The organism is Stutzerimonas stutzeri, from assembly GCF_024448715.1.
Lineage (GTDB): Bacteria > Pseudomonadota > Gammaproteobacteria > Pseudomonadales > Pseudomonadaceae > Stutzerimonas > Stutzerimonas stutzeri_AR.
This window is the reverse complement of record NZ_JAMOHZ010000003.1, coordinates 224,289-448,415: the sequence shown is the minus strand read 5'-3', so window position 1 is coordinate 448,415 and position 224,127 is coordinate 224,289. Positions and strand designations below refer to the sequence as shown.

Here is a 224,127-nt window from a genome sequence, read left to right as displayed (position 1 = left end):
CTGCTGATCTGGATCCAAGGCGCGCACGAGTACGGTGGACGTATTCGCTTGTTGTTGTCGATGCTGCTGGAAACGCTGTTCTCGATGCTGGCAGCGCCGGTACGCATGCTGTTTCATACGGTATTCGTCACAGCCGCGTTTCTCGGCTGGTCCGTGCAGTGGAACTCGCCCCAGCGCGCCGACAACGCCACGCCATGGGGCGAAGCGCTACGTCGCCACGGCTCGCAGATGCTGCTGGGCGTGCTCTGGACGGCGCTGGTGGCTTGGCTCGATCCGGCATTTCTGTGGTGGCTGGCACCCATTGTGGTGTCGCTGATCCTCTCGGCGCCGGTCTCGGTGATCACCAGTCGCACCGGGCTCGGCCTGGCTGCCTTCCGGTGCAAGTTGTTCCTGATTCCCGAGGAGTTCAACCCGCCGCAGGAGCTGGCTTCGACCGATCGCTATACTCGGCAGAACCAGGAAAATGCGCTGCACGATGGCTTTATCGCTGCGACGGTGGATCCGATCTACAACGCGCTGGTGTGCGGCATGGCGCGGGCGCGGCATGCCAAGGTAGTGAAAGGCGCCGAGGTGCTGCGCGAGCAGCGCATGCTGCAGATCCTCGATGCCGGACCCAACGGCACCGCCGAAGCGGCACGCTGGCGTCTGCTCAACGACCCGGACGGCATGGCGCATCTGCATCAGCGCGTCTGGCAGGACCAGCGTTACCAGACGTGGCGCGATGCCTATCGTCCACTTGGCGTAAGCGAGGTGACGCAAGCGTCGCCAGTCGAGAGCCTGCAGAGTTAGCGCTCTTGAGGCAACGCGGTAATCGCGGGCTCCTCGTAAAAGCGAGCTAGCTCGCGACGCGTTCCATAGGCTGCGCCGGGCCATAATCGGGCCGGCGCTCCAGTGCATCGACATTCGCGACCGAGGTCGCTCCTACATGCTCAGTGTTTACATCCTCGGGGCCGGTGGCCCACCGCCTCAGACCTGCCGATAGACGCGAACAAGTCCGTAGGAGCGAGCTTGCTCGCGAAGCCGTTCCAAACCCCGCAGGCAGCCCCGTCAATGAACGTGCTTGCTGCCATCGGCGTGATGATGGATGTCAAGGTATGCCGGGGGCAGCCGTCAGCAGCGTCGTGATGGTTTTAAGCATGTGCCGGGCCTCAGAACCAGAGTCGGATACCCGCCACCAGGCGGGCGTCGCTCGTATCTTCCCCCTCGGCGCGTAGCAAGTCTGCGCTATTGCCGTAGGCGCGGTCCCAAATGACCCCCACGTAAGGCGCGAACTGCCGGTTGATCTCATAACGCAGGCGCAGCCCGACGCCGACATCGCTCAGGCCTGAACCGACGCCGCGGCGATCGTCGTTGCGCCCGTACAGGTTGATTTCCGCGATGGGCTGCAAGACCCAGCGCTGGGTCAGCAGGATGTCGTATTCAGCCTCCAGGCGCAGCGCGCTTTGGCCGCCTTCGCCGATGAAGGCGGTGGCTTCGGTTTCCAGGCCATACAGCAGCATCCCCTGTATGCCGAAGGCGGCCCAGGTCTGCGGCGAGCCGGGTTTGAAGTCCTGACGAACACCCGCAACAGTTTCCCACCAGGGGCTAATGGCATGGCTCCAGAGCAGCTGCAGTTCGGCCTCTTCGGTATGGTCGTCGGTTCGCTCACCCTCGGAACGAAACGCCAGGCGATCGATATCGCCACCGGCCCAACCGCTGATATCCCAGGCCAGGCTGCTGCCATCGTCGGCGTCCTGCCATTCCAACTCGTCAGCGACGAACAGAAAGTGCGTGCCGCCTTGGTGCATCTGGTGCGCGGGCAGTTCAGGAAAGGCGGCGGTGCGGTCGTCGGGCCTGATTGTCGGTACGGGCGGGCGGCTCGCTTGCCTTGGTGGAATACCGGTTGCGGGTGGATGCGGCATCTCATCGGCCGAATGGTCCATGGCGCCATGATCCATATCGCTCGGAATAGGCGTTGCGCTGCCATGGCTCATTCCCGAGTGATCCATCGGCTCGGACGCGACCGGTGCATGACCGCCATGCTCCGTATGGCTCGGACGATCCATGGATTCTTGCGCCTGGCCGAGCGCAGCGCTCAGGGTCAAGGCGATGGCCAGCGGTATCTTAATGGTCATGCTGATGCCCCTTTTCAGCGCCCGCCTGCGGCGTATGCACGTGCTTCTCCGATTCCTCAACGCGGACTTCGCGGAACATCCCGAGGTCCATGTGCATCAGCATGTGGCAGTGATAGGCCCAGCGCCCGAGGGCGTCGGCGGTTACGCGGTAGCTGCGTTTCGAGCCGGGCGGCATGTCGATGGTGTGCTTGCGTACTTGAAAGTTGCCGTGTTCGTCCTCCAGGTCGCTCCACATGCCATGCAGGTGAATGGGGTGATGCATCATGGTGTCGTTGACCAGCACGAAGCGCACCCGCTCACCGTACTTGAGGCGGACCGGCTCGGCGTCGGCGAAGGGAATGCCGTCGAACGACCAGGCGAAGCGTTCCATGTGGCCGGTCAGGTGCAACTCGATGGTGTGCATTGGCTCACGACCGTCAGGGTCAGGAAATGTGCTGCGCAGGTCGGCGTAGGTCAAAACACGGCGACCGTTGTCGCGCAGGCCGATGCCGGGATCATTCAGCTTGGGCACCGGCATCATGGTCTGCATGTCCACTAGCGGATTGTCGTTCTCGCTCGCGGGATGAGCCTGCATCTCCACCTGCCCGCCGGCATCTGCCATGCCGGTATGCCCCATGGCGGAGTGATCCATGCCGGCCATATCGCCATGGCCCATGTCTTCCATGCTCAGTTCCGGCCGTGGATCAAGCTCGGGTACCGGTGCACTCAGGCCGTCACGCACTGCCAGCGTGCCGCGGGCGAATCCGCTGCGGTCCATGGATTGAGCGAAGAGGGTATAAGCGCTCTGGCTGCCATCCGGGGTGACAAGAACGTCGACCGTTTCCGCCACTGCCAAACGCAGCTCGTCGACTTCCACAGGCTCGACGGTCTGACCGTCAACGGCCACCACGGTGAGCTTCAGGCCGGGGATGCGGAAGTCGAAATAAGTCATCGCCGAGCCGTTGATCAGCCGCAGGCGGATTCGCTCGCCAGCTTCGAACAGGCCGGTCCAGTTGCCGTCCGGCGCTTGGCCGTTGAGCAGATAGGTATAGGTTTCACCGCTGATATCGGCGAGATCGGTGGGCGTCATCTTCATCTTGGCCCAGGCCCAGCGATTGCCGAGCGTCTCGCGCCAGCCCTGCTCGGCCACGTCGTTGATGAAGTCGCCAACCGTGCGACGGCCGCGGTTGTAGTAGTCGGACTGCTTTTTCAGCTTGTCGAGTACCCGCGCCGGGCTTTCGTCGGTCCAGTCGGTGAGCATCACCACATAGTCACGCTCGTATTGGAAAGGCTCCGGCTGCAGCGGATCAATCACCAGCGGGCCGTAGACGCCGAGCTGCTCCTGAAAGGCCGAGTGGCTGTGGTACCAGTAAGTGCCGCTCTGCTTCACCTTGAAGCGGTATTCGTACATGCCGTCCGGTGCGATGCCGGCAAAGCTGAAGCCGGGTACGCCGTCCATATTGGCCGGCAGCAGGATGCCGTGCCAATGAATAGAGGTGTCCTGTGGCAGACGGTTGTGTACCCGCAGCGTCACGGTATCGCCTTCACGCCAGCGCAGCAGCGGGCCGGGAATGCTGCCGTTAATGGCCATGGCGGTGCGTTCGCGACCGCTGAAGTTGACACCGAGCGAGTCGATGGTCAGATCGAACTGGGTGCCGGCCAGCACACCCTGTTCGCTCGACTGACCGGGGCGCGCTACGGCCCATACAGGCTGACGCCAGATGCCCAGTCCGGCAACGATGCCACTGGCGGCCAGGCTTTTGACGAAGGTTCGCCGCGAAGATGTGGATTGCATGACGGCCCTGCTCGGTCAGCTGTCCTTTTTTACGGCCTGCCCACGCTCGGCGCGAGGTTGCCACTGATACGGCTACGATGGCAGCCGTGCCAGTCAGTCCGCTGGATATTCCGCGATTAACACATCCTTGCCACCAGTTGTCAGACCGATCACCTGATAGGCCTGCGCGGGCTGGCCGTAATCCATGCCAGGAGAGCCCGCGGGCATCCCCGGCACGGCCACACCGGCGAGGTCGTTTCGCTGCTTCAATTCATGGATCTGCGCCACTGACACGTGCCCTTCAACGAACTTGCCGCCGATCACACCGGTGTGGCAGGAGGCCAGGCGCGGTGCCACGCCGAGGCCTTGCTTGACCGCGCTCATGTTGCTTTCGACATGGTCGCGTACCTCGAAACCATTAGCCTGGAGGTACTTGACCCAGTCCTTGCAACAGCCGCAATTGGCGTCGCGGTGAACGTCGATGATCTCGGCGGCCTGTGCGCTACCGGCCATGAACAGGGCGGCAAAGATGGCGAGTTTCAGTTTCATACGCGTACTCCAGAAGATTGGCCCAAATGAACTTAGCGACAACCGCAGCCGCTGCCACAACCGGTTTTAGCCGCGGTCGTTGGCGTTGTGTTGCTCGCTGCTTGCGCCGGATAACCAGCGTCGTCCAGAGCAGTGATCAGCGCCGTGCTGTCGGCGTTGCCCTCGACCCGAACCAGACCGGTGTTGAGGTCCACTTCGACGCGATTGACGCCGGCCACGGGTGTCAGCGCCTGGTTCACATGGCGAACGCATGAGCCGCAGGTCATGCCCTGTACTTGAAGATCGATGGTGGTCATGAGAAGTCCTCAGCTAGTCGCCGGTCATTCCGGCTTGGTTGGATCTTCAACCTTTCCCTAATGGCAAGGTCAAGCAGCCGACGCAGCCTCGTTTTCTGCTGTCAAAATAGCCGTTCGCTCCTTTCGCCAAGCTGAGCGGAACATTACTTTTCTGTCAGCTTCTGGCTCGTCGCACTCGATAGCTGCACACTCATTTCATGGTTTGAAAGGATGAGTCGATGAAACTTCTGGTCGCCGAAGACGAGCCAAAAACCGGCATCTATCTGCAGCAGGGCTTGAGCGAGGCGGGCTTCACCGTCGACCGTGTCACCACCGGCACCGATGCGCTGCAGTTCGTGCTGAGCGCACCGTACGACTTGCTGATTCTCGATGTGATGATGCCTGGGCTGAATGGCTGGGAAGTGCTGCGCATGGTGCGCGCCTCGGGCAACGAGGTGCCGGTGCTGTTTCTTACCGCACGTGATCGCGTCGAAGACCGGGTCAAGGGGCTGGAGCTGGGCGCCGACGATTATCTGGTCAAGCCGTTCGCCTTTTCGGAACTGCTGGCGCGGGTGCGCACGCTGCTGCGCCGGGGCAACGCTGCGGCTCTGCAGACGCAGCTGAAGATTGCCGATCTCGAGGTCGACCTGATGAAGCGCAGGGCCATACGTGGCGGCGAGCGCATCGATCTCACCGCCAAGGAGTTCGCGCTGCTGGAATTGCTGCTGCGTCGGCGCGGCGAGGTGCTGCCCAAGTCGCTGATCGCTTCGCAGGTCTGGGACATGAATTTCGATAGCGACACCAACGTCATCGAGGTAGCGATCCGCAGGCTCAGAGCGAAAATCGACGACGGCTTCGAACCCAAGCTGATCCACACAGCACGCGGCATGGGCTATATGCTCGACGAGCCGAATGTGCCATGAAGCGGCTATCGCTCACCGCGCGGCTCAGTCTGATGTTCATGCTCGCCGTCACCGGCGTGTTGGGGGCGGCTGGATACTTCTTCAACCAGATGAGTCAGCATCACTTCGACGAACTTGATCGGCACACGCTGGAGGAAAAATTCCAAGCCACTCGAAGCCTGCTACAACAGCTCGATGGTCTGGCGCAGTTCGACGAGTTGCGCCCGCAACTTCAGGCCCTGCTGGGCGGCCATAGCGAACTCTCTGTGCGGATATTCGATGCGCAGGGTCGGCTGCTGTTCGCCGACGCGGGCGCTGTGCCGCCGGTTGGCGCTCATGTGTATCCGGCGGCCGACAGCGACGGTGAGGTGCAGCACGACGGCCGCGTCTGGCGCAGCAGGACCGGCTCGGTGGCGGCGGCCGGTCAGTCGTTGCGCGTCGTGCTGGCTCTTGATGTCACCACTCACAAGGTCTTCTTCCACACCCTCACGGGCTGGCTCTGGGGTGCGCTGATGCTTTGTGCACTGATCAGTGGTGTGCTCGGCTGGTTGCTTGCGCGTAGCGGTCTGCGCCCGTTGCGCGAGGTAACCCAGGTGGCGGCATCGGTGTCGGTCAAATCGCTGACCGAGCGTATTCCCACGGAGTCGACGCCGGCCGAGCTGCAGCAGCTGGTGCTAGCCTTCAACGCCATGCTGACGCGGTTGGAAGATGCCTTCGTGCGGCTGTCGAATTTCTCCGCGGACATTGCCCATGAGCTACGCACGCCATTGTCCAACTTGATGACGCACACCGAAGTCGTGCTGACCCGCGCGCGCAGCAGCGAGGACTATCAGGAAAATCTCTATTCCAACTTGGAAGAGCTGCGGCGGATGGCGCGGATGATCGATGACATGCTGTTTCTGGCCAAGGCCGACAATGGGCTGGTCACTCCTCAGGTGCAGCTGATCGAGCTAAAAGACTTGTGCGGCAAGTTGCTGGATTTCTATCAGCTGACCGCCGATGAACACGGGATTCGCTTCGAACTGTCCGGCAGCGGTCGCATCGAGGGCGATCCATCGATGCTGCACCGCGCATTGTCGAATCTGCTCTCCAACGCGCTACGGTACACAGCGGACGGCGGCGTGATCCGTCTGAGCATCGAGGCAGGCGCGAAGGATGTTCTGCTGAGTATCGGCAATCCTGGCGCCACCATCCCAGAAGAGCATCTGCCGCGCCTGTTCGATCGCTTCTATCGTGTCGATCCGGCTCGTCGCGAAGGCAGCCCGAGCAACGCAGGGTTAGGGCTGGCGATCACCCGATCAATTATCGAAGCGCATCGAGGTGAGATCCGCTGTCGCAGCCACGACGGCTGGACGTCCTTCGACATTGTGTTCCGTCTTTGAAGCAGACCCGGTCAAAGCGCTGATCTATCGACACTATTTGGAGCTTTCGAGCTCCTCGATCAGGCTTTTCATCTCGGCGATTTCCTCGCGCTGGGCCTGGATGATCTGGTCGGCCAGCTTCCGCACGCGCGGGTCTGTAATGGAGGCGCGCTCGCTGGTTAGGATGGCGATCGAGTGGTGCGGAATCATCGCCTTCATCCAAGACACTTGATCCACAGTTTGCTGGCTACGAACGAGCCAGAGCGATGCGGCGAACACCAGCACGCTTCCGGCAAAGATGGCGATGTTGACGGCGCGCTTCTGGTACATGCCGAGCATGTAAGCCAGCATGATGATTGCCATAGTAGCGCCCATAATGAGTGCCATATAAGCACGTGTCTCGCTGAAGAAGATGTGGTCAAGTTGAAATACATTCAAATACATCAAGACGAACATGATGAGAGTAGACGTGGCGATCATCGCGCCGAATCGGGCATAGTTATTCATGAGGTGATCCTTATTGTTCAGGCTTAACGACGAATTGTTACGCTTGATAAAGATGACCCAAATGATTTCTGATCGTTCGATCCCTGCAAGCTAGAGGGTATGCGGAGTTGCCTGTCAGTTTGCTTACAAAAATGTCAGCTGAACAAGAGTTGTTAGTTCAGTTGCACATTTTTTAATTATTTGAAGTTGTAGTCTGGTCAACGGCATATTTGATTGCTTTGCGTTCGTTGGATTATGCAGTTACGCCTTAATATGCGTTTGGTCAGAGAATTGGGCTGTCTAACGAGCGAGGTGGCATCGGTTGCCGAGTATTTAGTTGCCAGCCGAGAGTTGATCAATTCAAATGTGCAGCACGCTCGCCTTAATGCTGCCGCTTTGCTCAGCACCCTTGCGCAGATCACATCAGATAATAGTCATCATGGCTGATGTTTGGCGTCCGCGTTAAAAGACGGCACAACCCGGGTCAGACGACGTAGCGCAGGATCGCCACGAAATGCAGCAGACTGCCGGCCATGACGAACAGGTGCCAAATGCCGTGCCAATGGCGAAAGCGCTGGTCGAAAGCGAAGAAAATGATCCCGACGGTGTAGAAAACGCCGCCAGCGACCAGCCAGCTGAAGCCGGCCGTGCCGAGTGCAGCGAGCAACGGCTTGACCGCCACGATCACGATCCAGCCCATCACCGCGTAGATGATGATCGACAGCACCCGAGCTTCCGAGCGCGGCTTGATCTCCTGCAGCATGCCGATCACCGCCAATGACCAGACGATACCGAACAGCCACCAGCCCCAGGCGCCACGCAGCGTGACCAGGCAGAACGGCGTATAGCTGCCGGCGATCAGCAGATAGATGGACAGGTGATCGAGCTTCTGCATGATCGCCTTCGCCCGGCCACGCACGCTGTGATAGAGCGTCGAGGTGCTGTACAGCAACACCAGCGTGAAGCCGTAGATCGCTACGCTGACGATCTTTGCCAGGTCGCCATCCATGGCCGCCAGCACCAGCAGCCAAACCGCGCCGATCAGGGCCAGCACACCGCCGACAAGGTGCGTCCAGGCGTTGAATTTTTCTCCGTGGTACATCGGTGTTCAGCCGTGACTCGTTCGTCCATTAATTTCCCGTCAGTACGCCGAAGACCTTCTTCGCCACGCTGGTTGCCGCCTGCGCCGGGTTCTGGCGAATGCTCGCTTCCTGCTCGGCGACGATGGTAAACAGTCCGTCGAGTGCCTGCTCGGTCACGTAGCCTTCGATAGTGCCGTATTTGGAATCGACCGCACCGAGGCCAGACGCCTTACCGGCCAGCGCGTTGTACTGCTGAGCAACGCCGACCTGATCGGTGGCCTGCTTGATGATGGGGAGGAATTTGGTGCGGATCTGCTCGCGGCTGGTTTTGTTCAGGTACTGAGTCGCCGAATCGTTGCCGCCGGCCAGAATCGCCTTGGCATCGGCGACAGTCATCTTGCGTACCGCCTCCAGCAGTAGCTCCTGGGCTTGTGGTACGGCGGCTTCGGCGGCTTTGTTCATGCCGGTTTCCAGCTCTTCGACCTGAGCACCCATGCCCATCATCTTCAGCATGCGAGAGGCTTTGCCGATATTGCCCGGCAGCTCGATGCGCACGTCCGGATCATTGCTGAAACCGCCTGGCTTGCCGAGCTGCTGTACCGCAACTTTGGCACCCTGGCTGAGGGCATCCTTAAGCCCTGCGCTGGCGTCGCCCTGGCTGAGGTCGCCTAACGAAAGGGCATATGTGCTGGCAGACAGCATCAGACCGGCGATGAGAGTAGCGATGCGGAACATGTGAAATCCTCTGGGATGATGCAGCGGGCAGGCAAGGCGCTTAAACGCAGGAACGACGCGCTAGATATTGGCAGCTTGCATCGGTCGTTTCAGTGACGCAAGGGCGCAACACAGCCGAGCCAGCCACCCTGCGCAAGCCGTCAATGCAGGACAGCTCACCTGAAATCAGCTGGCGATGGCGGTTAGAACTCGAACGCCCCCGGGTCGCAATTGCGATCGTCACGTGGCCTGCCGCGTTGATCGGTGTCCGGGCAGAGCACGCCGCCCATGTCGATGGGGTCGAAGTAGGGGCTGTCTTCGAGCGGCTCGCGCAACGCGATGGTTCGGGTGGGACCGCCGTTGTTCTGCAGTGAGCCGAGATACAGGCGTATCTCGGTTTTATCCGCGGTGGAGGGGACGAAGCCGCAGCCACTGAAAAAATCATAGGACCCGCTGGAGCCGCCGATGGCATTGAAGCTGCCGCTGGTCAACGTACCGCTACAGAACGGCAGATCGTTGAAGGCGCGTATTTCGACCAGGCTGTTGGCCAGGCGGAACTCGCCGGTACCCGTATGGCTGAACAGCTGCGAATGATTGCTGAAGGTCGTGTTGCGGATCGATACGGTGCCGTCGACATTACCGATCTCAGCGGCTCGAACGCCGCCGGTGGTGCTGCGATTGTCGACGAATGTGGAGTTCAGAATGTCTACGGTGCCCTGGTAGTTCAGCAGCCCGCCCCAGAAACGCGCGTCATTTCCGGTGATCAGGCTGTCGCGTACATACAGCTGCGCCGTCGGGCCCATATTGGAAATGCCACCGGCGTGCCCGGACTCGTAGCCGGTCGAGTTCTGTTCGATGGTTGAGCGTGCAATCAGTGCTTGCCCTTCGTTGAACAGGCCCGCGCCACGGTTGCACAGGCGTCGGCTTGGAAAGGCTGCACATGAGGATTCCAGCTCGTGATCGATGGTGTTTCCACGCAACAGCATCCGGTCCATGCGCAGGTTGCCGCGATTCCATATCGCGCCGCCGCCGCTGTTCTTTGGACGACCATTTTCCAGACGCAAATAGGTGAGGGTCACGGCCCGCGGCGCGGCGGTATAGATATCGAAAATCCGATCGATGTCGCCACCGTCTATCACAACCTGAAGGTCCTCATTCCTCATGGCGCGCCCGAGCCCCATCAGCGTCAGTCCATCAGTGATATCCAGGTCGCCAATCGCATCGTTTGCCACATCGACGGTTTCGCTACCGGCCAACGAAAGCGCGTAGTGCCCTGACGGCACCTCTATCAGATCGTGGCCCTGGTGCACGTTGCTTTCCATCACCGCCGCCCTCAGCGTGCAGCGATTGGAAATGGATCGGCAGTTACCATCGCCAGGCTCGACATCCACCTCGTCGGTCGTACTGTCCACACGCAAGGTCAGGCCGATGGATGCCGCGCAATCGTCCGGCGGCGGTTCGCCTACAACATTCATCATGTAACCCCCGGCCTCCGGGAAGCGCTTCTCCCGCACGGTGCTGGAGTAGCCGGAACCGAGCAGATTGCGCCGTTGGTAACCGACGCTGAAGTGGTAGGGGATGTTTGTTTCGCACGTATCGGCAAAATACCCCACCGCATGCTGATCGCTTGGCAAAGCCATCATCGCCCAGGGAATGCCGTGAATGACCGCGTTGACTTGGGCGATGCGGTTGACGCGACCATCGACCTGCGCCCGCAACGGATAGAGCGGCACCGGCGAACGGCTAACGGAGGAGGGTGTGAGATTGGTCAGGCTAGGTGTTGCACAACCACCTAGACCAACAATTAGAGACAAGGCGATAACACTGGTGCGTGTCATACAGGCCCCTTTCGGTAGACGTCCGAAGGATTTCGTTGGGTTGCCTGCTGATTATGGGCGTCGTGCTTGTCGGTGAACGAACGATTTGGCATTAAGCCTAAGCGTCGTTAGCGTGGTTTTCGCTGATAGCACCGCTGTCGGACCCCCATGTTTGAGCGCCCGTGACCGGATTAGTCCGTTAGCTGTTCCTCATCGTGGCGCTCCAATGCGACCTGGCGGATCGACAGACGAATCTCGGCCGGCAGTACGCGCTTGGCGACGCCTTCGGCCAGCTCGCCGAGCTTGTCGTGGTAGCCGAGCTTGCCGGCTGCGTCCTCGCGCAGCACGTCTTGATCCAAGAGCGTCTTGATGAAATGACGGAACAGGCTCTTGTCGAAGAACTCCGGTGCGTTGATCCCATGCAGGATCGATAGGCGCTGGGCCATCACCGTGCAAAGGGTTTCCAGTTCTTCGGCGTCAAGGCTTTGCTGCCCACTGTTGAGCAGCAGCGAAATCGCCATATAGAAGCGTTGCAACGTCTGCACGATGACTCGCGCCAGCAGCGTCAGCAGCACGAACTGACGCGAGCTGGGCGCCGGCCGGACATAGGTCTCGCCATCGAGCTTTAGCAAACCCTGTTCGACGAAGGCCGCTAACCATTGATCAATCACCGCTTCCAGCTCCTCCGGCTCCCAGCGAATGAACAGCTCGGCGCGCAGATACGGATACAGCGCCTCGGTGAAGCGCAGGATCTGCTCGCGGCTGATCCGTGAACTGCTTTGGAAGAAGCTCGCCAGCAGCGCCGGCAAGGCGAAGATGTGCATCACGTTGTTGCGGTAGTAGGTCATCAGAACGGCGTTCTGCTCGTCCAGATAAAGAATGTTGCCCAGCGCATCCTTCTGCTCGGCGAGCAGGTTGAGATCTTTCACATAGCTGATCAGCGTTTCGCCATCGCCTTCGGGCAGAGTGGTATGAGGCGAGTAGGGCACCGCGCGCAACAGGTTCTGATAAACATCGAGGATGCGCGCAAGCGAACGTCTGTCCAGCGCTTGCCGACTGGTCGACAGCATCGCCAGTGCGACCAGGTTTACCGGGTTGACGGCCGCCGCTTCGTTGAGCCGCTGGGCGATGCGTTCCGAGAGCCGATTGGTGGTCTCGTTAAGCCACTCCGGACGGAAGTTCGGCGCCAGGTTCTGCTGACGCCAGCCGGGTTGCTCCTTTTCGAGAAATTCGTTGAGCTTCAGCGGCTCGCCAAAATTCACCCAGACCTGACCGAAGCGCTGTTTCAGTGCGCCGAAGACCTTGAAGATGTCGAAGATCGACTCTTTTTTCTTCGCCGCGCCACGCAGCTCACCAAGGTAGGTGCGGCCTTCCAGCACTCGCTCGTAACCGATGTACACCGGCACGAAGAGAATCGGTAGCCGCGAGGAGCGCAGGTAGCTGCGCAGGGTGATGGCGAGCATGCCGGTCTTCGGCTGCAGCATGCGTCCCGTGCGCGAGCGCCCGCCCTCGACGAAGTACTCCACCGGGAAGCCACGGCTGAACAGGGTGTGCAAATATTCGTTGAAAACGGAGGTATAGAGCGGGTTGCCCTTGAACGTGCGGCGCATGAAGAAGGCGCCGCCACGGCGCAGCAGGCTGCCGATCACCGGCATGTTGAGATTGATCCCGGCGGCGATGTGCGGCGGCGTCAGGCCGTTGCGAAAGAGCAAATAGGAAAGCAGCAGGTAGTCGATATGGCTGCGGTGGCAGGGTACATAAATGACCTCGTAACCCTGTACCGCTTCTTGGAGCGGCTCCAGATGATTGACGCGGATGCCGTCGTAGATTTTGTTCCAGAACCAAGACAGCACCACCTCGATAAAGCGCACGGCAGTGTAGGCGTAATCCGAGGCGATCTCGTTGCCATAGCGCAGCGCGCGGGCCTCTGCCTTCTCCAGCGGGATATTCTCGCGCTCGGCTTCGTCTTTGATTGCCTGGCGTACCTGAGGCGCATGGACCAGCCCCTTCACCAGGTTGCGGCGGTGCGACAGGTCGGGACCGATCACCGCCGTTTTCTGGTTACGGAAATGCACCCGCAGCATTCGATGGGCCATGCGCAGGGTGCGCTCGTGGCCCTTGCTCTGCGCCACTAGCTCGTTGAGCTGGATAGGCGCGGAAAACTGCACTCGGGTCTGGCGCCCGAGCATGACGATGCTGAGCAGCTTGCGCAGCCGCCCGGTGACGGCCCAGCTATCGGCGAACAGCAGCTTCCAGGCGCTGGTCTCGCGGTCCGGCGAGCGCCCCCAGAAGACGCTCACCGGAATGATCTGTGCGTTGTCCACCGCGTTTTGTTCCAGCGCCCCAATCAACCGCACCAATGGCGCAGGCGGCTCCATCGGTGTGCGCCGACCAAACCAGCTGGCGGCAGGGCTGAGAAAAATAAAGGCCGCCGGTTCGACGTGATTCCCCACCGCCACATCAGCCACCGGACGCGGCAGCCCGGCCTTGCTGCATTCATGATCGAGCACCGCCAGATCGCTCAGCGACGCGCGTTGCAGCACGTAAAACACCGGCTTGCTGCGGTCCAGCTTGAGCGTAAAGGCGGATTGGTTGATGGTCTCCGAGCGCACCCAGACATACAGCAAACGGCGCACGATGGAGAAGATCAGACGGCGGAGCGGAGAACGGGTCATACGGCAGATTCGACTATGAAAGGGTCAACGCCCTCGAAGGCGGCAAGTGTGCCGCAAGCGAAGGTGACGGGCAAAACGCCTAGCGTTCGGATGAGTAAATCCACGTTTGGGAAAAACCACCAAATTTTCCACCGAAGCGATGATGCGCTAGCGTTGTGAGGAGAAATGTTCGTGCCTGTTGGTGGATTAGCTGCGCGTTATCCAACCTACGAGAATTGTCAGTCCGCGCTTGGGCGACGGCCAAAACGACCTCGAACGCAAGAGCCAATATAAGCACCGCCAGGAAATAACAGCGACCATGACAACAGGAATACGAGGCCAACGACTATCAGTGGGCTAAATGGTAAGAACAGAAGTAGGTAAACGACCTGGCCGAAGATATTGCCAGCGTAAAGCACCCAGAGCGACCTCGCGGCGAGAAGACCTGACAGCAACCCAGACAAAACCAGGGCCGCAGTGTAGTAAATGCCGCTTGCATCCCATGGCTCAGCGTGGCCGGTGACCAAGGGAGACAATGCCCAGATAGCAGCGCCTGCTAGAGCAGCGACCAGAAAGGGAAGAATCAACGATCGGTTCATGGCAGCCAGACGTTTAAGTTCAGCCACTGGCATGTGCGGACTCGCTATGTACGGGCCGGCTTGAGGCTAGTACAAGCCGAGCGCATCTGCACCGCCAGGCACCATCGCGGTCGGCATTGGCTTCAACGCCCGGAAAAAACTCGCAGACGAGAATTGTTCCTGTTCTATACTCGGCCGGCGAGCGGTTTGAAACGCGTTTGTCATGCCTGCTTCGGTATATTGCTCGAGGCAGGCGGACTCAGTGGGTCGGGCCCGATCGTTCATCCCCGAACGGGGAATAATAAGAATCGAGTTGGAGAAGTAGGATGGCTGAGCGCGAGACCGGAACCGTTAAATGGTTCAACGATGCCAAGGGTTATGGATTCATCCAGCGTGGTAGTGGTGCGGATGTGTTTGTTCACTATCAGGCTATTCGTGGCGAAGGCCACCGCTCTCTGGCCGAAGGTCAGCAGGTGGAATTCTCGGTAACCCAGGGCCAGAAAGGCCTGCAGGCCGAGGATGTGGCGGGGCTCTGACAGCCAACCGCGACAATGAAAAAGCCCGTCGATTGACGGGCTTTTTCATGTGCCGACGTTATGCGCTAGATCTAATCTCAATCGGTCCGCCAGACAATTTCCTCTTCGCCGCGCTCGCTCACGCTCATCCAGCGGTCGGCAACTTCCACGGACTCTTCTTCCTGCCAGCCACCTGGGGCGCAGCGGATTTCTACCTTCAGCGCCTGATACGCGGAGCGGGCGCAAGCGATGTCGTCTTCCCAAGGCGTGGCGTCGCTTTCCAGCAGCAGACTGTGCCATTTGCCGACGGCCTTGGGCAGCCAGGTCACCGGAATCTCACCGGATTTGCATTTGAACGTCTGGCCCTTTGGTTGCCAGGGTGAGCAGGGGCCAACCGTCTTGGTCAGCCAATCGGTGACGGCGTCCTGGCTGGCGTCCCTGAGGTAGATCTCGATGTCTGGTTGGCGCATGGGCGGCTGCCTTGTGTGTGGTTTAGTGCTGGTCACGCTGAATCCAGTCGTAGCGTATCGCAACCCGCACGCGCAGTGGCGCGTCGATCACCGCCGCACGGCGCTCCGCGCTGGCTCGCCAGCCATGCGGAGTCATGGCCAGCAGGTCGGCACGGGCCTGGGCGCGATCCAATTGCAGCTCGAACGACAGGGTCTCGCTATGGGCGAGGTGCATGCCTTCGGGGATCAACGACAGGTGTTTTTCGTCATCGTAGTCACGTACTTCGTCATACAGCAGGCCACGCAGTTCCCACAGATGGTCGCGGGTCGGCCCCATGCGCAGCAGACCGCCGCCGGGTGCGAGCAGGCGCCGGGCTTCGTTCCAGTCCAGCGGGCTGAACACGCTGGCGAGCAGGTCACAGCTAGCGTCGGCCAGCGGTACGCGGGCCATGCTCGCCACCAGCCATTCAAGCTGCGGCGCACGCTTGCAGGCGCGCTTGACCGCCTCGCGGGAAATGTCCAGCGCATAGCCGTCCGCGTTGGGCAGCGCCTGGGCGATCTGCGCGGTGTAATAGCCTTCGCCACAGCCTATATCTAGCCAGCGATTCGGCGCACGTTCGGCCGCCAACTGCGCCAACCGTGCGGCCAGCGGCGCATAGTGCCCACCATCGAGAAAGCGTCTGCGCGCCTCGACCATCGCCTGGTTGTCGCCGGGGGCGCGGCTATTCTTGTGCTGCACCGGCAGCAGATTGAGATAACCCTGACGGGCACGATCGAAACGGTGATTGGCCGGGCAGGCGACGCCATTGTCGACCGCGTTCAGATCACCGCGGCAAATAGGACAGATCAGCATGCGAGCAGATTGACCAGCGTCTGGTAGTAGATCTCGGTCAGCAGGTCGAGATCGCTGGCCAGAATATGTTCGTCCACTTGATGAATCGTTGCGTTGACCGGGCCAAGCTCGACCACTTGGGTTCCAAGCGTGGCGATGAAGCGGCCATCAGAGGTGCCGCCGCTGGTGGAAGGCGTCGTTTCGCGACCGGTCACGCTGCGGATACCTGCAGCGACGGCATCGAGTAGATCACCTGGCTCGGTAAGGAAAGGCAGGCCGGACAGCGCCCAGTCGACGCTCCAGTCCAGCCCATGCTTGTCGAGAATCGCCGCGGTGCGCTGTTGCAGCCCCTCGACGGTTGATTCTGTGGAGAAGCGGAAGTTGAACACCGCCTCCAGCGTGCCGGGAATGACATTGGTGGCGCCGGTGCCGGCATTGAGATTGGAGATTTGAAAGCTGGTCGGCGGGAAGAAGGCGTTGCCATCGTCCCAATGCTCGGCGGCCAGCTCGGCCAGCGCTGGTGCTGCGAGGTGGATCGGATTCTTCGCCAGATGCGGGTACGCCACGTGACCTTGTTGTCCTCGGACCGTCAGGGTGCCGCCGAGCGAGCCGCGGCGACCATTCTTGACCACGTCACCAACCAACTTGGTGCTCGACGGCTCACCGACGATGCACCAGTCCAGTCGCTGGCTACGCTCGCGTAGACGCTCGACCACAGCCTTGGTGCCGTGGTGGGCTGGGCCTTCTTCGTCACTGGTGATCAGAAATGCGATCTGACCTTTGTGGTTGGGATGATCGGCGGTGAAGCGTTCCACCGCGACGATCATCGAGGCCAGACTGCCCTTCATATCCGCTGCGCCGCGCCCGTGGAGCATGCCCTGCTCATCGATGCGCGCCGCGAAGGGCGGGTTCTGCCAAGCCTGCAGCGGGCCGGTGGGAACCACGTCGGTATGACCGGCGAAGCAAAGAACTGGCCCCTCATTGCCGCGTATCGCCCAGAAGTTCTCGACGTCCTCGATATGCATCGGCTCGATGGCGAAACCGCAAGCCGCGAGACGCTCAATCATCAGCTGCTGGCAACCCTCGTCCAGAGGAGTCACCGATGGCCGATTGATCAACTCGCAGGCGAGTTCGAGAGTAGGGGTGAGGGCAGCGGTCATCACGGCTCCGGGCTGGCGGGGAAAGGGCGCCATATTAAAGCAAAACGCCAATTCTCGCGGTGGTGCCGGTGGCGGATGGTTCCATGGTACGGTCGCTGCGCAGTGATCGACAGCCTCGAACGACCTATAATCGGCGGACGTTTTTCTGGGGTATCGGGATGTCTATCGACGATCAGCGGTTCGGTGGGATTGCCCGCCTGTACGGCTCTGCCGGGCTCGAGCGGTTAGCGGCTGCGCATGTCGCCGTGGTCGGCATCGGCGGGGTCGGTTCGTGGGCCGCGGAGGCGCTGGCGCGTAGCGGGGTTGGCGAGATCAGTCTGTTCGATCTGGACGACGTATGCATTACCAACACCAACCGGCAGATCCATGCGTTGGAAGGGGCTGTGGGCAAGCCTAAGGTGGACGAGATGGCGTCGCGAATCCGCGCCATCAACCCGGCCTGCGTGGTCCATGCGGTTGCCGACTTCGTTACGCGCGAGACCATGGCCGAGTACATCACCGAGCAGATGGATTGCGTTATCGACTGCATCGACAGTGTGCCGGCCAAGGCCGCGCTGATTGCCTGGTGCAAGCGCCGCAAGATCCAGATCATTGCCACCGGAGGAGCGGGTGGACAGGTAGACCCGACGCAGATCCAAGTCGCTGACCTGAACAAGACGTTCAACGATCCGCTGGCGGCGAAGGTGCGTTCGTTGTTGCGGCGCGAGTACAACTTCTCTCGCACGCCCGGACGGACCTACAGCGTGCCCTGCGTGTTTTCCACCGAGCAGCTGCGTTATCCCAAACCCGATGGCGGCGTATGCCAGAGCAAGAGTTTCGTTGGCGAAGGCGTGAAGCTCGACTGCGCCGGCGGCTTCGGCGCTGCGATGATGGTCACCGCCAGTTTCGGCATGGTGGCTGCGGCGCGCGCGATCGACAAACTGGTTGCCGGTGCCAGGCGGCCGGCAGAGCGCGCACAGAGCTGATGGTTTCGGCTGGTTAGGGATCGAGGCGGCGTAGCCCATCGACAATGCTGAATTCGATCACTCGGCCAATGCCAGTTCGCGCATTCGCTGCAGCACCGCATTCATGCCGTTGGCGCGGGACGGTGAAAGTTGCCGAGCCAGCCCGAGCTGACCGAACCAGTCCGCCACATCCAGCCGCCGCAGCTCTTCCGTTTGCAGGCCGTTGACGCGCACCAGCAACACCGCAAGCAGCCCGCGCAACAGGCGAGCCTCGCTGGTACCGCGAAAGCGGCAGCGGTCGTCGTGCTGCTCGCCGACCAGCCAGAGCTTGCTGTCGCAACCGGCGACCAGATTGCGGTCGTTGCGCTCGTCGTCGCCCAGCGGCTCGAGGCGATCGCCCCACTGCATCAGCAATCGTGCACGCTGTTCCCAGCCGCCGGCTTGCTGGAAGCTTTGCAACGCTTCACTCGCTGCATCCGGCAGATGGCTCATCTCAGCATCTCCAACGCCTGGTCTAATGCACTGAAAAAACGCTCCAGATCGACACCGTCGTTGTACAACCCGAGCGACACGCGAATCGCACCGTCAACGCCAAGGGTCTTCATCAGTGGCTGCGCGCAGTGAGTCCCGCTGCGTACGGCGATGCCTTGCTCGGTGAGCAAATGAGCGAGATCACCATGATGAACACCGTCAACGGTAAAGCTGGCCAGCGCCACCTGCGGATCACCGAGCAAGAGCACACCGTCGCGTACTGCCAGGCCTGCCAGCAGTTTCATATGCAGCGCTTGTTCATGACCAGTTACCGCGGCGGCATCCAGTTTCGATAGGTAATCTAGCGTGGCGCCAAGCCCAATCACCCCACCGATAGGCGGCGTGCCGGCCTCGAATCCCAGTGGGGCGGCATGGAAATCGGCGGTTTGAAAGTCAGCGACGCGCACCATCTCGCCCCCGAATTGCCAGTGGCGCAGTTCGAGCAGCGACTCGCCGCGACCATAGAGTGCGCCGACGCCTTCCGGGCCGTACAACTTGTGGCTGGACAGTACATAGAAGTCACAAGCCAGTGCCTGCATGTCGTGCCGGCCGTGCACTACGCCTTGAGCGCCGTCCACCACCGTCAGCGCACCTTGGGCCTTGGCCAGCGGCAACAATTCGGCAAGCGGCTGCCAGACGCCGAGGACATTGGATAGCTGGCTGACAGCGAGCAGGCGAGTTCGTGGGCCGATGAGCCTGGCGGCAGCTTCCACGTCAATTGCGCCGCGATCATCCAATGGCAAAACCAGCAATTTTGCATTTCGACGCTTCGCCAGTTGCTGCCACGGCAACAGGTTGGCGTGATGCTCCAGCGTGCTGATGACAATCTCGTCGTCCGCTTCGATCAGGTGTTCAAGCCCATAGGCGAGCAGGTTCAATGCCTCGGTGGCACCGCGCGTGAACACGATCTCGGTCGGGCAGGACGCGTTCAGCCAGCGCGCCACCTTGATGCGCGCGTCCTCGAACTCACGCGTTGCTCGCTCGGCGGGCAGGTGCTGGGCGCGATGGACGTTGGCGGTGCCGCAGGTGTAGTACCCGGTAAGGGCGTCGATCAGTGCCTGGGGTTTTTGCGCGGTGGCGGCGCTGTCGAGGTAGGTCTGACTCTGAGCTTCAAAGATAGCCAGGGCGGGGAAGTCGGCACGCCAGGGAGATATCAGCGACATGGAGACTCCTGAAAACAGGACGGGATGCCCGATAGAGAACGATGCAGGCGGGCTGTCACGGGGTTGGTCAGCCCGCCTGCATCATGACGCTGCGCTTAGTTATGCGCGTGCAGCGCCTCGTTCAGCTCGATCGCGGACTTGTGGGTCTTGCATTCGACCGCACCGGTCAGCGAGTTGCGGCGGAACAGCAGGTCGGTCTGGCCGGCCAGCTCGCGTGCCTTCACCGCTTTGACCAACTCGCCTTGTTCGTCGAGCAGGTTCACCTTGGTGCCAGCAGTGATGTAGAGCCCGGACTCCACGGTGTTGCGGTCGCCCAGCGGGATGCCGATACCGGCGTTGGCACCGATCAGGCAGCCTTCGCCGACAGAGATGACGATGTTGCCGCCGCCGGACAAGGTGCCCATGGTGGAGCAGCCGCCGCCGAGATCCGAGCCCTTGCCGACAAAGACGCCAGCCGAGACGCGGCCTTCGATCATGCCTGGGCCTTCGGTGCCGGCGTTGAAGTTGATGAAGCCTTCATGCATTACCGTGGTGCCTTCACCCACGTAAGCACCAAGACGGATACGCGCGCTGTCGGCGATGCGGACGCCTGCCGGCACCACGTAGTCGGTCATTTTCGGGAATTTGTCGACCGAGACGACCTCTAGCAGGTAGCCCTTCAGGCGGGCTTCCAGTTGGCGCTCGGCCAGCTCGGCCAGATCTACCGCGCCTTGGTTGGTCCAGGCGACGTTGGGGAGCAGCGGGAAGATACCGGCGAGGTTCAAGCCGTGCGGCTTGACCAGACGATGTGAGATCAGGTGAAGCTTGAGATACGCCTCGGGCGTGGAAGTCAGCGCGGCGTCTTCGGCGAGCAGCGTGGCCACCAGTGGACGCTGGCTTTCGGCGAGGCGCGTGAGCAGAGCATGCTGAGTAGCGTCGATCGATTTGACGGCATCGGCCAGCTGCGCGGCCTGGGTGGTGCTGATGGTGATCGCCTGGTTGCCGCCCTGGTAGTCGAGCAACGCTGCGATGGCGTCGACCAGTTCGCCGGCCGGCTGCACCAGCGGCTGCGCGTAGAAGACTTCGAGCCAGTTGCCCTGACGGTTCTGGGTGCCGACGCCGAACGCCAGGCTGAATAGGGTAGTGCTCATAGGGAATCCTTTTATCAATCGCGCTCGTCTCGGTGAGCGGGTCTCAGTTCTTGGCTGCCAGCTCGGCAGCGTACATATCCGGCTTGAAGCCGATCAGCGTCTTGTTGCCCAGATCGAGTACTGGGCGCTTGATCATCGACGGTTGGGCCAGCATCAACTCGATGGCTTTCACCTGATCGAGGTCGGCTTTCTGCGCGTCGTCCAGCTTGCGGAAGGTGGTGCCTGCACGGTTGAGTACGGTCTGCCAGCCATGTTCTTCGCACCAGGCTTCCAAATGGGCGCGGTCGATACCGGCGCTCTTGTAATCATGAAAGTTGTAGCTTAGCCCCTGCTCATCGAGCCAGGTGCGGGCTTTTTTCATCGTGTCACAGGCTTTGATGCCGTACAGACACAGTCCTTTGTTTTGATCAGGCATGACGGGCTCTGCGCTCCACGGCCAAACTGGGTCGCGGATTATGCCACGATGAGACGAAGCCTGCCGCCTGGCGGGTCCGCACTGGTCTGTGCATCAGGCCGGAGCGAGCCAGGTGTCTATCCAGCCCGAGGATTATCCGCATGACTGAGCAAGTCCTCGATGGCCCGGGTACTGGTAGGGCGCACAACACGGCCCAACTCCTCTCCCTGGTACATCAGTATCAAAGTCGGCCAAAGCTTAACGCGAAAAGAACGTCCCAGCGCTCGCCCTGGGCCATCTTCGACTTTGAGGTGGCGAATGTCGCGCTCGGTCATGGCCGCCGCTAGTAACGGTTGCGCTACGCGGCAATGGCCGCACCAGGCGGTGCCAAATTCGATTAGCGTGAAGCCGTCCAGGGCATCGACCTCGGCGCGTGAGGGCGCGCTGGCGGTGTAGGTTTCATTCATGGGCATGGCTGGCCTCCCGGTGATGGCTAATAAAATTGGGAGTCGCGTCAGCGGCTCTCGTTCAGCTGTGGGGGTCTCGAAATTCGCTCGACCTTTTTCCCTTCGTGCGTTGTCCATTGATGACAATCGCAACGATGAGGGTCCTGTATGGCACGCAAGCATTTCGAAAACTACGAGGCCATTTCCTCCGCGGTTCCCGCCGATGATGCATTCGAGGCGGTGATTGCCGTGAAGCGTCGTGGTACGGATGAAGATGCTCAGGTCTTTCACGTCGCCAACGGCCGGCGTTTCGATCTCGCCTCCGAGGCGGACGTCGCTGCCGAGGCGGCGCTGACCAAGGTGAGAGAGGTCAGTGACGAGGGTGAGCTGATCTGGGAAGAGAATGCGATCTGACGGAGGGCAGTATGAACGAGCCAGAAAAGCCGGACGTAGACGAGCATGACAAGCGTGATGAGTCAACCACAGCGGACATTCCCGAACACATGAAGCCAGAGAATCTGGAAAAACTGCGGGATTATGGCAAGGACAAGATCCCGCCGGGCGTCGCATGAATTGCAGAGCCGGACGCCGCGGCGTCCGGCTCCGGGCTTTACAGTGTGGCGATGAAATCGCGGATTCGCTTGGCTGCTTCGACACATTCCGCGAGCGGCGCGACCAGCGCCATGCGAACTCGGCCAGCCCCTGGGCTGAATCCGTCGACTTCGCGCGATAGGTAGGAGCCCGGTACCACGGTCACGTGTTCGCGCGCAAAGAGCTCGCGGGTAAAGCGCTGGTCGTCAACGGGCGTCTTCGGCCACAGGTAGAAACCCCCATCGGGACGTTGCACATCCATTACCGGAGCGAGAATGTCCAACACTGCATCGAACTTTTCCCGATAAAGCTGACGATTGGCCTGTACGTGCGCCTCGTCGTTCCATGCGGCAATGCTGGCCAGTTGTGTCTGCACCGGCATGGCACAACCGTGATAGGTGCGATAAAGCAGGAAGGCCTTGAGAATCTGCGCGTCACCCGCGACGAATCCGGAGCGTAGTCCGGGCAGGTTTGAACGTTTGGACAGGCTGTGGAAGACCACGCAGCGCTTGAAGTCATTGCGACCCAGCGCCGCACATGCGGTCAGCAGACCCGCCGGCGGCTGGTCTTCATCGAAATATAGTTCGCTGTAGCACTCGTCCGCGGCGATGACGAAGTCGTGCTCGTCGGCCAATGCGATCAACTTCTTCAGAGTTTCAAGCGGTACCAGGGCACCGGTGGGGTTGCCAGGTGAGCAGAGGAAGAGGATTTGCGTGCGCTTCCAGATATGGGCCGAGACGGCATCGAAGTCTGGGTTGAAACCGTTCTCGACGGTGCACGGTAGGTAATGCGGCGTCGCGCCGGCCAGCAGGGCCGCCCCTTCATAGATCTGGTAGAAGGGGTTGGGGCTGATCACCAATGCATCCGGTCCGCGATTGACCACGGTCTGGGTAAAGGCAAAGAGTGCCTCGCGGGTGCCGTTGACGGGAAGCACGTGCCGCGCAGGATCGATTTTGCCCTCAGCCACGCCGAAGCGCCGTTCACACCAGCGCGCAATCGATTCGCGCAGTGCGGGGATGCCTAATGTAGTTGGATACACCGCCAGCTGGTCGAGATTCTCGGCCAGCGCCTGAGCGACGAAATCCGGCGAGCGATGTTTCGGCTCGCCGATCGAAAGGGCAATAGGGCGCTTGTCAGTCGGTGGTTGCGCGTCGGCGAGCAGGTTGCGGAGTTTCTCGAACGGGTAGGGCTGCAGTAGAGTCAGGGCGTCATTCATCGTTGGAATCTCGAAACGTCGGTAGGCGCGCAGCAGCGCGCTTCGATAAGTTCAGTCGTTGCGCGCGCCGCCGTAATAGGCGCAGCCACGCAGGGTCTGGTCGTCAAGGCGTAATTCGGCAGTCAGGTGGCTGACCGTGCCTGTGGCGGTGTCAACGCAGCGTTGCGGGGCAACCCATAGATTGAGTCGCTGATTGTTGGCTTCGCTGCTGAAACTGGTTTGGCCGCTGGGTAGCTGCTCCTCGAGATAGGGAACGGCCAACGGTGGTTGGCCAAGGCGTTCGAGCAGCATGCCCTGGCTGGTGACATGCAGATCCCAGTCCGGCTCATGGCCGCCAGCCCGCAGCATCAGTTGTTTGAAATCGGGCGCGCTGCATCCCGGTCCTTCGCCCTGCAATCGATAGACTTGGCTCAGCTGCAACTGGCCAGTGCCGTCAGGGCGCGAAATCAGACTGCCGCGTACGTCTGCGAACAATGGCTGGCCACCGTCCGCCAGAAGCGCCTGCGCATCGTCTGGCAAGCCTGTCGTGCCGGCATCGAGCAGTTCCAGGCTTCGCCGGCCTTGGCAAGTGTGCAGCAGTAGCTTGCCATCGGCCTGTGTGATTTCTCCCTGCAGTCGCTCGGTCGGCGGCGCCGGAGGCTCATCGTTCCATGACAGCGACTGACAACCAGCAAAGAGCGGTAGCAGGATAAGCAACAGGGCACGGGGAGAGGTCATGGATGGACTCGATGTAACGGCAGGCGGTCTGCGCCAGCAAGCTGGCGCAGGGATCAATTACCTTTAACGGCTTTGCCGTTGACGGTGCCCTCTTCGAGCATGATCTGATACTCCTTGCCGTCCTTTTCAATCTGATGCAGGCGCACCAGCAGGTAATCCCAGTCGGTGGCGAACCAGAGTATGGTCTGGCGCTTGCTCTGCGTCGGGTCGCGCACTCGCTCGACCTTGATCGCATCGACCTGGCCGGCTTTGGTGCTGACTTTCTCTTCGCCGAGCACACGGAAATCATAGGTTTCGATCTCATCACCGTCGACGACCTGATAACTCATGCTCTTCTCGCCAGCCGCCACAGCTTCCTGCAGAGCGATCTGATAGGTGGATTTGTCCAGCAGGCCGCGGTTGAGCGGCAGCTTGACAGGGTCGCCTCGATCTTCACCCACGACCTGTTTAGCGGCCCAGTCGAAGTCGTGCTTGATCGTCTTGCCTTTACCAAGCCCGCTGCGCTTGAGACGGTAGCTCTGCGGCATGAAGGTGTCGCCTTCGACGCTGAAGGTGCTGCGCTCATTGAAACTGGCAACCAGCATGGAGGCTTCGAAATCCAGCCGCCAAGTGTCGTCGCCGAGTTTTTCCAGGCTGCGCTGTGCGGTGCCGCTGACAGGTACCTGTTTCCAGTCAGCGGTGTAGCTGGCAGAGAAGGGCTTGAGCTCCAGGGCATGAACCGGCAAGGCCAGTACGGCAAGAGCGAGCAGCAAGGCGCAGCGCATAATTTCTCCTAGATTCGTAGCAGATGGCCGGTAGCCGGCAATGGAATGTCATCCAGCATCGCGCCTTGCTCGGCGAGGCGCAAGCGACCTTCAGCAAACCAGCGAACAGCCAGCGGGTAGATGATGTGCTCGGCCGCATGAACCCGGCCGGTCAGCGCATCGATGCTTTCATCAGGTTCGATGATGAAGGCGGCTTGTATTGCAACGGGGCCACCATCGAGCTCTTCAGTGACGAAATGTACGCTGCAGCCGTGCTCACGGTCACCCGCTTCGAGGGCGCGACGGTGGGTGTCTAGCCCTTTGTATTTCGGCAGAAGAGACGGATGGATGTTGAGCAGGCGGCTTTGGTAATGGCGAACGAAGCCCGATGTAAGGATGCGCATGAAGCCGGCCAGTACCACCAGTTGCGGCTCGTGCGTGTCGATGATTTCCATCAGCGCCGCATCGAAGGCCTCACGGTCGGTGAAATCCTTGTGCCGTACAACGTGGGTGGCAATGCCGGCTGCTTGGGCGCGCTGCAGACCCAGCGCTTCGGGGCGATTCGAGATCACCGCGCAGATACGCGCCGGGTTGTCTTCGCCGAGGCTGTCGATCAAGGCCTGCAGGTTGCTACCGGACCCTGAGATCAGTACCACGACATTGCAGGGTGCGCTCATCAGTGGCTTTTCAGGTTGTTCAGCAAGACGCGTTCGGCGCCCTCGCCAGCCGATGCGATTTCGCCGATGATCCAGGGCGTCTCGCCGGAGCTGCGCAGGTTTGCGAGAACCGCCTCGACCTGGTCCTGCGCGACGCAGATGACCATCCCGACGCCACAGTTGAGTACACGGTGCATCTCGTGCTCATCGACGTTGCCTTGCTGTTGCAGCCAGTCGAATACGGCTGGACGTTGCCAGCTGGCAGCGTCAAGGACAGCCTGGCTACCTTCGGGGAGCACACGCGGGATGTTGTCCAGCAGGCCGCCGCCGGTGATGTGTGCCATGGCCTTGACCGCGCCAGTGTCCTTGATCAATTTGAGCAGCGGCTTGACGTAGATACGCGTCGGCGCCATCAGCAGTTCGGTGAGCGGCTTGCCGTCGAGCTGGATGTTGTCAATATCGGCACCGGCGACTTCGATGATCTTGCGGATCAGCGAATAGCCATTGGAATGCGGGCCGGAGGAGGGCAGCGCGATCAGTGCATCGCCAGCGGTAACCTTTGAGCCATCGATGATTTCGCTCTTTTCCACCACGCCGACGCAGAAACCGGCGAGATCGTAATCTTCGCCCTCATACATGCCGGGCATTTCGGCGGTCTCGCCACCGACCAGCGAGCAGCCGGCCAGTTCGCAGCCGGCGCCAATGCCGGTGACCACAGTGGCGGCGATGTCGACATTGAGTTTGCCGGTGGCGTAGTAATCGAGGAAGAACAGCGGCTCGGCACCGCAAACGACCAGATCGTTGACGCACATGGCGACGAGGTCCTGGCCGATGCTGTCATGCTGGTTCAAATTCAGCGCCAGGCGCAGCTTGGTGCCGACGCCGTCGGTGCCGGAGACCAATACAGGCTGTTTGTAACCAGCAGGGATTTCGCAGAGCGCGCCGAAGCCGCCCAGGCCGCCCATAACTTCAGGACGTGCGGTGCGTTTGGCTACGCCCTTGATGCGTTCGACCAACGCTTCGCCTGCATCGATGTCGACACCGGCGTCCTTGTAGCTGATGGAAGGTTGCTTGCTCATAGAAAATCCGGACCTGTGAGGAGAGTGCGGGGCGACCGGGTCGGAACGAGGCTGTTGTCTCGACGCGGCTAGGACGCCGGACCGGTCTGGAAAGCGCGAGATTTTATCAGGCTTGCCGCAGAGCGGCCATCCCGCGCGATCTCGCTGGGCATGCTTGCAAAAAACTACGTGGACTTTGATTTCGCCGCTCAACTCACATGTGTGGCGGTTGCCCCGATTCAGACGCCTGTTTAAGGTATAACGCTTGATTCACCATGGCCCAACCCGGTCGTCACCGCGCGACCGGAAGGCTTCCCATGACTGGCCAGCCAGCGAGTACTTTCATGCGTCTTATTCCCCACTTTTTGGCTCTCTGCTGCGCGATCGTTGCCGTCCCAGGCATGGCTGCACCTCTCAGCGATCTGTATCAGGTACGTGAACCGGTTACCAGCCAGCAGCCGGCAGAGCGTGAAGAGGCATTGCGCAAGGCCTTCGACACGCTGGTACTGCGCCTGACGGGTAACGCCGAGACGGATCAGGCGGCCGTTGCGCAATTGCGTAAGGATCCGCAACAGCTGATAGGTCGGTACTCTTACGAAGACAATGCAGTGGTGGTGAATTTTGATCCGATCACTACCGAGCGCGTTCTGCGATCCGCCGGTCTGTCACTGTGGGGTGCGGACCGTCCGAGCATTCTGACCTGGTGGCTGGGAGAGTCGCCTAACGGCTCGCAGCTCGTCGGTGATGCCCAAGAAGGTTCCGTCGATTTGCAAGCGGCTGCCCAACATCGGGGTTTGCCGTTGCGTCTGCCGCTCGCCGATCTAAGCGAGCAGCTCGCGGCCACTGCCGAGACGGTCGCGGCCAAGGATCCGCAGGCGCTCCGCGAGGTGTCCGAACGTTACGATGCAGATGGGTTGTTGGCCGTGGTAGCCAGGCAATCTGGTGAAACCTGGGAAGCAAGCTGGCAGCTCTGGCTCGGCGACCTGCAAACGAAAGGCAAGGCGAGCGGCGACAGCCGGGCGGCGTTGGCCGATGCCGTGATGCTGGCTGTCAGCAAATTCCTCGCCCCGCAATACCGCGTCGCGCCTGGTGAGACATCGGAGATTACGCTTGAGGTGTTGGGCGCCGATATCGAGCGGTTTGCTGAGCTGGATCGCCTGCTCGAACCTTTCGGCGCGCGTCTGCAGCGTGTCGAAAGCGATCGGCTGGTGTATCGCCTCAATGCCAGTCCCGAGCAACTCCGCGCGCAGCTGGCACTGGCACGCCTGCAGGAGGTGCCTGCCGATGAAAACGAGGCGCAGCCGCTTGATGCTGCGGCACCGCTTGAGCAGCCGGGTCAACCTGCTGCCGAACAGCCACCGCAGGCGGATAAGGGCAAGGTATTGCGCTACCGCTGGTAACGGTGAAGCCGGGGGCGCTTGCCCAGTGTGCACGGCGCACTGAATTTGAACCTCGCAGCGCTCAACTTATCCCTTTCGCCTGCAGCCGTCCTACAGCCTGCGAATCATCCTGGAGCAAGGCGTCTTGAACATGACCATCACTCATACCAACCGCTGGCTATGGCTGGCGGCGTTATTGCTGCTCGGCTGGTTGATCTATCAGCTCTCGCCAATCCTTTCGCCATTTTTAGTGGGCATCCTGCTGGCCTACCTGGGCGATCCACTGGTTGATCGGCTGGAACGCTGGAAACTCTCCCGGACCTGGGGCGTGATTGTGGTTTTCGCGCTATTCATCCTGCTGTGCCTGTTGCTACTACTGGTGCTGGTGCCGATGCTTGGCAAGCAATTGATGCATCTTTATCAGTTGGCGCCTCAGGGAATCGACTGGCTGCAGATGACTGCGCTGCCCTGGATGCAGATGCAGTTTGGTCTCGACGAGGATTTTTGGCGCTTCGATCAGCTCAAGAGCGCTTTTTCCGCCAATCTCGGCAGCACCAAGGATGTGGTAGCGGTGATCCTCAGCCAGGCGACGGCGTCGAGCATCGCCTTGCTGGCCTGGCTGGCCAATCTGCTGCTGGTTCCGGTGGTTTGCTTCTATCTACTACGCGATTGGGATCTGATCATGACCAAGTTGCGGGCGCTGTTGCCGCGGCGGCGCGAGGAGACCGTCATGGCGTTGATGCGCGAGTGTCATGAAGTCATCGGTGCGTTTCTGCGCGGACAGCTATTGGTAATGCTGGCGCTGGCGGTGGTCTATTCCGTCGGCCTGATGCTGGTCGGCGTCGAGCTGGGATTGTTGATTGGGGTGTTGGCTGGTCTCGCCAGCATCGTGCCTTACATGGGATTCGTGGTCGGTATCGCTGCGGCGATTATCGCAGTGCTGTTTCAGTTTGGCCTGGAGCTCTATCCATTGCTGGGCGTCGCTGCCGTGTTCACTGTCGGTCAGATGCTAGAGGGTATGCTGCTGACTCCGCTATTGGTGGGCGATCGGATCGGTCTGCATCCGGTCGCGGTGATTTTTGCGGTGCTGGCGGGTGGGCAATTGTTCGGTTTTACCGGCGTATTGCTGGCATTACCGGTAGCGGCCGTGATCATGGTTCTGCTGCGTCACGTGCATGATCTCTATAAACTCTCCGACCTTTACGCAGAATCCCCGATCGTCGTGGACGAATCATCCAGCCAAACATGAAACCCGTTCAGCTCCCCTTGGGCATTCGTCTTCGCGACGATGCCACCTTCGCCAATTACTATCCGGGTGCCAACGCTGCCGCGCTGGGCTATGTCGAGCGCGTATGTTCGCCTGATGCTGGTTGGGCAGACGAGCTGATCTATCTCTGGGGCAATACCGGCGTCGGACGCAGCCACCTGTTGCAAGCCGCCTGTTTGCGGGTCGAGCAGCGAGGTGAACTGGCGGTATATCTGCCGCTCTCCGAGATCGCCGAATATGGGCCGGCGCTGCTGGACAACCTGGAACAGAGTGAGCTGGTGTGCCTGGACGATCTGGATGCGGTGGCGGGCGATCAGGTGTGGGAAGAGGCGCTTTTCCATTTGTTCAACCGGCTGCGTGACAGTGGTCGGCGTCTATTGCTCGCCGCCGGTGCTTCGCCGCGAGAGATTGCGGTGCAGTTGCCGGATCTCAAATCGCGCTTGAGCCTTTCGCTGGTTTTTCAACTACAGGAACTGTCCGACGAAGACAAGCTGCGTGCGCTTCAGCTTCGCGCTTCGCGACGCGGCCTGAGCCTGCCGGATGACGTTGGTCGCTTCATTCTCACGCGTGGCGCGCGCAGCATGAGCGCGCTGTTCGAATTGCTCGACAGGCTCGACCAGGCGTCGCTACAGGCGCAGCGTAAGCTGACCATTCCCTTTCTCAAGGAAACCCTCGGCTGGTAGCGATCCGGTTGCCGAGCGCAACCGAACGCTGAGCCGGTGGGCTGAAGCCCACCCTACGGAATGGTGAAGGGCTTTGTAGGGTGGGCCGGGCGGCGCTCCGCTTCAGTCCACTCTGAAGGTGGTGTGTTGAGGGACCTTTGTAGGGTGGGCTTTAGCCCACCAATACCTGAGGAGGCGGTTCCGTTCGCTCGGGGCGGTTTCCTCGAATCCAAGCCTCTGGAACTCAGTGCTAAGCCTTGCTGCGCTCCTTGGCTGCGTCAGCTCTCACCCATTGCTTTGCGTTCGTATTGATAAGCCCAGCGGGTGTAGAGCAGGGCGCTGATAAACAGCGTCAGGCTGATGATCGCTTCCAGCCAGCCGTAAATCATCCGAGTCGGGTTGATTGCGGCGAGCACGCCCTGGATGAAGTACAGATTAACGATGAAGCAGGTCCAGGCGTGGGCGCGCGGACTGCCGGAAATCATTCCTGGAGCGACTAACAAAAGCGGAATCAGCTGGATGCTGATCACCACCCAGGTGCGTGCACCGTGCAAATCGGCGAACGCCAGGTTCCAAATGGCCAGCAGGGCGGCCAGGCCGATGAAGCTAGCCAGACTGACCGCTCGGCTGAACTTCACACGTGGTGTCAGCCATTCCAGCGACGGTAACGGTTTGGGCTTTCTAGCCACGGGCATTCTCCAAGCGCTTGGCGGTTTGCGCGAGGCGTAGGCCCAATGCGCGGCAGAGGTTTATCTCGTGTTCGTCCAGTAGACGCTTACCGTCTGCGCCAGCGTGATGGCTGGGACCGTAGGGGGTACCGCCGCCTCGGGTTTCCAGCAATGCGTTCTCACTGTATGGCAGGCCGAGTACCAGCATACCGTGGTGCAACAGAGGCAACAGCATGGACAACAGTGTGGTTTCCTGGCCGCCGTGTAAGCTTGCTGTCGAGGTAAATACGCCGGCGGGCTTGCCCACCAACTCTCCGGTCAGCCAGAGGCCGCTGGTGCCGTCGAGGAAGTACTTCAGCGGAGCGGCCATGTTGCCGAAGCGGGTCGGGCTGCCAAGCGCTAGGCCGGAGCAGTTCTTCAAGTCGTCGAGCGTCGCATAGATCGCACCTTGCTCCGGAATCGCCGGTGCTACGGCTTCGCATTCCGTAGAGATTGCCGGGACGGTACGTAGCCGCGCTTCGTAACCGGCCTGCTCGACACCACGGGCGATCTGCCGAGCCATTTCTGCAGTGGCGCCGTGGCGGCTGTAATACAGCACCAGGATGTACGGAGCGCTCATGGCAGTATCTCCAGCACCTTCTCTGGTGGCCGACCTATTATCGCCACATCGCCGACGACCAAGATTGGCCGCTCGATTAGCCGTGGGTGAGCGACCATCGCATCGATGATGGTTGCGTCGGTGACGGCTGGGTCGGCCAGATTGAGAGTCTTGTATTCGTCCTCACCGCTACGCAGCAACTGCCGCGGGCTGATGCCCAGGCGGGCCAGGATTTTTTTGAGCTCGACAGCTGAAGGCGGTGTTTCCAGATAACGAACAACGGTGGGCTTGAGCCCGCGCGCTTCGAGCAGCTCCAGGGCGCTGCGTGATTTCGAGCAGCGTGGATTGTGATAAAGGGTCAATTCGGTCATTTGTGGTTGCTTCGCGCCAGTGTAGGTGGCCATTCTAACCTTCAATACAGCGAGGCCTGAAACGCTGGTCGCGAGCGGCTGTCAGCAGCAGGTAGGCTTCGATTGCGCAAGCCTGCCGAATCAGCGAGTAGCCGGCAAAAGTGATTCGTCACCGAGGGGATGGAATGCAGCAACGGATCAACGATTTCATGGAGTTCGGCCGTTTCCTGGTGCAGCGCTTCCTGGCGGACCGCGGCCCACACAGCGCAGCTGCATTGACGTACACCACCCTGTTCGCGGTGGTGCCGATGATGACGGTCACTTTCGCCATGCTCTCGGCGATCCCTGCTTTTCAGGGCGTTGGCGAGCAGATCCAGATGTATATCTTCAGCAACTTCATTCCCTCTACTGGCGCAACCATTCAGCAATATCTGGTCGCCTTTACCGATCAGGCAAGGCAGCTGACCTGGTTCGGTGTAGGTTTTTTGATGGCAACGGCGCTGATGATGTTGCTGACCATCGAGAAAGCCTTCAACGTTATCTGGCGGGTGCGACAGCCACGCCGCGGCATGTCGAGCTTCCTGTTGTACTGGGCAATCCTCAGTCTCGGTCCGCTGCTGCTGGGCGCGGGTTTTGCCATGAGTACCTATATCACCTCGCTGTCGCTGATTTCCGGTCCTCATGCATTGTTAGGTGTACGCACCGTGCTCAAGGCGATGCCGCTGGTGCTCAGTATCGCTGCGTTTACGCTGATCTACGCCGCAGTGCCCAACACTCGTGTGCCCCTGCGTCATGCGTTTGTTGGTGGCGTCTTTACCGCGGTTCTGTTCGAGGCGGCCAAGCAGCTGTTCGGTTTGTATGTGAGTTATTTTCCCAGCTACCAGCTGATTTATGGGGCCTTTGCGGCTGTGCCGCTGTTTCTGCTCTGGGTTTATCTTTCCTGGATGATCGTGCTGTTCGGTGCGGAGCTTGTGTGCGGCTTGTCTTCCTCGCAGCAGTGGCGGCGTCGATCGGTTCCGCGTTTGCTAGTGATGCTCGGATTGCTGCGAGTACTCTACGAAAGTCACCAGGCGGGTCGCGAAGTGCGTCTGCGTGATGCACATCGAAGCGGCTGGCAACTGCCAGAGGATGAGTGGGACGAGATATTTGAGTTCTTCGAGCGGGAGCAACTTGTTTGCAGGACTGGATCATCCGGTTGGGTGTTGTGTCGTGATCTGAATCACTACAGCTTCGACCGGCTGTTGCGTCATAACCCTTGGCCGCTTTCGGGAATGCAGGCGCTGCCAGAGCATCTTGATGAGCCCTGGTATCCAACGCTGCGCCAGTCGTTGGAGCTGTTGCAGCGGGAGCAGGCGAGTCTGTTCGGTGGCAGTGTCGCTGATTGGCTTCAGGCGCGGCGGGTATAAACAAGGACTATTGCAAGGAACCCAAGATGATTAAGCGACCCATGGGATTTCTCAGTCTGCTCGCCTGCCTCGCACTGGCTGGCTGTGCTGAAGATTGGGGGCCAGATCAACACGGCGCAGAGGTGACTGCGCAACAGCTCGAGGGTCAGTGGCTGTTAATCAACTATTGGGCGGAGTGGTGCGGCCCATGCCGCACCGAGATTCCTGAGCTCAATACCTTGGACGAGTCGAGGAGTGACATCACTGTGCTTGGAGTGAACTTCGATGGACTTCAGGGAAGTGAATTGAACGCAGCGGCTGAGGATCTAGGCATACGCTTCCGAGTGCTCAGTACGGATCCTGCCGATCGTCTGGAGCTGCCGCGTAGCGCAGTGCTGCCGGTGACTTATATCGTCGATGAAGCCGGTACGGTGCGCCAGAGTCTGGTTGGCGAGCAGACGGCTGAGGGTCTTTTGGCCCGTCTGGAACAGCTGCGGCAGGAGAATTAGGCGCAGTTCTAATGCCGATGCGACATGCATCGGCCTTTTGCTGATATCAGGGTTTTACGTACCAGAAGTCTTGCCAGAAACCTATGACCTTGGCCGGGTAATGATTCTTGCCGAGGCTGCCGTTATAGCGAGCAAGGGCGCGATTAAGGTCGCCGTTTTCTTTCTTCAGGTAATAACTGAGGATGGTGCAGCCGTAACGCAGGTTGGTCGCGTTGTCGGTAAGGTTGTCCTGCGGACGCCCGAGCTCGGCTTTCCAGAAGGGCATCACTTGCATCATGCCCTGTGCGCCGACGCTGGAAATGGCGAAACGATCGAAATGACTTTCGGCATGAATAAGCGCCAGGACTATGTCAGGCTTCAATCCCGCTTTGCTGGCTTCCTGATGGACCAGTCGCAGCAAAGTCAACCGCTCCCGCGGGTCGGGCATGTAGCGCTTGAGACGAGTCGACATGTCCAGCAGCCAGACCTCGGCCTCGAAACGGTCCTGAAAGCTCCCGGCCTCTGCCACCGTGCGCTGCATCAGCTCGCGCAGTTCGGGCTCGGGGGCTTGACGCATGTTCGCTGCGGCCGGCCAGGCTATGACCAGTACCAGCAAATACAGATAGCGCAAAGACGCCACGATGGATCAGCCGTCTTCGCCCGGATCGTTGGCTTGACGTCCGGCATCCTGCATCAGGCTGCGTAGAAATTCCTGCTGCAAATCGGGATCGTTGCGCGTCAGTTCGACCAAACTCTGCTCCAGTTCGCTGGCTTCCTCTTCCAATCCCAATTCCGAGAGCCGCTTGACGCGATACACCCACCGGCTCACGTCGTCACCTTCGAGATCGTCGAAAATCAGGTCATGGGCTTCGAGAAGCTTGCCGCGCAAGCTGCGACTGACCAGCAGCGAGGCATCGGCGCGGGTAGCATCCTGTGAATCTTCGACCTGCAGGTGTAGCTTGCCGACCTGGCTGATGTCCTGATCGGAGAACGGACCATCAAGAAGATTCAGACGCAGCACACCGTTTCGATCAGTGCTCAGTTCGTGAATTTCCGTGCCCGCTGTGACCAATACAGGACGTTCAGCCCAGGGCAGGCTGGAATACTCCAGTCGTTCGTCCCGGCGTTGCTCATCGAGGCTGGCAAGATTCTGCTGCGAGCGCCCATTGGACTCGACGTTGATGAAGGGATTGAGGCCGGAAAACCCGTAGCTGATCCATCCGCGCGTGGCGCTTTCCGGCAGGTTGCCGAGCAACACCACGTTAAGCACGTTGGCGCCTGTCCCGGCGACCACCGCGACGGCGCCCAGTGGTATTTCGTATAACTCTCGCCATGCCTGGTAAGGCGTGTAACGGTCGTAGCGGCGAGTCACTTCGAAATCGGTGACTTCGTACGTTTTCTGGTCGAGCACACGAATGCGCCTTTGCGGTAGCTCGAGTAGCGGCTCGCCCACCTCGATACGCAGGCTGTGATCAAGCAGCTTACGTTCGGTGCGGGCTTCTTGTTCGCTACGTTGGGGCAACTGATTGGCGCAGCCGGTTAGAAAAAGCGCCACGCAAAACGTGGCGCAGGCTGGAATACTTCGGTTGAGCATGATTTCCGTCAGCGATTGGCGCGCGAATTGATGAACTCGAGGATGTCGGCAGCGGGCACGGCTTGGCTCTGTGCATCGCGACGATGTTTGTATTCCAGGGTGCCATCGGCAAGTCCGCGATCACCCACGACGATGCGATGAGGAATGCCTACCAACTCCATATCAGCAAATTTGACGCCCGGGCTGGTCTTCTTGTCACGGTCATCGAGTAAAACGTCGTAGCCGGCGGCGGTAAGTTCGGCATAAAGCCTGTCTGTCGCTTCGCGGACTGCTTCGTTCTCATACTTCATCGGCACCAGAGCGATCTGGAAGGGCGCCAGGGCGTCCGGCCATAAGATGCCGCGATCGTCATAGTTCTGTTCGATAGCCGCAGCAACCACGCGCGATACACCGATGCCGTAGCAGCCCATGGCCAGCGTTACCGGCTTGCCGTTTTCGCCCATGACGCTGCAGTTCATTGCCTCGCTGTATTTGGTGCCCAGCTGGAAAATGTGGCCGACCTCGATGCCACGCTTGATCACCAATGTGCCGACACCGTCGGGGCTGGGGTCGCCAGCGACGACGTTGCGCAGGTCGGCAATCTCCGGCAGCGGCAGATCGCGCTCCCAGTTGAGGCCGAAGTAATGCTTGTCGTCCTGATTGGCGCCGGCGGCGAAATCGCTCATGAGTGCAACCGAGCGATCAATGACGCAGCTAATCGGCAGATTCAAAGGGCCCAGCGAGCCGGGGCCCGCTCCGATCGCCGCACGAATTTCAGCATCGGTCGCGAACTCCAATGGGCTCACTACCTGCGCTAGATTTGCCGCCTTGATCTCGTTGAGCTCATGGTCGCCACGGACGACCAGCGCAACCAACTGACCTTCTGTGCCATGCACCACCAACGTCTTGACCGTTTTCTCGATCGGCAGATCGAACTGCTCGACGAGCTCGGCGATGGTCTTGGCCTTCGGCGTGTCGACGAGGCGCAGCTCTTCGCTGGCAGCGCCACGCTCGGTCTCGCGCGGGATAGCTTCGGCCTTCTCGATATTGGCGGCGTAATCGGAGCTATCGCTGAAGGCGATATCGTCTTCACCGGACTCGGCCAGAACATGAAACTCATGAGAGCCCGTGCCACCGATTGATCCGGTGTCCGCCTGCACGGGACGGAAATTCAGCCCAAGGCGGCTGAAAATATTGCAGTACGCCTGATGCATGCGGTCATAGGTCTCTTGCAATGACTGCTGGTCCGCATGAAAGGAATAAGCGTCTTTCATCAGGAATTCCCGACCACGCATCAGGCCGAAACGAGGGCGGATTTCGTCACGGAATTTGGTTTGAATCTGGTAGAAGTTGATCGGCAGTTGTTTGTAGCTATTGAGCTCGTTACGTGCCAAGTCGGTGATGACTTCTTCGTGCGTCGGGCCCACGCAGAACTCTCGGTCGTGGCGATCCTTCAGGCGCAGCAGCTCGGGGCCGTATTGCACCCAGCGGCCGGATTCCTGCCAGAGTTCGGCGGGCTGAATGGCGGGCATCAACACTTCCAGAGCGCCGGCCTTGTTCATTTCCTCGCGCACGATTGCCTCGGCCTTGCGCAGAGCACGAAGCCCCATCGGCATCCAGGTGTAGAGGCCGGATGCTAGCTTGCGAATCATTCCGGCACGCAGCATCAACTGGTGACTAATGACTACCGCATCGGAAGGCGTTTCTTTGAGAGTCGAGAGCAGGAACTGACTGGTGCGCATGTGGCCGTTATGTCCTTGCAGAGCGGAGAATTTGGCTCGGCATTGTACGGCGGCGTTACGGTGCCGTACAGAATCGATCGGATGCCAACGCATGCTTAGAACGAAGAAGCCCGGCGAGTGCCGGGCTTCCTGTTTTGCATGAGTTACGAGCCGATTATCTGTATTACAGAATGCTCAGCGGGTACTCAACGATCAGGCGCAGATCGGTTAGATCAGTACCGTTGACAGGTGCATAGTCGGTGTCAGACCAGTACATGGCGTGGCGGACGCGAAGCGACAAGTCTTTGGCTGCACCTTCTTGAACGACGTACTTCGCTTCGACGTTCCATTCGCGCTCCTCGCCTTCACCGGTAGGAGTGCTGATGTCGTAACCGCTCAGGTAGCGGGTCATGAAGCTTAGGCCTGGAGCGCCGAAGCTGGACATGTCGATGTCGTAACGCACCTGCCAGGACTTCTCGTCTTCGCCGTTGAAGTCGGAGTACTGGACGGAGTTGCCTAGCCATACGGTAGCGCCACCATCGACACCGTAGGCGTAGCCGACACCATTAAATCCACCATGGGACTGCTGATAGCCAGCGGTGAACTTATGCGCACCGATTCCGTAGGTGCCCGCCAAGCTCCAAATAGTGTTGTCTTCGTCGCTACCAGTTCCAGTAAATTCCGACTCGTACTCGGTTTGGTAAATATTGAAATCAAAGGCTAGCGACTGATCCGCACCCAGCCCCATGTTGTAGTTAGCGTTGCCGTAGTACTTCTGGAACGCATCTTCCACATCGGAGTAATACAGGGAAGTACTGAGACTGTCGCTGAATGCGTATGTACCGCCGATGAGGTTGAGCTCGTTCAGGCCTACGGAGTCATGAGCCGTATTTTCCTTGCCGCTAAGCGCGGTGAAGCGGCCAACGTTCAGTTCAAGCCCTTCGATTTCGCTGCTGGTGATTAAACCACCACGTGCAGTTTCTGGTAGCAAGCGGGCGTCGTCGGTAGAAAATACCGGCAGCGCTACAAACTGCGTGCCGTATTTCAAGACAGTGTTGGACATGCGGAACTTGACTGCTGCACCGGCTTCAGAATAGTCATCTTCAGCCTGGTTTTCCGCGTTGGTCGGGAATATCCCGTTGCCAGCGCGGCCTCGGCCTGTGTCGAGTTTCACGCCCAGCAGGCCAATCGCATCGACACCTACACCAATAGTACCCTGGGTAAAACCGGACTCGAAGGTGCCGATAAAGCCGTGGCCCCACTCTTCGCGATAGCTTTGGCCGTTCTCGGTAGCTGTACCGCCGTTGCCGTTATCACGGAAATCACGATTCATATACAGGTTGCGGTTGAAGATGGTCAGGCTGCTGCCTTCGACAAAACCTTCAGATTCGGACTGGCTGGAAGCCAGAGCCATTTGCGACGTGCCGGCCGCGACGGCCATTGCGATTACGCTCCACCTCATCACTTTCATAGTGATTGCTCCTTTGGTTTCAAATTGGTGCTTGCTTTCCTGCGTGCGCCGGAAAGAGGCATCTTTATTTTCGGTATACAAGCTCAATTCAATCCTTGTTTGCCTCGCCGGTCGAAACCTGCAGCAAGACCAGGAAAGTATTTTCCGAGAATTACTGTGTAGCTGGGGAAACTAGCGACAGCAAGCTTAACCCAGCTATTTCGGTTTTTCTTCCCCCTGTTTTATGGCGTTTCTGCCATTAAGCAATAACCGTGCACATAATCGAAAAGTTGTTTTTTGCCGCTATTCACGCTCTCGTTGAGCCTGCTGCGCGCTGAAGCTGGGCTGCGACGGTTTGATGATGCGCCCTTTTGGTGCGCCAATGCCTGCTGTTGGGTGAGACGCGTTGGAGTATTCTTGGTTGAGCGATGAGACGCGGCCTCGGTGCTGCCATGATTTTGAAATGATGAGTAGGAGGGCCGTTATGTTCGTTCTCGATTCCCGCCTTGAGCAGGACACCTTGCGGCTGGGTGATTTTCCACTGTGTCGACTGCTATTGATGAACGATGCCAACTACCCCTGGTTCATTCTGGTGCCGCGCCGTGAAGAGGTCAGTGAGCTATTTCAACTGGATTCTACGGATCAGCAGGCACTATGGCGAGAGGCCACTGCACTGGCTGAGACGCTGAAGGACACCTTCGGTGCCGACAAGATGAATGTCGCGACCCTCGGCAATGTAGTAAGTCAGCTGCACGTCCATGTAATCGCGCGGCGTCGAGACGATGCAGCCTGGCCGGCTCCTGTCTGGGGTTGCCATCCCGCCAATCCTTACAGTGACGCGCAGGTCGCTGCAATCAGGCAAAAGCTGTCGCTCGTGCTCACAGATAATTTTCGTTTCGCGGAGTAGCACAATGGAGTTGGAGCATCGCATCACCGATCTTGAGGCGCGTCTGGCTTTTCAGGACGATACGATTCAGACACTGAACGATGTGTTGGTTACTCAACAGCGTGCTGTCGAGCGGCTGCAGGCGCAGTTGGGAATGCTCGCCAGGCGGCAGGAGGACATGCAGACCAGGATTGGTGGTGAGGAGGATGAAGCACCTCCGCCGCACTATTGATAGGTGCGGCGAAAGCGGATAAGCGTGAGAGCCGTTTGCGCTGGCGGTCAGTAGCTCGCTTGGGTTGCGACTACGTCTTCGGCTTGCAACCCCTTGTCACGCATCATGATGGTGAATTCGACTCGCTGGCCTTCCACCAGAACGCGGTGGCCTTCGCCTCGAATTGCCCGAAAATGGACGAAGATGTCGTCGCCGCTGTCTCGGGAAATAAAGCCAAAACCTTTGGACGTGTTAAACCACTTGACCGTCCCTGTCTCGCGCCCGGCGGAGGGTGCTGCGGCACGGGTATTCTGACTTTTGCGAACGTTCGAGGATGGATTACGGCCGGCTGCGGGTTCATTCCGTGACTGCGCTATAGCCAGATGCAGCAGTACGGCGATGAAGGCGAGCATCAGACTGGCGAGCGTAGCGGGCTGGTTGGCAATCGCGGTGATCGGAGTCAGCAGTATTGCCGCCTGAATCGCGACCGCAGCAATTAGCAGTATGGATACGCCCAACAGAACCGGGCGGGACCGCTCATCGAAGTTCCGTTGTGTCGATGAGGCGAACTGAACATTCAGAAGGCCTAGCAAGAGCAGGCACAAGGCATCGGGTTGCAACAGAAGCGGCAATCCGCCGTTGAGGCTGGGTACGAGTGACAACACCAGGGCAATAACGCCCGTTAATACATGGGTAATCTTAAGCATTCTCATGACTCACAGTTAAATAGCACGACAGAAAAGCGGTAGGTGTTGGGCAAATGTGAAAGCGCGAGCGTGGTGGAAGCGACTGCTCGTATTAGATGGTGCCCAGCCTACGGCGCGCGTATTTAACAGCAAAGCAAGGCGCCGCTCAAATTGCGTGCTCGGTAGGGTTGGAAGGGATGTGAGGAGGGATGGTTGATAAAAAATTCATTGCCGAGTCATGACGGACTCTGATGATGCCCAGAGCGGTCGACCCTGCGATAGCCCTGGGATAAAGCCGATTCGACGCTTGGTATCAAGCAGCCAGCAAGCTGCGCAACATCCAAGCGGTCTTTTCATGAATCTGCATGCGCTGGGTCAGGAGATCGGCGGTGGGTTCGTCACTCACTTTTTCCAGCAGGGGAAAGATACCGCGGGCAGTACGAACGACTGCTTCCTGTCCTTCGACCAAGAGCTTAATCATCTCGTCGGCGGACGGAATGCCGTCCTGCTCCTTGATCGAGGATAGTTTTGCGTAGGCCGCATATGTGCCGGGTGCCGGAAAGCCCAGAGCGCGAATACGTTCTGCGATATCGTCCACAGCGACGGCAAGCTCGGTGTATTGGGTCTCAAACATCGTATGCAGGGTGTTGAACATCGGCCCCGTCACGTTCCAATGGAAATTGTGCGTCTTGAGGTACAGCGTATAGGTATCGGCCAGCAGGCGGGACAAGCCTTCGGCGATAGCGGCGCGGTCCTGTTCGGCAATTCCAATGTCGATATCCATAGTTATCTCCTGTTTGATGAGTCATTGCAGTTATGCCAGAAAATGAGCACGAGCGGTAAGTGGAGCGCCATCGCTCATGACGATCTGTTCGTTCGAAGCCGCGAGAAGTATTGGGTTCAACTTCATTGGCTATGGATTCGATTGATCAAGCCTATCGGCAGCGGCTGCGTCCAGGCAATTATGCAGATATAATCCCGCGCTTGTGCCGGGCGGCTCGTTTGCCGTACGGGTAGAGCCGCGCTCTGATGCCGGTTGCTCACCTGTCAGTGCTGATGAGATCAATCTTCAGGCTGAGCGTTACTAAGCGCCGTCTGCCAGTCGCGAATCGAGCGACCCAACGAATTTCCAAGATACGAGAAGCGAACCCCACCATGATGCGCAGCCACTATTGCGGCCAGTTGAACGAAAGCCTGGACGGCCAGGAAATCACTCTTTGCGGTTGGGTCCATCGCCGCCGCGACCACGGCGGGGTCATTTTCCTCGACGTGCGTGATCGTGAAGGCATGGCCCAAGTGGTGTTCGATCCCGACCGCGCCGAGACGTTTTCAGCCGCCGACCGGGTGCGCAGCGAGTACGTCGTGAAGATCACCGGCAAGGTCCGCCTGCGCCCTGAAGGCGCGCGCAATCCGAACATGGCGTCCGGCGCCATCGAAGTGCTGGGTTATGAGCTGGAAGTGCTGAACGAGGCAGAAACCCCGCCGTTCCCGCTCAACGAATACAGCGATGTGGGCGAAGAAACCCGCCTGCGCTATCGCTTCATCGACCTGCGTCGCCCGGAAATGGCCGAGAAGCTCAAGCTGCGCTCGAGCATCACCACCAGCATTCGTCGCTATCTTGATGAGAACGGTTTTCTCGATGTGGAAACGCCGATCCTGACCCGCGCCACGCCCGAAGGCGCTCGCGACTACCTGGTGCCCAGTCGCACCCATCCCGGCAGTTTCTTCGCCCTGCCGCAGTCGCCCCAGCTGTTCAAGCAACTGCTGATGGTGGCCGGCTTCGATCGCTACTATCAGATCGCCAAATGCTTCCGCGACGAAGACCTGCGGGCCGACCGTCAGCCGGAATTCACCCAGATCGACATCGAGACCAGCTTCCTCGATGAATCCGACATCATCGGCATCACCGAAGGCATGGTGCGCAAGCTATTCAAGGAAGTGCTGGGCGTCGAGTTCGGCGAGTTTCCGCACATGCCGTTCGAAGAAGCCATGCGTCGCTACGGTTCGGACAAACCGGATCTGCGCATTCCGCTGGAGCTGGTCGACGTGGAAGACCAGCTCAAGGATGTCGAATTCAAGGTGTTCGCCGGCCCGGCCAATGATCCCAAGTGCCGCGTGGCCGCGCTGCGCGTGCCGGGCGGGGCGAGCATGCCGCGCAAGCAGATCGACGACTACACCAAGTTCGTCGGCATTTACGGCGCCAAGGGCCTGGCCTATATCAAGGTCAACGAGCGCACCAAGGGCGTCGAAGGCCTGCAATCGCCCATCGTCAAGAACATCCCCGAAGCCAACCTCAATGCGATCCTCGATCGCGTGGGTGCGGTCGATGGCGACATCGTCTTCTTCGGCGCGGACAAGGCCAAGGTCGTTTCCGAGGCTCTGGGCGCGCTGCGTATCAAGCTGGGTCACGACCTCAATCTGTTAACCTGCGAATGGGCGCCGATGTGGGTCGTCGACTTCCCGATGTTCGAGGAAAACGACGACGGTTCGCTGTCTGCGCTGCACCATCCCTTCACTGCACCCAAGTGCAGCCCTGAAGAGCTGGAAGCCAATCCGGGCGCGGCGCTGTCGCGTGCCTACGACATGGTGCTCAACGGCACCGAGCTGGGCGGCGGTTCTATCCGTATCCACCGCAAGGACATGCAGCAGACCGTTTTCCGCATTTTGGGTATCGACGAGGCGGAGCAAAACGAGAAGTTCGGCTTCCTGCTCGATGCGCTGAAGTATGGTGCGCCGCCGCACGGCGGTCTGGCCTTTGGTCTGGACCGCTTGGTGATGCTGATGACTGGCGCGCAGTCGATCCGCGAAGTGATCGCCTTCCCGAAAACCCAGAGCGCGGCGGACGTCATGACCCAGGCGCCGGGTGCGGTGGATGCCAAGGCCCTGCGCGAGTTACATATTCGCCTGCGCGAGCAACCTAAAGCCGAATAACCGCAGAGTCGGAGCCCAGGGAAACCTGGGCTTCTGCGTTACAGCAAGAAGAAAGTTGATCAGAAAGGGAGGCAGTTAATGGCTGGTCATTCCAAATGGGCCAACATCAAGCACCGCAAGGGGCGCCAGGACGCCAAGCGCGGCAAGATTTTCACCAAGCTCATTCGCGAGCTGACTGTCGCCGCCAAAAGTGGCGCAATTCCGGCGGATAACCCGCGCCTGCGCCTGGCGGTGGACAAGGCGCTGGTCGCCAACATGTCGCGTGACGTGATCGACCGCGCCATCGCTCGCGGCGCCGGCAATAACGAGGCTGACAATGTCGTCGAACTGAGCTACGAAGGTTACGCGCCCAGTGGCGTGGCCATCATCGTCGAAGCTATGACCGACAACCGCAACCGCACCGCGGCCGAAGTGCGTCATGCCTTCAGCAAGCACGGCGGCAACCTGGGCACCGATGGCTCGGTCGCCTACATGTTCGATCGCAAAGGTCAGATCAGCTTTGCCGCGGGCGTGGACGAGGATGCGCTGATGGAGGCTGCGCTGGAAGCCGGTGCCGATGATGTGGAAATGGGCGAGGACGGCTCGGCGCTGGTTTCCACCAGCTTTGCCGATTTCCATGCCGTCAACGAGGCGCTGAGCGCCGCTGGCTTCAAGGGCGAGGAGGCGGAAATCGCCATGATCCCCTCGATTGCCGCACCGCTCGCCGATTTGGAAACCGCGCAGAAGGTGCTGCGTCTGATCGATGCGCTGGAAGATCTGGACGACGTGCAGAACGTCTATCACAACGCCGAGATTCCAGATGAGATTATGGAGCAGCTGGACTGATTCGTTGCGCAGCGGTCAGAAGCCGGAAGCTGCCCTCGGTACTTCCGACTTTTTGTTGATTTGGTCATGGCGTCTGGTTATGTCGCTGGTCGTCGCGTAACCGGCTCCTTATACTGGTGCCTGGATAAATAGACAGTATGGCGGTTGCATGACGCTTATCCTGGGCATCGACCCCGGTTCACGAATTACCGGCTACGGCGTAGTGCGGGATAATGGTCGCAACTGCGAATATGTAGCGTCCGGTTGTATTCGCACCGGCAGCGGTGAACTCTCAGAGCGCCTGCAGGCGGTATTCACTGGCGTTAGCGAAGTGATTCGTCTGCACGGTCCGGTAACCATGGGTATCGAGCAGGTATTCATGGCGCGCAATGCGGACTCCGCGCTCAAGCTGGGGCAGGCTCGTGGCGCCGCGATCGTAGCCGCCGCGGAGCAGGGTCTGGAGATTGCCGAGTACACCGCCACGCAGGTTAAGCAGGCGATTGCGGGAACCGGAGGGGCCGACAAGCAGCAGGTGCAGATGATGGTGATGCACTTGTTGAAATTGACCCAGAAGCCGCAGATCGACGCATCCGACGCCCTGGCGATCGCGCTGTGCCATGCGCACCACCGCCAGAGCCTGATTCCACATGGCCTGGCCGGTGCTAAGCGAAGAGGCGGGCGCCTGCGGCTGTAATTCATCGTCCCGGCGCTGCGTCGGGGTATAGAACAATACGACCCGCCCAAAAGTCGTCGGTCGAACGAGGACGCATCAATGATTGGACGCTTGCGCGGCACCCTGACAGAAAAGCAGCCCCCTTATCTGATTCTGGATGTTAATGGCGTTGGCTATGAAGTCGAGGTGCCCATGACCACCTTGTATCGCCTGCCTTCGATAGGTGAGCCGGTTACGCTTCACACTCATCTCGTGGTGCGCGAAGACGCACATCTGTTGTACGGTTTTGCTGAAAAGCGCGACCGTGAACTGTTTCGTGAGTTGATTCGGCTCAACGGCGTAGGGCCGAAACTGGCGCTGGCGCTTATGTCGGGGCTTGAGGTGGATGAGCTGGTGCGCTGCGTCCAGGCGCAGGATACCTCGGTATTGGTGAAAATTCCCGGTGTGGGCAAGAAAACCGCCGAGCGTTTGCTGGTTGAACTCAAGGATCGTTTCAAAGCCTGGGAAACCATGCCATCCATCGCGACCTTGGTGGTGGAACCCCGCGGATCTGTGGCAGTCTCAAGCGCCGAGAACGACGCAGTCAGCGCACTGATCTCGCTCGGTTTCAAGCCGCAAGAGGCCAGCCGTGCCGTATCCGCAGTACAGGAAGATGATTTGAGCAGTGAAGACCTGATCCGCCGTGCACTCAAGGGAATGGTCTAGTGATCGAAGCTGATCGCCTGATTACCGCCACCGGTCGCGACCGCGAAGAGCAATTCGATCGTGCTATCCGTCCGCTGAGTCTGGCCGACTATATTGGTCAACCGGTCGTTCGCGAGCAAATGGACCTGTTCATCCGCGCCGCGCGTGGGCGCAGCGAAGCGCTCGATCACACCTTGATCTTCGGTCCGCCGGGGCTCGGCAAGACTACGTTGGCCAATATCATCGCGCAGGAAATGGGCGTCTCGATCAAGAGTACGTCGGGGCCGGTGCTCGAGCGCCCTGGCGATCTCGCAGCGTTGCTGACCAACCTGGAAGAGGGTGACGTTCTATTCGTGGACGAGATCCACCGGTTGTCTCCCATCGTCGAAGAAGTGTTGTATCCGGCGATGGAGGATTTCCAGCTAGACATCATGATCGGCGAAGGCCCAGCTGCGCGTTCAATCAAACTCGATCTGCCGCCGTTCACTCTGGTCGGCGCGACGACGCGGGCCGGTATGCTGACCAATCCACTGCGTGATCGTTTCGGTATCGTGCAGCGATTGGAGTTCTACTCCACTCCGGACCTGGCGACAATCGTCAGCCGGTCAGCAGGGATCCTTGGGCTGGCTGTCGAGGCCGAAGGTGCTTTCGAAATCGCTCGTCGTGCCCGCGGCACGCCGCGCATCGCCAACCGACTGCTACGTCGGGTGCGGGATTTTGCTCAGGTTCGTGGTAACGGCGAAATCACCCGGAGTACAGCCGATCTCGCGCTGAACATGCTCGACGTAGACGAGCGCGGTTTGGATCACCAAGACCGACGGTTGTTGCTGACAATGATCGAAAAATTCGATGGTGGGCCAGTCGGCGTCGATAACCTGGCTGCCGCGATAAGCGAAGAGCGCCACACTATCGAAGACGTACTCGAGCCCTATCTGATCCAACAGGGCTACATCATGCGCACGCCGCGTGGGCGGGTGGTCACTCGCCATGCCTATCTGCATTTCGGTCTGAACCTGCCGAAACGCATGGGCGATTCGCCAGTAGCCGACCTGTTCAGCGGCGACACAGAGTGACAAAAATTTTGTTCTTACACCTGATTGGCATTTGCAGGGCCTGGCACTAGTATGCGCGCGGAATCACATGCTCAACCGTTCACTCATCCTTGTCGCGTCTATTACGAAGACACCGATGCTGGCGGCATCGTTTATTACGTCAATTACCTCAAATTCATGGAACGGGCTCGCACCGAACGGTTACGCAGCCTGGGCTTCGCCCAGTCGCAGCTGGTTGGTGAAGATCTGCTTTTCGTCGTGCATTCCAGCGAAGCGCGTTATCACGCGCCGGCACGGCTTGATGATGAGCTGCTGGTGACTGCCGAAGTGGTGGAAATCAAGCGCGCAAGCCTTCGTTTCAAACAGCAGGTGCGGCGAGTAAAGGATGATCTGCTGCTCTGCGAAGGGCAGTTCGTGGTGGCCTGTGTGCGCACCGAGAGTTTGAAACCCCGCCCCATTCCCGAAGCGCTGCGTGCAGCCTTCGCCGGGTCGGGTCTACCCCCAGCAGGAGAGTAAGCGTGGAAGCCAACGTCGATCATATGTCCATGTGGAGCCTGATCAGCAACGCCAGCTTTGTGGTTCAGTTGGTCATGTTGATCTTGGTGGGCGCCTCGGTGACATCATGGATTCTAATTTTCCAGCGCGGCAACATGCTACGTGCTGCCAAGCGTTCGCTCGATACCTTCGAAGAGCGTTTCTGGTCGGGTATCGACCTGTCCAAGCTCTACCGCCAGGCCGGCAACAATCCTGATCCGGATTCGGGCGTCGAGCAGATTTTTCGTGCCGGCTTCAAGGAGTTCTCTCGTTTGCGTCAGCAACAGGGTGTCGATCCGGATGCGGTCATGGATGGTGTCAACCGCGCCATGCGCGTAGCGATTTCTCGCGAGGAAGAGAAGCTCGAGCAGAGCCTGCCATTTCTCGCCACTGTTGGTTCCACCAGTCCCTACATCGGTCTGTTCGGTACGGTCTGGGGCATCATGAACTCGTTTCGCGGTTTGGCGCAGGTTCAGCAGGCGACCCTGGCGACTGTGGCTCCGGGCATTGCTGAAGCGCTGATTGCCACGGCAATCGGTCTTTTCGCCGCGATTCCAGCTGTCATTGCCTATAACCGTTTCTCTGCGCGTGGCGAAATGCTCGTCGGTCGTTACTACACCTTCGCCGATGAGTTCCAGGCGATCCTTCATCGCAAAGTTCACACCACCGAAGATTGAGGCCCGCTGGCCATGGCAAGAATTCGCAAAAGACGCAAACCTGTCGCCGAGATGAACGTGGTGCCGTACATCGACGTGATGCTGGTGCTGCTGGTGATCTTCATGGTGACCGCCCCGATGCTCAACCAGGGCGTGAAGGTTGATCTGCCGAAAGTCAGCAGCGAAGTTTTACCTCAGGATAACGACGCTCAGGTACTGACTATTTCGATCAAGGCAGACAAAACCTACTACTGGAACATCGGCAGCGAGGTGGATACCGAGACGGTGCAGGATCAGGCGTTGACGCTGGACGAAATGACCAAGGCGGTCACCGCGATCATGAATCAGAACCGCAGTCAGGGTAAGCAAGTACAAGTATTCGTGCGCGGCGACAAGGCGGTGGATTACGGTTCGGTGATGTCCGCCATGGGCGGTCTGCAGGAAGCGGGTGTCGGTAACGTCGGTCTGATTACCGAGGCGCCTTGATGCAAAAGTTGGATCGTTCGCGCTCGGAGAGTTACTACTGGCCAACCATTCTGGCGGTTGGGCTCCATATCATCATTTTTGGGATGCTCTTCGTCAGCTTTGCCATGACGCCGGAGCTACCGCCGTCCAAGCCGTTCGTCCAGGCGACGCTGTATCAGCTCAAGTCGCAAAGCCAAGCAAAAACCCAGACCAACCAGAAAATCGCTGGCGAGGCGCAGAAAACTGCAGCCAAGCAGTACGAAGTCGAGCAGATGGAGCAGCGCAAGGTCGAGCAGCAGAAGCAAGCCGCAGCCAAAGTCGCGGAACAAAAGAAGGCTGATGAGGTTCGAAAGGCCGAAGCAGCGAAGGCCGAAGCAGCCAGGAAAGCGGACGAGGTGAAGAGGGCGGCCGAGCAGAAAAAACAGGCGGACATCGCCAAAAAGAAAGCAGCTGACGAGGCCGCCAAGAAGAAAGCTGCAGAGGAGGCGAAGAAGAAAGCTGCCGAAGCTGCGAAGAAAAAAGCGGCGGAAGAGGCCAAGAAAAAGGCTGCGGCGGAAGCTGCTAAGAAAAAGGCTGCCGAAGAAGCGAAGAAAAAAGCGGCAGCGGAATCGGCACGCAAGGCTGCAGAAGATAGAAAAGCGCAGGCGCTTGCCGAGTTGCTATCCGAAGATACCGAACGGCAGCAGGCCATGGCCGATACTCAAGGCGATCAGACTTCCGGCAACTTCGATGATTTGATCCGCATGCGGGCGGCAGAGGGTTGGACCCGGCCGCCGTCGGCCAGGAACAACATGTCGGTCTCGCTGCGGGTCAATATGCTGCCGGACGGGACCATCACCGCTGTGAGTGTTTCACGATCGAGCGGTGATGCGCCGTTCGATAATTCCGCGGTAGCTGCAGTGAAGAATATCGGTCGGCTGACCGAAATGCAGGGTCTTTCTGCTCAGGAGTTCCAGCCGTACCGCTCGTTCACGATGACATTTACGCCTGAGGATCTTGCGTTGTGATCAATTACTTTCGAGGTTTTATCGTCCTTCTGTTCTTCGTGCTGGGCAACGCCGTAGCTCAGGAGAAGAATATCGTCGTCACCAGTGGTGCCGATCGTGCGATTCCCATCGCCGTGGTGCCGTTCGGCTGGCAGGGCGGTAGCGTTTTGCCGGAAGACATGGCCGATATTATCGGCAACGACATGCGTAATTCTGGCCTATTCCAACCAATCCCCAAGCAAAACATGATTAGCATGCCAACCCGCGGCAGCGAGATCATTTTTCGTGACTGGAAGGCGCTGGGCGCTCAGTACGTTATGGTGGGCAATATCGAGCCATCCGGTGGCAAGCTGCAGATTCGTTACGAGGTCTTCAACGTGACCACCGAGCAGTCGGTAATGAGCGGCACTGTCGGTGGTGGCCAGGACCAACTGCGCGACATGGCACACTACGCAGCTGATCAGGCTTTCGAAAAGCTCACAGGGATTAAGGGTGCGTTCTCCACGCGTCTACTTTATGTCACCGTCGAGCGTCTCGGTGGTGCTAACACGCGCTACACCCTTCAGCGGTCCGACTATGATGGGGCGCGTGCAGTGACGTTGCTGCAGTCGCGTGAACCGATTCTGTCACCGCGTTATTCGCCCGATGGCCGCCGTATCGCCTACGTCTCGTTCGAGCAGAAACGTCCACGTATTTTCATGCAGCATATCGATACCGGTCGCCGCGAGCAGATCACCAATTTCGAAGGGCTCAACGGTGCTCCGGCGTTTTCGCCCGACGGCAATCGCCTGGCGTTCGTGCTGTCGAAGGATGGCAATCCGGAGATCTATGTAATGGATTTAGGGTCCCGCCAACTGCAGCGGCTGACCAATCATTATGCGATCGATACGGAGCCTTTCTGGGGTGCTGACGGTCAAACGATTTACTTCACCTCGGATCGCGCTGGCAAACCTCAGATCTACAAGCAGCGCCTCGGTGGCAATAACGCCGAACGTGTTACGTTCGTTGGTAACTACAACGCCAATCCGAAGCTTTCTGCAGACGAGAAGACGCTGGTGATGATCCATCGCCAAGAGGGTTATACCAATTTCAAGGTGGCGGCACAGGACCTGCAGCGTGGCACTTTGCGGCTACTCTCCGAAACGAGTTTAGATGAGTCGCCCACTGTTGCGCCTAATGGCACCATGCTAATCTACGCGACCCGCCAGCAGGGCCGGGGAGTCTTGATGCTCGTATCAATCAATGGTCGAGTTAGGCTCCCGCTTCCTACTGCTCAAGGCGAAGTCCGTGAGCCATCGTGGTCCCCTTACCTGAACTGATGCGGTATCAACGCTTTACCTAACCAAAAACACACTGGGGTTGTTACACATGGAAATGCTGAAATTCGGTAAGTTCGCTGCGCTGACTCTCGCTATGGCCGTAGCTGTGGGTTGTTCGTCCAAGGGTGGCGACGATTCTGGCGAAGGCTCGACTGCTATTGATCCGAACGCTGGCTATGGTGCGGACAGTGGTGCCGTCGACGGCAGCATGGGCAGCGAAGAAGCCGCTCTGCGCGCCATCACCACTTTCTACTTCGAATACGACAGCTCCGATCTGAAGCCGGAAGCCATGCGCGCTCTGGACGTCCATGCCAAGGACCTGCAGTCCGCTGGTAACCGTGTCGTACTGGAAGGCCACACTGACGAGCGTGGTACTCGCGAGTACAACATGGCTCTGGGCGAGCGTCGCTCCAAGGCCGTGCAGCGCTACCTGGTTCTGCAGGGCGTCTCTCCTGCTCAGCTGGAGCTGGTTTCCTACGGTGAAGAGCGTCCAGTTGCCATGGGCAATGACGAGCAATCCTGGGCTCAGAACCGTCGCGTTGAACTGCGTAAGTAATTAGCCATGCTCAAGCATCGTTATGTTCTGACGCTTATTGCGCTTGGTCTGCCGCTTTTTGCGGTGGCTCAGGTCCCAGTGGTTGATTATGACTCGCAAACCCAAAGTGGTGCGCCCGAGTCGGGTTATTCCTCTGGAGCAGATACTGGCGGTGCCTATGCCGGGGGCGGGGCAGCAGCTCCGTCTTCGGCGCAGGGTATGCTCTTCGTTCAGTTGCAGCAGATGCAGGAAGAAATCGCGCAATTGCGCGGTATGCTCGAAGTGCAACAGAACGAGATCGAGCGCCTGAAGCAGGAAGGGCTAGAGCGTTATCAGAATTTGGACAGTCGCTTGTCGAACGTCGTATCGGGCGGATCGGCTAGGCAGGATTCTTCAGCTGCGGGTGGCAATGCCACTGGCGGCTCAGCGCAGGCGCCTTCAGGTGCTTCAGCACAAGATGCAGCGATTAATCAATCAGCTGATCCTGAAAAGGAAAAGCTGTATTACGACGCTGCCTTTGATCTGATCAAGGCGAAGGATTTCGATAAGGCCAGCCAGGCTTTCGCCGCATTTCTGCGTAAATACCCCAGCAGTCCTTACGCTGGCAACGCGCAGTACTGGCTAGGTGAAGTGAACCTCGCCAAGGGTGATTTGCAGGGCGCAGGCCAGGCGTTCGCCAAGGTCAGTCAAGCGTATCCGCAGCACAACAAGGTACCGGATTCGCTGTACAAGCTTGCAGATGTCGAGGTACGCCTGGGAAATCGTGACAAGGCCAACGGGATTCTCCGTCAAGTCATTGCCGACTATCCAAACAGTTCGGCAGCGCAGTTGGCTCAACGCCAACTGAGTCGATAAGCCGATACTCGGCCTTAGTGAACAAAACCCGCCCATCGGCGGGTTTTTTCGTTAGAATCGCTGCCCCTTTTCCCGCAACGGAGGCGGATGGCCTGTTTAGCCGTCACGCCCGTGGCTGATATGCATCATACCCTGCGAATTTCCGAGATTTTTTACTCGCTGCAGGGGGAGACGCGTACCAGTGGTCTGCCCACTGTATTCGTCCGCCTGACCGGCTGTCCCCTGCGCTGTCAATACTGCGATACCGCCTACGCATTCAGTGGTGGCGAGATCATCTCGATCGAGGCCATTCTCGAGCGAGTTGCTTCCTATAAGCCTCGCTACGTCTGTGTTACCGGTGGCGAGCCGCTTGCTCAACCGAATTGTGTGCCGTTGCTGCAGCGCCTCTGCGACGCCGGCTACGAGGTGTCGTTGGAAACCAGTGGTGCACTGGATATTTCCACGACGGATGAGCGGGTGAGTCGGGTGGTTGATTTGAAAACCCCGGGCTCGGCAGAGGTAAGTCGCAATCTCTACGAGAATATCGGCTACTTGACGCGCAACGACCAGGTGAAATTCGTCATTTGCTCGCGTGACGACTACGACTGGGCGGTATCCAAACTTATCGAATACCGGCTGGATGACCGCGCTGGCGAGGTGCTATTTTCGCCTAGCCATGGACAGATCGATGCGCGCGCGTTGGCCGACTGGATCGTCAACGACAATCTCCCGGTGCGACTGCAGCTTCAGCTGCACAAGATCCTCTGGAACGACGCGCCCGGCCACTGATACCAGTCCGGAGCTCGCAGGATGTTCCGGTGTATTCGATAGGTAATGCAATGACTGATAAGAAAGCCGTGATCCTTCTCTCTGGCGGGCTCGACTCTGCGACCGTGGTCGCGATGGCAAAGGCGCAAGGATACGCCTGCTACACCATGAGCTTCGATTATGGCCAGCGCCACCGCGCGGAGCTCCAGGCGGCAGAGCGAGTCGCGCGCCAGTTGGGTGTGGTCGAACATAAAGTGATTGGCATGAATCTCAATGGCATAGGAGGTTCTGCGCTGACCGATAGCAATATTGCGGTGCCTGAAGAAATGGGTGAGGGGATACCGGTAACCTACGTACCGGCTCGCAACACGGTATTTCTTTCTTTGGCGCTGGGTTGGGCTGAGGTGCTCGGTGCGCGAGATATCTTCATTGGGGTGAACGCTGTCGATTACTCCGGTTATCCCGATTGTCGTCCGGAGTTCATCGATGCGTTCGAACGCATGGCTAATCTTGCGACCAAGGCTGGAGTACAAGGGCAAGGCTTTGCCATCCGCGCGCCGTTGCAGAATCTCAGCAAGGCGGAAATCGTTCAGACCGGTGTTCGGCTAGGCGTCGATTACGCCATGACGGTTTCTTGCTACCAGGCTGATGAGGATGGTCGTGCCTGTGGTAAATGCGACAGTTGCCGTCTGCGCGCAGCCGGCTTTGAAGAGGCCGGTATCGTAGATTCGACTCGCTATCGCTAAAGCGGATGTAAAAATGGTTGATTTAATCAATCAAATCAGTATCATGCGCTCCGCATTGGGTCGTTAGCTCAGTTGGTAGAGCAGTTGGCTTTTAACCAATTGGTCGTAGGTTCGAATCCCACACGACCCACCATATTCTCCTAGTGAGAACAAAACCGGAGGCCGAAAGGTCATCCGGTTTTTTTTTATGTCTTGGAACTCTGCCGAAAAGCAAAACGATTTAATCGCTCAGCTATAAACACCCGTTTCTCTACGACCTTTGTCTGGGACTGGCGCGAGATAGAACGTAATAGACTTTGACCTCCCGATTTTCCGTTGGTTTGAGGCTCAAATGTATTCTGATCGCATCCGCTTGTCCTCCCTGCAGAGCAAGGTCATGAGCGCCCATGAGGCCGCTACTCTTATTCACGACGGCATGACTGTCGGCATGAGCGGCTTTACCCGTGCGGGCGAGGCTAAAGCAGTGCCCCTTGCATTGATCGACCGCGCAAAGGACGAGAAGCTGAAGATCAGCCTGATCACCGGCGCCAGCCTGGGTAATGATCTGGACGGAAAGATGGCTGCAGCTGGCCTGCTGGCCCGTCGTGGGCCGTTCCAGGCGGATGCCGTCCTGCGCAAGGCGATCAACCAGGGCGAGGTCATGTTCATTGATCAGCATCTTTCTCACACCGTCGAGCAGATGCGTAACCATCAGATCAAGCGTCCTGATGTCACCATCATCGAGGCCGTGAGCATCACCGAACAGGGCCATATCGTCCCGACTACCTCGGTAGGCAACTCAGCCAACTTGGCCGTATTCGCCGACAAGATAATCATCGAGCTGAACCTGGCGCACAACCCCAACCTGGAAGGTCTGCATGACATCTACTTCCCAGGCGAGCGCCCGGCCCGTGGACCGATCCCGCTGACCAAGGTAGACGATCGTATCGGCACTCCGGCCATTCCGGTTGATCCTGCGAAGATCGCTGCCATCGTCATTACCGAACAGCCGGACTCTTACTCCACTGTTACTCCGGCCGATGACGAAACCCAAGCAATCGCCAACCACCTGGTCGAATTTTTCAAGAAGGAAGTCGCCGCTGGTCGTATGCCGAAGAACCTCGGTCCGATGCAGGTTGGTATCGGCAACATCGCCAACGCCGTAGTGTGCGGTCTGATTGATTCCCCGTTCGAAGATCTGGTGATGTACTCCGAAGTGCTGCAGGACTGCACGTTCGAGCTGATCGACGCTGGCAAGATGAAGTTTGCGTCGGGCTGCTCCATTACTCTCTCCGAGCGCTGCAACGATCGCGTGTTCGGCAACCTGGAGAAGTACAAGGACAAGCTGGTGCTGCGTCCTCAGGAAATCTCCAACCATCCGGAGCTGGTGCGTCGTCTAGGTATTGTGGGTATCAATACCGCATTGGAGTTCGATATCTACGGCAACGTCAACTCGACGCACGTCGGTGGCACCAAGATGATGAACGGCATCGGTGGCTCCGGTGACTTCGCACGTAACGCGCATATAGCTATCTTTGTGACCAAGTCGATCGCTAAGGGCGGCAATATCTCCAGCGTCGTACCAATGGTCGCGCACGTGGACCACACCGAGCACGACGTGGAAATTCTGGTTACCGAGCAGGGACTGGCGGATCTGCGTGGTCTGGCGCCGCGCGAGCGGGCACGCGTGATCATCGACAATTGTGTGCATCCGTCCTACCGTGATGCGCTGAACCAGTACTTCGAAGGCGCCTGTGATAGAGGTGGTCAGACTCCACATATGCTGCGTGAGGCCATGAACTGGCACATCAATCTGGAAGAACGCGGTCATATGCTCAAAGACGCATGATCGAAATAACCGCCGGCGATTGCCGGCGGTTTCTTTTGCAATGACGATTTTTGACTGAGCGCAATCGAGCCTGTGTTTAACGCCGCATAGCCGAGCGCAGCAGCTTTTCACATCGTCTGAATGCTGATGGTTTTGTTTCGGGCCACGCAAGGGCGTAGCCTGCCTATACCTCGCTTCCCCTTTTGCAGATGCTTCGGCTAGTATTCCTGCCCCCTTGAACGGGCAGGGCGATGTCGGTCTGCATGCCGCGCTGCATCCTTCTCTTGCCTCGTCCGATATGGCCGGTTGACCGAGTTATACTCGGCCATCTCATGCAATAACGTGTTTTGTAGGACCCGCGAACCATGACGCAGATACCCGAACGCATTCTTGTGCAGGCTCATTTGGCGGCCAAGCAACCCAAGCCGCTCTCGTCCGAGCAGGAAGCGCAGTTGCGCAGCGATATTGCTGTCGAGCTGAAGAGGCAGAATGCGGTGCTCGTGGCGCATTACTACACCGATCCGGTAATCCAGGCGCTGGCCGAGGAAACTGGAGGTTGTGTCTCCGATTCGCTGGAGATGGCTCGGTTCGGCAATGAGCATTCGGCGAAGACGGTGGTTGTCGCCGGCGTCAAGTTCATGGGTGAGACGGCGAAAATTCTCAATCCTGAAAAGCGGGTGCTGATGCCCACTCTGGACGCAACCTGTTCGCTGGATCTCGGCTGTCCCGTGGCGGAATTCTCGGCGTTCTGTGATCAGCATCCAGAACGCACCGTGGTTGTCTATGCCAACACATCGGCGGCGGTTAAGGCGCGGGCCGACTGGGTGGTTACATCGAGTTGCGCGCTAGAAATCGTTGAAAGCCTGATGGACAACGGCGAGAAAATTATCTGGGCGCCGGACAAGCACCTCGGCAGCTACGTGCAGCGCGAAACCGGTGCCGACATGCTGCTATGGGATGGCGCATGTATCGTCCATGAGGAATTCAAGGCTAAGCAGCTAGAAGACATGAAGGCATTGTATCCAGATGCCGCCGTTCTGGTTCACCCGGAATCGCCGGAAGCGGTGATCGCGCTGGCGGATGCGGTTGGCTCCACCAGTCAATTGATCAAGGCGGCGCAGACGATGGCGAATCCTACCTTTATCGTCGCCACCGACCGCGGCATCTTCTACAAGATGCAGCAGCTGTGTCCCGACAAGGCGTTTGTCGAGGCGCCCACTGCTGGTAGCGGTGCCGCCTGCCGCAGTTGTGCCCATTGCCCGTGGATGGCAATGAACACTCTGGAACGGACGCTGCATTGTCTGCGTACTGGCAGTAACGAGATTTTCGTTGATCCTGCACTAGTCCCGCGAGCGATCAAGCCTCTCAAGCGGATGCTGGACTTCACCCAGGCGGCGCGTATCAAACAGGCCGGTAACGCCTGATTCCTCGTGACACAGCGCGAGCTTTGCGCCTGTATTGCCTGCTTCGTTCATGCCTGATCGAAAGCGGCGCCTTGTTCGGCGCTGCTAAGTCTTAGCGCAACATCTCCTCGACCATTCGCTTCTCCTCGATCAATTCTTTCTGTCGGGCGTCGATACGTGCGGCTGTCTGGAAGTTGTTCGAGCGGCGTTTGGCAAAATCCAGCTGCTCAATCGCTTTGTCGTAATCGCCGACCAGCGCGAAGAATTCCGCGCGGCCTTGATGCAGGCCGATGATATTTCCGGTGAGGCCACGGATCTCTGAGACCTGGTACCAAATGTCCGGATCCGTGGGGCGGGTTGCGACCAGCTTGTCCAGTTCTCGCTCGGCCTCCTGCAGCTTGTTCTCCTTGATCAGCAGGTCAATGTGCGTCTGGCGCACTGGGTAACTGCTGGGGTACAGCTCGAGCAGGTGTTGGGTTCGTTCGCGTGCTGCGGTAAGGCGATTCGCGGTGATGTCCAGCTCGATCTGGGCAAGGTTGTAAGTGATGTCGTCCGGCTCCTTCTTCAGCAACGGTTGCAGGCTGGCGGCAGCCTCGTCGAGCTGACCGCTCTTGATCTGCGCCAACGCCAGCCCATAACGGGCAGCGTCGAGAGTCTCATCTTCGCTGAGCATGGCCCGGAAGCGCTTGGCGCTGAGCCCTGGTGTGCTTTCGAATTTCAGGTCCACTCGTGCGCGCATCAGTTGGTAACGCAGGCTGTCCTCAACTCCGCCCTCTGGATATTGCTCGGCGCGGTTCTTGGTGTCGGCGATGCGCGATTCGGTGACCGGGTGGGTGAGGAGGAACTCCGGCGGCTTCTGATCGTAGCGATACTGCCGCATCAGGCGACCGAACATCTCCGGCATCGCCCGCGGGTCGTAGCCGGCCCGTTCGAGATTTATGATGCCGATGCGGTCGGCTTCCTGTTCGTTCTGCCGGGAGAAGCGCCGCTGTGCCTGAATAGCGGCGGCCTGGGTCGAAAGAATCGCGGCGATACCCGCATCGCCCGCGCCGGCCGCTGCCGCGACTACCCCGGCGAGCATCGCCGCCATCAATGGCAGTTGCATGCGCTGCTGCGCTTCCAAGCCACGGGCAAAGTGACGTTGGGAGAGGTGCGCCAATTCGTGTGCCAGCACCGAGGCGTATTCGCTTTCGGTCTGCGCATGGAGAAACAACCCACCATTGACGCCGATGATGCCGCCCGGTGCGGCAAATGCGTTCAGCTGTGGGCTGTCGAGCAGTACGAATTCCAGGCGCCGATCCTGCAACTGGCTGGTCTCGGCCAAGCGATATACGCTGCGCTCCAAATAATCCTTGAGTAAAGGATCCGACAGCTGCGGGACCTGGCCGCGCAGCAGACTGAGCCAGGCTCGGCCCAATTGATGTTCCTGTTCCGGCGAGACGATGCCAGAGCTGGAATCGCCGAGGGAGGGCAGATCATTGGCCATAGCCGGTTGCCCGATTAGGCACGCTAGCGTCAGCAGAGTAGGGCGCAGCAATTTCATCCAGACTGGCTCATCAAAGCAGGAACGCTACTGTAGCCTTGTGTCTGGGTAGCTGGCCAGGGCTGGGTGCAGCTCGGTATTCTGCGCCTCTTTTTGAGGAGATGATCATGACTGAACAGGGTGCGCCCGGCGCTGCCTGCGACGCCGAACTGGACGCGATTGGGCTGGACTGTCCGATGCCGCTGCTCAAGGCGAAACTGGAGCTTAATCGACTAAACAGCGGTCAGGTGCTGAAGATTACTGCGACGGACCCGGGCTCACAGCGGGATTTGCGCAGTTTCGCCAAGCTGGCCGGCCATGCGTTGTTGCATGAGGAAGTGGATGATGGGCTCTATCGTTACTGGCTGCGCAAGGCCTGAGAGCCAAAAAATACGTGCTTAACAACGAGTTGCCGCGGATCTGGTGGAATGGCAGTCTCTTTTGCTTCTACCCAAGGATCGCCAGCAATCGGTGACTGGTCGAGCGGGTACCGATATGATCTAGAACGAGAAAGGCCGGCTTTTTCGCCGGCCTTCTGCTTATTGCTGATGCAGCGCCTGAGCGGCCTGCAAAACGGCTTCGACATGCCCGGGAACCTTCACGCCTCGCCATTCCTGACGCAGGACGCCGTCGCTGTCGACAAGAAAGGTGCTGCGGTCTACGCCCATGTATTCCTTACCGTAGAGCTTTTTCAGCTTGATCACGTCGAAAAGTTGGCAGAGCTGTTCATCCTTGTCGCAGATGAGCTCGAACGGAAACGCTTGCTTGGCCTTGAAGTTTTCATGAGTTTTCAGGCTGTCCCGCGAAATGCCGAATACCAGCGTGTTGGCCGCGTTGAACGCTTCGTGCAGATCGCGAAACGTCTGGCCTTCGGTGGTGCAGCCCGGCGTGTTGTCCTTTGGGTAAAAGTAAAACACCACCTGCTTGCCCTTCAGCGTTTCGGGGCTGATCTGTTGCTCGCCGGTCGCCTGAGCTTGGAAGGATGGAACGGGTTGGTCGATTTCCACGGGCATCGGTTTCGTCCTTATCAAGGGTTCTGCGGGCGCCAGGGTTCGATCAGCGCGTCCAGATTCAGCGCGTCGGCAAAATCCAGGAACTGATCACGTAACCAGCTGATCTGCGTACCCGCCGGTAGCGTTACGGTCAGGGTTGCGTTGAGCATGGTGCCGCCAGTTTGTGGCGCCTGATAGGTATCGCAGGTGAGGCTCTCGAGCTCGACGCGGTGGTCAATAAAGAACTGACACAGCTCGTTGAGAATATCCGGACGGTAGACCGAGCTGACATACGCAACGTAGGGCAGCGCCTGCGGGCGGGTTTCCAGGGCTTCGCTGCGCACCACATTGGTGGTGAACTCATGTTTTTTTGCCAGACCCGGTAGCGCCGTCTCCATGCGAGCGAGGGCGTCCCAGGTTCCGGTTATTTCCAGAACCAATGCGCAGCACTCGCCATGTCGGGTCAGGCGCGTGCTGACCACGGCGCAGCGGTTCTCGTTGCTGGCTCTGCAGAGCACGTTGGTGAGCTCCATTGGGCTACGGCCCATGGCGCTGATGACGAGAAACTGTTCACGGGGTACTGGAGGGGTGGACATGCAGCATTCCTGGCGTAGGTGAATCGGACGGCCAGCCAAGCCGAAAACGGCTAAGAGTAGCGAAAAGCGTCAGTGGAGGGAATGCGTGCACGGGCGATGTGCGAAAAGCACATCGATATCGCAGTGGCCGGTCTGGTTACAGGGATGCATCCAGCGTACTCGCAAAGCGCAAAGGAGCCTTGTACCATTACGCCTCTCTTTTTCCGGCAGGAGTGATTGCATGATTGCGGGCAGTATGGTGGCGTTGGTCACTCCCATGGACGCGCAGGGCGGCCTTGATTGGGATAGCCTGAGCAAGCTGGTGGATTTCCATTTGCAGGAAGGCACCAATGCAATCGTTGCGGTCGGCACCACTGGTGAGTCGGCAACGCTCGAGGTGCCTGAACATATCGAGGTGATCCGCCGGGTGGTGGATCAGGTCAACGGTCGCATTCCGGTTATTGCCGGCACCGGCGCCAACTCCACTCGTGAAGCCGTCGAGCTGACCGAGAATGCCAAAGCGGCAGGTGCCGATGCCTGCCTGCTGGTCACGCCGTACTACAACAAGCCGACCCAGGAAGGCATGTATCTGCATTTCCGTCATATTGCCGAAGCCGTGGCGATTCCGCAGATTCTCTATAACGTTCCCGGTCGTACCGCCTGCGACATGCTGCCAGAGACTGTCGAGCGGCTCTCCAAGGTGCCCAACATCATTGGTATCAAGGAAGCGACCGGCGACCTCAAGCGCGGCCAGGAAGTGCTCGATCGCGTCAGTAAGGAATTTCTCGTCTATTCAGGCGACGACGCTACCGCCGTCGAACTGATGCTGATGGGTGGCAAAGGCAATATTTCCGTCACCGCAAACGTCGCGCCCCGCGCCATGAGCGAGCTATGCGCCGCCGCCATTGCCGGCGATGCGGAAAAGGCACGTGCGATCAATGCATTACTAATGCCGCTGCACCAGACATTATTCATGGAGGCTAACCCGATCCCGGTGAAGTGGGCGCTGCATGAAATGGGTTTGATGCCTGACGGTATTCGTCTGCCCCTGACCTGGCTCAGCCAGCGTTGCCAGGAACCCCTGCGCCAGGCTATGCGCCAGTCCGGTGTGCTGGCCTGAAGATATCCGGTGTACTGGTTTATTAATGAAGGAACACGCATGAAGCGACTGGCCGGACTCTCGACCCTAGCCCTGATCATCTCTGGAACCAGCGGTTGTGGCTGGTTGTGGGGCGAAGACGGATATTTCCGCGACCGTGGTAGCGATTATCTGCAAGCGCGGCAAGTTGCTCCGATGCAAGTCCCTGCCGGCACCGAGTTGCGTCCAATCGAGCCACTGCTACCGATTCCCCAGCAGGTGTCTGATACCCGTGTTACGGGTGACTACGAAGTGCCGCGCCCGCAGCGGCTGCTGATTGCCGAGGAAACCAGCGAATTCAGCCTGCAGACGTCAGAAGACGCGCGCTGGCTGATTGCGATGCGCGCGCCCTCGCTGGTTTGGGCTGCGGCCCGGCAATTCTTTACCAACAACGGTTTCCAGATCGCCGAAGAGCGCCCTCAAACCGGTGAATTTATTACCGCCTGGCAGACGAGTGATCAACTGGCTCCGGCGCTAGTGCGCAATCTCGGTCTAGGCGACGGCGAGACCCGCATCCGTGTCCGCGTTGAGCCGGGCGTGCAGCGCGATACCAGCGAAATCTATTTGCTTAGTGTCCAGCGTCCGGCAGGCAGCAGCGCCGACGTCGCCTGGCCTGAAACCACTGCCAACGCTGAACTTGATCGCGTGCTGCTCGACGAGTTGCAGGCTGGCTTGACCAACAGCGCTGCGCAAGGCGGCTCGGCCTCCCTGCTGGCCGAGCGCGAGTTCGACGCACCTAGCCGCGTAACTCTCAGCGAAGCCGGCAGTGGTACTCCAGTGTTGCAACTCGATACCGACTTCAACCGCGCCTGGTCGAGTGTCGGACGTGCACTGGCCGCGAGTGACATCCTCGTCGAAGACCTGGATCGAAGCCTAGGCGTTTATTACATCAACCTGGCTGAAGGCGCGGAGAATCCAGACGACGAGCCTGGTTTCTTCTCCCGGTTGTTCGGCGGGGCGCCAGACCGTGAGGAGATCGAGGCCCGCGCCGAGCGTTATCAGCTCCGTGTGACGGATGTGAACGACGACATCCAAGTCACTCTCGATAAGGATCTCGATACCATCGCCCCAGCGGACGTGGCGCGGCGCGTGCTGAATATGCTCAAGGACAACCTGGGCTGATTCTTCGATGCAGCCAGCTCCAGCCAATCCAGGCGAAACCATTCGGTTTCGCCTGTTTCGTTTGATGACAGACCCACTGTTACGGCTCGCTGATTTCGGCAGCGTATCGATGGTTCGGTAACCGCGAGAATCGCCATGACTACTCCAAACGCCCTCAGTTTGAAGAAAATCTACTCGGGCAAGGTCCGTGACCTGTACGAAATCGACGACAAGCGCATGCTTATGGTCGCCACTGACCGGCTCTCGGCATTCGACGTGATCCTCGCCGAGCCGATACCGGAGAAGGGCAAGATTCTCACTGCGATTTCCAACTTCTGGTTCGACAAGCTTGCGTACCTGGTACCCAACCACTTCACCGGCGACAAAGTCGAAGACGTGGTCGCGGCGGGCGAGCTGCCCTTAGTGGACGGCCGTGCGGTGGTCGCCAAGCGCTTGAAGCCGGTTGCAGTTGAAGCCATCGTACGCGGCTACATCGTCGGCTCAGGCTGGAAGGAATATCAAAGGAACGGAACCGTTTGCGGCATCCAGTTGCCTGCCGGGTTGAAGGAAGCGGCCAAACTGCCGCAACCGATCTTTACGCCATCCACCAAGGCCGCCGTCGGCGATCATGACGAGAACATCTCCTTCGAACAATGCGAAGCCGTTATCGGCGAGCAATTGGCAGCGAAGGTACGTGATACTTCCATCGCGCTGTACGCCGCAGCTGTCGAATATGCGGCCACTCGCGGCATTATCATTGCCGATACCAAATTCGAATTCGGCCTCGATGAAGACGGCACCTTGACCCTCATGGATGAAGTGCTGACACCCGACTCCAGCCGCTTCTGGCCGGCCGACAGCTATCAGGAAGGTATCAGCCCGCCGAGTTTCGACAAGCAATTCGTTCGCGACTGGCTGGAATCCACCGGTTGGAACAAGGAACCACCAGCACCGCCGGTGCCTGCCGAGGTCGCCCAGAAGACGGCCGACAAGTATCGCGAAGCCCTGACGCGCCTGACTGCCTGATCGCTCGTGTCTCGGCTAGAACCGGCTTAAGCGACCGCCGAAGGCAACTGGCCTAGGCCAACGCAACACGCTGAATAACGAGAAAAAAGCACGCTCGCGGGGGTTCGACAATTGCTTACGAACTGCTATGATGCGCGCCGCTGGAGAGATGCCGGAGTGGCCGAACGGGACGGATTCGAAATCCGTTGAACAGGCAACTGTTCCTAGGGTTCAAATCCCTATCTCTCCGCCATATTGCGAAACCTGAAAGCCCCGCCCCGCCTAGCGCGCAGCGGGGCTTCTTCTTTTGTGGAGTCTGGCTTGGGGCGAAAAGAGCGATTTCTAGGCCGCTCGACGCCGCTTTATTCCGCTCTGATCCTGTCTCGTTACGTCATTCTCTATGCCATTCCGCTCTTCATCCTGTTCGGTTGTCGCTGACTTGCTAGGTCATGCGTGCGTCTGGATCAGCCCTGCCGGGTTCTAATAGCCGTTTGTTCTCGATCCGAAAGATGGCTGTTACTCGATGTCGTGCGATCGAAGTTGGCACGGCGTGGACAGTGTGCTGTCTCAGCAACTGATAACCCATCGAGGCTTCCGATGATCGAATGGCTAACAAGCAATCACCAACTGATCTCGCTGATTATTTCCAGCAGCACCCTTCTTGTGTGGGTGTTCTATGCACAGCTGCTGCTATTGAACTTCAGGCGGCAACGCAAGCCGAGTCTCATCATCAACCGTGGCGCCGGCAAGGGGCTGGGCTCGCTGTGTCTGATTTCCAACATGAGCGCCGAGCCTATGTTCATCAATCAATTGGTGGTTTCCATTGAAACCTCCCAAGGGCCATTGGAGGTCGATGTCACCGACATTCGTCAGAGCATGGAGGGCGATGTATCCCCCGACTTGATCATTCACCAAACCACACACCAAGGCCCGCTGCGTAGCGGTGAGTTCACTCACATCGGCACCTTTCAGAACATGTTGCGACGCGTAGCGGAGCTGCATGGCATCAAGCTGGAAGGCCACCGGCCGGTTGGTGATTGGCAATTTCATTCGCTGGAAATTCGCGCGGTTGCGTTCTACGGCCCCGAGCGACACCCGCTGGGCGTCTTGCGTCGGTTTCGCCTGCGCGATCTCGGCGAGGCAGAGTGCACGCTGGTTCCAGAGAGTCCCTTCACTCATCAGCTGACGTCGCGCCGTGATCGCAGAAGAGTACGCCGCTGGCTGTCGGAGTCGCTTGATGATTGACGGCCTGGCAAGACGCAACGACCGGAGCGGAACTTAAGTACTGCTGGCCGGTCACCTTAACCTGGCAACGTGCTGCCGAGCGGAGCCCAGATGCGGTTAGGAAAGGCTTGCGACGCGCAGCGAGTAGCGGCTGCGCGAATTGTTGATCAGGCAGCTTGTCCGCGGACAAGGTTGCGATATGGAAGGGTAGTTTCGTGGAAATCAACCGCGTAAGCGCAAGGGATGTCGATAAGGCACATTATGAGTTGATTGTTATCGGGTCTGGTTTTGGTTCCAGCTTCTTTCTTACCGAAGCGTTGAAGCACCTTACCGGGCGCGCTCTGATCATCGAGTGGGGCGATTTTCATCCCTGGGATTGGCAGATCCAGACCCAGAGCAATTCGGCGATCGCACCTGAATCCACTTACGATAATCGCGGCGAGAAGCCCTGGAACACCACCATCGCGCTCGGCGGCGGCATGAATTGTTGGTTCTCACAGACCCCTCGGTTGCACCCCAGCGACTTTGCTACTCGTACTCGTTACGGGGTCGGCAACGACTGGCCGCTGAGCTACGACGATCTCGAGCCCTACTATTGTCAAGCCGAGCAGATCATGTCGATTGCTGGTGACCCGGACATGGCCAAGGTGTTGCCGCGCAGCCAGCCATTTCCGCAGCCTCCCCACAAGGGGTCCTCGATCGACATGCTGATGAAGGAGGCGATGCCTGATCACCACTTCATCATGCCGACCGGGCGTGCCCGCGTGGCCACGGGAACCCGAGGGGTTTGCTGCGCCAATGCCACCTGCAACCGGTGCCCGGTCAACGCCAAATTCACCGCGCAGAACGGCCTGGCCGAGCTGTATAGCCATCCCAAGGTGGACGTGTGCCTGAAGACCGAGGTGCGCACGCTCGAATACGAGGGCAAAAACATCAAGGGAGCGACGCTTCTTTCCGACGGTACCGAGTTCAAGGTGTTCGGTGATCTGTTCGTGCTGGGCGCCAACGCTATTCAGAGCCCGGCGATCCTGTTGCGCTCGGACATCGCCTTCGGCGAAACCGGAATGGGCCTGCATGAGCAGGTCGGCGCTAACGTCGAGGTTTACCTCGACGGCCTCGGCAATTTCGATGGCAGCACCATCACCACCGGGCTGAACTATTCGCTCTACGACGGTGATTTCCGCAAGGATCACTCGGCCTGCCTGGTCTATTTCGAGAACCGCTGGCCCTACGGCCTGCGTCCGGAGCGCGGCCGTTGGAGCCAGACGCTGCCACTGATGCTGGTCAGCGAGGATTTGCCGAACATCGAGAACCGCGTCCTCATCGATTCACAGAGCGGGCAGGCGATCATCGACTATCGAGGCGAGTCCGATTACGGCATGAAGGGGGTGCAGTACGGCCTGGATAGCCTGGAAAAGCTGCTCGCGCCGCTGCCGGTCGAGTCGATCAATTTCAGGGAGTGGCGACTGACCGAGTCGCACGTTCAGGGCACGCTGCGTATGGGGCAGGCTGATGACGGCTCGGTGGTTGACGGCCAAATGCTGCATCATCAAATGAGGAATCTGGTCGTGGTGGGGACGGCAACCTACCCGAGCTGCTCGCCGGCGAATCCCAGCCTGACCGCCGCGGCCTTGTCCATTCGCGCTGCCGATCTACTGTATAGCTAAGGAATGCCATGAAGCGTCGTACGTTGTTGCTGTCATCCGCCGCCACGCTTGGTCTTGCTGCCGTCGGTTCGGCAGCCTGGGTGTATGAGGACCGTCAGGCGTTCATCCCTGAGCTGTTGCACCAGCTCGTTGGTGACTTCCAGATGGCCGCAGAAGATCAGCGAAAGTTTGTCGATGCGTTGGCCGGACACTATGGTTCGGAGAAGCTCACGGCGTTGATGGGGTTGTACAAGATTCGTCAGGAGACTGGTGTCGGTAGCGCCTATACCGATCTTCGCGTGGATAACTTCGAGCGCAGGTTGCTGACGGATTTCATGGTTTCAACCGACTACCTGCGACGCCAGCACGAAGCGAATCCCACCGTGACATTTCTCGGCTACAGACTGCCCTGCAGCAATCCTTACGCGAAATTCGACGGGCTGAGCTGACGCACACTGTGCGACGGCGCTCGACAATTGCGAAGAGGCAGCATTGTTCATGCCTCGGCGTGCAGTTGGGTTGGCTCGTTCCTTTAGCGATCGGCGAGCGCCTGCTCGCCAATCAACATCCCGCACGAGACCCGAAAAAGCTGATCCCCACGTCTGATCGTGAGGGGTGCTCTCTCCGCGATCACCGCGCCGTTGCCGAGCATGCGATCAATATGGGTACGTAGCTGGTGATATTGCCTGGTGTAGTCCCGGTTCATCTTGCCCCCGTAGCTATCTGGCGTTGTTCGTTAATCCACGATCTAGGACCAACGACAGACCGATTCGTCTCGCACGAATACGGTTTTTCCTGCAGCCACTTGTCTGGGCGCTCTTCAGCACCGCTGCCGCGCCGTTGGTCTCAGGATGGATAGGTTGTAGTATCACTTAGCCATCGCGACCGCGAGGCTTTCCACTCTGGTGAGACAAGGCGCAATGAACGAACAGGCCGTACCGGTGTTGATCGCGTTTTTGACTGTGGCTGGTGTTGCAGCGTTTTTGCTGCGCCGAGCATTCACGGTATTGGGCCGTCAGCAGTTTAAGAACGACGCTGGGTCGTTACAGGTATCGCTCGATAGCGAAAGGTTGGATGACAGTCGCGTGGAAAATCGTTCTGCGCCATAGAGCAAAAATCAGCAAGCCAAGAGCAGCTTGGCGGTTCAAATCATCAGCAAGCTAAACGGGCCGCGCCCCTTCGGGCAGATAGGCCTTACTCAAAGACGCATTGACGTCGCCGCGGGATTTCGCTCTAGCTATCGAACAACCGGCGTAGGCTGCTAGGTGCCAAGCCGGTCCAGCGCTTGAAAGAGCGGCGGAAATTGGTGGTGTCGTTGAAACAGAGGTAACTCGCCACTTCCTCGTTGCTGTAACCCTTCATCTGGTACAGATAGAGCGCCACGTGCTTGCGCACCAAGTCGAGCTGATCCTGAAAGCCTGTGCCGTGCTTGCGCAACTTGCGTTTGAGCGAAGCCGGGCTCATTTCGAATGCCTGGGCCACGCGCTCAAGGTTCAACGGCCTACGGATGTTGGCGTGTAGATGCTCATATAACCCGTCGATAAAACTGCCGTGCCAACCGAGGCTTGCCAGTTGAGCACAGCCGGCCTGTTGTGCGACCTGGCCGGCGGTGTTCGAGGCGTTCGGCCAAGGCGTGTGCAGATATTCGCGTGGCAGGCTCATCATCGTCAGCTGACTGCCAAAGGCCAGCTGCTCGCCCAGATGCACCCAGTACTGCTCAACATGCCGTGGTTGCGGATAATCGAAATGAAAGCGCCAGGGCAAGCGCTCTCCAGACAGACGTTTGCTCATTGCTACCACGGCTGTCAGGCTCGCCTCGGCGAGGAAGCGCTGTTGCTCGCTGGCGCCGCAGCTGTCGACCCAATACAAGTGGACCTGTTTGTCGTCGAAGAGCAGACGAGGTGTCAGTAACGGGCTCAGCAGCGCACGAAATCGCAACAGCAGCTCCAGCGCCTGGTGCAACGTGCAAGCATGGGCCAAGGCGTGGCTGGCATCGCCATAATGGCCGGGAAGCAGCCGCTGGCCGAACAGGAAACTGCTGTCATCGGAATCCAGCAGGCGGCCAGCGTTGCCGATCAGCGTGATGAACTGCGCCGGGCTGATGCGGGCGATGCCACGGGTAACATCCTCATAGAACAGCCCGCTGCCACGGAGCAGCTGATGGCTGTCGATCCCGCGTGCGAGGGTCAGATCGATCAGCACCGCCGGCTGGTGATGCGCGGCGATAAAACGCGTATCGCATTCGTAGCCGATGGCCATGGTCCCGCTCCTCAAGCGCAGCGCGGCAATTGCTGTTTGGCCTTGGCGAGGCTCAGGTTAAGGCGCTTGAGTAGTTGCTCAACATCCTCATCGAAGGCCATCACCGTTGCGGTGCAGGCGCTCAGGTGGACACGCTCGCCATGCTGGCCGGTCTTGTGCGCCAGGCTGGCGACTGCATTCTGCAACTCAACTGCGATGTGCAGGGCCTGGCTTTCACCCGTATTCGGCAACACCGCGACGAAGCGATCCCCAGCCAGGCGGCAGAGCAGGTCCTGCCTACGCAGGTTAAGCAGTAGCAGCTGCGCCATCGCTTGCAGAACGGCGTCGCCCTCGGCCTGGCCGTAGCGCTGGTTGAGTGCGCTGAAATCATCAAGATCCACCGCCACCAACGACAACGGTTGCTGCTCCGCGTGTGCCTGGGTAAGCGCTCGCTGCACGTGTTGACGCAGGTATTCGGCTGCGCCCAGCGGGGTCAGCTTGTCGAACAGGCGGTGCTCGCGAAACAGCTTCTCGCGCTTGCTCATCTGCTGGCTGATGGCGCGTTGTTCCTGGTTCAGGTGATAGATGCCGAATGTCAGCAACACCAGGCCGATGGGCATCGGCGCAGTCTCCAGCCAGTTGTCCCAGATCGCCAGTTCCGGTAGCTGGATGAATTCGTCCAATGTATCCATCCACCAGGAAAAGAACACGCACGCCAAGCCCAGCGCGAGCAGCCGTGTCACCCGGCCTTCCGGGCGGCTGTGCAGGAGCATGGTCAACCAGGCCAGCGCCAGCATCGCCGAGCCGCCTTCGCCTGCCACGTCCATCCAATTGATCTCGGCCCAGGTCTTGATCTGCCCCGTGGCGAGGTAGACCTGCAGGCCGAAGTTGGCTGCTATTGCGAGGCCGAGCAGGGGAAGGGCGTGGAGTCTCAGGAATTTCATCGGGTCTCCGAAGCGAGGGTTTGCGTCAATGCGTGAGCGCACGAAAACAGACGAATGTGACGGTCGGATGAATGGGAAGGGGGTTGTTTTGGCTCAGGGGATTTATCTGTGTTGGGCGTGTTTTGAGAGTTAGTCGAATTGGGAGTTGCTCTATGGCTTGGTTTCGCCCTGCTGGGCGAGTCACTTTTTCCAGGCGCGGAAAAAGTAACCAAAAACGCTTTGCCCCTGCATCCGGCCCTGCGCTTCGCTCCGGGTTCGTTCGCTCCATCGTTGCTTTAGGGGTCGGCTTACAAGGGCCATCCATGGCCCTTTAAGCCTTTCGCCGCATCCATGCGGCTCAACCCCTTACGCAACGATTCCACTCACCCTCCTAATGGGGCATTCGGAGTCGTCTGTGAGGCTGTAGCCAATTCGAAAGATAAAGAAAAACGGCTTGAGGACAGCTCGGACATCGTTCCCCTTCAGCATCGTAGGGTGGGCTTCAGCCCACCGTGACGGAGTGTTTGATCTTCACGTGGTGGGCTGAAGCCCACCCTACGGTCCTTTCGCTTATCCAACAAAACAGGTCAATTCAGCTCAAAACCCAATCGAACTACACGCCAAAGTCCAGATATCTGGCCCAGCGCCAAACCCTGTCACAGAACCGCCACATCCCCCACCTACCGTCCGCTGCAGTTCCGGGATGGACCCGGTAGTCAGCGTTCGGGGGATTGTTCATGAACACATACCGCAGCGGCATCCGCCATGCAGGATTCCGTATCAGCCTGCTGGCCCTCGCCATCAGTGCCGGTTCGGCCTGGGCCGAGGAGCCGCTTGTCATGGAGCACGTCGAGGTAATTGGCCAAGCCGTCAGCATCGACGAGGCGTTGAAGGAGCAGCGCAGCTCCGACAGTGTCAAGAGCGTGGTGCACGCCGACGGCATCGGCCAGCTGCCGGATGACAACGCCGCCGAAGCGTTGCAGCGCATTCCCGGTATCTCTGTCGAGCGCGACCAGGGAGAAGGCCGCTTCGTCAGCGTGCGCGGCATCGCACCCGATCTGAACAGCGTCACCATCAACGGCACCCTGGTCCCATCGCCGGAAAGCGGCCGGCGCGCCGTGGCCCTGGACGTGCTGCCCTCAGAGCTGGTGCAGTCGCTCTCGGTGGTCAAGACCCTGACCCCGGACATGGACGCCAACTCCCTCGGCGGCACTATTGAGGTGGAGAGTCTGTCCGCCTTCGATCACGACGGCCTTTTCTACAGCATCAGCGGTGAAGGCAGCTACGATGAGAACGTCAGCAAGACCAGCCCGAAGTTCTCCGGTGCTTTCAGCAACCGTTTCAGCTTGGGTGATGGCGTCGACAACTTCGGTGTTGCGGCGGCGCTGAGTTGGCAGGAGCGGGACTTCGGCTCCGATAACGTCGAAACCGGTGGTGCCTGGGATTTTGAGGACGGCGCCCGGCTGGAAGAATTCGAGCAGCGCGACTACGAGATCACCCGTGAGCGCGCTGGCGTCGGCCTCAATTTCGATTACAAGCCGGACGACGTCAGCAACTATTACCTGCGCACCCTCTACAGCCGTTTCAAGGACACCGAGACGCGCAACGGTGCCGGTGTCGAATTTGCGGACGCGCAGCTCGAAGGGGAGCTGGGCGACGCCGAGGGCTGGCGCGAACTGAAATCGCGTGAAGACACCCAGACCATCCAATCCTATGTATTCGGCGGCGAGCGCATGGTGGGCCTTTGGACCCTCAGCGGTCAGGCTGGCTACAGCGAGGCCCGAGAACGCAATCCCGGCGGGATAGCCGGCGCGACCTTTGAAGGCGACTTCGCAGACGCGGGCTTTTCCAGCACCACAAAGCCGCGCTTGAGCGTCGACTCGTCTTTCTACGATCCGGCGAGCTTCGAGCTTGACGAAGTGGAATGGGAAGAAAGCGATGCCCGCGACCGTGAGAAGAACATCCGTCTCGATCTGGCCCGTGAATACGATATTCAGGGTTATGCCTCGCAGTTCAAGTTTGGTGGCAAGCTCAGCCGCCGCGACAAGAGCAACGATGCCGATATCTGGCTCTATGACGACTTCGATGGCGTGACGCTGGCCGACGCCCAAAGCGGTAACGTCGATTACGCGCTCGACCGTTTCGGTCCCGGCATCAGCGCAGGCGCGATAGAAGGGCTGATCGGTGGACTGGATGCCGGTGAGTTCTTCGACGAAGAGCAGTCGCGCATCAACGACTTCGACATGACCGAGGACATCAACGCCGCCTATTTCATGAATACCCTGGATCTGGACAAATGGCGCGTCATCGCCGGCCTGCGCTACGAAGGCACCGAGTTCAGCGCCAAGGGCACCGGGATTCGCGACGGTTCTTTCGAGTCCATTTCCAGCGACAACCGCTACGATCACTGGCTGCCGGGACTGCATGTCCGTTACCAGCTGACGCGCGACACCCAGCTTCGCGCAGCGTGGACCAATACGGTGGTGCGCCCGACCTTCGAGCAACTGGCGCCCGGCTTCGTCATCGACGGTGAAGATGCCGAATTCGGCAACCCCGACCTCAAGCCGCTGGAGTCGATGAACTACGACCTCGGCATCGAGCACTACATGGGCCGAGCCGGCGCCGTGTCGGCTTATCTGTTCTACAAGGACATCGATAACTTCATCTACAACACCGACCTGGCTGGCAGCGGGCAGTGGGCCGATTTCGACGAAGCACTGAGTTTTGAGAATGGCAGCAGCGCCAAGCTATATGGCCTGGAGCTGGCTTATTCGCAGAAGTTGGACTGGTTGCCTGCACCCTGGAATGGCGTACTGCTCGGCGCCAACGCCACCTTCAGCAAGTCCGACGCGGACATCGAAGGGCAGGGCAGTCAGCGCAGCATCGATCTGCCGAACCACTCCGATACGGTCGGCAATCTGATGGTCGGCTGGGAAAACGACGTCTTCAACATGCGCCTGGCCGCCAATTACAAATCCGAGTACCTGGCCGAGGTGTCCGGCGTCGACGACGAAGCTCACGACCTCTACGCCGATGAGCAGCTGTTCCTCGACTTCAAGGCCGGCTACTTCATCACGCCGAACCTGCAATTGACGGTCGAGGCGCTGAACCTCACCGACGAGTCCTACTTCGTCTACACCGGGCGCAGCAACTACAACGCGCAGTACGAGGAATACGGCCCGACCTACAAGCTCGGCCTGACCCTGACTCATTTCTGACCTGGCTCTTCTACCGACTTCGACTTTTATGCCGCGCCGGCACCGCTCTGTTCCCCTTTGGACCGGTGTCGGTCAGCGGCTGCTGACCGGAAAAACAATGGACGTAACCTTGCTTAAAAAACCACTGATGCTGGGCCTTTGTATTGCACTGGCTGCTTGTCAGTCGGGTGCCGGACCGGCCCCTGTCGAAAGGGCCGCAGCGACGCTGAGCATGGCGAGCGACGCACCTCTCGAAGCGGAAAGCGCCCAGCTGATCGGCAACGACGCATTCTGGCCGGGCGCTTCACAGCTGCTGGTTCGCCCGGACTCGCGCGGCTTGCAGCTACTGGACGTGAAAGGCGCGGCACTCAGTGCTTTCGAGGGTCGATTCGAGGGCCTGGATCACCGTGCCAGCGAGCAGGGTCTGCTGATCGCGACACTCGACCGCAAGCGCCAGCAGGCGGTGCTGCTCGGGCTCGATCGCCAGCATCGCTGGAGCCAGCCGCTGTATGTTCCGAAGACGGACTTCGCCATCGAAGGGCTGTGCCTGTATAGAGACGCCGCGCGCAACGGCTACGTGTTTCTGATCGGCGAGGAAGGCATCGGCGAGCAATGGTTGGTGGCGGCTGACCAGAAACTGCTGACGACACCTCGCCGTGTACGTGGCCTGAGCCTGCCTCCGGGAAGCAGTTATTGCCAGGCCGATGATCGGGCCGGTGAGCTGATCGTCAACGAAGAGAGCGTCGGCCTCTGGAACTACGCAGCTGACGCCGAAGCGCCGCTGCTGCGCCGGCCGGTGGATATCGTGCAGCCGTTCGGCGGCATTGCCGAAGCCGCGTCCGGCATGGCGCTGGTGCCGGGCGGGTTGCTGGCTCTGGACCCGGAAGCGGGCGCGTTGCACCTCTATCAGCGTGACGGCGATGACTGGCGCAGCCATCAGGTGATCCCGCTGGACGGGTTCGATGAGCCGGAGCAGGTCAGCGCGCGGTTCACCGACCGCGGCCTTGAGGTGCTGCTGACCGATGAACGTGGTGCACACGTGGCTCGTCTGGATTGGCGTCCGCAAGCGCCTGCCGCGATGCCTGTCATCCCAACGCTGGCAGCGACAGTGCAGACCGATCCAGTACCTCATCTGGGCGATGCGGCGGACGATCCGGCGATCTGGGTCAACCCTAGCGATCCAGGCAGCAGCCGCGTGCTCGGTACCGACAAGAAAGGCGGGCTGGCCGTGTACGACATGGCCGGCAAGCAGCTTCAGTACCTGCCGGTGGGGCGACTGAACAACGTCGATCTGCGCTCCGGCTTCGCGCTCGGCGGTAAGCGCGTCGACCTCGCCGTGGCGAGCAATCGCGATCACAACAGTCTTCATCTATTCGCCGTTGACCAACGCAGCGGTGAGCTGAGCGACATCGGCCAAATCGACACGCCGTTCAGCGATATCTATGGCCTGTGCATGTTCAAGGACAGTCAGGGCGCCATTCATGCCATCGCCAACGACAAGGACGGCACCTTCCTGCAATACCGCCTTGACGGCTCCAGCGGCACGCCGCGCGGCGAGCAGGTGCGCCAGTTCAAGGTGGCCAGCCAGCCCGAAGGTTGTGTAGCGGACGACCGTAATCAGCGGCTCTACGTCGGCGAGGAAGACGCGGCGGTGTGGACGCTAGATCTGCGCAGCGATGCGCCGGCAGCGCTGGAAAAGGTCATCGGCGTCGGCGGCCCGCTGCATGACGATGTCGAGGGCTTGGCGATCTATCAAGGCGAAAAAGCCGATTACCTGGTGGTTTCCAGCCAGGGCAACGACAGCTACCTCGTGCTCGACGCCCAGGCGCCCTATGCGGTGCGTGGCGCCTTCCGGGTCGGCCTGAATGCCGAGCGCGGCATTGATGGCGCCTCGGAAACCGACGGCCTGGAGGTCACTTCGGCCAACCTCGGCGGCATCTGGAGCCGTGGCTTGATAGTGGTGCAGGACGGTCGCAAGCGCATGCCCGAAGGGTCGCAGAACTATAAGTATGTGCCTTGGACGGCGGTCGCCGAGGCGTTGGGGCTGGACTGAGCCTCAAGCGATAGCCCATTGGTTGCGCATGGCTGTCATCGCAACGTAACCCGAATGCAATCCAATAAGGCCGTCGCGTCGCACGGCCCGGAGGAAACACAATGCAGAGCACCCTTGAACACATGTCGGTCTGGGGACTGATCAGCGACGCCAGCCTAGTGGTGCAGGCCGTCATGGTTATTCTGGTTCTGGCCTCGCTTTTCAGCTGGTACTTGATCATCCGGCGCGGGGCTGCGCTGCGTCGTAGCGAACAATTGCTCAAGAGCTTCCTACAGCGTTTTCGCAGCGGTGGTGAACTGGCGCACCTGTATCGCGAGGGCAGCGAACAGGAGCTCCCCACAGAAGCGGCATTGCAGCGAATTTTTCTCGCGGGCTATCAGGAATTCAGCCAGCTGCAGCGCCAGCCGGGCATTGCCCCTAACGCAGTGATCGAGGGTGTCGAGCGCAGCCTCTATGTAGCCATCGCGGAGCAGGAAGAGCGGCTTGAAAGCGGCCTGCAGTTCCTCGCCACGGTCGGTTCGGTCAGCCCCTATATCGGCCTGTTCGGCACCGTCTGGGGGATCATGAATTCCTTCCTCGGCCTGTCCATGGTGCAGCAGGCCACTCTCTCCACAGTCGCTCCGGGCATCGCCGAAGCATTGATCGCCACGGCCATCGGCCTGTTTGCGGCGATCCCGGCGGTGATGGCCTACAACCGCTTCTCCGCCCGCGGCCAGACCCTCAGCGCTCGCTACTACAGCTTTGCCAATGAACTGCAGGCGCGGTTGCATCGTCGCCTGCATGCCGGGGCGCCCAGCGTCGCCGCAGCCGCCTGAAGGAGCCCCGCCATGCTGGTCAAACCACAGCGTAAACACGGCCCCAAGGCCGAAATGAATGTGGTGCCGTACATCGACGTGATGCTGGTGTTGTTGGTTATTTTCATGGTCACCGCGCCGATGCTGGTGCAGGGCGTGAAGATCGAGCTGCCCAAGGTCGCCGCCGAGGCGATGCCCACAGAGAATGAGCGGCAAATACTTACCCTTTCGGTGCAGGCCGATGGCGGCTTCTACTGGAACCTGGGCAACGAGCTGAACGCCGAGGACCAGACCGACAGCGCCATCGACCTTGAGGAAATGCGCGAGAAGGTTGCGGCGATCATCGCCGAGCGCGGCGACACCCAGGTCTACGTGCGTGCCGATGATGCGGCTGACTACGGTCGAGTGGTGGCTGGGATCGCCGAACTGCAGCGCGGTGGTGTGGTAAATCTCGGCCTGATCACCGAGGCGCCTGGGCTGGCCGAGCCATGAGCAGTTTGAGCATGCCTCTGCCCAATAGCTTTCCCGTCGCCCGACCGCAGTGGCCCAGCCATGCCAGTGCTGCGGTGGTGACCTTGGCGCTGCATTTCGGAGTGTTCGGCTTGCTGCTGCATGGCTGGACGCCCGAACTGACGGCACCCAGTGCGACTCAGGTGCTCAAGACTCAGTTGGTCAGCTTGCCGGCTCCGCAACCGGTGGTCGCGCCGCCTGTCGAGCCCGAGCCGATGCCATTGCCGGAGCCGGTCGTGGCTCGAGAGGCGGCCGAGGAACCGCAGGTCGATCCGCGAATCGAACAGCATCGACTCGAACAGGCCGAGTTGGCATTCAAGCGGGCTGAGCAGGAACGTTTGGCCGAAGAGGAACGCCAGCGAGAGCGACAGCAAAAACAGCAACTTGAACGCGAACGGCAGGAACGGCTCGAGGCCGAGCGCCAACAGCGCGAAGCCCAACGTCGTGAGCAACTGGCCCGTGAGGAACAGCAGCGTCAACAGACTGCACAGGCCGAAGCGGCAGCCGCGGAACGGGCGCGCCAGGCCGAGGCCGCGGCTGCCAGTCGTCAATACCTGCCAATCGCCAAGGACGCGCCGGATTATCCGCAGCGTGCGCTGGACAAGGGCATCGAGGGCAACTGCACCGTGAGTTATTCGGTCAATTCGCAGGGGCGGATCGAGAACCCGAAAGCCCTGGATGACTGCCATCCGCTGTTCATCCGGCCCTCGCTCACCGCCGCCAAGAGCTTTCGCTATCAGCCCCGTATCGTCGACGGTCGTGCCGTGGCCGTCCCCGAAGTGAAGAACACCTTCCATTACCGCATCCAGTGATGCGCAGCAGTTCCATTCGCCAGATGAGCCATTGATGAAACAGGATTTTCAGAGTTTCCACGCCAACCTTTCAACCCTCGACGATCAGGCCATTAACCCGAGCTCGAATGCCTCGCTGGGGCAACTGGTCGATCGCAGCCGTCGCAACATGCTCAAGGGTGGGATGGGCCTCGCCGCGCTGGGCTTTCTCGGCGGCAGTTTGAGCGCCTGCCGCAGCGCCGGACAGTCTGATTCGCTGATCGGCTTCACTGGAATTCCCACCCAACTCGATCCGAAATTCGACAGCGTGCAGGTGGCGCCGGGCTACAGCGCGCGGATCTTCTTCTCCTGGGGCGATGCCGTGCTGGCCGATGCGCCCGAATGGAACCCCGATGCCAGTGACGACTGGCAGGCGCAGCTCAAGCAGGCCGGTGACAACCACGACGGCATGCATTTCTTTCCCTTCGCGGAAAAACCGGACAGCCACGGCCTGCTGGTGATGAACCATGAGTACGTCAATCCGCCGCTGCATCCCAACGGCATGACGCTCATCGACGGCAAGCGCCCGCTGGACGAAGTGCGCAAAGAGCAGGCGGCCCACGGCGTCAGCGTCATCGAGGTGAGAAAGGATGCGCAGGGCCAATGGCAGCGGGTCATGCCGTCGCGCCACAACCGCCGCATTTCGGCGATGACGCCGATGGCAGTGAGTGGTCCGCTGGCCGGTAACGGCGCGCTGAAGACCGCCTCCGACCCGAGTGGGCGCGAGATCATCGGTACGTTGAACAACTGTTCCAGCGGCTTCACGCCGTGGGGTACCTACCTCGTCTGCGAGGAAAACTGGCACCACTACTTCGTCAATCACGACGCCGAGGACATGGCCAAGCGCGTATCGCACAAGCGCTACGGCATCGAAGGCAAGGGCATGAGCAAGCTCTACGGCTGGGAAACCGCCGACCCGCGCTTCAACGCCACGCCGGACCCGTCGCGACCATACGGCGGCCACGTGCATGAGCCGAACCGTTTCGGCTGGGTGGTCGAGGTCGATCCTTTCGACCCGCAAAGCACGCCGGTCAAGCGCACCGCCTTTGGCCGTTATTGCCGGGAATGTTCGGTGCTGTCGCTGGGCGAGGACGGCCGCATGGCTTTCTATTCCGGCGACGACACCAAGGGCGAGTACGTCTATAAATTCGTCCCCAGCGGGCGTTACGTGCCCGGTGCCGATCAGGCCAACCGTCAACTGTTAGATAGTGGCATTCTCTATGTGGCGCGTTTCAATGCCGACGGCAGCGGTGAATGGCTGGCGCTGGTCCACGGGCAGAACGGCTTAACTGCTGAGAACGGATTCGCCGATCAGGCCGAGGTGCTGCTCAACGCGCGCGCCGCTGGCGACCAGGTGGGCGCGACGCCCATGGACCGTCCGGAGTGGGTCGCGGTCCACCCGCGCAGTCGTGAGGTCTACGTGACCCTCACCAATAATGACAATCGCGGCGTGAAGCAGCCGACCGACAAGGCCAACCCGCGGCCGAACAACCTGCACGGGCAGGTCCTTCGCTGGAACGAGCAGGGCGCCGACCCAACCGCCACGGCCTTCACTTGGGAGGTCTTTCTATTGGCCGGCGAGCGGCCCGGCGCTAAAGATGCGGAGGGCCAGCCGGTGCCGGCCAACCTCACTGGCACTATCGATGGCGATATCTTCTCCTCGCCGGACGGCGTGGCGTTCGATGGCGCCGGCCGGCTGTGGATCGAGACCGACTACGGCGATGAGGAACCAGCGATGCAGGCCATGGGCACCAACCAGCTACTCTGCGCCGATCCGAAAACCCGCGAGGTGCGACGCTTTCTGGTCGGTCCCCGTGGGTGCGAGATCACCGGCATCACTTGGAGCCCGGATTACCGCGCCATGTGGATCAACGTGCAGCACCCCGAGCTGAGCTTCCCGGCCAGTGACGGCAAGACTCGTCCGCGAGCCTCGACGGTGCTCATCACCAAGGATGATGGGGGCGTCATCGGAACCTGACAGCGAATCGGCGGAGCGATGGGCTAGGCTCAGAAAAGAGCCGGCCCACTGTGTGAGATGCGGGCTAAGCGCGTCGATGAACGTTTCGGCAAACACCTGGCTCTAAACATGCAGATACATTCCCTATTGCATGTAACCAAGGAGCTGGGCCATGGCAATTCCGCAGCTGCGCACACGTATCTCTCTTGCCGTACTCGTTGCTTGCATCCCCCTCGCAAGCCATGCGGACCTTTACTCGCTGAAAATCGAAAACGACATCATCGCCAGCGACAGCGATGGTCATTACACCAACGGGTTTGAGTTGATGCGCTCATTCAAGCCTGATGCCGATCACTGGTCGCGGCGATTTGCCGGAGCTATGCCAGGCTGGAGCGCGGATGAGGTGGACAATGTCGCTTACCGACTGGGCCATCAAATCTACACGCCAAACGAAATCGAGCGAGCTGAGCTGATCGAAGACGACCGGCCTTATGCGGGTTTGCTGTTCGCCGGGATGTCGATCTTTTCGGATGACCAGCACGAGGGGTGGCGCGGCGCCAGCGGTTTGCATCTGGACGTAGGGATCGTCGGGCCTGCCGCTGGTGGTAAGAAAATCCAGCGCCGGGTCCACGAAGTCACTGACAGCGACGAACCGCGGGGTTGGGATAATCAGCTGCGCAACGAGCCCTTCGTAAACCTTGCCTATCAACATCGCTGGTGGCTGCAGCAGCGTCTCGGCGGGTTGGAGTTCGAATACGGCCCGAGCGCTGGGTTTGCGCTGGGCAATCTCTATACCTATGGTTCTGCCGGGTTTGGGTTGCGCTTCGGGCAAGGGCTGGCGCGCAGCTTCAGCATTCCGGCGGTGGCGCCCGCGCAGAGTGGCAGCATGTTTTTCGACCAGGGCGGCGGATTCGCCTGGAACCTGTTCGCCAACGTGGAAGGACGCTACATGGCGCAGAACATGCTGCTCGAAGGCAATACGTTCAAGAGCAGCCATTCGGTGGACCCACGCGAATGGGTGGGGGATGCCAAGGCAGGGGTGGCGTTGACCTGGAACAGCTGGCAGCTCGCATTCGCCAGTGTCTGGCGCACCCGCGAATTCAACGGCCAGGATGAACATGACCAGTTCGGTTCGTTGACGGTCTCGACTTGGTTCTGAAAAGGGTTTGCGGGGCGCGCATCCGCACCCCGCAGGCTCTTCTTACTTTTTCACCCAGGTTCCGTTTAGCTGGATGATCTGGCCGGACGGGGTTTTCTCGAGGGCCTTCTTGCCGGCAATCGCTTCGACATCGCTGACGTTGATGCCGTTCTTCTGCGCCAGGCGATGGTATTCGGCGCGCCGTGCTTGGTTGATCTGGCTGGCGATCTCCTCGGCATCGCCGCCGGATTGCACCACGCCCAGATAACCGTCGGGCTTTTCGCCGAGTTGGCCGCTGGCCTTGGCCTGGCCGAGGGCGGACATGGCTTCGTTAAGGGTCATGGCGGCGGCGGGCAGGGCCAGGCACAGCGCCATGAGCAGAGTTCCGAGTTTCAGATAGGTTTTCATAACATTCCTTCAGAGCGGCGGGGTCAGAACAGACCGCTGTCTTCGTTGATGATCGAGTCGAGCTGCTTGTCGACCTTGATATAGATCTCGTGCTCGATTTTCACGTTGAGGTTGATGTTGATCGGCTCGTTGGGCACGGCCAGTTCTACGCGTGGTGTACAGGCGCTGGCCAGCAAGGCCAGCGCCAGAATGCTGATGGGATGGCACAACCGCATGACGGTCTTCTCCTGTACGGGGTCGTCGCTACATTGCCTCATCGGAGCCGCTCCTGCACGCGTCGTTGAATGGTTTCGCTGACGCGATCGGACAATTGCAGACTGGTCAGTAGCGCTGGAATGTCTTCTTCCAGATTGATCGAAAAGTTGATCGGTCGCCCGCCTTCCAGTGCAGGGTTTTGGCCGTGCAGCTTCAGCCCGAGGTTCAGCGTGCCGTCGGCGGCGTAGTGCACGTCGCTGGCGAGCAGGTCGTAGTGGAAGTCATCCAATGCCTCGGTCACCAGGCGCATCGCCGGATTGGACTGGCCCAGCGCCTGAATCTTCGCGGAGCGGAACTGCAGGATGCCGCCTGGCTCACGGGCCCGCAGCGAGCCCTGTTCGATGCTTATGCCTGCCTCGCTGCGTAGTAATTGCAGCTCGCCGTCGACCACGCCGGTGCCGGACAGGCCTTCGGTGGGGTAGGCCTCGAACAACAACGGCAGTTGCAAACCGCGCAGATGAGCCGTCAGCTGTTGTTTGCTGGCGCCCAGATCGACAGCGCCGGGGTCCAGCCAGAGCCTACCGCCCAGCAGCTGAGCTTCAGCGATAGTCCAGGCGAGGCGGCCTCGATCGAGGCTTTCGAGCCTTCCGAGGTATTCCCCGTTGAAGCGCAATGGGCCGAAGGTGAAGCCGGGATTGGCCTGCTGCAGGGTCAGCTCTTGTATGTCCAGCCGTAATTGGTTGCGCTGCAATGCAAGGCCCAGGCTGGCGTCGAGTCCGCTCAGCTCGGTGCGATCGTAAATGCCGCCGAGGCCCTTGGCCGTAAGCGTCGCCGTGGCGGTCGGCGGCCCGTCAGCAGTTACTTCTAGTTGCCCTTGAGCCTGCAGACGGCCGGTGTTCAGCTCCAGCACTGGCGGCCAATCGGCGAGGGTAGCGGCGAGCGGATTGCCGGCACGCAGGAACAGCTCCGGGAGCTTGGCATTCAGGCGGATCGCGCCATTGGTCCAGTTGTGCGTGAGCGTGAGTGGGAGGGTCAGCCCGGCATCGTTGCCCAGCGGCCCATCGAGCGAAATCCGTTCACGATCGCCTTTGAGCGTGCCGCTCCAGCGCCAACCCTGCGGGCGCAGCGAGGACTGGCGTAGCTTGGCCACTTCCACCGCGACCTGTCCGTCGATCAGCAGTCGTTGCAGCTTCCGTTCAGTGAAGCCTGCCTCGAGGCCTATACCGGCCACATCCAATTGCAGGTTTTCTGCGGTGATCTCTGTCCCGCTCGTCAGTCTATCCAGCTTGAGCTGCGAGCCCTTGCCGAGCTGAACGATAACGGCCTCTTCAGAGGCGCGGCCGTTGACTAATACATCGGCGCTCAATCCCTTCATTGCCATGTCTGGCAATAACAGCGCGGGACTTTGAAAGCTCAGGCGAGTCTGCTCGAAAGCCACGGCAAAGGGCGCAGTGGCGGTTTCGAGCATGAGCTGCGCATCGAGCGTGACGGGAGAGGGACCGCGCGCGGTCAGCTGCATGTTCAATGGCAGCGTTGAGGCCGACTCGCTTGCAGGACCTGGCGTAACGACCAAGTGGATATTTGCAGGCCTTAGCTGGGCTGGCAGTTTGGCGACCAGCGCGGCGGCGGGCTGCAGTTGCATATCCGCCGCTAGCGCCGTCGGGATCCAGCTGCCGCGGTCGGCTTTGGCGGTCAGATCCAGCTGGCCCTGCAACTGGCCGAGCTCCGCCACAGGCCAGGGCGTGGGAAGGTTTGCGGACAGCCGCAACTCGCCTTCCATGGCTTTCCAGCCGTCTTTGAGGCCATTCTGATCGATATATAGCGCCCAACCGGCACCGATGCGCATTTGCTCGGGTAATTGGGGCAGTGGCGGCGGCACGTAGGCCGTCCAATCGGCTAGCCATTCCAGCAGCCATGGGGCTTCCGGTAGTTCACTCATGGCCAGACTGCCGCGCCATCGTGTTGCGCTGCTATCAGGTGTCAGCTGGTTCTGCATCGTCAGGCGCTGCTGGCCGTCCAGCTGCAGCTGTAGATCCACATGGGTTTTGTCGCCTTGTTCGTACATATCAGCCAGCAGCGACAGGCGATGCGTGTTGCGCTGCACCTGCATGCTCACTTCGGCTGGCAGCATTTGCTCACCTGCGTGCTGCCACTTCATTTGACCCTGTTCCCGGCAAGTGCCGCTTGCACAGGGCAGAGCCAAGTCGAGGGAAGCGATGCGGCCCTGTCGGGGAATCCAGGCGGCCCAGCGTTCGAGTTGCGTGCGATCGGGCAAGGCGAGCGGCTCATCCTCGCTGACAGTACCGACGTCCGTACCCGGTGCTTGCTGCCACTGTGCTTCAAGGTGCTCAATGCTGAGCGACCGAAGCGGTAGCGGCTGCCACCAGGTACCGACCTCGAGTTGCAGACCTTTGACCGTAATCTCACGCCGTTCGTCGGCCACTGGCTGCTGGATCAAGACAATTTGTCGCAGGGAGAGGCTGTCAGCTGTCAGGCGCAAGCCGCTGACATCGAACGTGACAATTCCATGTTTGCGCTTGAACTCCTGCCAGCGGAATCCGCCGTAAACGCCGGTTCCTAAGACGAGCACAAGTACGCCTGCAACCGCCCAGGCCAGGGTTTTGCGCTGCTTCGTCATAGCCCTTTCCCGTTGTGGTCAACGTGCAAGCATAAGCTGCTCGATGCACGCGTGCGACGTGCCTCGAATCGGTGCAGCCGACGACTGGCCATCTTTCGAAAAGTTCCCGAGTTGCTCGCTCCAAAGCCCGCGGAAGCGCTTTGGACGGGCGGTTTGCGCTTGTTGCGCCAAACTTGTGCACATTCTGCGGAGCGCATTGTCAAGCGCTTATGACAAACTGTCGTAAACCGCATTGGCCCATAGATCGATAATTAACTTATTGAAAAATAAGGATAAATTTCTTTGGCGAAAAAAGCGCCAGTTTAACCGCAGGCCGCTAACCATCAGCGCTAGGGAAATCTGTAACCTGTTTGCCCACAGAGTTATCCACAGCTTCTGTGGATTAAATTTTTGTGTGATACGGATCGCGTTTTTCAGCATTTTGCAAGACTTTAACTCTCCGAAAAAAAGAGTAGAGTGCGCGCCCTTGTCCCCCGAAGCTTTCGGTGACCATGAGAACGCGTACTCTTGCTTCGGCTTCGGCCGATAGCGCTTCATCCTCTCCACGCCTGCCATTGCGCATGGCGTTGTGGCTGCTGGACAGCCAGCGTCTAGGACAGACCAAGAGCGTCAAACGTATCGCCGGCCGGATGCTCAAGCAGCCCGCGCTGGAAGGTGTGGTCGAAGCGCAGAGCCGCCTGGGACGGTTGCTCTGTAATGATTGCGACAGCCAGCGTGACCGTCGTATCGGTCTCGAGCTGCTGCGTCAGGCGGCGCGTGCCGGTGACTGCCAAGCGCAGCTGGAACTTGGCCAGCTGTACTGTCAGCCGAAGCACCGCGAGCTGCGCAAGGCCAGGCACTGGCTGGAACAAGCTGCGGCGCAGGGTTCTGCCGAAGCCTCGCGAGTGCTACAGCAGTTACAGGCCAAGCGCTAAATAACAATCCTCATCAGCGTGGCAGAGGGTCTGAACTGACCGGAAGGGCCTCGCTGGCTATACTGCCCGGCAATTCAGCCGGAGCAGTTCATGCCTCTCGAACCAACCTATCTGCTTGCCGGGCTCGGCGCTCTTTGCCTGATGTTGGCGACCGTGGCGGGCCTGTTGCAGCGACGGCTCTCTCAACGGCAGGCCGAGCTGGCGCTGCTGGACGAGCGCCTGAGTCAGGCGGTCATGGCCCAAGAAGGCCTCAGTGCACAGTTGGAAACCAGTCGCCTGGAACATGCTGATCTCACGGAAACCCGCGCCGCGCTGCAGGCCGAATTGGCCGCCTTGCGACGGGAGACCGAGTGGCTGCAGGCTCAGCGCCTGGAAACCCGTGAAAACCTCGACGATCTACAGGCCGAGCGCGATGCCCAGCAGGCCGAGCTGCGCACGCTGAGCGCAGCTCACGCGGCGGTCAATGCCGAACTGAACGAACAGCGGAAAACTCATGATCAGCGTCTGGAAGATCTCCAAGGCGCCCGCGACGAGCTGCGCGCGCAATTCGCCGAGCTGGCCGGAAAGATCTTCGAGGAGCGCGAGCAGCGTTTCGCCGAAGCCAGCCAAGAGCGTCTCGGGCAGCTGCTCGATCCGCTGAAGGAGCGTATCCAGTCATTCGAAAAGCGCGTCGAGGAGAGCTACCAGAACGAAGCCCGCGAGCGGTTTTCGCTGGCCAAGGAGCTCGAACGGCTGCAGCAGCTGAACCAGCGGCTGGGTGACGAGGCGACCAACTTGACCCGCGCCCTACAGGGGCAGAAAACCCAAGGCAACTGGGGCGAGCTGATTCTCGAGCGGGTGCTGGAACATGCCGGGCTGGAGAAGGGCCGCGAATACCACACCCAGGTCAGCCTCAGGAGCGCCGATGGCGAGCGCTTTCAGCCGGACGTATTGATTCAGCTACCGGGCGACAAACAGGTCGTCGTGGACGCGAAAGTCAGCCTGACGGCTTACCAGGCGCTGACCTGCGCCGAAGACGAAGGCAGCCGCGCGCTGGCCCTCAAACAGCATGTGCTGTCGTTGCGTAATCACTTGAAGGGTTTGTCGCTGAAGGATTACCAGCGCCTCGAAGGCCTGCAGAGCCTGGATTTCGTGCTGCTCTTCGTGCCTATAGAGGCTGCCTTCGCAGCAGCGCTACAGGCCGATCCAGAGCTGTTCCAAGAGGCGTATGCCAAGCACATCGTGATTGTCAGCCCGACTACTCTGTTGGCGACGTTGCGGGTGATCGACAGCCTTTGGCGCCAGGAGCGGCAGAGCCAGAACGCCCGTGAAATCGCTGAACGGGCGGGGGCGCTTTACGACAAATTCGCCGCGTTCATTCAGGACTTGGACGAAATCGGCAATCGCCTGCAGCAACTGGACAAGGCCTATATCGGTGCGCGCAACAAGCTCACCGATGGGCGCGGCAACCTCGTCGGCCGCGCTGAACAGCTCAAGCTGCTAGGCGCGCGAGCAAGCAAACGGCTGCCAGCCGACTGGCTCGAGCGTGCCGGTGCCGAGACACCGCTTGAAGAAGCTGAGGACTAGTACGCCGCCGCTCAGTGCAACGGCACGTGGCGGCTCATCAGGGCACGTAGCGCGGCCGGCTTGACCGGTTTGGCGAGGAAATCCAGACCGGCTGCATGGACCGCGGCGATCAGCTCTGGGCGGCCATCGGCGCTGATCACCACGCCGGGCACCGGCTCGCCGAGGCGGGTACGCAGCCAGGCCATCAACTCGGAACCGGTTTCGCCATGGTCCAGGTGATAGTCGACCAGGACCAGTTGCGGCCTTACGTCCTCCTTCAGCAACGCCACACAATCGGCCCGGTTGCTGGCCGTCCAGACTTGGCAGCCCCAGCGAGATAGCAGGCTATGCATGCCGACCAGGATGCTGTCCTCGTTGTCGACGCACAGCACCTGGATGCCCGTCAGCGCTGTTTGTTGCGCTTCGCCTTTGCCGTTGGCCTTTACCTGCCGGCTCACATTGTTGGCGATCGGCACGGTCACGCTGAACACGCTGCCTTTACCGGGCTTGGAGCGCACCGCCAGGGGGTGGTCGAGGACCTGGCAGAAGCCGTCAGCAATCGCCAGGCCTAGTCCCAGTCCTTTCTCAGCGCGGGTCTGGTGGCTGTCCAGGCGTTTGAATTCCTCGAAGATCACCCGCAGCTTGTCTTCGGCGATGCCCGGGCCGCGGTCCCAGACTTCCAGGCGCAGCGACGCGCCCTGACGCCGCACGCCCAGCACCACGCGCCCCTTGGCATAGCGGAAGGCATTGGTGAGGAAGTTCTGCAGTACCCGGCGCAGCAGGCGGATATCGCTGTCGACCCGCAATCGGCTGCCATGTACCCGGAAGTCGACGCCTTGCTCAGCGGCCAGCACCGTGAACTCGGTGCTCAGGGTGTCGAACAGGGTGGCGAGCGGGAAGGGATTGCGATCTGGAGTGATGCGACCGTTTTCCAGGCGCGAGATATCCAGCAGATCGGAAATCAGGTCCTCGGCCGAGCGCAGCGAGCTGTCCAGGTGGCGAACGAGATCTTGCGCTTCGCTCGGCAGGACCTCTTGCTGGTGCGACAAGGCAGCGGAGAATAGTCGTGCGGCATTCAATGGCTGCATCAGGTCATGGCTGACCGCTGCCAGAAAACGCGTCTTCGACTGGTTGGCGGCCTCGGCAGTGCTCTTGGCTTCGGTCAGCGCCTTGTTCAGTTTCGACAGTTCCAGGGTCCGCTCGGTAACGCGCTGCTCCAGGCCTTCGTTGGCATCTTTCAGTCCACGTTCGGCTTCGCGGAAGGCGGTGATGTCACTGAAACTCATGACGAAGCCGCCGCCCGGCATCGGATTGCCGATCAGTTCGACCACCCGGCCGTTGGGAAACAACCGCTCGGAGGTGTGCGCGCGACCCTGGCGCATCCAGTACAGCCGTTTGGCCACATGGGTGTCCGGATCGCCGGGACCACAAAGGCCGCGTTCGGCGTTATAACGAATCACATCGGCAATCGGCCGGCCGATGTAGACCAACTCGTCCGGATACTCGAACATTTCCAGGTAGCGATGGTTCCAGGCTACTAGCCGCAGCGACTGGTCGACCACACTGATGCCCTGGGTGATGTTCTCAATCGCTCCTTGCAGCAGGGCACGGTTGAACTGCAGCACCTCGGAAGCCTCGCCGACGATGCGCACCACGTCATCGACTTGCATGTCGCGGCCCTCCAGTGCGGCCTTGACCACGGCGCGGGTCGAGGAGGCGCCCAGCACACCGGCCAGCAGACGCTCGGTATGAGCGATCCACTGGCCATCGGCCTGCTGCTTGGGCGAATAATCATGGCCGTGGCGGCGGGCGAAGCGCTGGAAACTGAGCTCTGCGCGCTCTGCACCGACGAAGCGCGACGCCAGCGAAAGCAGATCTTCGACCTGCACAGCCAGCAGCCGGCGCGTGCTGGCTGTCGGGTGAATCTCCTGACCGATGAAGCGGCTGGCCTGCCAGTGTTCGGCCACGCGGGTTTGCGACAGGATCGAGACCCAGAAGAACAACGTCGCGTTGCCCACCAGCGACAGCATTACGCCGAGCGTCAGCGCGCTGGTGTCGAACGGCAGCTGGGCGGTGTACATCCACTGCAGACCTGGGAACATCTCCAGCGGCCAGCCGAGCAGCGGCAGGATCAGCGTGTAGACCCAAATCATCGCGCCGGCGGCGAGGCCGGCAAACACACCGCGGCGATTGGCCTGCTTCCAATACAAGGCACCGACCATCGCCGGCGCTAGTTGGGTCAGGGCCGCGAAGGCAATCTGGCCGATGGTCGCCAGGCTCGCGCTGGAGCCGAGCAGACGATAGCTGACGTAGGCCAGCAGCAGGATCGCGACGATGCTGATGCGGCGTACCGACAGCATCCAGTGGCGGAATTCCTCGAAGGGTTGCTCGGCTTCATTGCGGCGCAACAGCCAAGGCAGCAGCATGTCGTTCGATACCATGGTCGACAGGGCCACGCTGGCGACGATGACCATGCCGGTGGCAGCCGATGCGCCCCCGATGAAGGCCAGCATCGCCAGCGCCGGGTGCGCTTCGGCCAGTGGCAAGCTGATCACGAAGGAGTCCGGACTGACCCCGCCCGGCAGCAGCATCTGGCCGGCCAGGGCGATCGGGATGACGAATACTACGGCCAGCATCAGATATAGCGGGAATACCCAGCGCGCCAGGCGGAAGTCGCGCGGCTCGATGTTTTCCACCACGGTCACGTGAAACTGCCGGGGCAAGCAAACAATGGCCATCAGCGCCACGGAGGTCTGCACCAGCATCGCCGGCCAATTCACCGTCTCCTCCCAGAATCCTGTCAGCTCCGAGGAATCGTAAGCCTGATTGAACAGATCGCCGAAGCCGTCATACAGGCCGAATGTGACGAAGGCGCCGACCGCCATGAAGGCGAACAGCTTGACCAGGGACTCGAAGGCAATCGCCAACACCATGCCGCGGTGGTGCTCGGTGACATCCAGGTTGCGCGTACCGAACAGCACCGTGAACAGCGCCAGCACCACGGACACGATCAGTGCCGTGTCCTGCGCGCCGGAGCCGGCAACAGCTTCGCTGTGCTTGCCGATCAGCAGGTTCACACCGAGCACGATGCCCTTGAGCTGCAGGGCGATGTAGGGCAAAACGCCGACCAGGCAGATCAGCGTCACGACCACCGCCAGCAGTTGGGACTTGCCGTAGCGGGCCGCGATGAAGTCGGCGATAGAGGTAATGTTCTCCTGCTTGCTGATCATGATCGTTTTCTGGATCACCTGTGGCGCCAGCAGCATCAGCAGAATTGGCCCGAGGTAAATCGGCAGGAACGACCAGAGCTGTTCGGCCGCCTGGCCGACGGCGCCGAAGAAAGTCCAGCTGGTGCAATAGACCGCCAGCGACAGGCTATAGACCCAGGCGCGTACCCGCGTCGACATCTCTGCACGGTTGCGATCGCCATAAAAGGCGATGGCAAACAGCACAGCCATATAAGTGAAGGCGACCAGCGCGATCAGCCCACCGGACAACAACATGCGAACTCCAGACAGCAAATAAAGTGCGGGCTTGCGCCCTGGCCGGTCGCTTGGACTGGTCGGGCATGCCGAGCCTGGCGGCGCTCAAGCAATGTCGGTATAGCAGGGCGGTCGCGCCGATTGTGCTGACCGAGGTCAGCCGGTGCGATGCGTCTGTTAGAACCGGAATACCGCTCGGGCGACAGCCTATGCTCGGCAGCTATCGGATAACCGGAGCTGCCGCTTAGTGATAGATGAATTTGCAAAGTTTCGCAGTAAAAGAGGCCCGCGTGTTGCGGCTGCGACCATGGTCGCATGAGGCTGGTCGTCGCAGATGAAACGGGCGAAAGTACCGTCCTAGACATTGGTTCGGTTTGGTTGGCACGCGGAGACGACCTGTCCCGACCCGAACCGCACATGGCGAGTGGGTTGCGTCGTTTGCGGGGCACTTCCCGCCTGCGCAACGATCACAACAGCGTCCCATCCGCCCGTCAGGAGAATATCGATGTTTACGCCGCGCCCGGTCACTTTGCAGAGGGGAGCCTTGCGTCTGGACCCACTCGCAGAAGCCGACATTCCGGCTCTGGTGGATCTCGCCGAGCGGAACCGCGACGAGCTGATCTACCTCAACGGCCCGCTGCGCCCGGATTGGTATCGCTTCGCCCTCAGCGAGCAGCGTGAAGGTCGCGCAGTGGCGTTCACCCTGCGCATGGCCGACCGCATCATCGGCACTACTCGCTTCGCCGACTTCAATCCGTCACTGCCGGCTGGCGAGCTCGGCTGGACTTGGCTGGACAAGGCCGAGCACGGCACTGGTCTGAACACTTCGATCAAATACCTGTTGCTCAAGCACGCCTTCGAAGACTGGCAACTGGTGCGCCTGCAACTGAAAACCGCCGCCAGCAACCTGCGCTCCCAACGCGCCATCGAAAAGCTCGGCGCCGAGCGCGAAGGCCTGTTGCGCAATCATCGACGTCTAGCCGATGGACGCCTGGATGACACGGTGCTCTATAGCATCACCGACCGTGAATGGCCGGCGGTCAGGGATGTGTTGGAGGCGCGGGCGAACGGTTGATTCGTTGGAATCGAGTCGGCATCGGTGATGGGTTTCGCTTCGCTCTACGCCATCCTATGGCGAGGTATTTCGGTTGGGCTGTTGGTCTACAGATACGGCGCCAGGCTCCAATCCCGTTGCCTGTAACAATCACAGACTCGCTTTCAGCTCCCTCTCCCTTTGGGAGAGGGTTGGGGTGAGGGAAAGCGGCTCCGGTCTCGTACAAGCCTACGTAACGCACGGCCCGTCGCCCTCAGGCCCCGACATAAGGTAATGTCTGCCGTCTCCGCGGGCAGGTTGTCCCGTGGTCATCAGTTCGTCTTCACGCTTCCCTATGCTCCGGCCGCGATGGTGGTGCGTAGCTCGTTGCCGTTTGCGGTACATACCTAAGGAGCACCGATGTCCCGCTCGCAAGAATTCTTGCACGGTTGCCGCGATATCCTCCCGTTGATCGTTGGCGCCATCCCGTTTGGCATCATCTTCGGCACGTTGTCTATCGGCGCCGGGCTTTCTACCTGGCAAACCATGGGCATGTCGGCGCTGGTCTTCGCCGGCTCCGCGCAATTTATTGCAATCACCCTGATTACCGGCGGGGTGGGTGCGGCCGTGGTGCTGTTGACTACCTTCGTGGTCAACCTGCGCCATGCGCTTTACAGCGCGGCGCTGCAACCGTTCGTGCGGCATCTGCCGAGCCGCTGGCGGGTGCCGTTGGCCTTCTGGCTGACGGATGAGGCCTTCGCCGTGATTCAGCATCGCTATGCCAGCGAAGATGCCTCGCCACACAAGCACTGGTTTTTCCTCGGTGCGGCGCTGACCATGTACCTGAGCTGGCAGCTGGCGACGTTGGCAGGTATTGCCTTCGGCCAAGCCGTGCCGAACGTGGCCAGCTGGGGCCTGGATTTCGCCATGATCGCGACCTTCATCGGCATCGCCGTGCCGATGATGCGTACCCGCCCACAGGTGGCTTCGGCGCTGGTGGCCGGTGCCGTGGCGTTGTTGACCTGGGAGTTGCCTTACAAGCTTGGCCTGATTGCCGCGGCACTGGCTGGAATCGTTGTCGGCGTCTATCTAGAACAGCGGGCCGAGCGTCAGTTGAATCGGGAGGCGCTCTGATGCAGACCTGGCTTTTGATTCTTGGAATGCTGGCGATCACCTTCATGATCCGTTACAGCTTTTTCGCCTGGCCCAACCTGCGCTTTCCGCGTCTGGTGGAACAGGGGCTGCACTACGTGCCGGTCGCCGTGCTGACCGCCATCGTAGTGCCGGGCATGTTGATGCCCGAGGGCGAATGGGCGCTGGATTGGCGTAATGCGTACTTGTTGGCCGGTGTGCTGGCAATCCTCATCGCCGCGGTTAGCCGCAACCTGCTGGCGACTATTGCTGGCGGGCTGTTGAGCTTCTTCCTATTGCGTTGGGCGTTCGGGCAGCTGCCGCTGTGACGGAGCGCCCAGGACGCCGTTCGAAAGCGACCATGATGTGTCCTCCGACGGCCTGCCACGCTCCAAGAAACAACGTCTTCTCCATGGAACCGGATCGATGACCACTCATTCGCAGTTCACGCTGTTCGGCAAGCGGCGCTTCCTGCCGTTCTTCCTGACCCAGTTAGCAGGGGCCTTCAACGACAACCTGTTCAAGCAGGCGTTGATACTGGCGATCCTCTACAAGATTGGCTCGAACGCTGACACCAGCTTGCTGATCAACCTGTGTGCGCTGTTATTCATCTTGCCGTTCTTCCTGTTCTCCGCGCTTGGCGGTCAGCTGGGTGAGAAATTCGCCAAGGAGCGCCTGATTCGTGCGATCAAGGCCGGTGAGATCTTCATCATGCTTGCCGGAGCTGCCGGCATGCTGTTAGGCAACCTTCCGATGTTGCTGGTCGTGCTGTTCTGCATGGGCACCCAGTCGGCGCTGTTCGGGCCGGTCAAATATTCCGTATTGCCAAAATTGCTGAAAGATCACGAGCTGGTTGGCGGCAACGCGCTGGTTGAGATGGGCACCTTTCTGGCGATCCTCGCCGGCACCATTACGGCCGGTGTGATGATGGCCAGTGAGGGTTACGCTCAGTTGATTGCCGGCAGTGTCGTGCTGGTGGCAGTCGCCGGCTACCTCGCCAGCCGTGGTGTGCCCGCAACCGGCGCCTCTCTACCGTCCTTGCAAATGGACTGGAATCTGTTTCGTCAGACCGGCGCGATCTTGCGCATGGGGCTGGGGCAGCGCCTCTCGGTTTCGCGCTCGCTGATCGGTAACTCATGGTTCTGGTTTCTCGGTGCGACCTACCTGACCCAGATCCCGGCCTATTCGAAGGACCTGCTGCATGGCGATGAAACCGTCGTCACGCTGATTTTGACGGTCTTCTCGGTGGGTATCGCCCTCGGCTCGCTGCTCTGCGAACGCCTCTCCGGACATAAGGTGGAAATTGGTCTGGTGCCGTTCGGCTCCTTTGGTCTGACGCTGTTTGGCCTCTTGTTGTGGTGGCATTCGGGTGGATTCCCGCAGGCGGCGACGCCCCACGATTGGCTGGAGTTGCTGAGCTTCGCACAGGCCTGGTGGATCTCGCCTCGGTGCTCGGCATAGGCGTGTTTGGCGGGTTCTACATCGTGCCGCTGTATGCGCTGATTCAGTCGCGCACGGCGGAGCACGAGCGGGCGCGGGTGGTGGCGGCAAACAATATTCTCAATGCGCTGTTCATGGTCGCCTCGGCGCTGGTCGCCATCTTGCTGTTGAGTGTCGCGGGGTTGTCGATTCCGCAACTGTTCCTCGTCGTGTCGCTGATGAACGTGGCAGTAAGTGCCTATATCTTCAGCATCGTGCCGGAATTCAGCATGCGGTTTCTGGTGTGGCTGCTCGGCCACTCCATGTACCGGGTGCGTCAGCAAGGGCTCGACGCGATCCCCGAGGAAGGCCCAGCGGTGCTGGTCTGCAACCATGTGTCATTTGTCGATGCGCTGCTGATCGCCGGAGCGGTGCGCCGGCCCGTGCGCTTCGTCATGTACTACAAGATCTTCCAGATCCCGGTGCTGAACTTCATCTTTCGAACTGCGGGCGCGGTGCCCATTGCGGCGCGACATGAGGACGAAGCGATCTACACCAAGGCGTTCGAGCGCATCAGCCGTTACCTGAGCAACGGCGAACTGGTGTGCATCTTCCCAGAAGGCAAGCTCACCACCGATGGCGAAATGAATGAATTCAAAGCGGGGGTAGAGCGCGTTCTACAGGCGAACCCGGTGCCGGTGGTGCCTATGGCGCTACGTGGATTATGGGGAAGCTTCTTCAGTCGCGATCCGAACAAGGGGTTTTTCCGCCGCATCTGGTCACGGGTAGACCTCGTCGCCAGCGCGCCCGTTGCCGCGAGCGAAGCCAATCGCCAGCAGCTACAGGCGCAGGTCAGCCTGTTACGCGGCGACCGGCGCTAAGCGCAGGTCGCCGCGTCGTCTCTATTTGATCTTGATGCGTTCGAGCAGATAGTCCTTGGCGCTCGGGTCGCCCACCCGTGCGGCTTCGTCGGCCAGGCGCAGCGCGCGTTCCAGATCCTTCGCCGCCAATGCCGCATCGATACCCTGGCGGTAGTAGGCCTGGGTTTCCGGCAGTACAGCGGGTGCAGGTACGGAAGGCAGATCGTTGCCCATCTCGCGGCCGATGCTATAGGCCGGCACATAGGTATTGGCTTGTTGGCCGGCGACCTTGTCTTCGATCAGCACCATCTTGATCACGCCGGTGGGCGAATGCTGCGCCACTGGATCGGGGAGGCTGGGCGGCTCGTTGCCCAGCGCCTTGGCGTAGGCCTTGGCCGGGTGTTCGAAGGTGGTCTGGCCTTGCATCTGGCGTTCGCTGGTGAACAGTACGAGGTAGTACTCGTTGCCAGGGTTGTTCAGGTAGGTGCGGTCGATGCGCAGGCGAGCGTCCAGGCTGTCGCCTTTGAGACCGGAAGCGGGGGCGTAGGTGAAGTCGTCGGCATCGAGCAGGCGCGTGGGGCGCAAGCGGCTGTTGAGCAGCATGGCGCTAGGGGCCAGCACAGTCTTGCCGGCCTGACTGTAAAGACGAATCTCGAAGGACTTGCTGTCCTTGGGCAGTGCGAAGGCGCGGAAAAAGCTATTGCCGCTGTCGAAGCGGTAGGCCGGGGCCGTAGCGTCCAGCGTCACGTCACCGGAAAAATTCACGGGGATCGGTTGAAAGGGCAGATTTTCGATCGCGTCGCAGCAGATCGGCGCGCTCGCCAACGCCTGACGGGCATCGGTCATGGATAGCTCCAGCGGGGCGGGTGTATGCGCCAGGGCATCCACACGGCGCAATGGTTCGCTACCGCAGCCGGTGATCAGCAGAACGGCGAGGCTAAGCAGGGGGAATCGCAGATTGCTCATGGTGAAACTCCAATCGAAAAAGACCCCGACCAGCCACGGTCGGGGTAAAACACCGCCAAAACGGTGGGAGCGGAAAGTGAGAAGCGTTGCCCAGAGCCGGCGGGCGCAGCGGGAGGAGAGAGACCGCCGCACGCCGCCGACACTCAGACAATTACCACCGGGCAATTACCACCAGGCTTCGGCCTGGACGCCAAAGGTCAGCCCGTCGTCGTCACCGACATCGATGGACTCGCTGGCCGCCTGGTAGGTGTCGCCGTCCCACATGGCGTAAGTGGCGAACACACGAATTTGCGGGCGTGCCCAGAAGCTGCGGCCGGCTGACCATTGTTGGGCGATGGTGAATTTCTTCAGGTCGCGCGAATCCAGACCGTCAGCTTGCGGGTCGACGTAGTCGTAGCCGAACTCGAACGCGGTGCTCATGACGTCGTTCCACTTGTACACCGGACGCACGCCAAAGGAGGTCCAGGTCTGACCGGATTCGTTGTCGAAGTCGCGGTCTTCGTAGATCTGCACGTACATCATTTCGATGTCATCGGTGATGCCAACCACACCCTGGTTGACCAGACGGAGCATGTCGCCATCACTGTTGCCGGTGCTGTTGCGACCGCTACTGCCGATGATGCCGTCAGTGCCGTACTGAACCGCCAGCTTGTTGTAGCCGCCGAACCAGCTGGCCTGGGTGTGTTCGAGGGTAACCAGGTGGCCTTTCTGATCGGTGTAGCCCGGATCGCTTTCCTGTTCGTCGGTGAGGTTGGCCTTGCCGTAGTCGTAGCCGATTTCGAGCTTGCCGTTGGGGTTGACATCAATCTCGGCCAGACGGAAGTCGAGGGTGTCGTTGGCGAGGTTGGTGCCGGTTCCCGAGCCTTGGTAGACGTAGTCACCGTCAGTGTTACGAATCCAGGCGAAGCTGGCCTTGGCGAAGCCCAGATCGATGTCCTCAATGCCAGCGCCCGGACCGGATACGTCCCAGTAGTAGTAATCGTTGATATGCACATCGTGGCGCTTGTAGTAGCGCTTACCGGCCCAGATATCTGCGCCCGGCAGTGATTCGATCAGGTTGTTGCCCACTACGTTGAATTGGCGGATGGCGACATCACCCGCCTCATCGAACGGGTGATTCGTACCTCCGTCGGCGTTGGTACGGGTCGCTTCATAGTCGTTACCCTGGCGGGAGACATAAGCGATCATGCTGTCGACGTAGAAGCTTTTCTCGCCATCTTTCCAGACTTCCTGACCCAGGCCGATTTCGGCGTAGGTTTCGCACTCGTTGCCGAGGCGATATTTGGCCGGCGCCCCTGCTGCCTGAAAGCAGGCCTGATCACCACCGCCAGCGGTAGCGCCGATACCGGAGCGCAAATAGCCATGGAAGTCCACAGCCTGCGCAGGCATTGCTGCGAGCAAGGCCGTGCAAAGCAGGGTGGGTTGCAAGAGACGTACGGATTGTTGCGGGTTCATCGTGAAAGTCCTTTGTTCTTGTTGTTGGATCAGGTACTGCCAGCCATGGCGCCAACATTCTCCGTATTTGGATCGGGCTGGCGGTGACGAAAGCCTGCGGATCGACGACGTTCGCAACATCCTCCCGACCGTTTTTTTTCGAGGCGGAGCGGTGGGGCGTACCGGGGGAGGAGGGAGATGGGCGCGTATGCCGGTGTGCATTACGCCTGGCCACTAAGCCCGGAAAAAAGCCAGGGGGGAGGTATGGCGAGGCCGCCTGGCGCGGCAGTCTGGGCTGGCAGGCGGTGTCGTTGGCGCCGTCCGCGCCCTGTCATCCGGGGAGCTGATTCCCGCAGTCGGGTGCTCACAACAATTACAAAAGTGGAGCTACTTCGATGAGACATCCTTTATTGTCTGCCCGCTTCGTCCTGGCAGTTTCTTCTTCTTTGCTGCTGACCCTGGGCACCGCTCAGGCAGCCGACCTCGCGGGCAAGAGTCCGGCCGGCGTTCGTTATCACGGCGGTGACGAAATCATTCTCCAGGGCTTTCACTGGAACGTCGTCCGCGAATCGCCCAGCCAGTGGTACAACACGCTGCGCAGCATGGCACCAACGATCGCGGCTGACGGCTTCAGCGCGATCTGGATGCCGGTGCCGTGGCGCGACTTCTCCAGCTGGAGCGATGGCGCCAAGTCCGGCGGTGGCGAAGGCTACTTCTGGCACGACTTCAACAAGAACGGCCAGTATGGCAGCGACGCCCAGCTCAAGCAGGCCGCCGCCGCGCTGAACAATGCCCAGGTGAAGGTGCTCTACGACGCGGTGCCCAACCACATGAATCGCGGCTACCCGAACAAGGAAATCAACCTGCCGGCCGGGCAAGGCTTCTGGCGCCACGACTGCACTGATCCTGGCAACTACGCCAACGATTGTGACGACGGCGACCGCTTCATGGGCGGCGACGCCGATCTCAACACGGCCCACCCTCAGGTCTATGGCATGTTTCGCGACGAGTTCGCCAACCTGCGCAACAACTACGGTGCTGGCGGCTTCCGCTTCGACTTCGTCCGTGGCTACGCCGGCGAGCGAGTCGACAGCTGGATGAGCGCGGCCCACAACAATGCCTTTTGCGTCGGCGAACTCTGGAAAGCGCCGGCTGAATACCCGAGCTGGGATTGGCGCAATACCGCCAGTTGGCAGCAGGTGATCAAGGATTGGTCTGATCGTGCCAAGTGTCCGGTGTTCGATTTCGCCCTCAAGGAACGCATGCAGAACGGCTCGATCGCCGACTGGAAGAACGGCCTTAATGGCAACCCCGATGCACGTTGGCGCGAAGTCGCGGTGACCTTCGTCGACAACCACGACACCGGTTATTCGCCGGGACAGAACGGCGGTCAGCATCATTGGGCGCTGCGTGACGATCTGGTACGCCAGGCCTACGCCTATATCCTCTCCAGCCCCGGTACGCCGGTGGTGTACTGGTCGCATATGTATGACTGGGGGCACGGCGACCTGATCCGCCAACTGATCCAGATTCGCCGCGCCGCAGGCGTGAGGGCCGACTCGGCGATCAGCTTCCACAACGGCTATTCCGGCTTGGTGGCGACCGTCAGCGGGACCGCGCAGACGTTGGTGATAGCGCTCGGATCGAATCTGGACAATCCCGGTCAAGTCAGCAGTGGCAGATTCAACCAAGCGTTGAATCAGGACAACGGCGGGCTGCGCATCTGGTCCACCGGCAGTACGGGCGATGACGGCGACGGCGGTGGTAACCTGGTCAGCGTCAATTTCCGTTGCGACAACGGCGTCACTCAGCCTGGCGACAGCGTCTATGCAGTCGGCAACCTGGCTCAGCTCGGCAATTGGAGCCCGGCCAAAGCGGTGCGATTGACCGATGTGAGCAGCTATCCGACCTGGAAAGGCAGCATCGGCCTGCCAGCCCAGCAGGCGCTGGAGTGGAAATGCATCGTGCGTAGCGAAGCCAATCCGACCCAAGTGAAAAGCTGGCAGCCGGGCGGCAACAACACGGCCACGACTGCGGCCGGCTTGACCACTAGCGGCAGCTTCTAATCAACGGCCTCGTCAGTTTGTTCGGCTGAGTGCCGGCTTCGTTCTGGCGCTCGGCTGGGCTTTGTGGAGAATGGCCTTGGAGAATCCAAAGGCCGATCACCGTGAACCTCGACAGTCGCATCAAGTTTCGTCATCTGCTGTGCTTTATCGAGGTGTCCCGTCAGGGCAGCCTAGCGCGAGCAGCCGACGTCATGTCGGTCAGCCAGCCGGCCATTTCCAAGACACTCAAGGAACTGGAAGCACTGCTTGAGGCGAGCCTGTTCGACCGCAGCAAGCAGGGCGTGACCCTGACCGCGGCCGGGCAGGCTTTCCTGCGTTATGCCGGGCCGAGCGTGCAGGCATTGCGTGAAGGTGTGCGCAGCTTGCGAGCCGGCGAGCACGAGGCGGGCGTGGTGCGCCTGGGCGCGCTGTCGACCGTGGAGAGCTCGTTATTGCCAGACGTGGTACGGCGGCTGCACGCGCAGCATGCGGCACTGGTGGTAAGCGTCGTGACCGGCCCCAGCGCCTATCTGCTTGGCCAGTTGCGCGGCGGTGAGCTGGATCTGGTGGTCGGTCGCATGACCGATGCCCCGCAGATCGAGGGGCTCAGCTTCGAGCACCTTTATAGCGAGTCCATGACATTGGTGGTGCGTCCCGGTCACGAGCTACTCGACGGCGATCGCAGTCGCCTGGGCGACTTTCCCGTGGTGTTGCCGCAGAGCGGTACGACCATCCGCCGTCATGCCGATGGCCTGTTCATCCAGCTCGGCATCAGCCCACCGCTACGGCGACTGGAGACGCTGTCCGTTTCTCTTAGCCGACATTATGTGCGGGTCAGCGATGCGGTCTGGGTGGCGCCGCTCGATGCGGTGCGCGAAGACCTGTCCACTGGCGAGCTGATGGAACTGGACCTTGGCTTGAAGGAGCCGGGCGGCTCGGTCGGCATCTGCACCAATCCGACCCTGGCGGCCAGCCTGGCGATGCAGTGGTGCTGTGAAGCGTTGCGCGAAGCCGCTGCCGAATACCGTTAGCCTTGATCCATAACCGTGCGGTTATGGATCAAGACGAGCTTTTCAGTTTTCCTCCTGCGGCGTCCTGTCGCACACTGGTACCCAGCGGCTTCAAGCCATTCCACTTCCAATTTCAAGAAAGGGAGCTAGCCATGTCCGACCTGGACACCAGCCTGTTCGTCGCGCGCGATCGTACCCGGCATCCGAAGGCGTTGACGCCCGACTACAAGACGTCGGTTGCGCGCTCCCCGCAACAAGCGCTGATCACCCTAGTGCCGTCCGTTTCCGAAACCACGGGCCCGGATTTTTCGCACCTCAAGTTCGGCCAGCACGACAACGATCTGCTGCTCAATTTCAACAACGGTGGTTTGCCGATCGGTGAGCGCATTATCGTTTCCGGTCGAGTCATGGACCAGTACGGCAAGCCGATTCCGCACACGCTGGTAGAGATGTGGCAAGCCAACGCCGGCGGCCGCTATCGTCACCAGAACGACCGTTACATCGCCCCGCTGGACCCGAATTTCGGCGGCGTCGGTCGGACGCTGAGCGACAGCGAAGGCAACTACGTTTTCCGCACCATCAAGCCCGGTCCTTATCCGTGGCGCAATGGCCCGAACGAATGGCGGCCGGCGCATATCCATGTCTCTGTCAGCGGCCCGTCGATCGCCACCCGATTGATCACGCAGCTGTACTTCGAAGGCGATCCACTGATCCCGCTGTGCCCGATTGCCAAGACCATCAGCGATGATGCAGTACAGAGCCTGATCGCCAAGCTCGACATGGGCATGGCCAATCCCATGGATTGCCTGGCTTATCGCTTCGATATCGTGCTGCGTGGTCAGCGTAAAACCCATTTCGAGACACGCTGAGAAGGAGACGACGATGCCTGTAACACTTCTGCCGGAGACCCCTTCCCAGACCGCCGGCCCCTACGTGCACATCGGCCTGGCCCTCGCCGCCGCCGGTAACCCCGTCCGGGAATTGGAAATCTGGAACGAGATGGCCAAGCCTGAAGCCGCTGGCGAGCACATCCTGCTGATCGGGCGTGTGTTCGATGGCATGGGCCATCTGGTTCGCGACTCGTTTCTGGAATTCTGGCAAGCCGACCATGCCGGCGTGTATCACACCTGCTTCGATCCGGAGCGGTCGTTCAACAGTTTCGGCCGTACCGCCACCACCTTCGAGGCGGGCGAGTGGACGCTGAAGACCATCAAGCCGGGTTCAGTGAACAATCGCACCGGTGAAAGCATGGCGCCGCATATCAACGTCTCGTTGTTCGCGCGCGGCATCAACATCCACCTGCACACGCGCATCTACTTCGACGATGAAGCGGACGCCAATGCACAGGACCCGGTGCTCAACTCGATCGAATGGGTTCCTCGCCGCGACACCTTGATTGCGCGCCGCTGCGAAGTCGACGGCAAGCCGGCCTATCGCTTCGATGTGCGTCTACAAGGTGAGGGGGAAACGGTTTTCTTTGATTTCTGACGCCATTCAGGCTGCCCGCGAACCGTCAGCCGAGCCCGTTGCCCGGCTGGTGACGCAGAGCTTCCAAGGCCTGCTCGCGACGCGCGGATATCAAGCCGATCCCGCACAAAAAGCGGCCATTGAGCTTCTCGCCCAGTGGCTCGATGCCCGGCTGCGTGGTCGGCGTGGCTGGCTGCGTACGCCAAAAACCGGTGTCTATCTGTGGGGCGGAGTGGGGCGCGGCAAGAGTTTCGTCATGGATGCGTTCTTCGCGGCGGCACCCGTGACGGCCAAGCGGCGGGTGCATTTCCATGGGTTTCTCCATGAGGTTCAGCGGCGTCTGAGAGAGATCACCGGTCAGCGTGATCCGCTGGCCATAATCGCCAGCGAGATCGCCGACCATACCCATCTGCTCTGCTTCGACGAGTTCCACGTACATGACATTGCCGATGCGATGTTGCTTGGGCGCTTGTTGCATCAACTGGCAGAGCAGGGCGTCGGGGTCGTCGCCACCTCCAACTATCCGCCCCGTGGGCTATGCCCGAATCCGCTTTATCGTGATCGCTTCAAACCGGCCATCGAACTGATCGAGCGACGTTTCGAGGTGTACCACCTGGATGGCAGCGAGGATTACCGCCAGCGCCTCGACAGCGGATACGTCTGGGGTGAGTACGCGCAAGTGCCAGCTGCCGAGCAGGCTGCGTGGGTCGCCGCACGGTTGTCCAATGAGGCCGAGCGGAATATCTCGCTGGAGGTGAATCACCGCACGCTGCGTCTGCGCGCCAGGGAAAACGGCCTCGCCTGGCTGGACTTCGATGAGCTCTGTCGGACGCCGCGCTCCAGTGCGGATTTTCTCTGGTTGCGTGATGAATTCGAGCGTATGGCCATAACCGGCGTGCCGACGCTCGACGGCGAGGGCATCGATGCTCAGCAACGCTTTCTCAACGTCATCGACATTCTTTACGACAGCGGTGTGCAACTGCTGCTGGTCGCCGAGGTAACTCCCGACCAGTTGCTCAGTGTCGGCGCCCATGTGGATTTTGCGCGGACCCGCAGTCGTCTGCAGCAGCTAAGGCTCGTCGACGGAGCGCATATTGATCGGGTGATCGTTTAGATGTTCGCAATCCTTGGCATTACCGCGCCTATCTTCATCCTTATCGCCATCGGCTTTTTCTCCTGTCGCTCCGGGCTGGTCAGTCGCGACCAAACCGTGGGCATGGGGCGTTTCGTCATCAGCTTTGCGCTGCCGGCACTGGTGATTAAGGCGCTGCTGGAGCGGCCGCTGGCAGAAGTGGTCGACTGGAATTATCTGCTGGGTTACGGCCTCGGTTCATTGCTCACGTTCGGCCTGGGCTTCATCTTTGCGCGCAAGGTGCGCAAGGACACGGCAAGCGGCAGCGCCCTGGTCGGGCTGGGCATGTCGGTATCCAACAGCGGCTTCGTCGGCTACCCCATCGTCGCCATAGCGCTCGGCTCGCCGGCCGCGGTGGCGCTGGCGTTGGGAATGATGATCGAGAATCTGCTGATGATTCCGCTGGCGTTGACGCTAGCCGAGCTAGGGCGGCAGAGCGCAAGCGGTTTGTGGCCTGCGTTGCGCGGCACGCTGGCAAACCTGGTCCGCCATCCGATTCTGATAGCTATCACGCTGGCGTTGCTGCTGGCGGTGTTCGAGTTGCGTCCGCCCGCGGTAATCATGCGGGTAATTGACATGCTGGCGCTGGCCTCCGCGCCAGTGGCGCTGTTCGTGATCGGTGCCAGCCTCTATGGAATGAAGGCCAGTGGTTTGGCGCTGGACGTCGGCCAGATGGCGATTGGCAAGCTGATCGTGCACCCGCTGATGATTCTGCTGTGCTTCACGCTGATACCGGTTTCCGATCCGGTGCTGGCATCGGCGGGCGTGCTGATGGCTGCTGCGCCAATGATGAGTATCTATCCGATCCTCGGTGCGCGTTACGGGCTGGAAGGGCGCTGTGCGGCGTCGCTGGTTGCGGCGACGGTGCTGTCGTTCCTGAGCATCAGTCTGTTCATCTGGGCGATGACCTGATGGGCTGCAATGAGTCCCTCCACCGTATAGGCAGCGTTAACTTGACGACCGGCAGCGGCACGCGATCGCCGCTGTTGAAACCATTACCAGAGCAGGAGCACAGGTTTTGAATCGGCCCAGCAATCAACTTTTCGATGCCTATTTCACCGGCGCCGAGATGCGCGCGGTGTTTTCCGATGATGGCCGGCTGCAGGGCATGCTGGATTTCGAAGCCGCACTGGCCCGAGCCGAGGTGCGCTGCGGGGTGATTCCGCAAGCGGCGGTCGGTGCCATCGAGGCTGCCTGCAAGGCTGAACTCTATGACCCGAACACGTTGGCACAGGCGATCGCCACGGCCGGCAATTCCGCCATTCCGCTGGTCAAGGCGCTGGGCAAGCGCATTGCGCAAGATGATGCCGAGGCGGAGAAATACGTGCACCTGGGCGCCACCAGCCAGGATGCGATGGACACCGGCCTGATCCTGCAACTGCGCCAAGCCATCGGCTTGCTTGAGCGGGATCTGGCGACCCTGGGCACGACATTGGCGCGGCAGGCCGAGCGTCACGCCGATACGCCCATGTCCGGTCGCACCTGGCTGCAGCATGCGACGCCAGTAACGTTGGGAATGAAGATCGCCGGCTGGCTTGGCGCGGTGACGCGCCACCGTGAGCGACTACGGATGATCAAGCCACGGCTGCTCTGCCTGCAATTCGGTGGCGCCTCCGGTTCTCTGGCGGCGCTGGGCGAGCAGGCCTGGCCGGTATCGCAGGCCCTGGCCGACGAGCTGGCGCTGACGCTGCCCGAGCAGCCTTGGCATACCCAGCGTGATCGGCTGGTGGAGTTCGCCGCGCTGCTGGGCATGATCGCCGGCAGCCTTGGCAAGCTCGGGCGCGATCTGTCGCTGCTGATGCAGACGGATGTCGGCGAAGTATTCGAACCCTCGGCGCCGGGCAAGGGCGGTTCCTCGACGATGCCGCACAAGCGCAACCCGGTGGGCAGCGCAGTGATGATCAGTGCTGCAACCCGCGCGCCCGGTCTGGTCGCCACCATGCTGAGCGCCATGCCGCAGGAGCATGAGCGCAGCCTTGGCCTCTGGCATGCCGAATGGGAAACCCTGCCGGAGCTGTGCTGCCTGGTATCCGGCTCGCTGCAGCAGGCGTTGGCTGCGATGGCCGAGCTGGAAGTCGATGACGAGCGGATGCGCGGCAATCTTGAACAGACCCGAGGGCTGGTACTGGCCGAGGCGGTGAGCATCGCGCTGGCCCAGCGTATCGGTCGCGATGCTGCGCATCATCTGGTCGAGCAGTGTTGCAAACGCGCCGTTGCCGAAGGCCGCAATCTACGCGGTGTGTTGGGTGAGACCGTAGCGGTGCGCAACGAGCTGAACGACGCCGAGCTGGATCGCCTGCTCGATCCGACTTTCTACCTGGGCCAGGCGCGGCGCTGGGTCGAGCGCGCTGTGGCCGAGCACCGGGCGATCTGATTTTGCTTTTTACCCGCGGCTGTATGCGGGCAGTCCTGAACAATCACCAACACGGGAGTGAACACGATGGATGAGAAAGAACGCTACGAAGCCGGTATGCAGGTGCGTCGCGCGGTACTGGGCGATGCACACGTAGAGCGCAGCCTAAAAAACATCACGCCGTTCAACGAAGAGTTTCAGGAAATGATCACCCGCCATGCCTGGGGTGATATCTGGACCCGACCCGGCCTGCCGCGGCATACCCGTAGCCTGGTGACCATAGCCATGCTGATTGGCATGAACCGCGAAGGAGAGCTGAAGCTGCATTTGCGTGCAGCCAAGAACAACGGCGTGACTCGAGACGAGATCAAGGAAGTATTGCTGCAAAGCGCCATCTACTGCGGCATTCCGGCAGCCAATGCCACCTTCCACCTGGCCGAAGAGGTTTATGACGAGATGGGCGTGGAGTCGCTGCAGGGGCAGTAATCCAATCGGATGCGGGAATAGTCCCCGTATCCAGCTCGTCGTCGGTCACCTTTCGATGTGCAATCACTCGTACTCGCTAACTCCTGCCGCATGCCGCGCGGCAACGTAGCCGAAGGTCATCGCCGGGCCAAGGTTAATGCCGCCGGATGGGTAATGCCCGCCCATGATGCTGGCCATGTCGGTGCCGGCGGCATACAGACCCGGAATCGGTTCGCCGTGCGTATTCAGCACTTGTGCGTGCCCGTTGGTGCGCAACCCGGCGAAGGTGCCGAAGCTGCCCGGCTCGACCTTCACCGCATAGAAGGGACCGTGTTCGATGGGTGCCACGCAGGGGTTCGGTCCGTTGTGCAATGGGGCGCCCATCTTGCGGTTGTAGGCGGTCGATCCGCGTCCGAAGGCGGGATCTTCGCCGTTGCGCGCGTGACGGTTGTACTCCTCGACGGTGCTTGCCAGCCCGGCTGGATCGATACCGCAGGCGCTCGCCAACGCTTCCAAAGTCTGTCCACGCTTGAGATAGCCGCAGCGCAGAATCGGCCCCAGCGGCACCGGGAATGGCCGAGCGTAGCCCAGCCCGTAACGGCGCTGGGTACGATGGTCGCAGATCAGCCAGGACGCGACCGGCTGTTCGCCGGGCACTGCCTTTAGCATGGCCGCGACGTAATCGTAATAACCATCGGCTTCGTTGACGAAGCGTTTGCCGCTGGCCAGCACGCCGATGACGCCAGGTTTGGCGCGGTCGATGATGTGCGGGAAATGCCCGACGCTGCCGTCACGATGGGGTACGCGCGACACCGGAGCCCAGGCCACCGGCGACGCCAGGTCGGTTTCCAGCTGGCCGCCAACCGCTTCGCCCAAACGAATGCCGTCGCCGTTGCAACTGATAGGCGGCAACGCTAGATGATCGTCCTTGCCTGGGTGGCGCGGAAACAGTGCTTTGCGTCGCTCAACGTCATTGGGAAAACCGCCGGCTGCGAGTACCACAGCCTTTGCATGGATGCGCAACTCGCCCTTATCAGTCATCACCTGAGCACCTGTGACGCGACCGTCCGCATAGAGCAATTGGCTGGCCGCGGCATCGGTCAGCAACCGTACGCCCAATTCATCGGCGGAACGCACCAGCCGCGCCACCAGCGCTACGCCATTGACCAGCTGCATCGCTCGACCGTGACGGGCCAGATCCAGCAGATGCCGGCTGAAGCGTCGAGCAACATGCCAGGCGGCGCTGGGCGAGCGGGTCATATTGAGGAACGCGGCGAGATCCGGCCCGGCCATGATCGGCATGCCCATGAACGAGGTTTCGCGCATGGTCGGGCGCAGCCGGTGGATCAGCGCACCAAGTTCGCGGCCGTCATAAGGCGCAGCGATGACCTGATGGCCCTGCGTGGCGGCACCGGGTACGTCGCCGTGAATGTCGGGGATGCCGTTGCCATCGGTGAATTGCAGTCGCGTATGGGTCTCGAAGAACGCCACCATCGGGCCGCAGGCATCGAGAAATGCGTCGATCCGTTCGGCGTCGTAACGTTCGCCAAGTTCGTTGCGCAAGTAGGTGCGTGGCTGTTGCGGGTCTTCATGTATGCCGGCGCGGCGGGCCAGCGGATTACCCGGTGCCCACATCCAGCCGCCGGACCAGGCGGTCGCGCCACCGAGCGTGCTGTCCTTCTCCACAACGACGACCTTGAGGCCGTGCCACGCACCGGTAACCGCAGCCGAAAGCCCGGCAGCACCTGAGCCGATCACGAGCAGATCGCAGTCAATGTGATCATGGGGCAACGGCATAAAAATACTCCTGAGATTGGAACGATGTTCCAGTGTTAAAGCCCGGACATAAAAAATGCCGGCGATGTCATCAGCGGCAAAAGGCTCCGTCGGACGACGAGCAAGCTGGAAGCGAATGGCGTTGCGGTTAGAGCAGACTGACCGTGGATCGCACGATCAGCACGTTCTCGTCGTAGCCGGCGTTTGGTTGATATACGCGTATGGTCTTTGGTTTGCCGCGCTGTTATGGGATACACCCAGTTCCTCGAGCGGAACGCCCCCCATCGCTGGACGCGGAACTTTACGAGAGCAGGAAACCCCGGCGCGTGACGCCGGGGTTATGACTCACGGCTTGGGAATGTCCAGGGTTTCCGGTGACACTTCGGTGGCGCCAGCTTCGTACAGCGACCAAGTGGTGACCGACTGCCAGCGATCGAGGAATTTCTTGGCCTCGTCCCCGCTCAGGTTGAGCGGCTGTGCGCCGAGACCCTTCATGAAGCTCTGAAACTCTTCATTACCTACGGCTTTGGAATAGGCCTCGGTGAGCTTCTTCTTGATGTCGTCGGGGGTGTCCTTGCGGACCCATGCGCCCCAGAACGGACCCCACGGCAGGTAGCTTTCCATTTCTGGTAGCGCCTTGGTGATCGGCTCGACGCCAGGCAGCTGCGGCAGCTCCTCTGTGGAGACGACGGCCAGGCCCTTGATCTTGCCGGAGGTGATCATCTCCCGCGCGGCGATCAGACTCAGCGGCATGAAATCGATATGGTTGCCCAGCATCGCAGTGATGCCTGGGCCGTCACCGGCAAAGGACACTTCGCGAACCTTCAGGTCATCGACTGCCTCAATCATCGCGTGGACCGAGCCCGGCAGGCCGCCGGCACCGGTCACACCCATGCGCAGGGTGCCCGGGTTGGCCTTGGCTTCGGCGAGCAGGTCGGCCATGGAGTTGAACTTGCTGTCGGCCGGTGCGGCGATTACGGCGATGTTCTGGCCAATGATGTTGATCGTTTCGAAGGCGTCGTAATCGAAGTCCGCCAGTCCCAGCAGAGGGTAGAGCTGGGCGTTCTCTGCTGCGAGCAGCACGGTATAGCCGTCCGGGCGCGACTGCAGTACATGGTTGCTGCCGATCACGCCGGTACCGCCGGTGCGGTTGTTGATGATGATCTTGCCGCCCAGTTCCTTTTCCACATACGGCGTGAGGCTGCGCATGACGATATCGGTGGCGCCGCCGGCGCCCCAAGGCACCACGCCCTGGATATTGCGCTCTGGGTAGTCGGCGTGCGCCGGCAAGGTCATGGCGACCGCCGCTGCGGTGAGGGTGACACTTGCGATGAGCTTTCTAAGCATTGGTGTGACTCCGTTGTTGTTGTTCTTGCGTGGTTGTCTTAGACCGGCGTGGCTGCCTTGCGGCGCTTGAGCAGGTCTTTCAGGGGAGTGTTGCCGAGAAGAATCAGGATCAGGCCTGTTGTCAGCAGCAGCGACAGCGGGTTGATGAATAGCTCGGTGAGGAAGACCGTTGGGTTGTCGCCAACCGAGGACATCGCCTGGCGATACGAGGTGTCCATCAACGGGCCAAGGATCACGCCGAGAATCACCGGACCCATTTGGAAGCCGAAGGTCTTGAGGAAATAACCCACCAGACCGAAACCGAGCATCCAGTACACCTCGGTCATGCTGCTGTTGATGGAATAGGTGCCGACGGTGCAGAGCACCAGAATCAGCGGGACCAGAATTGCTTTGGGAATCTCTACCATCTTGGCGAACAGCTTGATGCCCATCAGACCGAAGATCAGCAGAAAGACATTTGCCAGCGTTAGATTGCCCACGGTAAACCAGAAGATGTGCGGGTTCTCTACCATCAGCATCGGGCCAGGGTTCAGCCCGTGGATCACCAATGCACCAATGATGACCGCGGTCACTGCATCGCCCGGCATCCCAAGTGTCAGCATCGGGACGTAGGCGCCACCCACTGCGGCACTGTTGGCGGACTCAGGCGCGACCAGACCCTCGTAGGCGCCTTCGCCAAAGGGGCGAGTGGGGTTCTTCACGCTACGCTTGGCATGGTCGTACGCCATCAGCGCGGCGATGTCACCGCCACAGCCAGGTAGCACCCCAACGATCACACCGATGATCGAGGTACGGATCGACAGCGGCAGAAACTTCAACACCATGGCCAGCGAAGGAATGATCTTATCGACCTTCTGTTTGACCGGCGCCTGGTCCAGCGTGTGCATCATGGAAAACGCTTCGGCGACGCCGAACAGGCCAATCATCACTACCACGTAGTGGATGCCACCCATGAGTTCGATCTGGCCGAGGGTGAAGCGACCTTCTGCGGTGACCGGATCCATGCCCACCATGCCGATAATGGCGCCCAAGGCCGCGGCAAATATGCCCTTGGCCAGCGAGCCCTTGGCCAGACTGCCGACCAGCAACAGGCCGATGCCAGCGACAAGAAAATAATCACGTGGGGCGAACTTCAGCGCGAGATCGCCAATCACCGGTGCGGCGGTGGCCAGCAGCAGCGTGCCGACCAAGCCGCCGATGACCGACATTACGGTGCTCAGGCCGATCGCCTGACCGGCTTCGCCACGCTTGGCCAGCGGATAACCGTCGAAGCCAGTGGCCACGGAGGAGGGTGCGCCGGGGATGTTCAGCAGGATGGCGCTGCGTGAGCCGCCGTAGACACCGCCGATATAGATGCCGACGATCAGCGACAGTGCGTTATTCACCTCCCAGCCAAAGGTGAAGGAGACGAGGATCGATACCGCCATGGTCACCGACAGGCCAGGAATCGCGCCGATGTAAATGCCGGCGAAGGTTCCGAGCGCGGTCAGCATCAGCAGACTCGGGTCGAACCAGGCCATGGTGAAGAAGGAAAGGGCTTCAGTCATGTCATTCGCCTCAGGGCAGGTAAACGCTGAAGACCAGCGTGAACATCAGGTAGATGATTGCCAGCATCGCGGCGCTGACCCCAACGGAGAGCAGCAGCCCGCCGCGGCGCAGGTAAAAGATGCAGGCGGACGTAAAGACGAAGGTGCTGACGTAGAAGCTGACCCAGTCCATCGCGATCAGGTAGGCGACGGTCAAGGCCACAAACACCACGATCCTGATTGGAAAATGCTCGCGGCAGAACTGGCGCAGGGCGGCCAGCCCGTGGACAGCCGCAGGTTTCTTGGCCAGCGCTTCGACCAGGCACCAGAGGGCCGAAGCAACCATGATGAAGCTGATGCCGAGCGGGAAGGCGCCGGCGGAATTGATCGAGGAAAAGCCGGAGATGCCGTAGGCCAGGTAGCCGATGACCAGGCTCAGCACCAGTAGGCCGACACCGAAAACGAGCTCGCCGACCAGTCGAATCTTGGGTTCTTTCATGTCTTGCTCCTGCGTGGACAGGCGGGATGCCCCAGCGCTGTTGGAGCCGGAAGGGTAGCGGGAGGGGTTCGACTGTGCTGGAGAAAGGCTGCGCAGGGGCCCCGTCAGGTGGTCCGGCTGCAGCGGCTGGCTCGTCGCACGACCCAACGATGCGTGATGGTTCATAGCAGGGGCACTCTTATTGTTGGTGTGGTCGAGAAGGGCGGGCCCGTCTTCGTCGTGGGCTAATAGTGCGAGCACCACGACAGCGAATCAATTTGATCTGGCCGATTACCGCACGAAAACTAACTGGTTAGAACATATTGGACAACACGCGTCGATTCCCCGATCCGGCTGCCGTCTTCTAGAATCGCTGCCTTCTCAGGCGGAGGTGACTGCACATGGCGGGCAATCAGATCGAAAGAGCACTGGGTGTGCTGGAACAGCTGGCCGGTGCTGGGGAAGGCTTGGCGCTGCAGACTCTCGCTGATCGTCTGAACATTCCCAAGAGCGCGACGCATCGCATGCTCGCCGAACTCGTACGCCTCGGCTATGTCCGGCAGGACGACATGACCGGCCGCTATCGGCTGTCGACCCGCCTCATCGCGCTGGGCTTTCGACAGCTGGCCCACATCGGTGCGGATGTTGTTCAGCCGATCCTCGATCGTCTCGCCGAAACCTCGGGTGAACTGGTGCGTCTCGGCGTGGTGGAGCCGCGGCGGTTGACCTGGATCGCCAAATCGCAGGGCGCGCGTTCGGGGCTGCGCTACGACCCGGACATGGGTCGTGAAGCGCCATTGTTCTGCACCGCCTCAGGTCAGGCCTGGCTCGCCTGCATGAGCGATGAAGATGCGTTGGAGCGCGTACGGCAGCAGTATGCGGAGAGCGCCGATATCGTCACCGGACCCAACGCGCCACGTGACGATCAGGCCTTACTGGAACGCCTGGTGCAGGCACGCGCCCGGGGTTACGCCTGGGTGATAGAGAGTTCAGCGATAGGGATGTCAGCACTGGCCGCTGTGGTTGTCCATCCGCAGCAGGGTCATCCGCTTGGTGTGTTGAGTATTGCCGGCCCCAGCGCGCGATTACCCGAGGCGAGTATTCACGAGCTGGCACCGGCGCTGATCGCCGCGAGCAAGGAACTGTCCGACGCCAGCCAGGCATCCGAATTCTTCGCCTAAGGCGCCCGGGCAGGCCAGAATTCTGATCAGGCTGAGACAGTCTTCAAACGAAAAAGCTGGCGGGTCTGTTTCTTCCTCAGCGCTTGCGCTACTCAGCACGTCGCCAAGATCCAGGCATGGTCACTGCGGCGTCTCCGCCGCGTGCTGATGGCTAAATGAGCTTGGAAGTGTGCAAGGTTGTGTCCGATAACCGCACAAATTCGTTCGGTTTGACCGAGATTCTGGTGCCTTGCGCGTTGCGCGACGTGCGCTCGTACCCTCAAATATCGACAGGCTTTAAAATGGAACTCTGTTCCGGAATTAGAATTCGCCTGGAGATGCAGCTTGGACAATTTGCAAATTGCGCTGGTCGGCGCGGGTGTCATGGGTCGCCAGCACATCGAAGTGATCGCACGGTCATCGGCAGCCCGACTTTGCGCCATTGCCGACCCCGGCCCGGAGACCGAAGCGTTGGCGGCTGGATTAGGCGTGGCCTGCTTCGCCGATCCGGATGCGCTGCTTGAGCGGGTCAGACCCGATGCGGTCATCGTCGCTAACCCCAACGCGCTGCACGTGACGACTGCCTTGAAATGCGTGGAGCGAGGCATCCCGGTACTGCTGGAGAAACCTGTGGCCACTGACTTGGCGCAGGTACGCCAGCTTGTCGACGCCTGTGAGCGAACCCGGGTTCCGGTACTGGTCGGCCATCATCGGCGGCACAACCCCTTGATCGTGCGGGCTCGCCAACTACTTGATGAACAGGCGCTGGGCCGGCTGACGACCGTCACTGCGATGTGGCAGTTACAAAAGCCCGACAGTTATTTCGATGCGCCGTGGCGACGTGGGCCGGGCGCGGGGTTGCTGCTGACCAATCTGATTCACGATCTGGATCTGCTGCGGTACTTATGTGGCGAAGTGCGCCAGGTGCAGGCGTTTCTCGATAACGGCGTACGCGGTTTCGACAACGAAGACAGCGCTGCGGTGATTCTGCGTTTCGAAAACGGCGCCGTGGGCAGCCTGACCGCTTCGGATGCGGTCGCGGCCCCCTGGAGTTGGGAGCTCGACTCCGGAGAAAATCCTGTTTACCCCCGCCAGTTAGACCAGCCCTGCTATTTGCTCGCCGGAACCCACGGCGCGCTCAGCCTGCCGCAGCTGCAGCGTTGGCAATACGCACAACCGGGTGACGGCTGGCACCAGCCCTTGTTGCGTCACAGTGAGCCGATACCGGCGGGCAATGCCTTGAGCCGTCAGTTCGACCACTTTCTCGCAGTGGTTCGCGGCGAAGCTGCACCCTTGATCGACGCGGCCGATGCCGGCCGGACCCTGGCGCTGGTAGAGGCGATCGAGCGCGCCGCTCAAACCGGCGCGACATGCGAACCTGAACGTCTCTGAACGAGAAATCCCATGACCGATCGAATCGTTTCCCTGGCAGCCCTGACCGTCCTTGAGCTGTCTCCGCCAGAGATGGTGGAAATCGCCGCTCGCGCTGGCTACAGCCACGTGGGGCTTCGCCTGATACCGGCCACGCCCGAGGAGCATCACTTCCCGTTGGCCGCTGACCATGCGCTTCAGCAGCAAACACTTGGCCGTCTGCGCGATACCGGCGTGCGCGTGCTGGATGTGGAAATTTTGCGGCTCAAACCCGATACGCGAATTGCCGATTTCGAGGCGGTGCTGGCGGTCGGCGCGGAGTTCGGCGCCAGCGAGGTGCTTGTCGCTGGCAATGATCCTGACGAGGCACGGCTGACCGAGCGTTTCGCAGAGCTGTGCGATCTCGCCGCGCCGTTCGGCCTGCATCCGCATCTAGAGTTCATGCCCTGGACCGATGCCCGCGACCTGATCCAGGCGGCGCGCATCGTCGAGGCAGCCGGTCGCGACAATGGCGGCGTGTTGGTCGATGCGTTCCATTTCGATCGCTCGGGGTCGCGCCTGGAAGATCTGGCCCAGGTCGCGCCGACACGTCTGCGCTACATGCAGCTCTGCGACGTGGCGGGTCCGCGGCCGGACGACATGACGGAAATCCTCCGTCAGGCGCGCAATGAACGTCGCTTTCCTGGAGAAGGGGATTGCGACCTGAAAGGGTTGCTACAGGTGATGCCGCCGAACATTCCGCTGAGTCTGGAAATTCCCACGCGTCAGTTGATGGAGCAGGGCGTCAGTGCACTCGATCGGGCTCGAATGGCGCTAGAGGCGAGCCGTCGGGTGCTGGCATCGTTGTAAATCCAAACGCAACGGCGAATGACCGTTCCGTATTCGAGACTCAGAAAAATTACAGTTCGATAATCGAACGATAAAACTCACCGGTTAGTACATTTGGTTTGCCTATCCGGTAAATCGCACGCGAAGATCAGGTCAAATTGGACCACCCGTACAGGTTCGACGAAGCGACTACACGTAGCCGCTCATCGACCAGGAGCCATTCGCATGCATCGTTCGATCGCCACTGTCTCTCTGAGCGGGACCCTTCCGGAAAAGCTCGAAGCCATTGCCGCCGCCGGTTTCGACGGGGTCGAAATCTTCGAAAATGACCTGCTCTATTATTCCGGCAGCCCGCGCGACATACAGCGCATGTGCCAGGATTTGAGCATTGCGATAACCCTGTTCCAGCCGTTTCGCGACTTCGAAGGCTGCCGTCGCGAACGGTTGCAGCGCAACATCGACCGCGCCGAGCGCAAGTTCGATCTGATGCAGGAGCTGGGTACCGACCTGGTGTTGGTCTGCAGCAACGTGCAGCCGGACTCGCTCGGCGATGAGAGCATTCTCGCGGACGATCTGGCCTTGCTCGCCGAGCGCGCTGGCGCGCGCCAGCTGCGGATCGGCTACGAGGCGCTGGCCTGGGGGCAGCACGTCAATACCTACCAGCAGGTGTGGAAGCTGGTGCAGCAGGTCGATCATCCGGCGCTGGGCATGATCCTGGACAGTTTTCATACCTTGTCGATCAAGGGCGACCCGGCCGCTATCGCTGCGATTCCGGCGGACAAGATCTTTTTCGTGCAAATGGCCGATGCGCCGGTGCTGGCCATGGATGTGCTGGAGTGGAGCCGCCATTTCCGTTGCTTCCCCGGCCAAGGCGAATTCGACTTGCCGGGTTTCCTGGCGCCGATCCTGAGTACCGGTTACACGGGTCCGCTGTCGCTGGAAATCTTCAACGATGGTTTTCGCGCGGCGCCGCCCCGGAGCAATGCCGCCGATGGGTTGCGCTCGCTGCTCTACCTTGAGGAAAAGACGCGCAAGCTGTTGGAACAAAACCCGGCGCCTGCCGCACAGCTGGACATGCTCTTCGCGCCGCCCGAGGCGAGCCGCTACGAAGGCGTGGAGTTTCTCGAATTCGCCATGGATGAACCCTGCGCAGCCAAGCTGACCGGCTGGCTCGAGAAGCTGGGCTTTGCCCAGGTGGGCAAGCATCGGTCGAAGGCGGTTAGCTTGCTTCGGCAGGGCGACATCAACATCGTGCTCAACGCCGAGCCTTATTCATTCGGCCACAATTTCTTCGAGGCTCATGGTCCGTCTCTGTGCGCCACGGCTCTGCGCGTGCGTGGCGGAGCCTCTGCGCTGGAGCGTGCGCGGGCGTTCAAGGGGCAACCCTATCGGGGCCTGGTCGGCCCGAACGAAACGGAGATTCCCGCTGTGCGGGCGCCAGACGGTAGCCTGATCTATCTGGTGGAGCACGGCGAGCCGGGGCGCACCATCTACGATAGCGATTTCATTCTCGACCCTGACGCCAAGCAGAGCGGCCAATTGGGGCGCATCGACCACATGGCGATGGCCTTGCCGGCCGACGTACTGGATACCTGGGTGCTGTTCTACAAAACGCTTTTCGACTTCCAGGCTGACGACGAAGTGGTGCTGCCCGACCCCTATGGTTTGGTCAAGAGCCGGGCTATCCGCAGCCGCTGCAGCAGCATCCGCCTGCCGCTGAATATCTCGGAAAACCGTAACACGGCGATTTCGCACGCCGTATCGAGCTACCGCGGTTCGGGCGTGCACCATATTGCTTTCGATTGCCAGGATATCTTCACCGAGATCAACCGGGCCAAGGATGCCGGCGTGCCGTTGCTCGATATTCCGCTGAATTACTACGACGATCTGGCTGCACGTTTCGATTTCGACGATGAGTTCTTGAGCGAGCTGGCCTACTACAACGTGCTCTACGATCGGGATGCGCAGGGAGGCGAGCTGTTCCACGTCTATACCGAGGCGTTCGAGGGACGGTTCTTCTTCGAAATATTGCAGCGCAAAAACGGTTACGCGGGGTACGGTGCCGCTAACGTCGCGGTGCGGCTGGCTGCGATGGCCAAGTCGCGCAGCGGCGCGGCCACTTCTCCAAAGCTCTAACTGGGCGGGTCGAACAGACCTTTATTTCGGCGGCAGGCGGGCCATAATCCCCGCAGCCAAGGCCTGATAGATATAACAAATGACCCAAGCAGCTGATGTTCTAGATACCGCAATGCCCCGCAAGGGACGAAAGAATAATCCAGAGAAGACGCGCCAGGACATTCTCGAGGCGGCCATCGCCGAGTTCGTCCAGCAGGGGTTATCCGGCGCTCGGGTCGATGCCATCGCTGAGCGTACACGCACGTCGAAGCGGATGATCTACTACTATTTCGGCAGCAAGGAGCAGCTCTACCTGCAGGTGCTCGAGCGTCTTTACGGCGACATTCGCAACACCGAAAGCTCACTGCACCTGGCTGAGCTGGAACCGCGCGACGCCATCCGCCGACTGGTGGAATTCACCTTTGATCATCACGATTGCAACCCTGGCTTCATCCGTATCGTCAGTGTGGAAAACATCCATAACGGCCAGTACGTCAAACGTTCCGACGCAATCCGTTCGCTTAGTAAAGGCGTATTGGTTTTGCTGGACGATATTCTGCGTCGCGGTGAAGCCGAAGGGCTTTTCCGTCAAGATCTGGTAGCGCTGGACGTGCACTTGCTGATCAGCTCGTTTTGCTTCTACCGCAACTCCAACCGCCACACCTTTGGCGAAATTTTCCAGATCGACCTACATGACCCGGTGGTACAGCAACGGCATAAGGAGATGATCTGCGAGTCGGTCCTGCGCTACCTGCAGGCCTGAGCAACCCGGCCATTGCGGCCGGGCGCGGTGTCGCCTGGAACGTCGGTCTCACATGGAAAGAAAGTGCGTCTGCATCCGCGCGGCATCGGCTTTGGTGCCGGTGAACAGCTCGAACGCTTTGACCGCCTGGAACACTGCCATGGTCCCGCCATCCAGTGTTTGGCAACCGATGGCGCGGGCGTTTCTGAGCAGCTCCGTTTCCAACGGGAAGTAGATGATTTCAGCCACCCAGAGCTGAGGTCGCAGCAGCTCGACCGGTAGTGGTGTGCCTGGCAGCTTGGCCATGCCCACCGGGGTGGTGTTGACCAGCCCGTCGGCATCGGCCATCAGGGCCGGCAGATCGCGGCCCACTTCGGCCCGGCCTTCACCGAAAGTGGCGTTGAGGTTGTCCACCAAGCCCTGAGCGCGCGCCGGTTCCACCTCGAAAATGCTCAGCCGCTCAACGCCTTCGGCGAGCAACGCATGGGCCACGGCGGCACCGGCACCGCCAGCGCCCATTTGCACGACGTGCCGGCGAGCGACTCCTGGCAGCCCGCGACGAAAGCCCTCGGCGAACCCCAGTGCATCGGTGTTATGTCCGACGCGTTTGCCATCCTTGAGCACTACGGTGTTGACGGCGCCGATGCCTCGCGCTTCGTCAGACAGCTCGTCGAGCAGCGGGATGATCGCCTGCTTGGCTGGAAAGGTGATGTTCAGTCCGGTGAAGCCCGTGCGCTCGGCTGCGGTTAGCAGGTCGGGCAGGGCGGCCAGATCCAGACCGAGCTTGTCGAGGTCGATCAAGCGGTACAGATAACGGATGCCCTGGGCGTCGCCTTCGTGCTCGTGCAAGGCCGGGGTGCGCGAGGCCTGGATGCCGGCACCGATCAGGCCGGCCAGTACAGAGCGGGTCTCGATATTGGTCATGCTCGGGCCTCAAGCAACTGAGCGAAATGTTCCAGGCCGAGGCGGTAGCCGTTGCTGCCCAGCCCGCAAATTACACCGACGGCAATCGGCGAGACGTAGGAGTGATGACGGAAGGCTTCGCGCTTGTGCACGTTCGACAGGTGCACCTCGATTACTGGGAGCTCCACCGCCGCCAACGCATCTCGTACCGCTACGGAGGTATGGGTCCAGGCGGCGGGATTGATCAGGATGCCGGCGCAGCGGCCGCGTGCGGAATGGATGCGATCCAGCAATTCACCTTCATGGTTGGTCTGGAAAAACTCGACGGCCAGTCCGAGCGAAGACGCCGTGCGTTCGCACAGCCCGGCGATGTCCGCCAGGGTTTCGTACCCATAGGTAGCGGGTTCGCGAGTGCCCAACAGGTTCAGGTTGGGGCCGTTCAAAACAAGAATGGTCTGGGTCATTGCGGCTCTTCGATAAATGTACCATCTGGTTAATACACGATATCAAAGACCCCGTCGGGATCGTCATGCGCGTGCGGAAAGCTGGGCGGTAATCGAACAATGTTGTCATCCGACCTGCCATTGCCGGGCGTTACGACGCGCCTCGCGCAGTTCAGCTTGCAGCGCGTGCGCAGAGCCCAGCGCCGTCAGCCGTTGAAGATCGGTATGGCGTTCCCGTACCGCTTGCTCCAGCCAGTCGATTCGCGCCAGTGTCGAGGGGGTGCAGGTCTGGCCGCCGAGATCGTCCTGCAGATCCAGCCAATGCGAGCGCCAGGCCTCCTTCAGGTACAGCGCGTCGAGATCGCCGCTCAATGCTTGCCGCCATTCAGCGATGATGCCGCCCAGCCAATCGAGCACCGTCGAGCTGGCGTCGCGTGCCAGCAGTTCCGTGCGCAAGCGTTGATAGGCGTCGAGCGCGATGCGTTTTTCGAGGGCAAACGCGGCCAGTGCCAGATGATCGCTTTGCTGCTCCAGCGGCAGCAGATGGGCAAAATACTGCCGGGTTTCGAAGCGCTCGGCCGCATGAAAACCCGGCGCCGCGGTGCCATTGCTATTGAACTGGCGCAGCGGATCGAAACGGTACATGTAGCCGAAGTCGAACAGGCGCACCTGCCCATCGTCGAGGGTGTTGCCGGGGCACAGGTCCCACTCGAACAGCCCGCCGAGCAGCAACGCCACCAGCGCGTCGAAGAGTTGCAGCAGCTGTCGCTCGTTCCAGGTCTGGATGCGCTCGCCGTCGATCCACGGAGACAGCAGTACGCCGCGGCGAAAGCTGGCGTAGCGGGTATCGACAACGGCGCTCAGATGCTCACCGAGGCGTGGGTCGCGCTTGAGCACAAGTAGGTCGGCGCGGCGCTGAATCTCGTTGAGAAAACTGGTTTGGCCATCGACGTTCTGAACTTTGCAGCGCTCGCGGGCGCGCTTGAGCGTCCAGTCGCGTCCGCCGGCATGGATGCGATAGACGTATGCGGTCAAGCCGGCGCTGAAGCATTCGCGAACATAGGGCTCGCTACCTAGGGTGGCCTCTAGTTGTTCGAGCGGCAGCGGGCAATCGTCACGCGTACCGATTTCCAGCTCCGCGCCGCTGGCGACGAATGCCAGCTGGGCCGCGTGGCGTTGTTGTTCCAAGGTCATGACGCAGTCCTCTGCCGGTGGGTAGGAATGGATGGTTAGCGGGCCTGCACTACGATGATTTTGTCGTCGCCCTGTTGCCTGGCGAAAGCGTAAGGATGCTCGGATAGCCGCCTGTGGCTGCCGGCGCCAATCGCAGGATGGCGCGCACGGAACTGACCGATGCGGCGCCAGTGATCGATCAGCGCGTCGAAGCCATTGGCTTGGTAGTCGCTGGTTTCCGGACCGTGACCGAAAACTTCGCCGACCATCCAAAACGGCTCGTCAGCGAACGGATCGCTTGGGTTGGTGTGGCCCCAGTCGCGGCGAGCCTTGTCCGCCTGCTTGCGCAGATGCGCCCAGGTTGCCGGCTCCACGTGCATGACGGTATCGGCGCGGAACCCGTCCACACCGAACTCGCGAACCCAGTACGTCAGCCATTCGGCGAGATAATCGCGGACGCGATAACCGTCGCGGTCCACGGCGCGGGTCGGCTGCTTGTTCTGAAGGAAAGGCGGCAGGCCGACCTGCGCATCGCTCTCGGTGCGGAAGTCGGGCAGGAACGCCAGCGAGCCCTTGAGCGGGATCCACCAGTACGCTGGGCGGAGCGGGGTAATCCGCGATGCCGGCGCGAACCCAGTCCTTGCCCCACCAGTTGGCCCAGGCCGGATGCTCGTAATCGATCAAGTTGTGATAGGCGTGCAGGTTCTCGAAGGACTCCGGTCGCCACTGCGTCCACTGCTCCGGTAGGTATTGCGCCATGCCGTCGCGCAGCGCACCGAAGTCATAGTGCTGCATGTCGGCCAGGGTCGAGTAGCCGGCATGATTGAGCACCACATCGAACAGCACGCGAATACCGCGGGCATGGGCTTGGGCAATCAGCTCGCGCAGGTCGTTCTCGCTGCCCATGTTGGCGTCCAGCTGGGTGAAGTCCAGCGCGTAATAGCCGTGATAGGCGTAATGACGAAAGTCGCCCTTGTCGCCGCCGCCCACCCAGCCGTGGATCTGTTCATAGGGCGCGCTGATCCATAGGGCGTCGATGCCGAGTTCGGCCAGGTAATCGAGTTTGCCGGTCAGGCCCTTGAGATCGCCGCCGTGGAAGGTGCCGATTTCTTGCGCGCCGTCAGGCTTCCGACCATAGCTGCGGTCGTTGCTCGGTCCGCCGTTGGCAAAACGGTCGGTGAGGGCGAAATAGACGATTGCGTTGCGCCAGTCGCGAGGCTGCTTTGATGACGATTCAGCCTCGTCGATGCCCAGCTGCAACACGCCATTCGGCAGCTCCAGCTCCGCGTCGAAGCGATCATCAGCCAGAGTTTCCCAGGCCGGCTGCAGCAGTTGACCGTTGAGTCTGATCGGCACCTGCGGTTCCGCTTGCACGACAGGCACGAGCAGACTGAAACAAAGGGCTAGGATAGAAGGACTAAGGGGCGGCAGAGGGCGCATGTCCGGCTCCGGCAAGGCGGGATAGATGGCTCTATTCAAGCGTGTTTTCGCCGAGCCGAGCAGGCGGAGAAGGGCCGATTCAAGCGCGCTGCGAAAACCGCCAGAAGGCAAAACTACGCCCTGCCTCTACGCCCCTCATCCTCCCGCCGGGGAGGATGTTTTAGCCCACCGGCAGGGCGAGTATGGATGCACTGCAAGACCGCCCAGCGGCAAGCAGAACGTTGTGGATCAAAAATAAGAAGCCACGAGGGATACACGAATGAATAAAAAGCTGTTTGCAGCGGCCGCGATCGGTCTCTCCGCAACCCTGAGTTTGCCGCTGTCCGTCCAGGCTGCCATCGAAGAAGGCAAGCTGGTCGTCTGGATAAACGGTGACAAGGGCTACAAGGGCCTGGCTGAGGTCGGCAAGAAGTTCACCGAAGAAACCGGCATTCCAGTCGAAGTCGCCCATCCGGATGCGGCGACCGACAAGTTTCAGCAGGCTGCAGCCACCGGCAACGGGCCGGACATTTTCATCTGGGCACACGACCGACTTGGCGAATGGGCGCAGAGCGGGCTGCTTTCCCCGATCACGCCGAGTGCCGAGACCAAGGGCGAGATCGCTGATTTCGCCTGGGACGCGGTGAGTTACCAAGGGAAGTTGTGGGGCTATCCCATGGCAGTAGAAGCCCCCGCGCTGATCTACAACAAGGCGCTGGTATCGACCCCGCCGAAGACGTTCGATGAAGTCTTTACGCTCAATAAAGAACTCGCTGCCGACGGCAAGCGCGCGATTCTCTGGGATTACAACAACACCTATTTCACCTGGGCGCTGCTGGCGGCCAATGGTGGTTACGCCTTCGCCAACGGTGACGCGGGTTACGACGTCAGCAAGACCGGTGTCAACAATGAGGGCGCCAAGCAGGGCGCAACCGTGCTCAAGCGCCTGATCGATGAGGGCGTCATGCCCAAGGGCGCCGACTACAGTGCCGCCGAAGCCGCGTTCAACAAGGGCGACTCGGCGATGTTCATCAGTGGGCCCTGGGCGTGGTCGAACATCCGCAAAAGCGGTATCGATTTCGGCGTGGCGCCGATTCCGGCGGTGGGCGATAGCCCGAGCAAGCCGTTCTCCGGCGTGATGGCCGCGACCCTCAACGCAGCCAGCCCGAACCAGGCATTGGCCGTCGAGTTTCTTGAGAATTACCTGTTGCAGGTCGAGGGGCTGAAGACCATGAATGCCGACGTGCCGCTGGGTGCGGTGCCAAACAAGGCATACATGGCCGAGCTGGCCAACGATCCGTTGATCAAGGCGACGTTCGACAGCGCCGAGCAAGGCCGACCGATGCCGAACATTCCGCAGATGGGTGTGTTCTGGTCGGCGATGGAGCCTGCGCTGACCAACATCACGTCCGGTCGTCAATCGGTCGATGCCGCTCTAGATGACGCCGCCAAGCGCATCGTCAAGTAACGACAACCCGCAGCCGCAGCCGGAGACGCCTGCGTCTTCGGCTGCGCGCCTTGAGGCCAAGATTCCGATGTCCGCCGTGAATGTTCCCGTCGAGATGCCCGGCCGAGCCGTGCCGAAATTATCCATTCCGAAGCTGCCAGCCGCGATGCGCTGGGGGCTTTGGTTGATCTGCAACGCGTTTGCGCTGTACCTGATCGTCGCCCTCTATGCGCAGGGGCAGACGGTGTTCGCCCTGCTCGGGCTGGTGGTCGCGGGGATCGCCAGTTTCGTCTTCATCAACCGCCGCGCCTACGCCCACCGTTACATCTTTCCAGCGGTGGCCGGGATGCTGATATTCGTCATCTTCCCGCTGCTGTACACCGTGGGCATCGGCTTCACCAACTACAGCGGCACCAACCTGCTGACCTTCGATCAGGCCCAGCGTTATCACCTCAGTCAGACCTACCTGGCCGGTGAGCGCTTCGGTTTCACTCTGCACCAGAACGACGCCGGCGAAATGCGCCTGCGCGTCGACAAAGGCGAGCAGGGCGTCTGGGTTTCCGCACCTTTGCAGGGCGAGCCGCTGGAGAGTGAGCCGCTGAGAATGAGCCCCGAGGCTGAGGTCGGCGATCTGGGCCGAGCAATGCCGCTGCGCGACGTGATTCGGCTGCGAAACCAGCTGGAGCAATGGGTGATGCGCGGCGACAAGGGGCAGCTGTTGCGTTTGTACGGCTTGCGCGAGGTTGCCGCGGTGGAGCCGCTGTACCGCCTGCAGGATGACGGCTCGCTGCTCAACAACCAGACCGGCGAACGCCTGACCGCCAACGATGAAATCGGCTTTTATGTTGATGCCGAAGGGCAGAAGGTCGCGCCGGGTTATACGGTTTACGCCGGTTGGAGCAACTTTGCCAAGGTATTGACCGATCCGAAAATTCGGGGTCCGTTCTTGCAAATTTTCGTCTGGACGGTGTGTTTCGCGGCGTTGACGGTGGTCTTCACCCTGGCCGTGGGGCTGGTGCTGGCGAGCCTGTTGCAATGGGACATGGTACGCGGCAAGGCCTTCTACCGGCTGATGCTGATCCTGCCCTACGCGGTTCCGGCGTTCATCTCGATCCTGGTGTTCAAGGGCCTGTTCAACCAGAGCTTCGGCGAGATCAACCTGATGCTCGACAGCCTGTTTCAGGTGCGCCCGGCCTGGTTCAGCGACCCGACGCTGGCGCGCAGCATGATTCTGCTGGTCAATACGTGGCTCGGTTATCCCTACATGCTGCTGCTGTGCATGGGCCTGTTGCAGGCGATTCCGCGTGATCTTTACGAAGCTTCGGCAATGGACGGTGCGACGCCACTGGACAACCTGCTGAAGGTCACCTTGCCATTACTGATCAAGCCGCTGGCGCCGCTGCTGATCGCAAGCTTCGCCTTCAACTTCAATAATTTCGTGCTGATCACGCTGCTCACCCGTGGCGGCCCGGACATCCTCGGCACCACAACGCCGGCCGGCACCACCGACCTGCTGGTCAGTTACACCTACCGCATCGCTTTTCAGGATTCGGGGCAGAACTTCGCCCTGGCCGCCGCCATCGCTACGCTGATCTTCATCGTCGTCGGCGCGATGGCCTGGCTGAATCTGAAGCTTTCCAAGGTCAAGGTATGAACGCTTGCAAAAACACTCTCGCAGTTTTCGCGAACTTTAAGGATTAGGCACATGGCCATGGTTCAACCGAAATCCGTCAAATATCGCGTCTGGCTGACACATGCCGCACTGCTCGCCTTTGTCGCCCTGATCGTATTTCCACTGCTCATGGTGGTGTCGATCTCCTTTCGCGAAGGCAACTTCGCCACCGGCAGCCTGTTTCCGGAAAGCCCGACGTTGGAACATTGGTCGCTGGCGTTGGGCATTCCCTACGTCCATGAAAATGGCGCGGTCAGCAGCCCGCCGTTTCCGGTGCTTACCTGGTTGTGGAACTCGGTGAAGATCGCGCTGATCAGTTCGCTGCTGATCCTCATGCTGTCCACCACCAGCGCCTATGCGTTCGCTCGGCTTCGCTTCCGGGGCAAGGGGCCGATCCTCAAGGGCATGCTGATATTCCAGATGTTCCCACCGGTGCTGACGCTGGTGGCGATCTACGCGCTGTTCGACCAGCTCGGTCAGCATATTGGCTGGCTTGGGGTGAATACCCATGGCGCGGTGATCATCGCCTCGCTGGGTGGCATGGCGCTGCATATCTGGACCATCAAGGGCTATTTCGAAAGCATCGACGGCTCGCTGGAAGAGGCGGCCATCGTTGACGGCGCGACCACCTGGCAGGCCTTCGTACACATTCTTCTGCCGATGAGCGTGCCGATTCTAGCGGTGGTGTTCATTCTTGCCTTCATCACCAGCATCACCGAATACCCAATCGCCTCGGTGCTGTTGATGGATGTGGACAAGCTCACGCTGTCGGTCGGTGCCCAGCAGTATCTCTATGACCAGAATTACTTGTGGGGCGACTTCGCCGCTGCGGCGGTGCTGTCCGGGCTGCCGATCACCGCGGTGTTCCTTTATTGCCAGAAGTGGATCGTTGGCGGGCTGACGGCGGGCGGAGTGAAGGGTTAGCGCGCCCCAGTGAACGGAATCGAGGGAGACGATATGAACGCCGCAATGCCTGCACCGCTACCACTGATACCCGCGAAGATGAGAATGCCGCCGATGCCGCGCGGCTTGCTGGCGCGGCCACGGTTGGACGAGTGGCTGCAGCGCCTGGGCGAGGTGCGTCTAGCGGTATTGCAGGCACCCAGCGGGTTTGGCAAAACCACCCTGGCCTGCCAGTGGGCGCTCACCTTCGAGGGGAAGGTTGCCTGGCTGCAGCTGCACCCCGGCGACAACGATCCGCTTCAGCTCGGCCGTTATCTGCTGCACGTGATCGATGCGCAGCTGGAGCATGGCTGTCCGCGCAGCCTGTTGTTGGCGGAGCAGGGCAGGGAGGTCTTCGACACCTTGCTCACGCATCTGCTGGCGGAACTGCCGGTCGAGCACGAACCGCTGCTGCTGGTACTGGACGACTTCGAGACGCTGCACAACGCGGAAGTCATTGCTGCGCTGCGCTTCTTCCTGCGCAACATGCCGGCATGGATAACGCTGTTGGTGTGCAGTCGCGGCTTGCCCGAACTGGGCGTGGCGGATTTACGCGTCAAACATCAGATGCTCACGGTGGATGCGCAACACCTGGCGTTCGAGACCGATGAGGTTGAAGCATTGCTCGGGCTGGGCTTGCCAGTGACGGTCAATCGCGAGCAGATCGAACGCCTCAACCGGCGTATCGGCGGCTGGCCCTGTGCGCTGCAACTGGCCTTGCAGGAGGTGCAGACCGGACGCGGCATGGACCTGTTTCTAGAGAATCTGCAGCTTGGGCATCCCTATATTCGCGACTACATGCGCGAGCAGGTCATGGACCGGCTGGGCGCGTTGACGCTCGATTTTCTTCAGGCCACCTGCCTGCTAGAGCGCTTCAACGCCTCGCTTGCTAATCACCTGACCCAGAACAGCAACGCCCGCGACATGCTCGAACAACTGGATCGCGGCGGCCTGTTCCTGCTGCCGCTCGACAGCCTGCGCCAGTGGTACGCCTATCACCCGCTGTTCGCGACCTTCCTCCAGGGCGAACTGCGCACGCACCAGCCGCAGCGCATGTCGGAACTGCATCTGCGCGCGGCCGAGGCGCTGATGGCCGAGAGCCTGCCGGAAGAGGCAGCGCGCCACGCGGTGGAAGCGGGCTGCCCCGAGCGGGTTGGCGAGGTGCTGGAGCGGCATGGCCGGCAATTCTATCGGCAGGGCCGGCTGGGGCTGTTGCAGCAATGCCTGGAGACATTGCCGGAACAGGCCATCGCCGGCTCGCCATTGTTCACGTTGTTGCAGGCCTGGGTGTCGCAGAATTCCTATCAGTTCGACCAGGTCGAGCGGTGGTTCAAGGCGGGCGAGCACGCATTGCAACGCAGCTGCTCGGACGAGGATTGGGCGCGCATCGTTGGTGAATTCAATGCGGTGCGCGCGCAGGTGGCGATGAACCGCGGCGACGAACAGCAGGCGATTGCCCTGGCCCGTGAAGCGCTGGCGCGTGAGCCGCTGATCATGCGTACCTCCAAGGTTGCAGCATTGTCGGGCTTGGCCGAGGCGCACTTCGTTCAAGGGCTGCTGCCTCAGGCGCAAAAGCAGTACGAGGAGGCCGAGCGCCGCGCGCGGGAGATCCGCGCCTCGCATCTGGTGGTGTGGAACCTTGGGCAGCTTTCGGAAATCGCCATCGCCCAGGGCTACCTGCAAAAGGCCTATTCGCTGCAGGAACGCGCGATCCAGTACGTCGAGCAGGCCGAGCTGCAGGCCACGCCAATCATGGAATTCATCTACCGCGTGCGCGGCCAGGTACTGCTCGAATGGCATCACTTGGATGCTGCCGAGCAGTGCGCGCTGCAGGGTATCCAGATCCTGGAGGACGTCGGTGATCGTTGGCTCATGCAGTGTTATGCGCTGCTCGCCGGCGTCGCCCATGCCCGCGGCCAGCAGAGCGCATGTGCCGATTACATCGGCAAGATTCAAAGCATGCTGGCCGACGACAACTACCACGTCGACTGGCTCGCCAATGCTCACGCGGTGATGCTCAGCTACTGGGATTCGACCCAGGACAAAACCGCCATCCAGCAATGGTTGCTCACCGCACCGGCGTTGCAGCGCGGGCTCAATCACTTCGCCCAGTACAACGGCCGCAACCACGCACGCGCCTACCTGTCGCTGAAACAGCCGGACAAGGCGCTGCCGATTTTGCGGCAGTTGCAGATCGATGCCGAACAGCATGGTCTGGTGATGGACCTCAACCGCAACCATATTCTGCTGGCCCAGCTGCACTGGCTGCGCGAGGAGCGTCAGCAGGCGCTCGATCATTTGCAACTGGCGCTGACGCTGGCCAGCAGTACCGGCGCCATCGGCAGCTTTCTGCGCATTGGCAAGCTGATCATCGCAATGCTCAAGGCGCTGCAGCATGAACGCCAGCTCGATGAACTCGAAGCCCAGCGCGCCGATCGGCTGATCTTGTTGGCGCAGCAGCAACGCGACTTCAGCCGCGCGATCCGCATCACCCTAGATGAGGCGGTGATTCAAGACATCATCAACCGCCCCGATGTGCCCGAGCTGATCCGTCACTCGCCGCTGACGCGCCGGGAATGGCAGGTGCTCAGCCTGATCCATGCCGGGCAGTCCAACGAGCAGATCGCCGAACACCTCAATGTGGCGCCCACCACCATCAAGACGCACATTCGCAGCCTTTACCAGAAGCTCAACATCACCCATCGCAACGAGGCCGTACAGCTGGCGCGCAGCCTGTTGAGCAAGATCCAGGGCGAATAGCGGCCGGCGTCGCACCGAGCGATTGCGCCTCCGGCCGGTCCAAGGTCGGGTGCGATTTCATGCCCAGTTGGAGCCAGACGATGTCGATGACCGAAAAACAGAAAATGCTTGCCGGTGAGCTGTACCAGCCGGGCGACTCTCAGCTACAGGCCGATCAGGCTGCCGCGAAAGCATGGATGGTGCGTTACAACGCCGCGCTCGGCGAAACCGCCGCAGTGCGTCGGGCCATGCTGGGCGAGTTGTTTGGCAGCGTCGGCGAAGGCGCGGTGATACGGCCACCGTTTCACTGCGATTACGGCTACAACATCCACTTGGGCGATGGGGTATTCCTGAATTTCAACTGCGTGATTCTGGATGTGGTCGAGGTGCGTATCGGCGCTGGGACGCAGATCGGGCCGGCCGTGCAGATATACGCGGCAGACCATCCTCGCGATGCAGAGAGTCGCCGCAGCGGTCTGGAGTTCGGTCGGCCGGTGATCATTGGCGAGCACGTATGGATTGGCGGGGGCGCGATTATCCTGCCGGGCGTGACCATCGGCGATGGTGCCGTGATCGGGGCGGGCAGCGTGGTGACTCGAGATGTAGCGGCAGGAGCGACGATGGTCGGTAACCCAGCGCGCAGTCGCTAGAGGGAGGTAGCCGGCCATATGACCGGCTACCGATATCGCTTACTGCTGGGTCACGATTGCCATGTTGCCCGAGCCCATCTGCGAAACCATTGCGCTGTTGTTCATGCCGCTCTGATCGAGGATCGCCTGGTTGGCGGTGCCGCCCTGTAGCACCTGCGCCAGATGACCTTCGCCGGTCTGCGTCAGGCTGACTTCGTTATCCGAACCGTAGATCTGCTGAATGTCGGCCACGTTGAGATTGCCGTCCTGCAGCACATCCACGCGGTTGTTATCGCCGTAGCTCGAACCGGTCAGCTCGTTGCCATTGCCGCTCTGCTCAGCGGTGAGCAGGTTGTCGGAACCGTCCTGAGCGAAGTCGATCAGGTGATCGGTACCTTGCTGCGTGACATAGGCCTCGTTGTACTCGCCGGCTTGCTGTAGCGAAGCGGTTTGGAAGCTGCCGTCTAGCTGGTCGACGGTAACGTAGTTGTTATTGCCGGTCTGATCGGTGCTGGCGTTGTTGCCTTCGCCCGCCTGGAAGATATCAGCGCTGTTGGACGTGCCGTCCTGATAGATCGAGGCAGTTTGCAGCGAGCCGCTCTGGTCGACGTAAGCCTCGTTCATCAGTCCTTGCGATTGGATGCTGGCGCTATGTTCCGAGCCTTCCTGCATCACCGATGCGGTCTGCAAGTCGCCTTGTTGGACGACCTCAGCGCCGGAATCAAAGGCATTCACTTGGTAAACGGTTGCATCGTTTCCGTCGCCTAGCTGATCGACGAAGCCGTCGTTGCGTGCGCCGCCTTCCTGCCACACCAGCGAGACGTTGTCGTTGCCGACCTGAATCTGCTCGGACAGGCTCGATTCGGTGTTGCTCTGAATGGCTTCGGCGAAGTTGTCGCTACCGTCCTGCTCGGTCACGGCTGAGCTCAGGTTAGCGGAGGTCTGCTCGGTGATCGCAGTGTTGAAGCTGCCTTCCTGGTACTGACGCGCGCTAGCACCGAAGGTGTCGGTCTGGACGATGCTTGCGTCGTGGTTGTCGCCCTGTTGCAGTTGGATCGCTTCGCTCTGGTCTGTCGCGTTCTGCACGATGTCGGCATAGTTCAGATTGCCAGTCTGCGTCTGGATGGCATCTGACGTTGTCGCCTGGTCCTGGGTGACGGTTCCGTCATTGTTCGCGCCAATCTGTGATTGATAGGACAGGTTGTCCTGGCCGCCGGTCTGGGTCACTTCCGCAATGTTGTCGGCGCCGGACTGGTTCTGCTCTGCACTGTTTTCATCAGCGTAGGCCTGAGTAGCGAGAATCGCGATGATGGCGGCTGCGAGGGGCTTGCACTTGAACATGTCGTTTCTCCATGGAAGGTGGATGCGTGTCGCTCCTGACTGGGCGGCTCACACTCCTAGTGGGCGCGGCAGCTACTGCAGGGTCAGTCCTGGAACTGCCCTAATCCTATAAGTCGCTCGTGACAGATAAGTGTCGATCCGCTTGTTTGTCGACGGTTTTATGACGATCGGTCGATCCCTTTCGTAGTGCAGCAAAGTCGGCTTGATCGACGGCAGTACGCCCCCCTAAGGCTCGGTCTCTACGCCTGCGCTGTACGCCTTGGCAAATGATATGCAGGAGGATGTTGCGGCGGGTTGACGTACCTAGAGTGGCGGCGTGTTCCCCCAAACATCGAAGGTTGGTTGTATGAATCGCAATGACTGGTGGCGCGGCGGCGTCATTTATCAGGTTTACCCGCGCAGCTTTTTCGACAGTAACGGCGATGGGGTCGGCGATCTGCTCGGTGTAGTGGAGAAGATCGACTACATCGCCAGCCTCAACGTCGATGCCATCTGGCTGTCGCCGTTCTTCACTTCGCCGATGAAGGATTTTGGTTATGACGTATCCGACTACCGCGGCGTGGACCCGCTGTTCGGTACGCTGGAAGACTTCAAGCAGGTCATAGACGTCGCCCATTCGCGCGGCATTCGCATCCTGATCGATCAGGTCCTCAACCACTCCTCGGATCAACACGCCTGGTTCAAGGAAAGCCGTTCCAGCCGCGACAACTCGAAGGCCGACTGGTACGTGTGGGCCGACGCGAAAGACGACGGCACCGTACCCAACAACTGGCTGTCGGTGTTCGGCGGTCCGGCCTGGACATGGGACAGCCGCCGCAAGCAGTACTACCTGCACAACTTCCTTTCCAGCCAGCCAGACCTCAATTTTCACTGCGAAGAAGTCCAGCAGCAGCTGCTCGAAGACATGGAATTCTGGCTGAAACTAGGCGTCGACGGCTTCCGGTTGGACGCGGCGAACTTCTACTTCCATGACCGCGAACTGCGCGATAACCCACCGAATTACGAAATTCGCGAAGGCAGCATCGGCGTACGTGCCGACAACCCCTATGCCTTTCAAAAGCACATCCACGACAAGACCCAGCCGGAAAATCTCGATTTCCTGCGCCGCATTCGGCAGTTACTCGAGCGCTACCCAGGCAGCGCCACCGTGGCCGAAATTGGTTGCGATCATTCATTGACCACCATGGCGGCGTACACCGGCGGTAGCGATACGCTGCACATGGCGTATTCCTTCGATCTGCTCACTGAGCAGTGCAGCCCGAGCTTCCTGCGCCATACCATCGATTGCGTGGAGCGTGAGTTGGTCGACGGCTGGCCGTGCTGGTCTATCGGCAACCATGATGTGGTACGGGTGATGAGCCGCTGGGCGCTGGCCAATCAGCCGGATCACGCCCGTGGACGCATGTTCATGGCGATGCTGTTGTCGATGCGTGGCAGCGTTTGCCTGTATCAGGGCGAGGAGCTCGGACTGGACGAAGCCGAGCTGCAGTTCGAACAGCTGGTCGATCCCTATGGCATCCGCTTCTGGCCTGAATTCAAAGGCCGAGACGGGTGCCGCACGCCGATGCCCTGGCACGATCAGGATCGGCACGGCGGTTTCAGTCGCGAGCAACCCTGGTTGCCCCTGGCCGATAAGCACTTGCCGCTTTCGGTCGCCGCCCAGGAGCCGGACCCTGACTCGATGCTCAACATCTACCGTCGCTTCCTCGCCTGGCGCCAGGATCAGCGTTTGCTGATCGAGGGCAGCATGAGAACCGTGCATCACGACGATGCGTTGCTGGTGTACGAGCGCCGCCTGGATGACGAAGTCTGGGTGTGCTTGTTCAATATGGGTGACAGCGCGCGGCACTTTGATTTGTCGGAGCCGGTCGAAGGCCTGGACGTACCCTCGGCAACGGCTGTTTTCGACGGTCACGGCGTACACTTGCCGGCTCATGGGTTCGGGTTTGCTCGTCGGCTCGGGTAAGTCGACCGATCAAACGACTATCCGCGTTTCGTTTTGATCGGCCTGCTGCCTATTAGCTTCGCTCGCCGCGATTCGTCGCGGCGGCTGTTTGAAGGAGAACAACAATAATGGCCAGCGTAACCCTGCGGAATATCTGTAAGAGCTATGACGACGTACCCATCACTTGTGGTATCGATCTCGATATCGCCGACGGGGAATTCGTGGTGTTCGTCGGGCCTTCCGGGTGCGGCAAGTCGACCCTGCTGCGACTTATCGCCGGTCTGGAAGACATCACCGACGGCGAGCTGCAGATCGACGGTGAACGGGTCAACGAGCTGCCGCCGATGGATCGCTCGGTAGGAATGGTGTTCCAGTCCTACGCGCTCTATCCGCATATGAACGTCGCGGAAAACATGGCGTTCGGCCTGAAACTGGCGAAAATCGACAAGGCAGAAATAAAGCGCCGCGTGGAGTCGGTGGCGAAGATTCTGCAACTCGACAACCTGCTCGACCGCAAGCCAAAGGACCTCTCCGGTGGGCAGCGCCAACGAGTCGCCATCGGTCGCACCATGGTGCGCGAGCCCAAGGTGTTCTTGTTTGACGAGCCGCTATCAAATCTCGATGCTTTCCTCCGCGTGCAGATGCGCATCGAAATCTCGCGCCTGCATCAGCGCCTCAAGGCGACGATGATCTACGTCACCCACGATCAGGTCGAAGCCATGACGTTGGCCGACAAGATCGTCGTGCTCAATGCCGGGCGTATCGCTCAGGTCGGGCCACCGCTGGAGCTGTATCACTACCCGCGCAACCAATTCGTCGCTGGGTTTATCGGCTCGCCGCAAATGAATTTTCTGCCGGTAAACGTGTTGCGTGCCGATGCCGAGTCGGTCGAGGTGACGTTGCCGGGCGGCAGCTCCTTGCGGGTGCCGGTGGATGGCAGTCAGGTCAGTTCCGGTGATGCATTGACCTTGGGCGTTCGTCCTGAACATTTCGTCGATGTAGGGCATGCGGATTTCGTCTTCAGCGGCGAGATTGCAGTGGCCGAGCGACTCGGTGATCACAATCTCTTGCATCTGAACTTCGAAGGTGTGGACGAGATGGTCGCGGTCGCCAGCGATGGTAACCGCCGCGTTGCGGTGGGGCAGGCTTACGCCACGGGGCTGCTCGCCAACAAGTGCCATCTGTTCCGTGCTGATGGTCAGGCGTGTGCGCGGCACTATCGCGAGCCGGCGCTGTTCGGCTGATAGTGGAGGTAGCCGGTGTTCGGCCGGCTGCCTCCGTACCTTCAATGACTGAGTTTCAAGCCGAGCAAGCCAATGCAGATCAACAGCACGCTGCCCAGGCGGAACAGGCTCAGCGATTCGCCGAACAATATGATTCCGGCGATCACCGTTCCCACTGCGCCTACGCCGGTCCAGATGGCATAGGCGGTACCCAGCGGCAATTCTTTCATCGCCAGACCCAGCAATCCAAGGCTGGCCAGCATCGCAGCGATCGTAAGTATCGTGGGCAGCGGACGGGAAAAACCGTCCGTGTACTTCAGGCCAACGGCCCAGCCGATCTCGAACAGGCCGGCAAAAAACAAGATGACCCAGGACATGTGCACCTCTATGGGACGGTAAGTGGGCGGGGCCGTCCCCGATGCGTCTGTGCAGCCTGAGGTCGTCCTCAGCAGGCGCTATTTTGCACAGTCAGCAGGTCCGGGCAAGTAGCCCGGACCAAAGGAGCGCAGCGTCAGCTCAGGCTTGGCCCTTGTCGCGCATGCGGCGGAAGCAGGTTGCCAGCAGCGCGCCGGACAGGTTATGCCAGACGCTGAATAGCGCGCTGGGTACTGCTGCCAACGGCGAAAAGTGCGCGCTGGCCAATGCTGCGCCAAGGCCGGAGTTCTGCATGCCGACCTCGATCGACAGCGTTTTGCGCTGCGCGAGCGGCAGGCCGAAGGCACGAGCAACGAAGTAACCGAGGCCCAGACCTAAGCTGTTGTGCAGAATCACCACCGCCATGATCAGCAATCCCGACTCAGCAATCTTGGCCTGACTGGCTGCGACCACTGCGGCAACGATAATCACGATGCTGACCACCGAGACCAGCGGTAGCACTTCCACCACCTGATGCACACGGGTGCCCAGCAGGCGACGGGCGATCAGGCCGAGGGCGATAGGCAGCAGCACGATCTGCACGATGGACATGAACAGCGCGCCGAAGTTGACAGGCAGCCAGGCCGAGGCCAGCAACCAGATCAGCGCTGGCGTGACCAGCGGCGCAAGCAGGGTGGTAACAGCGGTGATTGCAACCGAAAGCGCGACGTCACCACGGGAAAACCAGGCGATCACGTTGGAGGCGGTGCCGCCTGGGCAGCAACCCACCAGGATCACACCCACGGCGATTTCAGCCGGCAAACCCAACAGCTGGCAGAGCAACCAGGCGAGGGTCGGCATGATCAGGAACTGCGCGCCGACACCCAGCGCTACCCAAAGTGGACGGCGAGCGACTTCGGCGAAATCAGCCGCTTTCAAGGTCAGGCCCATGCCGAACATGATCAACCCCAGAAGTGGGACGATCCAGGCGGTAGCAGGCAAAAACCAGCTGGGCTGGAAGAAGGCGAGAACGGCGAACAGCAGGACCCAGAGGGCGAACGTATTGCCGACAAAGCGGCTGAGGGCGGCGAGAGCACGCATCGGGCTTACCTTGTAGTTATGGAGGGAGCGCCGTCAGCGTCAACTGACGGCGCGCAAGGCAGTTTAGATGCCCTGCGGAATCTCCTCACCACCCAACGCTTCGAACAGCGCAGGCAGGAACTCCTTAAACGTCAGCATCATCAGCAGGAAGCTGGCGTCCTGCTGGCCGAGATCATCATCGCCGCCGTCCTGCTCAGCCTGGTCCTGCAGCAACTCTTCGAAACGCAGGCGCTTGATCACCAGTTTGTCGTCGAGCACGAAGGACAGCTTTTCTTGCCAGCCCAGCGACAGCTGAGTGACCTGCTTGCCGACTTCCAGATGCTGCTGGATTTCGTCGCTGGTCAGATCCTGACGCTTGCAGCGCACGACACCACCGTCTTCGTGGGTGTCGCGCAGCTCGCATTCGTCGAGAACGAAGAAGTCATCGGCGGCTTTCTGGGTCTTTACCCAATCGGTCATGGTTGCCGAAGGCGCAATCTTGACGGTCAATGGACGAACCGGCAGCGAACCGATCGCTTCACGCAGCGTGGACAGCAGGTCTTCGGCACGCTTGGGACTGGATGAGTCGACCAGAATCAGGCCCTGCTCTGGCGCGATGGCAGCGAAGGTGCCGGACTTGCGAATGAATGCGCGGGGCAGGAAGGACTGGATGATGTCGTCCTTAAGTTGCTCGCGCTCCTTCTTGTAGACCTTGCGCATCTGCTCGTTTTCGATTTCGTCGACCTTTTCCTTCAGCGCGTCCTTGACCACGCTGCTAGGCAGGATGCGCTCTTCCTTACGCGTCGAGATCAACAGGAAACCCTGGCTGGCATGAACCAGGGGCGCGTCTTCGCCCTTGCCGAAGGGTGCAACGAAACCGTAGGTGCTTAGTTCCTGGCTGGCGCAGGGGCGGGCGGGCTTGGCGGCCAATGCAGCTTCAAGTGTCTCGACATCGAAAGGGACGTTCTGGGTGAGACGGTAGACGAGCAGGTTGCGAAACCACATGGCGATCTGAAACTCCGGTAAAAGCAAAGCGCGCATTATTCCCCTACCAAGAACTCAGGCCAACCCTGCAAAGCCGCAATGCCGATGGAAACCGCAAAATTTGCAATAAACAGAGGTTTTCCTAAGTCTTTGGAACTTCTGCAATTTTTTTTTCGAAAGGGGCTTGCCAAGGTCAGGAACCATCTCTAGAATGCGCCCCACTTCGAGAGCAAACGGGTGATTAGCTCAGCTGGGAGAGCATCTGCCTTACAAGCAGAGGGTCGGCGGTTCGATCCCGTCATCACCCACCACTCGAGGTTTAGCGCAGCGGTAGTTCAGTCGGTTAGAATACCGGCCTGTCACGCCGGGGGTCGCGGGTTCGAGTCCCGTCCGCTGCGCCATATTCGCCATCAAGGACTGCTGAACGCCTTGATAGCAAAAAAAAGCGGCCTTAGGGTCGCTTTTTTTTCGCCCAATTTCCTTCTTATTCTTTGCGCGTTTCGTGCGGCACTTCCTTACTTTGCATTGTCTTTACCTATTACCCGGGTGGGTTCGGTAGCTACTGTCGGGAGCGACTGTTAAGCTCCGGCAATTGTTTGCTGTACCCCTTTCAAAGCGTAATAAGGAAACAGAATGAGACATCAACGTTTGGCGTCTGCGATAGCCCTGGTTGGCCTGGTTCTGGCGGGCTGCGATTCGGAAACCAGCGCCAAGCTGGAAACTCCGGCACAGAAAGCCTCTTATGGCATCGGCCTGAATATGGGTAAGAGTCTGGTCCAGGAAGGTATGGCTGATCTCGATTCCAAGGCTGTCGCCCAAGGTATCGACGATGCCATCGGCAAGAAAGAGCAAAAGCTGACCGACGAAGAACTGATGGAAGCCTTTTCCTATCTACAGACCCGCGCTGAAGAGCGCATGGTTGAGATGAATAAGGAAGCGGTCGCTGCTGGTAAGAAATTCCTCGAAGAAAATGCCAAGCGCGAAGGCGTCAAGACCACCGAATCCGGTCTGCAATATGAGGTCATCAAGGAAGCCGATGGCGCTCAGCCGGGTCCTGATGACGTCGTCACCGTTCACTATGAAGGTAGTCTCACCGACGGCACCGTCTTCGATAGCTCGATCAAGCGTGGCACTCCAATCGACCTACCCGTTAGCGGTGTTATTCCGGGTTGGGTTGAAGGTCTACAGCTGATGCATGTTGGGGAGAAGTACAAGTTGTACATCCCGAGCGAGCTGGCTTATGGCGAGCAGAGCCCGAGCCCGCTGATCCCCGCCAACTCGGTGCTGGTCTTCGACCTCGAATTGCTGGGTATCAAGGGTGACGAAGCTCAAGCGACTGAAGTAGCTCCTGCTGCCGAAGCTGAGTCGGAAGCAGGTGAAGAAGCCGCTGCCGAGCAGTAAGCACTCCGCTGTACGAAACGCCCTGCAATCGCGGGGCGTTTTTATTTGCTTGCCGAATAACCTGGGACAGAGTCCCTGGTGAGAGTCCGGCGGACACAAAAAAACCCAGATTTTCACCTGAGGCTTTGATTTTTGGCTCCGCGACCTGGACTCGACTGCGCAGCAGAACGCGCTTCAGCGCGGCCCCGAAGGGGTGAGGCTTGCCGAATAACCTGGGACAGAGTCCCTGGTGAGAGTCCGGCGGACACAAAAAGCCCCAGATTTTCACCTGAGGCTTTGATTTTTGGCTCCGCGACCTGGACTCGAACCAGGGACCCAATGATTAACAGTCATTTGCTCTACCGACTGAGCTATCGCGGAACAGCGGTGCGTATCCTACTGTTTGCAAAGGGGAAGTCAACCCCTCGGCGGATCAGAGGACTTGGACGATGGCGTCGGTGACATGGTCCAGATTGTTGTGGTTCAGAGCTGCGGCGCAGATGCGGCCGGTGCCGATGGCATATACGCCGAACTCAACGCGCAGACGCTCGACCTGAGCCGGTGTGAGGCCGGAATAGGAGAACATGCCGCGCTGTTTGGCAACGAAGCTGAAGTCCTGCTTGGCGCCTTTGTCGGCCAACTGGCGAACCATGCTCAGGCGCATCTCCTGGATGCGGGTGCGCATTTCCCCCAACTCGGTTTCCCACATCGCTCGAAGTTCCTGGCTGTTGAGTACGGCCGATACCACTGTTGCGCCGTGAGTCGGCGGGTTGGAATAGTTGGTGCGAATCACACGCTTGATCTGCGACAGCACCCGTACCGACTCTTCGCGGCTCTGGGTAACCATCGACAGGGCGCCAACGCGCTCGCCATAGAGCGAGAACGACTTGGAGAACGAACTGGATACGAAGAAGCTCATGCCCGATTCCGCGAACAGGCGCACGGCTGCAGCGTCTTCTTCGATGCTATCGCCAAAGCCCTGATAAGCGATGTCGATAAACGGCACGTGGTCGTTGGCGCGCAGGATTTCGAGGATCTGCTTCCAGTCTTCCGGCTGCAGGTCGACGCCGGTCGGGTTGTGGCAGCAGGCGTGCAGTACAACGATCGAGCGGGGCGGAAGGTTTTTCAGGTCTTCGAGCATGCCGGCACGATCAATGCCGTGGCTGGCGGCATCATAGTAGCTGTAGTTCTGCACGGCGAAGCCGGCGGACTCGAACAGCGCGCGATGGTTTTCCCAGCTTGGGTTGGTAATGGCCACGACCGCGTCGGGCAGCATGCGCTTGAGAAAGTCCGCGCCGATCTTCAACGCGCCAGTGCCACCTAGTGCCTGGGTGGTCACTACTCGGCCGTCGGCAACCAGTGCTGAGTCGGCACCGAACAACAGGCCTTGTACGGCCATGTCGTAGCTGGCGATGCCTTCGATCGGCAAATAGCCGCGTGGTGCGTTCAGTTCCAGGCGCGCCATCTCGGCGGCAGCCACGGCGCGCAGCAGGGGAATTCGACCTTCTTCGTTGTAGTAGACGCCCACCCCCAGGTTGACCTTGTTCTGCCGCGTGTCGGCATTGAAGGCTTCATTGAGGCCGAGGATCGGATCGCGCGGCGCCATTTCGACAGCGGAGAACAAACTCATGATGGGGAGGCTCGAAGAGAGGAAGGTGACTGATGCAGCACCCTCGCTTCGCGCTGAGGGCGGTGCGCAAACGGGGCAAGAGTATAGCGGTCCTGTCCCTTCGTCGCGATATGCTAGGGCGGTTTTTCTGTCGGATTCGGCCCCGTTGAAGCGTTGATTTCATCTCGCTTCGCCTGTCTGTCGCAACTTGCTCTTGATATTGCCGGTACCGACCGCATGACAGGGGCTGTGGTTGCTGTCCGTCGCGGTGTCAGCAGCTCGAGTACCGTGAGGAGATGCCGCCAGGGATGCAACAATCGTTCGGCTTTCGGGTCGTCTCGCCATCATAAGAGGTCGATATGTCGCAGTTCGAATTGGTCACGCGTTTCAAGCCCGCCGGTGACCAGCCGGAAGCCATTCGGCAAATGATCGAAGGTATAGAGGCCGGGTTATCACACCAGACGTTGCTGGGCGTGACGGGTTCTGGCAAGACCTTCAGTATCGCCAACGTTATTTCCCATGTGCAGCGGCCAACTCTGGTGTTGGCGCCGAACAAGACGCTGGCCGCGCAGCTCTATGGTGAGTTCAAGGCGTTCTTCCCGAACAACGCGGTGGAGTATTTCGTTTCCTATTACGACTACTACCAGCCGGAAGCCTACGTGCCGTCGTCGGACACATTCATCGAGAAGGATGCGTCGATCAACGACCATATCGAGCAGATGCGTTTGTCTGCGACCAAGGCGCTGCTGGAGCGGCCCGATGCGATCATCGTCACCACGGTGTCGTGTATCTATGGTCTGGGCGATCCGCAGTCGTACCTGAAGATGGTGCTGCATGTGGATCGCGGTGACCGCCTGGATCAACGCGAGCTGCTGCGCCGCCTTACGGGCTTGCAGTACACCCGCAACGACATGGACTTTGCCCGCGCGACGTTCCGCGTGCGCGGCGACGTGATCGATATCTTCCCGGCCGAATCGGATCTGGAAGCAGTGCGCATCGAGCTGTTTGACGACGAAGTGGAAAGCCTGTCCGCCTTCGATCCGCTGACCGGCGAGGTGATCCGCAAGCTGCCGCGCTTCACCTTCTACCCCAAGAGCCATTACGTCACCCCGCGCGAAACGTTGTTGGATGCTATCGAGAACATCAAGGCAGAGCTCAAAGATCGTCTCGACTATCTACGTGCAAACAACAAGCTGGTGGAGGCGCAGCGGCTGGAGCAGCGAACCCGCTTCGATCTGGAAATGATCATGGAGCTGGGTTATTGCAACGGCATCGAAAACTACTCGCGCTATCTCTCGGGACGCGAGTCGGGCGAGGCTCCGCCGACGCTTTACGACTATCTGCCGGCGGATGCGCTACTGGTGATCGACGAGTCCCACGTCAGCGTGCCGCAGGTTGGCGCCATGTACAAAGGCGACCGCTCGCGCAAGGAAACGCTGGTGGAATATGGCTTCCGTCTACCATCGGCGCTGGATAATCGGCCGATGCGCTTCGATGAGTGGGAAGCGATCAGCCCGCAGACCATCTTCGTCTCGGCGACACCGGGCCCCTACGAAGCAGAACATGCGGGACGCGTGATCGAGCAAGTGGTACGTCCCACTGGGCTGGTCGATCCGCAAATCGAGGTGCGCCCGGCCCTGACTCAGGTCGACGACCTGCTCTCGGAAATCAACAAATGTGTCGCCAAGGAAGAGCGGGTGCTGGTTACCACGCTGACCAAACGAATGGCCGAGGACCTCACCGATTATCTCGGCGACCACGGCGTGCGGGTGCGCTACCTGCATTCGGACATCGATACGGTCGAGCGCGTCGAGATCATCCGTGATCTGCGCCTCGGCGTGTTCGACGTGTTGGTGGGGATCAACCTGTTGCGCGAGGGGCTGGACATGCCCGAGGTTTCGCTGGTGGCGATTCTCGATGCGGACAAGGAGGGCTTCCTACGTTCGGAGCGCTCGCTGATCCAGACCATCGGCCGTGCGGCGCGTAACCTCAACGGGCGGGCGATTCTGTACGCCGACAATATGACCGGCTCCATGGAGCGAGCGATTGGCGAGACCGAGCGTCGGCGCAACAAGCAGATCGCGTTCAACGAAGCTCACGGCATCGTTCCGCAGGGCGTGTTCAAGGATGTGAAGGACATTCTCGAAGGTGCCACGGTGCCAGGTTCGCGCAGCAAAAAACGTCGCGGCGAGGCGAAGGCGGCGGAGGAGGCCGCTCGTTACGAGAACGAGCTGCGTTCGCCCAGCGAGATCACCAAACGCATCCGTCAGCTGGAAGAGAAGATGCTCGCCTTCGCGCGTGATCTGGAATTCGAAGCCGCCGCTCAGACGCGCGACGAAATCCACAAGCTGCGTGAGCGGTTGTTGCAGGTCTGACTCGTCGAGTCGGCGGGCACTTCGTGCGAACCGCCGACATTGCGCACCACCTGGCTTAGTGCGCCGCGCCATCCTTGATATTCTCCGGCAGCCGACGCGTCAGCAGCACCGCGACCATGCTGATCGCCAGCGCGATGCCAACGAAATGGAAGGCGTCGTTGTACGCCATGATCATCGCCTGCTGGTGGGTGATCTCGCTGAGCTTACCCAGTGCCGCCTGCTCACTGCCTAGCTGCTGGGTAAGTGAGGCGAGGCGTTCGGCCACCGCCGGATTGCTTGGTGCGACTGATTCGCGTAGGTAATCGAAATAAACTTTGGCACGGCTGTCGAGCAGCGTCGCCAGCAATGCGATGCCGATGGCGCCGCCGAGGTTGCGCAGGATGTTGAACAGACTAGAAGCGGAGCCGGCATCCTGGGGCTGAATATAGGCGGTGGCGATCAACGAGACAGTTACCATGATCATCGGTTGGCCCAGCGCACGGATGATCTGGATTGGATGGAATTGATCGCCGGCGAAGTCGGGGTTAAGCGCGCCGGAGGCAAAGCTTGAAATACCGAACAACGCGAACCCAGCCGCGCACAGCAGTTTCGGTGGGATGATTTTCATCAGCTTGGGCACGAGCGGAATTAGAAAAAGCTGCGGGATTCCCATCCACATGATCACCTGGCCGATCTGCAGTGAGTTGTAATTCTGGATCTGCGCCAGGTACAGCGGTAACAGATAAATCGAGCCGTACAATCCCAATCCCATACCTAAGCTGGCGATGCTGGTCAGGCCGAAGTTTCGCTCGCGCAGAATGCCCAGATTGATCAGCGGGTTAGGGCGCGATAGCTGAAGGATCACGAAGAGTATTAGGCTGACCGCCGCCACCGAACCGAGCTGGACGATCAGGCTCGACTCCAGCCAGTCCTTGCGATGCCCTTCCTCAAGAAACACTTGCAGGCACCCGAGACCCATCGCCAGCGTGACGATGCCCGCGTAATCGGTGCTTTTGAGCAGTTCCCAGTGCGGCGGCTTCTTTTCCAGGCCATAGAGCAGTCCGGCAATCATCAGCAGGCCGGGCGGCACGTTGATATAGAAAATATATTCCCAGCCCCAGCTTTCAGTGAGCCAGCCACCAAGAGTCGGCCCGATCGAGGGCGCGAAGGTGGCCGTGATGGCGAACAGCGCCATACCCTTGGCGCGATGGTGGTCCGGCAGTTTGATCAGCGTCAGCGTGAAGGCCAGCGGAATCAGTGCGCCGCCAGTAAAGCCTTGTAGCGCCCGGAAGACGATCATGCTTTCCAGATTCCAGGCGAAGGAGCACAGCAGTGAGGAAAATAGAAAACCGATCGATACCCAGACGGCGAGCCGTCGCGCCGACAGCAGCTGAACCAGCCAGGCGGTCAGCGGAATCATGATGATTTCCGCCACCAGATAGGACGTGGAAATCCACGAGCCTTCCTCCAGCGTGGCGGACAGCGCACCCTGGATATCCTTCAACGAGGAATTGGTGATCTGAATATCCAGCACCGCCATGAAGGCGCCGAGCATCGCGCTCATCACCGCAATCCAGTCGCGCCGGCTGGGTTCGCCAACCGGGCGGATCAGCGCATCAGCGGCCACGGAGGTCGATCTTCACGTCCACCGACATGCCGGGGCGGATGCGACCCTTGAGCGGGTTGTCGCTGGCAAAGGTCAGCTTGACCGGGATCCGTTGGACCACCTTGGTGAAGTTACCAGTGGCATTGTCCGGCGGCAACAGGCTGAATTGCGCGCCCGATGCCGGAAACAGGCTCTCGACCCGCCCTTCGATGGGTGTGTCGGGAAAGCTGTCGAAGGTTAGCTCGGCGCTCTGGCCTGCATGCATGCGACCAATTTGGGTTTCTTTGAAGTTTGCCTGGACCCAAATCTCCTCGTCCGGAACGATCGACATCAGATAGGCGCCAACCGGCACGTACTGGCCGTTACGCGCCGAACGCTGACCGACGATGCCGCTGATGGGAGATCGGATTTCGCTGCGGCCGAGGTTCAGTTCGGCCTGCTCGATTTCCGCGCGGGCGCTGGCTATCTGTGCCTGTAGCCGCTTGATGTCGGCCTCCAGTGCTTCGATCTGCTGCCGTTGCGCATCAAGGTCGGCTTCGGCTTTCTGCCGTTGCGAGCGGGCGACACGGGCATCGGCGGAGAGGGTGGTGACGCGTTCCTCAGAGACGAAACCAGGCTTGCGCAGCGCCTCGACACGGGAGAGATCGACCTGTGTTCGCTCCAGGTTGGCCTGCGCAGCGCCGACCGAGGCTTTGCTGGCTGTAATCAAACTGCCCTGCTGCGCAAGGCGGCTGCGGGCCTGGGCGAGCTCCGCCTCTCGAATGGCAAGATTGGCGCGGGCCTGTTCGACAGCAAGGCGGAAGTCGCCCGGCTCCAGTGTCACCAGCAGATCACCTGGTTTGACGTGCTGGTTATCGCGTACATGGACCTGCTCGATACGCGCGGCGAGCTGGCTGGAAATCCGGGTGATCTCCCCCTGCACGTAGGCGTTGTCGGTGTGTTCGTAGTGGCGGCCTACAAGATACCAGTGGGCGAAGAACGCGGCCGCCACCAGCAGTACCAAGGCAATGAAGATGAACAGTCGGCGTTTCAGCTGGGCGGGCATGGGGCGCTCGTTGTCGAAGTGAGCCGGTCAAATTAACAGTGTTCCGCTTGCGTAATAAGTCGTTACAGTTGCGAAACTTTGTTGCAGATAAGGAACAATACGAATGGGCCTGGATGACGCGCTGATTTTTACTCGGGTGGTCGAGTGCCATAGCTTTACCCAAGCGGCGCACAGTCTCGGGATGCAGAAGTCCACCGTCAGCCGGCGGATCGTTCAGCTAGAAGAGCGTCTCGGCGTCCGGTTGATCAATCGCACCACACGTCGCTTGCGACTGACCGAAGTCGGCCAGGCCTATTACGAGCGCTGCCGACAGATCATGCTCGATTTCGCCGAAGCCGAGCAGGCGGTCATGCAACTGCAACAGGCGCCGGCCGGGTTGCTGCGGATCACCGCGCCGATCGAGTTCGGTCAGTGGATTCTTGGTCGCGTGCTAGGCGACTTCATGCGCCAATATCCAGAGATAAATGCCGAGGTAGAGCTGGCTTCGCGACCTGTCGATCCGGTGGAAGAGGGTGTAGATATCGTCATATTGGTCGGGCAGCCTCAGGACTCCACCTTGATCGCACGCAAGCTGTTCGAAACCCGTCGGCGTCTCTGCGCGAGCCCTGCTTATCTGGGTCAGCATGGCGTACCGTTACATATCGAAGATCTCGCTGGGCACCGTGCGATCACTCTGTCGCGGGATCCGGTGCGCTATTGGCCGATCCTCGAACAGAACATCGCCTGTCGCCGTGTGCTGACCTGCAACAACATCACCTTCGCGCGCGAGGCAGCCCTCGCCGGTGCCGGGATCGCTGCGTTGCCAACCATGATCACCGACCACGAAGTCCGTGCTGGTCAGCTGGTCGAGCTGCTGCCGGATGTGGCGCTGCCCACCGGCGAGGTGTACGCGGTGTATGCGTCGCGGCGATTTCAAGCGATGAAGGTAAAGGCATTCCTCGACTTCCTGATGCAGTCGTTGCCGGTGGTTGATGGCCGTCTTGTGGAGCCGGTGGAGGCGCGCCTGCTAACATCGCGCCTTTACACGCGCTGACTCAGCCGGCCGAGCTGGTTGCCGTGTCTCCCTGTGCCTTGATTCGAGAACATCATGACCACCGTTCGCACCCGCATCGCACCATCCCCCACCGGCGACCCTCACGTCGGCACTGCCTATATCGCGCTGTTCAACCTCTGCTTCGCCCGCCAGCACGGCGGCCAGTTCATCCTGCGCATCGAGGACACCGATCAGCTGCGCTCGACCCGCGAATCCGAACAGCAGATTTATGACGCGCTGCGCTGGCTGGGCATTGAGTGGGACGAAGGCCCGGACGTCGGCGGCCCGCATGGTCCGTACCGGCAGAGCGAACGCGGCGAGATTTACAAGAAGTATTCGGACGAACTGGTCGCCAAGGGTCATGCGTTCCCCTGCTTCTGCAGTGCCGAGCGCCTGGATCAGGTGCGCGCCGAGCAGATGGCCAACAAGGAAACCCCGCGCTACGACGGCCGTTGCATGCACATCGCCCCGATTGAGGCGCAGCGGCGCATCGCCAGCGGCGAATCCCACGTGATCCGCATGAAGGTGCCGACCGAAGGCGTTTGCCAGGTGCAGGACATGCTGCGCGGTACCGTCGAGATCGGCTGGGACCGCATGGACATGCAGGTGCTGATGAAGGCCGACGGTCTACCGACCTATTTCCTCGCCAACGTCGTCGATGACCACCTGATGGGCATCACCCACGTGCTGCGCGGCGAGGAATGGCTGCCGTCGGCGCCCAAGCTGATCAAGCTCTACGAATACTTCGGCTGGGAACAGCCGCAGCTGTGCTACATGCCGCTGTTGCGCAATCCAGATAAGAGCAAGCTGTCCAAGCGCAAGAACCCCACCTCGGTGACGTTCTACGAGCGCATGGGCTTCATGCCGGAGGCGATGCTCAACTACCTGGGCCGCATGGGCTGGTCGATGCCCGACGAGCGCGAGAAATTCACCCTGGCGGAAATGATCGAGCACTTCGACATCAACCGCGTTTCCCTGGGTGGACCTATCTTCGACGTCGAGAAGCTGTCCTGGCTCAACGGCCAATGGATCCGTGAGCTGAGCGTGGAGGCCTTCGCCAGTCAGGTCCAGCAGTGGGCACTGAATCCCGAATACCTGATGAAGATCGCACCGCACGTGCAGGGCAGGGTGGAGACTTTCAGCCAGATCGCTCCTTTGGCTGGCTTCTTCTTCTCCGGCGCGCTGAGCCTCGATCCGGCGATATTCGAGCACAAGAAGCTCGATGCCACCCAAGTTCGCCAGGTATTGCAGCTGACGCTGTGGAAGCTGGAGGCGCTGCGTCAGTGGGACAAGGAGCGTATCACCGAATGTATCCAGACCGTTGGCACCCATCTCGAACTGAAGCTGCGTGACGTGATGCCGCTGATGTTTGCCTCCATTACAGGCCAGGCCAGCTCGGTCTCGGTGCTGGATGCGATGGAGATTATCGGGCCGGACCTGACCCGTTTCCGTCTACGCCAGGCGTTGGAGTTGTTGGGCGGCGCGTCGAAGAAAGAAGTGAAAGAGTGGGAAAAGCTGTTCGCGGCGATGGCCTGACAGCGGCACTGCTGTGCCGATGAGCTCGCGCGGCGGATGCGCTTCGGTACTGTCCGCCAGTGATTGCCGATCAGCCACTCGTCGGCGTAAGTAGTTGTTCTGATGTCGAAATTCTTCGTGACTCAGCAAAAATATCGTTGACACTCTGCAGGGGCGCACCTAATATGCGCCCCGTCCTCGAGATGGGGCTATAGCTCAGCTGGGAGAGCGCTTGCATGGCATGCAAGAGGTCGACGGTTCGATCCCGTCTAGCTCCACCAATCTCGATTGCCACACCGGTCGGTTCGATCGGTTGCCTTTGAAGGGCTTGCGTCCCCTTCGTCTAGTGGCCTAGGACACCGCCCTTTCACGGCGGTAACAGGGGTTCGAGTCCCCTAGGGGACGCCATTATTCAAATCGCGATGCGTAAGCGGCGCGAGTCGGGAGACGCTAAATCCGGGGCTATAGCTCAGCTGGGAGAGCGCTTGCATGGCATGCAAGAGGTCGACGGTTCGATCCCGTCTAGCTCCACCAATCCACGGCAGGTCGTAGCGTTTGGCGATCTGTTCATCGAAGGTTTCGTCCCCTTCGTCTAGTGGCCTAGGACACCGCCCTTTCACGGCGGTAACAGGGGTTCGAGTCCCCTAGGGGACGCCATTTTTATTTGCCCGTTTTGGGCATCAAAGGGTCATTTCTCACGAAGTGGCCCTTTTTGTTTTGGGCACGTTTTAACCGGCTGTACCTGTGCGGCTCGTCTTCATCAGGCTGAAACGGTAGCAATGCTGAATGGTCAGTCATAGATGATCGCTACCCACGTGACATCCACCGTACGCCTGGCTTCCAATAGGCATCCGGCCGCAGTCTTGGCGGCGCACATGACAGCGAGGGTTATGCATGACTTGGGACCAGGCCGACGCGTTCATCATTGACTTCCAGGTAAGTGCCGAACATATCGACGAGCTCGGTCATGCCAATAATGCGGTCTACGTGTCCTGGCTTGAGCGCTGTGCCTGGCAGCACTCTCAAAGCCTGGGGTTGGGGCTGGAGGACTACCGACGGCTGGATCGTGCAATGGCGGTACTTCGACACGAAATCGATTATCTGGCGGCAGCCTATCGTGGGGATCAATTGCAGCTGGCGACCTGGATCGTCGATTCCGATCAGCGATTGAAGATGAAGCGGAATTTCCAATTGATCAGGCCCGCGGACGGTACGACTTTGTTGCGTGCCCAAACCACCTTTGTCTGCATCCAGCTGTCGAACGGCAAACCCAAGCGGATGCCGACAGAGTTCATCGAGGGGTACGGCAAGGCACTGGTTCAGCCTTACCCCCTCGAGCTCTAGGAGATACGTTGCTTTAGCGCTGTTCTGGCTTGCTAACGTCGGCGTCACGACGTTCCTTGGCGTCTTCGCGCCAGTCGTCCTGCACTTCATTCTTCATCTTTTCATCCATGGTCTTGCCATCCTTTCCAACATTAGCAATATCGTCGCGCTGATGGTTTTCGCTCATGGCGCTGCCCTGAGTGTCGCCAGTGGTACCGTGCGCGCCGTTATGCATGTCCTCCTGATTGGCCATCGCTCCAGTGGCTAGAGCGCTGGTAAAGATTGCGGCGGCTAGAGTCATTGTTTTCATCGGAAATTCCTCCAGGTGGTCGGAATGGTGATTCCTACCTCTCTAATTCCGACTCGGAGCTTGGGTAATTGTTCGCTTCGAGGCGGTTGGGATACTGGGGGCAATCTCCGAATCGAATCATCATGGCAATTCGGACTGCCGCCGGCATCGCTCACTTGCGGAGCTCTGAGGATGTTTACTCCCAAGATGAGAGTTCGCTGACGGAGCGGCTGATCTCTGGAGTCAGCGTTGGATATTAGCACAGTATTTCATGTTATCCGTTGCGCATTCGATCGCCTGGCTGAGTTGCTGCAAGCAGATCTCGATAGCCAATCCTCGGCGGTTAGGATCAAGCTGCTCCAGGTCAGATATGGCCTCGATCAGATCCAGATAGCCATCTTCGTTCACCAGCATTCCGTGACTCACGGTCAGGGTACGCTCTTCGAGCGATAGCCTGACCGGATCTCTGCCGGCCAGCGACGCGCCCGAGGAGAGCAGGCAGTCGATGTGCTTGCGCAAAGCGTGGTATTTGCGTTGATCTACCTGGTTTGGCACCTATAGAAGCCTCCTTTCTTTGATGATGCATTATGATTCTGCTCAGGGGCCGCTGCAATTACTTACCCGGTCGCCGAAGCGGGCCACCGATCCATCCGTTGTCCGCCTTGAGCTGACAATCGGTGATAATGTCTGCGGTCCCGCTCCCATCCGTACGGCATAGCGTTTTGTGCGAGGAGAGCGGTCATTGATGCCGCTACGAGTTTCCTGCCGTTAATCCGACCCGAAAAATCATTCACGTCGATTGCGATTGCTTTTACGCCGCGATCGAGATGCGTGACGATCCCAGTCTCGCCAACCGGCCTATTGCAGTAGGCGGGCTGGCCGACCGTCGTGGTGTCATTGCGACTTGCAATTACGAAGCACGCGCCTATGGCGTGCGCTCGGCCATGGCATCGGGGCATGCGCTACAACTTTGTCCCGATCTGCTAATCCTGCGGCCCCGGATGGATGCCTATAAGGAAGCGTCGAGGGAAATCCACGGCATCTTTCGCACCTACACCAACCTGATCGAACCGCTGTCGCTGGATGAGGCCTATCTCGACGTAAGCAACTGCGAGCACTTCGCTGGCAGCGCAACCCGTATTGCACAGGACATCCGCCGGCGCGTCTGGCAGCAGCTGCGCATCACGGTTTCAGCGGGGGTAGCTCCGAACAAGTTTCTCGCCAAGATCGCCAGTGACTGGAATAAGCCCGATGGGTTGTTCGTGATTACGCCGAACCAGGTCGACGACTTCGTGCAGGCCTTGCCGGTCACCAAGCTGCACGGGGTCGGGCGGGTCACAGCCGAAAAGCTGAAAAGAATGGGCATTCAAACCTGCGCCGATCTGCGCACCTGGAAGCGCCTGGATTTGGTACGTGATTTCGGATCGTTCGGCGAGCGGCTGTGGAGCCTGGCGCATGGGGTCGATGAGCGCCAGGTTCAGGTCGAAAGCCGGCGGCAGTCAGTCAGTGTCGAGAATACTTATGATCGTGATCTACCGGATCTCGCGGCCTGCCTTGAGCGATTGCCAGAGCTGCTCGATGAACTCGCCGGAAGGATGGCGCGGCTCGATAGCGGTTACCGACCCGGCAAACCGTTCGTCAAACTCAAATTCCACGATTTCACCCAGACCACCCTTGAGCAAGCCGGTGCCGGTCTCGAGCTGGAGGATTACGCCGACCTTCTTGCTGGTGCCTTCGCGCGCGGCAAGCGCCCGGTACGGCTGATAGGTGTTGGCGTCCGGTTGATCGATCTGCGTAGCGGCTTCGAGCAGTTGCGTCTGTTCTGAGGCTGCTATCTATAGCGCTTTCTCTTCAGCTCTTCAGCTCTGCTGCCTCGCAATACGCGCTGGGTCTTTGCATCGTACGTAAATTGGATACGCGTCTGAACTTCCTATCGACATATTAAAGAGGGGATTCCCCGGCCTGCCTGTACCGGGGCCCCCGAAACTGGTTACCGAAGAAATGCATCGGTCATGCCAGTTCAGGAAGATTGCCGATGGTTTGTTAAGAAAAGCTGCGGGCAGCTACGTAACGCTGAATGTGATGGGCTCTGCAGCCATAGGGTTGCGGAGCCCGGCGCTCAATAGCGAAGTGAACATGCATGCTTGCAGTGCGTATCCGGGCAAGCGTGCTCAGGGTTGGCGCAGTCAGTTCTGTTCCGGCCAAACCCGAAGCGGCGCGCCTTCAGCCGGCCAGAAGCGCAACTGGTCGATTTTGGAGACATCCCATCGTTCGATTTGCGACAGCAGCTCAAGAAAGTGCTGCTCTTGCTTCATGATGTGTTCCGCGCACATCTTGCGCGTACTGCCGATTTCGCTGAAGCGAATTTGCTGATTGTCGAGCTGGTAGCTGGCGAACCAGTGGTTGCAGCCAGCGTTGCCATAGACGCGGTCTTCGCTGAAGGTCAGCGAGACCGGGTTGCGACCGACGACCGGCTTGTTTCCGATCCACTCGGCGATATAAGTGACGTCGTTCTGCAGGGTCAGCGGTTCGACCGCACAGCCGCTGACCAACAAGGCGAGACTCGCCAGGGTGAGTTTTTTCATTGCTGAGCATCCTTGCATGCAGGGCACAAGTGGCGGCCCGCGTGGTTCTTCCAGCCGAGCTCGGCGATTCGCGCTTCAGCAGCGGGGGAGCGGGCGGCTTCGCCTTTGGTTGCATCCACGGCAAATTCGAAGTCCAGCTGCTTGCCGCATCCGTCGCAATCGACTTGCCAATTAATGATCGCGAGCTCGCGGAATACCGGACCGCTAGCGACGGCCATCCATTGTCCCGGAGGATTGATCAGGTGGCGAACCTTGTCCACGGTCAGGCGTTGGGAGAGCTCGCGGCTGCCCTTGAGCGTGACGATCAGGACATCACCCGAGCGAACGCTTCCGCCGTTTCCGGTGACCTGGTAGCGGCCCGGCGCTAGAGCGCGGCATTCGGTCAGTGTGTGTGCAGGATTGAGCAGGTTGTAGCGGAAATCGTGTTCGGCCATGACTCGCGATCGACTGGGTAAGGGGGAGTTGCGGTGGGGCGGTAATGCTAGCACGGCGGGATATTGGGCGTGTTTGAGAACAGCGGACGATGCAATCGCCGCGATGCTTTTTGTAGGAGCGAGCTTGCTCGCGAATTGGGGCTTCGGCGCAAGCGGGGAATCGCCAGTAAGAACTCGGCGTCCCCCTGGCTCCTACGGCAATTGATCGCTGTTAGAGATCGCGCAGTACCTCGCGGTTATGGTTGGCTAGCAGCAAAGGTTTCGTCGAAGAAGGCTTTCATGTCTTCCCAGGAACGTTCGTCCGCGCGCTTGTTGTAGGCCACATCGACGCCTTTGTCCTGGAACTTGTCCGCGCCGGGGTTGGTGAAGCCGTGTTTGGCGCCGGGCAGGTTGACGAACTGGAAGTCGGCGCCGGCCTTGACCATCTCCGCGTTCAGTGCGGCGACGTCTTCAGCGCTAACCATGCTGTCTTCGCTGCCATGTTCAACCAGCACGCGTGCCTTGACGCTGCCGGGCGCGGCGCGGGTGTTGGTGGCCAGCGCACCATGGAAACTGACTACACCTTCGAGCGGCACGCCCTGACGCGCCATGTCCAGTACCACCTTGCCACCGAAACAGTAGCCGACCGCTGCGAGTTTGGCGGCATCGGTCTGTTGCTGTTGCTTGAGTAGGTCCAGGCCGGCATTGAAGCGGCCCTTGGCTGCATCGGCATCGGCCAGCGCAGCCTGCATGAAGCTCATGGCGTCCTTCGGGTGCTCGGTGTTCTTTCCTTCACCGTACATGTCGATCGCCAACGCGCTGTAGCCGAGCTCGGCAAGATCGCGGGCACGGCTTTTTGCGTAATCATTCAGGCCCCACCATTCATGGACCACTACAACGCCGGGGCGTTTGCCTTCGATAGCGTCGTCATAGGCGTAGTAGCCGATCATCTTGGTGCCGTCGTCAGCGGTGTAGGGAATTTCCTGGGTCTGTATTTCGGCTTGAGCGAAGGCACTGGCGGCCATCAGCGCGCCGAGCAAGTAATAGCGCATGGAAAAAACTCCTTGTTATGGACAGCGTCGATAGACAGCGGTTGTTCGACTTGCGCACAACCAGGTTGTTCAGGCGGAACGGTGCTCAAGCCCCAGCGCCTGTCGTAACCATCACTGATGAAGGACGCCTGCGATACCGTCCTTTCGGGTGAGCAGGGATGTTGTAGATGATGTTGCACCAAGGCACAACGGGTACACCGGCTGAAGCTTCGTTCCGAAACGGCGTCATTTGGTTTTGCCTGCGAGGAAGCTGCCGGCGGATTCGCACCTATGCTTATCTTGGCCGACTTGTATAAGACCGCGGATGACAAACCGCTCTGTGCTAGTCTTCGCGCCTTTTTTTCCAAGGCTGATGGGCAGAATTCGGGGATTGATGATGAATGCCGATAGCGACTCCTCGACTCACTTCAAGCGCGGCACCGCCGCCTACCGTCGCGCGACGCTGGCGCTGTTCTGTGCCGGCTTCGCAACCTTTGCCATGCTCTATTGCGTGCAACCGTTGCTGCCGCTGCTGGCTGCACATTTTTCCGTCTCGGCCGCCAGCAGCAGCCTGGCGTTATCGTTGGCGACCCTGTCGCTGGCGCTTTGCCTGCTAGTGTCCGGGGCTCTTGCTGAAAGCTGGGGACGCAAGCCGGTGATGGTCGCGGCACTGTCGTTAGCAAGCCTGCTGGGACTTGCCTGTGTGTTGGTGGATTCCTGGAATCTTTTGCTGCTGCTACGGGCCTTGTTGGGTCTCGCGCTTAGCGGAATGCCAGCGTTGGCGATGGCTTATGTGGGCGAGGAGTTCGATCCCGATTCGCTGCCGGCCGCGATGGGCTTGTACATTGGCGGGACCGCACTCGGCGGTCTGTTGGGCAGATTGCTGTCTGGGCTGTTGAGCGATATCGGTGGCTGGCAATTGGCACTCGGCGGGATCGCCGGCCTGGGTCTTTTGTCGCTGGGGTTGTTCGTCTGGCTGTTGCCGGCATCGCGCCATTTCAAGGCCCAGCCGCTGTCACTGCGCGGATTGCTCGGCAACTTCGGCCAGCATCTGAGCAACCCGATATTGCGTCAGTTGTTTCTGCAGGCGTTTCTGCTGATGGGCGGCTTCGTCGCACTGTTCAACTACATCGGTTTTCGTCTGGCCGGAGCGCCTTTCGGTCTATCCTCGACGGTGATTGGCCTGCTGTTCACCGTTTATCTCGTGGGAATCTTCAGCGCGGGTTGGGCCGGAAGGTTGGTGCCGCGCTTCGGCGTCAGAGCGGTACTCCAAGGCGGAGTCGGCTTGATGCTTATAGGCGTGGTGCTGTGTTCGACGCCCTGGTTGATCGCCATCATTGTCGGCCTGGCGCTGTTCACGTTGGGGTTCTTTGCTGCCCATGCGGTCGCGAGCGGGCAGGTTGGCCTGCATGCCAGGGGCGCTAAAGCCCAGGCATCGGCGTTGTACCTCTGCGCTTATTACTTAGGGTCGAGCGTGGTGGGTTATGCAGCCGGTTATGTCTGGGAGCACGCCGGCTGGTTACCACTCATGGCGGTGCTCGCTGCGCTGTTCGTGTTGGCCGCCTGGTGGGCACGGCGCCTGTAGCGCATTGGCGCGGTGCTCACTCGAGGCGTTGCTGGCCGCTGAAAACCAGCGTGGCGCGGCAGCTGCGGCAGAAATAGCGACGCCCCTTGCGGACCAGGGCATGACGCTGCGCCGTGAAGGGAAAGTCCTGCTCAACACACTGGCAACGATAGATGTAGCGGGTGACTTGGCGACGGGCGATTTGGTAGGTGTGGCAGCGGTCCGGGGTCAGCTCATATACGCCGCGCATGATCAGCTGCCACTCTTCGCCATGCGGGCGGATGTGTCCGCCGAACATTTGGTGGGCAACCAGATGCGCAACTTCATGGGCTACGGTCTGCTTGAGAAAGTGCTCGCGATTTTCCTGATAAAGCTTTGGGTTGAAGCGCAGCAGGTTCTGGTTCAGATGCGCAACACCTGCTTTCTGTCCGCGCAGTTTGAAGCTGACCTGCGGCCGTTCGAAGCGCTGATTGAAAAAGGTTTCGGCCTGCTGATAACAGGCCTCGACGCGGGCATGAAGCTGCTCGGGCATAGGGGCCTCCAAAGGAGCCCGGAATTATGCCGCAACCTGCTCGGCTGACAACTACTCAGAGACCGCCGGGTGCCTCCTGAGGACGTTCCTGCTGTGTGCCATAGCTCTGGTTTTCCTGCACGGTGCGCTCATAGTTCGGCTCCAGTGAGAGATTCCAGAACAGGATCATGCTGACCAGCACGGTTACCAGCACGAGCAACGCGACGCCCCAGATCGAGCTCGCATAGAGAAAGCTCTGCGAGCTGCGCTGACGCATAAAGGCCGGGAGGCCGGTGAACAGCAGATAGGTGGCGTAGATTCCGGCGATCAGCAGGACGATGGCGGCGAACCAGCGGTTCGGGTACAGGCCCGTGACCCCGGCGAGCAGAAAGGGTGTAATCACGTAAGCGATGAAGCCGATGCATTGGTTCAGGTTCGGCCGCACATCGAACGCACGCGCCATCCAGCGTACGAAAAAACCCATGATTACGGTGCCGATGATGATCGTGACGTAGAGCAGCAGACACAGCTGCAATGCGCTGGCGAAGTCGAGTCTTACGCGTTCATCATCTACCAGGCTCCAGCCGACAAAGGTAACCCCGATGAACAAGCACACGGCGGGAATCAGCGCCAGCACCAGAAGGTGCATCAGATAGTGCAGGCCGTGGACGTCTTCCTTCTGGCGGATCGTTTCCCAGGCACGGTCCGGCCGGGTGAACAAGCTAATGAATTCTGGGGTCATGGAGCCTCCTGATACCGATGCTTGAGCCGCTGTCGTACGTATAGACGTCACAGCGGCGCAGGGATTCAGCAGGCTTTGGTTTCAATCTGTCGTGCCTGGATAGTTCAGACACATACAAAAGCTTCAAGCCCCGCCAGTTCGGAGCTTGAAGCTTTCAGCTTGCCGCTTGTCAGCGAATGTAGATCGGACCGACCCCCATGCCCCATGTGATCACCGATAACGCGATGATCGCCACCAGCACGACCAGCCCGACAGCCAATATCGAGCTTGAGAACAGAAAGCCCTCGTCCGATGGGATGTTCATGAAAGTTGGCAAGCCGACATAGAGCAGGTACGTCGTGTAGCAGATCGCTGCCGTGCCGACGATCATGCCCAGCCAAATGTGCGGATAGATCGCAGCCAGCCCGCCGACGAACAAGGGTGTCGCGGTGTAGGCCGCAAAAACGATGCATTGCACCAGCGTCGGGCTTGCATCATAGGTGCGTGCCATCCAGTGAATGAATCCACCCATCACCGCGACGCCGGCGAGCATCGCCAAGTAAGAGAGGAGGGTGAGCTGTAGCGCGCTGCTCTCGGTGAGCTTTACCGCCTCGCCACCGCCGATGCTCCAGCCGACCTGAGTGGTTCCGATGAACGCTGATATTGCCGGAATCGCCGCTAACACTGCGACCTCACCCAGATGCAGGTGTCCGACCTCGCGTTCTTCCCCAGTGATTTCCTGCCATTCCTGGCCAGGATGAGCGAACAGTCCCCAAACGTGATTGATCATGCCAGCGTCTCCTCAGTTTTGGAGGGTCGCTTCGCCTGGCGTGCCGTCAAGTGGACGGGCGTGCGACCTTAAGTCGCAGTATAGGAAGTTGACGGTACGGCGGATTAGGCATGGTTAGAGCAATTGGAAGCTATGCCGTCACCGGTAATAGCGCTGGAGTATTTCCATCGCCAGATTGATTGACTGGATGCGCGTCGTGCTGCCGCCGCGGTCGGGATGGTGAATGCTGACAAGCTGGCGATAGCGTCGCTTGATTGCATGCAGATTCAGCGAGCCTTCCTGATCCAGTTCAAACAGCTCAAGTGCCGCACGCTTCTGCTCCGGATCCTCTGCACTGTTCCGCTCACCGATATAGTCGCCACGCATGCGCGACCAGAAGCTGGCCAATAGCCGTTCCACTGCGTCCTCGTCGGTATCGCGCAGGTTGGTCATGTCCAGGTAGTACTCGCGCAGCGGGTCCTGCGTAGTTACACCGCTGACTGCGGGTGTGTAGGGCTGGAGCTGAACGCACAAGGGAGAGATTTGCAGGTCGTGGCTGGTTTCGCCCCACAGCTGATCGCGTAGACGGTACAGCGCGTTGAAGACAAGGAAATGGGTGCGAAACAGCACTAACTTGTCGAGTAGCGGCAGGTTAGGGATATGGGTGCTATGACGGGCCTTGAGCTGCTGAATCAGCTGGTATTCGCTGCAACCTTCTGGCTGTTCGCGCAGCAGCACGAGTATCTGTTCGGCCAGGTCCATGTCGGGTTCGAAATCATCGTTCATGCCGGCAAGCCTAGCATAGCGCCAGCATTGCAAAAGGCTGGATGGATGGGCTGGGGCGACAGCACTTTTTGCGCGTAAAATGCGCGCCTTTCGCATCTCACCGGACTCTGACATGGGCAACCTCTCGGTCAACCAGAACAAACTGCAGAAGCGCCTGCGCCGCCTCGCCGGCGAGGCCGTCACCGATTTCAACATGATCGAGGATGGCGATAAGGTCATGGTCTGCCTGTCCGGCGGCAAGGACAGCTACACCATGCTCGACGTGCTGCTGTATCTGCAGAAGGTCGCGCCGATCAAGTTCGAGATCGTTGCGGTGAATATGGATCAGAAGCAGCCCGGCTTCCCCGAACACGTCCTGCCCGAGTATCTGAAATCCATCGGCGTCGATTACCACATCGTCGAGAAGGACACCTATTCGGTGGTCAAGGAAAAGATCCCGGAAGGCAAGACCACTTGCTCGCTGTGCTCGCGCCTGCGTCGCGGCACGCTCTACACATTCGCCGACGAGATCGGCGCCACCAAGATGGCGCTCGGTCACCATCGCGACGACATTCTGGAAACCTTCTTCCTTAATATGTTCTACGGCGGCACGCTCAAGGCCATGCCACCCAAACTGCTCTCAGACGACGGCCGTAACGTAGTGATTCGCCCGTTGGCCTATTGCAACGAGGCCGATATCGAAGCGTATTCGCAGATGAAAGGATTTCCGATCATCCCGTGCAACCTCTGCGGTTCGCAGGAAAACCTTCAGCGTCAGGTGGTCAAGGAGATGCTGCAAGAGTGGGAGCGCAAGTCGCCGGGGCGCGTCGAGATCATGTTCCGCGCCCTGCAGAACGTGGTGCCGTCGCAGCTGGCGGACCGTAACCTGTTCGATTTCACTAGTTTGCGCATCGACAACGACGCCACGCCGCGCTTTCTCGATGTGATGAGCTTGTAAAGCAGCCGCACGTGCAAAGTTTTGCAGGGTAGGGTGGGCTTCAGCCCACCGGCAGAATTCGTAATGTGAGCCGGTGGGCTCAATGATCTGACTGGTAGCGCTGAAGCGGAACGCTGTTGGTCTATCCTACGAGCTTGCGGCAAGCAGCTCGCAGCAGTAAGGTAAACGCCATTCAGGAGTTTGATATGTCCCTCAGCCTCGCTTCCCTTTCCCACGTAAACGCTGGTGCCGCGCGCGCCGCGCATTTGCGTGGACAAGTGATCGCGGCTGCTGGTTATTACTTTTTTGGGTATTGGTTTAGCCATAGGCGCGCCTGATACCCCACAGGCGCCCTAGCAAACAGGGTCGCCACCAGACAGTTTTCGAACCCCCGGTCGGCCATCCCACCGGGGGTTTTCTTTTTCCGGCCTGAAAGGCCCAACGCAGAGGACAAAACAGATGAACAACTACCGCAGCTATTACCGCACCTTCCGTTATGACTGGCGATTTAGCCGCTTCAATGCCGCTGTTCCAACACCTATAGACCGAACACTTCGCTAGCGCTGGCGCGGCACAGAAGCCGCGCCGGCCAAAGGACCGCCAGATCATGAACGCACCGATTTCCGCTCAGCTCGCTAACTCCAACCCCGTCTCCAACCCAGCCAGACGCAGCGCTCAACCGCTGCCCAGTCCCGCCGTACTACGCCAACGCCTACCGTTGAACGCCGCGCTTTCCGAGCGTATCCGGACCGACCGCAATGCCATCCGCGCCGTGCTCGACGGCAGCGATCCGCGCCTGCTGGTGGTGATCGGGCCGTGCTCTCTGCACGACCCGCAATCTGCGCTCGATTACGCCTCACGCCTGGCCGAACTGGCGCCACAGGTCAGCGATCAGCTGTTGCTGGTGATGCGCGCTTATGTCGAGAAGCCCCGTACAACGGTCGGCTGGAAGGGACTGGTCTACGATCCGCATCTGGACGGCAGCAGCAATATGGCCGAAGGGCTGAGCGTATCGCGCCGCTTGATGCTGGACATCCTCGACCGCGGCCTGCCGATCGCCACCGAGCTGTTGCAGCCTCTGGCAGCGGCCTATTTCGATGATCTGCTGAGCTGGGCAGCGATTGGTGCGCGCACCAGCGAATCTCAGATTCATCGCGAAATGGTCAGTGGCCTGGACCTGCCGGTGGGTTTCAAGAACGGCACCGATGGCAGTGTGGGGATCGCCTGTGACGCGATGCGTTCGGCGGCGCATCCGCATCAGCATTTCGGTATCGATGATCTCGGCCATCCGGCGCTGATGAGCACCCTCGGTAACCCGGACACGCATCTGGTGCTGCGCGGCGGCCATACCGGACCGAACCATGACGCCGAAAGCGTTGCGATGGCTAATGCTGCGTTGCTCAAGCAAGGCATCGCTGCTCGGATCATGGTCGATTGCAGCCACGCCAACAGCGGCAAGAACCCGCTGCGCCAGCCAGCGGTGCTGCAGAACGTCATTGACCAACGCCTGACCGGCGATGCGAGCCTGCGTGGCGTCATGATCGAAAGCCACCTGTTCGATGGTTGCCAACCGCTTTCCGACGACCTGCGTTACGGCGTTTCCATTACCGATGGTTGCCTGGGCTGGAGCGCCACCGAGCAGATGCTGCGTGACGCGGCTGATCGGTTGCGCGGCTGACTCAGCAAGCCCGGCTGCGACGGCCGGGCTTGCGGTTCGCAGGGTCTTGCGGGCAACCTGTGCGGCTGGTTTTCCCGCCCTACAGAACCCCATGCGCGATTACAAATGGCTGTACGAATATTGTCTGAATCGCTTCGGCTCTGCCGCGGCACTGGAAAACCGACTGCCGCGCCCCAACAGCGCTGACGACTTGCGGGCCGTTCCGGATGACCGCTATCTCTCGCTGATCAGCCTGCGGATATTCCGTGCCGGACTCAAGCACAGTTTGGTGGATGCGAAATGGCCGGCATTCGAGGAAGTGTTCTTCCGTTTCGACCCGGAAAAGTTGGTGTTGATGGGCGGCGAGCATATCGAGCGACTGATGCAGGACACGCGGGTCATTCGCCATTTGGGCAAGCTCAAAAGTGTGCCGCGCAATGCCCAGTTCGTACTTGACGTGGCAAAGGAGCACGGCTGCTTCGGCGATCTCATCGCCGATTGGCCGGTAACCGATATCGTCGGTCTGTGGCGCTACCTGGCCAAACAGGGATGTCAGCTAGGCGGGTTGTCCGCGCCGCGTCTGCTGCGCATGGCCGGCAAAGACACCTTCATCCCTAGCAATGACGTGGTCGCTGCACTCAAGGCGCAAAAAGTGGTCGACAAGGTGCCCAGCAGCCAACGCGACCAGGCGGCCGTGCAATCAATGTTCAATCAGTGGCACAGCGAGAGCGGCCGCCCCATGTGTCAGCTGTCGGTGATGCTGGCGTTTACCGTTAACCACTGAGCCCATTGCGTATCGAGTCGAAGTGCTTCAAGCGCGGTCCTATTTGAAGTCATGTCGCATCAAGCCAGCCAGGGCTGACAGCGAAGGAGGACAAAGATGGACGGAGCCATGCAGCGAATTGCCAAGGCGCTGCGGCAGGCAGAGCGCATCCTGATCATCACCGGCGCCGGGCTTTCCGCGGATTCCGGGCTGCCGACCTATCGTGGCGTCGGCGGGCTGTACAACGGTCACACCGAGGACGGCCTGCCAATCGAGGTGGCGTTGTCCGGCCCGATGCTCAGACGTAATCCAGCGCTGTGTTGGAAATACCTGGCTGAAATCGGCCGTGCCTGCCTCTGCGCCGAGCCCAATGCCGGTCACACTGCCATCGCCGAGCTGCAACGGCACAAGCCAGGCTGCTGGGTACTGACGCAGAACGTCGATGGCTATCACCTGGCGGCCGGCAGCCCGCCACAACGGTTGATTGAAATCCACGGAACCATTGCACCGCTGTACTGCATGACCTGTGGCGAGCAGAGCGACCAGTTGAGTTGCAATCTTGGTCGCCCGCTGCCGCCGCGTTGCGCATGCGGCGGCGTGCTGCGACCGCCAGTGGTGCTGTTCGAGGAGATGTTGCCGGAGGCGGCGTTGGGGCGCTTGCAGACCGAGATGGCAGAGGGATTCGACGCGGTGGTCGCGGTGGGCACCTCGGCGAGCTTCGCCTATATCGTCGAACCGATACTGCGTACACGCCACAACGGCGGGTTTACGGCACAGATCGATCCGGTCGCCAGCGAGCTGTCGCTTCTGGTGGATGTCCATTTGGCAGCAGGCGCGTCAGACGTTTTGCCGCAGCTAATCCGTCACATTTTCTCTGATTGAATTTGCTCATCGGGGCATCGGCAGGCATAGTCTCGCCACTTTCGACTTCCCGACATGCCTGTGCCATGCGCCAACGCCTCGCACCCCTGTTGCCATTTGCTTTCATCTTGCTGCTGACGGCCTGTGCCGGACAGCCAGAACAGACCGAAAGTCCTCTCGCGCTGCACGATTTCCAATTCGAACTTGCGAGCGTCGAACCAGAAGCGGATACCGCCCAAGCCGAATCATCCGAACGCAGCGAGCAACAGCTCCGCGACCTATCCGATGGGCAGAGCTATGAATTGCCGCCGCTTGCCGACAGCATTCTCGAGCGTGGTTTTACCCTCGTTGGAACGCCTTACCGGTATGGCGGAACCTCGACAAAAACCGGTTTCGATTGCAGTGGCTTCGTCAGCTTCCTGTTCCGCAAGGAAGCCGGGATCGAGCTGCCACGCTCTACGCGCGAAATGATCAACCTCGACGCCCCGAAGATCAAACGCAGCGAGTTGCAACCGGGCGACGTGGTTTTTTTCAATAATCGCGGTCGCGGCCGGGTCAGCCATGCCGGTATCTACATCGGCGATGACCAGTTCATCCATTCCTCCAGTAGTCGCAGCGGCGGCGTTCGCGTCGACAGCCTGGATAGCAAATACTGGCGCGCCAGCTTTATGCAAGCCAAGCGCGTGCTGGCTCTGGCTCACGATTCGAGCTCTATTCCCGTTCATCATTGATCGGCGAGGTTGAGCTGCGCCGGGGGTTGCATCCATCGGCGCATGCCGGCAGAGTGATGGCTCATTTGCCTGGACTGCTCTGCCATGCCCTTTCTGGCCCGTCTCACGACTGTTCTGCTGACAGCTTTGCTGCTGACAGCCTGTGCCGGACGGCAGCCCGTTGAACCGGTCGTGATAGCACCTGCGGCGCCGCAGCAGTTGCCAGGTACTGCAGAAGACGTCCTGTTCACTGCTCTGGGGCTGGTCGGCACACCTTATCGCTACGGTGGCAACACACCCGATAGCGGCTTCGATTGCAGTGGCCTGATTGGCTACGTCTTCCGCGGCGCGGCAGATCTCGCACTGCCTCGTACCACGCGCGAAATGAGCACCATGCGCGGCGCTGCAGTCAGGCGCGATGCGCTACAGGCGGGCGATCTGTTGTTCTTCGCGACCAGTGGTGGGCGCCGCGTCAGTCATGCAGCTATCTACGTCGGGAACGGGCGTTTCGTCCACGCGCCCTCCAGCGGCGGAACAGTGCGGCTGGACAGCCTCTCCAATAGCTACTGGCAGAAGAACTACCTCAGCGCCAAGCGCGTCCTCGACAGCGAGCAACTTGCCCGCAATCCGTGAGGCTCAACGTGCCTGGCAGGAGTTGATGATGACCGACGCCGCGCCCAGGTTTCGACGATCAAAAGGCAGCTGAGCATGCCAATCCTCCGCCTGCCGGACCAACCCGAGGCGTGCGAGCTTTGTCGCCGCCAGGCACCCTTGACCCGCCATCATCTGATCCCCAAGGCGCTGCACGGCAAAACCTACGTGCGCAAGCGCTTTCCCCGTGATGAGCGCATCACGGCCACCTTGTGGGTATGCCGGGCCTGCCACAACCAGATTCATCGGCTCTTCACGGAGAAAGAGTTGGCGCTTGTTTACAACAGCCGAGAGGCGTTGCTCGCCGATTCGCGCTTGTGTGCGTTCGTCGATTGGCTGGCAACCAAGCCAGCCGGGTTTACTCCGAGACACTAGTTCGACACCAGCTTTCCGGTGCGCCTGCGACTATGAATTGGTCCTGTTGGCTTTATGTCCGTAGCGCATTAGAACGGCTAAGAGACTTCGCCTTTCTACCAATGCAGGTTGAAGTGCGAGCCCAGCACGAAGCGATCATCCAGCAGGTCCCAGCGTTCGACGCAGGCTTTCTTGTCTGCGCCGGGATGCAGCTTGAGGCGGTTGAACGAATTCGGCGAGGTGCCGCGGACCCGCGATGACAGCGTGGTGCCCGCCTGGATCATCCAGATTTCTCGCGACAGACCGGTGTACTGCTTGGTCAATGGCAACACGTAGGGCAGGTGAATATGCCCGCCCATCACCAGATCGAGACCTTCATCTGCCCAGCAGTGCAGCGCTGCATCGGCGCCGCGTTGCAGGTTGCTCAGATCACTCAGCACCATCGCCCCGAAGGGCTGATGCGCCACCACAATACGCACCTTGTTGGGGTCGCTTTGCTTTAAACGTCGTGCCACCGCTTGCACCTGCTCGGCGGTTACCAGTCCGTCTTTGTGCCGCCGCGGGTGGGTGGTATTGAGCCCAATCACGAGCATTTCGTCGTTTTCGAAGGTCGGTTCCAGATCATGGCCGAAGTGCTGGCGGTAGTTGCGATAGGGCATTAAAAAGCGTGCGAAAACGTTGTACAGCGGAATGTCGTGGTTGCCTGGGATGACCAGCGTTTCTGGTATGCCATGACCTTTCAGCCGTTGGACGAATGCCTGGGCAGCCGCAAATTGCCCAGCTCTGGCGCGTTGTGTGATGTCCCCAGAAAAGATCAACAGGTCGGCGCCATGCTCGCGCACATGGTCTTCCATGGCTTGCACCACTGCCGGTTGCTCAGTGCCGAAGTGGGTGTCGGAGATCTGCACGATGGTCGTCATTGGCTGGCGTCTTCTCGTTAGGGATGGCCGGGTGCGAGTGGCGCATTGTTGCATTCGAAGCCGATCAGCGCTTAGCGTTCCGGTGAATTGCTGGCGAATTGCACCTAAGGGCGCCGATACACCATGCAGCGCTGCTTCCAGTTGCGCTGCGCAGGGCCTTGGACTAACCTCCGCGCTGCTTCAGGTACCCCTGGCGAAAAGCCAGTTGGGTGAAACAGGGAAGCCGGTCCACTCTCACGAAGATTCCGGCGCTGCCCCCGCAACGGTAGGCGAGATAAGAAACCGCTCAAAGCCACTGTGCCATAGGCATGGGAAGGCGCGGTTTCGGGATGCTGCAAGGCAACCGCTCGTAAGCCCGGAGACCGGCCTGTCGCATTCCACGGCAGTGCGGCGGGCGCTGATCGGGGTGCGGCTGCTTGCACCTGCGCTCCTTTCGAATTCTCCGTCTGCCTTATCGACATATGTCGTGCGGCGGGCACGACGGAGAATTTCATCCAATGCGCAAATCCCTTCCCCTGGCCGTAGTTCTGCTGGGCCTTCCTTCCTGTGTCCTGGCCAATCACGGCGATGCTTTGCTGCTGGGCCAGCAGGTGATTACTGCCAGTCGGACCGGCCATTCGCCGGTATCCATCGCCTCCAGTAACCTGATCACCCGAGACGAGATCGAACGCCAGCAAGCTGGCAGCGTGCCGGAGCTGCTGCAGCGCCTGGCCGGGGTGAGCATCACCAGCAATGGCGGGCGCGGCAAGAGCACCTCGGTGTCCATTCGCGGTACCAGCGACAAGCACGTACTGGTGCTGATTGACGGCGTTCGGGTCGGCTCGGCCACCTCCGGCAGCGCCGCGCTGCAAAGCATCCCGGTAGAACAGATCGAGCGCATCGAGATCGTGCGCGGCCCGCGTTCCAGTCTGTACGGTTCGGAAGCCATGGGCGGGGTGATCCAGATCTTCACTCGCCGTGGTGGCAATGATGGCTTCAAGCCTTACTTCTCGGCCGGCGCCGGTTCGCGTTCGAGCTACAGCGGATCAGCCGGCGTGGCCGGTAGCCAAGGCAATGGCTGGCTCAACCTCGGGGTAGCCAGCGAGTCCACCGACGGCATCAACGCCCGCGCCTATCGCAGCACTGTACCCAATGCCTACGAGCCGGATGCCGACGGCTACCGCGAGCTGTCCGGACTGCTCCGCGCTGGCTATCGCTTCGACAATGGTCTGGAGCTGGACGGCAGCTGGCTGCAGAGCGAGAACCACAGCGATTTCGACACCCGTTCGACCAGCGGCGCCACCGGTCGCGATGCCTACAGCGACGGCTCTCTGCAGGCGATCAGCGGCCGCGCGCGCTTCTCGCCGCTGGCTTTCTGGGACGTCACCTTGCAGGCGGGGCACAGCGAGGACCTGAGCGACAACTTTCAGGATGGCGGTTTCTATTCCCGCTTCGACACCCGCCGCGACAGTCTGAGTTGGCAGAACGACCTGCGTTTCGGCGAGGCGCAGGTGCTGAGCCTCGGGATGGACTACCAGACCGATCGAATCGACAGCAATGATAACTATGCCGAGGACAGCCGATACAACAAGGGCTACTTCGTCCAGTATCAGGCCGCCTTCGGTCGTCACGGCGTGCAGGCTGGCCTGCGTCGAGACGACGATGAGTTCTTCGGTTCGCACGACACCGGCAGCCTGGGCTACAGCTTCGAATTGAGCGATGCGCTGACGCTGACCGCTGCCTACGGCACCGCCTACCGCGCACCGACTTTCAACGACCTGTACTACCCGGCCGGCGCCTTTACCGCCGGCAACCCGGACGTCCAACCGGAAGAGTCGGAAAGCTACGAGATCGGCATTCGAGGTAGCCACGGCTGGGGCGAGTGGAGCGTCAACGCCTATGAAAACCAGATCGAGGATCTGATCGTCTGGGCTGGGACCAGCCCCATGCGCCCGGAAAACGTCGACGTGGCGCGCATTCGCGGCATTGAAACCACCGTTGCCACCGTGCTGGCCGGCTGGGATGTGAACGCCAATCTGACCTTCATGGACCCACAGGACCGCAGCAAGGCCAACCACGGGCATCTGCTGCAACGCCGCGCCAAGCGTCAGTTCAACCTGGACCTGGATCGCCAGTTCGGCGCCATCGGCCTGGGCGCCTCGCTGTACGCGGTGAGCGAGCGCTTCGACAAGGCGAGCAACACTGAAGAGTCCCGCATGCCCGGCTACGCCTTGATGGACCTGCGCAGCGAATACCGCATCGACGAGGCCTGGCGCCTGCAGGTCAAGCTGGCGAACCTGTTCGACCGCCAATACGAAACCACCCAAACCTACGAACAGCCCGGTCGCGCGGTGTATTTCACCGTCCGCTACCAGGCTCTCTGACCGGCAACCCAAAGGAGAACCCCATGCACGTCCTGTCCACACGCGCCCAGTTGGCAATAGGCGCCGCGCTGATCCTGCTGATGGCCATGACACGTGGTCAACATTTCGCCAGCGTCGAGAATCTGCCCAGCGCCAGCTGGTCGATCTTCTTCCTGGCCGGCTTCTACCTGCGTTCGCGCTGGATGTTCGTGCTGCTGTTCGCCGAAGCGTCCGCGCTGGACTTCGGCTCTCTCGCCAGCGGCAGCATCAGTGACTGGTGCTTGTCGCCGGCCTACTGGGCACTGGTGCCGGCCTACGGCAGCCTGTGGCTGGCGGGACGGTTGTTCGCCGGCTGGCAGCGCGACGATCTGCGCAGCCTGGCCGTGCTGGCACTGACGTTGCTGGTCGCGGGTTTCGTCGCCTACCTGATCTCCGGCGGGGCGTTCTACTTCTTCTCCGGCCGCTATCCGGAGCCGACGCTGGCCGGCTTCCTGCCGCGCATCGCCCAGTATGTGCCGCGTCACCTGAGCAACCTGGCGTTCTACGTCGGCACGGCGCTGGTGCTGCATGTCGGTATCGTCTCGGCGCTGCGCCTGATGCGCGCGCGGGAGGTGCATTGATGGACGACCGCGACGCACGACACAAGGCACGGATGCAGCGCAAGAAGGCGGTGGTCGATGCGAAGATCGCCGAGGCCCAGGACGAGTACGGCCTGCTGCTGGTGCACACCGGTAACGGCAAGGGCAAGAGCAGCTCGGCCTTCGGCATGGTCGCCCGCGCGCTGGGCCACGGCATCAAGGTCGGCGTGGTGCAGTTCATCAAGGGCGCGGCCAGCACAGGGGAGGAAAACTTCTTCCGGCGTTTCCCCGAGGAAGTGCGCTATCACGTGATGGGCGAAGGCTTCACCTGGGAAACCCAGGATCGTCAACGCGACATCGCCAAGGCTCGCGAAGCCTGGGCAGTGGCGGCGCAGCTACTGGCTAACCCGGAGGTTGGACTGGTGGTGCTGGACGAGCTGAACATTGCGCTCAAGTACGGCTATCTGGAACTCGACCCAGTGCTCGCCGATATCGAGTCGCGACCAATGTTGCAGCACGTGGTAGTGACCGGTCGCGGCGCACCGCCCGGGCTGATCGAAGCGGCCGATACTGTGACTGAAATGAGCCTGATCAAACATGCCCTCAAGGCAGGTGTGAAGGCGCAAAAGGGCGTTGAATTCTGATGTCTGCGATCCAGACATGCGTAGGGTGGATGACGCTTTTTTCATCCACCGTTGGCGTTGGTGGCTGGGTGAAGCGTCATCCACCCTACGATGATCAGAGGCCGCGATGAATAGCAGAAGCTGCCCCGCACTGCTTATTGCGGCGCCAGCGTCCGGCCAGGGCAAGACCACCGTCACCGCCGGCCTGGCGCGCTTGCATACGCGTCAGGGCAAGCGCGTACGGGTGTTCAAATGCGGCCCGGACTTTCTCGATCCCATGGTGCTGGCGCGCGCAAGCGGTCATCCCGTCTATCAGCTGGATCTGTGGATGGTGGGCGAAGCCGAGAGCCGACGGTTGCTGTGGGAAGCGGCGGGCGAGGCCGACCTGATCTTGATCGAAGGGGTGATGGGTCTGTTCGACGGCACACCGTCGGCTGCCGATCTGGCGCGGCACATCGGCATTCCGATATTGGCGGTTATTGATGGTTCGGCCATGGCGCAGACGTTCGGCGCGCTGGCACACGGCCTGGCCAGCTATCAGCCGGACCTGCCATTTGCGGGCGTGCTGGCCAATCGGGTCGGCAGCAGCCGGCATGGCGAGATTTTGCGGGACTGCTTGCCGGAGCATATCGACTGGTTCGGCGCCTTGCCGCGCAGCGAGTCGGCGGGCTTGCCGAGCCGGCATCTCGGGCTGGTGCAGGCGCAGGAACTGACAGATCTGGATGCCCGGCTCGATGCGGCTGCCGATGCGCTGGCGGCGAGTGCGGATAGCCAGTTGCCAGCGCCGGTCAGCTTCCCACCGCCGGAGCCCTTGACGGTGCCGCCGTTGCTGCAGGGCGTGCGCATCGGCATTGCACGTGATGCCGCGTTCGCATTCGTCTATCAGGCCAATCTCGATTTGCTGCAGGCGCTTGGTGCCGAGCTGCTGTTCTTTTCTCCGCTGCATTTTTCCAAGCTGCCCGCGGTGGACAGCCTGTACCTGCCGGGTGGCTATCCCGAGTTGCATCTATCCACATTGGCTCGCAATCGCCCCATGGGCGAGGCGATCCGGGCGCATCACGCGGCGGGCAAACCGATCCTCGCAGAATGCGGCGGCATGCTCTATCTGCTCGATGCGCTGACCGACCAGGCTGGTGCACGCGAGGACATGCTCGGCTTGCTCTCAGGGGAGGCGCAGATGCAAAAGCGCCTGACCGCACTGGCGCTGCAAGAGGTTGAACTGCCGGAAGGGCGTCTGCGCGGCCACACCTTTCATCATTCTTTGCTCGAAACGACCATGCAGCCCATCGCGCAAGGCGAATGTCCGAACTACAAGCGCACCGCCGAAGCGGTTTATCGGCAGGGTCGGCTGACGGCGTCTTATATCCACTTCTATATGCCGTCCAATCCCCACGCGGCTGCGGCGTTGTTCAAGCCATGAGCGAGCACGCCTTCACCGAGGCGCAGCGCGCCGGCGTCTACCGCGCCATCGCCGAACGACGCGACATGCGCCATTTCAGCGGCGGCGAAATAGCGCCCGAGCTGCTCGCACGATTGCTGGAAGCCGCGCATCAGGCACCCAGCGTCGGACTGATGCAGCCTTGGCGATTCATCCGTATCCGGCGCGCCGAATTGCGTTCGGCCATCGCCGAACTGGTCGAGCGGGAACGTGTGCTGACCGCCGAGGCGCTGGGCGAGCGTGGTCGTGAATTCATGCAGTTGAAGGTGGAGGGCATCAAGGACTGCGCCGAACTGCTGGTCGTCGCGCTGATGGAAGGACGCGACACTCACATATTCGGACGCCGCACCCTGCCGCAGATGGACCTGGCCTCGGCGGCCTGCGCCATCCAGAACCTCTGGCTCGCCGCGCGAGCGGAAGGGTTGGGAATGGGCTGGGTGTCGTTGTTCGATCCTCAGGCACTGGCCGAGCTGCTACAGATGCCCACCGGTGCCGAGCCGGTGGCGGTGATCTGCCTTGGCCCGGTCGATGCGTTCTATCCGGCGCCGATGCTGGCGCTGCAGGGCTGGACGCAACCTCGGCCGTTGCAGGAACTGCTGTTCGAGGACGGCTGGGAGGAACCGCAATGAGCGTGGCGCTGAGCTGCCTCGCCGGAGTCGGCCTGGATGCGTTGCTGGGCGAGCCTCGTCGCAGCCATCCGCTGGTGATCTTCGGACGGCTGGCTGACCGACTGGAGCAGCATTTCAACGGTCCGGGCGGTCGCGGCTGGCGCAGCCATGGCGTCACCGCTTGGTGCCTCGCGGTGTTGCCGCTAACCGTCATCGCCTGGTTGTTGAGCCTGTTGCCAGGCATTGGCTGGCTGATCGAAATCCTGCTGCTGTACCTCGCGCTCGGCCTGCGCAGCCTGGGCGAACATCTGATGCCGGTGGCGCTCGCGCTGCGCAGTGGCGATCTGACCGAGGCGCGGCGACGTGTGGGTTTCATCGTCAGCCGCGACACCAGTGCACTGGACGAGCAGGGCGTGGCTCGCGCAGCGACCGAATCGGCGCTGGAGAACGGTAGCGATGCGGTCTTCGCCACGCTGTTCTGGTTCGCGATTGCCGGCGCGCCTGGTGTAATCCTGTATCGCCTGAGCAACACGCTGGATGCCATGTGGGGCTATCGCACCGAGCGCTTCGAGCGCTTCGGCTGGGCCGCCGCGCGCATCGATGACGCGCTCAATTTCATTCCTGCCAGATTGGTCGCGCTGACCTACGCCGTGCTGGGCCAAACGGACAAAGCCTGGCGCTGCTGGCGACGTCAGGCGCCCTTGTGGGACAGCCCCAACGCCGGCCCGGTGATGGCCGCCGGTGCCGGCGCGCTGGGTGTGTCGCTGGGCGGGCCGGCGATCTATCAGGATGTGCTGCATCAGCGTCCGGCCCTGGGCGAGGGCGAAGCGCCCGGCGCGCGCGATATTGAGCGCGCGTTGGACATGGTTTGGGCTGGCGTCGGTCTTTGGCTGTTGGCATTGCTGCTGGGAGGCTGGCTGCATGCTTGAACATGGCGGACGGCTGCGGGCAGCGGCGCGCGATTTCGGTATCCCGCTGGCGGATTGGCTCGACCTGTCCACTGGCATCGCACCTTATGGATTCAATCTGCCGGTTGTGCCCGCTGACGTCTGGATGCGGCTGCCGGAAGCCGAGGACGAGCTGGCCGCTGCGGCCCGCGATTATTACGGCGCCGAGTCGCTGCTGCCGGTTTCAGGTTCGCAAGCCGCGATCCAGATGCTGCCGCGGCTGCGTCGGAATTCGCAGGTCGGCATCGTCTCGCCCTGTTATGGCGAGCACGCCGAGGCATGGCGTCGCGAAGGGCATCGCGTCAGCGAGTTCAGCGAAGGGGCCGTACTGCGGACGCTTGATCAGCTCGACGTCCTGGTGGTGGTCAATCCGAACAATCCCACCGGGCGCCTGTTACCGCCCGAACAACTACTCGACTGGCATGCGCGGCTGGCGGCGCGCGGCGGCTGGTTGGTGGTCGACGAGGCGTTCATGGATCCGACGCCCGAGCTCAGCCTGGCGTCCTACGGCCATCTGCCAGGGCTGATCGTGCTGCGCTCGTTTGGCAAATTCTTCGCTATGGCCGGCGCGCGGCTCGGCTTCGTTCTAGCCGAGTCTGAGCTGCTGGGCGCGCTGGAAAATGCATTGGGCCCCTGGCCGATCGCCGGCCCGTCACGGTTCATCGGCACGGCACTGCTTGGCGACTGCGCAGGACAACGCCGACAGCGTGAACGGCTCCTGGCTGAAGGCGAGCGGCTGGCCCAGCTGCTGACAACCAGCGGCCTGCCGCCTGCAGGCAGTTGTGGCCTGTTTCAGTGGGTCGTAACCGAAGAGGCGGGCCTGCTGTACGAATTTCTTGCCTGTCAGGGCATTCTCGTTCGCCGTTTTCACTATCCGCCGAGCCTGCGTTTCGGTCTGCCGGCAGAGGAGCTGGGCTGGTCTCGCCTGAGTCGCGCATTGGCTTGCTATCAGGAGATTCGCGCATGAGCACGCTGATGGTTCAGGGCACTACGTCCGATGCCGGGAAGAGCACGTTGGTGACCGCGCTGTGCCGTTGGCTTCGCCGACAAGGCGTGTCCGTCGCGCCGTTCAAGCCGCAGAACATGGCGCTCAATAGCGCCGTGACGGCGCAAGGCGGCGAAATTGGCCGTGCTCAGGCCGTGCAGGCGCAGGCCGCCGGGCTAGCGCCGCACACCGATATGAACCCGGTGCTGCTCAAGCCCAACAGCGACATCGGCGCGCAGGTGATCATTCACGGCCGCGCCGTCAGCAACATGGATGCCGTGGCGTACCACGACTACAAGCGTGTCGCGATGGACGCGGTGCTTGCATCGCATCGCCGCCTGAGTGTTGAGTATCGGGTGGTGATGGTCGAAGGCGCCGGCTCGCCTGCGGAGATCAACCTGCGCGCCAACGACATCGCCAACATGGGCTTCGCCGAGGCGGTGGATTGCCCGGTCATTCTCATCGCCGATATCGACAAGGGCGGGGTCTTCGCCCATCTGGTCGGCACGCTGGAACTGCTCAGTCAAAGCGAGCAGGCGCGGGTAAAGGGCTTTGTGATCAACCGCTTTCGCGGCGATATCGCGCTCCTGCAACCAGGCTTGGACTGGCTGGAACAGCGCACCGGCAAACCAGTGCTGGGCGTGTTGCCTTATCTGATGGATTTCCATCTGGAAGCTGAGGACGCGATCGACGTGCGCCAGTCCGCCAAAGCGGAGCAGACCTTGAGGGTGGTGGTGCCGGTGCTGCCGCGCATCAGCAATCACACCGACTTCGATCCGTTGCGCCTGCATCCCCAGGTCGACCTGCGTTTCGTCGGTTCCGGCCAGGCAATTCCGGGCGTCGATCTGATTATCCTGCCTGGCTCCAAGAGCGTTCGCGCCGACCTTGCCTGGTTGCGCGAGAACGGCTGGGAGGCGGCGATCCGTTGCCATCTGCGCTACGGCGGCAAGGTGCTCGGAATTTGCGGCGGGTTGCAGATGCTCGGTGAAAGCATCGCCGATCCCCTTGGGCTCGAAGGCGCGGCGGGGCAGAGTAATGGACTCGGGTTGCTGGCGTTGTCGACCGAGCTGGCCGCTGAGAAACAATTGCGCAACGTGCGTGGACGATTCTGTCTGGGCGATGCCGACGTGAGCGGCTACGAAATCCACGCGGGCGTCAGCAACGGCCCGGCACTCGAGCGAGCCGCTGTGCAACTCGACGACGGCCGCACGGATGGCGCTCTCAGTGAGGACGGTCAGGTGCTCGGCACTTATCTGCATGGTTTGTTCGAATCGCCTGCGGCCTGCGAAGCGCTATTGCGCTGGGCCGGGTTGGAGAACGCGCAGCGGGTGGATTATCACGCGTTGCGCGAACGTGACATCGAGCGCTTGGCCGACCTGGTCGAGACGCATCTGGATACCCGTTTCTTGCGTGAGCTGTGCGGTGTTTGACGGCTGCCGTTGCGTGTTGAATCTCGGCCACGTTCGGCGGGCCGCACCCGCCCTACAAAGAATCCGACCGCTTGAGGAAAACCGGAATGCCTGAACTGATTCTCGGCGGTGCCCGATCAGGCAAGAGCCGGCTGGCCGAGCGTCTGGCCAGCGAATCCGGCATGCCGGTCACCTATATCGCCACCAGCCAGCCGCTGGATGGCGAGATGAGCGAGCGTATCGCCCATCACCGTGTGCGACGACCAAATGAGTGGATGCTGGTGGAGGAACCGCTGTCGCTGGCCGCAGTGCTGCATAAGCACGCCGGCGCTGATCGATGCCTGCTGGTGGATTGCCTGACGCTATGGCTGACCAACCTGCTGATGCTGCAGGATCCGTCGCGCCTGGCCGAAGAGCGCGACGCACTGCTCGAATGCCTGGCGAAGCTGCCAGGGCGCGTGCTGCTGGTCAGTAACGAAACCGGAATGGGTGTGGTGCCGCTGGGTGAGCTGAGCCGGCGTTACGTCGACGAAGCCGGTTGGCTGCACCAGGCGCTGGCCGAACGCTGCGAGCGCGTGGTGTTCACCGTCGCAGGCCTGCCCATGATTTTGAAAGGAGAACCGTTGTGACCGAACACTGGTGGCAAGCGCCTTGCCGCGCCCTGGATGAACGTGCGCGCCAGGCGGCGCTGGAGCGCGATGCGCAACTGACCAAGCCGGGCGGTGCTTTGGGTCGCATCGATGCGTTGGTGCCGCAACTGGCGGCATTGCGGGGGCACGAGCGTCCGAACGTGGACCCGGTCTGGATCAGCATTTTCGCGGGTGATCATGGTGTCGCCGCAGAAGGTATTTCCGCGTATCCGCAATCGGTGACCGGGCAGATGCTCGCTAACTTCGTCAATGGCGGCGCTGCGATCAGCGTGCTGGCTCGTCAGCTCGGCGCGAAGCTGGAAGTGATCGACCTGGGGACCGCTTCGCCGATCGGGCCTTTGCCCGGCGTGCGCCATCTGGCACTGGGCGCGGGCACGGCGAACTTCGTCGAGGCGCCGGCGATGAGTATGGATATCTGCCTGCAGGCGCTGCAGGCCGGGCGCGAAAGTGTAATGCGTGCACAAGTGGAACAGTCCGCATTGTTCATTGGCGGGGAAATGGGCATCGGCAATACCACCACCGCAGCCGCTCTGGCCTGCGCACTGTTGGAATGTGAACCCCGCGATCTGGCAGGACCTGGGACGGGCCTGAATGCGGCCGGCGTGGCGCACAAATGCGCCGTGATCGAGCGCGCACTGGCGCTTCATGCCGGTTGTCACGACACCTTGGGTTGGATGCAGCGCCTGGGTGGCTTCGAGCTGGCGGCGTTGACCGGCGCCTATCTGGCCTGTGCTCAGCAGGGCATCGTGGTGCTGGTGGATGGCTTCATTTGCAGCGTGGCGGCGCTTTGCGCGGTACGTCTGAATCCCGCGTGTCGCGACTGGATGCTGTTCGCCCATCGCTCGGCGGAGCCCGGCCACCTGGTGGTACTGGAAGCACTCGATGCCCGGCCCTTGCTCGACCTCGGCCTGCGGCTGGGCGAGGGCTGCGGCGCAGCGTTGGTCGTCCCTCTGCTGCGGCTCGCCTGCGCGCTGCACAAGGAAATGGCGACCTTCGCCGAAGCAGCCGTCGCCGGGCAGAGCGCATGAGCCTGCATCTGGACATGCTGCGTCACGGCGAGACGGTTTGCGGCGGCGGCTTTCGCGGGCGTCTGGACGACGCGCTCACGGAGTTTGGTTGGTTACAGATGCGCCAAGCGGTCGCCGGCGCGGGACCTTGGGATCGGATCATCAGCTCTCCTTTTCGTCGCTGCGCAGCTTTCGCCGTGGAGTGGGCCGAGCAGCGCAAACTGCCGCTGGAATTCGAACCCGACCTGCGCGAACTTGATTTCGGCGACTGGGAAGGTCGTACGGCTGCCGAGTTGATGGTCGATCAAAGCGATGCCTTGGGCCGCTTCTGGAGCGATCCCTACGGTTTCACGCCGCCAGGCGGCGAGCGGTTGGTCGAGTTCGAGGCGCGTGTGCTGACGGTGATCGAGCAACTCACCGACCGCTTCGCTGGCGAGCGCATCCTGCTGATCACTCATGCCGGTGTGATGCGCCTGTTGCTGGCCGAGGCGCGTGGCTTGCCGCGCGGGCAATTGCTGCAGGTCGAGGTGAGCCATGGCGCAATGTGCGGGCTGAAAACCGGCTTCGCCGACGCCACGCTCTGGCTGGAAGAAACATGCAGCCCTTTCTGATCGCGCTGCAGTTCCTCACCAGCCTGCCGGTGCGGCTGAGCGGCATGCCCGCGCCGCAGGCCGTTGGCCGATCGCTGCTTCATTACCCGTTGGTGGGGTTGTTGCTGGGGTCGATTCTCTGGCTTGGCAGCTTCGCAATCGAAGGGGCTGCGGTGCCGCTGCAGGCGGCATTGTTGCTGGCAGCCTGGGTGGCGCTCACCGGCGCGCTGCACCTCGATGGCTTGGCCGACAGCGCCGATGCCTGGCTCGGCGGTTTCGGCGATCGCGAGCGCACCCTCGCGATCATGAAAGACCCGCGCAGCGGTCCGATTGCCGTGGTGGTTCTGGTGTTGCTGCTGCTTCTCAAGTTCGTCGCACTCTGGACATTGCTTGCCGTGGGCGAGCGGATGGCCCTGCTGCTGGCGCCGTTGCTCGGGCGCGGAGCTTTGCTCGGGTTGTTTCTGACGACATCCTATATGCGTCCCGGTGGCCTCGGCCAGGCACTGGCCGAGCACCTTCCGCGCGCGTCCGTTCGTATCGTTCTGCTTGCGCTCGTGGCTTTCTGTCTGGCGTTGGGCACGAGCGGTTGGCTGGCGCTGATGGTGAGCCTAGCCATCGGCGTGCTGGCGCGTCGGGCCATGTGCCGGCGCATCGGTGGCACTACCGGCGACACGGCCGGTGCGCTGTTGGAGCTGGTGGAAGGTGGCGTATTGGTCGTGCTGGCGCTAAAGGTCTGAACCTCAGCCAAGCAGGGCGACGGCTTTGATTTGCGCCCATAACGCTTTGCCTTCCACGACGCCAAGCTGATCGGCCGAGCGCCGGGTGATGCGCGCCAGTAACGGCGTGCCTTGGGCATCCAGACGCACCAGAACGTGCGCGGGCGTATCGGCGGTGGCTACCTGTTCGACGCGTGCCGGCAGCAGGTTGCTGATACTGGTGCCCTCGGCGCGCTCCAGCGTCAGGCTTACGTCACGCGCGTGGACACGAAAGCGCAGGCGCTGGCCTATTGCTTCATCACGCTGCCCCACCAGTACGTCGCCGCCAGTAAACACCAGGCGTGTGAGGTGATAGGTGGGGTCATGTTCTGCAACCTGCGCCTCGATGACTATGCCTGCGTCTTCGCTGAAGGCGGTCGGCAAATCGAGGCGGGCAAGGGTTTCCTGCAGTCCGCCCTGAGCAATCGCGCGCCCATTTTCCAGCAGCACCACATGATCGGCGAGTCGCGCCACTTCGTCCGGCGAGTGACTGACATAAAGGACGGGAATCTCCAGCTCGTCATGCAGCCGTTCCAGATACGGCAGGATTTCCTGCTTGCGTTTGAAGTCCAGCGCCGCCAGCGGCTCGTCCATCAGCAACAGTCGCGGGCTGGTCAGCAGAGCGCGGGCAATGCCGACACGCTGTCGCTCACCGCCCGACAGGCGTTCGGGCATGCGGTCGAGCAGATGACCTATACCGAGCAGTTCGACCACCTGCTCCCAGATCACGCGGCGCTCGTTTTTCGCGACACGCTTCATGCCGAATTCCAGGTTGCGCTTCACCGAGAGATGGGCGAACAGATTGGCGTCCTGAAACACATAGCCGATCGCGCGCCGGTGCGGCGGTACGAAACAGCCGCTGGCCGAATCCTGCCAGCGTTCGCCGTTGATCTCGATCAGCCCGGTTGCGTTGCGCTCAAGACCTGCGATGCAGCGTAAGCAACTGGTCTTGCCGGAGCCCGAGGGTCCGAACAGGGCGGTCACTCCGCGTCCGGGTAGCTCCAGATCTACGTCCAGCCGGAAGCCGGGATGGTCCATCCGCAGCTGCGCCTGAATGCTGCTTGATCCTCCGTTCATCCACGCCATCCCTGTTTGAGGCGGCTGCTGTAAAGCACAAGCAAGACCAGGAAGGAAAACACCAGCATGCCGCCTGCAAGCCAGTGCGCTTGCGCATATTCCATGGCCTCGACGTGATCGTAGATCTGCACGGACAGCACGCGAGTTTTCTCGGGAATGTTGCCGCCGATCATCAACACCACGCCAAATTCCCCGACGGTATGGGCGAAGCCGAGAATACTGGCGGTGATGAATCCAGGCCGGGCGAGCGGCAGCACGACGCTGAAGAAGGTATCCAGCGGCCCGGCACGCAAGGTCGCGGCAGCCTCCAGGGGGCGTTCGCCGAGGGCCTCGAAGGCATTCTGCAGCGGCTGCACGACGAAGGGCATCGAATAGAACACCGAGCCCACCACAAGACCCGCAAAGGTAAACGGCAGAGTGCCGAGCCCGAGGCTTTGCGTCAGCTGTCCGACCGGACCGTTCGGGCCCATGGCGACCAGCAGATAGAAGCCCAGCACGCTTGGCGGCAGCACCAGCGGCAAAGCGACCACGGCACCGATCGGCCCCTTTAGGCGTGAATGGGTGCGCGCCAGCCACCAGGCGATTGGCGTACCGATCACCAGCAACAACAGCGTGGTTATGCCGGCAAGCTTGAGCGTCAGCAGAACGGCTGCCAAGCCGACGTCATCCAGCGGCATCATGGCGACGTCATTCCAGGCTGTAGCCGTATGCCTCGATTACCTCGGCGGCTTTTGCGCTTTTGAGGTATTCGAGCAGTGCCCGCGCCGCAGGATTGTCGCGGCCCTTGTTAAGCAACAGGGCGTCCTGGCGAATGGGCGGATGAAAGGACGCCGGTACGATCCAGCCGGAACCTTCGCCGATCGCACCATTGTCCACGACCTGAGAGAGGGCGACGAAGCCGAGTTCGGCGTTGCCGCTGGCAACGAATTGATGCGCCTGGGCAATGTTTTCGCCCTGTACCGACCGGCCACGCGTTGATTCGGTCAGGCCGAGCTTCTCCAGCGTGGCCATGGCCGCGGCGCCATACGGTGCGGTTTTCGGATTGGCGATGGAAAGATGGCGATAGGGTTGCCGAGTCAGTGTGGTTTGGTCATCGACGTAATCGCCGCGTGCCGACCACAGCACCAGTGTGCCGATGGCGTAAGGGAAGCGGCTTCCGGCAACGCCCAGATCCTCGCTTTCAAGCTTGGCTGGGACCGCTTCGTCAGCGGCCAGCAGCACGTCGAACGGCGCGCCGTTGTGAATTTGCGCATAGAACTTTCCGGTCGCGCCAAAGGCGAGCACGGCTTTGTGCCCGGTGTCCTGTTCGAACCGTTCGGCGATGACCTGCATTGGCTTGGTGAAATTCGACGCCACCGCGACCTGCACCTCGGCGGCGTGGCCGGCTATAGGCAGCAGCGCAATCGTAAACAGGGCGGCAATTTTGCAAAGACGCTTCATTCGTTTCTCCTTAGTCCACCGCGATGATGACGTGTGACGCCTTGACCAGAGCCGTACAAGATTGTCCGAGTGCCAAGCCCAGCTCTTCGGCGCTCTCGTTAGTAACGACCGCGCCCAGTGTGCGATTGCCGGGCAGCAGCAACTTGACTTCGCAATTCACCGCGCCGGGCGTCAGGCTGCTGATGGTGCCGGTCAGGCGATTGCGGGCGCTGATTTTCACCGCCGGGTCGGGCGACAGCAGCACGAAGCTGGCCTTGATCAGCGCCATCGCGGTCTTGCCGGGCGCCAGGTTGAGTTCGTCGATGCTGTCGTTGGTCAGGGTTGCGGTAATCGTCTGGCCTTCCCCGATATCGAGGCTCAGGCTGCCGTTCACTGCGCCTTTTTCAACCTGGGTGATGCGTCCGCGAAACTGGTTGCGCGCACTGGTTTTCATGGCGATTGCCCGGAGTAGTTTGTCGATGTCGTCGAAGCCTTCGACGCCATGTGCCACCTGGGCGAGAAAGCGTTCGTATTCCTGTTGCATGCGCTGCCAGACGTGCAGCATTTCGCGACCGAAGTCGGTCAGCTGGGTACCGCCGCCCTTTGCCCCGCCGGCTGCCCGAACCACCAGGGGGCGTTCCGAGAGATTGTTCATCGCGTCCACCGCATCCCAGGCGGCCTTGTAGCTGAGGTTGATGGCCTTTGCCGCGCGGCTAATCGAGCCGGTCGCCTCGATCTGTTCCAGCAGTTCGATGCGTTTGCCGCCGAGATAACCCTTCTCGCCGCGGTTGAACCATAGCTGGCCGTCGATGCGCAATGGTCCGAGATGCTGTGGATCGTTCATGCTTGGCCCTCGTGAATGCCGGCCATTCTGACAAGCGTTATATAGATTTGTATATAGCGAAGGCGAAGCTGTTTGGAATTTGCTGCGTTGGCTGAAAAAGGCAGGCGTTGCCGGTTGGATGGCTCAGGCGTAGCGTGTGGCGACCCTGCTCGGAGATTTGCCATGAGAATCCAACTGATCGTTGCCTCACTCGCTCTCACGCTGCTGGCCGGCAATGCCACGGCGGATCAGTGCCCGGCCTTGCTGCAGCATGACCTGCCGAAACTGCGTTCGAAGGAAACCATCGACCTGTGCCAGCAGTTCCAGGGCAAGGCGCTGGTGGTCGTCAACACCGCCAGCTTTTGTGGCTTCGCGCCACAGTTCAAAGGCCTCGAAGCGCTTTATCAGCGATACAAGGACGAGGGATTGGCGGTTCTAGGTGTGCCGTCCGATGATTTCTTTCAGGAGTCGGACGATGCTGCCGAGACGGCTGAAGTCTGCTATGTCAATTACGGCGTGACCTTCCCGATGGCGCAAACGCAACCGGTGCGCGGTAGCGATGCGACGCCGCTGTTCAAGGAATTAGCCGAGCAGGCCGGAGGCGCGCCGCGCTGGAACTTCTACAAGTACGTGGTGGATCGCAACGGTCAAGTGGTCGACTACTTTTCCAGCAAGGTCGAGCCAGATGACCCTGAGCTGATCGCTGCGGTGGAAAAAGCGTTGGGCAAATAGCGGGGGGATGCCCCGACCGAGCGGCCGGGGCGGGGTGCATCAGAAGCGGTAGGTCATGGCTGCGCCGAAGCCATGGGCGCTGTTTTCGTAAGTAGCGTTGTAGGACGCCTGGCGGATCTTGGTGTCCTCTTCCCAAAGGTAGGAATAGGCCAGGTCAACCGTCATGTCGTCGGTTGGATTCCATGCCAGACCAAAGCTAACCGCCGTACGGTCGCCAGTCGGGATACGTGGCGAGCGGTGGGTGTTGTTGGTCGGGCTTTGATCCAAGGCCACGCCAGTACGCAGAGTCCATTCCTTGTTCAGCTTGTAGGCGGCGCCGAGTGCGTAGGACCAGGTGTCGTGCCAGTCTTGTTCTTCGGCAATAACCGGCACCGGAGCGCCCTCGTTTTCAACAACAATGGACTCCAGCCGGCTCCAGCGGGTCAGCATGGCACCGCCATAGACAGTCCATTGATCATTCAGCTCGTGGGTAACGGATAGATCGATCGACTCCGGCGTTTCCAAGTCCAATGACGCATCATATTTGCCGGCGAGTGGACCAAAGGCCAGGCCTGAGAAAGTTGTGTCACCTTCAAGCTTGTAGTCCACCTTGGAGTGGTAGGTAAGGCCGGTCCGCGTTTGAGGGGTAATCTCGTACAGCACACCGACGTTGAAACCGAGAGCTGTGTCGTCACCCTTGATTTTCACGCGACTGTCGGGAAAAGGTCCTGTCGGCACGGCGCTTTCCAGCTGGCCATCGATACGGTTGATCGTCGGGCCAAAGCCGACCGACAACTTTTCATTGAAGCGATAGCTGACTGTTGGCTGGACGGTGATGACGCGAACTTCGCTGTAGTCGCCGTGATAGCGACCCGCGAACCCCCCTTCATAATCGGTGATCAGACCGAACGGGACGTAGACGCCAACGCCGACTGCCCACTTTTCATCCAGAGGCTTGACGTAATAGCCCATCGGCACAGCAGTGAACGGCACCATGTCGCCGTCGTTGCTGCCGGGTGCACCACTGGCATCCTTAATATCGGTCTTGGCATTGATCGCAGCCATGCCGACGCTGACCTGCTCGCGCTTGAGCAGCGCCATACCTGCAGGGTTACCAAAGACCGTAGTAGCGTCATCGGCAGAAGAGGAGCGACCTGCGAATGAGGTGCCCATGCCGCTGACGCTCTGCTCGTTGAGGGCGAAACCGGCAGCGAGAGCCTGAGTGGAAAGTGCACCTACAGCCACCGCTATCGCGGTCTTCAACCATGTTGTTTTCATTGTGTACTCCTGGGAAAAAGCGGGTCGGACCCTACCAAGGTTTTCAGATTCCTCGCAAACGGAAGAGTGCAATTTTTCGTAAATATCACGACGATTGGCAGAGATTTATTACCGAAGTTCGTTAAAACCGTTTGGGCAGAATATGACCGATAAGCCACCTTCCGGCAGAGCGAAATTCACGCAACGGGCCGCTGCGAATCGGTGATCCACTCGCTCCAGGACCCTGGATACAGTTTCGCCAAGGGATATCCAGCCAGGCACAGCGCAAACAGGTTGTGACACGCGGTCACGCCCGAACCGCAATAGGCCACCAGTGATTCAGGTGACCTGTCGGTCAGTAGCTGATCGAAGCGAGAGCGCAGCTGATCGGGTTGCAGAAAGCGTCCCGTGGCGTCCAGGTTTTCGGTGAATGGAACGCAGCTTGCGCCAGGAATGTGGCCCCCAACCGGGTCGATTGGTTCGACTTCGCCAAGAAAGCGCGGCAGAGCGCGTGCGTCGATAAGGGTCAGCTCTGGCGTCTCGAGCCGATTCGACAGCTGAGCTGCTTCTATGATCAGGCTGTCATCCGGGTGGCCTGAAAAACTACCGACTCTATCAGCAGGAACGCTCGCATCCAGCGGCAGCCCGGCCTCGCGCCATGCCTTGAAACCGCCATCGAGCAGATAGACACCGTCACGCTTGCCCAGCCAGGCCAGCAGCCACCACGCCCGAGCGGCGAACGCGCCTGGGCCGTCATCGTAGAGCACGATATCGCTGTCGTTGTGCAGTCCCCAATTCCTGAACTTCTCTACTAGCTCGTGCGGCCGCGGCAGCGGATGCCGGCCGGTAACGCCTGGGATGATTTCTCCTGACAGGTCGCTTTCCAGATCGGCATAGCGGGCACCAGGAATATGCGCCTCGGCATAGCTGTGCCGTCCATATCCAGCGTCGTCGAGGGCGAAGCGGCAATCGAGAATGCGAAGACCTGATTGTTGCAGACGCTTGGACAAATGTTCAGGACTGATCAGTTGAGCGATGGGCATGGTGGGGCTCCTTCTGTAATCGCGAAACGTTAGCACGCAGGTCCTCGCCGATGTTTGCGCAGCGATTAGACGGTCGCGATATATACTGCGCGCCTCTTCGATCGGACGCCGATCGCAAGCCGAATAACAAAGGAGGGCCTAGTGGCCATCGAAACTCAATGGGTCTTGGATAACGCTCATCTGGCCCGCCTGTGCGCCGAATGGCGCCAGTTGCCATATGTCGCGGTGGATACCGAGTTCATGCGGGTCGATACCTTTTACCCGATAGCTGCCTTGCTGCAGGTTGGCGACGGGCGCTGTGCCTATCTGATCGATCCATTGCTGATTACCGATTGGGCTGCCTTTGCCGGTTTGTTGGAAGACCAGGCGGTGGTGAAGGTTCTACATGCCTGCAGCGAAGACCTGGAAGTGCTCTGGCGTCTCACTGGCAGCTTGCCGACACCGTTGTTCGATACGCAGCTGGCCGCCGGTTACCTGAATATCGGTTTTTCCATGGGTTATTCGCGACTGGTACAGGCGGTGTTAGGTCTCGAATTACCCAAAGGAGAGACGCGTTCCGATTGGCTGCAGCGACCGCTCAGCGAGACCCAGATTCAATACGCCGTCGAAGATGCGCAGCACCTGGCCGAACTGTACGAAGCGCTGATGCCAAAGCTATCCGAAGACAAGCGCGCATGGGTGCTGGAGGACGGCGCTGAGCTGGTGACGAACCTGCAGCGTGAAACCGATCCTGACGAGGCTTACCGTGAGGTCAAGCAGGCCTGGCGCCTCAAGCCGAAACAACTGGCGGTGCTGCGCGTCTTGACTGCGTGGCGTGAGCGCCAGGCGCGAGAGCGCAACCAGCCGCGGAATCGGGTCCTGCGCGAGCACAGTTTGTGGCCGCTGGCTCGTACCCAGCCCTCCGATCTGGTCGGCCTGGCGCGCATCGAGGACATGCATCCGCGCACCGTCAGGCAGGATGGCGAAACGTTGCTCGAACTGGTCCGTACCGCTGCCACCACGCCTGAGCAGGATTGGCCCGAGCCTTTACCCGAGCCCTTGCCGCTGGACGCATCGGGCCTGTTGAAAAAGCTCCGTGCTGTTGGACAGCATGAAGCTCAGACTCTGGATATCGCTCCTGAGCTGATGCTGCGCAAGAAAGTGCTCGAAGCGTTGTTGAAAAGTGGCTATCCCGATGGCCCCTATCGCTTGCCCGAGTCATTACGGGGTTGGCGCCGTGAGCGAATGGGGCAACTCCTCCTTGATGTACTGGAAAAGAAGTCATGAAACGCATCTGCTCTATTTATAGAAGCCCGCGCAAGAACGAAATGTACCTGTACGTCGAACGCAGCGAGGCGCTGGCGCGTGTACCCGAAGCGTTGCTTACCGCCTTCGGTCCGCCGCAGCACGCCTTCGATATTGTATTGACCCCGGAGCGCAAGCTGGCACGGGAAGATATCGCGACGGTGCTCGATAACCTGGATAAACAGGGTTACCACCTTCAAATGCCGCCGCCTGAGGAGGAATACATCGAACATTTGCCAGAGGAACTGCTGCGCCGCAACGACCCTGTGTAATGTCACGAGCAGGCACAGCCGCCGGTCGCCCGCCGGCCCTCTGAATCGCTCTGCGCGCAGCCAAGCTTGGCCGGCCATAGGGCGATGGATAGCAGGCCGTTGAAAACGTAGGCGAGGCAGGCAAGACAAGGCAAAAACAGCCGAAAAAGCGGAGTTTACGTGCTGTAAATGAGCATTTTGAGGCTGTTTTAACGCAGTATTGCCAACGTAGGTAGTTCTCCAACGGCCTGCTAGACTCGCGTCTTTTAATGAGACGGCAATTTTCATGGCGGCAAAAGTTGAACCTTTCTGGAAGCGCAAAACCCTCGCCGAGCTGGACTCGGCCGAATGGGAGTCGCTTTGCGACGGCTGCGGATTGTGCTGCCTGCAAAAGCTTGAGGACGAGGAAGACGGCAGCGTCTACTACACCCGTATTGCCTGCAAGCTGCTCGACCTGAAAAGCTGTCGCTGCAGCGATTACCCAAATCGACGCGCCAGCGTTCCCGATTGCGTTCAATTGACTGCTACCGATGCAGCTCAATTCAAATGGCTGCCGCCCACCTGTGGCTATCGACTCGTCGCCGAAGGCAAGGACCTCCCGCTTTGGCATCATCTGGTTTGCGGCGACCCGGATGCCGTGCATGTCGAGCGTATTTCCCAGTCCGGACGAATGATTGCCGAGGGAGCGGTCTCCGAGGATGACTGGGAAGATCATCTGATTTTCCGGGCCGGTTGAATCAACATCTGACCGCGTCGTCATAGCACTGAACCTTATCTGGAGCCGCTCGATGTCCCTCCGTCAACTACCGTTGCTAGCCGTTCTGTTGTTGCTGGTCACCGTTCAGGCGCAAGCGGCCAAGCGCGTCGATCTGGATTTCAACGTCAAGTTCGTCCCTGAACAGGACGTGGCTGAGGTCGAGCTGATTGTCGAGGACGGCAATGCCATCAGATACCTCGATTTCAATCTCGGCGACGAGGGACTGTTTAGCGGTTTCGAGACCAACGCCGAAGGCAGTTGGCAGGGAGAGGGTAGTCGCGGCGTTTGGCGGCCAGGTGCTGGCAAAGCTCGGCTGAGCTATCGGGTGAAAGTCAGTCATCAGCGAAAAAGCGGCCGCTTCGATGCGCGGATGACCGATGACTGGGTGTTGCTGCGAGGCGACGATCTCATACCTGCCGGTCGCGTCGATCAGCAGGACGGCGTCAGGCTGATCTCGCGTATGAAGATTGAACTGCCTAAGGGCTGGAAGAGTGTAGAAACTGGCTGGCCGCGGGTAGGCAAAAATCGGTTTCGCATCGATAACCCCGAGCGCCTTTTCGATCGCCCGACCGGTTGGATTCTTGCCGGCAAGCTTGGTAGCCGCCGGGCCAAACTCGGTGAAACCGACGTAACGGTAGCCGGCCCGGTAGACGAAGGGCTGCGTCGGATGGATATCCTCACGCTGCTGACGTTCGTCTGGCCCGAGGTTCAGAACGTATTTCCCCGTGATCCGAAGAAGCTGCTGGTCGTCGGAGCCGGCGACCCGATGTGGCGGGGCGGCCTTTCTGGCCCGAATTCCTTGTTCATGCACGCGGATCGTCCGTTGGTCAGCGAGAATGGTACTAGTTCGCTGGTCCATGAATTAGTGCATGTGTTCAGCCGAATCACCGATGCCGATCGCAGCGACTGGATCAGCGAAGGGTTGGCCGAGTACTACGCCATCGAGTTGATGCGCCGAGCAGGCGGCATGAGCGAGGACCGTTACCAATTGGTTCGTGAGCATCTGACCAAGTGGAGCCGCAAGGTCGACAGTCTGCGCACCGAACGCTCCAGTGGTCCCGTCACGGCCAGAGCTGTGTTGCTGCTGCAGGAGCTGGACCGCGAAATCCGTCAGCGCAGCAAGAACCGTCACTCTCTGGATGATGTCGCACGCGGGCTGATGCGCCTCGACAAGGTCACCACTGACGACTTCGTCAATATCACCGAAACGATGTTGGGTAGCGGCTCGGCCGTTCTGGATACCCGCCTGTTGCGTTGAATTGGGCGAACCTGGCACCAATGCATCAGCGGTATGAGTTCCAATCCAATAAGGAATTGCCATGAGTCTCATCGATCTTCGCAGCGATACGGTCACCCAGCCCACTCCGGGGATGCGCGAGGCGATGCTGAGCGCACCGACGGGTGATGACGTCTATGGCGAAGATCCGACGATACGCCGGCTGGAGCAGACCCTGGCGGCGCAATTGGGGACGGCCGCGGGTTTGTTCGTGCCCAGCGGCACCATGAGCAATCTATTGGCGCTGATGTCGCACTGCGAGCGCGGAGACGAGTACATCACCGGCCAGTTGGCCCATACCTACAAATACGAGGCGGGTGGCGCTGCGGTGCTGGGCTCGATCCAGCCCCAGCCGGTCGAGATGGAAGCTGATGGGTCTCTGGATCTGGAGCGAGTGGCCGCCGCGATCAAACCGGACGATTTCCACTTCGCGCGCACCCGTCTGCTGGCGCTGGAAAACACCATGCATGGCAAGGTCCTGCCACTGAATTATCTGGCCGAGGCGAGAGCATTCACGCGCGAACGCGGGCTTGCCTTGCATCTCGACGGTGCTCGGATGTTCAATGCCGTAGTCAAGTTGAAATGCACGCCACAGGACATCAGCCGCCACTTCGATTCGGTATCGGTGTGTCTATCGAAAGGCTTGGGTGCGCCGGTCGGTTCAGTGCTTTGCGGCGACGAGGCCTTCATCGCAAAGGCAAGACGGCTGCGCAAGATGGTTGGTGGCGGCATGCGTCAGGCTGGCGTGCTGGCTGCCGCCGGGCTCTATGCACTGGAGCATCAGGTGCAGCGTCTGGAGCACGATCATCAGCGCGCCCTCGAAATAGCCAAAGGCCTTGAAGCGCTAGGGTACGTCGTCGAGCCGGTGCAGACGAATATGGTTTATGTGCAGATGGGGGCTCGGGCCGGGGCGCTTAAAGCGTTCTGCGCGCAGCGCGGAATAATCCTCACCGCAGCACCGCGGTTGCGAATGGTGACGCACCTAGACGTGCGTCCCGAGCATGTCGAACCCATTCTTGAGAGCTTCGCCGCATTTACCAGGGCATAGGCCAGAATTGCTGTCGAATAGCTTGATTCAATCTTACTTATCCTCTATGCGCGCGGCGTAGGCCCGATATAATGCGGCCCTTTGCCGGCTATCCGTTGGGGTAGTTGCGAACCGGCTCCCGGTGCCGCCTCGCCGTGTCGTTTTGCAGCCGTTCGGCCGCAGTCTTCTGGAAGAAATCTATGAAAAGCGCAGAAATCCGTGAAGCCTTCCTCCGCTTCTTCGAAGAGAAGGGCCATACCCGTGTGGCCTCCAGTTCGCTGATTCCGGCGAACGACCCGACCCTGTTGTTTACCAATGCCGGTATGAACCAGTTCAAGGACTGCTTCCTCGGCCTGGAAAAGCGCGCCTACACCCGCGCCACCACCAGCCAGAAATGCGTACGAGCTGGCGGTAAGCACAACGATCTGGAGAACGTCGGCTATACCGCGCGTCATCACACCTTCTTCGAGATGCTCGGCAACTTCAGCTTTGGCGACTATTTCAAGCGCGACGCGATTAGCTATGCCTGGGAATTTCTGACGTCTGAGCAGTGGCTGAACCTGCCCAAGGAAAAACTCTGGGTTACCGTCTACGCCAGCGATGATGAAGCCTACGACATCTGGACCAAGAACGTCGGCGTGCCGGCCGAGCGCATGGTGCGCATCGGTGACAACAAGGGCGCGCCCTACGCGTCGGACAACTTCTGGGCGATGGGCGACACCGGCCCCTGCGGTCCTTGTACCGAAATTTTCTTCGACCACGGCGAACACATCTGGGGTGGCCCGCCCGGCTCGCCGGAAGAAGATGGCGACCGTTACATCGAGATCTGGAACAACGTGTTCATGCAATTCAACCGCACCGCGGACGGCGTCATGCACCCGTTACCGGCGCCAAGCGTGGATACAGGCATGGGGCTGGAGCGCATCAGTGCGGTGCTGCAGCACGTCAACTCGAACTATGAAATCGATTTGTTTCAGAGCTTGCTCGATGCGTCCGCGCAAGCCATCGGTTGCGGCAATGACGGTCAAGCTTCGCTGAAGGTCGTCGCCGATCATATCCGCTCTTGCGGTTTCCTCATCGCCGATGGCGTGACGCCATCCAACGAAGGCCGCGGCTACGTGCTGCGCCGTATCGTTCGCCGCGCCTGCCGCCATGGCAACAAGCTCGGTGCGAAGGGCAGTTTCTTCTACCGCATCGTCGCGGCGCTGGTCGCCGAAATGGGCGAGGCCTTCCCCGAGCTGAAACAGCAGCAGGCGCACATCGAGCGCGTGTTGAAAACCGAGGAAGAGCAGTTCGCCAAGACCCTGGAGCAGGGCCTGAAGATTCTCGAACAGGATCTGGCCGAACTGAAGGGCAACGTCATTCCCGGCGAGGTGATCTTCAAGCTTTATGACACTTATGGCTTCCCGGTGGACCTCACGGGCGATATCGCGCGTGAGCGCGAACTGACACTGGACGAAGCAGGCTTCGAACGCGAAATGGAAGCTCAGCGCGAGCGCGCGCGTTCGGCCAGCGCCTTCGGCATGGACTACAACAACCTGGTCAAGGTAGAAGGTGAGACCCGCTTTACCGGTTACTTGAGCACTGCCGGCCGCGGCAAGGTGCTGGCGTTGTTCAAGGAAGGCATGGCCGTACAGAGCCTTTCGGCGGGCGAGGAGGGCGTAGTCGTTCTCGACGAGACGCCATTTTACGCTGAATCCGGTGGCCAGATCGGCGACTGCGGTTACCTGTCAGATGAGGGGCTGCGCTTCGATGTTCGCGATACCAGCAAGGCGGGCAGCGCATTTCTCCATCACGGCATTCTCGATAGCGGCAGTTTGGCGGTGGGTGCGACAGTCGATGCCACCGTCGACGCTTCGGTTCGCCAGGCGACAGCGCTGAATCACTCGGCGACACATCTGCTACATGCAGCGTTGCGGCAGGTTCTCGGTGAGCACGTCAGTCAGAAAGGCTCGCTGGTGGATAGTCAGCGTCTACGCTTTGACTTCAGTCATTTCGAGGCGATCAAACCTGAACAGCTTAAGACGCTCGAGGACAAGGTAAACGCTGAGATTCGCGGCAACTCCGTCGTTGAAATCGAGGAAACCGACATCGAGACGGCCAAGGCGAAAGGTGCCATGGCGCTGTTCGGCGAGAAGTATGGCGATCAGGTGCGGGTCCTGACTATGGGTGGTGGCTTTTCGGTCGAGCTCTGTGGCGGTACCCATGTCAAGCGTACCGGCGACATCGGCCTGTTCAAGATTGTCAGTGAAGGCGGGGTCGCGGCCGGTGTGCGTCGTATCGAAGCGGTCACTGGCGAGCAGGCGTTGGCCTATCTGAATGGTGCCGAAGATCAGTTGAAAGAAGCGGCCGCACTGATCAAAGGCAGTCGCGACAACCTATTGGATAAGCTGAGTTCAGTGTTGGAGCGCAATCGCCAACTGGAGAAGGAGCTCGAGCAGCTCAAGGCCAAGGCAGCCAGCGCTACCGGTAATGATCTTGCCGGCTCTGCTGTTGATATCAACGGAGTAAAAACCCTGGCTGCTCGGGTGGATGGTCTGGACGGCAAGGCGTTGCTGGCTCTGGTCGACCAACTGAAGAACAAGCTTGGCAGTGGTGTGATTCTTCTCGGTGGTGTGCAGGATGAAAAAATCGTGCTGGTGGCAGGGGTGACGCAGGATCTCACCGGCCGGTTGAAAGCAGGCGATTTGATGAAGCGAGCTGCGGCGGTTGTCGGCGGTAAAGGCGGTGGGCGTCCGGATATGGCCCAAGGCGGCGGAAGCGACGCGGGTCGAATCGACGAAGCGCTGGCTCTTGCTCAGGCATTCGTTGAGCAAAGCCGGTAACAAGGGCGGCGCAAACACAACAGTGGCTGGGCTGGGGCATAAAGGTCGTGTTGAGGACATGTTGCGCACCGGACAGGCCGCTGTCCGGTGCACTTGGCGGCTTGGGTTGATTGTTTAATGAGCGCCCGTGACGGGCTTAGGCGGCTATGAAATGGCTTTGATCGTACAGAAGTTTGGAGGTACCTCGGTGGGCTCCGTCGAGCGCATCGAGCAAGTGGCGGCAAAGGTCAAGAAATTCCGCGACAACGGCGACGATATTGTCGTAGTGGTCTCGGCTATGAGCGGTGAAACCAATCGCTTGATCGATCTGGCCAAACAGATCAGTGAGCAGCCAGTAGCTCGTGAGCTGGATGTGATGGTTTCGACCGGCGAGCAGGTGACTATCGCCTTGCTGGCGATGGCGCTGATCAAGATTGGCGTGCCGGCGGTGTCTTATACGGGCAGTCAGGTTCGTATCCTGACCGATAGCGCTCACACCAAGGCCCGCATTCTCCAGATCGATTCGCAGAGCATCCACAAGGAGCTCAAGGCGGGCCGTGTCGTTGTGGTCGCCGGTTTCCAGGGCGTGGACGAAGACGGCAACATCACTACGCTCGGGCGTGGTGGCTCGGATACCACGGGTGTAGCGCTGGCCGCTGCGCTGAAGGCCGACGAATGTCAGATCTATACCGATGTCGATGGCGTCTACACAACCGATCCCCGTGTCGTTGCAAAGGCCCAGCGCCTCGACAAGATCACGTTTGAGGAAATGCTCGAGATGGCGAGTCTCGGCTCCAAGGTGCTGCAGATCCGCGCCGTGGAGTTTGCCGGTAAATACAGCGTGCCCTTGCGCGTGCTGCACAGCTTTCAGGAGGGTCCGGGAACCCTCATTACCCTTGATGAAGAGGAATCCATGGAACAGCCCATTATTTCCGGCATCGCTTTCAATCGTGACGAAGCCAAGCTGACCATTCGTGGTGTGCCGGATACGCCCGGAGTGGCCTTCAAGATTCTCGGGCCGATCAGTGCGGCGAACGTCGAGGTCGACATGATCGTGCAGAACGTCGCGCACGATAACACCACCGATTTCACCTTCACTGTGCACCGGAACGACTACCATAACGCGCTACAGGTGCTCGAAAGCATCGCGCGAGAAATGGGTGCCCGCGAGGTCATCGGCGATGTTGATATTGCAAAGGTGTCGATCGTTGGTGTGGGCATGCGCTCACATGCGGGCGTCGCCAGTCGCATGTTCGAAGCGCTGGCCAAGGAAAACATCAACATCCAGATGATCTCCACCTCAGAAATCAAGGTGTCGGTGGTAATCGAAGAGAAGTATCTAGAGCTGGCGGTGCGGGCGCTGCACACCGCTTTCGAGTTGGACGCTCCGGCTGGAAAAGTGGAGTGATTGGCAGAAGGTGCGACCAATTCGCACCTTCCGTCGATTTGAACAGCGTAAAAGGAACTTTAGACTCGTTCCTACTGGTCAATAGCTGGTGAAAGGCTCTAGGGTCGATGTCTCACGGAACATTATCCGTTTTTATCTTTGCAGACTGTTTACTGAATTGAATCCGTTTTAAGGAGAAAGGAATGCTGATTCTGACTCGCCGGGTCGGAGAGACCCTGATGGTGGGTGACGATGTGACTGTCACTGTACTGGGTGTTAAGGGAAATCAAGTGCGTATAGGAGTGAATGCACCCAAAGAGGTAGCGGTGCATCGCGAGGAGATTTATCAACGGATCCAAAAAGAGAAAGATCAAGAACCAAGCCATTAATTTTTATCTGCTTTTTGGCTTTGCAAGCGGGGTAAAGATGGGTATTATGCGCCCCGTGTTGCGGAGAGGTGGCCGAGTGGCCGAAGGCGCTCCCCTGCTAAGGGAGTACATCTCAAAAGGGTGTCGGGGGTTCGAATCCCCCCCTCTCCGCCATTTTGCATAGTCGGATCGTGAGTTGGTTTAGCAATGCAATTTGATGAGAAATCATTGAATCAAAGAACTTGACCGATAAAACCACGAACTTATAATGCGCACCCTCAGTGCACTCATAGCTCAGCTGGATAGAGTACTCGGCTACGAACCGAGCGGTCGGAGGTTCGAATCCTCCTGAGTGCACCATATTAAAACAAGTCGCAGAAATGTGATTTGTTGCTGTAACCAGCGGTGATCTGGTTTATCAAGCGCTAATGCACTCATAGCTCAGCTGGATAGAGTACTCGGCTACGAACCGAGCGGTCGGAGGTTCGAATCCTCCTGAGTGCACCAAAAAACGAAAAAGGGCCTGCAGCGATGCAGGCCCTTTTTCGTTTGCGCTTCTTTCAGCGCTTGCCGCGAACGCATCCATGTTCATCGAAGCTGACGGTTCTTGTCCGGCCTTTGTCAGCGATGTAGCGATACTGCACCTGTCCGTTGCGGCCGGTGACAGTGTCCGGTGTGCCGAAAGTGCTTTCGATGTCGGCGCGGGTCATGCCGGGAAGGGCCTGCTGGCTAATCATTGCATGGCGTCTTGCGCTGCCCGTCACGCGGTTACCACACCCGTCGTCCTGTATGCCTACGACGGTGAGCGATCTGTCTGGTTCTGCGTGGCTTATCTTGCGTCGCGGTTTTGGCTTTGCCATGGGAACGGCCTTGCCGGAGCTTGGTGTTGGATTCAATGCTTCTTGTAACTGCCCAGACTGATTCGTTGGACAACCTTGTCGGGTGAAGGTCAGATGACCTGCTTCGTCGACGCAGCGATAAATGTTTGCGGCGAACGTTGGGGTGGCAGTGAGAAGCAGCGCGCAACAACTTGCTGTGAGTAAATTATTCATTAGTTGTCCTCCTTGACGATTGCCGAGCCAGCCTAGCTAATAATTTCTGTCGCTGCAGTCGTGCCTTCCTGCAACGTGAATGCGTCGACACTGGTAGCAAGCAATCCTTACTGAGATTGCGGTGCAAGCGATTGTATTGCTTGTATTTCGTGGTCTGGCTTGGCGGTTGCGGTGGTATTATTGCGCGGTCCGCCCTTTCGGGTTTCTGGATTCCTCTCATGGATTTGCCCAGTAGTCGTATAAAAGTTTCGCTTGCCAATCACGAATCGAATGATTGATCCCCTGGCGCGCTCCGACCGCTGGGGGTGGAGTGCGCCATGACTGAAGTAGAAGCAAAAAAACCGCAAGAAAGTCTCCAGGATCGCCTGGCGCAAGTCGTCGAGCTGCTTCATCGCCATAAGATCGTTGAAGATCTGGCTCATCGCCAGGGGCAGGAAGGGCAGCATCAGGAGTTGGTCGAGAATCTGGTGCATCGCCAGAACCTCGTCGAACTACAGCGCAAGCTGGAAGCACTACACCCGGCCGACATCGCTCATATTCTCGAAGCGTTGCCGCTCGATGATCGTCTGACGGTATGGCAGCTGGTCAAATCGGACCGGGACGGCGACATTCTGCTTGAGGTCTCCGACGCGGTTCGCGAAACGCTGATCGCCGACATGGACGATCACGAGCTCCTCGCCGCTGCCAAGGAAATGGACGCCGACGAGCTGGCGGATCTAGCGGCGGAGCTGCCTCGCGACGTTGTTCACGAGCTGATGGAAACTCTCGACGCGCAGCAGCGTGAGCGTGTCCGCTCGGCCTTATCCTATGAAGAGGATCAAGTTGGTGCGCTGATGGACTTCGAGATGGTCACGATCCGAGAGGACGTGAGTCTTGAGGTGGTTTTGCGCTACCTGCGGCGACTGAAGGAATTGCCTGGGCATACCGACAAGCTGTTCGTAGTTGATTACGACGGTGTGCTCAAGGGGGTTCTTCCCATCAAGCGGCTGTTGGTCAACGATCCCGAGAAGCAGGTCGCCGAGATAATGGCCAGCGATCCGGTGACCTTCCATCCAGACGAGGATGCCTACGAGGCGGCGCAAGCATTCGAGCGCTACGACCTGGTTTCAACGCCTGTGGTGGACAAGAGCGGCAAGCTCATTGGCCGTTTGACCATCGATGAGATGGTCGATCTGATTCGCGAAGAAAGCGAAAGCGAAGTGCTCAACATGGCCGGTCTGCGCGAAGAGGAAGACATCTTCGCCTCGGTCTGGAAGTCGTTGCGCAACCGTTGGGCGTGGCTGGCGGTGAATCTAATCACGGCATTTATCGCCTCGCGCGTGATTGGTCTTTTCGACGGTTCGATCGAAAAATTGGTGGCACTCGCCGCGTTGATGCCGATCGTTGCCGGGATTGGCGGCAATTCGGGCAATCAGACCATCACAATGATTGTCAGGGCGATGGCGCTGGACCAAATGGGGACCGGCAACAGCGCTCGCCTACTGCGTAAGGAAGCGGGTGTCGGCATGCTGAATGGTCTGATATGGGGTGGGGTTATCGGCACCGTGGTCTATTGGCTGTATGGCAGCTGGTCGCTCGGTGTCGTGATGACGGCAGCAATGACGCTCAACTTGCTGCTGGCAGCCCTGATGGGCGTTCTGATTCCGGTGACTCTGGCCCGCCTGGGGCGGGATCCTGCGTTGGGTTCCAGCGTAATGATCACAGCTGTGACCGACAGTGGCGGTTTCTTCATTTTTCTAGGGCTGGCGACACTATTCCTCCTCTGAATACTACAATCTGCCGCGGCTTTGCGTTTACCTCGCATCTGTTTTGCTGGCTGCTATCTAGAGGTTTTGCTCCGGCGAAGCTTTCGGGGCTACCGATGCGAATAATAGGTAGCCTGAGCTTCCGATGGAGTCCCCCTAACTCTCTGCGAATTGCTCAGTTTAACTTCGTGGGGGTAGCCGGACGTGTGCTGCGATTGCCCGGCGGGGTGGGCCCGCAGCTCGCGGACGGAACGATAAATATTCCGTATTAATGGATGCGAAATTCATAGTTGCCTGACAGACTTCCCGAGCGGTGGTCAGGTCTTCTGAATGCGCTGGGTGGCAGAAATATAACCTCAGGAGCCAAACGAAAAACGCCCCGACCGAGATCGAGGCGCTTACAACATTCCGCAGTTGGAATTCTTAGGCGAACCGTTTAACCACCCTGAACGGTCAATCCTCTTCTTTTGCGGCTTCGGTATCTTGCGCAATCAGCGCGATAAGAGCGTTCTGCTGGCGATGGGCAAGCTGGCGGAAACGTTGAAGCAGCTCTCGCTCGTGGAGCGTCAGCTCGGGGCTATCCAGACGCATGTTCAAATCATCATCGAGCGCACCTTCTTGCAGAAGGCTTTGTTCCAAACGGGCGATAATTTCTGAGTTCATGCTGCGATGATGGTTGCGTGCAACCTCAGCGATACGCTCACGCATTCCGTCTGGTAGCCGAACCACGAATTTGTCAGCCGTGCGGCTGGAATAAACTGCCTGCTTCATAGGGCGCATATTAAACCGGTTAGTCAGGTGGGCGATGGTGGCTTATTGCCGTTCTAGTCACCGGTCTGACAACCAAACAGCGCTTGCTGTTCCACGACCTGTTAAAAAGATACTAGGCGACATAATGACGCCAATTATACGGCGACAAAAAGGCGAGTAAAGGTGCCGTGGTGTCAAATTGCCTTTACTTGTGACCCAGCTCTGATCTTTCGCTCCAATTGACGTTCTTAGCGCAGCACGGGATCGAATTTGATACGCCGACCAACCAGCAGGGATGCCGCAAATAGCGTTCCGAAAAGCACTGCGCCACTTTTAGCGGCAATCTCCCACGCGTCAGGAAGTTCGACGCCAGCACTAAACGCCCCACAACCGATACTTAGCAAAAAGAACACCAAAGCATAAATCGACATTTTCTTATCTCCTTGAGTAAAACATTCAACGAAACTGGTCCTTAAAAAACCCAACGCCGTGGCTGTACGAGTATGCTCATTTCTCTATTGCTTACGGCCTGTATCGGAGTTAACAACGGATGATTACTCACGGAGCGGATTTGGGCGGGTACCGTTGGGGCTTGTGAGTGATCCTGACCAAGCGCTAGACCCTGCAATTGAATTGCAGTGAAAGCCAGGGCGGCGGTACCGAGCAAGTAAGCGGGGCGAGTCATCGACTGTCTCTTCGCGTAATCGTTGGCTTGACTTAAGCATTCCATGTGCCAGCTTCTTTGTCGAATAAATCCCTTTATTTTCAGATAGTTAGATTAAGAAAGCTTGGATTGGGAATTGCGCTTTGCATGGTCTGGCTAGGTTTTCCGTGCATTTTGCATTGTCATACTTCGACTGCCGCGATACAGCTGGCATGGTCCTGTCCGGCTGCAGGGGGGCTCTGTGTTTACTAGGCATGACAAAAGCATGCGGGCTCGCTAACATGCTGCCCCGCCTAGCACGTCCCAGTAGCTCAATTGGATAGAGCATCCCCCTCCTAAGGGGAAGGTTGTGAGTTCGAACCTCGCCTGGGACGCCACGTTTTTCATACCCTCTATACGAATCGCTTTAATCGATGCGTGTTCGCTTGGAATAGGCATGTCCACGGCGGTGACGGTCGGAACTAGCTGGTCAACTAGCTCCTTGTAGAACTTGCAACGACGCGTTCGATTATCTGGGGTATCAACTGAAGCGATCAGCCGCCTGGTCGCGACGTGCTTCGCGTTGGAGTTGATAGACGAATCGTTCAATCTGGCGTTGCGTCAGGCCGCTAATACGGTAGAAGCGCATGCCACAGAAGGTTACGTCGAGCTTCTCGTCGAAGACGAGGTGCCGAAGCTCTGCTGCTGTTGTGATTGTGCCGAAGGGCAGCTTGGCGGAAAGCTGTTCATAGACACGCCCAGTCTGCAGGCCGCTTTGTACATCTCCCTGAAAGCTCAGCTTGCAACCGGTTGCCGACATATCCAGCAGTTTGCCTTCCAATGGCTTTTTGATTGCCTTGCCACTTAGCGCTGCGCTGATAGGCTGTCCTAGTAGCGGGGCGCGATAGGCGTTACGACGTTGGTGATAGAGGATTTCGCCAGGTAGCGGAGCCCAGTAGCAACGCGCATCGTCCAGCTCACCGAGGTGTATCGGATGGTTGTTTTCCCAGGCGATACGCACGCCCTCATAGAAGCCTTCGGCATGGAACGATTCGCCGGAAAGTAGCAACCGTTCACCGTCGCTCGGTATTAGCTCGTCGAATGCGATCCAGCCCTTCTCCCGATTTACCTCCACCAGATAAGTCTGATAGCGCTGGCTGCGTTCGGCGAAGCGGACCAGTAACGGGATGTGATTATCCAGAAGAAGCCGCAGGTTGGCATGAACCTCAACCGCAGTTTTGAGGGTTTGCGGAGGCTGGGGGCCTTCTTCCTCTATAAAAGGGTTAGACACTTTGCGTTGCTCTCCGGCACATAACGAACACTAGCCGCATAGTAGCATTTTGCCTCTATTGGGCTGCGTGTTTGTGCTTTAAGCCTGGCTAAGTGGGCGATGATGCGCGCTTTTTGCGGCAGCGCCTCGGCGATCGTACAAGTCTGGCGTCTGGTTACTGCCCTGCAATAGCTGCAGCATGCTGCCAACTGCGCTCTGGTTAGCGCGGATGAGTTTGCCGTTGCGCTCATTGGAGCTTCTGCAGGCTTCAAGGATGGCATCGAGCTGTTCTGCCTGGACCATGATTTCCTGAGCTGCCTTGGATTCTTTGACAAATGCTATCAAGCCGCTCCGATCAGCGCTGAGCTGTGCCTTTGTAAGCGCCTGGCTGCGGAGGGTGCCGTGTTGCCCCAGCAGTGCCAGTAGCGCCTGCTTTTGCGTGAGTAATTGTTCCAGGCCCGAGAGATCGCGCTCGGCGAGTGCCTGATACTCCGCATTGGTGAGCTCCAGAAGTTTTCTGGCAGTGTCGATATCCTCAATGAGCTGCTGAAGCAATTCGGTATCTTGCATAGTGGCCTCTGACGCGTTGACGCTTGGTTACCACTTATCGCCAAGGCTTCAACGCTGGCTTTCGAACGCTAGCAGCTTCGACGCTACTCGCTGATTATCTATCTGGTAGCTTCCATCGGCGATGGCTTGCTTGATTTGAGCTACACGCTCCTGATCGACGGAGGGCTGCTGATTCAGCTTTTCCGTTGCTTGTTGCAGACGCTGCGCTTCAGGGCTCAGTTGAACGCTCTCGCCGGATACCGGTGCGCTGTCAGGCGTGCTTTTGGTCGCTTCAGTCGTTGGGTTCTGCTGGACTGTCGATCGCTCAGCGTTCTGGACGCTACTGTTGCGTCCGCTGCTCGGTGGATTGGCGGCGCTATTTGGCCGGTTGAAATCGATAACCATGATCGAAACCTCGAATAAGTCAGGACGCTTGCCTGCTTTTCGGCAAAGCTGCTAGAAACTTTAGCTTTTTTTTGGTGAGCGGATGCGGCATAGCATGCGTCGCCCTACATCGCCACTTTTACCTGGCCGGGGCCGGTTACTCGCGCTTTGATCACTCTCCCGGATCGTTGGTTTTTGACCCGGATCTGGCTTCCAAGTGCACCGTCGGATAAAGCTTCGCCCGGCATTCTCACATTTATCGTCGAGTTTTGCGCGCTGATTACCACCTGGTCGCCTTTATGCACCACCTCCGCAAGTGAAACATAGCTTGGTGGAAGCACTTGGTCGGGAAGGGCGCTACGGGTGAGTTTGTTGCCCAGTACTTGATCGAATGCCGTCAGGTAGCCTTGGGTCAGTAGGCTAACGTCCCGTTCGGCAAGCATGACGTCGGCTTGCTCAAGAATACTTTCACGTTTTAGTGGCCGTCTTGCGACTATTACCTCACGGAACAAATGGACCTGTCCGGGGACGAAAACGGACCAGGGCGAGGAGCCCCGGCAGCTGACCCGCACAGTGGTGCGTCCGACCGGCTGTGCCGGGCTTTCGAGTTCGGTCGTCAAAGGCTGATCGCATGCCGCCAGACGCAAGCGCGGATCGAGTCTGTTGACTTCGATCTGGTGGCGAGCCTGGATTTGGCTACGCTGCAAGTAGTCGCTCACTTCGCGCTCAAGAAACCCACGGGTCGCGTCGATAAGCTGTTCGGGCCGTGTAACGGTTGTTGAATCAGCATACTGGCTCAGCCCGCATAAAGCCGGTAAAAGGATTGCGCGGCAAAGGGCTTTACAAGGTCGCCGGAAAAAAGTCATCTGTTCGCTCATGGCAGACAAGAAGCAAGGGGCGTGCCGTTATGTCCCCCGTTGCCACAACGTCTGAATGCCTATCTCGCAAGCAAGAGGAAAACTGGCATGGCCGGTGTATTGGATTCGGTTAACCAGCGTACCCAACTGGTCGGGCAAAACCGCCTGGAGTTGTTGTTGTTCCGTTTGGATGACAAGCAGCTCTATGGCATCAATGTATTCAAGGTCAAGGAGGTGCTGCAGTGCCCCCGGCTGACTATCATGCCCCGGTCGAGTCCGGTTGTTCGCGGAGTTGCGAATATACGAGGCAGCACGCTTTCCATCCTTGATCTCTCTCTGGCGACTGGAAAACCTGCGCTGCTGGATCTCAATAACAGCTTTGCCGTTATTGTCGAATACAACACCAAGGTGCTCGGTTTTCTGGTGCGCTCCGTAGAGCGGATCGTCAACATGAACTGGGAGGATATCCTTCCGCCTCCTAAAGGCGTTGGGAGTGATCATTATTTGACGGCTGTGGCGCACGTCGATGATCAGATGGTCGAAATCATCGATGTGGAAAAAGTGCTGGCCGAGGTGGCTCCTGTTTCGGAGCTATTGTCTGTCAGCATCGCGGACGAGGAAACGCACACCAAGGCGTCGTTCAGTCGCGTCCTAGTCGTTGATGATTCTTCCGTTGCGCGAAAGCAGATAATCCGTTGTCTACAGAATCTGGGCATCGAAACAGTCGCACAGAACGATGGTCGCCAGGCGCTGAACTATCTGAAGGGACTCATTGCTGACGGCAAGAAGCCGTCCGAGGAGTTCGTGATGATGATTTCCGACATCGAGATGCCGGAGATGGATGGCTATACGCTTACGACCGAGGTTCGTCAGGATCCGGTTATGCGTGATATGCATATTCTGCTACATACCTCGCTTTCTGGTGTGTTCAACCAGAGCATGGTCAAGCGCGTCGGAGCGGATGATTTTCTCGCCAAGTTCCGTCCAGACGATCTGGCTAATCGAGTAATAGAACGGATCCGAGCTGCGGACGGAAACTGAGGCGTTGTCCTCTCAATTGACTGGTGGGGCATTATTAGTGTCAGGTGATCCGGATTTCGATCAGTTCCGAATATTCCTAGAGAAAACTTGCGGCATCCTTCTGGGTGGTAACAAGCAGTACCTTGTGGCCAGCCGGCTTAACAAACTGATGGAGCAACAAGGGCTCAAGAGTCTGGGGGATCTGGTCAGGAAAATTCAAGCTCAGCCACGCAGCGGTCTGCGCGAGCAGGTCGTCGATGCGATGACGACTAACGAAACGCTCTGGTTCCGCGATAGCTATCCGTTCGAAGTGCTCAAGAGCCGTGTCTTGCCGGAGCTATTGAGAAGTGCGGCGGGTCAACGCTTGCGTATATGGTCGGCCGCATGTTCGTCAGGGCAGGAACCGTATTCGCTATCAATGACGATCGACGAATACGAGCGCAGCAACTCTAATCAACCAAAACCTGCGGTTCAAATCGTAGCGACTGAGCTTTCCGGTGCCATGCTTGCGGCCAGCAAGGCGGCCGAATACGACAGCCTTGCGATTGCGCGGGGATTGTCGAGTGAGCGCTTACAGCGCTATTTCGACGTCAAGACGCCGGGTCGCTGGGCAGTCAAGCCGCCGATACGGACTCGGGTGGAGTTCCGCGTGCAGAATCTTCTCGACAGCTATGCCGTGTTGGGTAAATTCGATGTGGTCTTCTGCCGGAATGTACTTATCTATTTTTCCGCAGATGTGAAAAAAGACATTCTCAAACGCATCCATGCCACGCTCAAGCCTGGCGGTTATCTATTCCTGGGTGCCTCCGAGGCGCTCAACGGCTTGCCTGAGCTGTATCAGATGGTTCAGTGCAGTCCGGGTATCATTTACAAGGCCAAATAAGCCTTCGCTCATAATTTCGTGATCTGCTGTTTACAGCGAGGCGGCGGCAGAAATCTGTCGGAACCGGCGAATCGGGCGGCAAAAACATGGAAAAGCTTTGCCGCTTTTGACGCGAAATTGATTCTTTCCTCATAAATTCCCTTATTTTCAGTAACTTAATTAAATGGCACGGCCTTTGCTGCTGGTTTGCTAAGGCAGACTTGTATCCGGCAGAGGGCCAGATCATGAGCATCAGTTTCGACAAGGCACTTGGCATTCACGAAAAGGCGCTCGGCTTCCGCGCTCAGCGTGCCGAAGTGCTCGCCAACAACATCACCAACGCCGACACGCCTAACTACAAGGCGCGCGATCTAGAATTCAGCGCCGTTCTCGCTGCGCAGAGCAGCAAGAGCCAGGGCGGATTCGGTCTTAGCGTCACGAGTAGCAAGCACATCGCCGCCGAGGGGATGGAAATTGCCGATCCGGGCCTGCGCTTCCGTACGCCAGCACATGCCTCGTTGGATCAGAACACCGTCGATGCTCAAGTTGAACAAGCGGCCTATGCCGAGAATGCCATTGACTTCCAGGCAAGCTTTACCTTGCTCAACAGTAAGTTCAGGGGGCTGATGAGCGCCCTGCGCGGCGAATAAAAGGAGCGAAGCCCATGTCCCTTAGCAGCGTATTCAACATTGCCGGCAGCGGCATGAGTGCCCAGAGCACTCGCCTAAACACCATTTCCAGCAACATCGCCAACGCCGAGACCGTTTCGTCTAGCGTTGATCAGACCTATCGTGCTCGGCATCCGGTTTTCGCCACCATGTTGCAGCAGGCAAACGGGCAACCGGACCAGTCTCTCTTCGCCGAGCAGAATCAGGCCGGTGCCGGAGTTCAGGTGCTCGGCGTGGTCGAGGATCAGAGTGAGCTGCAGGCTCGTTATGAGCCCAACCATCCGGCCGCGAACGAAGAAGGCTATGTCTACTACCCGAACGTCAACGTAGTGGAAGAAATGGCCGACATGATTTCGGCTAGCCGTTCTTTCCAGACCAATGCCGAGCTTATGAACACAGCCAAGACCATGCTGCAGAAAGTGCTGACCCTGGGCCAGTAACCCTTTACGAGAGATTGCCATGAGCACAACAGGCGGCGTCAGCGGTACCGGTTCGGTACTCGACCAATACCAAATCAAAGATCGCGAAGTTAAAAGCAACGATCTCGGCAAGAACGAGTTTCTCGAGCTGCTGGTGACTCAGTTAAACAACCAGAACCCGCTGGAGCCTCAGGAAAACGGCGAGTTCATCGCACAGTTGGCGCAGTTCAGCACAGTGGAAGGTGTCGAGAAGCTGAACTCCAGCATGGAAACCATGCTGTCGGGTTATCAGTCTTCGCAGGCCTTGCAGGCGTCTTCATTGGTTGGTCGCAAAGTCATCGTGCCCACCGAAAAGGCTGTCGTCGACACTAGCGAAACCTTCAAGGCCAGCTTGGTATTGCCCACTACCAGCAGCAACGTATCCGTCAACGTGTATGACAGTGCCGGTACGGTCGTTAACCGGATCAACATGGGTCAGCAGGAAGCCGGCAACGTTTCGTTCATGTGGGATGGCAAGGACTCGAGCGGCAATACATTGCCGCCGGGGACCTATCGATTCGAAGCACAAGCCACTTACCAAGGCGAGACCAAGGGCCTATATACCTTGCTCCCTGCCAACGTAGACAGCGTTACCCTCGGGCAAAACGGCGGGGAGCTGATGCTCAACCTGGCCGGTGTTGGCAGCATTGGGCTGTCGCAAGTTCAGGTCATCGGTCAGTAACTGCCGGCACATCCGGTAACAGGAGCAAATCATGTCGTTCAATATCGGCCTCAGCGGCATGCGTGCCGCCAGCAAAGATCTCAATGTGACAGGTAACAACATCGCCAACGCCGGGACTGTTGGCTTCAAGCAGTCACGTGCGGAGTTTGCAGATGTATACGCCTCTTCCGTTCTCGGAACTGGCAAGAACCCGCAGGGAAGCGGCGTTCTGTTGGCCAACGTGTCTCAGCAGTTCAACCAGGGCAATATCAACTACACTCAGAACGCGCTGGACTTGGCGATCAATGGCAACGGCTTCTTCCAGGTCAGCAATAACGGCGCGCTGAGTTATACCCGTGCAGGTTATTTCGGTACGGATAAGGAAGGTAATCTGGTCGATAACTTCGGTTATAACCTTCAAGGATATTCGGTTGATGGCAACGGCAATATTCAAACCGGCCAGGTGAGTGATCTGAAGATTCAGACCGCCAGTCAGGAGCCAAAGGCGACAACGCAAATCACGCAGGGCTTCAATCTCAACTCGACGAATAACCTACCTGCCAATACGCCCTTTGATCCTGCGGATCCGTTGAGCTACAACTCGTCGACTTCAACCAACATCTATGACGAGCAGGGTAACGCGCATGTCATGACCCAGTATTTTGTTAAAAGCCCGACGGCTAATACTTGGCAGATGAATGTGTTAATCGACGGGCGTAACCCGCAGACGCCTACGGACCCGGTAAGCGGGACCACACCGAGCTCGATTACCCTTGAATTCAGTCCGTCTGGCAGCTTGATCACGCCGGCCAGCGGCAGCATGGCGATATCAGGGTGGCAACCCGCCGTGGAAAACAGCGATGGTACTTGGTCGTTGAACAACGCGGCGCCAGCGGGAGGGTTGAACATGACTCTGGATATGCGTGGGTCAACGCAGTACGCCAGCTCATTCGCCGTCAACCAAGTCAGCCAGGATGGCTATACCACGGGCGAGCTGGCAGGACTGGAAATTAGCGAAACCGGTGAAATTTTTGCCCGCTACACCAACGGGCAATCCAAGGTTCAAGGGCAGATTACTTTGGCCAACTTCGCCAATGTTCAAGGTTTGACTCCGGTAGGTAAGACCCAGTGGGTACAGTCCTTCGAATCGGGTGAGCCGGTTCGCAACCCGCCGGGTAGCGGCACGCTCGGTGCATTGCAAGCCGGAGCGTTGGAAGACTCCAACGTCGAGTTATCGGACCAGTTGGTCAATCTGATCGTCGCTCAGCGCAACTACCAGGCGAACGCTAAAACCATCGAAACCGAAAGCGCGATCACTCAGACGATCATCAACCTACGCTGATCGTTATTCGCGACGGCAATCGTCGCATGGCGGGATTCTGCCGCTTCGCTTTTTGAAGGCCCTTCGGGGCCTTTTTTGTTATGAATATTCCTTTATAAATCATCTGCTTAGCCGATTGTCTGGGCGTTGGCATGTGCATTGCTTCCTAAACATCCGTAGAACAGCAAGCGTCAATTCCTGCGTCTCGGAGGTTCGATGGACAAGATGCTCTATGTGGCAATGACGGGTGCGAGCCAGAACGCTCGCGCGCAGCAGGCCCATGCCAACAACCTGGCGAATATCTCGACCACCGGCTTCCGTCGTGACTTTGAGCAAGCGCGGTCGATGCAGGTTTTCGGCGACAGTTTTCCGGCACGCGTATATGCCATGACTGAGCGTCCAGGCACGGATTTCAGTGCCGGTGCGCTTCAGGAAACCGGGCGGGATTTGGACGTGGCCGTGGAAGGCGATGGCTGGATAGCGGTGCAGGCGCCTGATGGCAGCGAAGCCTACGCCCGAACCGGCAGTCTCAATATAGACACTCTGGGCATGCTGCGGACCGGCGATGGTTTGCCGGTGCTCGGCAATGCCGGGCCGATTGCCGTGCCGCCGGAAGAAAAAGTTGAGATCGGCGCTGATGGCTCCATCAGCATCCGCGCGCTAGGCGAAGATCCGAATGTGGTGGTGACGGTTGATCGACTCAAGTTGGTCAACCCGGACCCGAAGCAGTTGGAGAAGGGCACTGATGGCCTTATTCGCATGAAAGATGGCCAGCCCGTCGAGGCGGACGCCGCAGTTCGCGTGGTCTCTGGCTTTCTCGAGGCGAGCAACGTCAACGCGGTGGCGGAGATGACTTCGATGCTGGCGCTGTCCCGACAGTTTGAGCTTCACGTGAAGATGATGCGTACCGCCGAAGAAGATGGTGCCGCTGCGGCTCGAGTCTTGCAGATCAGCTAAGTAAACAACGCGCTGCGCCCGAATATCGGCGCACGAGGAGAAGAATATGCTTCCAGCACTTTGGGTGAGTAAGACCGGTTTGTCCGCCCAGGACATGAACCTGACCACCATTTCCAACAACTTGGCCAACGTCTCAACCACGGGTTTCAAGAAAGATCGTGCCGAATTTCAGGATCTGCTTTATCAGATTCGCCGGCAGCCGGGCGGCCAGTCGACCCAGGACAGCGAGCTTCCCTCCGGTCTTCAGCTGGGTACGGGTGTGCGCATCGTCGGTACGCAAAAGCAGTTCACCGCCGGCAGCTTGCAGACCACCGAGCAACCGCTCGATATGGCAATCAATGGCCGTGGCTTCTTTCAGGTCTTGCTGCCTGATGGCACCGTTTCCTACTCACGTGACGGTAGCTTTCATCTGAACGCCGATGGCCAGATCGTGACCTCTAATGGATACGCGTTGGAGCCTGCGATTGTCGTACCGCCGGAAACCCAGACGTTCACCGTAGGTGAGGATGGAACCGTTTCCGTAACCACGCTCGGTAACCCGGCGCCTCAGATCATCGGCAACCTGCAGACCGCCGACTTCGTCAACCCGGCCGGTCTGCAGGCCATGGGCAGCAACCTGTTCCTGGAAACCGCCGCCAGCGGTGCGCCACAGGTCAGCACCCCAGGCCTCAACGGATTGGGCACGGTGCTGCAGAACACCCTGGAAAACTCCAACGTCAGCGTCGTCGAGGAGCTGGTGAACATGATCACCACGCAGCGCGCCTACGAGATGAACTCCAAGGTCATCTCTACCGCCGACCAGATGCTGTCCTTTGTTACCCAGCAGCTGTAATAGCCGATCAGCCGCTGGATTGAGGTGAATATGCGCCGCTTGTTGACTGTCCTTCCGTTGATGTCCGCTGTGATCCTTTCGGGATGCATGGCGCCTGCGCCGAAGGCGAATGACCCCTACTACGCGCCGGTGCTGCCGCGCACGCCGCTACCGGCCGCGCAGAATAATGGCGCAATCTATCAAGCGGGTTTCGAGACCAATCTCTACGACGATCGAAAGGCCTATCGAGTCGGCGACATCATCACGATCACACTCAATGAAAGGACTCAGGCAAGCAAGAACGCCAGCTCGCAGCTCTCCAAAGACAGCAGCGCCAATATCGGACTTGGGTCGCTGTTCGGCGGTGCCGTTTCGATGGCCAACCCGCTGACTGGCAACAGCATGACCCTGGGTGCCGAATATGAGGCAGCACGTGATACCTCTGGCTCCGGCCAGGCAGGACAGAGCAACAGTCTGTCCGGCTCGATTACCGTCACCGTGTCGGATGTGCTGCCGAATGGGATTCTCGCTATTCGCGGCGAGAAGTGGATGACGCTCAACACTGGCGACGAGTTGGTGCGCATTGCAGGCCTGGTGCGTTCGGACGATATCGCCACCGATAACACCGTGCCGTCGACGCGTATAGCCGATGCTCGCATCACTTATTCGGGGACCGGCGCCTTCGCCGATGCTAGCCAACCCGGTTGGCTGGACCGTTTCTTCATAAGCCCGTTGTGGCCGTTCTAAGCAGGTGCAGGCAATGAAACTGTTCAGCTCGATTATGGTTGCCTTACTGTACCTGATGGCAATCCCGGCTCATGCCGAGCGGCTCAAGGACATAGCGACCATTCAGGGCGTCCGTAGCAACCAGTTGATCGGTTATGGCTTGGTAGTCGGCCTCAGTGGCACTGGTGACCAGACCACGCAGACGCCATTCACCGTACAGACGTTCAATAATATGATGGCGCAGTTCGGCATCAAGGTGCCTGCGGGCGGCAACGTTCAGTTGAAAAACGTCGCGGCTGTGTCGATTCATGCTGATCTGCCGCCCTTCGCCAAGCCTGGCCAGACCATCGACATCACCGTTTCGTCGATCGGTAACGCCAAGAGCTTGCGCGGCGGCAGTCTGTTGATGGCGCCACTGAAGGGGATCGACGGGAACGTCTATGCGATCGCTCAGGGTAATTTGGTGGTCGGCGGCTTTGACGCCGGCGGCGCGGACGGTTCGCGCATTACCGTGAACATTCCGTCCGCGGGCCGTATACCGAACGGCGCGACGGTCGAGCGGCCGGTGCCGAGCGCTTTCAATCAGGGCAACACGCTGACGCTGAACCTCAACCGTCCAGACTTCACCACCGCCAAGAATATCGTTGACCATATCAACGAGCTGCTTGGCCCAGGAGTCGCACAGGCGCTTGACGGCGGTTCGGTGAGCGTCAGCGCGCCACTGGATCCGAGCCAGCGCGTTGACTATCTGTCGATCCTGGAAAACCTGGAAGTCGACGTCGGTCAAGCGGTCGCCAAGGTGATCATCAATTCGCGTACCGGCACCATTGTCATCGGACAAAACGTGCGTGTGCAGCCTGCGGCAGTGACCCATGGCAGTTTGACCGTGACCATTTCCGAAGACCCGCAGGTCAGCCAGCCAAACCCGCTGTCGGACGGGCAGACGGTGGTCGTTCCCAATTCCACCGTGAAAGCGGAGCAGGAAGCCAAGCCGATGTTCAAGTTCGGTCCTGGTACCACGCTTGATGAGATCGTTCGGGCAGTGAATCAGGTGGGCGCAGCGCCCAGCGACCTGATGGCCATTCTCGAGGCGCTCAAGCAAGCCGGCGCGTTGCAAGCCGATCTGATTGTGATCTGAGGACGACCAGATGGAAAATCGACTGGGACTTGGCCGGCGCACGCCTGACAGCGGTAGCTATTCCGACCTGAATCGCCTGAATCAGCTCAAGGTGGGCAAGGACCGTGACGGCGCGGAGAATGTGCGCAAGGTCGCGCAGGAGTTCGAATCCCTGTTCATGAACGAGATGCTCAAGTCGATGCGCTCGGCCACTGAGGTGATGTCCAAGGACAATCCGTTTAACAGTCAGGCCAGCAAGCAGTACCAGGACATGCACGATCAGCAACTCTCGGTCACCCTATCTAAAGAAGGCGGCGGCATTGGTCTGGCCGACGTTCTGGTTCGTCAGCTGAGCAAGCTGCAGGAGCCCAGCGAGAAGCCGAATTCGTTTGCTCAGGTAGCGCAGACCGAAGGCGCAAAATGGTCGAGTAATCCTAACGCCGCCGTGGCGCCGGTAGACCCAGCGCGAAATGACTCGCAGTTGCTCAATCAGCGGCGGCTTGCGCTGCCTGGCAGGCTCGCGGAGCGTTCATCTGCCGAAGCCGCAACAAATAACTCCGACGCCGAACAGGCGGGTAAGCCACAGCCGCTGGTAAATCTCGACTGGAAACCTGCGACGGCCTTCGCTGCGCCCCAGGATGCACCGCTAATCGTCAACGGCGTCGAGGCGACGGTGCCGAGCGCACCGAGCAAGACGCGTTTCAACTCGCCGGAAGAATTCATCGCGACCATGCTGCCCATGGCCGAAAAGGCAGCCAAGCGGCTCGGTGTGGAGCCACGTTATCTCGTGGCTCAGGCTGCGTTGGAAACCGGTTGGGGCAAATCGATGATTCGCCAGAGGGACGGCAGCAACAGCCACAACCTGTTCGGCATCAAGGCCAACGGCTGGGACGGAGAATCCGCCCAGGTGAAAACAACCGAATACATCAACGGCAAGGCAACCAAGCAGATGGCGGGCTTCCGCGCGTACGACTCGTTCGAGCAGAGCTTCAACGATTACGTCCGTTTGCTCGAAAATAACGACCGATACCAGTCGGCGATTCAGGTCGCGAGCACGTCCGGCGACTCAAAGCGCTTCGTCAACGAATTGCAACGGGCTGGTTACGCAACCGACCCGCAGTATGCGAACAAGATCAATCAGATCGCCCGCAAAGTGCAGACCTATCAGACAATCGCCGACGCCAGTTCGGCACCCGCCATGCGGACTAGAGGCTAATCATGGCTGACCTACTGAATATCGGCCTGTCGGGCCTGAGCGCGAGCAAGACTCAACTATCCATCACCGGCCACAACATCAGCAACGTCAACACCCCTGGCTATAGCCGTCAGGATGCGTCCCAGGCAACCCGCACACCGCAATTCAGCGGCGCCGGTTATATAGGCTCGGGCACGACGCTGGTGGAAATCCGCCGTACCTACAGCGAGTTCCTGACCAGCCAGCTGCGCAGCAGTACGTCGCTGAGCAGCGACGTCGAATCCTATAAAAGCCAGATCGACCAATTGGATTCCCTGCTCGCCGGCAGTACGACCGGTATTACCCCATCGCTGCAAAAGTTCTTTTCGGCGCTACAGACCGCAGCGGAAGACCCCGCCAACATCCCGGCACGCCAGCTGGTACTAGCGGAAGCTGAAGGGCTTGCGCGTCGATTCAATACCGTTTCCGACCGGCTGACCGAACAAAACAACTTCACCAACAAGCAGATGGCGGCGGTGACTGATCAAGTCAACCGTCTGGCGGGAACTATAGGTAGCCTCAACCAAGCTATCGCGACCGCTTCCGCTAATGGCAAGCAACCCAATGATTTGCTGGACGCTCGGGATGAAGCGGTGCGTCAGCTTTCCACCTATATCGGTGTCACCGTAACGCCGCAAGACGATAACAGTTTCAATATCTCGGTCGGCACCGGACAGCCGTTAGTTGTTGGCAACAGCGTTAGTCGATTGGAAGTGGTGCCTGGGCAGAGCGACCCTAATCGTCACGAGATACAGTTCGTCAGTGGCGGTTCGCGTCAGGGCATCACCTCGCAGATCACCGGAGGCGAGCTGGGCGGTCTGATTCGCTACCGCGAAGAGGTCCTGGACTCGACGATGAACTCGCTCGGCAGGCTAGCGCTTGCGGTAAGCGATCAGATCAACGCTCAGCAAACTCAGGGTCTGGATCTGAAGGGGGAGGTAGGTGCAGCGCTGTTTGGTGATTTTAATGCCGCTTCGTTGATGGACCTGCGCGCGACACCATTCAGTGGAAATACCTCAGCAGCCGATGCATCTCTCCAGATTACCGACACCGGCAGCCTTACCATCAGCGATTATCGTCTGGAGTTCGACGGCACCAATTACTCTGCGAGACGCTTGAGTGATTCCGCTAGCATCACGGTTACCCCCAACGCCGGGCCGCCGGCTTATTTGAGCTTTGCCGACAGTGCTGGCAACGATCAGGGCTTTACCGTCGCAATCAGCGGCACGCCGCAAGCGGGTGACAAGTTCTCATTGCAACCCACAAGGCGCGGCGCGACCGATATCACATCGGTGCTGGACCAAGCTGATCAGCTTGCATTCGCCGCGCCTGTACGAGCACAAAGCGATCTGCAGAACGCTGGCACTGGCGTTATCAGCCAGCCGGAAACTTCTGAGTCAGTTGATATGGCAGCGTTGAAGGCAGCGCTTCCGGCTGACATTACCTTGACCTATAACGATGGCGCTCCCCCAACCATTAGTGGTGCTGGTGTAACCCAGGTAAGCCCTGCCGTGTTTACCCCAGGGCAAACCAACGAGCTAGCCATCACCATAGATGGCCATAGCTTCACTTTCACAGTCAGTGGCCGCCCTCAGGAGGGTGACACGTTCACCATCGGTTTTAATCAGCATGGCGTTTCGGATAACCGCAACGCTCTGAAGATGGTTGACCTGCAGACCCGCCAAACAATCGGCGCCGACGCGAACGTACCCGGTTCTGGAAAGAGTTTTACCGATGGATACGGCGAGCTGGTAGAGCGCGTGGGGACGCTGACCGCCCAGGCAAGAATGGACAGCGAAGCGACGGGCGCAATCCTTAAGCAAGCCACCGATAATCGGGACTCGTTGTCTGCAGTCAATCTAGACGAAGAGGCGGCGAATTTGATCAAGTTCGAGCAGTACTACAACGCGTCCGCCCAGATCATTCAAGTTGCCCGCACCTTGTTCGATACACTGATCAGCACCTTCAGGTAACAGGCCCGCCCATGCGCATCTCGACCTTGCAAGCATTCAACAATGGCGTTAACGGCATACAGCGAAACTATGCCAACGCAACGCGTACCCAAGAACAGATCAGCACTGGGAACCGCATTCTCACGCCAGCAGATGACCCGGTTGCTTCGGTACGCCTGCTGCAGTTGGAGCAGCAACAGAGTGTGCTGAGCCAGTATGACGCCAACCTGACGGCTGCTAAGAACAGTCTGACCCAGGAGGAGGTGACGCTGAACTCAGTCAATACCGTGCTTCAGCGTGTGCGCGAGTTGGCCGTGCAGGCCGGTAACGGTTCGCTCGATCCACAAGATCGCAAGGCCATTGCTGCCGAATTGGGTGAGCGTGAGGACGAGCTTTTCTCTTTGATGAATACTCGCAATGCTCGCGGCGAATATCTTTTCTCTGGTTTTCAAGGCAAGACGCAGCCTTTCGTGCGGAGCGCGGATGGAAGCTACAGCTACGCTGGCGATGAAGGCCAGCGAACATTGCAGATTGCCAGCTCGTTGAACATTCCCATTAGCGATAATGGCAAATCGATCTTCGAAAGCGTAACCAACGCAGGTCGTTTGCAGGCTGGTTTCGATAACACGCTTACACCTGGTTCATCGCTTGATGTCTCTGCTCCACTGATACAGGACGAGGTGGCTTTTGCAGGTAATCCGTCATTCCCGGCTGCAGGTATTGGCATTCGGTTCACCTCTGAGACGGAGTATGTGATTTACGATTTGGATGCCCCGCCAGCCGATCCGTCTGATCTGTCTGATCCATTGATTCTTGGGTCCGGAAAGCTGGACGGTGACTCGGATCGGACCGATAAGCTAGTGTTTCGAGGTGTCGCCTTGCAACTCGATGGGGCCGCCGTAGGTGGTGAGGTCATTGACGTCACGCTCACACCAGATTCGAACAAGCAGGGATTGCTCAACACTATCGCAGGGCTGAGAAAAGCACTGGAGGAGCCGGATACAGATGATGGCGGGGTGCGCGACGCTGTCGCCGTTTCCCTCACCAACCTCGACCACGGCATGGTCAGTGTCGACGCGGCGCGCGGCAATATCGGGGCGCGGCTGAATACGATCGAGACCACGCAAACGGATAACGAGGATGTCACGCTGGTCAACAAAGGCGTCCAGGCCGAGCTGCGCGAAGTGGACTACGCCGAGGCATTGTCCCGGTTATCCATGCAGACTGTCGTGCTCGAGGCAGCGCAGCAGAGCTACGTGAAGATCGCCGGTTTGAGCCTGTTCAACGCTATGCGATAGGCCGTCCAGCGGGGCGTGGATCACAGAACCGATGCCCCGATTTGACTTGCCAGTGTTGCGGCTTAAAGTGTCGATGCGGCGCATGGAGTACCGCGCCGGATAATTCCGACACTCAAAGGGACGTGAACCAATGACCAAGTCTTTTCTCTCTGCAGCGGTCTTCGCACTGCTCGCCAGCGTTTCCATCGGCAGCTACGCTGCTAAAGCTCAGCCTGCCGTCGAACCAGTAAAGGTTGCGGTAGCCGAAGCTGCGGCAGTTAACCTCAACTCGGCCGACGCCGAGACTCTGACCCGTGAGCTCAAAGGGATCGGTGCGACCAAGGCCAAAGCCATCGTTGAATATCGTGAAGCACATGGCCCATTCAGTTCGGTCGATGAACTGCTGGAAGTCAAAGGCATCGGCGCGGCGACTCTGGAAAAGAACCGAGCCAAGCTGAGCATCAACTGATCAGGTAGAGCCAGCGACAAAAAACCGGTCTTTCGACCGGTTTTTTTTATTTAAGCATTAATCCCAAGGCTGATAATTCTTGGCTACTCAACCGCCGCGAAAGCCTGAAACATTACGTAGCTGCGAACATAGCCAGTTCTGGCGTTGTCCTTATTAGAACGCTAAGAGGGTTCTGTGCGGGCTCTTTGACGCCAAATCGCCTTAGAAAAATATTGACATGTTACGGTTATGCACATTCTGAGGCCGGCTCGTTGCAAACTTTCACTATCGCTAAGTTTGTTAGCCGATGAATTCTTAAGTTATTGTTTTTTAAAGATTTTACTGGGGTGAGCAAAAACCCATCGATCTGATTGAAACCCGCATCAGGCGGGCGTTTGAGGCAATCATCCAGAATCTGTTCACAAGGTTATCCACAGCTTTTGTGGATAAGCCGCTAGGCCCAAATATGGCGGGCCTTTGAGAGAGGTAGCAGATGAAAGCACCTTGGAAATTTATGAAATATCTGCCGGTCGCACAGCGTGTTCTCGCCCATGGACGACTACCGGCGGTGCTCATTGCTGTAGCACGTAAGAGTTCGTCTCGTGGTGGGTTCGTCAAAGGACTCAAGGAAGACTTAGGTTTGCTCCAGGCGCTATGCGTAGCCTGGTGGAAAGGCGAGTACCGAGCGATTAGCAGGCCGGCCTTGGTAGCTGCAGTCGCCGGACTGCTGTACTTCCTTTCGCCCTTGGATGCGATACCAGACTGGCTTCCAGGGCTTGGATTCATTGATGACTTGGCTGTCCTTGGATGGGTGATGCGTAAGTGGTCTGATGAGTTGCAGGCGTTCCGCATTTGGCGAGATAGCCAATCGGCTGAGGTACAGGCAGAGATTGATCGCCTGCCAGCGTCGGACGAGCCCCTGGCTAAGGAGGTCAGCAGGCGCGAGCAGCGGCCGAACGTGAAGCGATACGACGAGAATTAATTCTTTAGTGCGCTTAAATGCGCACGTCCCTTTCACTCTTTAGTGCGGTCTCTTTGGCTAAAAATACACGCACAGGCTGTTAATATCCGTTTTTGGATTGAGCAGTGAGCGAAGTAGGAAATGAACCTTCAGGTCATCATGCGTGACGGTATGCCGGAGTATGCCGTACTGCCTTGGGATGAATATCAGTCTCTTCTGAAGGCCGTTGGCAGACCTGCTGCGGCGTTGGCCGACACTGGGGCTCCAGTCGCTCTGCCACGTTTCAGTGAACTATCCGCCATGCGGGAGGCCAAGGGGATAAGCCAGGGGGATTTGGCTCGTTCCGTCGGCATCAGCCCTGCCTACCTGGCACTTATCGAAAGCGGTGATCGTGACCCCGATGAGGCCATACGCCGCGCACTGGCCCGCGCGATGGAGATTACGGGATGGGAGCAGGAAGCCTGAGAGACGCTGCGGCGTCGATTCGCATCAGTCGACCGCATTGGCAGGCCTTGCTGGATGAGCTGGCTGGCGCGCGGCGGCAACGTCATCTGGTTACCTATCGTGCTCTGGTCGAGCGACTTGAGCTTCCGGTGCCCGCCATGCAGACATTGACGGCTGCACTAGAACACTTGGCGGCGCTTGATGCGCGCGCTGATCGCCCGTTGCGCAGCGCGCTGGTGATCAGTCAAGGCGCCAGCAGGCTACCTCGGACAGGCTTTTTTGAATGCGCCGCTCGCCTCGGGCGATTTTCAGGTTCTTCGGATGGGCCGGCTGCTGCCTCTTGGCATGCCGGAGAAGTCGCACGGGTATTTGAGTTCGATTACCCGGAGGTGCCGTGATGCTGCAGAAAATTCGGGCCCAAGCCGGTTACGTGATCGCACGCAAACTGATGGGCGCGCGCTGGGCTGTGCAGCAGCCAACGCTGTGGCGCTGGATGGAAGGCCAGTTTTCTCGTATGGCAGCGATCGGAAATACGAAAGCACAAAGTTTTTATGGCCACATCCTGCTTTTTCGCGGGCAGGGATACGGGGCCAGGAAAGAAGGCATCCGTTTGCTTCGCCTGGCTGCCGAGGGTGGTGACGCCAAAGCGGCTTATCAAATGGGCGTGGTCAGTCTCAGTGAGGACGCTACGCATGGCCCGGATGGCGTTCAAGCGGCGCATTGGTGGTCACTTGCCGTCAAGGCTGGACATCCTTTGGCCGCGACCCGTCTGGCTCAGCTGTACGCAGTTGGCGGTCACGGGCTTACGGCTGATAAACAACAGGCGGAACGCTACAAGGTCAGCGCCGCGAAACTCGGACTTTGATCGCCAGGCTGGCGCTGCTCCGCATCGATAGTGTGAAGACTAAAGCCGGGCTTCTGTTTGGCCTGGCGCTTGGCTTCGGAGGCCAGCGCGGCGAGGCATGCGGCGTCGAGTTCGGCAACGGGGTTTGGCCTGAGATGCACAGCACCAACCGAAAGTGAAAGCAAAGGATAGCGCTGCTGGCCGCCTTGCCGTCCCTCGGCAATGAAGCAACCTTGTGCGAGATGTTCGTTGCGGTAGAACGGCCGGCAACGCCGCTCGAACGCCTCGAACAGCCCGCGGATTCTTACTGGCCAGTCCTTTGAATTCATTACCAGCATGAAGTCATCGCCACCAATGTGGCCGACGAAGTCACAGCTCGAATCAACCTGCTCATCGAGGCAGTGAGCAAGACACAACAGGATTTCATCACCCTTGGCGTAACCGTAGAGATCGTTGAAAGGCTTGAAGTGATCGATGTCCACGTAGCAGATCACTGCTTCATGGCCTTGTCGTAACAGGCGCATCAGGCACTGCTGAATCGGCACGTTTCCGGGTAGCAGAGTTAGTGGATTGGCATGGCGCGCCTGTTGGATCTTCATTTCAGTGATCAGCTTGAGCACGTCGATTACCCGCCCCAATCCGTGATAACAACCGTTGCAGGTAATCACGAAGTCTTCATCGATGCGCTGCCGGGCTCGGCTGGTCAGCAGCCGACTGACTTGTTGCAGGGATTGGCCTAGTTCTACCGCGAGAAAGTCATCGCTCATCAGTCTGCTGATGGGTTTGCGCGCCAGCAGGTCGGTTGCGAAGGGCTTGAGCAGGGCGTCGGAGAGCAGGCTTCGATGGACGATGCCGACTGGAGTGTTCATCGCGTCGACCACCGCGACGGAGTTCAGATTCGCCTGCAGACGGAACAGCTCCAGCACATCGGCTATCGGGTGCGAGGCGGCAACCGAAGATTGTTTCAGTACCAGCGCGGACAGGTCTGGACTGTCCTCGTCGAGCTCCCCGCCGTTGTTGTCGGTGTTCGGAAGGAGAACGGCTACATCGGTGCCTGGTTCTTCTACGGGTCGACCCAGCAGATAACCCTGCACCAGATCGATGCCCATGTCCGACAAGATCCTGAGCTCTTCGCTCAGCTCGATACCTTCGGCAATTACCTGTGCTCGCGACGCTCTCGCAATCTTCATGATTGATTCGACGAACTCGCGTTTGACGGCGTCCCGGTGAATACCGTCAATGAAGTAGCGATCGATTTTGACGTAATCCGGGCGCAGCTCCGACCACATGCGCAGGCTGGAGTAGCCGGCGCCCAGGTCATCCAGCGCGATGGAGAATCCCATGTCGCGATAGTGATGCAGCGCCGCGTCAAGCAGTCCGAAATCGTCGGTAGGTGTCTGCTCGGTCAGCTCAATCACTACCTTGGCTGCAGGGATGCCATATTTCTGCAGAAGCTCCAGGGTGCGGCCCGGTTTATGAGTGGCGTCGAGCAAGGTTTCCGGCGACGCATTGAGGAACAATTTTCCCTGCAGCTGTTGCTGGCTGTAGCGGCGGCAGGCATTTTCGCGGCAAGTCATTTCCAGGTCGTTGAGCCGACCCGCGTGGCGAGCTGCGGCGAGCAGATTGATTGGCGAGTGAAGCGGCGTATTTGAGGGGCCGCGTGTCAACGCCTCATAGCCGAGAATACGTCGCTCGGAGAGCGAAACAATGGGCTGGAAGAGGGTGGTGATGTCGCCGTGAGCGAGGATGTTATCCAGCGTGCTCAACTGCTCGGTGACGGTCATGGTGGTCTCGTCGGGGGTTGTTGAAATGCAAAGGGCCGCACAAATGGCGGCCCTTCGTATTTCACGACGCGATGATGTCATTTTGATGACATTGCGGTGCTACCGCTCGACAGAACCGTTCTTGGCCATCGCGTCCTGAAGCCCTAGATAGTCCAGCAGGATTCGCCCGCTCTCGGAGAGATAGGCGTCATCCTCGGGCTTGATCTTCTTTTCTTCAATTTGCGGTGTTGTTTCATCTTCCCGTTCGAGCTTGGCCAGCGGTTCCTCGCCTTTGGCCTTGCGCAGCGCGTTTTCGAGCGCAAGCTGGCGCTTCTCGATGCGCTGCTGCTGCGCCCGTCGTTTCTCTTCGTTGAGGCTCACGCTGGTCTCGTGCATGAGTTCCTGAGTCAGGGCGAGACGATCACGGGTGAATACGAAGTCGGGATTTTCACCGGTGCGTGCTTCGTGGCGCGCCTTGAGCTCAGCAAGAAATGGTTTGAATGGATTTATGTCCGGGTTGACTGCGGCGCGAATGCTGTCCCATGGCAGCGCCTCGGGTAGCGCGCTTTCGCCGATTTCCTTGGTGTCGACTTCGGCCGGATAGGAGATGTCCGGAATCACGCCCTGGTGCTGGGTGCTTTGCCCCGATACTCGATAGAACTTGGCGAGCGTGAGCTTCAATTCACCATGATTGAGTGGCTGCACGGTTTGCACGGTGCCCTTGCCGAAGGTCTGGCCACCGACAATCAGTGCTCGATGGTAGTCCTGCATGGCGCCAGCGAAAATCTCCGAGGCTGATGCAGACAGCCGGTTCACCAGCACGGCCAGCGGCCCCTTGTAGAAGGCTCCGACCTGCTCGTCCGCAAGGACATCGACACGACCATCACTATTACGAACCAGCACGGTCGGACCCTGATCGATGAACAGGCCGGTCAGCTCGGTAGCTTCTTGAAGCGAGCCGCCGCCATTGTTTCGCAGGTCAATGACGACGCCGTCGACCTTTTCCTCCTCCAGCTCGGTCAACAGTTTTTTTACGTCCCGGGTAGTGCTCTTGTAATTCTCGTCTCCGGCGCGAAGTGCTTTGAAGTCGAGATAAAACGCCGGAATCTCGATGATGCCAAGTTTGTACTCTCGGCCGTCGTGCTCGAGGTGGAGCACCGATTTCTTCGCCGCTTGTTCTTCGAGCTTGACGGCCTCGCGGGTAATGGCCACGACCTTGCTGCTTTGATCGTTAGGCGCGTTGCTTGCCGGAATGACTTCGAGGCGAACAACCGAACCCTTGGGTCCACGGATCAGTTTTACTACCTCATCAAGGCGCCAGCCGATAACGTCGACTATCTCTTCGTTATTTTGGCCAACGCCGATGATCTTGTCGGCGGGCGCAATTTGCTTGCTCTTCTCGGCAGGTCCGGCTGGAACCAGGCGCACCACCTTGACGTGCTCGTTATCGCTCTGCAGCACGGCGCCAATGCCTTCCAGCGATAGGCTCATATTGATGTCGAAGTTTTCCGCATTGTCGGGCGAAAGATATTGGGTGTGCGGATCGTAGGATTGCGCGAACGCGTTGATGTAAGTTTGAAATACATCTTCGCCACGGGTCTGCTCCAGGCGCGATAGCTGGTTCTTGTAGCGCTTAGTGAGTAGCTCCTCGATGGCCTTGGGTTCCTTGCCAGCGATCTTCAATCGCAGCACCTCATCCTTGACGCGTTTGCGCCAGAGCTCATCGAGTTCCGCAGCGTCTTTGGGCCAGGCGGCATTCTCGCGATCGACGAGCAATTCTTCGTCAATGCTGAAATCGAAGCTGTCCACGCCTTTTTCAAGCAGGCTCAAAGCGTATTGAAGTCGGCCTTGCAAGCGCTCCAGATGGACTTTGTAAATTGCAAAGCCGGGTTCGAGGTTGCCGTTCTTCAGGAAATTGTCGAATTCGCTGCGCCAGGCCTCGAACTCCGCCAAGTCGCCGGCTGTGAAATAGCTGCGCGATGGATCGAGCATTTCGATATAGCTGTCGAAGATCTTTGCCGAGCGGGCGTCGCTGAGCGGCGGCTTGTTGTAATGATGGCGCTTGAGCAGCTCGACCACGTTGAGGCTGGCAATGACCTGGTCACGGTCGGGTTGCAGATAATCCCAGTCATGTCCGTCGGCTGGTTTGGCCAGGATAGAGCTGGCCTGAAGACCTAGCAGCAGGGCTAGAAAACCAGCAGTCAATGATCGTTTCATTTCCAAGGGGCGACGCAAGGCTGGGTAATAACGCATATTAGGCCATCAATCAGGCGCCGGACGGGGGCCGCCCAGCGGAAAAAACAGCAGCCCGATGGTACCTGGCGGCTAGCACGCCGTGATGGAGATCGCGCCAGGCTGACAGGGCGAACCCCGGCCAAGACCTTTACCGGATCGGTAAACGATGGTTTTAGACGGGTGTAGCGCTATGTAGCCTGACGCAGCATTCATCAACGGCCTGCACTGCCGACGAGTAACGGTTGAGCGGGCGCAGGTACGAACCACTATGGAGGCAGCATGAAGGCATTGCAAGGCGTTGAAGGACAGGTCGAGTGGGCAGAGCGCGCGGCTCCGGCGTGCGGTGAAGGGCAGGTGAGGATTCGGGTGGCGGCGGCGGGCCTGAACCGGGCGGATCTGTTGCAGCGCGCCGGTCATTATCCACCACCACCGGGCGTGACCGATATTCTTGGCTTGGAATGCGCCGGGGTGATCAGCGAAGTAGGTGCCAACGTTTCGCACAAGATTGGCGACCGGGTTTGCACATTGCTGGCAGGTGGCGGCATGGCGGAGGAGGTCGTGGTCGACGGCCGTCACGTGCTTCCGGTTCCGCAGGGACTATCCCTGACGGAGGCTGCGGTGATCCCAGAGGTCTATTCCACCGCCTGGCTGAATCTGTTTCGCCTGGGCGCGCTACAGCCTGGCGAAAAGGTCCTGTTGCATGCTGGTGCCAGTGGCGTCGGTTCGGCCGCGATTCAGCTCTGCAAAGCGTTCGATAATCCGTGCTGGGTCAGTGTCGGTTCGGCTGAACGTCTGGCCTATTGCGAATCGCTGGGTGCGCGTGGCGGCGTGCTGCGAGAGGAGTCGCTGGAAGCGCTTCGCGATTTCGGACCGTTTGACATGATCCTAGATCCGGTCGGCGCCAAGTACGCGGCAATCAATACACAGCTGCTCGCAACGGACGGGCGTTGGGTAATCATCGGTCTGATGGGTGGGCGCAAAGCGGAGATGGATCTGGCTGGTCTTCTGGCCAAGCGCATCCAGCTGATTGGCTCGACGCTGCGCAGCCGCAACGCCGATTACAAAGCCGGCTTGCTGGCGGAAATGTATGAGAAGTTGTGGCCGCTGTTTGCTGACAAGACGTTATCGCCCCGGTTGGAGCTCAGTTTTCCGATTCGCGATGCCGAGGCCGCATTTGCTGCCCTAGCCAGTAACCAAGTCTCTGGCAAGGTCGCGTTGGTAATTGACGATAGCCTGCAATAAGCGACTCAGGCGCGTATTACGCGCCTGGATGTGCTGCGATCAAGGGAGCTCTGCGCTCGAATAGAATGCGCTGAGTACCTTCACCAAGTGCGCCAGGTCCTGACTGCCAGCTAGCTCACGAATGGAATGCATGCCAAAGGTCGGCAGGCCAATATCCACGGTCCGCACGCCAAGCTGGCTGGCCGTAATGGGGCCGATGGTTGAGCCGCAACCCATGTCGCTACGGGTGACGAAGCTTTGTACCGATACCTCGTTCTCCAGGCAGAGATGGCGGAAGAAACCGGCGGTTTCGCTGCTGGTGGCGTAACGCTGATTGCTGTTGACCTTGATCACTGGACCGGCGTTGAGTTTTGGCCCGTGGTTGCCGTCATGCTTGTCGATGTAGTTGGGGTGCACCGCATGCGCGTTATCGGCTGAAATCAGCAGTGAGCGGTTGATGCTGCGCTGAAATGCTTCGCCTTCGGGCAACACGCGACGTAGCACCTGCTCCAGGAAAGGCCCGTCCGCACCGCACATCGAGGAGGAACCCACTTCCTCGTGATCGGTGCAGACCAGTACGCAGGTTTCCTCCGAGCTAGCTCGCAACAGCGCTTGCAGCCCAGCGAAGCATGACAATAGGTTGTCCAGTCGGGCACCGGCAATAAACTCACCGTTGAGGCCGATGACCGCGGCGGACTGGGTGTCGTAGAAACTCAACTCGAAATCCAGCACCACGTCGGCGACCAGGCCGTGTTCGCGGCTGAGCTGGTCGGCCAGTAACGCCCGGAAATCCGGGCTTTCCTCGCTGGCGATCTGCGCCAATATAGGCGGTAGCTCGTTCTGCGGATTGATCGCCCAGCCCTGGTTGGCTTCGCGGTTGAGGTGAATGGCGAGACTCGGGATTACGGCGATCGGTAGCTTGAAATCGATCAGCTGGCTTTCGATCCGACCGTCGCGACTGTAGGTGACGCGCCCGGCCAATGACAGATCGCGGTCGAACCAGGGCGCCAGTAGCGCGCCGCCATAGACTTCCACGCCCAGCTGCCAAAACCCTTGGCGCTGCAGTTCCGGCTGCGGCTTGACCCGCAAGCAGGGACTGTCCGTGTGGGCGCCAACCAGGCGCATCCCATGCTCGATAACCGACTTGCTGCCAAGCTGGAAAGCAATGATCGCGGAGTCGTTACGGGTGACGTAATAACGACCGCCAGGCTCGGTGTGCCACGTCTCGCTTTCGTCCAGCGCCTCGTACCCGGCTGCCTGCAAATTGCGGGCGAGACTACGAGTGGCATGAAACGGTGTGGGAGAGGCCTTGAGGTAATCGATCAGACCCTGGTTGAGTTCTTCGCGCATGATTGGCTCCAGACGGCAATGTCTCGGAGTTTATCGTATTGGGAAGCCTCAGGAGGCTAGGGACTGCGCAGAACGCATCAGGCAACGAAGATGTGGGCTGCCTTTTGTTCAGCCTCCAGCCTCAGCGGCTTCCTAGAAGGGTGCCGGGCAATCGAAGCGTAAACGCACGCCCGTTTGCGGGTGGGTCAGAGCGAGCATGCTGGCGTGCAGGCATAACCGATCATGTGCGGCCAACGCTTGTTCGTGTGCATAGAGGCGGTCGCCGAGCAGCGGATGACCGATCGATAGCATATGCACGCGCAGCTGATGCGAGCGTCCGGTGATCGGTGTCAATTCGACTTGACTGTAATGACCGCAGCGTTCGAGTACGCGCCAGTAAGTCAGTGCGTGCCTACCCAGCTCATGGTCTACGACGTGCCGCGGTTTGGTCGGCGGATCGTAGCGCAGCGGCAGGTCGATGCTTCCAGTGTCCTGTTCCGGCTCGCCCCAGCACAGCGCGGTGTAGGCCTTTTCCGTCTCGCGATCATGGAACTGTCGTGACAGCTCGCGATGAGTGTCCGCGTCGCGCGCTAGTACGATCAGGCCGGAGGTTTCCCAGTCCAGACGATGGACGGTACGAGCTTCCGGGTAGCCGTTCTCCTGCAATCGGGTAACCAGGCAATCCTTGTTGTCATCGGCGCGGCCGGGGACGGAGAGGAGCAGGGTGGGCTTGTTGATCACCAGCAGGGCGACGTCCTGATAGACGATCTGGATGTTGCTCAGCGGCATCTGCATTTCCGATTAACAAAGACGGCGACCCGTGGGTCGCCTTCCGCCAGAAGTGTTACTGAAAATCTGTTTTGGATCTCGCGAGCTAGAGCCCTGCAAGGCAAAAACAGGCGAGGAAGCGGAGTTTACTGTTGTAAATGAGCATTCCGAGCCTGTTTTTAACGCAGCAGGGCCGACGCGCAGCAGATACAGACAGATTTTTAACGATCCGGCAGCGTAATGTTCAGCTCGAGGATCGAACAGCTGCCCTGATCTTCCAGGGCGACCTGAACCTGATCGCTGTCGATGTTGACGTACTTGCGAATCACCTCGACCAGTTCCTTCTGCAGGGCTGGTAGGTAATCCGGCTGTGTACGCTGGCCGCGCTCATGGGCGACGATGATCTGCAGGCGTTCCTTGGCGATGTTGGCAGGCGTTTCCTTCTTCTTGCGTTCACGAAAGAAGTCGAGGAGGTTCATTCGCGGCCTCCAAACAGGCGTTGCAGGAAGCCCTGCTTCTTCACGTCAAGGAAGCGATGATCCACATCCTTGCCCAGCAGTCGGTCGACGGCGTCGCTATAGGCCTGGCCGGCGTCGCTCTGGTCATCGAGGATGACCGGTACACCCTGGTTGGATGCCTTGAGTACAGCTTGGGACTCAGGGATAACGCCCAGCAGGCGGATAGACAGGATTTCTTCGACATCCTCGACGCCGAGCATTTCGCCTTTGACTACCCGTTCAGGGTTGTAGCGGGTCAGTAGCAGATGTTCCTTGATCGAATCTTCACCGTTTTCAGCGCGGCGGGACTTGCTCGCCAGCAGACCGAGCATACGATCCGAATCGCGAACCGAGGACACTTCGGGGTTGGTCACGACGATGGCTTCATCGGCGAAATACATCGCCAGGTGTGCACCTTTCTCGATACCGGCAGGGGAGTCGCAAATGACGAACTCGAAGGTTTTGGCCAGCTCGTCGATTACCTTGCCGACGCCTTCGAGTGTCAGAGCGTCCTTGTCACGAGTCTGGCTGGCGGCCAGTACATAAAGGTTCTCGAGACGCTTGTCTTTGATCAGGGCCTGGGTGAGGGTGGCGTCGCCCTGAATGACGTTGACGAAGTCATACACCACACGGCGCTCGCAACCCATGATCAGGTCCAGGTTACGCAGGCCAACGTCGAAGTCGACGATGACGGTCTTGTGGCCGCGCAGGGCGAGGCCGGTACCGATGGCGGCGCTGGTAGTGGTTTTACCGACGCCACCTTTGCCGGAAGTGACTACGAGGATCTTGGCCAAGGTGATTCACCCTAAATATGGAAATCGGGACCGTAGCCGATTCGGCTCACGGTAAGCCCGTTTTGGTGCTTGAAAATTCGCGGAAGTATCCGTTAAAGGCGGGTGATGTTCAACACGTCGCCAGATAGCTTCATCTGTACTGCTTCGGTCCATAAAGGATCGCGCCGCAGGTCTTCTGCGACCTTGTACTGACCGGCGATGGAGACCATCTCGGCGGCGAGCTGCTGGCAGAATATTCGCGCGTTGGTGTCGCCCTTGATGCCGGCGAGGGCGCGCCCGCGCAACGGACCGTAGACATGGATGTTTCCATCGGCGAGAAGTTCCGCGCCTGGGCTGACAGCGGCAAGTACGACCAGATCGCCGCCCTGGGCATAGACCTGTTGGCCGCCGCGGATCGGCGTGGTGACGACGCGAGTAGGCCGGTAGGCCGGTTCGGCGGGCTTGGCCGGTTGCGCAGCGGCCTTGCTGGAGATGTCCAGCTTGCGTTCCTTGGCTCCAGACGGCGGTAATACGGGTAGATCAAGCGCGCCTGCTGCTGCGATGATCTGCGGGTCGCCGGCACGTAGCGCCAGAGTACGCAGGCCGTGCTTGCGGCAGAGAGCGATGAGCGCGGGAAGATCGAGATCGCAGTTGGCCGGAAGCTTGTCCAGCGCGAGCACCAACGGCGTGTTGTTGAAAAAGTCCGGTGCTTGTTCGACCTTCACGGCGAGCTGCCGATCGAGACGCTCCAGGTCGTTCTGTGCCAGTTCCAGTATGGTGATGGCCAGCATGCTGCCCTTGAGCTGGAATACGGGGGCTTGGTCGGAAAGATCGGCTTGGCTCATGGTCTGCCTGCTGCGGTAAATGGCGAGGACTTATAGCGGGGCAAGCCGCGGCCTGCAAGTGCCGTCAGCCTGATCGGACGGATGCCGTGCATCGAGACGCAGCCGCATGCGTAGGCGATTTATCGCTAGAATGCGCGCTTTTACCGGTTCGAGCTTGCTGATGGATCGTCCTCGTTTTCACACATCCTTTCTTCATCCACGTTTCTGGCTGCTTTGGCTGGGCCTGGGTTTGTTGTGGCTGGTGGTCCAGCTGCCTTATCGGGCATTGCTGCTACTTGGGCGCGGCCTCGGTGCGCTGATGTATCGTGTTGCCCGTTCGCGTCGACATATTGCGCGGCGCAACCTGCAATTGTGTTTCCCCGAGATGAACGAGAAAGAGCGCGAGCGGCTGTTGCGCGAGAACTTCGCCTCGACCGGTATCGCCTTTTTTGAAATGGCCATGAGCTGGTGGTGGCCAAAGGCGCGCTTGCAGCGATTGGCGCAAATCGAGGGTCTGGAGCATCTGCAGCAGGCGCAGGCCGAGGGGCAGGGCGTAATCCTTATGGCGCTGCATTTCACCACGCTGGAAATCGGCGCAGCCTTGTTGAGTCAGCGTCACACCATCGACGGCATGTATCGCGAGCACAACAATGCGGTGTTCGACTTCGTCCAGCGACGCGGGCGCGAGCGGCACAATCTAGATGCCAGCGCCATCGAACGTGAAGACGTACGGGCGATGCTCAAGGTACTGCGTGCCGGTCGGGCTATCTGGTATGCGCCGGATCAGGATTACGGACGCAAGCAAAGCCTTTTCGTCCCCTGGTTCGGCATTAATGCAGCAACCGTGACGGCTACTACCAAGTTTGCCCGCCTCGGCAAGGCGCGTGTCGTTCCGTATACGCAGGAGCGCCTTGGCGATGGCTCCGGCTACAGATTGGTGATTCATCCGCCGCTGGCTGATTTCCCCGGTGAAAGCGAGGAAGCCGACTGCCGACGCATCAACGAGTGGGTCGAAGACGCGGTTCGGCAACGTCCTGAACAATACCTTTGGGCTCACCGCCGCTTCAAGACGCGCCCGGTGGGTGAGCCGAGTCTTTACCGTAAGCTGCCGAAAAAGCCCATCACTCCGTAAGAATGCCGTCGCGGAAATCGCGCAAGGCCTGTTCGATCTCCTCCCGGCTGTTCATCACGAAGGGACCGTACTGGACGATCGGCTCGCCTATGGGATGGCCTGCCAGAAGCAGCACACGAGCCCCCTGGCCGGTTGTCAGCTCCAGCTCGCCCTGCTCGGACAGCCTGGCCAGCTGATTCCTGGCAATGCTTTGCCCAGCAACCGAAATTTCGCCCTCGAACACATAAAGCATCAGCCGATGCCCATCGGCAATTCTCGGGCTTATGCGAGCGCCGGCAGGCATGTGCAAATCGAACAGCTGCGGGTCGGTGTCTGGTCGTTGCACTGCGCCTGGCTGCTCGATGCCTTCGGCCTGGAATCGCCCAGCGATGATCACCGCTTCGACGCCGCTCGACAGCCTGACATGAGGTATTTCCGCAGGCGCGAAGTCCCGGTAGTCCGGGTCGCTCATCTTGCTTTTCGCCGGTAGGTTCAGCCACAGCTGAAAGCCACGCATCACGCCGCGTTCCTGCTGCGGCATTTCACTGTGAACCACCCCGCGCGCCGCAGTCATCCATTGCACGCCGCCGCTTTCGAGCAAGCCGACATTGCCCAGGTGGTCTTCGTGGCGCATGCGGCCCTCGATCATGTAGGTGATCGTTTCGAAGCCGCGGTGCGGGTGCGGCGGGAAGCCAGCGATGTACTCATCCGGGTTGTCCGAGCCGAACTCGTCGAGCATCAGAAAGGGATCGAACCGCTCCGGCGTGGCGCCGCCGAACAGGCGGGTCAGGCTTACACCGGCGCCGTCAGAGGTGGCGCGGCCGGTGCTGATGGCGAGAATTTCACGTATGGGCATGACAGGTCACTCCGCTGCTGATTGAGCGAAGATTACCTCTCACTAGCCGATCGAAAGATGCGAAATTCCTGTGCTTCCAATCGAAGCATTCGATTACTCCTCGATTTGCAGCTCCCGCGCCCGAGTGTAGACGTAGCGGACTTTTTCGTACTCGAAGGGCGAGTTGAGCTGGCCATAGCGAAGATTCGTGGTGTGACGGATGTCGATCAGCCGCAGCGCGGTAAGGCCGAACTCGCCGCCGCTGGCCTCGGCGTAGTTGAAATAGTCGACCTGCTGCTCGATTCCGAAATCTGCTACCTGCCCGGCGGTGTCCCGCAGATTCGACGGGCCAAGCGCCGGAAGAATCAGATAGGGCCCGTGCGGGACGCCATAAAAGCCTAATGTCTGGCCGAAGTCCTCGTTGTAACGTGGGAGCCCCATCAACGTGGCCGGGTCCCAGATGCCGCCTACGCCGAGGATCGTGTTGAACAGCAACCGCGCCGTGGTACTCATCGCTCGCTCGCCCTTGAGTTGCGCAACGCTGTTGAACAGCGTCGGTATCTCGCCGAGGTTGTCGAAAAAGTTGCTCACGCCGGTGCGCACGATACGCGGGGTGACATAACGGTAGCCGCGGACCACCGGCAGCATCACCCACTGATCCAGGCGATAGTTGAAGTAATACATGCGCCGGTTCAGCGACTCCCAGGGATCATAGATGTTCAGGGCGTCGAAGGTGGCGCGCTCGAACTCGTGCTGGTCCAGCCCCGGGTTGAACTCCAAATTGCGCAGCGGATGGGTGAAACCGTCCTCATCGGCAATTGGCGTCTGGGCATGGGCGATGCCGCTAGCCAGTAACAGCAGTGCAAGCAGTTGACGTCTAACCACGGAAGAACTCCAGCATGTCTTGGGCGTTGACCCGGTAATTGAGGTTGCCGCAATGGCCTCCTCGTGGGTAGAGCGTCATGCGGTCGCCGAATGTCCGTCGCAGGAAGCCGAGATCGCCGGCGCCGAGGATGATGTCGTCAGCGTTGTGCATGACAGCGATCTTCGGGCTCGTACGCAGGTAATCTTCCAGTGCGTAAAGGCTGACCTGGTCTATTAGCTGTGCCAGGCTCCCGCCGTCCTGCTGAGCGCGCCACATGGGGATGAGCTGTTCGGTGATGTAGCAATCGAAGTCACAGAGCAGCGCACTGCGAAAGAACGGCTCGAGGCTGGTGCCCTCGTCGATCGGGTACTCGGGTGGCACGATCAGTCCGCGTCGGTTGATCAGATCGGAAGTGAAGACAATGTCGGCAGCGGAAAAGCGGAACACCGAGCCGATCAGCATCGCCATTTGCTCGTCGGTCAGTCGCAGGGCCGATTGCTGGAAGTCGAATAGCATGGCCTCATCGAGGTTGATCGCACCTTTCTCACGGTAGTAGCGCGTGAGCTTTTCCAGAATGACCTCATAAAAGGTGGTTGTGCTGTCGATCGCCTCGACCTGGGTCTGCACCAGCTTGTCGAGATTGTTGATGGAGGTGTAGAGGTTCACCGGCGGGTTGAGCATCAGCACCCGCTTGAAGTTGAAGCTCTGTCGGGTCTCGTCGAGTTTGCTGACGAAAGCTGCATTGAGCGCGCCGAGGCTGTAGCCGGTGAGATTGAATTCGGTTA

At 59.9% G+C, this 224,127-nt stretch carries 216 protein-coding genes, 13 tRNA genes, 2 pseudogenes and 1 riboswitch (2 of these 232 running past the window's edge); of the genes and pseudogenes, 139 read left to right on the top strand and 92 right to left on the bottom strand.

Annotated elements, in window-relative coordinates; translation table 11 throughout:
• Positions 1-789 carry the 3' end of a glucans biosynthesis glucosyltransferase MdoH gene (mdoH, locus tag NAV33_RS08940; protein ID WP_255979048.1) on the top strand. The gene continues 1,797 nt to the left of window position 1, outside the view, so only the last 789 of its 2,586 coding nucleotides appear in the window; its start codon lies beyond the left edge, outside the window; it ends in the stop codon at positions 787-789.
• Between the two features lie 359 nt (positions 790-1,148).
• Here mdoH and NAV33_RS08935 read toward each other — a convergent pair whose 3' ends face one another.
• The 4 genes from NAV33_RS08935 to NAV33_RS08920 form a co-directional block, all read right to left on the bottom strand.
• Entirely contained in the window at positions 1,149-2,114 is a 966-nt protein-coding gene (locus NAV33_RS08935; protein WP_255979046.1) for a copper resistance protein B, read from the bottom strand.
• Positions 2,104-3,888, bottom strand: coding sequence for a copper resistance system multicopper oxidase (locus tag NAV33_RS08930; protein WP_255979044.1), 1,785 nt, complete (start codon positions 3,886-3,888; stop codon positions 2,104-2,106). The genes NAV33_RS08935 and NAV33_RS08930 overlap by 11 nt, the downstream gene beginning before the upstream one ends.
• A gap of 93 nt (positions 3,889-3,981) precedes the next feature.
• Positions 3,982-4,416 (bottom strand): DUF411 domain-containing protein, encoded by a 435-nt coding sequence (locus NAV33_RS08925; protein WP_255979042.1) that lies wholly within the window; start codon positions 4,414-4,416, stop codon positions 3,982-3,984.
• Positions 4,417-4,448: 32 nt separating this feature from the next.
• Entirely contained in the window at positions 4,449-4,712 is a 264-nt protein-coding gene (locus tag NAV33_RS08920) for a heavy-metal-associated domain-containing protein (protein WP_255979040.1), read from the bottom strand.
• A gap of 218 nt (positions 4,713-4,930) precedes the next feature.
• On the opposite strand from NAV33_RS08920, the gene NAV33_RS08915 reads away from it, so the two are divergent.
• Together NAV33_RS08915 and NAV33_RS08910 are read left to right on the top strand one after the other, a co-directional pair.
• On the top strand, positions 4,931-5,614 hold the full coding sequence (locus tag NAV33_RS08915) for a heavy metal response regulator transcription factor (RefSeq protein WP_255979038.1): 684 nt from the start codon (positions 4,931-4,933) through the stop codon (positions 5,612-5,614).
• Positions 5,611-6,975 carry a heavy metal sensor histidine kinase gene (locus tag NAV33_RS08910; protein ID WP_255979036.1) on the top strand — a complete coding sequence of 455 codons (1,365 nt, stop codon included), beginning with the start codon at positions 5,611-5,613 and terminating at the stop codon, positions 6,973-6,975. Before NAV33_RS08915 ends, NAV33_RS08910 begins: the two co-directional genes overlap by 4 nt.
• A 33-nt stretch (positions 6,976-7,008) precedes the next feature.
• Here NAV33_RS08910 and NAV33_RS08905 read toward each other — a convergent pair whose 3' ends face one another.
• The 5 genes from NAV33_RS08905 to plsB all read right to left on the bottom strand — a co-directional run bounded on the left by NAV33_RS08905 (position 7,009) and on the right by plsB (position 13,728).
• Positions 7,009-7,461: a DUF305 domain-containing protein gene (locus NAV33_RS08905; RefSeq protein ID WP_255979034.1), complete on the bottom strand. Its 453-nt coding sequence runs from the start codon at positions 7,459-7,461 to the stop codon at positions 7,009-7,011.
• A gap of 463 nt (positions 7,462-7,924) precedes the next feature.
• Positions 7,925-8,542 (bottom strand): PAQR family membrane homeostasis protein TrhA, encoded by a 618-nt coding sequence (trhA, locus tag NAV33_RS08900; protein ID WP_255979032.1) that lies wholly within the window; start codon positions 8,540-8,542, stop codon positions 7,925-7,927.
• A 28-nt stretch (positions 8,543-8,570) separates the two neighbouring features.
• Positions 8,571-9,257 (bottom strand): DUF4197 domain-containing protein, encoded by a 687-nt coding sequence (locus NAV33_RS08895; protein ID WP_255979030.1) that lies wholly within the window; start codon positions 9,255-9,257, stop codon positions 8,571-8,573.
• Positions 9,258-9,439: 182 nt separating this feature from the next.
• A complete protein-coding gene (locus NAV33_RS08890) occupies positions 9,440-11,074 on the bottom strand; it encodes a choice-of-anchor Q domain-containing protein (RefSeq protein ID WP_255979028.1) in 1,635 nt (544 codons plus the stop codon).
• Between the two features lie 170 nt (positions 11,075-11,244).
• Complete coding sequence (gene plsB / locus NAV33_RS08885) at positions 11,245-13,728, bottom strand: glycerol-3-phosphate 1-O-acyltransferase PlsB (RefSeq protein ID WP_255979026.1); 2,484 nt, start codon at positions 13,726-13,728, stop codon at positions 11,245-11,247.
• An 883-nt stretch (positions 13,729-14,611) separates the two neighbouring features.
• Here plsB and NAV33_RS08880 point away from each other — a divergent pair.
• On the top strand, positions 14,612-14,821 hold the full coding sequence (locus NAV33_RS08880) for a cold-shock protein (protein WP_014852307.1): 210 nt from the start codon (positions 14,612-14,614) through the stop codon (positions 14,819-14,821).
• A gap of 77 nt (positions 14,822-14,898) precedes the next feature.
• On the opposite strand, the gene NAV33_RS08875 is transcribed toward NAV33_RS08880, so the two are convergent.
• The 3 genes from NAV33_RS08875 to dapE are packed head-to-tail and all read right to left on the bottom strand — an operon-like array spanning position 14,899 to position 17,241.
• A complete protein-coding gene (locus tag NAV33_RS08875; protein ID WP_255979022.1) occupies positions 14,899-15,270 on the bottom strand; it encodes a hypothetical protein in 372 nt (123 codons plus the stop codon).
• Positions 15,271-15,292: 22 nt separating this feature from the next.
• The gene (locus NAV33_RS08870) at positions 15,293-16,102 is read right to left on the bottom strand and encodes a putative RNA methyltransferase (RefSeq protein ID WP_255979020.1); all 810 of its coding nucleotides are present in this window, start codon (positions 16,100-16,102) and stop codon (positions 15,293-15,295) included.
• The gene (gene dapE / locus NAV33_RS08865; protein ID WP_255979018.1) at positions 16,096-17,241 is read right to left on the bottom strand and encodes a succinyl-diaminopimelate desuccinylase; all 1,146 of its coding nucleotides are present in this window, start codon (positions 17,239-17,241) and stop codon (positions 16,096-16,098) included. The genes NAV33_RS08870 and dapE overlap by 7 nt, the downstream gene beginning before the upstream one ends.
• 158 nt (positions 17,242-17,399) lie before the next feature.
• On the opposite strand from dapE, the gene tcdA reads away from it, so the two are divergent.
• A complete protein-coding gene (tcdA, locus tag NAV33_RS08860) occupies positions 17,400-18,206 on the top strand; it encodes a tRNA cyclic N6-threonylcarbamoyladenosine(37) synthase TcdA (protein WP_255979016.1) in 807 nt (268 codons plus the stop codon).
• 57 nt (positions 18,207-18,263) lie between these two features.
• Here tcdA and NAV33_RS08855 read toward each other — a convergent pair whose 3' ends face one another.
• The 5 genes from NAV33_RS08855 to NAV33_RS08835 all read right to left on the bottom strand — a co-directional run bounded on the left by NAV33_RS08855 (position 18,264) and on the right by NAV33_RS08835 (position 21,876).
• Positions 18,264-18,677 (bottom strand): SufE family protein, encoded by a 414-nt coding sequence (locus NAV33_RS08855; RefSeq protein ID WP_255979014.1) that lies wholly within the window; start codon positions 18,675-18,677, stop codon positions 18,264-18,266.
• On the bottom strand, positions 18,674-19,879 hold the full coding sequence (locus NAV33_RS08850) for an aminotransferase class V-fold PLP-dependent enzyme (RefSeq protein ID WP_255979012.1): 1,206 nt from the start codon (positions 19,877-19,879) through the stop codon (positions 18,674-18,676). Before NAV33_RS08850 ends, NAV33_RS08855 begins: the two co-directional genes overlap by 4 nt.
• A gap of 95 nt (positions 19,880-19,974) precedes the next feature.
• On the bottom strand, positions 19,975-21,009 hold the full coding sequence (gene dapD / locus NAV33_RS08845) for a 2,3,4,5-tetrahydropyridine-2,6-dicarboxylate N-succinyltransferase (protein ID WP_255979010.1): 1,035 nt from the start codon (positions 21,007-21,009) through the stop codon (positions 19,975-19,977).
• A gap of 43 nt (positions 21,010-21,052) precedes the next feature.
• On the bottom strand, positions 21,053-21,424 hold the full coding sequence (locus NAV33_RS08840; RefSeq protein ID WP_255979008.1) for an ArsC family reductase: 372 nt from the start codon (positions 21,422-21,424) through the stop codon (positions 21,053-21,055).
• Positions 21,425-21,540: 116 nt separating this feature from the next.
• Positions 21,541-21,876: a thioredoxin family protein gene (locus NAV33_RS08835; protein ID WP_255979006.1), complete on the bottom strand. Its 336-nt coding sequence runs from the start codon at positions 21,874-21,876 to the stop codon at positions 21,541-21,543.
• Positions 21,877-22,017: 141 nt separating this feature from the next.
• On the opposite strand from NAV33_RS08835, the gene NAV33_RS08830 reads away from it, so the two are divergent.
• The gene (locus tag NAV33_RS08830; RefSeq protein ID WP_255979004.1) at positions 22,018-22,263 is read left to right on the top strand and encodes a hypothetical protein; all 246 of its coding nucleotides are present in this window, start codon (positions 22,018-22,020) and stop codon (positions 22,261-22,263) included.
• An 11-nt stretch (positions 22,264-22,274) separates the two neighbouring features.
• Complete coding sequence (locus NAV33_RS08825) at positions 22,275-22,421, top strand: hypothetical protein (protein ID WP_255979002.1); 147 nt, start codon at positions 22,275-22,277, stop codon at positions 22,419-22,421.
• A 38-nt stretch (positions 22,422-22,459) separates the two neighbouring features.
• Here NAV33_RS08825 and dapC read toward each other — a convergent pair whose 3' ends face one another.
• From dapC to purM, 5 genes are read right to left on the bottom strand one after another with little or no spacing between them, the layout of a single operon-like run.
• Positions 22,460-23,656 carry a succinyldiaminopimelate transaminase gene (gene dapC / locus NAV33_RS08820; protein WP_255979000.1) on the bottom strand — a complete coding sequence of 399 codons (1,197 nt, stop codon included), beginning with the start codon at positions 23,654-23,656 and terminating at the stop codon, positions 22,460-22,462.
• A gap of 51 nt (positions 23,657-23,707) precedes the next feature.
• A complete protein-coding gene (locus NAV33_RS08815; RefSeq protein ID WP_255978998.1) occupies positions 23,708-24,373 on the bottom strand; it encodes a COG3650 family protein in 666 nt (221 codons plus the stop codon).
• A gap of 53 nt (positions 24,374-24,426) precedes the next feature.
• Positions 24,427-25,137, bottom strand: a complete 711-nt coding sequence (locus tag NAV33_RS08810) for a DUF3108 domain-containing protein (RefSeq protein WP_255978996.1) — start codon at positions 25,135-25,137, stop codon at positions 24,427-24,429.
• 8 nt (positions 25,138-25,145) lie between these two features.
• Positions 25,146-25,793, bottom strand: a complete 648-nt coding sequence (purN, locus tag NAV33_RS08805; RefSeq protein WP_255978994.1) for a phosphoribosylglycinamide formyltransferase — start codon at positions 25,791-25,793, stop codon at positions 25,146-25,148.
• Positions 25,793-26,851, bottom strand: a complete 1,059-nt coding sequence (purM, locus tag NAV33_RS08800) for a phosphoribosylformylglycinamidine cyclo-ligase (protein ID WP_255978992.1) — start codon at positions 26,849-26,851, stop codon at positions 25,793-25,795. Before purM ends, purN begins: the two co-directional genes overlap by 1 nt.
• A gap of 323 nt (positions 26,852-27,174) precedes the next feature.
• Here purM and NAV33_RS08795 point away from each other — a divergent pair, with 323 nt between their 5' ends.
• From NAV33_RS08795 to hda, 3 genes are all read left to right on the top strand, one after another.
• The gene (locus NAV33_RS08795) at positions 27,175-28,230 is read left to right on the top strand and encodes a DUF2066 domain-containing protein (RefSeq protein WP_255978990.1); all 1,056 of its coding nucleotides are present in this window, start codon (positions 27,175-27,177) and stop codon (positions 28,228-28,230) included.
• A 130-nt stretch (positions 28,231-28,360) separates the two neighbouring features.
• On the top strand, positions 28,361-29,458 hold the full coding sequence (locus NAV33_RS08790) for an AI-2E family transporter (protein ID WP_255978989.1): 1,098 nt from the start codon (positions 28,361-28,363) through the stop codon (positions 29,456-29,458).
• Positions 29,455-30,159, top strand: coding sequence for a DnaA regulatory inactivator Hda (gene hda, locus NAV33_RS08785; protein ID WP_255978988.1), 705 nt, complete (start codon positions 29,455-29,457; stop codon positions 30,157-30,159). The genes NAV33_RS08790 and hda overlap by 4 nt, the downstream gene beginning before the upstream one ends.
• Positions 30,160-30,416: 257 nt before the next feature.
• Here the strand turns inward: hda and NAV33_RS08780 are convergent, their stop codons facing one another.
• Genes NAV33_RS08780 through arsC form a run of 3 tightly spaced genes read right to left on the bottom strand, consistent with a single transcriptional unit; the run spans position 30,417 to position 31,775 of the window.
• Entirely contained in the window at positions 30,417-30,827 is a 411-nt protein-coding gene (locus NAV33_RS08780; RefSeq protein WP_255978986.1) for a DUF2069 domain-containing protein, read from the bottom strand.
• Positions 30,820-31,425 carry an NAD(P)H:quinone oxidoreductase gene (wrbA, locus tag NAV33_RS08775; RefSeq protein WP_255978984.1) on the bottom strand — a complete coding sequence of 202 codons (606 nt, stop codon included), beginning with the start codon at positions 31,423-31,425 and terminating at the stop codon, positions 30,820-30,822. The genes NAV33_RS08780 and wrbA overlap by 8 nt, the downstream gene beginning before the upstream one ends.
• Complete coding sequence (gene arsC, locus NAV33_RS08770) at positions 31,422-31,775, bottom strand: arsenate reductase (glutaredoxin) (protein ID WP_255978982.1); 354 nt, start codon at positions 31,773-31,775, stop codon at positions 31,422-31,424. Before arsC ends, wrbA begins: the two co-directional genes overlap by 4 nt.
• 164 nt (positions 31,776-31,939) lie before the next feature.
• On the opposite strand from arsC, the gene NAV33_RS08765 reads away from it, so the two are divergent.
• Both NAV33_RS08765 and NAV33_RS08760 read left to right on the top strand, forming a co-directional pair.
• A complete protein-coding gene (locus tag NAV33_RS08765; protein WP_255978980.1) occupies positions 31,940-33,160 on the top strand; it encodes a virulence factor BrkB family protein in 1,221 nt (406 codons plus the stop codon).
• Positions 33,161-33,186: 26 nt separating this feature from the next.
• Positions 33,187-33,648: a TlpA family protein disulfide reductase gene (locus NAV33_RS08760; RefSeq protein WP_255978978.1), complete on the top strand. Its 462-nt coding sequence runs from the start codon at positions 33,187-33,189 to the stop codon at positions 33,646-33,648.
• A gap of 46 nt (positions 33,649-33,694) precedes the next feature.
• Here the strand turns inward: NAV33_RS08760 and NAV33_RS08755 are convergent, their stop codons facing one another.
• From NAV33_RS08755 to NAV33_RS08740, 4 genes are all read right to left on the bottom strand, one after another.
• On the bottom strand, positions 33,695-34,204 hold the full coding sequence (locus tag NAV33_RS08755; RefSeq protein WP_255978976.1) for a lytic transglycosylase domain-containing protein: 510 nt from the start codon (positions 34,202-34,204) through the stop codon (positions 33,695-33,697).
• Positions 34,205-34,273: 69 nt separating this feature from the next.
• Positions 34,274-35,221: a hypothetical protein gene (locus NAV33_RS08750; protein ID WP_255978974.1), complete on the bottom strand. Its 948-nt coding sequence runs from the start codon at positions 35,219-35,221 to the stop codon at positions 34,274-34,276.
• Positions 35,222-35,229: 8 nt separating this feature from the next.
• Entirely contained in the window at positions 35,230-36,942 is a 1,713-nt protein-coding gene (locus NAV33_RS08745) for a proline--tRNA ligase (protein WP_255978972.1), read from the bottom strand.
• 163 nt (positions 36,943-37,105) lie between these two features.
• Positions 37,106-38,392, bottom strand: coding sequence for an OprD family porin (locus tag NAV33_RS08740; RefSeq protein ID WP_255979329.1), 1,287 nt, complete (start codon positions 38,390-38,392; stop codon positions 37,106-37,108).
• A 463-nt stretch (positions 38,393-38,855) separates the two neighbouring features.
• On the opposite strand from NAV33_RS08740, the gene NAV33_RS08735 reads away from it, so the two are divergent.
• A complete protein-coding gene (locus tag NAV33_RS08735) occupies positions 38,856-39,278 on the top strand; it encodes an HIT family protein (protein ID WP_255978970.1) in 423 nt (140 codons plus the stop codon).
• A 4-nt stretch (positions 39,279-39,282) separates the two neighbouring features.
• Complete coding sequence (locus NAV33_RS08730; protein ID WP_255978968.1) at positions 39,283-39,489, top strand: SlyX family protein; 207 nt, start codon at positions 39,283-39,285, stop codon at positions 39,487-39,489.
• 47 nt (positions 39,490-39,536) lie between these two features.
• On the opposite strand, the gene NAV33_RS21420 is transcribed toward NAV33_RS08730, so the two are convergent.
• Positions 39,537-40,175 carry a cold-shock protein gene (locus tag NAV33_RS21420; protein ID WP_272887273.1) on the bottom strand — a complete coding sequence of 213 codons (639 nt, stop codon included), beginning with the start codon at positions 40,173-40,175 and terminating at the stop codon, positions 39,537-39,539.
• Positions 40,176-40,467: 292 nt separating this feature from the next.
• Entirely contained in the window at positions 40,468-40,938 is a 471-nt protein-coding gene (locus NAV33_RS08720) for a Dps family protein (RefSeq protein WP_255978966.1), read from the bottom strand.
• Between the two features lie 371 nt (positions 40,939-41,309).
• Here NAV33_RS08720 and aspS point away from each other — a divergent pair, with 371 nt between their 5' ends.
• The 17 genes from aspS (at position 41,310) to nadA (ending at position 56,372) form a co-directional block, all read left to right on the top strand.
• Entirely contained in the window at positions 41,310-43,085 is a 1,776-nt protein-coding gene (aspS, locus tag NAV33_RS08715) for an aspartate--tRNA ligase (protein ID WP_255978964.1), read from the top strand.
• 78 nt (positions 43,086-43,163) lie between these two features.
• Positions 43,164-43,910 (top strand): YebC/PmpR family DNA-binding transcriptional regulator, encoded by a 747-nt coding sequence (locus NAV33_RS08710; protein ID WP_255978962.1) that lies wholly within the window; start codon positions 43,164-43,166, stop codon positions 43,908-43,910.
• 148 nt (positions 43,911-44,058) lie between these two features.
• Positions 44,059-44,583 (top strand): crossover junction endodeoxyribonuclease RuvC, encoded by a 525-nt coding sequence (ruvC, locus tag NAV33_RS08705; protein WP_255978960.1) that lies wholly within the window; start codon positions 44,059-44,061, stop codon positions 44,581-44,583.
• A gap of 78 nt (positions 44,584-44,661) precedes the next feature.
• Positions 44,662-45,267: a Holliday junction branch migration protein RuvA gene (ruvA, locus tag NAV33_RS08700; RefSeq protein WP_255978958.1), complete on the top strand. Its 606-nt coding sequence runs from the start codon at positions 44,662-44,664 to the stop codon at positions 45,265-45,267.
• Entirely contained in the window at positions 45,267-46,319 is a 1,053-nt protein-coding gene (gene ruvB, locus NAV33_RS08695) for a Holliday junction branch migration DNA helicase RuvB (protein ID WP_255978956.1), read from the top strand. Before ruvA ends, ruvB begins: the two co-directional genes overlap by 1 nt.
• 51 nt (positions 46,320-46,370) lie before the next feature.
• Complete coding sequence (gene ybgC / locus NAV33_RS08690; RefSeq protein ID WP_255978954.1) at positions 46,371-46,814, top strand: tol-pal system-associated acyl-CoA thioesterase; 444 nt, start codon at positions 46,371-46,373, stop codon at positions 46,812-46,814.
• Between the two features lie 2 nt (positions 46,815-46,816).
• A complete protein-coding gene (gene tolQ, locus NAV33_RS08685; RefSeq protein WP_255978952.1) occupies positions 46,817-47,509 on the top strand; it encodes a protein TolQ in 693 nt (230 codons plus the stop codon).
• A 12-nt stretch (positions 47,510-47,521) separates the two neighbouring features.
• A complete protein-coding gene (gene tolR, locus NAV33_RS08680) occupies positions 47,522-47,974 on the top strand; it encodes a protein TolR (RefSeq protein ID WP_255978950.1) in 453 nt (150 codons plus the stop codon).
• The gene (gene tolA / locus NAV33_RS08675) at positions 47,974-48,960 is read left to right on the top strand and encodes a cell envelope integrity protein TolA (protein WP_255978948.1); all 987 of its coding nucleotides are present in this window, start codon (positions 47,974-47,976) and stop codon (positions 48,958-48,960) included. The genes tolR (NAV33_RS08680) and tolA overlap by 1 nt, the downstream gene beginning before the upstream one ends.
• Positions 48,957-50,258: a Tol-Pal system beta propeller repeat protein TolB gene (gene tolB, locus NAV33_RS08670; RefSeq protein ID WP_336605363.1), complete on the top strand. Its 1,302-nt coding sequence runs from the start codon at positions 48,957-48,959 to the stop codon at positions 50,256-50,258. Before tolA ends, tolB begins: the two co-directional genes overlap by 4 nt.
• A gap of 49 nt (positions 50,259-50,307) precedes the next feature.
• Entirely contained in the window at positions 50,308-50,814 is a 507-nt protein-coding gene (gene pal, locus NAV33_RS08665; RefSeq protein ID WP_255978946.1) for a peptidoglycan-associated lipoprotein Pal, read from the top strand.
• A gap of 6 nt (positions 50,815-50,820) precedes the next feature.
• Positions 50,821-51,648, top strand: a complete 828-nt coding sequence (gene ybgF, locus NAV33_RS08660) for a tol-pal system protein YbgF (protein ID WP_255978944.1) — start codon at positions 50,821-50,823, stop codon at positions 51,646-51,648.
• 120 nt (positions 51,649-51,768) lie between these two features.
• Complete coding sequence (gene queE / locus NAV33_RS08655; protein WP_255978942.1) at positions 51,769-52,416, top strand: 7-carboxy-7-deazaguanine synthase QueE; 648 nt, start codon at positions 51,769-51,771, stop codon at positions 52,414-52,416.
• A gap of 50 nt (positions 52,417-52,466) precedes the next feature.
• Complete coding sequence (queC, locus tag NAV33_RS08650) at positions 52,467-53,141, top strand: 7-cyano-7-deazaguanine synthase QueC (protein ID WP_255978940.1); 675 nt, start codon at positions 52,467-52,469, stop codon at positions 53,139-53,141.
• A gap of 57 nt (positions 53,142-53,198) precedes the next feature.
• Positions 53,199-53,274: transfer RNA gene (locus NAV33_RS08645), tRNA-Lys, on the top strand.
• A 198-nt stretch (positions 53,275-53,472) separates the two neighbouring features.
• Positions 53,473-54,969 carry an acetyl-CoA hydrolase/transferase family protein gene (locus tag NAV33_RS08640; RefSeq protein WP_255978938.1) on the top strand — a complete coding sequence of 499 codons (1,497 nt, stop codon included), beginning with the start codon at positions 53,473-53,475 and terminating at the stop codon, positions 54,967-54,969.
• Between the two features lie 344 nt (positions 54,970-55,313).
• Positions 55,314-56,372, top strand: coding sequence for a quinolinate synthase NadA (gene nadA / locus NAV33_RS08635; RefSeq protein WP_255978936.1), 1,059 nt, complete (start codon positions 55,314-55,316; stop codon positions 56,370-56,372).
• Positions 56,373-56,463: 91 nt separating this feature from the next.
• On the opposite strand, the gene NAV33_RS08630 is transcribed toward nadA, so the two are convergent.
• Complete coding sequence (locus NAV33_RS08630; RefSeq protein WP_255978934.1) at positions 56,464-57,894, bottom strand: M48 family metalloprotease; 1,431 nt, start codon at positions 57,892-57,894, stop codon at positions 56,464-56,466.
• Positions 57,895-58,001: 107 nt separating this feature from the next.
• Between NAV33_RS08630 and NAV33_RS08625 the strand changes: the two genes are divergently transcribed.
• On the top strand, positions 58,002-58,253 hold the full coding sequence (locus NAV33_RS08625; protein ID WP_255978932.1) for a sulfurtransferase TusA family protein: 252 nt from the start codon (positions 58,002-58,004) through the stop codon (positions 58,251-58,253).
• Positions 58,254-58,412: 159 nt separating this feature from the next.
• Here NAV33_RS08625 and NAV33_RS08620 read toward each other — a convergent pair whose 3' ends face one another.
• Together NAV33_RS08620 and NAV33_RS08615 are read right to left on the bottom strand one after the other, a co-directional pair.
• Positions 58,413-58,886, bottom strand: a complete 474-nt coding sequence (locus NAV33_RS08620) for a peroxiredoxin (protein WP_255978930.1) — start codon at positions 58,884-58,886, stop codon at positions 58,413-58,415.
• Positions 58,887-58,900: 14 nt separating this feature from the next.
• The gene (locus NAV33_RS08615) at positions 58,901-59,461 is read right to left on the bottom strand and encodes a glycine cleavage system protein R (RefSeq protein ID WP_255978928.1); all 561 of its coding nucleotides are present in this window, start codon (positions 59,459-59,461) and stop codon (positions 58,901-58,903) included.
• Positions 59,462-59,681: 220 nt separating this feature from the next.
• Between NAV33_RS08615 and dapA the strand changes: the two genes are divergently transcribed.
• From dapA to NAV33_RS08580, 7 genes are all read left to right on the top strand, one after another.
• Positions 59,682-60,560: a 4-hydroxy-tetrahydrodipicolinate synthase gene (gene dapA / locus NAV33_RS08610; protein WP_255978926.1), complete on the top strand. Its 879-nt coding sequence runs from the start codon at positions 59,682-59,684 to the stop codon at positions 60,558-60,560.
• A 39-nt stretch (positions 60,561-60,599) separates the two neighbouring features.
• Positions 60,600-61,700 carry an outer membrane protein assembly factor BamC gene (gene bamC / locus NAV33_RS08605; RefSeq protein ID WP_255978924.1) on the top strand — a complete coding sequence of 367 codons (1,101 nt, stop codon included), beginning with the start codon at positions 60,600-60,602 and terminating at the stop codon, positions 61,698-61,700.
• Positions 61,701-61,835: 135 nt separating this feature from the next.
• Entirely contained in the window at positions 61,836-62,705 is an 870-nt protein-coding gene (locus NAV33_RS08600; protein ID WP_255978922.1) for a phosphoribosylaminoimidazolesuccinocarboxamide synthase, read from the top strand.
• Positions 62,706-62,847: 142 nt separating this feature from the next.
• Positions 62,848-62,937, top strand: a tRNA-Ser gene (locus tag NAV33_RS08595).
• Positions 62,938-63,281: 344 nt separating this feature from the next.
• Positions 63,282-63,929 carry a hypothetical protein gene (locus tag NAV33_RS08590; RefSeq protein WP_255978920.1) on the top strand — a complete coding sequence of 216 codons (648 nt, stop codon included), beginning with the start codon at positions 63,282-63,284 and terminating at the stop codon, positions 63,927-63,929.
• 194 nt (positions 63,930-64,123) lie between these two features.
• A complete protein-coding gene (locus NAV33_RS08585; RefSeq protein WP_255978918.1) occupies positions 64,124-65,575 on the top strand; it encodes a GMC oxidoreductase in 1,452 nt (483 codons plus the stop codon).
• 8 nt (positions 65,576-65,583) lie between these two features.
• Positions 65,584-66,003, top strand: coding sequence for a hypothetical protein (locus tag NAV33_RS08580; protein WP_255978916.1), 420 nt, complete (start codon positions 65,584-65,586; stop codon positions 66,001-66,003).
• An 83-nt stretch (positions 66,004-66,086) separates the two neighbouring features.
• Here NAV33_RS08580 and NAV33_RS08575 read toward each other — a convergent pair whose 3' ends face one another.
• On the bottom strand, positions 66,087-66,260 hold the full coding sequence (locus NAV33_RS08575) for a hypothetical protein (RefSeq protein WP_255978915.1): 174 nt from the start codon (positions 66,258-66,260) through the stop codon (positions 66,087-66,089).
• Positions 66,261-66,474: 214 nt separating this feature from the next.
• Between NAV33_RS08575 and NAV33_RS08570 the strand changes: the two genes are divergently transcribed.
• Entirely contained in the window at positions 66,475-66,663 is a 189-nt protein-coding gene (locus NAV33_RS08570; RefSeq protein ID WP_255978913.1) for a hypothetical protein, read from the top strand.
• A 124-nt stretch (positions 66,664-66,787) separates the two neighbouring features.
• Here NAV33_RS08570 and NAV33_RS08565 read toward each other — a convergent pair whose 3' ends face one another.
• Both NAV33_RS08565 and NAV33_RS08560 read right to left on the bottom strand, forming a co-directional pair.
• Entirely contained in the window at positions 66,788-67,813 is a 1,026-nt protein-coding gene (locus NAV33_RS08565; RefSeq protein ID WP_255978911.1) for an AraC family transcriptional regulator, read from the bottom strand.
• Positions 67,814-67,824: 11 nt separating this feature from the next.
• The gene (locus NAV33_RS08560) at positions 67,825-68,736 is read right to left on the bottom strand and encodes a GGDEF domain-containing protein (RefSeq protein ID WP_255978909.1); all 912 of its coding nucleotides are present in this window, start codon (positions 68,734-68,736) and stop codon (positions 67,825-67,827) included.
• A gap of 716 nt (positions 68,737-69,452) precedes the next feature.
• Between NAV33_RS08560 and NAV33_RS08555 the strand changes: the two genes are divergently transcribed.
• From NAV33_RS08555 to NAV33_RS08525, 7 genes are all read left to right on the top strand, one after another.
• The gene (locus tag NAV33_RS08555; RefSeq protein ID WP_255978907.1) at positions 69,453-71,933 is read left to right on the top strand and encodes a TonB-dependent receptor; all 2,481 of its coding nucleotides are present in this window, start codon (positions 69,453-69,455) and stop codon (positions 71,931-71,933) included.
• 97 nt (positions 71,934-72,030) lie between these two features.
• Complete coding sequence (locus NAV33_RS08550) at positions 72,031-73,965, top strand: phytase (protein WP_255978905.1); 1,935 nt, start codon at positions 72,031-72,033, stop codon at positions 73,963-73,965.
• A gap of 101 nt (positions 73,966-74,066) precedes the next feature.
• Positions 74,067-74,780 carry a protein TolQ gene (tolQ, locus tag NAV33_RS08545; RefSeq protein ID WP_255978903.1) on the top strand — a complete coding sequence of 238 codons (714 nt, stop codon included), beginning with the start codon at positions 74,067-74,069 and terminating at the stop codon, positions 74,778-74,780.
• Between the two features lie 12 nt (positions 74,781-74,792).
• On the top strand, positions 74,793-75,251 hold the full coding sequence (gene tolR / locus NAV33_RS08540) for a protein TolR (protein WP_255978901.1): 459 nt from the start codon (positions 74,793-74,795) through the stop codon (positions 75,249-75,251).
• Positions 75,248-76,081: an energy transducer TonB gene (locus NAV33_RS08535; RefSeq protein WP_423836656.1), complete on the top strand. Its 834-nt coding sequence runs from the start codon at positions 75,248-75,250 to the stop codon at positions 76,079-76,081. The genes tolR (NAV33_RS08540) and NAV33_RS08535 overlap by 4 nt, the downstream gene beginning before the upstream one ends.
• Positions 76,082-76,115: 34 nt before the next feature.
• A complete protein-coding gene (locus tag NAV33_RS08530; RefSeq protein WP_255978897.1) occupies positions 76,116-78,077 on the top strand; it encodes a PhoX family protein in 1,962 nt (653 codons plus the stop codon).
• 151 nt (positions 78,078-78,228) lie between these two features.
• Positions 78,229-79,215, top strand: a complete 987-nt coding sequence (locus tag NAV33_RS08525; protein ID WP_255978895.1) for a lipid A deacylase LpxR family protein — start codon at positions 78,229-78,231, stop codon at positions 79,213-79,215.
• A 42-nt stretch (positions 79,216-79,257) separates the two neighbouring features.
• Here NAV33_RS08525 and NAV33_RS08520 read toward each other — a convergent pair whose 3' ends face one another.
• The 3 genes from NAV33_RS08520 to NAV33_RS08510 are packed head-to-tail and all read right to left on the bottom strand — an operon-like array spanning position 79,258 to position 82,435.
• Complete coding sequence (locus NAV33_RS08520) at positions 79,258-79,602, bottom strand: YdbL family protein (protein WP_255978893.1); 345 nt, start codon at positions 79,600-79,602, stop codon at positions 79,258-79,260.
• A 23-nt stretch (positions 79,603-79,625) separates the two neighbouring features.
• On the bottom strand, positions 79,626-79,817 hold the full coding sequence (locus NAV33_RS08515; protein ID WP_025241104.1) for a YnbE family lipoprotein: 192 nt from the start codon (positions 79,815-79,817) through the stop codon (positions 79,626-79,628).
• 38 nt (positions 79,818-79,855) lie between these two features.
• Complete coding sequence (locus NAV33_RS08510) at positions 79,856-82,435, bottom strand: YdbH domain-containing protein (RefSeq protein ID WP_255978891.1); 2,580 nt, start codon at positions 82,433-82,435, stop codon at positions 79,856-79,858.
• Positions 82,436-82,995: 560 nt separating this feature from the next.
• Here NAV33_RS08510 and NAV33_RS08505 point away from each other — a divergent pair.
• Together NAV33_RS08505 and rmuC are read left to right on the top strand one after the other, a co-directional pair.
• The gene (locus NAV33_RS08505; RefSeq protein WP_255979324.1) at positions 82,996-83,349 is read left to right on the top strand and encodes a tetratricopeptide repeat protein; all 354 of its coding nucleotides are present in this window, start codon (positions 82,996-82,998) and stop codon (positions 83,347-83,349) included.
• Between the two features lie 90 nt (positions 83,350-83,439).
• Positions 83,440-84,915: a DNA recombination protein RmuC gene (rmuC, locus tag NAV33_RS08500; protein WP_255978889.1), complete on the top strand. Its 1,476-nt coding sequence runs from the start codon at positions 83,440-83,442 to the stop codon at positions 84,913-84,915.
• An 11-nt stretch (positions 84,916-84,926) separates the two neighbouring features.
• Here rmuC and NAV33_RS08495 read toward each other — a convergent pair whose 3' ends face one another.
• Entirely contained in the window at positions 84,927-88,397 is a 3,471-nt protein-coding gene (locus tag NAV33_RS08495) for a hybrid sensor histidine kinase/response regulator (RefSeq protein WP_255978887.1), read from the bottom strand.
• 484 nt (positions 88,398-88,881) lie between these two features.
• On the opposite strand from NAV33_RS08495, the gene NAV33_RS08490 reads away from it, so the two are divergent.
• The 4 genes and pseudogenes from NAV33_RS08490 (at position 88,882) to NAV33_RS08475 (ending at position 92,840) form a co-directional block, all read left to right on the top strand.
• On the top strand, positions 88,882-89,451 hold the full coding sequence (locus tag NAV33_RS08490) for a GNAT family N-acetyltransferase (RefSeq protein ID WP_255978885.1): 570 nt from the start codon (positions 88,882-88,884) through the stop codon (positions 89,449-89,451).
• A 378-nt stretch (positions 89,452-89,829) separates the two neighbouring features.
• Complete coding sequence (locus NAV33_RS08485) at positions 89,830-90,543, top strand: AzlC family ABC transporter permease (protein ID WP_255978883.1); 714 nt, start codon at positions 89,830-89,832, stop codon at positions 90,541-90,543.
• A complete protein-coding gene (locus NAV33_RS08480; RefSeq protein WP_255978881.1) occupies positions 90,543-90,869 on the top strand; it encodes an AzlD domain-containing protein in 327 nt (108 codons plus the stop codon). The genes NAV33_RS08485 and NAV33_RS08480 overlap by 1 nt, the downstream gene beginning before the upstream one ends.
• Positions 90,870-90,966: 97 nt before the next feature.
• Positions 90,967-92,840, top strand: a pseudogene (locus tag NAV33_RS08475) (MFS transporter).
• A gap of 21 nt (positions 92,841-92,861) precedes the next feature.
• On the opposite strand, the gene NAV33_RS08470 reads toward NAV33_RS08475, so the two are convergent.
• Both NAV33_RS08470 and NAV33_RS08465 read right to left on the bottom strand, forming a co-directional pair.
• Positions 92,862-93,785: a MalM family protein gene (locus NAV33_RS08470; RefSeq protein ID WP_255978879.1), complete on the bottom strand. Its 924-nt coding sequence runs from the start codon at positions 93,783-93,785 to the stop codon at positions 92,862-92,864.
• Positions 93,786-93,950: 165 nt separating this feature from the next.
• Positions 93,951-95,240, bottom strand: a complete 1,290-nt coding sequence (locus NAV33_RS08465) for a maltoporin (RefSeq protein WP_255978877.1) — start codon at positions 95,238-95,240, stop codon at positions 93,951-93,953.
• Between the two features lie 374 nt (positions 95,241-95,614).
• Between NAV33_RS08465 and NAV33_RS08460 the strand changes: the two genes are divergently transcribed.
• From NAV33_RS08460 to pcaC, 8 genes are all read left to right on the top strand, one after another.
• Complete coding sequence (locus tag NAV33_RS08460) at positions 95,615-97,285, top strand: glucan 1,4-alpha-maltotetraohydrolase domain-containing protein (RefSeq protein ID WP_255978875.1); 1,671 nt, start codon at positions 95,615-95,617, stop codon at positions 97,283-97,285.
• Positions 97,286-97,386: 101 nt separating this feature from the next.
• Complete coding sequence (gene pcaQ / locus NAV33_RS08455; protein WP_255978873.1) at positions 97,387-98,295, top strand: pca operon transcription factor PcaQ; 909 nt, start codon at positions 97,387-97,389, stop codon at positions 98,293-98,295.
• A 131-nt stretch (positions 98,296-98,426) separates the two neighbouring features.
• A complete protein-coding gene (pcaH, locus tag NAV33_RS08450; protein WP_255978871.1) occupies positions 98,427-99,143 on the top strand; it encodes a protocatechuate 3,4-dioxygenase subunit beta in 717 nt (238 codons plus the stop codon).
• A 13-nt stretch (positions 99,144-99,156) separates the two neighbouring features.
• Positions 99,157-99,762, top strand: coding sequence for a protocatechuate 3,4-dioxygenase subunit alpha (gene pcaG / locus NAV33_RS08445; RefSeq protein ID WP_255978869.1), 606 nt, complete (start codon positions 99,157-99,159; stop codon positions 99,760-99,762).
• Positions 99,755-100,855, top strand: coding sequence for a cell division protein ZapE (gene zapE, locus NAV33_RS08440; protein WP_423836661.1), 1,101 nt, complete (start codon positions 99,755-99,757; stop codon positions 100,853-100,855). The genes pcaG and zapE overlap by 8 nt, the downstream gene beginning before the upstream one ends.
• Positions 100,856-101,785, top strand: a complete 930-nt coding sequence (locus NAV33_RS08435) for an AEC family transporter (RefSeq protein WP_255978867.1) — start codon at positions 100,856-100,858, stop codon at positions 101,783-101,785.
• A gap of 106 nt (positions 101,786-101,891) precedes the next feature.
• On the top strand, positions 101,892-103,247 hold the full coding sequence (locus tag NAV33_RS08430) for a 3-carboxy-cis,cis-muconate cycloisomerase (RefSeq protein WP_272887272.1): 1,356 nt from the start codon (positions 101,892-101,894) through the stop codon (positions 103,245-103,247).
• A 66-nt stretch (positions 103,248-103,313) separates the two neighbouring features.
• On the top strand, positions 103,314-103,712 hold the full coding sequence (gene pcaC / locus NAV33_RS08425; protein WP_255978865.1) for a 4-carboxymuconolactone decarboxylase: 399 nt from the start codon (positions 103,314-103,316) through the stop codon (positions 103,710-103,712).
• Between the two features lie 63 nt (positions 103,713-103,775).
• Here pcaC and NAV33_RS08420 read toward each other — a convergent pair whose 3' ends face one another.
• The 4 genes from NAV33_RS08420 to NAV33_RS08405 form a co-directional block, all read right to left on the bottom strand.
• Positions 103,776-105,488, bottom strand: coding sequence for an FAD-dependent oxidoreductase (locus NAV33_RS08420; protein ID WP_255978863.1), 1,713 nt, complete (start codon positions 105,486-105,488; stop codon positions 103,776-103,778).
• Between the two features lie 324 nt (positions 105,489-105,812).
• Complete coding sequence (locus NAV33_RS08415) at positions 105,813-106,814, bottom strand: Bug family tripartite tricarboxylate transporter substrate binding protein (protein WP_255978861.1); 1,002 nt, start codon at positions 106,812-106,814, stop codon at positions 105,813-105,815.
• A 38-nt stretch (positions 106,815-106,852) separates the two neighbouring features.
• The gene (locus tag NAV33_RS08410; protein ID WP_255978859.1) at positions 106,853-108,361 is read right to left on the bottom strand and encodes a tripartite tricarboxylate transporter permease; all 1,509 of its coding nucleotides are present in this window, start codon (positions 108,359-108,361) and stop codon (positions 106,853-106,855) included.
• Between the two features lie 10 nt (positions 108,362-108,371).
• Positions 108,372-109,004, bottom strand: coding sequence for a tripartite tricarboxylate transporter TctB family protein (locus NAV33_RS08405; RefSeq protein WP_255978857.1), 633 nt, complete (start codon positions 109,002-109,004; stop codon positions 108,372-108,374).
• A gap of 215 nt (positions 109,005-109,219) precedes the next feature.
• Here NAV33_RS08405 and NAV33_RS08400 point away from each other — a divergent pair, with 215 nt between their 5' ends.
• From NAV33_RS08400 to NAV33_RS08380, 5 genes are all read left to right on the top strand, one after another.
• Positions 109,220-109,999 (top strand): IclR family transcriptional regulator, encoded by a 780-nt coding sequence (locus NAV33_RS08400; RefSeq protein WP_255978855.1) that lies wholly within the window; start codon positions 109,220-109,222, stop codon positions 109,997-109,999.
• Positions 110,000-110,323: 324 nt separating this feature from the next.
• Positions 110,324-111,370, top strand: a complete 1,047-nt coding sequence (locus NAV33_RS08395) for a Gfo/Idh/MocA family protein (protein ID WP_255978853.1) — start codon at positions 110,324-110,326, stop codon at positions 111,368-111,370.
• Between the two features lie 12 nt (positions 111,371-111,382).
• Positions 111,383-112,198: a sugar phosphate isomerase/epimerase family protein gene (locus NAV33_RS08390; protein ID WP_255978851.1), complete on the top strand. Its 816-nt coding sequence runs from the start codon at positions 111,383-111,385 to the stop codon at positions 112,196-112,198.
• A 204-nt stretch (positions 112,199-112,402) separates the two neighbouring features.
• On the top strand, positions 112,403-114,313 hold the full coding sequence (gene quiC / locus NAV33_RS08385; RefSeq protein WP_255978833.1) for a 3-dehydroshikimate dehydratase QuiC: 1,911 nt from the start codon (positions 112,403-112,405) through the stop codon (positions 114,311-114,313).
• Positions 114,314-114,392: 79 nt separating this feature from the next.
• The gene (locus tag NAV33_RS08380) at positions 114,393-115,055 is read left to right on the top strand and encodes a TetR/AcrR family transcriptional regulator (protein WP_255978831.1); all 663 of its coding nucleotides are present in this window, start codon (positions 114,393-114,395) and stop codon (positions 115,053-115,055) included.
• Positions 115,056-115,103: 48 nt separating this feature from the next.
• Here the strand turns inward: NAV33_RS08380 and NAV33_RS08375 are convergent, their stop codons facing one another.
• The 4 genes and pseudogenes from NAV33_RS08375 to NAV33_RS08360 form a co-directional block, all read right to left on the bottom strand.
• On the bottom strand, positions 115,104-115,958 hold the full coding sequence (locus NAV33_RS08375; protein WP_255978829.1) for a shikimate dehydrogenase: 855 nt from the start codon (positions 115,956-115,958) through the stop codon (positions 115,104-115,106).
• Positions 115,955-116,401, bottom strand: coding sequence for a type II 3-dehydroquinate dehydratase (gene aroQ / locus NAV33_RS08370; protein WP_255978827.1), 447 nt, complete (start codon positions 116,399-116,401; stop codon positions 115,955-115,957). The genes NAV33_RS08375 and aroQ overlap by 4 nt, the downstream gene beginning before the upstream one ends.
• Positions 116,402-116,506: 105 nt before the next feature.
• Complete coding sequence (locus NAV33_RS08365) at positions 116,507-117,574, bottom strand: hypothetical protein (RefSeq protein WP_255978825.1); 1,068 nt, start codon at positions 117,572-117,574, stop codon at positions 116,507-116,509.
• A gap of 35 nt (positions 117,575-117,609) precedes the next feature.
• Positions 117,610-118,795 (bottom strand): annotated as a pseudogene (locus tag NAV33_RS08360) (alpha-amylase family glycosyl hydrolase); the annotation flags it as partial.
• A 457-nt stretch (positions 118,796-119,252) separates the two neighbouring features.
• On the opposite strand from NAV33_RS08360, the gene malE reads away from it, so the two are divergent.
• The 5 genes from malE to NAV33_RS08335 all read left to right on the top strand — a co-directional run bounded on the left by malE (position 119,253) and on the right by NAV33_RS08335 (position 126,422).
• Entirely contained in the window at positions 119,253-120,440 is a 1,188-nt protein-coding gene (gene malE / locus NAV33_RS08355) for a maltose/maltodextrin ABC transporter substrate-binding protein MalE (protein WP_255978823.1), read from the top strand.
• 94 nt (positions 120,441-120,534) lie between these two features.
• Complete coding sequence (gene malF / locus NAV33_RS08350) at positions 120,535-122,073, top strand: maltose ABC transporter permease MalF (protein ID WP_255979318.1); 1,539 nt, start codon at positions 120,535-120,537, stop codon at positions 122,071-122,073.
• Between the two features lie 51 nt (positions 122,074-122,124).
• Entirely contained in the window at positions 122,125-123,015 is an 891-nt protein-coding gene (malG, locus tag NAV33_RS08345; protein ID WP_255978821.1) for a maltose ABC transporter permease MalG, read from the top strand.
• Positions 123,016-123,048: 33 nt separating this feature from the next.
• Positions 123,049-125,793 (top strand): HTH-type transcriptional regulator MalT, encoded by a 2,745-nt coding sequence (malT, locus tag NAV33_RS08340; RefSeq protein WP_255978819.1) that lies wholly within the window; start codon positions 123,049-123,051, stop codon positions 125,791-125,793.
• Between the two features lie 80 nt (positions 125,794-125,873).
• Positions 125,874-126,422, top strand: coding sequence for a sugar O-acetyltransferase (locus tag NAV33_RS08335; protein ID WP_255978817.1), 549 nt, complete (start codon positions 125,874-125,876; stop codon positions 126,420-126,422).
• Positions 126,423-126,461: 39 nt separating this feature from the next.
• On the opposite strand, the gene NAV33_RS08330 is transcribed toward NAV33_RS08335, so the two are convergent.
• Positions 126,462-127,742, bottom strand: coding sequence for a hypothetical protein (locus NAV33_RS08330; protein ID WP_255978815.1), 1,281 nt, complete (start codon positions 127,740-127,742; stop codon positions 126,462-126,464).
• 346 nt (positions 127,743-128,088) lie between these two features.
• Here NAV33_RS08330 and NAV33_RS08325 point away from each other — a divergent pair, with 346 nt between their 5' ends.
• Together NAV33_RS08325 and malK are read left to right on the top strand one after the other, a co-directional pair.
• Positions 128,089-129,708 carry an alpha-glucosidase gene (locus NAV33_RS08325; RefSeq protein ID WP_255978813.1) on the top strand — a complete coding sequence of 540 codons (1,620 nt, stop codon included), beginning with the start codon at positions 128,089-128,091 and terminating at the stop codon, positions 129,706-129,708.
• 107 nt (positions 129,709-129,815) lie between these two features.
• Positions 129,816-130,931, top strand: coding sequence for a maltose/maltodextrin ABC transporter ATP-binding protein MalK (gene malK / locus NAV33_RS08320; RefSeq protein WP_255978811.1), 1,116 nt, complete (start codon positions 129,816-129,818; stop codon positions 130,929-130,931).
• A gap of 41 nt (positions 130,932-130,972) precedes the next feature.
• Here malK and sugE read toward each other — a convergent pair whose 3' ends face one another.
• The 3 genes from sugE to rdgC all read right to left on the bottom strand — a co-directional run bounded on the left by sugE (position 130,973) and on the right by rdgC (position 133,349).
• Positions 130,973-131,287, bottom strand: coding sequence for a quaternary ammonium compound efflux SMR transporter SugE (gene sugE / locus NAV33_RS08315; RefSeq protein ID WP_255978809.1), 315 nt, complete (start codon positions 131,285-131,287; stop codon positions 130,973-130,975).
• A 139-nt stretch (positions 131,288-131,426) separates the two neighbouring features.
• The gene (locus NAV33_RS08310; RefSeq protein WP_255978807.1) at positions 131,427-132,365 is read right to left on the bottom strand and encodes a bile acid:sodium symporter family protein; all 939 of its coding nucleotides are present in this window, start codon (positions 132,363-132,365) and stop codon (positions 131,427-131,429) included.
• 63 nt (positions 132,366-132,428) lie between these two features.
• On the bottom strand, positions 132,429-133,349 hold the full coding sequence (gene rdgC / locus NAV33_RS08305) for a recombination-associated protein RdgC (protein ID WP_255979316.1): 921 nt from the start codon (positions 133,347-133,349) through the stop codon (positions 132,429-132,431).
• A 214-nt stretch (positions 133,350-133,563) separates the two neighbouring features.
• Here rdgC and NAV33_RS08300 point away from each other — a divergent pair.
• From NAV33_RS08300 to NAV33_RS08290, 3 genes are all read left to right on the top strand, one after another.
• A tRNA-Val gene (locus NAV33_RS08300) sits at positions 133,564-133,639 on the top strand.
• 13 nt (positions 133,640-133,652) lie between these two features.
• Positions 133,653-133,729 (top strand) — tRNA-Asp (locus NAV33_RS08295).
• A 232-nt stretch (positions 133,730-133,961) separates the two neighbouring features.
• Entirely contained in the window at positions 133,962-134,729 is a 768-nt protein-coding gene (locus tag NAV33_RS08290) for an FKBP-type peptidyl-prolyl cis-trans isomerase (protein ID WP_255978805.1), read from the top strand.
• A 284-nt stretch (positions 134,730-135,013) separates the two neighbouring features.
• On the opposite strand, the gene NAV33_RS08285 is transcribed toward NAV33_RS08290, so the two are convergent.
• Positions 135,014-135,089, bottom strand: a tRNA-Asn gene (locus NAV33_RS08285).
• A 52-nt stretch (positions 135,090-135,141) separates the two neighbouring features.
• Complete coding sequence (locus tag NAV33_RS08280; RefSeq protein WP_255978803.1) at positions 135,142-136,338, bottom strand: amino acid aminotransferase; 1,197 nt, start codon at positions 136,336-136,338, stop codon at positions 135,142-135,144.
• 338 nt (positions 136,339-136,676) lie between these two features.
• Between NAV33_RS08280 and uvrB the strand changes: the two genes are divergently transcribed.
• Positions 136,677-138,692, top strand: coding sequence for an excinuclease ABC subunit UvrB (uvrB, locus tag NAV33_RS08275; RefSeq protein ID WP_255978801.1), 2,016 nt, complete (start codon positions 136,677-136,679; stop codon positions 138,690-138,692).
• A 55-nt stretch (positions 138,693-138,747) separates the two neighbouring features.
• Here the strand turns inward: uvrB and NAV33_RS08270 are convergent, their stop codons facing one another.
• A complete protein-coding gene (locus NAV33_RS08270) occupies positions 138,748-140,298 on the bottom strand; it encodes an MDR family MFS transporter (protein ID WP_336605362.1) in 1,551 nt (516 codons plus the stop codon).
• Positions 140,288-141,322, bottom strand: a complete 1,035-nt coding sequence (locus NAV33_RS08265) for an HlyD family secretion protein (protein ID WP_255978799.1) — start codon at positions 141,320-141,322, stop codon at positions 140,288-140,290. The genes NAV33_RS08270 and NAV33_RS08265 overlap by 11 nt, the downstream gene beginning before the upstream one ends.
• Before the next feature lie 103 nt (positions 141,323-141,425).
• Here NAV33_RS08265 and NAV33_RS08260 point away from each other — a divergent pair, with 103 nt between their 5' ends.
• From NAV33_RS08260 to NAV33_RS08230, 7 genes are all read left to right on the top strand, one after another.
• Positions 141,426-142,355, top strand: coding sequence for a LysR family transcriptional regulator (locus tag NAV33_RS08260; protein ID WP_255978797.1), 930 nt, complete (start codon positions 141,426-141,428; stop codon positions 142,353-142,355).
• A 54-nt stretch (positions 142,356-142,409) separates the two neighbouring features.
• A complete protein-coding gene (gltX, locus tag NAV33_RS08255; protein ID WP_255978795.1) occupies positions 142,410-143,891 on the top strand; it encodes a glutamate--tRNA ligase in 1,482 nt (493 codons plus the stop codon).
• A gap of 184 nt (positions 143,892-144,075) precedes the next feature.
• Positions 144,076-144,151: transfer RNA gene (locus NAV33_RS08250), tRNA-Ala, on the top strand.
• 51 nt (positions 144,152-144,202) lie between these two features.
• Positions 144,203-144,278 (top strand) — tRNA-Glu (locus NAV33_RS08245).
• Between the two features lie 50 nt (positions 144,279-144,328).
• Positions 144,329-144,404 (top strand) — tRNA-Ala (locus tag NAV33_RS08240).
• A gap of 47 nt (positions 144,405-144,451) precedes the next feature.
• Positions 144,452-144,527 (top strand) — tRNA-Glu (locus tag NAV33_RS08235).
• A 237-nt stretch (positions 144,528-144,764) separates the two neighbouring features.
• Positions 144,765-145,214 (top strand): acyl-CoA thioesterase, encoded by a 450-nt coding sequence (locus NAV33_RS08230; RefSeq protein ID WP_255978793.1) that lies wholly within the window; start codon positions 144,765-144,767, stop codon positions 145,212-145,214.
• Positions 145,215-145,227: 13 nt separating this feature from the next.
• On the opposite strand, the gene NAV33_RS08225 is transcribed toward NAV33_RS08230, so the two are convergent.
• Positions 145,228-145,503, bottom strand: coding sequence for a hypothetical protein (locus tag NAV33_RS08225; protein ID WP_255978791.1), 276 nt, complete (start codon positions 145,501-145,503; stop codon positions 145,228-145,230).
• 222 nt (positions 145,504-145,725) lie between these two features.
• Positions 145,726-146,037 carry a hypothetical protein gene (locus tag NAV33_RS08220; protein WP_255978789.1) on the bottom strand — a complete coding sequence of 104 codons (312 nt, stop codon included), beginning with the start codon at positions 146,035-146,037 and terminating at the stop codon, positions 145,726-145,728.
• Between the two features lie 230 nt (positions 146,038-146,267).
• On the opposite strand from NAV33_RS08220, the gene dinB reads away from it, so the two are divergent.
• Entirely contained in the window at positions 146,268-147,308 is a 1,041-nt protein-coding gene (gene dinB / locus NAV33_RS08215) for a DNA polymerase IV (protein WP_255979312.1), read from the top strand.
• Positions 147,309-147,668: 360 nt separating this feature from the next.
• Here the strand turns inward: dinB and NAV33_RS08210 are convergent, their stop codons facing one another.
• The 3 genes from NAV33_RS08210 to NAV33_RS08200 form a co-directional block, all read right to left on the bottom strand.
• A complete protein-coding gene (locus NAV33_RS08210; RefSeq protein ID WP_255978787.1) occupies positions 147,669-148,067 on the bottom strand; it encodes an META domain-containing protein in 399 nt (132 codons plus the stop codon).
• On the bottom strand, positions 148,064-148,501 hold the full coding sequence (locus NAV33_RS08205; protein WP_255978785.1) for a hypothetical protein: 438 nt from the start codon (positions 148,499-148,501) through the stop codon (positions 148,064-148,066). The genes NAV33_RS08210 and NAV33_RS08205 overlap by 4 nt, the downstream gene beginning before the upstream one ends.
• Before the next feature lie 236 nt (positions 148,502-148,737).
• Positions 148,738-149,532 (bottom strand): dienelactone hydrolase family protein, encoded by a 795-nt coding sequence (locus NAV33_RS08200; protein WP_255978783.1) that lies wholly within the window; start codon positions 149,530-149,532, stop codon positions 148,738-148,740.
• Between the two features lie 376 nt (positions 149,533-149,908).
• On the opposite strand from NAV33_RS08200, the gene NAV33_RS08195 reads away from it, so the two are divergent.
• A complete protein-coding gene (locus tag NAV33_RS08195) occupies positions 149,909-151,096 on the top strand; it encodes an MFS transporter (protein WP_255978781.1) in 1,188 nt (395 codons plus the stop codon).
• A 16-nt stretch (positions 151,097-151,112) separates the two neighbouring features.
• On the opposite strand, the gene NAV33_RS08190 is transcribed toward NAV33_RS08195, so the two are convergent.
• The 4 genes from NAV33_RS08190 to NAV33_RS08175 form a co-directional block, all read right to left on the bottom strand.
• Entirely contained in the window at positions 151,113-151,607 is a 495-nt protein-coding gene (locus NAV33_RS08190; protein ID WP_255978779.1) for a SprT family zinc-dependent metalloprotease, read from the bottom strand.
• Positions 151,608-151,662: 55 nt separating this feature from the next.
• Positions 151,663-152,328 carry a Yip1 family protein gene (locus NAV33_RS08185; RefSeq protein ID WP_255978777.1) on the bottom strand — a complete coding sequence of 222 codons (666 nt, stop codon included), beginning with the start codon at positions 152,326-152,328 and terminating at the stop codon, positions 151,663-151,665.
• A 169-nt stretch (positions 152,329-152,497) separates the two neighbouring features.
• Positions 152,498-153,097, bottom strand: a complete 600-nt coding sequence (locus NAV33_RS08180; RefSeq protein ID WP_255978775.1) for a Yip1 family protein — start codon at positions 153,095-153,097, stop codon at positions 152,498-152,500.
• 138 nt (positions 153,098-153,235) lie between these two features.
• The gene (locus NAV33_RS08175) at positions 153,236-153,862 is read right to left on the bottom strand and encodes a DNA-J related domain-containing protein (RefSeq protein WP_255978773.1); all 627 of its coding nucleotides are present in this window, start codon (positions 153,860-153,862) and stop codon (positions 153,236-153,238) included.
• A gap of 112 nt (positions 153,863-153,974) precedes the next feature.
• On the opposite strand from NAV33_RS08175, the gene ttcA reads away from it, so the two are divergent.
• From ttcA to NAV33_RS08140, 7 genes are all read left to right on the top strand, one after another.
• Complete coding sequence (gene ttcA / locus NAV33_RS08170; RefSeq protein ID WP_255978771.1) at positions 153,975-154,799, top strand: tRNA 2-thiocytidine(32) synthetase TtcA; 825 nt, start codon at positions 153,975-153,977, stop codon at positions 154,797-154,799.
• 586 nt (positions 154,800-155,385) lie between these two features.
• Positions 155,386-156,456: a 3-deoxy-7-phosphoheptulonate synthase gene (locus NAV33_RS08165; RefSeq protein WP_255978770.1), complete on the top strand. Its 1,071-nt coding sequence runs from the start codon at positions 155,386-155,388 to the stop codon at positions 156,454-156,456.
• 91 nt (positions 156,457-156,547) lie between these two features.
• A complete protein-coding gene (locus tag NAV33_RS08160; RefSeq protein ID WP_255978768.1) occupies positions 156,548-157,219 on the top strand; it encodes a DNA-3-methyladenine glycosylase I in 672 nt (223 codons plus the stop codon).
• 96 nt (positions 157,220-157,315) lie between these two features.
• Positions 157,316-158,080: an NAD-dependent deacylase gene (locus NAV33_RS08155; RefSeq protein WP_255978766.1), complete on the top strand. Its 765-nt coding sequence runs from the start codon at positions 157,316-157,318 to the stop codon at positions 158,078-158,080.
• 65 nt (positions 158,081-158,145) lie between these two features.
• Positions 158,146-158,790 carry a C40 family peptidase gene (locus NAV33_RS08150; RefSeq protein WP_255978764.1) on the top strand — a complete coding sequence of 215 codons (645 nt, stop codon included), beginning with the start codon at positions 158,146-158,148 and terminating at the stop codon, positions 158,788-158,790.
• A gap of 84 nt (positions 158,791-158,874) precedes the next feature.
• A complete protein-coding gene (locus tag NAV33_RS08145; protein ID WP_255978762.1) occupies positions 158,875-159,402 on the top strand; it encodes a C40 family peptidase in 528 nt (175 codons plus the stop codon).
• Positions 159,403-159,477: 75 nt separating this feature from the next.
• Positions 159,478-159,795, top strand: a complete 318-nt coding sequence (locus NAV33_RS08140; RefSeq protein WP_255978760.1) for a hypothetical protein — start codon at positions 159,478-159,480, stop codon at positions 159,793-159,795.
• A 95-nt stretch (positions 159,796-159,890) separates the two neighbouring features.
• Here NAV33_RS08140 and NAV33_RS08135 read toward each other — a convergent pair whose 3' ends face one another.
• Complete coding sequence (locus tag NAV33_RS08135) at positions 159,891-160,694, bottom strand: metallophosphoesterase family protein (RefSeq protein WP_255978758.1); 804 nt, start codon at positions 160,692-160,694, stop codon at positions 159,891-159,893.
• Positions 160,695-160,859: 165 nt separating this feature from the next.
• Positions 160,860-161,079, top strand: a riboswitch (cobalamin riboswitch).
• Positions 161,080-161,191: 112 nt separating this feature from the next.
• On the opposite strand from NAV33_RS08135, the gene btuB reads away from it, so the two are divergent.
• The 12 genes from btuB (at position 161,192) to NAV33_RS08075 (ending at position 172,608) form a co-directional block, all read left to right on the top strand.
• Positions 161,192-163,057, top strand: coding sequence for a TonB-dependent vitamin B12 receptor (btuB, locus tag NAV33_RS08130; RefSeq protein ID WP_255978756.1), 1,866 nt, complete (start codon positions 161,192-161,194; stop codon positions 163,055-163,057).
• A gap of 23 nt (positions 163,058-163,080) precedes the next feature.
• Positions 163,081-163,656, top strand: coding sequence for a hypothetical protein (locus NAV33_RS08125; RefSeq protein ID WP_255978754.1), 576 nt, complete (start codon positions 163,081-163,083; stop codon positions 163,654-163,656).
• On the top strand, positions 163,656-164,258 hold the full coding sequence (gene cobO / locus NAV33_RS08120) for a cob(I)yrinic acid a,c-diamide adenosyltransferase (RefSeq protein ID WP_255978752.1): 603 nt from the start codon (positions 163,656-163,658) through the stop codon (positions 164,256-164,258). The genes NAV33_RS08125 and cobO overlap by 1 nt, the downstream gene beginning before the upstream one ends.
• A 106-nt stretch (positions 164,259-164,364) precedes the next feature.
• A complete protein-coding gene (locus tag NAV33_RS08115; RefSeq protein WP_255978750.1) occupies positions 164,365-165,657 on the top strand; it encodes a cobyrinate a,c-diamide synthase in 1,293 nt (430 codons plus the stop codon).
• Positions 165,654-166,304 (top strand): 5,6-dimethylbenzimidazole synthase, encoded by a 651-nt coding sequence (gene bluB, locus NAV33_RS08110; protein ID WP_255978748.1) that lies wholly within the window; start codon positions 165,654-165,656, stop codon positions 166,302-166,304. The genes NAV33_RS08115 and bluB overlap by 4 nt, the downstream gene beginning before the upstream one ends.
• Complete coding sequence (gene cbiB / locus NAV33_RS08105; RefSeq protein ID WP_255978746.1) at positions 166,301-167,212, top strand: adenosylcobinamide-phosphate synthase CbiB; 912 nt, start codon at positions 166,301-166,303, stop codon at positions 167,210-167,212. The genes bluB and cbiB overlap by 4 nt, the downstream gene beginning before the upstream one ends.
• Positions 167,205-168,197 (top strand): threonine-phosphate decarboxylase CobD, encoded by a 993-nt coding sequence (gene cobD / locus NAV33_RS08100; protein ID WP_255978744.1) that lies wholly within the window; start codon positions 167,205-167,207, stop codon positions 168,195-168,197. The genes cbiB and cobD overlap by 8 nt, the downstream gene beginning before the upstream one ends.
• Complete coding sequence (locus tag NAV33_RS08095) at positions 168,194-169,645, top strand: cobyric acid synthase (RefSeq protein WP_255978742.1); 1,452 nt, start codon at positions 168,194-168,196, stop codon at positions 169,643-169,645. The genes cobD and NAV33_RS08095 overlap by 4 nt, the downstream gene beginning before the upstream one ends.
• Positions 169,646-169,731: 86 nt before the next feature.
• Positions 169,732-170,253 (top strand): bifunctional adenosylcobinamide kinase/adenosylcobinamide-phosphate guanylyltransferase, encoded by a 522-nt coding sequence (gene cobU, locus NAV33_RS08090; RefSeq protein ID WP_255978740.1) that lies wholly within the window; start codon positions 169,732-169,734, stop codon positions 170,251-170,253.
• Positions 170,250-171,302 carry a nicotinate-nucleotide--dimethylbenzimidazole phosphoribosyltransferase gene (gene cobT, locus NAV33_RS08085; RefSeq protein WP_255978738.1) on the top strand — a complete coding sequence of 351 codons (1,053 nt, stop codon included), beginning with the start codon at positions 170,250-170,252 and terminating at the stop codon, positions 171,300-171,302. The genes cobU and cobT overlap by 4 nt, the downstream gene beginning before the upstream one ends.
• A complete protein-coding gene (locus NAV33_RS08080) occupies positions 171,299-171,892 on the top strand; it encodes a histidine phosphatase family protein (protein ID WP_255978736.1) in 594 nt (197 codons plus the stop codon). The genes cobT and NAV33_RS08080 overlap by 4 nt, the downstream gene beginning before the upstream one ends.
• Positions 171,877-172,608, top strand: coding sequence for an adenosylcobinamide-GDP ribazoletransferase (locus NAV33_RS08075; RefSeq protein ID WP_255978734.1), 732 nt, complete (start codon positions 171,877-171,879; stop codon positions 172,606-172,608). Before NAV33_RS08080 ends, NAV33_RS08075 begins: the two co-directional genes overlap by 16 nt.
• A 3-nt stretch (positions 172,609-172,611) precedes the next feature.
• On the opposite strand, the gene modC is transcribed toward NAV33_RS08075, so the two are convergent.
• Genes modC through NAV33_RS08055 form a run of 4 tightly spaced genes read right to left on the bottom strand, consistent with a single transcriptional unit; the run spans position 172,612 to position 175,966 of the window.
• Positions 172,612-173,703, bottom strand: coding sequence for a molybdenum ABC transporter ATP-binding protein (gene modC, locus NAV33_RS08070; RefSeq protein WP_255978732.1), 1,092 nt, complete (start codon positions 173,701-173,703; stop codon positions 172,612-172,614).
• Positions 173,700-174,380 carry a molybdate ABC transporter permease subunit gene (gene modB, locus NAV33_RS08065; RefSeq protein ID WP_255979310.1) on the bottom strand — a complete coding sequence of 227 codons (681 nt, stop codon included), beginning with the start codon at positions 174,378-174,380 and terminating at the stop codon, positions 173,700-173,702. The genes modC and modB overlap by 4 nt, the downstream gene beginning before the upstream one ends.
• A gap of 10 nt (positions 174,381-174,390) precedes the next feature.
• Positions 174,391-175,143: a molybdate ABC transporter substrate-binding protein gene (gene modA, locus NAV33_RS08060; RefSeq protein ID WP_255978730.1), complete on the bottom strand. Its 753-nt coding sequence runs from the start codon at positions 175,141-175,143 to the stop codon at positions 174,391-174,393.
• 10 nt (positions 175,144-175,153) lie between these two features.
• Positions 175,154-175,966 carry a TOBE domain-containing protein gene (locus NAV33_RS08055; protein ID WP_255978728.1) on the bottom strand — a complete coding sequence of 271 codons (813 nt, stop codon included), beginning with the start codon at positions 175,964-175,966 and terminating at the stop codon, positions 175,154-175,156.
• 162 nt (positions 175,967-176,128) lie between these two features.
• Here NAV33_RS08055 and NAV33_RS08050 point away from each other — a divergent pair, with 162 nt between their 5' ends.
• The gene (locus tag NAV33_RS08050) at positions 176,129-176,677 is read left to right on the top strand and encodes a glutathione peroxidase (RefSeq protein ID WP_255978727.1); all 549 of its coding nucleotides are present in this window, start codon (positions 176,129-176,131) and stop codon (positions 176,675-176,677) included.
• 39 nt (positions 176,678-176,716) lie between these two features.
• Here the strand turns inward: NAV33_RS08050 and NAV33_RS08045 are convergent, their stop codons facing one another.
• Complete coding sequence (locus tag NAV33_RS08045; protein ID WP_255978725.1) at positions 176,717-177,934, bottom strand: OmpP1/FadL family transporter; 1,218 nt, start codon at positions 177,932-177,934, stop codon at positions 176,717-176,719.
• Positions 177,935-178,110: 176 nt separating this feature from the next.
• Complete coding sequence (locus tag NAV33_RS08040; protein ID WP_255978723.1) at positions 178,111-178,956, bottom strand: sulfurtransferase; 846 nt, start codon at positions 178,954-178,956, stop codon at positions 178,111-178,113.
• A gap of 141 nt (positions 178,957-179,097) precedes the next feature.
• On the opposite strand from NAV33_RS08040, the gene rnd reads away from it, so the two are divergent.
• From rnd to NAV33_RS07985, 11 genes are all read left to right on the top strand, one after another.
• Positions 179,098-180,222 carry a ribonuclease D gene (rnd, locus tag NAV33_RS08035; protein WP_255978721.1) on the top strand — a complete coding sequence of 375 codons (1,125 nt, stop codon included), beginning with the start codon at positions 179,098-179,100 and terminating at the stop codon, positions 180,220-180,222.
• Positions 180,219-180,512, top strand: a complete 294-nt coding sequence (locus tag NAV33_RS08030; protein WP_255978719.1) for a YcgL domain-containing protein — start codon at positions 180,219-180,221, stop codon at positions 180,510-180,512. The genes rnd and NAV33_RS08030 overlap by 4 nt, the downstream gene beginning before the upstream one ends.
• A 265-nt stretch (positions 180,513-180,777) precedes the next feature.
• On the top strand, positions 180,778-181,227 hold the full coding sequence (locus NAV33_RS08025; protein ID WP_255978717.1) for a YcgN family cysteine cluster protein: 450 nt from the start codon (positions 180,778-180,780) through the stop codon (positions 181,225-181,227).
• Positions 181,228-181,279: 52 nt separating this feature from the next.
• On the top strand, positions 181,280-182,506 hold the full coding sequence (locus tag NAV33_RS08020; RefSeq protein WP_255978715.1) for a hypothetical protein: 1,227 nt from the start codon (positions 181,280-181,282) through the stop codon (positions 182,504-182,506).
• 61 nt (positions 182,507-182,567) lie between these two features.
• On the top strand, positions 182,568-183,572 hold the full coding sequence (ltaE, locus tag NAV33_RS08015; RefSeq protein ID WP_255978713.1) for a low-specificity L-threonine aldolase: 1,005 nt from the start codon (positions 182,568-182,570) through the stop codon (positions 183,570-183,572).
• Between the two features lie 179 nt (positions 183,573-183,751).
• Entirely contained in the window at positions 183,752-186,376 is a 2,625-nt protein-coding gene (gene alaS / locus NAV33_RS08010) for an alanine--tRNA ligase (RefSeq protein ID WP_255978711.1), read from the top strand.
• A gap of 151 nt (positions 186,377-186,527) precedes the next feature.
• Positions 186,528-187,763, top strand: coding sequence for an aspartate kinase (locus NAV33_RS08005; protein WP_255978709.1), 1,236 nt, complete (start codon positions 186,528-186,530; stop codon positions 187,761-187,763).
• Between the two features lie 182 nt (positions 187,764-187,945).
• On the top strand, positions 187,946-188,131 hold the full coding sequence (csrA, locus tag NAV33_RS08000) for a carbon storage regulator CsrA (RefSeq protein WP_003283978.1): 186 nt from the start codon (positions 187,946-187,948) through the stop codon (positions 188,129-188,131).
• 62 nt (positions 188,132-188,193) lie between these two features.
• Positions 188,194-188,284, top strand: a tRNA-Ser gene (locus NAV33_RS07995).
• Positions 188,285-188,393: 109 nt separating this feature from the next.
• Positions 188,394-188,470: transfer RNA gene (locus NAV33_RS07990), tRNA-Arg, on the top strand.
• Positions 188,471-188,540: 70 nt separating this feature from the next.
• Positions 188,541-188,617 (top strand) — tRNA-Arg (locus NAV33_RS07985).
• 53 nt (positions 188,618-188,670) lie between these two features.
• On the opposite strand, the gene NAV33_RS07980 is transcribed toward NAV33_RS07985, so the two are convergent.
• Positions 188,671-189,162, bottom strand: coding sequence for a DUF4124 domain-containing protein (locus NAV33_RS07980; RefSeq protein ID WP_255978706.1), 492 nt, complete (start codon positions 189,160-189,162; stop codon positions 188,671-188,673).
• 317 nt (positions 189,163-189,479) lie between these two features.
• On the opposite strand from NAV33_RS07980, the gene mgtE reads away from it, so the two are divergent.
• A complete protein-coding gene (gene mgtE / locus NAV33_RS07975) occupies positions 189,480-190,928 on the top strand; it encodes a magnesium transporter (protein WP_255978703.1) in 1,449 nt (482 codons plus the stop codon).
• A gap of 432 nt (positions 190,929-191,360) precedes the next feature.
• Here mgtE and NAV33_RS07970 read toward each other — a convergent pair whose 3' ends face one another.
• Together NAV33_RS07970 and NAV33_RS07965 are read right to left on the bottom strand one after the other, a co-directional pair.
• Entirely contained in the window at positions 191,361-191,687 is a 327-nt protein-coding gene (locus NAV33_RS07970) for an Arc family DNA-binding protein (RefSeq protein WP_255978699.1), read from the bottom strand.
• A 218-nt stretch (positions 191,688-191,905) separates the two neighbouring features.
• Positions 191,906-192,088 carry a PA3371 family protein gene (locus NAV33_RS07965; protein WP_255978696.1) on the bottom strand — a complete coding sequence of 61 codons (183 nt, stop codon included), beginning with the start codon at positions 192,086-192,088 and terminating at the stop codon, positions 191,906-191,908.
• Positions 192,089-192,621: 533 nt separating this feature from the next.
• Between NAV33_RS07965 and NAV33_RS07960 the strand changes: the two genes are divergently transcribed.
• Positions 192,622-192,698, top strand: a tRNA-Arg gene (locus tag NAV33_RS07960).
• A 143-nt stretch (positions 192,699-192,841) separates the two neighbouring features.
• On the opposite strand, the gene NAV33_RS07955 is transcribed toward NAV33_RS07960, so the two are convergent.
• From NAV33_RS07955 to flgA, 4 genes are all read right to left on the bottom strand, one after another.
• Positions 192,842-193,591, bottom strand: a complete 750-nt coding sequence (locus NAV33_RS07955) for a flagellar brake protein (protein ID WP_255978693.1) — start codon at positions 193,589-193,591, stop codon at positions 192,842-192,844.
• Between the two features lie 78 nt (positions 193,592-193,669).
• Positions 193,670-194,140: a flagella synthesis protein FlgN gene (locus tag NAV33_RS07950; protein ID WP_255978690.1), complete on the bottom strand. Its 471-nt coding sequence runs from the start codon at positions 194,138-194,140 to the stop codon at positions 193,670-193,672.
• A 48-nt stretch (positions 194,141-194,188) separates the two neighbouring features.
• Positions 194,189-194,524 (bottom strand): flagellar biosynthesis anti-sigma factor FlgM, encoded by a 336-nt coding sequence (gene flgM / locus NAV33_RS07945; RefSeq protein WP_255978687.1) that lies wholly within the window; start codon positions 194,522-194,524, stop codon positions 194,189-194,191.
• A gap of 104 nt (positions 194,525-194,628) precedes the next feature.
• A complete protein-coding gene (flgA, locus tag NAV33_RS07940) occupies positions 194,629-195,369 on the bottom strand; it encodes a flagellar basal body P-ring formation chaperone FlgA (RefSeq protein ID WP_255978684.1) in 741 nt (246 codons plus the stop codon).
• A 99-nt stretch (positions 195,370-195,468) separates the two neighbouring features.
• Here flgA and NAV33_RS07935 point away from each other — a divergent pair, with 99 nt between their 5' ends.
• The 18 genes from NAV33_RS07935 (at position 195,469) to NAV33_RS07850 (ending at position 211,142) form a co-directional block, all read left to right on the top strand.
• Entirely contained in the window at positions 195,469-196,401 is a 933-nt protein-coding gene (locus tag NAV33_RS07935) for a chemotaxis protein CheV (RefSeq protein WP_255978681.1), read from the top strand.
• A gap of 37 nt (positions 196,402-196,438) precedes the next feature.
• Entirely contained in the window at positions 196,439-197,263 is an 825-nt protein-coding gene (gene cheR / locus NAV33_RS07930; RefSeq protein WP_423836660.1) for a protein-glutamate O-methyltransferase CheR, read from the top strand.
• A gap of 224 nt (positions 197,264-197,487) precedes the next feature.
• Positions 197,488-197,892, top strand: coding sequence for a flagellar basal body rod protein FlgB (gene flgB, locus NAV33_RS07925; RefSeq protein WP_255978678.1), 405 nt, complete (start codon positions 197,488-197,490; stop codon positions 197,890-197,892).
• Positions 197,893-197,906: 14 nt separating this feature from the next.
• Complete coding sequence (gene flgC / locus NAV33_RS07920; protein WP_222911445.1) at positions 197,907-198,350, top strand: flagellar basal body rod protein FlgC; 444 nt, start codon at positions 197,907-197,909, stop codon at positions 198,348-198,350.
• Between the two features lie 19 nt (positions 198,351-198,369).
• On the top strand, positions 198,370-199,050 hold the full coding sequence (flgD, locus tag NAV33_RS07915) for a flagellar hook assembly protein FlgD (protein ID WP_255978675.1): 681 nt from the start codon (positions 198,370-198,372) through the stop codon (positions 199,048-199,050).
• 31 nt (positions 199,051-199,081) lie between these two features.
• Positions 199,082-200,371, top strand: coding sequence for a flagellar hook protein FlgE (gene flgE, locus NAV33_RS07910; protein ID WP_255978672.1), 1,290 nt, complete (start codon positions 199,082-199,084; stop codon positions 200,369-200,371).
• 195 nt (positions 200,372-200,566) lie between these two features.
• Complete coding sequence (gene flgF, locus NAV33_RS07905; RefSeq protein WP_255978669.1) at positions 200,567-201,307, top strand: flagellar basal-body rod protein FlgF; 741 nt, start codon at positions 200,567-200,569, stop codon at positions 201,305-201,307.
• Positions 201,308-201,353: 46 nt separating this feature from the next.
• Positions 201,354-202,139, top strand: coding sequence for a flagellar basal-body rod protein FlgG (gene flgG / locus NAV33_RS07900; protein WP_025241209.1), 786 nt, complete (start codon positions 201,354-201,356; stop codon positions 202,137-202,139).
• Positions 202,140-202,169: 30 nt separating this feature from the next.
• Positions 202,170-202,865 carry a flagellar basal body L-ring protein FlgH gene (gene flgH, locus NAV33_RS07895; RefSeq protein WP_255978666.1) on the top strand — a complete coding sequence of 232 codons (696 nt, stop codon included), beginning with the start codon at positions 202,170-202,172 and terminating at the stop codon, positions 202,863-202,865.
• A 13-nt stretch (positions 202,866-202,878) separates the two neighbouring features.
• Positions 202,879-203,982 carry a flagellar basal body P-ring protein FlgI gene (locus tag NAV33_RS07890; protein WP_255978663.1) on the top strand — a complete coding sequence of 368 codons (1,104 nt, stop codon included), beginning with the start codon at positions 202,879-202,881 and terminating at the stop codon, positions 203,980-203,982.
• A 10-nt stretch (positions 203,983-203,992) separates the two neighbouring features.
• Positions 203,993-205,177 (top strand): flagellar assembly peptidoglycan hydrolase FlgJ, encoded by a 1,185-nt coding sequence (flgJ, locus tag NAV33_RS07885; RefSeq protein ID WP_255978660.1) that lies wholly within the window; start codon positions 203,993-203,995, stop codon positions 205,175-205,177.
• A 2-nt stretch (positions 205,178-205,179) separates the two neighbouring features.
• Positions 205,180-207,168 (top strand): flagellar hook-associated protein FlgK, encoded by a 1,989-nt coding sequence (gene flgK / locus NAV33_RS07880; protein WP_255978657.1) that lies wholly within the window; start codon positions 205,180-205,182, stop codon positions 207,166-207,168.
• Between the two features lie 11 nt (positions 207,169-207,179).
• Positions 207,180-208,445, top strand: coding sequence for a flagellar hook-associated protein FlgL (gene flgL, locus NAV33_RS07875; protein WP_255978654.1), 1,266 nt, complete (start codon positions 207,180-207,182; stop codon positions 208,443-208,445).
• A gap of 130 nt (positions 208,446-208,575) precedes the next feature.
• Positions 208,576-208,893 (top strand): ComEA family DNA-binding protein, encoded by a 318-nt coding sequence (locus NAV33_RS07870; RefSeq protein ID WP_255978651.1) that lies wholly within the window; start codon positions 208,576-208,578, stop codon positions 208,891-208,893.
• A gap of 472 nt (positions 208,894-209,365) precedes the next feature.
• Positions 209,366-209,854, top strand: a complete 489-nt coding sequence (locus NAV33_RS07865; RefSeq protein WP_255978648.1) for a YkvA family protein — start codon at positions 209,366-209,368, stop codon at positions 209,852-209,854.
• A gap of 120 nt (positions 209,855-209,974) precedes the next feature.
• Complete coding sequence (locus NAV33_RS07860) at positions 209,975-210,298, top strand: helix-turn-helix domain-containing protein (protein WP_255978645.1); 324 nt, start codon at positions 209,975-209,977, stop codon at positions 210,296-210,298.
• Positions 210,280-210,675, top strand: coding sequence for a hypothetical protein (locus NAV33_RS07855; RefSeq protein ID WP_255978642.1), 396 nt, complete (start codon positions 210,280-210,282; stop codon positions 210,673-210,675). Before NAV33_RS07860 ends, NAV33_RS07855 begins: the two co-directional genes overlap by 19 nt.
• Entirely contained in the window at positions 210,675-211,142 is a 468-nt protein-coding gene (locus tag NAV33_RS07850; RefSeq protein ID WP_255978639.1) for a sel1 repeat family protein, read from the top strand. Before NAV33_RS07855 ends, NAV33_RS07850 begins: the two co-directional genes overlap by 1 nt.
• Here the strand turns inward: NAV33_RS07850 and NAV33_RS07845 are convergent.
• Positions 211,109-212,905, bottom strand: a complete 1,797-nt coding sequence (locus NAV33_RS07845; RefSeq protein WP_255978636.1) for a bifunctional diguanylate cyclase/phosphodiesterase — start codon at positions 212,903-212,905, stop codon at positions 211,109-211,111. The genes NAV33_RS07850 and NAV33_RS07845 overlap by 34 nt on opposite strands.
• Before the next feature lie 99 nt (positions 212,906-213,004).
• A complete protein-coding gene (locus tag NAV33_RS07840; protein ID WP_255979306.1) occupies positions 213,005-215,101 on the bottom strand; it encodes a carboxy terminal-processing peptidase in 2,097 nt (698 codons plus the stop codon).
• Positions 215,102-215,398: 297 nt separating this feature from the next.
• Between NAV33_RS07840 and NAV33_RS07835 the strand changes: the two genes are divergently transcribed.
• Positions 215,399-216,361, top strand: a complete 963-nt coding sequence (locus NAV33_RS07835) for an NAD(P)H-quinone oxidoreductase (protein ID WP_255978633.1) — start codon at positions 215,399-215,401, stop codon at positions 216,359-216,361.
• A 39-nt stretch (positions 216,362-216,400) separates the two neighbouring features.
• Here the strand turns inward: NAV33_RS07835 and NAV33_RS07830 are convergent, their stop codons facing one another.
• The 5 genes from NAV33_RS07830 to minC form a co-directional block, all read right to left on the bottom strand.
• Entirely contained in the window at positions 216,401-217,690 is a 1,290-nt protein-coding gene (locus NAV33_RS07830; protein WP_255978630.1) for a M18 family aminopeptidase, read from the bottom strand.
• Between the two features lie 132 nt (positions 217,691-217,822).
• Positions 217,823-218,458, bottom strand: coding sequence for an RluA family pseudouridine synthase (locus NAV33_RS07825; protein WP_255978628.1), 636 nt, complete (start codon positions 218,456-218,458; stop codon positions 217,823-217,825).
• A gap of 200 nt (positions 218,459-218,658) precedes the next feature.
• Positions 218,659-218,916, bottom strand: coding sequence for a cell division topological specificity factor MinE (minE, locus tag NAV33_RS07820; RefSeq protein ID WP_019341568.1), 258 nt, complete (start codon positions 218,914-218,916; stop codon positions 218,659-218,661).
• Positions 218,913-219,728, bottom strand: a complete 816-nt coding sequence (minD, locus tag NAV33_RS07815) for a septum site-determining protein MinD (protein WP_255978625.1) — start codon at positions 219,726-219,728, stop codon at positions 218,913-218,915. Before minD ends, minE begins: the two co-directional genes overlap by 4 nt.
• A 92-nt stretch (positions 219,729-219,820) precedes the next feature.
• Positions 219,821-220,552 (bottom strand): septum site-determining protein MinC, encoded by a 732-nt coding sequence (gene minC, locus NAV33_RS07810; RefSeq protein WP_255978622.1) that lies wholly within the window; start codon positions 220,550-220,552, stop codon positions 219,821-219,823.
• Positions 220,553-220,712: 160 nt separating this feature from the next.
• Between minC and NAV33_RS07805 the strand changes: the two genes are divergently transcribed.
• Positions 220,713-221,663 (top strand): lipid A biosynthesis lauroyl acyltransferase, encoded by a 951-nt coding sequence (locus NAV33_RS07805; protein ID WP_255978619.1) that lies wholly within the window; start codon positions 220,713-220,715, stop codon positions 221,661-221,663.
• Here NAV33_RS07805 and NAV33_RS07800 read toward each other — a convergent pair.
• The 3 genes from NAV33_RS07800 to NAV33_RS07790 all read right to left on the bottom strand — a co-directional run.
• Positions 221,653-222,498 (bottom strand): pirin family protein, encoded by an 846-nt coding sequence (locus tag NAV33_RS07800; protein WP_255978616.1) that lies wholly within the window; start codon positions 222,496-222,498, stop codon positions 221,653-221,655. The two genes, NAV33_RS07805 and NAV33_RS07800, sit on opposite strands and share 11 nt — an antisense overlap.
• A 93-nt stretch (positions 222,499-222,591) precedes the next feature.
• Positions 222,592-223,347 (bottom strand): MlaA family lipoprotein, encoded by a 756-nt coding sequence (locus NAV33_RS07795; protein WP_255979304.1) that lies wholly within the window; start codon positions 223,345-223,347, stop codon positions 222,592-222,594.
• A 7-nt stretch (positions 223,348-223,354) separates the two neighbouring features.
• On the bottom strand, positions 223,355-224,127 hold the 3' portion of the coding sequence (locus NAV33_RS07790) for a serine/threonine protein kinase (protein WP_423836652.1). The gene runs 520 nt beyond the window's last position; only the last 773 of its 1,293 coding nucleotides appear in the window; the start codon falls outside the window, past its right edge — the gene reads right to left on this strand; the stop codon is at positions 223,355-223,357.

What these genes read in the sequence shown, in the direction of transcription:
- NAV33_RS08935 (WP_255979046.1), bottom strand. Translation starts at nt 2,114, where the DNA reads ATGACCATTAAGATACCGCTGGCCATCGCCTTGACCCTGAGCGCTGCG.
- NAV33_RS08930 (WP_255979044.1), bottom strand. Translation starts at nt 3,888, where the DNA reads ATGCAATCCACATCTTCGCGGCGAACCTTCGTCAAAAGCCTGGCCGCC.
- NAV33_RS08925 (WP_255979042.1), bottom strand. Translation starts at nt 4,416, where the DNA reads ATGAAACTGAAACTCGCCATCTTTGCCGCCCTGTTCATGGCCGGTAGC.
- NAV33_RS08920 (WP_255979040.1), bottom strand. Translation starts at nt 4,712, where the DNA reads ATGACCACCATCGATCTTCAAGTACAGGGCATGACCTGCGGCTCATGC.
- NAV33_RS08915 (WP_255979038.1), top strand. Translation starts at nt 4,931, where the DNA reads ATGAAACTTCTGGTCGCCGAAGACGAGCCAAAAACCGGCATCTATCTG.
- NAV33_RS08910 (WP_255979036.1), top strand. Translation starts at nt 5,611, where the DNA reads ATGAAGCGGCTATCGCTCACCGCGCGGCTCAGTCTGATGTTCATGCTC.
- NAV33_RS08905 (WP_255979034.1), bottom strand. Translation starts at nt 7,461, where the DNA reads ATGAATAACTATGCCCGATTCGGCGCGATGATCGCCACGTCTACTCTC.
- trhA (WP_255979032.1), bottom strand. Translation starts at nt 8,542, where the DNA reads ATGTACCACGGAGAAAAATTCAACGCCTGGACGCACCTTGTCGGCGGT.
- NAV33_RS08895 (WP_255979030.1), bottom strand. Translation starts at nt 9,257, where the DNA reads ATGTTCCGCATCGCTACTCTCATCGCCGGTCTGATGCTGTCTGCCAGC.
- NAV33_RS08890 (WP_255979028.1), bottom strand. Translation starts at nt 11,074, where the DNA reads ATGACACGCACCAGTGTTATCGCCTTGTCTCTAATTGTTGGTCTAGGT.
- plsB (WP_255979026.1), bottom strand. Translation starts at nt 13,728, where the DNA reads ATGACCCGTTCTCCGCTCCGCCGTCTGATCTTCTCCATCGTGCGCCGT.
- NAV33_RS08880 (WP_014852307.1), top strand. Translation starts at nt 14,612, where the DNA reads ATGGCTGAGCGCGAGACCGGAACCGTTAAATGGTTCAACGATGCCAAG.
- NAV33_RS08875 (WP_255979022.1), bottom strand. Translation starts at nt 15,270, where the DNA reads ATGCGCCAACCAGACATCGAGATCTACCTCAGGGACGCCAGCCAGGAC.
- NAV33_RS08870 (WP_255979020.1), bottom strand. Translation starts at nt 16,102, where the DNA reads ATGCTGATCTGTCCTATTTGCCGCGGTGATCTGAACGCGGTCGACAAT.
- dapE (WP_255979018.1), bottom strand. Translation starts at nt 17,241, where the DNA reads ATGACCGCTGCCCTCACCCCTACTCTCGAACTCGCCTGCGAGTTGATC.
- tcdA (WP_255979016.1), top strand. Translation starts at nt 17,400, where the DNA reads ATGTCTATCGACGATCAGCGGTTCGGTGGGATTGCCCGCCTGTACGGC.
- NAV33_RS08855 (WP_255979014.1), bottom strand. Translation starts at nt 18,677, where the DNA reads ATGAGCCATCTGCCGGATGCAGCGAGTGAAGCGTTGCAAAGCTTCCAG.
- NAV33_RS08850 (WP_255979012.1), bottom strand. Translation starts at nt 19,879, where the DNA reads ATGTCGCTGATATCTCCCTGGCGTGCCGACTTCCCCGCCCTGGCTATC.
- dapD (WP_255979010.1), bottom strand. Translation starts at nt 21,009, where the DNA reads ATGAGCACTACCCTATTCAGCCTGGCGTTCGGCGTCGGCACCCAGAAC.
- NAV33_RS08840 (WP_255979008.1), bottom strand. Translation starts at nt 21,424, where the DNA reads ATGCCTGATCAAAACAAAGGACTGTGTCTGTACGGCATCAAAGCCTGT.
- NAV33_RS08835 (WP_255979006.1), bottom strand. Translation starts at nt 21,876, where the DNA reads ATGCCCATGAATGAAACCTACACCGCCAGCGCGCCCTCACGCGCCGAG.
- NAV33_RS08830 (WP_255979004.1), top strand. Translation starts at nt 22,018, where the DNA reads ATGGCACGCAAGCATTTCGAAAACTACGAGGCCATTTCCTCCGCGGTT.
- NAV33_RS08825 (WP_255979002.1), top strand. Translation starts at nt 22,275, where the DNA reads ATGAACGAGCCAGAAAAGCCGGACGTAGACGAGCATGACAAGCGTGAT.
- dapC (WP_255979000.1), bottom strand. Translation starts at nt 23,656, where the DNA reads ATGAATGACGCCCTGACTCTACTGCAGCCCTACCCGTTCGAGAAACTC.
- NAV33_RS08815 (WP_255978998.1), bottom strand. Translation starts at nt 24,373, where the DNA reads ATGACCTCTCCCCGTGCCCTGTTGCTTATCCTGCTACCGCTCTTTGCT.
- NAV33_RS08810 (WP_255978996.1), bottom strand. Translation starts at nt 25,137, where the DNA reads ATGCGCTGCGCCTTGCTGCTCGCTCTTGCCGTACTGGCCTTGCCGGTT.
- purN (WP_255978994.1), bottom strand. Translation starts at nt 25,793, where the DNA reads ATGAGCGCACCCTGCAATGTCGTGGTACTGATCTCAGGGTCCGGTAGC.
- purM (WP_255978992.1), bottom strand. Translation starts at nt 26,851, where the DNA reads ATGAGCAAGCAACCTTCCATCAGCTACAAGGACGCCGGTGTCGACATC.
- NAV33_RS08795 (WP_255978990.1), top strand. Translation starts at nt 27,175, where the DNA reads ATGCGTCTTATTCCCCACTTTTTGGCTCTCTGCTGCGCGATCGTTGCC.
- NAV33_RS08790 (WP_255978989.1), top strand. Translation starts at nt 28,361, where the DNA reads ATGACCATCACTCATACCAACCGCTGGCTATGGCTGGCGGCGTTATTG.
- hda (WP_255978988.1), top strand. Translation starts at nt 29,455, where the DNA reads ATGAAACCCGTTCAGCTCCCCTTGGGCATTCGTCTTCGCGACGATGCC.
- wrbA (WP_255978984.1), bottom strand. Translation starts at nt 31,425, where the DNA reads ATGAGCGCTCCGTACATCCTGGTGCTGTATTACAGCCGCCACGGCGCC.
- arsC (WP_255978982.1), bottom strand. Translation starts at nt 31,775, where the DNA reads ATGACCGAATTGACCCTTTATCACAATCCACGCTGCTCGAAATCACGC.
- NAV33_RS08765 (WP_255978980.1), top strand. Translation starts at nt 31,940, where the DNA reads ATGCAGCAACGGATCAACGATTTCATGGAGTTCGGCCGTTTCCTGGTG.
- NAV33_RS08760 (WP_255978978.1), top strand. Translation starts at nt 33,187, where the DNA reads ATGATTAAGCGACCCATGGGATTTCTCAGTCTGCTCGCCTGCCTCGCA.
- NAV33_RS08755 (WP_255978976.1), bottom strand. Translation starts at nt 34,204, where the DNA reads ATGCGTCAAGCCCCCGAGCCCGAACTGCGCGAGCTGATGCAGCGCACG.
- NAV33_RS08750 (WP_255978974.1), bottom strand. Translation starts at nt 35,221, where the DNA reads ATGCTCAACCGAAGTATTCCAGCCTGCGCCACGTTTTGCGTGGCGCTT.
- NAV33_RS08745 (WP_255978972.1), bottom strand. Translation starts at nt 36,942, where the DNA reads ATGCGCACCAGTCAGTTCCTGCTCTCGACTCTCAAAGAAACGCCTTCC.
- NAV33_RS08740 (WP_255979329.1), bottom strand. Translation starts at nt 38,392, where the DNA reads ATGAAAGTGATGAGGTGGAGCGTAATCGCAATGGCCGTCGCGGCCGGC.
- NAV33_RS08735 (WP_255978970.1), top strand. Translation starts at nt 38,856, where the DNA reads ATGTTCGTTCTCGATTCCCGCCTTGAGCAGGACACCTTGCGGCTGGGT.
- NAV33_RS08730 (WP_255978968.1), top strand. Translation starts at nt 39,283, where the DNA reads ATGGAGTTGGAGCATCGCATCACCGATCTTGAGGCGCGTCTGGCTTTT.
- NAV33_RS21420 (WP_272887273.1), bottom strand. Translation starts at nt 40,175, where the DNA reads ATGCTTAAGATTACCCATGTATTAACGGGCGTTATTGCCCTGGTGTTG.
- NAV33_RS08720 (WP_255978966.1), bottom strand. Translation starts at nt 40,938, where the DNA reads ATGGATATCGACATTGGAATTGCCGAACAGGACCGCGCCGCTATCGCC.
- aspS (WP_255978964.1), top strand. Translation starts at nt 41,310, where the DNA reads ATGATGCGCAGCCACTATTGCGGCCAGTTGAACGAAAGCCTGGACGGC.
- NAV33_RS08710 (WP_255978962.1), top strand. Translation starts at nt 43,164, where the DNA reads ATGGCTGGTCATTCCAAATGGGCCAACATCAAGCACCGCAAGGGGCGC.
- ruvC (WP_255978960.1), top strand. Translation starts at nt 44,059, where the DNA reads ATGACGCTTATCCTGGGCATCGACCCCGGTTCACGAATTACCGGCTAC.
- ruvA (WP_255978958.1), top strand. Translation starts at nt 44,662, where the DNA reads ATGATTGGACGCTTGCGCGGCACCCTGACAGAAAAGCAGCCCCCTTAT.
- ybgC (WP_255978954.1), top strand. Translation starts at nt 46,371, where the DNA reads ATGCGCGCGGAATCACATGCTCAACCGTTCACTCATCCTTGTCGCGTC.
- tolR (WP_255978950.1), top strand. Translation starts at nt 47,522, where the DNA reads ATGGCAAGAATTCGCAAAAGACGCAAACCTGTCGCCGAGATGAACGTG.
- tolA (WP_255978948.1), top strand. Translation starts at nt 47,974, where the DNA reads ATGCAAAAGTTGGATCGTTCGCGCTCGGAGAGTTACTACTGGCCAACC.
- pal (WP_255978946.1), top strand. Translation starts at nt 50,308, where the DNA reads ATGGAAATGCTGAAATTCGGTAAGTTCGCTGCGCTGACTCTCGCTATG.
- ybgF (WP_255978944.1), top strand. Translation starts at nt 50,821, where the DNA reads ATGCTCAAGCATCGTTATGTTCTGACGCTTATTGCGCTTGGTCTGCCG.
- queE (WP_255978942.1), top strand. Translation starts at nt 51,769, where the DNA reads ATGCATCATACCCTGCGAATTTCCGAGATTTTTTACTCGCTGCAGGGG.
- queC (WP_255978940.1), top strand. Translation starts at nt 52,467, where the DNA reads ATGACTGATAAGAAAGCCGTGATCCTTCTCTCTGGCGGGCTCGACTCT.
- NAV33_RS08640 (WP_255978938.1), top strand. Translation starts at nt 53,473, where the DNA reads ATGTATTCTGATCGCATCCGCTTGTCCTCCCTGCAGAGCAAGGTCATG.
- nadA (WP_255978936.1), top strand. Translation starts at nt 55,314, where the DNA reads ATGACGCAGATACCCGAACGCATTCTTGTGCAGGCTCATTTGGCGGCC.
- NAV33_RS08630 (WP_255978934.1), bottom strand. Translation starts at nt 57,894, where the DNA reads ATGAAATTGCTGCGCCCTACTCTGCTGACGCTAGCGTGCCTAATCGGG.
- NAV33_RS08625 (WP_255978932.1), top strand. Translation starts at nt 58,002, where the DNA reads ATGACTGAACAGGGTGCGCCCGGCGCTGCCTGCGACGCCGAACTGGAC.
- NAV33_RS08620 (WP_255978930.1), bottom strand. Translation starts at nt 58,886, where the DNA reads ATGCCCGTGGAAATCGACCAACCCGTTCCATCCTTCCAAGCTCAGGCG.
- NAV33_RS08615 (WP_255978928.1), bottom strand. Translation starts at nt 59,461, where the DNA reads ATGTCCACCCCTCCAGTACCCCGTGAACAGTTTCTCGTCATCAGCGCC.
- dapA (WP_255978926.1), top strand. Translation starts at nt 59,682, where the DNA reads ATGATTGCGGGCAGTATGGTGGCGTTGGTCACTCCCATGGACGCGCAG.
- bamC (WP_255978924.1), top strand. Translation starts at nt 60,600, where the DNA reads ATGAAGCGACTGGCCGGACTCTCGACCCTAGCCCTGATCATCTCTGGA.
- NAV33_RS08600 (WP_255978922.1), top strand. Translation starts at nt 61,836, where the DNA reads ATGACTACTCCAAACGCCCTCAGTTTGAAGAAAATCTACTCGGGCAAG.
- NAV33_RS08590 (WP_255978920.1), top strand. Translation starts at nt 63,282, where the DNA reads ATGATCGAATGGCTAACAAGCAATCACCAACTGATCTCGCTGATTATT.
- NAV33_RS08580 (WP_255978916.1), top strand. Translation starts at nt 65,584, where the DNA reads ATGAAGCGTCGTACGTTGTTGCTGTCATCCGCCGCCACGCTTGGTCTT.
- NAV33_RS08575 (WP_255978915.1), bottom strand. Translation starts at nt 66,260, where the DNA reads ATGAACCGGGACTACACCAGGCAATATCACCAGCTACGTACCCATATT.
- NAV33_RS08570 (WP_255978913.1), top strand. Translation starts at nt 66,475, where the DNA reads ATGAACGAACAGGCCGTACCGGTGTTGATCGCGTTTTTGACTGTGGCT.
- NAV33_RS08565 (WP_255978911.1), bottom strand. Translation starts at nt 67,813, where the DNA reads ATGGCCATCGGCTACGAATGCGATACGCGTTTTATCGCCGCGCATCAC.
- NAV33_RS08560 (WP_255978909.1), bottom strand. Translation starts at nt 68,736, where the DNA reads ATGAAATTCCTGAGACTCCACGCCCTTCCCCTGCTCGGCCTCGCAATA.
- NAV33_RS08555 (WP_255978907.1), top strand. Translation starts at nt 69,453, where the DNA reads ATGAACACATACCGCAGCGGCATCCGCCATGCAGGATTCCGTATCAGC.
- NAV33_RS08550 (WP_255978905.1), top strand. Translation starts at nt 72,031, where the DNA reads ATGGACGTAACCTTGCTTAAAAAACCACTGATGCTGGGCCTTTGTATT.
- tolQ (WP_255978903.1), top strand. Translation starts at nt 74,067, where the DNA reads ATGCAGAGCACCCTTGAACACATGTCGGTCTGGGGACTGATCAGCGAC.
- tolR (WP_255978901.1), top strand. Translation starts at nt 74,793, where the DNA reads ATGCTGGTCAAACCACAGCGTAAACACGGCCCCAAGGCCGAAATGAAT.
- NAV33_RS08535 (WP_423836656.1), top strand. Translation starts at nt 75,248, where the DNA reads ATGAGCAGTTTGAGCATGCCTCTGCCCAATAGCTTTCCCGTCGCCCGA.
- NAV33_RS08530 (WP_255978897.1), top strand. Translation starts at nt 76,116, where the DNA reads ATGAAACAGGATTTTCAGAGTTTCCACGCCAACCTTTCAACCCTCGAC.
- NAV33_RS08525 (WP_255978895.1), top strand. Translation starts at nt 78,229, where the DNA reads ATGGCAATTCCGCAGCTGCGCACACGTATCTCTCTTGCCGTACTCGTT.
- NAV33_RS08520 (WP_255978893.1), bottom strand. Translation starts at nt 79,602, where the DNA reads ATGAAAACCTATCTGAAACTCGGAACTCTGCTCATGGCGCTGTGCCTG.
- NAV33_RS08515 (WP_025241104.1), bottom strand. Translation starts at nt 79,817, where the DNA reads ATGCGGTTGTGCCATCCCATCAGCATTCTGGCGCTGGCCTTGCTGGCC.
- NAV33_RS08510 (WP_255978891.1), bottom strand. Translation starts at nt 82,435, where the DNA reads ATGACGAAGCAGCGCAAAACCCTGGCCTGGGCGGTTGCAGGCGTACTT.
- NAV33_RS08505 (WP_255979324.1), top strand. Translation starts at nt 82,996, where the DNA reads ATGGCGTTGTGGCTGCTGGACAGCCAGCGTCTAGGACAGACCAAGAGC.
- rmuC (WP_255978889.1), top strand. Translation starts at nt 83,440, where the DNA reads ATGCCTCTCGAACCAACCTATCTGCTTGCCGGGCTCGGCGCTCTTTGC.
- NAV33_RS08495 (WP_255978887.1), bottom strand. Translation starts at nt 88,397, where the DNA reads ATGTTGTTGTCCGGTGGGCTGATCGCGCTGGTCGCCTTCACTTATATG.
- NAV33_RS08490 (WP_255978885.1), top strand. Translation starts at nt 88,882, where the DNA reads ATGTTTACGCCGCGCCCGGTCACTTTGCAGAGGGGAGCCTTGCGTCTG.
- NAV33_RS08485 (WP_255978883.1), top strand. Translation starts at nt 89,830, where the DNA reads ATGTCCCGCTCGCAAGAATTCTTGCACGGTTGCCGCGATATCCTCCCG.
- NAV33_RS08480 (WP_255978881.1), top strand. Translation starts at nt 90,543, where the DNA reads ATGCAGACCTGGCTTTTGATTCTTGGAATGCTGGCGATCACCTTCATG.
- NAV33_RS08470 (WP_255978879.1), bottom strand. Translation starts at nt 93,785, where the DNA reads ATGAGCAATCTGCGATTCCCCCTGCTTAGCCTCGCCGTTCTGCTGATC.
- NAV33_RS08465 (WP_255978877.1), bottom strand. Translation starts at nt 95,240, where the DNA reads ATGAACCCGCAACAATCCGTACGTCTCTTGCAACCCACCCTGCTTTGC.
- NAV33_RS08460 (WP_255978875.1), top strand. Translation starts at nt 95,615, where the DNA reads ATGAGACATCCTTTATTGTCTGCCCGCTTCGTCCTGGCAGTTTCTTCT.
- pcaH (WP_255978871.1), top strand. Translation starts at nt 98,427, where the DNA reads ATGTCCGACCTGGACACCAGCCTGTTCGTCGCGCGCGATCGTACCCGG.
- pcaG (WP_255978869.1), top strand. Translation starts at nt 99,157, where the DNA reads ATGCCTGTAACACTTCTGCCGGAGACCCCTTCCCAGACCGCCGGCCCC.
- NAV33_RS08435 (WP_255978867.1), top strand. Translation starts at nt 100,856, where the DNA reads ATGTTCGCAATCCTTGGCATTACCGCGCCTATCTTCATCCTTATCGCC.
- pcaC (WP_255978865.1), top strand. Translation starts at nt 103,314, where the DNA reads ATGGATGAGAAAGAACGCTACGAAGCCGGTATGCAGGTGCGTCGCGCG.
- NAV33_RS08420 (WP_255978863.1), bottom strand. Translation starts at nt 105,488, where the DNA reads ATGCCGTTGCCCCATGATCACATTGACTGCGATCTGCTCGTGATCGGC.
- NAV33_RS08415 (WP_255978861.1), bottom strand. Translation starts at nt 106,814, where the DNA reads ATGCTTAGAAAGCTCATCGCAAGTGTCACCCTCACCGCAGCGGCGGTC.
- NAV33_RS08410 (WP_255978859.1), bottom strand. Translation starts at nt 108,361, where the DNA reads ATGACTGAAGCCCTTTCCTTCTTCACCATGGCCTGGTTCGACCCGAGT.
- NAV33_RS08405 (WP_255978857.1), bottom strand. Translation starts at nt 109,004, where the DNA reads ATGAACCATCACGCATCGTTGGGTCGTGCGACGAGCCAGCCGCTGCAG.
- NAV33_RS08400 (WP_255978855.1), top strand. Translation starts at nt 109,220, where the DNA reads ATGGCGGGCAATCAGATCGAAAGAGCACTGGGTGTGCTGGAACAGCTG.
- NAV33_RS08390 (WP_255978851.1), top strand. Translation starts at nt 111,383, where the DNA reads ATGACCGATCGAATCGTTTCCCTGGCAGCCCTGACCGTCCTTGAGCTG.
- quiC (WP_255978833.1), top strand. Translation starts at nt 112,403, where the DNA reads ATGCATCGTTCGATCGCCACTGTCTCTCTGAGCGGGACCCTTCCGGAA.
- NAV33_RS08380 (WP_255978831.1), top strand. Translation starts at nt 114,393, where the DNA reads ATGACCCAAGCAGCTGATGTTCTAGATACCGCAATGCCCCGCAAGGGA.
- NAV33_RS08375 (WP_255978829.1), bottom strand. Translation starts at nt 115,958, where the DNA reads ATGACCAATATCGAGACCCGCTCTGTACTGGCCGGCCTGATCGGTGCC.
- aroQ (WP_255978827.1), bottom strand. Translation starts at nt 116,401, where the DNA reads ATGACCCAGACCATTCTTGTTTTGAACGGCCCCAACCTGAACCTGTTG.
- NAV33_RS08365 (WP_255978825.1), bottom strand. Translation starts at nt 117,574, where the DNA reads ATGACCTTGGAACAACAACGCCACGCGGCCCAGCTGGCATTCGTCGCC.
- malE (WP_255978823.1), top strand. Translation starts at nt 119,253, where the DNA reads ATGAATAAAAAGCTGTTTGCAGCGGCCGCGATCGGTCTCTCCGCAACC.
- malF (WP_255979318.1), top strand. Translation starts at nt 120,535, where the DNA reads ATGCCCGGCCGAGCCGTGCCGAAATTATCCATTCCGAAGCTGCCAGCC.
- malG (WP_255978821.1), top strand. Translation starts at nt 122,125, where the DNA reads ATGGCCATGGTTCAACCGAAATCCGTCAAATATCGCGTCTGGCTGACA.
- malT (WP_255978819.1), top strand. Translation starts at nt 123,049, where the DNA reads ATGAACGCCGCAATGCCTGCACCGCTACCACTGATACCCGCGAAGATG.
- NAV33_RS08335 (WP_255978817.1), top strand. Translation starts at nt 125,874, where the DNA reads ATGTCGATGACCGAAAAACAGAAAATGCTTGCCGGTGAGCTGTACCAG.
- NAV33_RS08330 (WP_255978815.1), bottom strand. Translation starts at nt 127,742, where the DNA reads ATGTTCAAGTGCAAGCCCCTCGCAGCCGCCATCATCGCGATTCTCGCT.
- NAV33_RS08325 (WP_255978813.1), top strand. Translation starts at nt 128,089, where the DNA reads ATGAATCGCAATGACTGGTGGCGCGGCGGCGTCATTTATCAGGTTTAC.
- malK (WP_255978811.1), top strand. Translation starts at nt 129,816, where the DNA reads ATGGCCAGCGTAACCCTGCGGAATATCTGTAAGAGCTATGACGACGTA.
- sugE (WP_255978809.1), bottom strand. Translation starts at nt 131,287, where the DNA reads ATGTCCTGGGTCATCTTGTTTTTTGCCGGCCTGTTCGAGATCGGCTGG.
- NAV33_RS08310 (WP_255978807.1), bottom strand. Translation starts at nt 132,365, where the DNA reads ATGCGTGCTCTCGCCGCCCTCAGCCGCTTTGTCGGCAATACGTTCGCC.
- rdgC (WP_255979316.1), bottom strand. Translation starts at nt 133,349, where the DNA reads ATGTGGTTTCGCAACCTGCTCGTCTACCGTCTCACCCAGAACGTCCCT.
- NAV33_RS08290 (WP_255978805.1), top strand. Translation starts at nt 133,962, where the DNA reads ATGAGACATCAACGTTTGGCGTCTGCGATAGCCCTGGTTGGCCTGGTT.
- NAV33_RS08280 (WP_255978803.1), bottom strand. Translation starts at nt 136,338, where the DNA reads ATGAGTTTGTTCTCCGCTGTCGAAATGGCGCCGCGCGATCCGATCCTC.
- uvrB (WP_255978801.1), top strand. Translation starts at nt 136,677, where the DNA reads ATGTCGCAGTTCGAATTGGTCACGCGTTTCAAGCCCGCCGGTGACCAG.
- NAV33_RS08265 (WP_255978799.1), bottom strand. Translation starts at nt 141,322, where the DNA reads ATGCCCGCCCAGCTGAAACGCCGACTGTTCATCTTCATTGCCTTGGTA.
- NAV33_RS08260 (WP_255978797.1), top strand. Translation starts at nt 141,426, where the DNA reads ATGGGCCTGGATGACGCGCTGATTTTTACTCGGGTGGTCGAGTGCCAT.
- gltX (WP_255978795.1), top strand. Translation starts at nt 142,410, where the DNA reads ATGACCACCGTTCGCACCCGCATCGCACCATCCCCCACCGGCGACCCT.
- NAV33_RS08230 (WP_255978793.1), top strand. Translation starts at nt 144,765, where the DNA reads ATGACTTGGGACCAGGCCGACGCGTTCATCATTGACTTCCAGGTAAGT.
- NAV33_RS08225 (WP_255978791.1), bottom strand. Translation starts at nt 145,503, where the DNA reads ATGAAAACAATGACTCTAGCCGCCGCAATCTTTACCAGCGCTCTAGCC.
- NAV33_RS08210 (WP_255978787.1), bottom strand. Translation starts at nt 148,067, where the DNA reads ATGAAAAAACTCACCCTGGCGAGTCTCGCCTTGTTGGTCAGCGGCTGT.
- NAV33_RS08205 (WP_255978785.1), bottom strand. Translation starts at nt 148,501, where the DNA reads ATGGCCGAACACGATTTCCGCTACAACCTGCTCAATCCTGCACACACA.
- NAV33_RS08200 (WP_255978783.1), bottom strand. Translation starts at nt 149,532, where the DNA reads ATGCGCTATTACTTGCTCGGCGCGCTGATGGCCGCCAGTGCCTTCGCT.
- NAV33_RS08195 (WP_255978781.1), top strand. Translation starts at nt 149,909, where the DNA reads ATGAATGCCGATAGCGACTCCTCGACTCACTTCAAGCGCGGCACCGCC.
- NAV33_RS08190 (WP_255978779.1), bottom strand. Translation starts at nt 151,607, where the DNA reads ATGCCCGAGCAGCTTCATGCCCGCGTCGAGGCCTGTTATCAGCAGGCC.
- NAV33_RS08185 (WP_255978777.1), bottom strand. Translation starts at nt 152,328, where the DNA reads ATGACCCCAGAATTCATTAGCTTGTTCACCCGGCCGGACCGTGCCTGG.
- NAV33_RS08180 (WP_255978775.1), bottom strand. Translation starts at nt 153,097, where the DNA reads ATGATCAATCACGTTTGGGGACTGTTCGCTCATCCTGGCCAGGAATGG.
- NAV33_RS08175 (WP_255978773.1), bottom strand. Translation starts at nt 153,862, where the DNA reads ATGAACGATGATTTCGAACCCGACATGGACCTGGCCGAACAGATACTC.
- ttcA (WP_255978771.1), top strand. Translation starts at nt 153,975, where the DNA reads ATGGGCAACCTCTCGGTCAACCAGAACAAACTGCAGAAGCGCCTGCGC.
- NAV33_RS08165 (WP_255978770.1), top strand. Translation starts at nt 155,386, where the DNA reads ATGAACGCACCGATTTCCGCTCAGCTCGCTAACTCCAACCCCGTCTCC.
- NAV33_RS08160 (WP_255978768.1), top strand. Translation starts at nt 156,548, where the DNA reads ATGCGCGATTACAAATGGCTGTACGAATATTGTCTGAATCGCTTCGGC.
- NAV33_RS08155 (WP_255978766.1), top strand. Translation starts at nt 157,316, where the DNA reads ATGGACGGAGCCATGCAGCGAATTGCCAAGGCGCTGCGGCAGGCAGAG.
- NAV33_RS08150 (WP_255978764.1), top strand. Translation starts at nt 158,146, where the DNA reads ATGCGCCAACGCCTCGCACCCCTGTTGCCATTTGCTTTCATCTTGCTG.
- NAV33_RS08145 (WP_255978762.1), top strand. Translation starts at nt 158,875, where the DNA reads ATGCCCTTTCTGGCCCGTCTCACGACTGTTCTGCTGACAGCTTTGCTG.
- NAV33_RS08140 (WP_255978760.1), top strand. Translation starts at nt 159,478, where the DNA reads ATGCCAATCCTCCGCCTGCCGGACCAACCCGAGGCGTGCGAGCTTTGT.
- NAV33_RS08135 (WP_255978758.1), bottom strand. Translation starts at nt 160,694, where the DNA reads ATGACGACCATCGTGCAGATCTCCGACACCCACTTCGGCACTGAGCAA.
- btuB (WP_255978756.1), top strand. Translation starts at nt 161,192, where the DNA reads ATGCGCAAATCCCTTCCCCTGGCCGTAGTTCTGCTGGGCCTTCCTTCC.
- NAV33_RS08125 (WP_255978754.1), top strand. Translation starts at nt 163,081, where the DNA reads ATGCACGTCCTGTCCACACGCGCCCAGTTGGCAATAGGCGCCGCGCTG.
- cobO (WP_255978752.1), top strand. Translation starts at nt 163,656, where the DNA reads ATGGACGACCGCGACGCACGACACAAGGCACGGATGCAGCGCAAGAAG.
- NAV33_RS08115 (WP_255978750.1), top strand. Translation starts at nt 164,365, where the DNA reads ATGAATAGCAGAAGCTGCCCCGCACTGCTTATTGCGGCGCCAGCGTCC.
- bluB (WP_255978748.1), top strand. Translation starts at nt 165,654, where the DNA reads ATGAGCGAGCACGCCTTCACCGAGGCGCAGCGCGCCGGCGTCTACCGC.
- cbiB (WP_255978746.1), top strand. Translation starts at nt 166,301, where the DNA reads ATGAGCGTGGCGCTGAGCTGCCTCGCCGGAGTCGGCCTGGATGCGTTG.
- cobD (WP_255978744.1), top strand. Translation starts at nt 167,205, where the DNA reads ATGCTTGAACATGGCGGACGGCTGCGGGCAGCGGCGCGCGATTTCGGT.
- NAV33_RS08095 (WP_255978742.1), top strand. Translation starts at nt 168,194, where the DNA reads ATGAGCACGCTGATGGTTCAGGGCACTACGTCCGATGCCGGGAAGAGC.
- cobU (WP_255978740.1), top strand. Translation starts at nt 169,732, where the DNA reads ATGCCTGAACTGATTCTCGGCGGTGCCCGATCAGGCAAGAGCCGGCTG.
- NAV33_RS08080 (WP_255978736.1), top strand. Translation starts at nt 171,299, where the DNA reads ATGAGCCTGCATCTGGACATGCTGCGTCACGGCGAGACGGTTTGCGGC.
- NAV33_RS08075 (WP_255978734.1), top strand. Translation starts at nt 171,877, where the DNA reads ATGCAGCCCTTTCTGATCGCGCTGCAGTTCCTCACCAGCCTGCCGGTG.
- modC (WP_255978732.1), bottom strand. Translation starts at nt 173,703, where the DNA reads ATGAACGGAGGATCAAGCAGCATTCAGGCGCAGCTGCGGATGGACCAT.
- modB (WP_255979310.1), bottom strand. Translation starts at nt 174,380, where the DNA reads ATGCCGCTGGATGACGTCGGCTTGGCAGCCGTTCTGCTGACGCTCAAG.
- modA (WP_255978730.1), bottom strand. Translation starts at nt 175,143, where the DNA reads ATGAAGCGTCTTTGCAAAATTGCCGCCCTGTTTACGATTGCGCTGCTG.
- NAV33_RS08055 (WP_255978728.1), bottom strand. Translation starts at nt 175,966, where the DNA reads ATGAACGATCCACAGCATCTCGGACCATTGCGCATCGACGGCCAGCTA.
- NAV33_RS08050 (WP_255978727.1), top strand. Translation starts at nt 176,129, where the DNA reads ATGAGAATCCAACTGATCGTTGCCTCACTCGCTCTCACGCTGCTGGCC.
- NAV33_RS08045 (WP_255978725.1), bottom strand. Translation starts at nt 177,934, where the DNA reads ATGAAAACAACATGGTTGAAGACCGCGATAGCGGTGGCTGTAGGTGCA.
- NAV33_RS08040 (WP_255978723.1), bottom strand. Translation starts at nt 178,956, where the DNA reads ATGCCCATCGCTCAACTGATCAGTCCTGAACATTTGTCCAAGCGTCTG.
- NAV33_RS08030 (WP_255978719.1), top strand. Translation starts at nt 180,219, where the DNA reads ATGAAACGCATCTGCTCTATTTATAGAAGCCCGCGCAAGAACGAAATG.
- NAV33_RS08025 (WP_255978717.1), top strand. Translation starts at nt 180,778, where the DNA reads ATGGCGGCAAAAGTTGAACCTTTCTGGAAGCGCAAAACCCTCGCCGAG.
- NAV33_RS08020 (WP_255978715.1), top strand. Translation starts at nt 181,280, where the DNA reads ATGTCCCTCCGTCAACTACCGTTGCTAGCCGTTCTGTTGTTGCTGGTC.
- ltaE (WP_255978713.1), top strand. Translation starts at nt 182,568, where the DNA reads ATGAGTCTCATCGATCTTCGCAGCGATACGGTCACCCAGCCCACTCCG.
- alaS (WP_255978711.1), top strand. Translation starts at nt 183,752, where the DNA reads ATGAAAAGCGCAGAAATCCGTGAAGCCTTCCTCCGCTTCTTCGAAGAG.
- NAV33_RS08005 (WP_255978709.1), top strand. Translation starts at nt 186,528, where the DNA reads ATGGCTTTGATCGTACAGAAGTTTGGAGGTACCTCGGTGGGCTCCGTC.
- csrA (WP_003283978.1), top strand. Translation starts at nt 187,946, where the DNA reads ATGCTGATTCTGACTCGCCGGGTCGGAGAGACCCTGATGGTGGGTGAC.
- NAV33_RS07980 (WP_255978706.1), bottom strand. Translation starts at nt 189,162, where the DNA reads ATGAATAATTTACTCACAGCAAGTTGTTGCGCGCTGCTTCTCACTGCC.
- mgtE (WP_255978703.1), top strand. Translation starts at nt 189,480, where the DNA reads ATGACTGAAGTAGAAGCAAAAAAACCGCAAGAAAGTCTCCAGGATCGC.
- NAV33_RS07970 (WP_255978699.1), bottom strand. Translation starts at nt 191,687, where the DNA reads ATGCGCCCTATGAAGCAGGCAGTTTATTCCAGCCGCACGGCTGACAAA.
- NAV33_RS07965 (WP_255978696.1), bottom strand. Translation starts at nt 192,088, where the DNA reads ATGTCGATTTATGCTTTGGTGTTCTTTTTGCTAAGTATCGGTTGTGGG.
- NAV33_RS07950 (WP_255978690.1), bottom strand. Translation starts at nt 194,140, where the DNA reads ATGCAAGATACCGAATTGCTTCAGCAGCTCATTGAGGATATCGACACT.
- flgM (WP_255978687.1), bottom strand. Translation starts at nt 194,524, where the DNA reads ATGGTTATCGATTTCAACCGGCCAAATAGCGCCGCCAATCCACCGAGC.
- flgA (WP_255978684.1), bottom strand. Translation starts at nt 195,369, where the DNA reads ATGACTTTTTTCCGGCGACCTTGTAAAGCCCTTTGCCGCGCAATCCTT.
- NAV33_RS07935 (WP_255978681.1), top strand. Translation starts at nt 195,469, where the DNA reads ATGGCCGGTGTATTGGATTCGGTTAACCAGCGTACCCAACTGGTCGGG.
- flgB (WP_255978678.1), top strand. Translation starts at nt 197,488, where the DNA reads ATGAGCATCAGTTTCGACAAGGCACTTGGCATTCACGAAAAGGCGCTC.
- flgC (WP_222911445.1), top strand. Translation starts at nt 197,907, where the DNA reads ATGTCCCTTAGCAGCGTATTCAACATTGCCGGCAGCGGCATGAGTGCC.
- flgD (WP_255978675.1), top strand. Translation starts at nt 198,370, where the DNA reads ATGAGCACAACAGGCGGCGTCAGCGGTACCGGTTCGGTACTCGACCAA.
- flgE (WP_255978672.1), top strand. Translation starts at nt 199,082, where the DNA reads ATGTCGTTCAATATCGGCCTCAGCGGCATGCGTGCCGCCAGCAAAGAT.
- flgF (WP_255978669.1), top strand. Translation starts at nt 200,567, where the DNA reads ATGGACAAGATGCTCTATGTGGCAATGACGGGTGCGAGCCAGAACGCT.
- flgG (WP_025241209.1), top strand. Translation starts at nt 201,354, where the DNA reads ATGCTTCCAGCACTTTGGGTGAGTAAGACCGGTTTGTCCGCCCAGGAC.
- flgH (WP_255978666.1), top strand. Translation starts at nt 202,170, where the DNA reads ATGCGCCGCTTGTTGACTGTCCTTCCGTTGATGTCCGCTGTGATCCTT.
- NAV33_RS07890 (WP_255978663.1), top strand. Translation starts at nt 202,879, where the DNA reads ATGAAACTGTTCAGCTCGATTATGGTTGCCTTACTGTACCTGATGGCA.
- flgJ (WP_255978660.1), top strand. Translation starts at nt 203,993, where the DNA reads ATGGAAAATCGACTGGGACTTGGCCGGCGCACGCCTGACAGCGGTAGC.
- flgK (WP_255978657.1), top strand. Translation starts at nt 205,180, where the DNA reads ATGGCTGACCTACTGAATATCGGCCTGTCGGGCCTGAGCGCGAGCAAG.
- flgL (WP_255978654.1), top strand. Translation starts at nt 207,180, where the DNA reads ATGCGCATCTCGACCTTGCAAGCATTCAACAATGGCGTTAACGGCATA.
- NAV33_RS07870 (WP_255978651.1), top strand. Translation starts at nt 208,576, where the DNA reads ATGACCAAGTCTTTTCTCTCTGCAGCGGTCTTCGCACTGCTCGCCAGC.
- NAV33_RS07865 (WP_255978648.1), top strand. Translation starts at nt 209,366, where the DNA reads ATGAAAGCACCTTGGAAATTTATGAAATATCTGCCGGTCGCACAGCGT.
- NAV33_RS07860 (WP_255978645.1), top strand. Translation starts at nt 209,975, where the DNA reads ATGAACCTTCAGGTCATCATGCGTGACGGTATGCCGGAGTATGCCGTA.
- NAV33_RS07855 (WP_255978642.1), top strand. Translation starts at nt 210,280, where the DNA reads ATGGGAGCAGGAAGCCTGAGAGACGCTGCGGCGTCGATTCGCATCAGT.
- NAV33_RS07850 (WP_255978639.1), top strand. Translation starts at nt 210,675, where the DNA reads ATGCTGCAGAAAATTCGGGCCCAAGCCGGTTACGTGATCGCACGCAAA.
- NAV33_RS07845 (WP_255978636.1), bottom strand. Translation starts at nt 212,905, where the DNA reads ATGACCGTCACCGAGCAGTTGAGCACGCTGGATAACATCCTCGCTCAC.
- NAV33_RS07840 (WP_255979306.1), bottom strand. Translation starts at nt 215,101, where the DNA reads ATGAAACGATCATTGACTGCTGGTTTTCTAGCCCTGCTGCTAGGTCTT.
- NAV33_RS07835 (WP_255978633.1), top strand. Translation starts at nt 215,399, where the DNA reads ATGAAGGCATTGCAAGGCGTTGAAGGACAGGTCGAGTGGGCAGAGCGC.
- NAV33_RS07830 (WP_255978630.1), bottom strand. Translation starts at nt 217,690, where the DNA reads ATGCGCGAAGAACTCAACCAGGGTCTGATCGATTACCTCAAGGCCTCT.
- NAV33_RS07825 (WP_255978628.1), bottom strand. Translation starts at nt 218,458, where the DNA reads ATGCCGCTGAGCAACATCCAGATCGTCTATCAGGACGTCGCCCTGCTG.
- minE (WP_019341568.1), bottom strand. Translation starts at nt 218,916, where the DNA reads ATGAACCTCCTCGACTTCTTTCGTGAACGCAAGAAGAAGGAAACGCCT.
- minC (WP_255978622.1), bottom strand. Translation starts at nt 220,552, where the DNA reads ATGAGCCAAGCCGATCTTTCCGACCAAGCCCCCGTATTCCAGCTCAAG.
- NAV33_RS07805 (WP_255978619.1), top strand. Translation starts at nt 220,713, where the DNA reads ATGGATCGTCCTCGTTTTCACACATCCTTTCTTCATCCACGTTTCTGG.
- NAV33_RS07800 (WP_255978616.1), bottom strand. Translation starts at nt 222,498, where the DNA reads ATGCCCATACGTGAAATTCTCGCCATCAGCACCGGCCGCGCCACCTCT.